216 protein-coding genes, 2 tRNA genes, 4 pseudogenes and 1 riboswitch (2 of these 223 cut by a window edge) are annotated in these 228,219 nt (G+C 58.3%); of the genes and pseudogenes, 98 read left to right on the top strand and 124 right to left on the bottom strand.

Features of this window, described 5'->3' with window-relative positions; translation table 11 throughout:
- The 10 genes from ACOYXJ_RS23230 to ACOYXJ_RS23185 form a co-directional block, all read left to right on the top strand.
- On the top strand, nt 1-1,158 hold the 3' end of the coding sequence (locus ACOYXJ_RS23230; RefSeq protein WP_460371679.1) for a malto-oligosyltrehalose synthase. It extends 1,611 nt beyond the left edge of the window; only the last 1,158 of its 2,769 coding nucleotides appear in the window; its start codon lies beyond the left edge, outside the window; it ends in the stop codon at nt 1,156-1,158.
- A 27-nt stretch (nt 1,159-1,185) separates the two neighbouring features.
- Nucleotides 1,186-1,500 (top strand): DUF2934 domain-containing protein, encoded by a 315-nt coding sequence (locus tag ACOYXJ_RS23225; protein ID WP_150792629.1) that lies wholly within the window; start codon nt 1,186-1,188, stop codon nt 1,498-1,500.
- A 224-nt stretch (nt 1,501-1,724) separates the two neighbouring features.
- Nucleotides 1,725-3,884 (top strand): glycogen debranching protein GlgX, encoded by a 2,160-nt coding sequence (glgX, locus tag ACOYXJ_RS23220; RefSeq protein WP_150792628.1) that lies wholly within the window; start codon nt 1,725-1,727, stop codon nt 3,882-3,884.
- A 1-nt stretch (nt 3,885) separates the two neighbouring features.
- Nucleotides 3,886-4,884 carry an acyl-CoA dehydrogenase gene (locus ACOYXJ_RS23215; RefSeq protein WP_460373016.1) on the top strand — a complete coding sequence of 333 codons (999 nt, stop codon included), beginning with the start codon at nt 3,886-3,888 and terminating at the stop codon, nt 4,882-4,884.
- Nucleotides 4,881-5,639, top strand: coding sequence for a PIG-L deacetylase family protein (locus ACOYXJ_RS23210; protein ID WP_150792627.1), 759 nt, complete (start codon nt 4,881-4,883; stop codon nt 5,637-5,639). Before ACOYXJ_RS23215 ends, ACOYXJ_RS23210 begins: the two co-directional genes overlap by 4 nt.
- Complete coding sequence (locus ACOYXJ_RS23205) at nt 5,636-6,235, top strand: SAM-dependent methyltransferase (RefSeq protein WP_150792626.1); 600 nt, start codon at nt 5,636-5,638, stop codon at nt 6,233-6,235. The genes ACOYXJ_RS23210 and ACOYXJ_RS23205 overlap by 4 nt, the downstream gene beginning before the upstream one ends.
- Entirely contained in the window at nt 6,232-6,918 is a 687-nt protein-coding gene (locus tag ACOYXJ_RS23200) for a glycosyltransferase family 2 protein (protein ID WP_102900942.1), read from the top strand. Before ACOYXJ_RS23205 ends, ACOYXJ_RS23200 begins: the two co-directional genes overlap by 4 nt.
- Before the next feature lie 155 nt (nt 6,919-7,073).
- Entirely contained in the window at nt 7,074-7,832 is a 759-nt protein-coding gene (locus ACOYXJ_RS23195) for a PIG-L deacetylase family protein (RefSeq protein ID WP_095118734.1), read from the top strand.
- Nucleotides 7,833-8,026: 194 nt separating this feature from the next.
- A complete protein-coding gene (locus tag ACOYXJ_RS23190; protein ID WP_038368981.1) occupies nt 8,027-8,809 on the top strand; it encodes an endonuclease/exonuclease/phosphatase family protein in 783 nt (260 codons plus the stop codon).
- A gap of 389 nt (nt 8,810-9,198) precedes the next feature.
- Nucleotides 9,199-10,266 (top strand): autotransporter domain-containing protein, encoded by a 1,068-nt coding sequence (locus ACOYXJ_RS23185; protein ID WP_150792625.1) that lies wholly within the window; start codon nt 9,199-9,201, stop codon nt 10,264-10,266.
- A 123-nt stretch (nt 10,267-10,389) separates the two neighbouring features.
- Here ACOYXJ_RS23185 and glgB read toward each other — a convergent pair whose 3' ends face one another.
- The 3 genes from glgB to ACOYXJ_RS23170 form a co-directional block, all read right to left on the bottom strand.
- The gene (glgB, locus tag ACOYXJ_RS23180; protein WP_460371674.1) at nt 10,390-12,621 is read right to left on the bottom strand and encodes a 1,4-alpha-glucan branching protein GlgB; all 2,232 of its coding nucleotides are present in this window, start codon (nt 12,619-12,621) and stop codon (nt 10,390-10,392) included.
- 2 nt (nt 12,622-12,623) lie between these two features.
- The gene (gene treS / locus ACOYXJ_RS23175) at nt 12,624-15,965 is read right to left on the bottom strand and encodes a maltose alpha-D-glucosyltransferase (protein WP_150792623.1); all 3,342 of its coding nucleotides are present in this window, start codon (nt 15,963-15,965) and stop codon (nt 12,624-12,626) included.
- A 170-nt stretch (nt 15,966-16,135) separates the two neighbouring features.
- Nucleotides 16,136-18,130, bottom strand: a complete 1,995-nt coding sequence (locus ACOYXJ_RS23170; protein ID WP_460371672.1) for an alpha-1,4-glucan--maltose-1-phosphate maltosyltransferase — start codon at nt 18,128-18,130, stop codon at nt 16,136-16,138.
- Nucleotides 18,131-18,347: 217 nt separating this feature from the next.
- Here ACOYXJ_RS23170 and ACOYXJ_RS23165 point away from each other — a divergent pair, with 217 nt between their 5' ends.
- On the top strand, nt 18,348-18,506 hold the full coding sequence (locus tag ACOYXJ_RS23165; protein WP_016985118.1) for a hypothetical protein: 159 nt from the start codon (nt 18,348-18,350) through the stop codon (nt 18,504-18,506).
- Nucleotides 18,507-18,635: 129 nt separating this feature from the next.
- Here the strand turns inward: ACOYXJ_RS23165 and ACOYXJ_RS23160 are convergent, their stop codons facing one another.
- Nucleotides 18,636-19,148 carry an MgtC/SapB family protein gene (locus ACOYXJ_RS23160; RefSeq protein WP_371043827.1) on the bottom strand — a complete coding sequence of 171 codons (513 nt, stop codon included), beginning with the start codon at nt 19,146-19,148 and terminating at the stop codon, nt 18,636-18,638.
- A gap of 123 nt (nt 19,149-19,271) precedes the next feature.
- On the opposite strand from ACOYXJ_RS23160, the gene ACOYXJ_RS23155 reads away from it, so the two are divergent.
- From ACOYXJ_RS23155 to mapR, 3 genes are all read left to right on the top strand, one after another.
- The gene (locus tag ACOYXJ_RS23155) at nt 19,272-19,520 is read left to right on the top strand and encodes a DUF3203 family protein (RefSeq protein WP_064391076.1); all 249 of its coding nucleotides are present in this window, start codon (nt 19,272-19,274) and stop codon (nt 19,518-19,520) included.
- A gap of 195 nt (nt 19,521-19,715) precedes the next feature.
- Entirely contained in the window at nt 19,716-21,146 is a 1,431-nt protein-coding gene (gene ccoG, locus ACOYXJ_RS23150) for a cytochrome c oxidase accessory protein CcoG (RefSeq protein WP_460371670.1), read from the top strand.
- A gap of 348 nt (nt 21,147-21,494) precedes the next feature.
- Nucleotides 21,495-22,904, top strand: a complete 1,410-nt coding sequence (gene mapR, locus ACOYXJ_RS23145) for a GntR family transcriptional regulator MpaR (protein ID WP_034155962.1) — start codon at nt 21,495-21,497, stop codon at nt 22,902-22,904.
- 124 nt (nt 22,905-23,028) lie between these two features.
- Here mapR and ACOYXJ_RS23140 read toward each other — a convergent pair whose 3' ends face one another.
- The 7 genes from ACOYXJ_RS23140 to tpx form a co-directional block, all read right to left on the bottom strand.
- Nucleotides 23,029-23,775: an SDR family oxidoreductase gene (locus ACOYXJ_RS23140; RefSeq protein WP_095118727.1), complete on the bottom strand. Its 747-nt coding sequence runs from the start codon at nt 23,773-23,775 to the stop codon at nt 23,029-23,031.
- A 181-nt stretch (nt 23,776-23,956) separates the two neighbouring features.
- Nucleotides 23,957-26,038 (bottom strand): putative bifunctional diguanylate cyclase/phosphodiesterase, encoded by a 2,082-nt coding sequence (locus ACOYXJ_RS23135; RefSeq protein ID WP_460371667.1) that lies wholly within the window; start codon nt 26,036-26,038, stop codon nt 23,957-23,959.
- Nucleotides 26,039-26,339: 301 nt separating this feature from the next.
- Complete coding sequence (locus tag ACOYXJ_RS23130; protein WP_150792619.1) at nt 26,340-27,812, bottom strand: efflux transporter outer membrane subunit; 1,473 nt, start codon at nt 27,810-27,812, stop codon at nt 26,340-26,342.
- The gene (locus ACOYXJ_RS23125; RefSeq protein WP_460371665.1) at nt 27,809-30,916 is read right to left on the bottom strand and encodes an efflux RND transporter permease subunit; all 3,108 of its coding nucleotides are present in this window, start codon (nt 30,914-30,916) and stop codon (nt 27,809-27,811) included. The genes ACOYXJ_RS23130 and ACOYXJ_RS23125 overlap by 4 nt, the downstream gene beginning before the upstream one ends.
- Nucleotides 30,917-31,058: 142 nt before the next feature.
- A complete protein-coding gene (locus tag ACOYXJ_RS23120; protein WP_460371663.1) occupies nt 31,059-34,160 on the bottom strand; it encodes an MdtB/MuxB family multidrug efflux RND transporter permease subunit in 3,102 nt (1,033 codons plus the stop codon).
- Entirely contained in the window at nt 34,157-35,464 is a 1,308-nt protein-coding gene (locus tag ACOYXJ_RS23115) for an MdtA/MuxA family multidrug efflux RND transporter periplasmic adaptor subunit (RefSeq protein WP_150792616.1), read from the bottom strand. The genes ACOYXJ_RS23120 and ACOYXJ_RS23115 overlap by 4 nt, the downstream gene beginning before the upstream one ends.
- A 175-nt stretch (nt 35,465-35,639) precedes the next feature.
- The gene (gene tpx / locus ACOYXJ_RS23110; RefSeq protein WP_007955056.1) at nt 35,640-36,140 is read right to left on the bottom strand and encodes a thiol peroxidase; all 501 of its coding nucleotides are present in this window, start codon (nt 36,138-36,140) and stop codon (nt 35,640-35,642) included.
- 341 nt (nt 36,141-36,481) lie between these two features.
- Here tpx and ACOYXJ_RS23105 point away from each other — a divergent pair, with 341 nt between their 5' ends.
- Nucleotides 36,482-36,907: a YciI family protein gene (locus ACOYXJ_RS23105; protein ID WP_150792615.1), complete on the top strand. Its 426-nt coding sequence runs from the start codon at nt 36,482-36,484 to the stop codon at nt 36,905-36,907.
- A 970-nt stretch (nt 36,908-37,877) separates the two neighbouring features.
- On the opposite strand, the gene ACOYXJ_RS23100 is transcribed toward ACOYXJ_RS23105, so the two are convergent.
- Together ACOYXJ_RS23100 and ACOYXJ_RS23095 are read right to left on the bottom strand one after the other, a co-directional pair.
- Nucleotides 37,878-38,246 (bottom strand): DUF6124 family protein, encoded by a 369-nt coding sequence (locus tag ACOYXJ_RS23100; protein WP_102898934.1) that lies wholly within the window; start codon nt 38,244-38,246, stop codon nt 37,878-37,880.
- A gap of 659 nt (nt 38,247-38,905) precedes the next feature.
- A complete protein-coding gene (locus tag ACOYXJ_RS23095) occupies nt 38,906-39,583 on the bottom strand; it encodes a DUF3313 domain-containing protein (protein ID WP_150792613.1) in 678 nt (225 codons plus the stop codon).
- A gap of 212 nt (nt 39,584-39,795) precedes the next feature.
- Here ACOYXJ_RS23095 and ACOYXJ_RS23090 point away from each other — a divergent pair, with 212 nt between their 5' ends.
- Nucleotides 39,796-42,150, top strand: coding sequence for a tetratricopeptide repeat protein (locus tag ACOYXJ_RS23090; RefSeq protein WP_460371659.1), 2,355 nt, complete (start codon nt 39,796-39,798; stop codon nt 42,148-42,150).
- A gap of 605 nt (nt 42,151-42,755) precedes the next feature.
- Here the strand turns inward: ACOYXJ_RS23090 and ACOYXJ_RS23085 are convergent.
- The 3 genes from ACOYXJ_RS23085 to ACOYXJ_RS23075 all read right to left on the bottom strand — a co-directional run bounded on the left by ACOYXJ_RS23085 (nt 42,756) and on the right by ACOYXJ_RS23075 (nt 46,100).
- Complete coding sequence (locus tag ACOYXJ_RS23085; protein WP_460371657.1) at nt 42,756-43,730, bottom strand: hypothetical protein; 975 nt, start codon at nt 43,728-43,730, stop codon at nt 42,756-42,758.
- A gap of 220 nt (nt 43,731-43,950) precedes the next feature.
- Nucleotides 43,951-44,430, bottom strand: a complete 480-nt coding sequence (locus tag ACOYXJ_RS23080; protein WP_460371655.1) for a DUF934 domain-containing protein — start codon at nt 44,428-44,430, stop codon at nt 43,951-43,953.
- Nucleotides 44,427-46,100, bottom strand: a complete 1,674-nt coding sequence (locus ACOYXJ_RS23075; RefSeq protein WP_460371653.1) for a nitrite/sulfite reductase — start codon at nt 46,098-46,100, stop codon at nt 44,427-44,429. The genes ACOYXJ_RS23080 and ACOYXJ_RS23075 overlap by 4 nt, the downstream gene beginning before the upstream one ends.
- 341 nt (nt 46,101-46,441) lie before the next feature.
- Here ACOYXJ_RS23075 and ccoN point away from each other — a divergent pair, with 341 nt between their 5' ends.
- The gene (gene ccoN / locus ACOYXJ_RS23070; RefSeq protein ID WP_123375455.1) at nt 46,442-47,869 is read left to right on the top strand and encodes a cytochrome-c oxidase, cbb3-type subunit I; all 1,428 of its coding nucleotides are present in this window, start codon (nt 46,442-46,444) and stop codon (nt 47,867-47,869) included.
- An 18-nt stretch (nt 47,870-47,887) separates the two neighbouring features.
- Complete coding sequence (locus tag ACOYXJ_RS23065; RefSeq protein WP_016983187.1) at nt 47,888-48,106, top strand: hypothetical protein; 219 nt, start codon at nt 47,888-47,890, stop codon at nt 48,104-48,106.
- Between the two features lie 192 nt (nt 48,107-48,298).
- Here the strand turns inward: ACOYXJ_RS23065 and ACOYXJ_RS23060 are convergent, their stop codons facing one another.
- Nucleotides 48,299-48,790, bottom strand: a complete 492-nt coding sequence (locus ACOYXJ_RS23060) for a hypothetical protein (RefSeq protein WP_460371651.1) — start codon at nt 48,788-48,790, stop codon at nt 48,299-48,301.
- 212 nt (nt 48,791-49,002) lie between these two features.
- Between ACOYXJ_RS23060 and ACOYXJ_RS23055 the strand changes: the two genes are divergently transcribed.
- Complete coding sequence (locus tag ACOYXJ_RS23055) at nt 49,003-49,695, top strand: aspartate/glutamate racemase family protein (protein WP_460371649.1); 693 nt, start codon at nt 49,003-49,005, stop codon at nt 49,693-49,695.
- Between the two features lies 1 nt (nt 49,696).
- Here the strand turns inward: ACOYXJ_RS23055 and ACOYXJ_RS23050 are convergent, their stop codons facing one another.
- From ACOYXJ_RS23050 to ACOYXJ_RS22985, 14 genes are all read right to left on the bottom strand, one after another.
- Complete coding sequence (locus tag ACOYXJ_RS23050) at nt 49,697-50,215, bottom strand: GNAT family N-acetyltransferase (RefSeq protein WP_150792605.1); 519 nt, start codon at nt 50,213-50,215, stop codon at nt 49,697-49,699.
- Between the two features lie 190 nt (nt 50,216-50,405).
- Complete coding sequence (locus ACOYXJ_RS23045; RefSeq protein ID WP_460371647.1) at nt 50,406-51,386, bottom strand: LysR substrate-binding domain-containing protein; 981 nt, start codon at nt 51,384-51,386, stop codon at nt 50,406-50,408.
- A 155-nt stretch (nt 51,387-51,541) separates the two neighbouring features.
- Entirely contained in the window at nt 51,542-52,489 is a 948-nt protein-coding gene (locus ACOYXJ_RS23040) for a peptidylprolyl isomerase (protein ID WP_460371645.1), read from the bottom strand.
- The gene (locus ACOYXJ_RS23035; protein WP_150792602.1) at nt 52,486-52,956 is read right to left on the bottom strand and encodes a YbjN domain-containing protein; all 471 of its coding nucleotides are present in this window, start codon (nt 52,954-52,956) and stop codon (nt 52,486-52,488) included. The genes ACOYXJ_RS23040 and ACOYXJ_RS23035 overlap by 4 nt, the downstream gene beginning before the upstream one ends.
- 17 nt (nt 52,957-52,973) lie before the next feature.
- Complete coding sequence (locus tag ACOYXJ_RS23030; RefSeq protein WP_150792601.1) at nt 52,974-53,603, bottom strand: DNA repair protein; 630 nt, start codon at nt 53,601-53,603, stop codon at nt 52,974-52,976.
- Nucleotides 53,604-53,620: 17 nt separating this feature from the next.
- The gene (locus tag ACOYXJ_RS23025; protein WP_460371643.1) at nt 53,621-55,318 is read right to left on the bottom strand and encodes a putative porin; all 1,698 of its coding nucleotides are present in this window, start codon (nt 55,316-55,318) and stop codon (nt 53,621-53,623) included.
- Between the two features lie 39 nt (nt 55,319-55,357).
- Entirely contained in the window at nt 55,358-56,062 is a 705-nt protein-coding gene (locus ACOYXJ_RS23020) for an energy transducer TonB family protein (RefSeq protein WP_460371641.1), read from the bottom strand.
- Between the two features lie 3 nt (nt 56,063-56,065).
- The gene (locus ACOYXJ_RS23015; RefSeq protein WP_007915482.1) at nt 56,066-56,491 is read right to left on the bottom strand and encodes an ExbD/TolR family protein; all 426 of its coding nucleotides are present in this window, start codon (nt 56,489-56,491) and stop codon (nt 56,066-56,068) included.
- A gap of 11 nt (nt 56,492-56,502) precedes the next feature.
- Complete coding sequence (locus ACOYXJ_RS23010) at nt 56,503-58,302, bottom strand: DUF2341 domain-containing protein (protein ID WP_460371639.1); 1,800 nt, start codon at nt 58,300-58,302, stop codon at nt 56,503-56,505.
- Nucleotides 58,303-58,314: 12 nt separating this feature from the next.
- Nucleotides 58,315-59,913, bottom strand: coding sequence for a ShlB/FhaC/HecB family hemolysin secretion/activation protein (locus tag ACOYXJ_RS23005; RefSeq protein WP_460371637.1), 1,599 nt, complete (start codon nt 59,911-59,913; stop codon nt 58,315-58,317).
- A gap of 56 nt (nt 59,914-59,969) precedes the next feature.
- On the bottom strand, nt 59,970-60,581 hold the full coding sequence (locus ACOYXJ_RS23000; protein WP_007915478.1) for a transposase: 612 nt from the start codon (nt 60,579-60,581) through the stop codon (nt 59,970-59,972).
- A 260-nt stretch (nt 60,582-60,841) separates the two neighbouring features.
- Nucleotides 60,842-62,050 carry a DSD1 family PLP-dependent enzyme gene (locus ACOYXJ_RS22995; protein WP_460373014.1) on the bottom strand — a complete coding sequence of 403 codons (1,209 nt, stop codon included), beginning with the start codon at nt 62,048-62,050 and terminating at the stop codon, nt 60,842-60,844.
- A 74-nt stretch (nt 62,051-62,124) separates the two neighbouring features.
- Nucleotides 62,125-63,453, bottom strand: a complete 1,329-nt coding sequence (locus ACOYXJ_RS22990; protein ID WP_460373012.1) for a D-arabinono-1,4-lactone oxidase — start codon at nt 63,451-63,453, stop codon at nt 62,125-62,127.
- Nucleotides 63,454-63,529: 76 nt separating this feature from the next.
- Nucleotides 63,530-63,883 (bottom strand): c-type cytochrome, encoded by a 354-nt coding sequence (locus ACOYXJ_RS22985; RefSeq protein WP_460371634.1) that lies wholly within the window; start codon nt 63,881-63,883, stop codon nt 63,530-63,532.
- A 370-nt stretch (nt 63,884-64,253) separates the two neighbouring features.
- Here ACOYXJ_RS22985 and ACOYXJ_RS22980 point away from each other — a divergent pair, with 370 nt between their 5' ends.
- A complete protein-coding gene (locus ACOYXJ_RS22980) occupies nt 64,254-65,879 on the top strand; it encodes an NADP-dependent glyceraldehyde-3-phosphate dehydrogenase (protein ID WP_150708450.1) in 1,626 nt (541 codons plus the stop codon).
- 46 nt (nt 65,880-65,925) lie between these two features.
- Nucleotides 65,926-66,966, top strand: a complete 1,041-nt coding sequence (locus ACOYXJ_RS22975) for an FUSC family protein (protein WP_460373010.1) — start codon at nt 65,926-65,928, stop codon at nt 66,964-66,966.
- Nucleotides 66,967-66,969: 3 nt separating this feature from the next.
- Here ACOYXJ_RS22975 and ACOYXJ_RS22970 read toward each other — a convergent pair whose 3' ends face one another.
- Nucleotides 66,970-67,863 (bottom strand): DMT family transporter, encoded by an 894-nt coding sequence (locus ACOYXJ_RS22970; RefSeq protein ID WP_102898967.1) that lies wholly within the window; start codon nt 67,861-67,863, stop codon nt 66,970-66,972.
- Nucleotides 67,864-68,012: 149 nt separating this feature from the next.
- On the opposite strand from ACOYXJ_RS22970, the gene ACOYXJ_RS22965 reads away from it, so the two are divergent.
- Together ACOYXJ_RS22965 and ACOYXJ_RS22960 are read left to right on the top strand one after the other, a co-directional pair.
- On the top strand, nt 68,013-68,450 hold the full coding sequence (locus ACOYXJ_RS22965) for an Lrp/AsnC family transcriptional regulator (protein ID WP_007915449.1): 438 nt from the start codon (nt 68,013-68,015) through the stop codon (nt 68,448-68,450).
- A 57-nt stretch (nt 68,451-68,507) separates the two neighbouring features.
- Complete coding sequence (locus tag ACOYXJ_RS22960; RefSeq protein ID WP_095118700.1) at nt 68,508-68,825, top strand: YceK/YidQ family lipoprotein; 318 nt, start codon at nt 68,508-68,510, stop codon at nt 68,823-68,825.
- Between the two features lie 85 nt (nt 68,826-68,910).
- Here ACOYXJ_RS22960 and ACOYXJ_RS22955 read toward each other — a convergent pair whose 3' ends face one another.
- Nucleotides 68,911-69,582, bottom strand: a complete 672-nt coding sequence (locus ACOYXJ_RS22955) for a Bax inhibitor-1/YccA family protein (protein ID WP_095118699.1) — start codon at nt 69,580-69,582, stop codon at nt 68,911-68,913.
- A 122-nt stretch (nt 69,583-69,704) separates the two neighbouring features.
- Here ACOYXJ_RS22955 and ACOYXJ_RS22950 point away from each other — a divergent pair.
- The 4 genes from ACOYXJ_RS22950 (at nt 69,705) to ACOYXJ_RS22935 (ending at nt 71,655) form a co-directional block, all read left to right on the top strand.
- Nucleotides 69,705-69,792, top strand: a tRNA-Ser gene (locus ACOYXJ_RS22950).
- 212 nt (nt 69,793-70,004) lie between these two features.
- Nucleotides 70,005-70,169 carry a hypothetical protein gene (locus ACOYXJ_RS22945; protein ID WP_460371630.1) on the top strand — a complete coding sequence of 55 codons (165 nt, stop codon included), beginning with the start codon at nt 70,005-70,007 and terminating at the stop codon, nt 70,167-70,169.
- 128 nt (nt 70,170-70,297) lie between these two features.
- On the top strand, nt 70,298-70,753 hold the full coding sequence (locus tag ACOYXJ_RS22940; protein ID WP_460371628.1) for a hypothetical protein: 456 nt from the start codon (nt 70,298-70,300) through the stop codon (nt 70,751-70,753).
- Nucleotides 70,754-70,989: 236 nt separating this feature from the next.
- On the top strand, nt 70,990-71,655 hold the full coding sequence (locus ACOYXJ_RS22935; RefSeq protein WP_460371626.1) for a hypothetical protein: 666 nt from the start codon (nt 70,990-70,992) through the stop codon (nt 71,653-71,655).
- A 41-nt stretch (nt 71,656-71,696) separates the two neighbouring features.
- Here the strand turns inward: ACOYXJ_RS22935 and ACOYXJ_RS22930 are convergent.
- A pseudogene (locus ACOYXJ_RS22930) lies at nt 71,697-71,981 on the bottom strand (hypothetical protein); the annotation flags it as partial.
- A gap of 235 nt (nt 71,982-72,216) precedes the next feature.
- On the opposite strand from ACOYXJ_RS22930, the gene ACOYXJ_RS22925 reads away from it, so the two are divergent.
- Nucleotides 72,217-72,459: a hypothetical protein gene (locus ACOYXJ_RS22925; RefSeq protein WP_460373008.1), complete on the top strand. Its 243-nt coding sequence runs from the start codon at nt 72,217-72,219 to the stop codon at nt 72,457-72,459.
- A gap of 97 nt (nt 72,460-72,556) precedes the next feature.
- Here ACOYXJ_RS22925 and ACOYXJ_RS22920 read toward each other — a convergent pair whose 3' ends face one another.
- The gene (locus tag ACOYXJ_RS22920; protein WP_460371624.1) at nt 72,557-73,234 is read right to left on the bottom strand and encodes a hypothetical protein; all 678 of its coding nucleotides are present in this window, start codon (nt 73,232-73,234) and stop codon (nt 72,557-72,559) included.
- Nucleotides 73,235-73,433: 199 nt separating this feature from the next.
- Entirely contained in the window at nt 73,434-74,531 is a 1,098-nt protein-coding gene (locus tag ACOYXJ_RS22915; protein WP_460371622.1) for a hypothetical protein, read from the bottom strand.
- A gap of 131 nt (nt 74,532-74,662) precedes the next feature.
- On the opposite strand from ACOYXJ_RS22915, the pseudogene ACOYXJ_RS22910 reads away from it, so the two are divergent.
- A pseudogene (locus ACOYXJ_RS22910) lies at nt 74,663-75,585 on the top strand (DNA cytosine methyltransferase).
- 31 nt (nt 75,586-75,616) lie between these two features.
- On the opposite strand, the gene ACOYXJ_RS22905 reads toward ACOYXJ_RS22910, so the two are convergent.
- From ACOYXJ_RS22905 to ACOYXJ_RS22895, 3 genes are all read right to left on the bottom strand, one after another.
- Nucleotides 75,617-75,871 (bottom strand): hypothetical protein, encoded by a 255-nt coding sequence (locus ACOYXJ_RS22905; protein ID WP_460371620.1) that lies wholly within the window; start codon nt 75,869-75,871, stop codon nt 75,617-75,619.
- A 196-nt stretch (nt 75,872-76,067) separates the two neighbouring features.
- Nucleotides 76,068-76,313, bottom strand: a complete 246-nt coding sequence (locus ACOYXJ_RS22900; RefSeq protein ID WP_460371618.1) for a hypothetical protein — start codon at nt 76,311-76,313, stop codon at nt 76,068-76,070.
- Between the two features lie 133 nt (nt 76,314-76,446).
- Nucleotides 76,447-76,869 carry a hypothetical protein gene (locus ACOYXJ_RS22895; RefSeq protein WP_460371616.1) on the bottom strand — a complete coding sequence of 141 codons (423 nt, stop codon included), beginning with the start codon at nt 76,867-76,869 and terminating at the stop codon, nt 76,447-76,449.
- A 49-nt stretch (nt 76,870-76,918) separates the two neighbouring features.
- Here ACOYXJ_RS22895 and ACOYXJ_RS22890 point away from each other — a divergent pair, with 49 nt between their 5' ends.
- On the top strand, nt 76,919-77,131 hold the full coding sequence (locus ACOYXJ_RS22890; protein ID WP_460371614.1) for a hypothetical protein: 213 nt from the start codon (nt 76,919-76,921) through the stop codon (nt 77,129-77,131).
- Between the two features lie 213 nt (nt 77,132-77,344).
- Here ACOYXJ_RS22890 and ACOYXJ_RS22885 read toward each other — a convergent pair whose 3' ends face one another.
- Nucleotides 77,345-78,082: a hypothetical protein gene (locus tag ACOYXJ_RS22885; protein WP_460371612.1), complete on the bottom strand. Its 738-nt coding sequence runs from the start codon at nt 78,080-78,082 to the stop codon at nt 77,345-77,347.
- A 442-nt stretch (nt 78,083-78,524) separates the two neighbouring features.
- Between ACOYXJ_RS22885 and ACOYXJ_RS22880 the strand changes: the two genes are divergently transcribed.
- Both ACOYXJ_RS22880 and ACOYXJ_RS22875 read left to right on the top strand, forming a co-directional pair.
- Nucleotides 78,525-78,794 carry a hypothetical protein gene (locus ACOYXJ_RS22880; RefSeq protein ID WP_460373006.1) on the top strand — a complete coding sequence of 90 codons (270 nt, stop codon included), beginning with the start codon at nt 78,525-78,527 and terminating at the stop codon, nt 78,792-78,794.
- Between the two features lie 49 nt (nt 78,795-78,843).
- The gene (locus tag ACOYXJ_RS22875) at nt 78,844-79,038 is read left to right on the top strand and encodes a hypothetical protein (RefSeq protein WP_460371610.1); all 195 of its coding nucleotides are present in this window, start codon (nt 78,844-78,846) and stop codon (nt 79,036-79,038) included.
- A gap of 58 nt (nt 79,039-79,096) precedes the next feature.
- On the opposite strand, the gene ACOYXJ_RS22870 is transcribed toward ACOYXJ_RS22875, so the two are convergent.
- Nucleotides 79,097-79,306: a hypothetical protein gene (locus ACOYXJ_RS22870; RefSeq protein ID WP_460371608.1), complete on the bottom strand. Its 210-nt coding sequence runs from the start codon at nt 79,304-79,306 to the stop codon at nt 79,097-79,099.
- 103 nt (nt 79,307-79,409) lie between these two features.
- On the opposite strand from ACOYXJ_RS22870, the pseudogene ACOYXJ_RS22865 reads away from it, so the two are divergent.
- Together ACOYXJ_RS22865 and ACOYXJ_RS22860 are read left to right on the top strand one after the other, a co-directional pair.
- Nucleotides 79,410-79,652: pseudogene (locus tag ACOYXJ_RS22865) on the top strand (DUF4224 domain-containing protein).
- Nucleotide 79,653: 1 nt separating this feature from the next.
- Entirely contained in the window at nt 79,654-80,703 is a 1,050-nt protein-coding gene (locus tag ACOYXJ_RS22860; protein WP_460371606.1) for a tyrosine-type recombinase/integrase, read from the top strand.
- Nucleotides 80,704-81,145: 442 nt separating this feature from the next.
- Here the strand turns inward: ACOYXJ_RS22860 and ACOYXJ_RS22855 are convergent, their stop codons facing one another.
- Nucleotides 81,146-81,694 carry a serine acetyltransferase gene (locus ACOYXJ_RS22855; protein ID WP_016983429.1) on the bottom strand — a complete coding sequence of 183 codons (549 nt, stop codon included), beginning with the start codon at nt 81,692-81,694 and terminating at the stop codon, nt 81,146-81,148.
- A 232-nt stretch (nt 81,695-81,926) separates the two neighbouring features.
- Nucleotides 81,927-82,061 carry a hypothetical protein gene (locus ACOYXJ_RS22850; protein ID WP_460371604.1) on the bottom strand — a complete coding sequence of 45 codons (135 nt, stop codon included), beginning with the start codon at nt 82,059-82,061 and terminating at the stop codon, nt 81,927-81,929.
- A 108-nt stretch (nt 82,062-82,169) separates the two neighbouring features.
- Between ACOYXJ_RS22850 and ACOYXJ_RS22845 the strand changes: the two genes are divergently transcribed.
- Nucleotides 82,170-82,379: a hypothetical protein gene (locus ACOYXJ_RS22845; RefSeq protein ID WP_016983430.1), complete on the top strand. Its 210-nt coding sequence runs from the start codon at nt 82,170-82,172 to the stop codon at nt 82,377-82,379.
- Between the two features lie 3 nt (nt 82,380-82,382).
- Here ACOYXJ_RS22845 and ACOYXJ_RS22840 read toward each other — a convergent pair whose 3' ends face one another.
- Both ACOYXJ_RS22840 and ACOYXJ_RS22835 read right to left on the bottom strand, forming a co-directional pair.
- Nucleotides 82,383-82,796 (bottom strand): cupin domain-containing protein, encoded by a 414-nt coding sequence (locus tag ACOYXJ_RS22840; RefSeq protein WP_102898975.1) that lies wholly within the window; start codon nt 82,794-82,796, stop codon nt 82,383-82,385.
- A 123-nt stretch (nt 82,797-82,919) separates the two neighbouring features.
- A complete protein-coding gene (locus ACOYXJ_RS22835) occupies nt 82,920-83,828 on the bottom strand; it encodes a transcriptional regulator GcvA (RefSeq protein WP_460371601.1) in 909 nt (302 codons plus the stop codon).
- Nucleotides 83,829-83,937: 109 nt separating this feature from the next.
- Between ACOYXJ_RS22835 and gstA the strand changes: the two genes are divergently transcribed.
- The 3 genes from gstA (at nt 83,938) to ACOYXJ_RS22820 (ending at nt 87,211) form a co-directional block, all read left to right on the top strand.
- Entirely contained in the window at nt 83,938-84,549 is a 612-nt protein-coding gene (gene gstA / locus ACOYXJ_RS22830) for a glutathione transferase GstA (RefSeq protein WP_460371599.1), read from the top strand.
- Between the two features lie 81 nt (nt 84,550-84,630).
- Entirely contained in the window at nt 84,631-85,011 is a 381-nt protein-coding gene (locus ACOYXJ_RS22825; protein WP_150708470.1) for a RidA family protein, read from the top strand.
- A gap of 211 nt (nt 85,012-85,222) precedes the next feature.
- Nucleotides 85,223-87,211 (top strand): peptidase U32 family protein, encoded by a 1,989-nt coding sequence (locus tag ACOYXJ_RS22820; protein WP_460371597.1) that lies wholly within the window; start codon nt 85,223-85,225, stop codon nt 87,209-87,211.
- Nucleotides 87,212-87,325: 114 nt separating this feature from the next.
- Here ACOYXJ_RS22820 and ACOYXJ_RS22815 read toward each other — a convergent pair.
- Nucleotides 87,326-87,400: transfer RNA gene (locus ACOYXJ_RS22815), tRNA-Gln, on the bottom strand.
- 319 nt (nt 87,401-87,719) lie between these two features.
- Between ACOYXJ_RS22815 and ACOYXJ_RS22810 the strand changes: the two genes are divergently transcribed.
- Nucleotides 87,720-88,748: an alpha/beta fold hydrolase gene (locus ACOYXJ_RS22810; protein WP_460371595.1), complete on the top strand. Its 1,029-nt coding sequence runs from the start codon at nt 87,720-87,722 to the stop codon at nt 88,746-88,748.
- 209 nt (nt 88,749-88,957) lie between these two features.
- On the opposite strand, the gene ACOYXJ_RS22805 is transcribed toward ACOYXJ_RS22810, so the two are convergent.
- From ACOYXJ_RS22805 to ACOYXJ_RS22785, 5 genes are all read right to left on the bottom strand, one after another.
- Nucleotides 88,958-89,314, bottom strand: coding sequence for a DUF6124 family protein (locus ACOYXJ_RS22805; RefSeq protein WP_460371594.1), 357 nt, complete (start codon nt 89,312-89,314; stop codon nt 88,958-88,960).
- Between the two features lie 119 nt (nt 89,315-89,433).
- Nucleotides 89,434-89,799, bottom strand: a complete 366-nt coding sequence (locus tag ACOYXJ_RS22800) for a DUF6124 family protein (protein ID WP_460371592.1) — start codon at nt 89,797-89,799, stop codon at nt 89,434-89,436.
- Nucleotides 89,800-90,277: 478 nt separating this feature from the next.
- Nucleotides 90,278-91,303 carry a GlxA family transcriptional regulator gene (locus tag ACOYXJ_RS22795; RefSeq protein ID WP_460371591.1) on the bottom strand — a complete coding sequence of 342 codons (1,026 nt, stop codon included), beginning with the start codon at nt 91,301-91,303 and terminating at the stop codon, nt 90,278-90,280.
- Nucleotides 91,304-91,430: 127 nt separating this feature from the next.
- Nucleotides 91,431-92,591: a radical SAM/SPASM domain-containing protein gene (locus ACOYXJ_RS22790; protein ID WP_102898984.1), complete on the bottom strand. Its 1,161-nt coding sequence runs from the start codon at nt 92,589-92,591 to the stop codon at nt 91,431-91,433.
- A gap of 124 nt (nt 92,592-92,715) precedes the next feature.
- Complete coding sequence (locus ACOYXJ_RS22785; RefSeq protein WP_150708476.1) at nt 92,716-93,609, bottom strand: LysR family transcriptional regulator; 894 nt, start codon at nt 93,607-93,609, stop codon at nt 92,716-92,718.
- 118 nt (nt 93,610-93,727) lie between these two features.
- Here ACOYXJ_RS22785 and ACOYXJ_RS22780 point away from each other — a divergent pair, with 118 nt between their 5' ends.
- The 7 genes from ACOYXJ_RS22780 to ACOYXJ_RS22750 all read left to right on the top strand — a co-directional run bounded on the left by ACOYXJ_RS22780 (nt 93,728) and on the right by ACOYXJ_RS22750 (nt 99,817).
- Entirely contained in the window at nt 93,728-94,126 is a 399-nt protein-coding gene (locus tag ACOYXJ_RS22780) for a RidA family protein (RefSeq protein WP_460371588.1), read from the top strand.
- 249 nt (nt 94,127-94,375) lie between these two features.
- Nucleotides 94,376-95,239 carry a putative selenate ABC transporter substrate-binding protein gene (locus ACOYXJ_RS22775; RefSeq protein ID WP_460371586.1) on the top strand — a complete coding sequence of 288 codons (864 nt, stop codon included), beginning with the start codon at nt 94,376-94,378 and terminating at the stop codon, nt 95,237-95,239.
- Nucleotides 95,236-96,033, top strand: a complete 798-nt coding sequence (locus ACOYXJ_RS22770) for a phosphonate ABC transporter ATP-binding protein (RefSeq protein ID WP_460371584.1) — start codon at nt 95,236-95,238, stop codon at nt 96,031-96,033. The genes ACOYXJ_RS22775 and ACOYXJ_RS22770 overlap by 4 nt, the downstream gene beginning before the upstream one ends.
- Nucleotides 96,027-96,851 (top strand): PhnE/PtxC family ABC transporter permease, encoded by an 825-nt coding sequence (locus ACOYXJ_RS22765; RefSeq protein ID WP_150795675.1) that lies wholly within the window; start codon nt 96,027-96,029, stop codon nt 96,849-96,851. Before ACOYXJ_RS22770 ends, ACOYXJ_RS22765 begins: the two co-directional genes overlap by 7 nt.
- Nucleotides 96,848-97,615 (top strand): phosphonate ABC transporter, permease protein PhnE, encoded by a 768-nt coding sequence (gene phnE / locus ACOYXJ_RS22760; RefSeq protein ID WP_095118605.1) that lies wholly within the window; start codon nt 96,848-96,850, stop codon nt 97,613-97,615. The genes ACOYXJ_RS22765 and phnE overlap by 4 nt, the downstream gene beginning before the upstream one ends.
- 188 nt (nt 97,616-97,803) lie before the next feature.
- Nucleotides 97,804-99,483, top strand: a complete 1,680-nt coding sequence (locus ACOYXJ_RS22755; RefSeq protein ID WP_460371581.1) for an MFS transporter — start codon at nt 97,804-97,806, stop codon at nt 99,481-99,483.
- Between the two features lie 118 nt (nt 99,484-99,601).
- Nucleotides 99,602-99,817, top strand: coding sequence for a hypothetical protein (locus ACOYXJ_RS22750; protein WP_460371579.1), 216 nt, complete (start codon nt 99,602-99,604; stop codon nt 99,815-99,817).
- Between the two features lie 635 nt (nt 99,818-100,452).
- Here ACOYXJ_RS22750 and ACOYXJ_RS22745 read toward each other — a convergent pair.
- The 3 genes from ACOYXJ_RS22745 to ACOYXJ_RS22735 all read right to left on the bottom strand — a co-directional run bounded on the left by ACOYXJ_RS22745 (nt 100,453) and on the right by ACOYXJ_RS22735 (nt 103,612).
- The gene (locus tag ACOYXJ_RS22745) at nt 100,453-101,202 is read right to left on the bottom strand and encodes a DUF72 domain-containing protein (protein ID WP_460373004.1); all 750 of its coding nucleotides are present in this window, start codon (nt 101,200-101,202) and stop codon (nt 100,453-100,455) included.
- Between the two features lie 76 nt (nt 101,203-101,278).
- Nucleotides 101,279-103,066 carry a thiamine pyrophosphate-requiring protein gene (locus tag ACOYXJ_RS22740; RefSeq protein WP_150692701.1) on the bottom strand — a complete coding sequence of 596 codons (1,788 nt, stop codon included), beginning with the start codon at nt 103,064-103,066 and terminating at the stop codon, nt 101,279-101,281.
- 270 nt (nt 103,067-103,336) lie between these two features.
- Nucleotides 103,337-103,612: a DUF2798 domain-containing protein gene (locus ACOYXJ_RS22735; protein WP_095118600.1), complete on the bottom strand. Its 276-nt coding sequence runs from the start codon at nt 103,610-103,612 to the stop codon at nt 103,337-103,339.
- A 124-nt stretch (nt 103,613-103,736) separates the two neighbouring features.
- Here ACOYXJ_RS22735 and ACOYXJ_RS22730 point away from each other — a divergent pair, with 124 nt between their 5' ends.
- The 7 genes from ACOYXJ_RS22730 to ACOYXJ_RS22700 all read left to right on the top strand — a co-directional run bounded on the left by ACOYXJ_RS22730 (nt 103,737) and on the right by ACOYXJ_RS22700 (nt 111,542).
- A complete protein-coding gene (locus tag ACOYXJ_RS22730; RefSeq protein ID WP_460371577.1) occupies nt 103,737-104,681 on the top strand; it encodes a LysR family transcriptional regulator in 945 nt (314 codons plus the stop codon).
- 61 nt (nt 104,682-104,742) lie between these two features.
- On the top strand, nt 104,743-105,819 hold the full coding sequence (locus ACOYXJ_RS22725; RefSeq protein ID WP_460371575.1) for an alpha/beta hydrolase family protein: 1,077 nt from the start codon (nt 104,743-104,745) through the stop codon (nt 105,817-105,819).
- Nucleotides 105,820-105,821: 2 nt separating this feature from the next.
- Entirely contained in the window at nt 105,822-106,232 is a 411-nt protein-coding gene (locus tag ACOYXJ_RS22720; protein ID WP_123450170.1) for a GFA family protein, read from the top strand.
- 48 nt (nt 106,233-106,280) lie between these two features.
- Nucleotides 106,281-106,664, top strand: coding sequence for a hypothetical protein (locus ACOYXJ_RS22715; protein ID WP_460371573.1), 384 nt, complete (start codon nt 106,281-106,283; stop codon nt 106,662-106,664).
- 258 nt (nt 106,665-106,922) lie between these two features.
- Nucleotides 106,923-107,762 (top strand): glutathione-dependent disulfide-bond oxidoreductase, encoded by an 840-nt coding sequence (gene yghU, locus ACOYXJ_RS22710; protein ID WP_460371571.1) that lies wholly within the window; start codon nt 106,923-106,925, stop codon nt 107,760-107,762.
- Between the two features lie 267 nt (nt 107,763-108,029).
- On the top strand, nt 108,030-110,210 hold the full coding sequence (locus tag ACOYXJ_RS22705) for a TonB-dependent siderophore receptor (protein ID WP_460371569.1): 2,181 nt from the start codon (nt 108,030-108,032) through the stop codon (nt 110,208-110,210).
- Between the two features lie 138 nt (nt 110,211-110,348).
- Nucleotides 110,349-111,542 carry a GAF domain-containing sensor histidine kinase gene (locus tag ACOYXJ_RS22700; protein ID WP_460371568.1) on the top strand — a complete coding sequence of 398 codons (1,194 nt, stop codon included), beginning with the start codon at nt 110,349-110,351 and terminating at the stop codon, nt 111,540-111,542.
- Here ACOYXJ_RS22700 and ACOYXJ_RS22695 read toward each other — a convergent pair.
- From ACOYXJ_RS22695 to ACOYXJ_RS22685, 3 genes are all read right to left on the bottom strand, one after another.
- Entirely contained in the window at nt 111,539-112,180 is a 642-nt protein-coding gene (locus ACOYXJ_RS22695) for a LysE family translocator (RefSeq protein ID WP_460371566.1), read from the bottom strand. The two genes, ACOYXJ_RS22700 and ACOYXJ_RS22695, sit on opposite strands and share 4 nt — an antisense overlap.
- Nucleotides 112,181-113,015: 835 nt before the next feature.
- Nucleotides 113,016-113,357: a hypothetical protein gene (locus ACOYXJ_RS22690; protein WP_150795685.1), complete on the bottom strand. Its 342-nt coding sequence runs from the start codon at nt 113,355-113,357 to the stop codon at nt 113,016-113,018.
- 86 nt (nt 113,358-113,443) lie between these two features.
- Nucleotides 113,444-114,088, bottom strand: a complete 645-nt coding sequence (locus ACOYXJ_RS22685; RefSeq protein WP_460371564.1) for an ATPase — start codon at nt 114,086-114,088, stop codon at nt 113,444-113,446.
- A gap of 169 nt (nt 114,089-114,257) precedes the next feature.
- On the opposite strand from ACOYXJ_RS22685, the gene ACOYXJ_RS22680 reads away from it, so the two are divergent.
- The 3 genes from ACOYXJ_RS22680 to ACOYXJ_RS22670 all read left to right on the top strand — a co-directional run bounded on the left by ACOYXJ_RS22680 (nt 114,258) and on the right by ACOYXJ_RS22670 (nt 116,335).
- Nucleotides 114,258-114,506, top strand: a complete 249-nt coding sequence (locus tag ACOYXJ_RS22680) for a hypothetical protein (protein WP_150795687.1) — start codon at nt 114,258-114,260, stop codon at nt 114,504-114,506.
- A 147-nt stretch (nt 114,507-114,653) separates the two neighbouring features.
- Entirely contained in the window at nt 114,654-115,811 is a 1,158-nt protein-coding gene (locus tag ACOYXJ_RS22675) for a GGDEF domain-containing protein (RefSeq protein WP_460371562.1), read from the top strand.
- A gap of 8 nt (nt 115,812-115,819) precedes the next feature.
- Nucleotides 115,820-116,335 (top strand): PaaI family thioesterase, encoded by a 516-nt coding sequence (locus ACOYXJ_RS22670; RefSeq protein WP_460371561.1) that lies wholly within the window; start codon nt 115,820-115,822, stop codon nt 116,333-116,335.
- A 469-nt stretch (nt 116,336-116,804) separates the two neighbouring features.
- Here ACOYXJ_RS22670 and ACOYXJ_RS22665 read toward each other — a convergent pair whose 3' ends face one another.
- Nucleotides 116,805-119,003, bottom strand: coding sequence for an OsmC domain/YcaO domain-containing protein (locus tag ACOYXJ_RS22665; RefSeq protein ID WP_460371560.1), 2,199 nt, complete (start codon nt 119,001-119,003; stop codon nt 116,805-116,807).
- A 221-nt stretch (nt 119,004-119,224) separates the two neighbouring features.
- On the opposite strand from ACOYXJ_RS22665, the gene ACOYXJ_RS22660 reads away from it, so the two are divergent.
- Nucleotides 119,225-121,837, top strand: a complete 2,613-nt coding sequence (locus ACOYXJ_RS22660; protein WP_460371558.1) for a bifunctional diguanylate cyclase/phosphodiesterase — start codon at nt 119,225-119,227, stop codon at nt 121,835-121,837.
- A 5-nt stretch (nt 121,838-121,842) separates the two neighbouring features.
- Here ACOYXJ_RS22660 and ACOYXJ_RS22655 read toward each other — a convergent pair whose 3' ends face one another.
- Nucleotides 121,843-122,067, bottom strand: a complete 225-nt coding sequence (locus ACOYXJ_RS22655) for a hypothetical protein (RefSeq protein ID WP_460371556.1) — start codon at nt 122,065-122,067, stop codon at nt 121,843-121,845.
- A 238-nt stretch (nt 122,068-122,305) separates the two neighbouring features.
- Nucleotides 122,306-123,121, bottom strand: a complete 816-nt coding sequence (ppk2, locus tag ACOYXJ_RS22650) for a polyphosphate kinase 2 (RefSeq protein ID WP_460371554.1) — start codon at nt 123,119-123,121, stop codon at nt 122,306-122,308.
- A 187-nt stretch (nt 123,122-123,308) separates the two neighbouring features.
- On the opposite strand from ppk2, the gene ACOYXJ_RS22645 reads away from it, so the two are divergent.
- The 3 genes from ACOYXJ_RS22645 (at nt 123,309) to ACOYXJ_RS22635 (ending at nt 127,104) form a co-directional block, all read left to right on the top strand.
- Nucleotides 123,309-125,435 carry a TonB-dependent receptor family protein gene (locus ACOYXJ_RS22645; protein WP_460371552.1) on the top strand — a complete coding sequence of 709 codons (2,127 nt, stop codon included), beginning with the start codon at nt 123,309-123,311 and terminating at the stop codon, nt 125,433-125,435.
- A gap of 228 nt (nt 125,436-125,663) precedes the next feature.
- Complete coding sequence (sseB, locus tag ACOYXJ_RS22640) at nt 125,664-126,455, top strand: enhanced serine sensitivity protein SseB (RefSeq protein WP_460371550.1); 792 nt, start codon at nt 125,664-125,666, stop codon at nt 126,453-126,455.
- Nucleotides 126,456-126,630: 175 nt separating this feature from the next.
- Nucleotides 126,631-127,104, top strand: coding sequence for a DUF2059 domain-containing protein (locus tag ACOYXJ_RS22635; protein ID WP_460371548.1), 474 nt, complete (start codon nt 126,631-126,633; stop codon nt 127,102-127,104).
- Nucleotides 127,105-127,209: 105 nt separating this feature from the next.
- Here ACOYXJ_RS22635 and msrA read toward each other — a convergent pair whose 3' ends face one another.
- The 3 genes from msrA to ACOYXJ_RS22620 all read right to left on the bottom strand — a co-directional run bounded on the left by msrA (nt 127,210) and on the right by ACOYXJ_RS22620 (nt 129,483).
- Nucleotides 127,210-127,716: a peptide-methionine (S)-S-oxide reductase MsrA gene (msrA, locus tag ACOYXJ_RS22630; RefSeq protein ID WP_102899013.1), complete on the bottom strand. Its 507-nt coding sequence runs from the start codon at nt 127,714-127,716 to the stop codon at nt 127,210-127,212.
- Between the two features lie 85 nt (nt 127,717-127,801).
- Nucleotides 127,802-128,092 (bottom strand): hypothetical protein, encoded by a 291-nt coding sequence (locus ACOYXJ_RS22625; protein WP_460371546.1) that lies wholly within the window; start codon nt 128,090-128,092, stop codon nt 127,802-127,804.
- Nucleotides 128,093-128,265: 173 nt separating this feature from the next.
- On the bottom strand, nt 128,266-129,483 hold the full coding sequence (locus ACOYXJ_RS22620) for an MFS transporter (protein WP_460371544.1): 1,218 nt from the start codon (nt 129,481-129,483) through the stop codon (nt 128,266-128,268).
- Between the two features lie 131 nt (nt 129,484-129,614).
- Here ACOYXJ_RS22620 and ACOYXJ_RS22615 point away from each other — a divergent pair, with 131 nt between their 5' ends.
- Nucleotides 129,615-130,250, top strand: coding sequence for a TetR/AcrR family transcriptional regulator (locus tag ACOYXJ_RS22615; RefSeq protein ID WP_457462550.1), 636 nt, complete (start codon nt 129,615-129,617; stop codon nt 130,248-130,250).
- A 32-nt stretch (nt 130,251-130,282) separates the two neighbouring features.
- Here the strand turns inward: ACOYXJ_RS22615 and ACOYXJ_RS22610 are convergent, their stop codons facing one another.
- Nucleotides 130,283-130,648: a hypothetical protein gene (locus ACOYXJ_RS22610; RefSeq protein WP_460371542.1), complete on the bottom strand. Its 366-nt coding sequence runs from the start codon at nt 130,646-130,648 to the stop codon at nt 130,283-130,285.
- A gap of 190 nt (nt 130,649-130,838) precedes the next feature.
- On the opposite strand from ACOYXJ_RS22610, the gene ACOYXJ_RS22605 reads away from it, so the two are divergent.
- A complete protein-coding gene (locus tag ACOYXJ_RS22605) occupies nt 130,839-131,399 on the top strand; it encodes a hypothetical protein (protein WP_460371541.1) in 561 nt (186 codons plus the stop codon).
- A gap of 455 nt (nt 131,400-131,854) precedes the next feature.
- Complete coding sequence (locus ACOYXJ_RS22600) at nt 131,855-132,217, top strand: DUF6124 family protein (RefSeq protein ID WP_123593253.1); 363 nt, start codon at nt 131,855-131,857, stop codon at nt 132,215-132,217.
- Nucleotides 132,218-132,847: 630 nt separating this feature from the next.
- Here the strand turns inward: ACOYXJ_RS22600 and ACOYXJ_RS22595 are convergent.
- From ACOYXJ_RS22595 to ACOYXJ_RS22585, 3 genes are read right to left on the bottom strand one after another with little or no spacing between them, the layout of a single operon-like run.
- Nucleotides 132,848-133,204 (bottom strand): DUF7079 family protein, encoded by a 357-nt coding sequence (locus ACOYXJ_RS22595; RefSeq protein WP_460371539.1) that lies wholly within the window; start codon nt 133,202-133,204, stop codon nt 132,848-132,850.
- The gene (locus ACOYXJ_RS22590) at nt 133,189-133,971 is read right to left on the bottom strand and encodes a hypothetical protein (RefSeq protein ID WP_460371537.1); all 783 of its coding nucleotides are present in this window, start codon (nt 133,969-133,971) and stop codon (nt 133,189-133,191) included. Before ACOYXJ_RS22590 ends, ACOYXJ_RS22595 begins: the two co-directional genes overlap by 16 nt.
- Before the next feature lie 10 nt (nt 133,972-133,981).
- Nucleotides 133,982-134,527: a PAAR domain-containing protein gene (locus ACOYXJ_RS22585; RefSeq protein WP_460371535.1), complete on the bottom strand. Its 546-nt coding sequence runs from the start codon at nt 134,525-134,527 to the stop codon at nt 133,982-133,984.
- A 431-nt stretch (nt 134,528-134,958) separates the two neighbouring features.
- Here ACOYXJ_RS22585 and ACOYXJ_RS22580 point away from each other — a divergent pair, with 431 nt between their 5' ends.
- Nucleotides 134,959-135,978 carry a phosphoribosyltransferase-like protein gene (locus tag ACOYXJ_RS22580; RefSeq protein WP_460371533.1) on the top strand — a complete coding sequence of 340 codons (1,020 nt, stop codon included), beginning with the start codon at nt 134,959-134,961 and terminating at the stop codon, nt 135,976-135,978.
- A gap of 13 nt (nt 135,979-135,991) precedes the next feature.
- Entirely contained in the window at nt 135,992-136,603 is a 612-nt protein-coding gene (locus tag ACOYXJ_RS22575) for an NADAR family protein (RefSeq protein WP_460371531.1), read from the top strand.
- A 207-nt stretch (nt 136,604-136,810) separates the two neighbouring features.
- On the opposite strand, the gene ACOYXJ_RS22570 is transcribed toward ACOYXJ_RS22575, so the two are convergent.
- The 3 genes from ACOYXJ_RS22570 to ACOYXJ_RS22560 form a co-directional block, all read right to left on the bottom strand.
- Nucleotides 136,811-137,929, bottom strand: coding sequence for a protein kinase domain-containing protein (locus ACOYXJ_RS22570; RefSeq protein ID WP_460371529.1), 1,119 nt, complete (start codon nt 137,927-137,929; stop codon nt 136,811-136,813).
- Complete coding sequence (locus ACOYXJ_RS22565) at nt 137,926-138,339, bottom strand: DUF3010 family protein (protein ID WP_460371528.1); 414 nt, start codon at nt 138,337-138,339, stop codon at nt 137,926-137,928. The genes ACOYXJ_RS22570 and ACOYXJ_RS22565 overlap by 4 nt, the downstream gene beginning before the upstream one ends.
- Before the next feature lie 311 nt (nt 138,340-138,650).
- Entirely contained in the window at nt 138,651-139,454 is an 804-nt protein-coding gene (locus ACOYXJ_RS22560) for a 2OG-Fe(II) oxygenase (RefSeq protein WP_460371526.1), read from the bottom strand.
- 266 nt (nt 139,455-139,720) lie between these two features.
- Between ACOYXJ_RS22560 and ACOYXJ_RS22555 the strand changes: the two genes are divergently transcribed.
- Complete coding sequence (locus ACOYXJ_RS22555) at nt 139,721-140,692, top strand: AraC family transcriptional regulator (protein ID WP_460371524.1); 972 nt, start codon at nt 139,721-139,723, stop codon at nt 140,690-140,692.
- A 711-nt stretch (nt 140,693-141,403) separates the two neighbouring features.
- On the opposite strand, the gene ACOYXJ_RS22550 is transcribed toward ACOYXJ_RS22555, so the two are convergent.
- A complete protein-coding gene (locus tag ACOYXJ_RS22550; RefSeq protein WP_460371522.1) occupies nt 141,404-143,323 on the bottom strand; it encodes a tyrosine-protein phosphatase in 1,920 nt (639 codons plus the stop codon).
- A gap of 160 nt (nt 143,324-143,483) precedes the next feature.
- Between ACOYXJ_RS22550 and ACOYXJ_RS22545 the strand changes: the two genes are divergently transcribed.
- Nucleotides 143,484-143,933 carry a GNAT family N-acetyltransferase gene (locus ACOYXJ_RS22545; RefSeq protein ID WP_460373002.1) on the top strand — a complete coding sequence of 150 codons (450 nt, stop codon included), beginning with the start codon at nt 143,484-143,486 and terminating at the stop codon, nt 143,931-143,933.
- A 118-nt stretch (nt 143,934-144,051) separates the two neighbouring features.
- Here the strand turns inward: ACOYXJ_RS22545 and ACOYXJ_RS22540 are convergent, their stop codons facing one another.
- Nucleotides 144,052-144,318, bottom strand: a complete 267-nt coding sequence (locus tag ACOYXJ_RS22540; protein ID WP_150707931.1) for a hypothetical protein — start codon at nt 144,316-144,318, stop codon at nt 144,052-144,054.
- Nucleotides 144,319-144,461: 143 nt separating this feature from the next.
- On the opposite strand from ACOYXJ_RS22540, the gene tspO reads away from it, so the two are divergent.
- Together tspO and ACOYXJ_RS22530 are read left to right on the top strand one after the other, a co-directional pair.
- Nucleotides 144,462-144,902: a tryptophan-rich sensory protein TspO gene (gene tspO, locus ACOYXJ_RS22535; RefSeq protein WP_460371520.1), complete on the top strand. Its 441-nt coding sequence runs from the start codon at nt 144,462-144,464 to the stop codon at nt 144,900-144,902.
- Entirely contained in the window at nt 144,902-145,888 is a 987-nt protein-coding gene (locus tag ACOYXJ_RS22530) for an alpha/beta hydrolase (protein WP_460371518.1), read from the top strand. Before tspO ends, ACOYXJ_RS22530 begins: the two co-directional genes overlap by 1 nt.
- Nucleotides 145,889-145,898: 10 nt before the next feature.
- Here ACOYXJ_RS22530 and ACOYXJ_RS22525 read toward each other — a convergent pair whose 3' ends face one another.
- Nucleotides 145,899-146,093 (bottom strand): hypothetical protein, encoded by a 195-nt coding sequence (locus ACOYXJ_RS22525; protein ID WP_150795347.1) that lies wholly within the window; start codon nt 146,091-146,093, stop codon nt 145,899-145,901.
- Nucleotides 146,094-146,328: 235 nt separating this feature from the next.
- Here ACOYXJ_RS22525 and ACOYXJ_RS22520 point away from each other — a divergent pair, with 235 nt between their 5' ends.
- Entirely contained in the window at nt 146,329-148,188 is a 1,860-nt protein-coding gene (locus ACOYXJ_RS22520; RefSeq protein WP_460371516.1) for an ABC transporter ATP-binding protein, read from the top strand.
- A 257-nt stretch (nt 148,189-148,445) separates the two neighbouring features.
- Here the strand turns inward: ACOYXJ_RS22520 and ACOYXJ_RS22515 are convergent, their stop codons facing one another.
- From ACOYXJ_RS22515 to gabP, 7 genes are all read right to left on the bottom strand, one after another.
- On the bottom strand, nt 148,446-150,056 hold the full coding sequence (locus ACOYXJ_RS22515; RefSeq protein ID WP_150729040.1) for an AAA family ATPase: 1,611 nt from the start codon (nt 150,054-150,056) through the stop codon (nt 148,446-148,448).
- A 26-nt stretch (nt 150,057-150,082) separates the two neighbouring features.
- Nucleotides 150,083-150,604 (bottom strand): 4Fe-4S single cluster domain-containing protein, encoded by a 522-nt coding sequence (locus tag ACOYXJ_RS22510; protein WP_150707925.1) that lies wholly within the window; start codon nt 150,602-150,604, stop codon nt 150,083-150,085.
- Nucleotides 150,605-151,237 carry a DUF2997 domain-containing protein gene (locus tag ACOYXJ_RS22505; RefSeq protein WP_460371513.1) on the bottom strand — a complete coding sequence of 211 codons (633 nt, stop codon included), beginning with the start codon at nt 151,235-151,237 and terminating at the stop codon, nt 150,605-150,607. It abuts the gene before it with no gap.
- 2 nt (nt 151,238-151,239) lie between these two features.
- On the bottom strand, nt 151,240-152,232 hold the full coding sequence (locus ACOYXJ_RS22500; RefSeq protein WP_016984876.1) for a hypothetical protein: 993 nt from the start codon (nt 152,230-152,232) through the stop codon (nt 151,240-151,242).
- A gap of 410 nt (nt 152,233-152,642) precedes the next feature.
- Nucleotides 152,643-153,056 (bottom strand): PaaI family thioesterase, encoded by a 414-nt coding sequence (locus tag ACOYXJ_RS22495; protein WP_460371511.1) that lies wholly within the window; start codon nt 153,054-153,056, stop codon nt 152,643-152,645.
- 132 nt (nt 153,057-153,188) lie between these two features.
- Nucleotides 153,189-154,289 (bottom strand): choline metabolism transcriptional regulator GbdR, encoded by a 1,101-nt coding sequence (gbdR, locus tag ACOYXJ_RS22490; RefSeq protein WP_460371509.1) that lies wholly within the window; start codon nt 154,287-154,289, stop codon nt 153,189-153,191.
- An 87-nt stretch (nt 154,290-154,376) separates the two neighbouring features.
- On the bottom strand, nt 154,377-155,777 hold the full coding sequence (gene gabP / locus ACOYXJ_RS22485) for a GABA permease (RefSeq protein WP_460371507.1): 1,401 nt from the start codon (nt 155,775-155,777) through the stop codon (nt 154,377-154,379).
- Between the two features lie 528 nt (nt 155,778-156,305).
- Here gabP and ACOYXJ_RS22480 point away from each other — a divergent pair.
- A complete protein-coding gene (locus tag ACOYXJ_RS22480) occupies nt 156,306-156,782 on the top strand; it encodes a hypothetical protein (RefSeq protein WP_016984869.1) in 477 nt (158 codons plus the stop codon).
- Nucleotides 156,783-156,828: 46 nt separating this feature from the next.
- Here ACOYXJ_RS22480 and ACOYXJ_RS22475 read toward each other — a convergent pair whose 3' ends face one another.
- On the bottom strand, nt 156,829-157,263 hold the full coding sequence (locus tag ACOYXJ_RS22475; protein WP_460371505.1) for an HhH-GDP family DNA glycosylase: 435 nt from the start codon (nt 157,261-157,263) through the stop codon (nt 156,829-156,831).
- Nucleotides 157,264-157,458: 195 nt separating this feature from the next.
- Here ACOYXJ_RS22475 and ACOYXJ_RS22470 point away from each other — a divergent pair, with 195 nt between their 5' ends.
- The 4 genes from ACOYXJ_RS22470 (at nt 157,459) to ACOYXJ_RS22455 (ending at nt 158,930) form a co-directional block, all read left to right on the top strand.
- Nucleotides 157,459-157,707, top strand: coding sequence for a DUF6555 family protein (locus ACOYXJ_RS22470; protein ID WP_016984867.1), 249 nt, complete (start codon nt 157,459-157,461; stop codon nt 157,705-157,707).
- Between the two features lie 2 nt (nt 157,708-157,709).
- A complete protein-coding gene (locus ACOYXJ_RS22465; protein WP_460371503.1) occupies nt 157,710-158,102 on the top strand; it encodes a GFA family protein in 393 nt (130 codons plus the stop codon).
- A 110-nt stretch (nt 158,103-158,212) separates the two neighbouring features.
- Entirely contained in the window at nt 158,213-158,500 is a 288-nt protein-coding gene (locus ACOYXJ_RS22460) for a hypothetical protein (RefSeq protein ID WP_460371501.1), read from the top strand.
- 1 nt (nt 158,501) lies between these two features.
- Nucleotides 158,502-158,930 carry a hypothetical protein gene (locus tag ACOYXJ_RS22455; RefSeq protein WP_460371499.1) on the top strand — a complete coding sequence of 143 codons (429 nt, stop codon included), beginning with the start codon at nt 158,502-158,504 and terminating at the stop codon, nt 158,928-158,930.
- Nucleotides 158,931-159,036: 106 nt separating this feature from the next.
- Here ACOYXJ_RS22455 and ACOYXJ_RS22450 read toward each other — a convergent pair whose 3' ends face one another.
- The gene (locus tag ACOYXJ_RS22450; protein ID WP_460371497.1) at nt 159,037-160,044 is read right to left on the bottom strand and encodes an NAD(P)-dependent oxidoreductase; all 1,008 of its coding nucleotides are present in this window, start codon (nt 160,042-160,044) and stop codon (nt 159,037-159,039) included.
- A 496-nt stretch (nt 160,045-160,540) separates the two neighbouring features.
- On the opposite strand from ACOYXJ_RS22450, the gene ACOYXJ_RS22445 reads away from it, so the two are divergent.
- A complete protein-coding gene (locus tag ACOYXJ_RS22445; RefSeq protein ID WP_095118553.1) occupies nt 160,541-160,903 on the top strand; it encodes a DUF6124 family protein in 363 nt (120 codons plus the stop codon).
- 194 nt (nt 160,904-161,097) lie between these two features.
- Here ACOYXJ_RS22445 and ACOYXJ_RS22440 read toward each other — a convergent pair whose 3' ends face one another.
- Nucleotides 161,098-161,781 carry a DUF5677 domain-containing protein gene (locus tag ACOYXJ_RS22440; protein WP_460371495.1) on the bottom strand — a complete coding sequence of 228 codons (684 nt, stop codon included), beginning with the start codon at nt 161,779-161,781 and terminating at the stop codon, nt 161,098-161,100.
- Between the two features lie 345 nt (nt 161,782-162,126).
- On the opposite strand from ACOYXJ_RS22440, the gene ACOYXJ_RS22435 reads away from it, so the two are divergent.
- The 3 genes from ACOYXJ_RS22435 to ACOYXJ_RS22425 all read left to right on the top strand — a co-directional run bounded on the left by ACOYXJ_RS22435 (nt 162,127) and on the right by ACOYXJ_RS22425 (nt 166,676).
- Complete coding sequence (locus tag ACOYXJ_RS22435; protein ID WP_460371493.1) at nt 162,127-165,222, top strand: TrlF family AAA-like ATPase; 3,096 nt, start codon at nt 162,127-162,129, stop codon at nt 165,220-165,222.
- 327 nt (nt 165,223-165,549) lie between these two features.
- The gene (locus ACOYXJ_RS22430; RefSeq protein ID WP_460373000.1) at nt 165,550-166,110 is read left to right on the top strand and encodes a nucleotidyltransferase family protein; all 561 of its coding nucleotides are present in this window, start codon (nt 165,550-165,552) and stop codon (nt 166,108-166,110) included.
- Between the two features lie 98 nt (nt 166,111-166,208).
- Nucleotides 166,209-166,676, top strand: coding sequence for a thiol-disulfide oxidoreductase DCC family protein (locus ACOYXJ_RS22425; RefSeq protein ID WP_460371491.1), 468 nt, complete (start codon nt 166,209-166,211; stop codon nt 166,674-166,676).
- On the opposite strand, the gene ACOYXJ_RS22420 is transcribed toward ACOYXJ_RS22425, so the two are convergent.
- From ACOYXJ_RS22420 to ACOYXJ_RS22385, 8 genes are all read right to left on the bottom strand, one after another.
- On the bottom strand, nt 166,660-167,151 hold the full coding sequence (locus ACOYXJ_RS22420) for a DUF2269 family protein (protein WP_460371489.1): 492 nt from the start codon (nt 167,149-167,151) through the stop codon (nt 166,660-166,662). The genes ACOYXJ_RS22425 and ACOYXJ_RS22420 overlap by 17 nt on opposite strands.
- A gap of 1 nt (nt 167,152) precedes the next feature.
- The gene (locus ACOYXJ_RS22415; RefSeq protein ID WP_460371487.1) at nt 167,153-168,280 is read right to left on the bottom strand and encodes a saccharopine dehydrogenase family protein; all 1,128 of its coding nucleotides are present in this window, start codon (nt 168,278-168,280) and stop codon (nt 167,153-167,155) included.
- 189 nt (nt 168,281-168,469) lie between these two features.
- Nucleotides 168,470-169,594: an L-dopachrome tautomerase-related protein gene (locus ACOYXJ_RS22410; protein ID WP_460371485.1), complete on the bottom strand. Its 1,125-nt coding sequence runs from the start codon at nt 169,592-169,594 to the stop codon at nt 168,470-168,472.
- Between the two features lie 52 nt (nt 169,595-169,646).
- The gene (gene mdeB, locus ACOYXJ_RS22405; protein ID WP_460371483.1) at nt 169,647-172,310 is read right to left on the bottom strand and encodes an alpha-ketoglutarate dehydrogenase; all 2,664 of its coding nucleotides are present in this window, start codon (nt 172,308-172,310) and stop codon (nt 169,647-169,649) included.
- 36 nt (nt 172,311-172,346) lie between these two features.
- Entirely contained in the window at nt 172,347-172,655 is a 309-nt protein-coding gene (locus ACOYXJ_RS22400) for a putative quinol monooxygenase (protein ID WP_460371481.1), read from the bottom strand.
- A 27-nt stretch (nt 172,656-172,682) separates the two neighbouring features.
- The gene (nfsB, locus tag ACOYXJ_RS22395) at nt 172,683-173,336 is read right to left on the bottom strand and encodes an oxygen-insensitive NAD(P)H nitroreductase (RefSeq protein WP_460371479.1); all 654 of its coding nucleotides are present in this window, start codon (nt 173,334-173,336) and stop codon (nt 172,683-172,685) included.
- A 54-nt stretch (nt 173,337-173,390) separates the two neighbouring features.
- Nucleotides 173,391-174,563 (bottom strand): L-dopachrome tautomerase-related protein, encoded by a 1,173-nt coding sequence (locus tag ACOYXJ_RS22390; protein WP_460371477.1) that lies wholly within the window; start codon nt 174,561-174,563, stop codon nt 173,391-173,393.
- Between the two features lie 48 nt (nt 174,564-174,611).
- Nucleotides 174,612-175,619 (bottom strand): zinc-binding alcohol dehydrogenase family protein, encoded by a 1,008-nt coding sequence (locus ACOYXJ_RS22385; protein WP_150729064.1) that lies wholly within the window; start codon nt 175,617-175,619, stop codon nt 174,612-174,614.
- 110 nt (nt 175,620-175,729) lie between these two features.
- On the opposite strand from ACOYXJ_RS22385, the gene ACOYXJ_RS22380 reads away from it, so the two are divergent.
- The 8 genes from ACOYXJ_RS22380 (at nt 175,730) to ACOYXJ_RS22345 (ending at nt 183,815) form a co-directional block, all read left to right on the top strand.
- Nucleotides 175,730-176,623, top strand: coding sequence for a LysR family transcriptional regulator (locus tag ACOYXJ_RS22380; protein ID WP_095118539.1), 894 nt, complete (start codon nt 175,730-175,732; stop codon nt 176,621-176,623).
- 45 nt (nt 176,624-176,668) lie between these two features.
- Nucleotides 176,669-176,874: riboswitch (cobalamin riboswitch) on the top strand.
- A 92-nt stretch (nt 176,875-176,966) separates the two neighbouring features.
- Nucleotides 176,967-178,904: a TonB-dependent receptor plug domain-containing protein gene (locus tag ACOYXJ_RS22375; RefSeq protein WP_460371475.1), complete on the top strand. Its 1,938-nt coding sequence runs from the start codon at nt 176,967-176,969 to the stop codon at nt 178,902-178,904.
- Nucleotides 178,904-179,263 carry a (2Fe-2S) ferredoxin domain-containing protein gene (locus ACOYXJ_RS22370; RefSeq protein WP_460371473.1) on the top strand — a complete coding sequence of 120 codons (360 nt, stop codon included), beginning with the start codon at nt 178,904-178,906 and terminating at the stop codon, nt 179,261-179,263. Before ACOYXJ_RS22375 ends, ACOYXJ_RS22370 begins: the two co-directional genes overlap by 1 nt.
- On the top strand, nt 179,260-180,183 hold the full coding sequence (locus ACOYXJ_RS22365) for an ABC transporter substrate-binding protein (protein WP_460371471.1): 924 nt from the start codon (nt 179,260-179,262) through the stop codon (nt 180,181-180,183). Before ACOYXJ_RS22370 ends, ACOYXJ_RS22365 begins: the two co-directional genes overlap by 4 nt.
- Before the next feature lie 54 nt (nt 180,184-180,237).
- Nucleotides 180,238-180,441 (top strand): PLD nuclease N-terminal domain-containing protein, encoded by a 204-nt coding sequence (locus ACOYXJ_RS22360; RefSeq protein ID WP_016984840.1) that lies wholly within the window; start codon nt 180,238-180,240, stop codon nt 180,439-180,441.
- A 240-nt stretch (nt 180,442-180,681) separates the two neighbouring features.
- Nucleotides 180,682-181,158, top strand: coding sequence for a hemerythrin domain-containing protein (locus ACOYXJ_RS22355; RefSeq protein WP_034155440.1), 477 nt, complete (start codon nt 180,682-180,684; stop codon nt 181,156-181,158).
- A gap of 102 nt (nt 181,159-181,260) precedes the next feature.
- A complete protein-coding gene (locus ACOYXJ_RS22350; protein WP_460371469.1) occupies nt 181,261-182,313 on the top strand; it encodes an NAD(P)/FAD-dependent oxidoreductase in 1,053 nt (350 codons plus the stop codon).
- A 92-nt stretch (nt 182,314-182,405) separates the two neighbouring features.
- On the top strand, nt 182,406-183,815 hold the full coding sequence (locus tag ACOYXJ_RS22345; protein WP_460371467.1) for an aminotransferase-like domain-containing protein: 1,410 nt from the start codon (nt 182,406-182,408) through the stop codon (nt 183,813-183,815).
- On the opposite strand, the gene panB is transcribed toward ACOYXJ_RS22345, so the two are convergent.
- Nucleotides 183,803-184,618, bottom strand: a complete 816-nt coding sequence (gene panB, locus ACOYXJ_RS22340) for a 3-methyl-2-oxobutanoate hydroxymethyltransferase (RefSeq protein ID WP_460371465.1) — start codon at nt 184,616-184,618, stop codon at nt 183,803-183,805. The genes ACOYXJ_RS22345 and panB overlap by 13 nt on opposite strands.
- A 312-nt stretch (nt 184,619-184,930) precedes the next feature.
- Between panB and ACOYXJ_RS22335 the strand changes: the two genes are divergently transcribed.
- Both ACOYXJ_RS22335 and ACOYXJ_RS22330 read left to right on the top strand, forming a co-directional pair.
- On the top strand, nt 184,931-185,440 hold the full coding sequence (locus ACOYXJ_RS22335) for a GNAT family N-acetyltransferase (protein ID WP_460371463.1): 510 nt from the start codon (nt 184,931-184,933) through the stop codon (nt 185,438-185,440).
- A gap of 140 nt (nt 185,441-185,580) precedes the next feature.
- Nucleotides 185,581-187,122: a class I SAM-dependent methyltransferase gene (locus tag ACOYXJ_RS22330; protein ID WP_102899073.1), complete on the top strand. Its 1,542-nt coding sequence runs from the start codon at nt 185,581-185,583 to the stop codon at nt 187,120-187,122.
- 33 nt (nt 187,123-187,155) lie between these two features.
- On the opposite strand, the gene ACOYXJ_RS22325 is transcribed toward ACOYXJ_RS22330, so the two are convergent.
- Entirely contained in the window at nt 187,156-187,635 is a 480-nt protein-coding gene (locus tag ACOYXJ_RS22325; RefSeq protein WP_191622705.1) for an anti-virulence regulator CigR family protein, read from the bottom strand.
- A 126-nt stretch (nt 187,636-187,761) separates the two neighbouring features.
- On the opposite strand from ACOYXJ_RS22325, the gene ACOYXJ_RS22320 reads away from it, so the two are divergent.
- A complete protein-coding gene (locus ACOYXJ_RS22320; RefSeq protein WP_460371460.1) occupies nt 187,762-188,217 on the top strand; it encodes a VOC family protein in 456 nt (151 codons plus the stop codon).
- A 44-nt stretch (nt 188,218-188,261) separates the two neighbouring features.
- On the opposite strand, the gene ACOYXJ_RS22315 is transcribed toward ACOYXJ_RS22320, so the two are convergent.
- On the bottom strand, nt 188,262-189,245 hold the full coding sequence (locus tag ACOYXJ_RS22315) for a hypothetical protein (RefSeq protein ID WP_460371459.1): 984 nt from the start codon (nt 189,243-189,245) through the stop codon (nt 188,262-188,264).
- A gap of 205 nt (nt 189,246-189,450) precedes the next feature.
- Between ACOYXJ_RS22315 and ACOYXJ_RS22310 the strand changes: the two genes are divergently transcribed.
- The gene (locus ACOYXJ_RS22310) at nt 189,451-190,137 is read left to right on the top strand and encodes a hypothetical protein (protein WP_460371457.1); all 687 of its coding nucleotides are present in this window, start codon (nt 189,451-189,453) and stop codon (nt 190,135-190,137) included.
- 86 nt (nt 190,138-190,223) lie between these two features.
- Here the strand turns inward: ACOYXJ_RS22310 and ACOYXJ_RS22305 are convergent, their stop codons facing one another.
- Nucleotides 190,224-190,532 carry a hypothetical protein gene (locus tag ACOYXJ_RS22305; protein ID WP_095118518.1) on the bottom strand — a complete coding sequence of 103 codons (309 nt, stop codon included), beginning with the start codon at nt 190,530-190,532 and terminating at the stop codon, nt 190,224-190,226.
- 174 nt (nt 190,533-190,706) lie between these two features.
- Nucleotides 190,707-191,552 carry a hypothetical protein gene (locus ACOYXJ_RS22300; RefSeq protein ID WP_460371455.1) on the bottom strand — a complete coding sequence of 282 codons (846 nt, stop codon included), beginning with the start codon at nt 191,550-191,552 and terminating at the stop codon, nt 190,707-190,709.
- Between the two features lie 281 nt (nt 191,553-191,833).
- Between ACOYXJ_RS22300 and ACOYXJ_RS22295 the strand changes: the two genes are divergently transcribed.
- Nucleotides 191,834-192,601 carry a YopT-type cysteine protease domain-containing protein gene (locus ACOYXJ_RS22295; RefSeq protein WP_460371454.1) on the top strand — a complete coding sequence of 256 codons (768 nt, stop codon included), beginning with the start codon at nt 191,834-191,836 and terminating at the stop codon, nt 192,599-192,601.
- A 92-nt stretch (nt 192,602-192,693) separates the two neighbouring features.
- On the opposite strand, the pseudogene ACOYXJ_RS22290 reads toward ACOYXJ_RS22295, so the two are convergent.
- Nucleotides 192,694-192,804, bottom strand: a pseudogene (locus ACOYXJ_RS22290) (MarR family transcriptional regulator); the annotation flags it as partial.
- A gap of 125 nt (nt 192,805-192,929) precedes the next feature.
- On the opposite strand from ACOYXJ_RS22290, the gene ACOYXJ_RS22285 reads away from it, so the two are divergent.
- The 5 genes from ACOYXJ_RS22285 (at nt 192,930) to ACOYXJ_RS22265 (ending at nt 198,003) form a co-directional block, all read left to right on the top strand.
- Complete coding sequence (locus tag ACOYXJ_RS22285; protein ID WP_095118515.1) at nt 192,930-193,088, top strand: DUF2986 domain-containing protein; 159 nt, start codon at nt 192,930-192,932, stop codon at nt 193,086-193,088.
- Nucleotides 193,089-193,165: 77 nt separating this feature from the next.
- A complete protein-coding gene (locus ACOYXJ_RS22280; protein WP_102899081.1) occupies nt 193,166-193,585 on the top strand; it encodes a helix-hairpin-helix domain-containing protein in 420 nt (139 codons plus the stop codon).
- Nucleotides 193,586-193,702: 117 nt separating this feature from the next.
- A complete protein-coding gene (locus ACOYXJ_RS22275) occupies nt 193,703-194,380 on the top strand; it encodes a hypothetical protein (protein WP_460371452.1) in 678 nt (225 codons plus the stop codon).
- A 316-nt stretch (nt 194,381-194,696) separates the two neighbouring features.
- A complete protein-coding gene (gene mddA / locus ACOYXJ_RS22270; protein WP_460371450.1) occupies nt 194,697-195,479 on the top strand; it encodes a methanethiol S-methyltransferase in 783 nt (260 codons plus the stop codon).
- A 142-nt stretch (nt 195,480-195,621) separates the two neighbouring features.
- On the top strand, nt 195,622-198,003 hold the full coding sequence (locus ACOYXJ_RS22265; protein ID WP_460371448.1) for a DUF3772 domain-containing protein: 2,382 nt from the start codon (nt 195,622-195,624) through the stop codon (nt 198,001-198,003).
- A 4-nt stretch (nt 198,004-198,007) separates the two neighbouring features.
- On the opposite strand, the gene ACOYXJ_RS22260 is transcribed toward ACOYXJ_RS22265, so the two are convergent.
- Genes ACOYXJ_RS22260 through ACOYXJ_RS22220 form a run of 9 tightly spaced genes read right to left on the bottom strand, consistent with a single transcriptional unit; the run spans nt 198,008 to nt 207,679 of the window.
- The gene (locus tag ACOYXJ_RS22260; protein ID WP_110719835.1) at nt 198,008-199,126 is read right to left on the bottom strand and encodes an NAD(P)/FAD-dependent oxidoreductase; all 1,119 of its coding nucleotides are present in this window, start codon (nt 199,124-199,126) and stop codon (nt 198,008-198,010) included.
- A complete protein-coding gene (locus ACOYXJ_RS22255; protein WP_460371446.1) occupies nt 199,123-200,226 on the bottom strand; it encodes a DegT/DnrJ/EryC1/StrS family aminotransferase in 1,104 nt (367 codons plus the stop codon). Before ACOYXJ_RS22255 ends, ACOYXJ_RS22260 begins: the two co-directional genes overlap by 4 nt.
- Nucleotides 200,210-201,451 (bottom strand): MFS transporter, encoded by a 1,242-nt coding sequence (locus ACOYXJ_RS22250; RefSeq protein WP_095118508.1) that lies wholly within the window; start codon nt 201,449-201,451, stop codon nt 200,210-200,212. Before ACOYXJ_RS22250 ends, ACOYXJ_RS22255 begins: the two co-directional genes overlap by 17 nt.
- Nucleotides 201,448-203,712 (bottom strand): glycosyl hydrolase family 65 protein, encoded by a 2,265-nt coding sequence (locus ACOYXJ_RS22245; protein ID WP_460371444.1) that lies wholly within the window; start codon nt 203,710-203,712, stop codon nt 201,448-201,450. Before ACOYXJ_RS22245 ends, ACOYXJ_RS22250 begins: the two co-directional genes overlap by 4 nt.
- Nucleotides 203,706-204,752 (bottom strand): NAD-dependent epimerase/dehydratase family protein, encoded by a 1,047-nt coding sequence (locus ACOYXJ_RS22240; RefSeq protein ID WP_095118507.1) that lies wholly within the window; start codon nt 204,750-204,752, stop codon nt 203,706-203,708. The genes ACOYXJ_RS22245 and ACOYXJ_RS22240 overlap by 7 nt, the downstream gene beginning before the upstream one ends.
- A 2-nt stretch (nt 204,753-204,754) precedes the next feature.
- Entirely contained in the window at nt 204,755-205,423 is a 669-nt protein-coding gene (locus ACOYXJ_RS22235) for an HAD family hydrolase (protein WP_150795380.1), read from the bottom strand.
- A 13-nt stretch (nt 205,424-205,436) separates the two neighbouring features.
- Nucleotides 205,437-205,919 (bottom strand): adenylyltransferase/cytidyltransferase family protein, encoded by a 483-nt coding sequence (locus ACOYXJ_RS22230; RefSeq protein ID WP_052229445.1) that lies wholly within the window; start codon nt 205,917-205,919, stop codon nt 205,437-205,439.
- Between the two features lie 7 nt (nt 205,920-205,926).
- Nucleotides 205,927-206,430 carry a GNAT family N-acetyltransferase gene (locus ACOYXJ_RS22225; protein ID WP_180988074.1) on the bottom strand — a complete coding sequence of 168 codons (504 nt, stop codon included), beginning with the start codon at nt 206,428-206,430 and terminating at the stop codon, nt 205,927-205,929.
- On the bottom strand, nt 206,420-207,679 hold the full coding sequence (locus ACOYXJ_RS22220; RefSeq protein ID WP_460371440.1) for an aspartate aminotransferase family protein: 1,260 nt from the start codon (nt 207,677-207,679) through the stop codon (nt 206,420-206,422). The genes ACOYXJ_RS22225 and ACOYXJ_RS22220 overlap by 11 nt, the downstream gene beginning before the upstream one ends.
- Before the next feature lie 682 nt (nt 207,680-208,361).
- Here ACOYXJ_RS22220 and ACOYXJ_RS22215 point away from each other — a divergent pair.
- Entirely contained in the window at nt 208,362-208,823 is a 462-nt protein-coding gene (locus tag ACOYXJ_RS22215; protein WP_150707876.1) for a DUF3574 domain-containing protein, read from the top strand.
- Between the two features lie 149 nt (nt 208,824-208,972).
- Here the strand turns inward: ACOYXJ_RS22215 and ACOYXJ_RS22210 are convergent, their stop codons facing one another.
- The 18 genes from ACOYXJ_RS22210 to ACOYXJ_RS22125 form a co-directional block, all read right to left on the bottom strand.
- Complete coding sequence (locus ACOYXJ_RS22210) at nt 208,973-210,373, bottom strand: APC family permease (RefSeq protein ID WP_460371438.1); 1,401 nt, start codon at nt 210,371-210,373, stop codon at nt 208,973-208,975.
- Nucleotides 210,363-212,750 carry a TonB-dependent receptor plug domain-containing protein gene (locus ACOYXJ_RS22205; RefSeq protein ID WP_460371436.1) on the bottom strand — a complete coding sequence of 796 codons (2,388 nt, stop codon included), beginning with the start codon at nt 212,748-212,750 and terminating at the stop codon, nt 210,363-210,365. The genes ACOYXJ_RS22210 and ACOYXJ_RS22205 overlap by 11 nt, the downstream gene beginning before the upstream one ends.
- Nucleotides 212,751-213,214: 464 nt before the next feature.
- Entirely contained in the window at nt 213,215-213,880 is a 666-nt protein-coding gene (locus ACOYXJ_RS22200) for a sulfite oxidase-like oxidoreductase (protein ID WP_460371434.1), read from the bottom strand.
- Nucleotides 213,881-214,038: 158 nt separating this feature from the next.
- Nucleotides 214,039-215,094, bottom strand: a complete 1,056-nt coding sequence (locus ACOYXJ_RS22195) for a substrate-binding domain-containing protein (RefSeq protein ID WP_460371432.1) — start codon at nt 215,092-215,094, stop codon at nt 214,039-214,041.
- A 23-nt stretch (nt 215,095-215,117) separates the two neighbouring features.
- The gene (locus ACOYXJ_RS22190) at nt 215,118-216,143 is read right to left on the bottom strand and encodes an ABC transporter permease (protein ID WP_460371430.1); all 1,026 of its coding nucleotides are present in this window, start codon (nt 216,141-216,143) and stop codon (nt 215,118-215,120) included.
- On the bottom strand, nt 216,136-217,692 hold the full coding sequence (locus ACOYXJ_RS22185) for a sugar ABC transporter ATP-binding protein (RefSeq protein WP_460371428.1): 1,557 nt from the start codon (nt 217,690-217,692) through the stop codon (nt 216,136-216,138). The genes ACOYXJ_RS22190 and ACOYXJ_RS22185 overlap by 8 nt, the downstream gene beginning before the upstream one ends.
- Nucleotides 217,693-217,700: 8 nt before the next feature.
- Complete coding sequence (locus tag ACOYXJ_RS22180) at nt 217,701-218,372, bottom strand: methionine ABC transporter permease (RefSeq protein WP_007950374.1); 672 nt, start codon at nt 218,370-218,372, stop codon at nt 217,701-217,703.
- Nucleotides 218,369-219,169, bottom strand: a complete 801-nt coding sequence (locus ACOYXJ_RS22175; protein ID WP_460371425.1) for a methionine ABC transporter ATP-binding protein — start codon at nt 219,167-219,169, stop codon at nt 218,369-218,371. Before ACOYXJ_RS22175 ends, ACOYXJ_RS22180 begins: the two co-directional genes overlap by 4 nt.
- Complete coding sequence (locus ACOYXJ_RS22170) at nt 219,166-219,975, bottom strand: MetQ/NlpA family ABC transporter substrate-binding protein (protein WP_150795390.1); 810 nt, start codon at nt 219,973-219,975, stop codon at nt 219,166-219,168. The genes ACOYXJ_RS22175 and ACOYXJ_RS22170 overlap by 4 nt, the downstream gene beginning before the upstream one ends.
- Before the next feature lie 27 nt (nt 219,976-220,002).
- On the bottom strand, nt 220,003-221,049 hold the full coding sequence (locus ACOYXJ_RS22165; RefSeq protein WP_460371423.1) for an isopenicillin N synthase family dioxygenase: 1,047 nt from the start codon (nt 221,047-221,049) through the stop codon (nt 220,003-220,005).
- Between the two features lie 504 nt (nt 221,050-221,553).
- Complete coding sequence (catA, locus tag ACOYXJ_RS22160; RefSeq protein ID WP_460371421.1) at nt 221,554-222,471, bottom strand: catechol 1,2-dioxygenase; 918 nt, start codon at nt 222,469-222,471, stop codon at nt 221,554-221,556.
- Between the two features lie 163 nt (nt 222,472-222,634).
- Nucleotides 222,635-222,925, bottom strand: coding sequence for a muconolactone Delta-isomerase (gene catC, locus ACOYXJ_RS22155; RefSeq protein ID WP_460371419.1), 291 nt, complete (start codon nt 222,923-222,925; stop codon nt 222,635-222,637).
- 15 nt (nt 222,926-222,940) lie between these two features.
- Complete coding sequence (locus ACOYXJ_RS22150) at nt 222,941-224,062, bottom strand: muconate cycloisomerase family protein (RefSeq protein ID WP_460371417.1); 1,122 nt, start codon at nt 224,060-224,062, stop codon at nt 222,941-222,943.
- 23 nt (nt 224,063-224,085) lie between these two features.
- Nucleotides 224,086-224,847: a 1,6-dihydroxycyclohexa-2,4-diene-1-carboxylate dehydrogenase gene (locus ACOYXJ_RS22145; RefSeq protein ID WP_460371415.1), complete on the bottom strand. Its 762-nt coding sequence runs from the start codon at nt 224,845-224,847 to the stop codon at nt 224,086-224,088.
- 21 nt (nt 224,848-224,868) lie between these two features.
- Entirely contained in the window at nt 224,869-225,882 is a 1,014-nt protein-coding gene (gene benC / locus ACOYXJ_RS22140) for a benzoate 1,2-dioxygenase electron transfer component BenC (RefSeq protein WP_460371413.1), read from the bottom strand.
- A 20-nt stretch (nt 225,883-225,902) separates the two neighbouring features.
- A complete protein-coding gene (benB, locus tag ACOYXJ_RS22135; RefSeq protein WP_460371411.1) occupies nt 225,903-226,391 on the bottom strand; it encodes a benzoate 1,2-dioxygenase small subunit in 489 nt (162 codons plus the stop codon).
- On the bottom strand, nt 226,391-227,746 hold the full coding sequence (benA, locus tag ACOYXJ_RS22130) for a benzoate 1,2-dioxygenase large subunit (protein ID WP_460371409.1): 1,356 nt from the start codon (nt 227,744-227,746) through the stop codon (nt 226,391-226,393). The genes benB and benA overlap by 1 nt, the downstream gene beginning before the upstream one ends.
- Before the next feature lie 141 nt (nt 227,747-227,887).
- Nucleotides 227,888-228,219 carry the end of a helix-turn-helix domain-containing protein gene (locus tag ACOYXJ_RS22125; protein WP_460371407.1) on the bottom strand. It continues 625 nt past the right edge of the window, so only the last 332 of its 957 coding nucleotides appear in the window; its start codon lies beyond the right edge, outside the window; it ends in the stop codon at nt 227,888-227,890.

Below are 228,219 nucleotides of genomic sequence, written 5' to 3'. Positions count from 1 at the left end.
GCAGCCAAAGCCGTGGAAGACACCGCGCTGTATCGCTCGGCGGTGCTGCTGTCGCGCAACGATGTCGGCTACAACACCGAGCAGTTCAGTGCCCCGGTCAGCGACTTTCATGCCGTCAATCAGCAACGGCTGAACGACTTCCCCGACAACTTGCTGGCCACCGCCACCCACGATCACAAACGCGGCGAAGACACCCGCGCGCGTCTGGCCGTGCTCAGCGAGCGTAGCCATTGGTACGCCGAGCAGATCGAATTGTGGCGCGCCCTCGCCCGTCCCGTTCGGGTTGACGATCAGATGCCGTCGAGCGGCGATGAGCTGATCCTCTATCAAGCGTTGCTCGGCAGTTGGCCGCTGCAACTGCGTGATGATGATCAGGCCGGTTTCGCCGACTACGCCAAACGTATCTGGCAATGGCAGCAGAAAGCCCTGCGCGAAGCCAAGCTGCAAAGCAGTTGGAGCGCGCCGAACGAAGCCTATGAAAACGCCGCACAGGCATTCACCGAAAAACTCCTCACCGGAGAGGAAGGCGAACTGCTGCGCGCCGCGCTGAGCAAGACCGTCAACAGCATCGCCGCCGCTGGCGCCCTCAACGGTTTGGCGCAAACCTTGCTGCGCATGACCGTGCCGGGGGTGCCGGATCTGTATCAGGGTAATGAGTTCTGGGACTTCAGCCTCGTCGATCCGGACAACCGCCGGCCGGTGGATTACGCCGCTCGTGAACACGCCTTGCAGGAGCCATTGCCACCTGGGGAACTGTTGGCGAACTGGCGTGACGGGCGCATCAAGCAAGCCTTGATTGCGCAAGTGTTGAACCTGCGTGTCGAGCATGCCGAGCTGTTCCGCCGGGGCAGCTACCAAGCCCTGGAAGTGCTCGGCAGTCAGGCGCACAACGTGCTCGCGTTTGCCCGCGAACACGAGGGCAAGCAGGCCATCGTGATCGTGCCGATCCGTTGCGCAACCCTGCTGGAAAACAGTGCTGTACCTCAGGTCGATGCGCTGCGCTGGGGCGATACGCGAGTGGTTCTACCGTTCGCCGCCTCTGCGACAAACCTGAAGGGACTTTTTTCAAGCAGCGCAGTCACAAAAAACAGGGAGCTGAATATCAGCGACGCGCTGGGGGATGTCCCGGTCAATCTCTTTATCCAACACTTAACGTAAGCATGAGTTCAGTTCAGGAGCATTGCGATGAGTACCGACGATAAACGCATCCGCGAATTCGCCTATCAAATCTGGGAATCGGAAGGTCAGCCTGACGGTCAGGAGGCGCGCCATTGGGAGATGGCACGCAAGCTCGCTGAAGCGGAAGCGCTGGCACCGAAGAAGCCACCGAAAGCCGCTGGCAGCAAAGCCGCGGGCAAAACTGCCGAGGTCAAAGCGCCGGCCGCCAAACCGAAACCGGCGGCCAAGGCCAAACCGGCCGGCGCCGCCAAAGTGATTCCCCCGGGCGAAAAAGCCGCTGAGAAAAAGCCCCGAGCGCCGAAGAAGCCTTCGGCGATCTGACGCTAACCGGATTATTGAACTGAATGAATGTGTGGCGGGTTCGCTCGCCACCGAGGACGCGTTCGTCCTCAACAAACCCACCAATCCCCTGTAGGAGTGAGCCTGCTCGCGATAGTGATCTGACATTCAACATGGATGTCGCCTGATAGACCGCTATCGCGAGCAGGCTCACTCCTACAGGGGGATGTGTAAGCCCAGAAATTACCCGTTTTGCAGGAGCAATCATGACCCGTCCAAAGAATGCCGAGCCCACCGCGCACGCCGAGCCATCCAGAATCCGTGAAGGCCTGCCCTTCCCGCTCGGTGCGACCTGGGATGGGCTGGGGGTGAACTTTGCTCTGTTTTCCGCCAACGCCACCAAGGTCGAACTGTGCATATTCGACGATGCCGGCGAAGTCGAACTCGAACGCATCGAACTACCGGAATACACCGACGAGATCTACCACGGCTACCTGCCCGATGCGCATCCGGGGTTGATCTATGGCTACCGCGTCTACGGCCCGTACGACCCGGCCAACGGTCACCGTTTCAACCACAACAAATTGCTCATCGACCCGTACGCCAAGCAACTGGTCGGCGAACTGAAATGGTCGGAAGCGCTGTTCGGCTATACCATCGGCCACCCTGATGCCGACCTCAGTTTCGATGAACGCGACAGCGCACCGTTTGTGCCCAAGTGCAAAGTCATCGACCCGGCGCACACCTGGGGCAACGACCACCGTGTCAGTGTGCCGTGGGACAAAACCATCATTTATGAAACCCACGTGCGCGGCATCAGCATGCGTCACCCCTCGGTGCCGGAAAACGTGCGCGGCACCTTTGCCGGGCTGATGGTCGACGATGTCCTCGAACACATCCGCAAGCTCGGCGTGTCCACCGTCGAGTTGCTGCCGATTCACGCCTTCGTCAACGACCAGCATCTGCTGCACAAAGGCATGACCAATTACTGGGGCTATAACAGCATCGCCTTCTTCGCCCCGGACCCGCGCTATCTGGCCAGCGGCAAGATCGCCGAGTTCAAGGAGATGGTCGCGCACCTGCACGAAGCCAACCTCGAAGTGATCCTCGACGTGGTCTACAACCACACCGCCGAGGGCAACGAGCAAGGCCCGACCCTGTCGATGCGCGGCATCGATAACGCCTCGTACTACCGCTTGATGCCGGACGACAAGCGCTTCTACATCAACGATTCCGGTACCGGCAACACCCTCGACCTGAGCCACCCGTGCGTGCTGCAAATGGTCACCGACTCGTTGCGTTACTGGGCCAGTGAGATGCATGTCGACGGTTTCCGTTTCGACTTGGCAACCATTCTCGGCCGCTATCACGACGGTTTCGACGAGCGTCACAGCTTCCTCGTTGCTTGCCGTCAGGACCCGGTGCTGCGTCAGGTGAAGATGATTGCCGAGCCGTGGGACTGTGGCCCCGGCGGCTATCAGGTGGGCAACTTCCCGCCTGGCTGGGTCGAATGGAACGACAAGTTCCGCGACACCGTGCGCGCGTTCTGGAAAGGTGACGACGCTCAGGTTGCCGATTTCGCCAGCCGCATGACCGCGTCCGGCGAGATGTTCAACCAGCGCGGGCGGCGGCCGTATTCGTCGGTGAACTTCATCACCGCCCATGACGGTTTCACCCTCAACGATCTGGTCTCGTACAACGACAAGCACAACGAAGCCAACGACGAGAACAATCAGGACGGCAGCAACAACAACCTGTCGTGGAACCACGGCGTCGAAGGCCCGACCGACGATCCCGAGATCAACGCCCTGCGCCATCGGCAGATGCGCAACTTCTTCGCCACCCTGCTGCTCGCCCAAGGCACGCCGATGATCGTCGCCGGCGATGAATTCGCCCGCACGCAGGATGGCAACAACAACGCCTATTGTCAGGACAGCGACATCGGCTGGGTCAACTGGGACCTGAGCGAGGACGGCAAGGCACTGCTGAAATTCGTCAAACGCCTGATCAAGCTGCGCTTGGCCTATCCGATCCTGCGTCGCGGCCGTTTCCTGGTCGGCGAGTACAACGAAGACATCGGCGTCAAGGACGTCACCTGGCTGGCACCGGACGCCACCGAAATGACCACCGAACACTGGCACGACGCGCACAACCGCTGCCTGGGCATGTTGCTCGATGGCCGCGCGCAGGAAACCGGGATTCGCCGCAAAGGTGCGGATGCGACGCTGCTGCTGGTGGTCAACGCCCATCACGACATCGTCAATTTCACCTTGCCTGAAGTGCCGGAGGGCAGCTTCTGGACGTGCATGATCGATACCAACCAGCCATCGATCCGTGGCCAGGAACGCTTCGATTTCGGCCACGAATACTCGGTCACCGGACGCTCGCTGCTGCTGTTCGAACTGCAACGTGATGAAGAAGATTGATATGGATCTGCACAGTTATCTCGCCCGACGCCCAGCGGATTATCCGCACACCGTAGCCCTCGGCAATTGCTTGCGGGCGCTGGTCGAAGCCGGGCTGGATCGGTTGCCGTTACCGGGCAGCGGCCACACGCTGGAACGCTTTCAGCGGCTGGCCGAGGTCGGCGGGCATGATCTGGGTTTGTGCAAATTGTTCGAAGGTCATACCGACGCACTGGCGATCATCGAGCAATTGGGCGGTTCACCAACACCGGGCAGCACGTGGGGCATGTGGGCGGCAGAACCGCCGCAGGCACGGGTCAAAGTCAGTCCGGCCGGGCACATGGTCGCACTGCATGGACGCAAGGCATGGTGCTCCGGCGCCGCCGTGCTCAGCCATGCCTTGCTGACCGCGTGGGATGGCGACGATCAGCAACAACTGGTCGCCGTCGCCCTCGACCAACCGGGTGTGACCGTCACCGAGCAAGGCTGGCAAGCGGTGGGCATGGCCGCCACCGGCAGCGTTGAAGTGTTGTTTGACGGTGCCGAAGCGCAGGCCATCGGCAACCCCGGCGACTATCTGCAACGCCCGGGTTTCTGGCAGGGCGGGATCGGCATTGCTGCGTGCTGGTACGGCGCCGCGCGGAAAATCGCCGAAGCGTTGCGCAGCCAGTGTGGCCAACGCCCGGAACCCCACGCCCTCGCCCATCTCGGCGCGGTCGACAGTGCCTTGCAAGCGGCGGCGGATGTGTTGCGTTTCAGCGCGCTGCACATCGATGCACACCCCGAGGACCACGCCGAACTGCTCGCTCGTCGTGCCCGCGCGGTGGTCGAACAATCTGCCGAACAGGTGATGCGTGAGGTCGGTCGCGCCCTCGGCGCCGGGCCGTTTTGCAAGGATCGGCAGTTTGCCCGGCTCAGCGCCGATCTGCCGGTGTTCCTGCGCCAAAGCCATGCCGAACGGGATCTGGCTGCGCTCGGGCAATTGGTTGCCGGACAATCCTCGGAGGCATGGACGCTATGAAAACCAATCCGATTGTCGGCCAGGGCACCAGCCTGCATCAGTGGCAGGCTTCGCGGCATCTGGCGGAGCTGGACAGCATCGACATCCTCAGTCTGGTGCCACCGGGCGCGCGGGCGGTGATTGTTGCGCCGCACCCGGACGACGAAGTGCTCGGTTGTGGCGGCCTGCTGCAATTGCTCGCCGCTGCCGGCCGGCCTGTGCAATTGATTTCGGTGACCGACGGCAGCGCCAGTCACCCCGGTTCCAGTCGTTGGCCGGCGGAGCGACTGAGCGTGGTGCGCCCACAGGAGTCTGCTGAAGCGCTGCGCCGACTTGGTTTGCCGATGCATCGGGTGAAGTGGCTGCGCGGCGGTTTTACCGACACTCAGGTTGCGGCTCAGGAAGCCGAGCTGGTCGATTTCATCGCGCGTCATTTGCGTGCCGATGACGTGCTGTTCGCAACTTGGAGTGAGGACGGCCATTGCGACCACGAAGCGGTCGGCCGCGCCAGTGCCGAAGCTGCGCGCCGTGTCGGGGCAACCTGCCATGAACTGCCGGTGTGGACCTGGCACTGGGCAACCCCGGAAGACGCTTTCGTACCGTGGCAACGCGCACGCAAGATTCTTCTGACGCCGGCGCAAGTCGCGCGCAAGCGCCATGCGGTGCACGCCTTCGCCAGTCAACTGGAGGGCGATCCTGACGCCGGACTCGGCCCGGTGCTGGCGCCGTATGTGCTCGATCGCCTCTTACAGCCCTTCGAAGTGGTGTTTCTATGAGTGTCGAAGATCGCTATTTCGATGGCCTGTTTGCCGGCAACGACGACCCTTGGGCCTTCCGCGAGCGCTGGTACGAGCAGCGCAAACGCGCGATCACCCTCGCCGCCCTGCCGCGTCCGCACTATCGGGCAATCTTCGAACCAGGCTGCGCCAATGGTGAGTTGAGCGCCGAACTCGCCGGTCGTTGCGATCGCTTGCTGTGCTGCGACACCGCCAGTGCGGCGGTGACATTGGCGCGCACGCGTCTGAGCCTGTTCGATCACGCCGAAGTGCGGCAAAACCGTCTTCCCGGCGACTGGCCGGAGGAAAAATTCGACCTGATTGTATTTAGCGAGATCGGCTACTACCTCGACGGCCAGGATCTGACAGAAGTGATCCGCCGAGCCAGTGAATGCCTGACTGCCGACGGCCAGTTTCTCGCCTGTCACTGGCGTCCGCCCATCGACGACTGCCCGTTGAATGCGCGGCAGGTTCACGACCTGATTCACGAAAAACTGCATCTGCCGCGAGTGGTTTTGCATCAGGAAGCGGACTTCATTCTTGAAGTTTGGAGCCGCGAACCGCGCTCGGTGGCGGCATTGGAGGGCTTGCGATGATCGGCATTCTGATCCCGGCACACAACGAGGAAGACTTGCTCGACGACTGCCTGAGCGCGGCCATGCGCGCCAGCCGCCACGGTTTGCTGGCCGGTGAAAAGGTTGAAGTGTTGGTGGTGCTCGACAGTTGCACCGACCGCTCGGCGCAGATTGTCAGTCGCTATCCGGTGCTGAGCCTGCACATCGACGCGCGCAACGTCGGCCAGGCCCGGGCGGCCGGCGCACAGCTGTTGCTGGAGCGCGGCGCGCGCTGGATCTCCTGTTCGGACGCCGACAGTCGCGTCGCCGATGACTGGCTGGTGGCACAGCTGGGGTTGGGTGCCGACGCGGTATGCGGTACCGTCACGGTCGAACGCTGGCACGAGTCGTTCGATGCAGCGGCGCAAATCCGCTACCACCGGCATTACCGTGCCTGCGATGGCCATCGGCATATCCACGGCGCCAATCTGGGCATCAGTGCCGACGCCTATCGCTGGGCTGGTGGCTTCAAACCGCTGGCGTGCGACGAAGATGTGCAATTGGTGCGGGAACTGGAACTCGACGGCGCCAACATCGCCTGGAGTCATCGCCCGCAAGTGCTCACCAGCGCTCGCTTCGACAGCCGTGCGCGCGGTGGCTTTGGTGACTATCTGCGAAATCTGGCACAGATAGAGCAAAAAAAAGCGGATCAGATTGATCTGTGACGCGACGAATTTAGCTTCATGAGCAATACTCTGCTGCGCGGCAATCCAGGGTTTGGAGCGTCGCTGGGCATTCAACCAGCCTTCACGGGTCGGCGGTGACTGGCAATCATTGCCACGCACACGACTGAGGGCGAAACAACACAAGGACGTCACACATGAAACCGTTAACCCTCAGCGACAGCAGTTCGCCGGCGCAAATCTGGAACAGCGCCGCGCAACTGGACAACATTCCCGTCATCAATACCCGCAGTCTGGTGCCCGACGGTGCTCGCGCCGTGGTCATCGCGCCGCATCCGGGTGATGAAGTGGTCACCTGCGGTGGCCTGCTGCAATTACTCTCCAGCCTCGGTCATCCGCTGCAATTGCTCTCCATCACCGATGGCAGCGCCAGCCATCCGGGTTCACGGCAATGGTCGGAAAAACGCCTGAGCGTGTTCCGCCCACAGGAAAGCGTCGAAGCCCTGCGCCGCCTCGGCCTGCCGATGCACAGCCTGAAATGGGTGCGTGGCGGCTTCACCGACAACGCTCTGTGCGACCAGCAAGCGCAAGTGACCGAATTCATCAGCCGCTACCTGCGCCCCGGCGACGTGGTGTTCAGCACCTGGCGCGGCGATGGCAACGACGACCATGAAGCGGTGGGCCGGGCCAGTGCGCAAGCGGCTGAACAGGCCGGGGCGACCTTCCACGATGTACCGGTGTGGGCCTGGCACTGGCCCGAGCGCGACCAGCAACTGATCCCTTGGGAACGCGCGCGCAAACTACGCCTCGACACCTGGACCGTGGCGCGCAAGAGCCACGCGACCCACGCCTATGCCAGCCAGCTCAACGGCGAACCGGCGATCGGCATTGCGCCGATGCTGCCACCGGTGATCCTGGAGCGGATGCGTTTGCCCTACGAAATCGTGTTTGTCTGACGCCGTTCAGGGTGGGAGCGAGCCTGCTCGCGAAAGCGGTGGTTCTATCGACTGATGTATTGGATTTGCCGACGCCTTCGCGAGCAGGCTCGCTCCCACAGGAATTGGGTTGTCATCAACCATGATTTGCAAGGAACTGCCGCCCCTCCCCATCAGTCGCATGAATAAGCGGCCCGCAATCCAGAGGAGTGAACGTGTCCAGCGATCCCAAGCGTCATGTTGTCGACGCGCCCGTCATCCATCGTTTAAGGGTGCTGACGGTCAACACCCACAAGGGTTTCACCGCGCTCAACCGGCGTTTCATTCTGCCGGAACTGCGCGAAGCGGTGCGCAGCACTTCGGCCGACCTGGTGTTTCTGCAGGAAGTGGTGGGTGAACACGAGCGACATTCCAGTCGTTACAACGAATGGCCGCAAACCTCTCAATACGAGTTTCTCGCCGACAGCATGTGGAGCGATTTCGCTTACGGGCGCAACGCCGTCTATCCCGACGGCCACCACGGCAATGCGCTGCTGTCGAAATACCCGATCCGTGAATACCGCAACCTCGATGTGTCGATCACCGGCCCAGAACGCCGTGGCCTGCTGCACTGTGTGCTTGACGTGCCAGGTCACGCGGAGGTCCACGCGATCTGCGTGCATTTGAGTCTGCTCGAAAGCCATCGGCAATTGCAGTTGCAACTGCTCTGCCAGTTGCTCGAATCCCTGCCCGACGACGCCCCGGTGATCATCGCCGGCGACTTCAACGACTGGCAGTTACAGGGCAACGCCGCCCTCGCCCGTCGTGACTACCTGCACGAAGCCTTCGAGCGTCATCACGGGCGCCCGGCGAAGACCTACCCGGCGCGGTTTCCATTGCTGCGGCTGGACCGGATCTATCTGCGCAATGCCAGCAGCCATGACCCACGGATACTCGGCAACAAGCCGTGGACACATCTGTCGGATCATCTGCCCCTGGCCGTCGAAGTGCACCTGTAGCCGCAATAGTGACAGTAATGCAGGACGCGATGGATCAACTCATTCGGCGGTTCAACGCTGCCGACAGACCATCTGTCGGTAACTGAACGCCTCTGAGTCGGGGCTTTGGCTGCGTTCTTCCATACAAACAACCACTTAGTTATGTGCAGAAAAACAAACGCTTGCAAAGCCCGATTTGCCACTACCGCTCATCGTTCAATTTCTTGACGGGGGCGCGCGACTCTTCTTATCTCTACCTTACTACCCCCGGAATCACTACCCGGGACGAGCCTTCGGACACTCGCGAAATCGAGCGGCCACGGTTCGCCCCGCTCCATTCGGTCGCCCCTCGTTCGGGGTAGGAGAGACGCCACACAGAGAGAATGCATGCGCCTGCAAGGTAGACCTCCATGAAAACTTCCATCAGCCCACACGAGATCAAAATCACTTTCTGCACAGTGTCGAGTTCAATCTTGCTGTGCTCATCCATGGAGGCGCAGGCCGGTCCTGCGGCGGATGAAACGACCCCGTGGTATCGCGCGGAAGTCCCCGTGATGACCTTGCCCGCTACCGTCATCACCCCCGGGCCGCAACGCTTCAGCCCACGGCCCGATCTGCAAGGCACACGCCTGATTACCGAAGATCTCGCACCGTCGGCCTGGGATGAGCTGTACGGCAGAAGCGCCCGGCAGGCGCAAACCGATGTGCTGTCGTCAGGCTACGCGATGCCCGGCAGCGGCGACTTCAAAGGCCCCGCCGTGTTGACTCTGCAAAGTGCTAGCCATACCCAGAAAATCGGCCTGATTGGTGGTCTCAACCAGATTCAAGCCAATGGCAATGGTCCGCTTACCAGCCGCGCCCTGGCAGACCCGAACAGTGACACCCTCAATCTGCAAGGCCAAAGCCTTGGCGCTTATTACAGCCTGATCGGCGCCCAGGGCTGGCACGTGGATTTATCCGCCAGTGGCGGCCGGGTCAGCGGCTTCAGTCGCAACGGCCAAGGCGCGCGGCAAGCCACAGAAGGCAGCGCCATGACCTTCTCGGTCGAAGGCGGTTTTCCGATTGGCTTGAGTGATAACTGGGTAGTGGAACCGCAGGCGCAATTGATCAATCAACGCATCACCCTCGACACGCCGTACGCCGGCTCGGGCAATGCTTCTTCCTCCGATCTGACGGCGTGGAGCGGCCGCGTCGGCGCACGGTTGAAAGGCAGCTACGATTTGAATGGCTTGCCGGTCGAACCCTATGTGCGCACCAACCTCTGGCACACCGTTTACACCGGCAATACCGTGACGCTGGATCAGGTCGACAAGATCAGCAGCAGCCGTAAATCATCCACGGTTGAGCTGGGATTAGGGCTGGTGGCGCGGGTGACACCGGCGGTGAGTCTGTATGTCAGTGCCGATTACAGCAGTGATGTCGATGACAATGACTTGAACGGAATCATTGGCAGCCTTGGGGTGCGGATGCGTTGGTAGCGTTTGGCTTGGCGGCGACAGTGTTTGTGCTGACGCCATCGCGGGCAGGCTCACTCCTACAAGGGGAACGCATTCCAAGTGTAGGAGTGAGCCTGCTCGCGATGGCAGCAACTCGGTACTGGATCAACCCTCCGGTTTGAGGATCAACACCGCCAGCGGCGGCAGGTTCAGTTCCAGCGACAACGACTGGCCATGGCTCGGCACTTCCTCGGTAAATGCCCCGCCGCCATTGCCGTAATTGGAACCGGCATAAGTGTCGGCATCGCTGTTGAGCAGTTCACTCCAGCGCCCGGCAAACGGCACGCCCACGCGATACGCCTGACGCGGCACCGGCGTGAAGTTGGCCACCACCAGCACCGGTTTGCCGTCCTTGCTCCAGCGCAACCAGGCATAAACGCTGTTGATCGCATCGTCGCCGATCAGCCACTGGAAACCCTGCGGCGCGTCGTCCTGATCGTGCAGCGCCGGTTCTTCGCGGTACAGCCGATTGAGGTCACCGACCAGTTTCTGCACGCCTTTGTGCTCGGAGTATTGCAGCAGATACCAATCCAGCTGTTGATCGTGATTCCACTCGCGCCACTGGCCAAACTCGCAGCCCATGAACAATAGCTTCTTGCCCGGGTGGGTCCACATGAAACTCAGGTAAGCGCGCAGGTTGGCGAATTTCTGCCAGCGATCACCGGGCATCTTGTCGATCAGCGAATGCTTGCCGTGCACCACTTCATCGTGCGAGATCGGCAGGATGAAACGCTCGGACCAAGCGTAAACCAGACCAAAACTCAACTCGTTGTGATGATGGGCGCGGTACACCGGGTCCTGCTGAATGTAATGCAGCGAATCGTGCATCCAGCCCATGTTCCATTTGTAGGCGAAACCCAGACCGCCCTGCTGCGTGCTTTGGCTAACACCCGGCCAAGCGGTGGATTCTTCAGCGATCACCAGTGCGCCCGGCGCTTCCAGTTCGACCACGTCGTTCAAATGCCGGAGGAAGTCGATGGCTTCCAGATTCTCGCGGCCACCGTGGCGGTTCGGCACCCATTCGCCAGCCTTGCGCGAATAGTCGCGATAGAGCATCGAAGCCACCGCATCGACGCGCAAACCATCGACATGGAAATGCTTCAACCAGTGCAGGCCGGACGCCAACATGTAGCCATGCACCTCAGTGCGGCCAAGGTTGTAGATCAGCGTGTCCCAATCCTGGTGAAAGCCTTCCAGAGGGTTGCCGTACTCGTACAGTGCGGTGCCGTCGAATTGCGCCAGACCGTGGGTATCGGTAGGGAAATGCGCCGGTACCCAGTCGAGAATCACGCCGATCTCAGCCCGGTGGCAGGCGTCGACGAATTCGGCGAACTGCGCCGGCGAGCCATAGCGCGCGCTCGGCGCGAACTGCGAGAGCAATTGATAACCCCACGAGCCACCAAACGGGTGCTCCATGATCGGCATCAGCTCGATATGGGTAAAACCCAGCTCCTTGACGTAGGGAATCAGCCGCTCGGCGAGTTCCGGCCAAGTGTACTGGCGGGCGACTTCGCCCAGATCATCCAGCTCGCATTGCCACGAACCAGCGTGCAGTTCGTAGATCGACAGCGGTGCCGAATGCTTGTGGCGGTCACGGCGGCTGCTCATCCAGTCGTGATCCTGCCAGTCGATTTGCAGCGGCTCGGCGACTTTCGACGCAGTGTCCGGCGGCAGACTGGTGGCCAGCGCCATCGGGTCGGCCTTGAGCGGCAGAATCCCGTGGGCACCGAGAATCTCGTATTTGTACAACTCCCCCGCTTGCAGGCGCGGGATGAACAACTCCCAGACCCCGGACGGATGACGCAAGCGCATCGGATGGCGGCGACCGTCCCAGACGTTGAAATCACCCACCACCGACACGCGCCGGGCATTCGGCGCCCACACGGCAAAACGCACGCCGTCGACGCCATCCACGGTTTTCAGCTGCGCGCCGAGACAGGCGCTGAGGTCGCGATGATTACCCTCGGCGAACAGATACAAATCCATTTCACCGAGCAACTGGCCAAAGCTATACGGATCCTCGGCAACCTGCTCGCCGCCGGCCCAGCGCGTGCGCAACTGGTACGGCCGCGCTTGATCGAAATGGCCGACAAACAGCCCCGGGGTTTCGGTCTGCTCCAGCGGACCGCGTTCTTCACCGCTGTCCTTGTCCAGCACCACGACACTCAGCGCACCGGGTAGATAAGCGCGAATGAACTGCCCGCCAGCGCCATCGCCGTGCGGGCCAAGAATGGAAAAAGGGTCGTGATGTTCAGCGCGGACCAAGGCATCGATATCTTTCGCCGAGGGCAGCAATGCTTCTTTGACCACACCCTGTTCCTTGTTTGAGAAACTCATGACTACTCTCCACCAAGATCGGAAAAGGGTTTAAGCCCCGTCAATAACCCGTACAAACCGTGCAACGGCACGGGCAGCCACGTGGGGCGATTTTCGGCTTCATAGGCCACTTCATAGGCCGCCTTCTCCAGGCCGAACAGCGCCAGCGCGGCGTCGGCACCTTCAGGATCCTGCCAAGCATGATCAAGACTAGCTGCCGCGCGGCGATATGCCTGAACAAATGCCTCACGGGCCTCACGCAGATAGCGCTCGGCGACCAGACGCCGCGCGGTTTCAGACTCGGCGCTATGGTCAACGTTGTGCACGTTGATCGTCATCGCCGCTGCGTAATCGAAGGAGCGCAGCACACCGCTGACATCTTTGTAAGGACTGTGTTTGCCACGGCGCTCGCTCAATGGCCGCGCCGGTTCACCCTCGAAGTCGATCAGATAGGCATCGCCCTTGATCACCAGCACCTGGCCCAAATGCAAGTCGCCGTGGACGCGAATGCGCAAACCGCCGACGGCTTTCTTCGCCAGATCCTGCACGTGGGCGAGGATGGTTTTCTTCTCGTCGACCAGCCGCTTCACCAGTTTCTGATCCGCTGCGCTGAGTTCACCCTGATGCTGCTTGAGCAGTTTCAAGGCGTGCTCGACCTGCGCCACGACATCCTTGCCCGTCGCCTGCATGTCCTTGGCCGTCGACACCTGCGGCGCGAAGTCGGCATTGTCGGTAGGCGCGGCGAGCACCTTGTGCATCTCACCCAGACGCTGACCGAGCATGCCGGCAAAATCCCTCAGCTCACCGAGGGCGTTGTAATGCTGTTCCTGCTCGGACATGGCATCGGCCAGTTCATCGCGCAGCGCCCGTTCGAGGTTGTTCTGCGTCCATTCCCAGGCGTCGCCCTGATTGCTCAGATAGCCTTGGGCGATCATCAGCAGATTGTCCTCGCCCTTGGCATCGCGGCGGATAACCGAGCCGAGCAGCGGAGAGATATTGGCAAATCCGGCCTCGGTCAGGTAAGCGCTCATCTCCAGTTCCGGGTGTACGCCAGAAGCGACTTTACGTATCAGCTTGAGCACCAGACTGTTGCCGATCACCACCGAACTGTTCGATTGCTCGGCGGACAGATAACGCACTTCCGACTCGGCACCGAGGCCGAGTTTTTCCAGATGCGGCGTCGGTGCAAAGCGGATTTCACCCTCATTCGACTCCAATACCGTGTTGTTCTGCATGCCTTGCAGCACCGCACGAATAAACGCTTCGAGGCTGAAGGCGTCGGTGATCAGACCGACTTGTCGTACACGGCGTACACGGGACAAGGCCAATTGCTGCGGCAACGCCGGGCCAACCTGATCTTCGGCAATAAAGCCGAACGGCAGTTGATAGCGACTGGTCTGCCCGCCACTGGTGACTTCGATCTCGCTGAGCAGCACCGGATGCTGCGCATCGCCGAAACGCACGCCGTAGGCCAGATGCACTTTGTCGATGGCCGCGTCCTTGCCGGCGAACCAGCGGCGGTTCTGCAGCCAGCTCGGCAGAATGCTTTGCTCCAGCGTCGTCCGTGACGGCGCTTCCAGCAGTTCTTCCATGCGTTTTTTCAGCACCAGCGTGGTGAAATCCGGCAGGCTCTGCGCCGGTTCCACGTGCCAGCTCGGCATCTGGTTTTCCGCCGCCAAAGCGAACCAATAGAAACCGTACGGCGCCAGGGTCAGGAGGAAATTCAACTGGCCAATCGGCGGGAACGCATTACCGCCAAGCATTTCCACCGGCACCATGCCGACGTAGGCCGACAGATCCAGCTCCACCGCTTGCGCACTGCGCGAAACGTTGGCCACGCACAGGATGATTTCGTGTTTGCCGTCGACATCGGTGAATTCGCGGGTGTAAGCCAGCACGCGACGGTTGTTCGGCGAGAGCATTTTCAAGGTGCCACGGCCAAAAGCCTTGGACTGTTTGCGCACCGCCAGCAGGCGTCGGGTCCAGTTCAACAACGAATGCGGATCGCCGGACTGGGTTTCGACGTTGACCGACAGATAACCGTACTGCGGGTCCATGATCGGCGGCAGTACCAGACTCGCCGGGTCGGCGCGGGAGAAGCCACCGTTACGGTCGATCGACCATTGCATCGGCGTACGCACGCCGTCGCGGTCACCCAGATAGATGTTGTCGCCCATGCCGATTTCATCGCCGTAATACAACGTCGGCGTGCCGGGCATCGACAGCAGCAAACTGTTGAGCAGCTCGATGCGACGGCGATCGCGCTCCATCAACGGCGCCAGACGCCGACGAATACCGAGGTTGATCCGCGCGCGACGATCAGCGGCGTAGTAATTCCATAGATAGTCACGTTCTTTGTCGGTGACCATCTCCAGCGTTAGCTCATCGTGGTTGCGCAGGAAAATCGCCCATTGGCAATTGGCGGGAATTTCCGGGGTCTGGCGCAAAATGTCGGTGATCGGGAAGCGATCTTCCTGAGCCAGCGCCATGTACATGCGCGGCATCAGCGGGAAGTGGAACGCCATGTGGCATTCGTCACCGTTAAGGCCCGCGGCATCGGTATCACCGAAGTACAGCTGAGTATCTTCCGGCCATTGGTTGGCCTCGGCGAGCAGCATGCGGTCGGGGTAGTTGGCGTCGATTTCCGCGCGAATCTGCTTGAGAACGTCGTGGGTTTCCGGAAGATTTTCGTTGTTGGTGCCGTCGCGCTCGATGAGGTACGGGATGGCGTCGAGACGCAGACCATCGATACCCATGTCCAGCCAGTAACGCATCACCGACAACACGGCTTTCATCACTTGCGGGTTGTCGAAATTCAGATCCGGCTGATGCGAATAGAAACGGTGCCAGAAGTACTGGCCAGCGACCGGGTCCCAGGTCCAGTTGGACTTTTCCGTGTCGAGGAAAATGATTCGCGTGCCGTCGTATTTCTGGTCGTCATCCGACCAGACATAGAAGTCCCGCGCCGCCGAGCCGGGCTTGGCCTTGCGCGCACGCTGGAACCACGGGTGCTGGTCCGAGGTGTGGTTGATGACCAGCTCGGTAATCACCCGCAAGCCGCGTTTGTGCGCTTCGGCGATAAAGCGCTTGGCGTCGGCCATAGTCCCGTAATCGCTGTGCACGCCGCGGTATTCGGCGATGTCGTAGCCGTCATCGCGGCGTGGCGAGGGATAGAACGGCAACAGCCAGATGGTATTGACGCCGAGGTCGGCGATGTAATCGAGTTTGGCGATCAGGCCGGGAAAATCGCCGATGCCGTCGTTGTTGGAGTCGAAAAACGATTTGACGTGAACTTGATAGATCACCGCGTCCTTGTACCAGAGCGGGTCTTTGATAAAGGTGGCTGCCTTGGGTTTCTTCGCCATGTGAAACTCCTGTTCAATTCTAGAAAAGCCGTGAGCCGATCACCTGACTCCAACTCAATGAGCAACCTGTGGGAGCGAGCCTGCTCGCGAATGCGGATTAACATTCAGCAAAAATGTCGCCTGCAAAATTGCTTTCGCGAGCAGGCTCGCTCCCACAGGGGGATCTGTGTTCAGGCAGTGATTCGCCAGATGCCGAACGGCTGGTACGCCGGGTCCAGGCGCATGAACTGGTATTTGCCATGCCAGTCCCAGCGATGCCCGTTCATCAAGTCTTCGCCGTGGGTCGTCGCATCGTCGGGCAGGCCCATTTCCCACAGCGGCAATTCGAAATTCGCCTCCTGCACGTTGTGCGGATCAAGGCTGACTGCGACCAGAATGAAATTGCTGCCGTCAAAGCTGCGCTTGCCGAAATACAGGATGTTGTCGTTCCACGCGTTATAGATCTTCAGGCCCAAATGCGTGTGCAGCGCCGGGTTCTGCCGGCGAATGCGGTTGAGCTGGGCGATCTCGGCAATGATGTTGCCCGGCGCTGTGAAGTCGCGGACACGGATCTCGTATTTCTCCGAGTCGAGGTATTCCTCCTTGCCCGGCACCGGCGCCGACTCGCACAGCTCGAACCCCGAATACATACCCCACAAGCCCGAACCCATGGTTGCCAGCGCGGCGCGGATCAAAAAACCCGGACGTCCGGATTCGTGCAGGAACGCCGGGTTGATATCGGGCGTGTTGACGAAGAAATTCGGCCGGTAGCATTCGCGCCACGGCGATTCATTCAGTTCGGTGAAATAGGTCGCCAGCTCAGCCTTGCTATTGCGCCAGGTGAAATAGGTGTAGCTCTGGGTGTAACCGACCTTGCCTAGCCGCGCCATCATCGCTGGCGTGGTGAAGGCCTCCGCGAGAAAAATCACCTCCGGGTACAGCGCCCGCACATCGGCGATCAGCCACTGCCAGAACGGCAACGGTTTGGTGTGTGGATTGTCGACGCGAAAGATCTTCACGCCCTCCTCAACCCAGCCGATGACGATGTCGCGCAATTCGACCCACAGACTCGGAATGGCGTCCGGCGCATAGAAGTCGACGTTGACGATGTCCTGATATTTCTTCGGCGGGTTTTCCGCGTATTTGATCGTGCCGTCGGGGCGCCAGTTGAACCAGCCCGGATGCTGCTTGAGCCACGGGTGATCCTGGGAACACTGAATGGCGAAGTCGAGGGCGATTTCCAACCCATGATCGGCGGCAGCGGCCACCAGTCGGCGGAAGTCTTCGCGGGTGCCGAGTTGCGAGTGAATCGCCTCGTGGCCGCCCTCCTCACTGCCGATGGCATATGGACTGCCGGGATCATCGGGGCCGGCGGTCAGCGAATTGTTGCGACCCTTGCGATGGGCGCGGCCAATCGGGTGGATCGGCGTGAAGTACAGCACGTCGAAGCCCATGTCCTGAATCATCGGCAAGCGCGCGTGCACGTCATTGAAGGTGCCGTGCCGGTGCGGATCGTCGGTGATCGAGCGCGGAAACAGTTCGTACCAACTGGCAAATTCCGCCAGTTCACGCTCGACGTCCATGGGAAACTCAGGACTGACGCTCAAGTAGGCGCGATGATCGGCTTCAGCCATCAACTGCGCACTGCGCGAGTGCAGAAACAGCGCGACCTGCTCGGTTTCGAGCAGCCCGGACAATTCGTGGTGCAACGCGGCAAGCTGTTCACTGAGCTGACCTTCGCTGCGTTCGGCGGCCTGTTGCACCATGCTGCGGCCTTCCTGCAGCTCGAGCGAAACGGGCACGGCAGCGTTGTGCTTCTTCTCCAGTTCATACTGGAAACTGGCGAATTGATCGATCCACGCTTCGATGCAATACAGGAAGCGCCCTTGATGTTCCGGGCGAAACTGGCCTTGCCAGCCGTTATTGCCCTGATCGGTCATGACCTCGCTTTGCCAGGCTTCTTCGCCTTCCTCGCGCCAGCGGATGCGCACCGCGAGTTTGTCGTGACCGTCGGCAAACACCTTGCTGGTGACCACCACTTCACGGCCGGCGATCGACTTCACGGCGAACTGCCCGCCATCGAGCGTCGGCATGGTGTTTTCAATGACAATGCGCGGCAGCAGCAACGCCTGCGACAGCGGCATGTGCGGGTTGTAGCTCAGTTCAGAAGGTCTTTCAGCAGTCATTGAGCATCTCTCCTTAACGCCCCAAGGACGCTCTTGTGCCGGATCAGTGTTCACAACGAAGCACCTGCCCCGAAATGAACTCACTTAGGTTCCGAGCGACCGGCGCCGGGAAAAGTTCAGATGAAATTACCGTGTCAGAAAAGCGGATCGAATTGCGTGCAGGGTGGTCAATCCACTTAAGCACTTCTCACGCCATGTGCCACACGGAGGTCATCAGATGAACATCCCGATCCCGGCCGAAACGCCTGATCCGAACATCGACAAACCCACTTTGCCCGAGACCGAGCCGCAGCCGATTCCAGAGCAGGAACCACCTGGCACCACACCGCCGCCGAAAGAAGAACCGCCTAGCACGATGCCGCCAGTCATCGTCTAACTGATCGTTCCCACGCTCCGCGTGGGAATGCCTGATCGGACGCTCTGCGTTCGGCTCTGAAGGGACGCGGAGCGTCCCGGGCTGCATTCCTACGCAGAGCGAGGGAACGATCATCCGGCGCAGGAATGATCAGTGGTCATCAGTCTTCTCCTCTTCTTTTTCGAAGAGTTTTACGATCCGCGGCATCACGCTGAAAATCCCCAGCGCCAGAAAGGTACTGAGCAGCGCCGTCGCTTCCCTCCCCAACCCGGCCGCGACACCAATGGCCGCCGTCATCCACAACCCGGCAGCCGTGGTCAGGCCTTTGACATGGCCCTCATCGCCTTCCTTGTTTTTCAGGATAGTCCCGGCACCGAGAAAGCCGATCCCGGCGATCACCCCTTGCACCACGCGGCTCATCGCATCCGACTCTGCCCCCGACGTCTGCGGCACCAGCACAAACAGCGCGGCGCCGAGCGCCACCAACATATGCGTGCGCACCCCTGCAGCCTTGCCCTTGTGTTCACGTTCGAACCCGAGAATCCCGCCCAGCACCGCCGCCATCAGCAGGCGCACGGTAATGCGCGTCAATTGCGAAGCATCGCCAACGTCGGCGAACTCCGCCTGCAGGGTTTCCCACACTTCATGCCACCACGCGTTCATCCGGCAGTCCTTTCAAAGGGTCTATAAACGATGGACAGCGGCGACCATTAATCAGTTGCGCAGAACGATCGGCGAAACATGCGCCCTAACCGTTCAGACACCCCTGAAAAAAGGACTGCCCTCATGCCCCTTCGAGTCGATGAATCCAACCCCGAACAAAAAGTGTGTTTTTTCACCGTTGAACATGGCGAGGAAATTCGCATTTGCGACACCCTGGAAGTCATGACGGATAGCGAAAAATCCATGTCGTTCGTGGAAATAGAAGGCCGACGCGTTTACATCAGCGAAAAAGAAGCTGACGCCTTGACCGTCGCAGGTGCCAAGGACGGACGCAAACACCTGAAAGCCGACGAGAGTGATTCGGTGATTTGACTGACCCTGATCAACACCCCGCGCAAACGTCTGCGATAGACGTTTGCGCCTTTGCCTGCGGGTTGCTTCAAGTTGTCGCAGGCGTTGCGCAAAATCGCATCTGATCCGCTTTTTATTGAAATACCTGAGTCTGTTATGCAAACAGATCGACGCTCATAGTGCTCTGGCCTGATGGAGGCTGATGAGCGAATAACCATGAGCGAACAAATCCCCGTCCGAACCGTAGAAGCGACGCCAACCATTAAAAGTGTGCCCGCACGCCCAATGAAGGCGACGGCCAAGCCCAGTGACAACCAGATCCACACCCGCAGCTTCACCGGTCTGTTCCGCACCCTGCGCATGAGCGGCGCGGGATTTCTGTTCGTGCTGTTCTTCGGCACCGTGTGGCTGAACTGGGGTGGACGTCAGGCGGTGCTCTGGGATCTTTCCGAAAGCAAATTCCACATCTTCGGCGCGACGTTCTGGCCGCAGGATTTCATTCTGCTCTCGGCGCTGCTGATCATCGCTGCGTTCGGACTGTTCGCCATCACTGTGTTCGCCGGCCGGGTGTGGTGCGGTTACACCTGTCCGCAGAGTTCGTGGACGTGGATCTTCATGTGGTGCGAGAAGATCACCGAAGGCGAACGCAACCAGCGGATCAAACTGCAAGCCGCGCCGTGGAGCCTGAACAAACTGGCCCGGCGCGCGGCCAAACACACCCTGTGGCTGGCGATCAGTGTGCTCACTGGCCTGACCTTCGTCGGTTACTTCACGCCGATCCGGCCCTTGGCCGAAGAACTGCTGACCCTGCAAATCGGCGGCGTCAGCCTGTTCTGGGTGCTGTTCTTCACCGCTGCGACTTACATCAACGCCGGTTGGCTGCGCGAGGCGGTGTGCATGCACATGTGTCCGTATGCGCGGTTCCAGAGCGTGATGTTCGACAAGGACACCCTGACGATTTCCTACGACGTGGCCCGTGGCGAAAACCGTGGCCCGCGTAAACGCGACGTGAAACCGCTCGAGGCCGGCCTGGGTGATTGCATCGACTGCCAGTTATGCGTGCAGGTCTGCCCGACCGGCATCGACATCCGCGACGGCTTGCAGATGGAATGCATCGGCTGTGCGGCGTGCATCGACGCCTGCGACTCGATCATGGACAAAATGAATTACCCGCGTGGTTTGATCCGCTACAGTTCCGAGCACGAATTGCAGGGTGGCAAGACCCATCTGCTGCGGCCGCGTTTGATCGGCTACAGCGTGGTGCTGGTGGCGATGATTGGCGCATTGGCATTGGCGCTGGTTGAACGGCCGATGGTCTCGCTGGACGTGACCAAGGATCGCGGCTTGTTCCGTGAAAACGGTCAGGGCCAGATCGAAAACATCTATAGCCTTAAAGTCATCAACAAGACCCAGCAACGCCAGGACTACAACCTGACGCTGGTGGAGGGCGATGGCTTCCAGTTGCAAGGCAAGACCGAACTGAGCCTGGCCCCGGGTGAGATTGTCGACGTGCCGGTGTCGGTAGCGATGACCACGGAACGCCCGGCCAGCAGCTCGCAGACCTTGAGTTTCAAGATTGCCGACAGCGATGAGCCGGAGGTTTACAGCGTGGCGAAGAGCAGGTTTGTGGCGCCGATGAATCGTTGATCCCTTAGAATCCGCTCCCTCACCCCAGCCCTCTCCCAGGGGGAGAGGGGGCCGACCGAGGTGTCTGTCGCTATACATCGACCTGACAGACCGAGTCGATTACGGATTCAGCAAAGCACTTTCGGGCCGAATCGATTATGGATTCAGCAAAGCACTATCAAGCCCGGTCGATTACGGAGTCAGCAAAACACTTTCAGGCCGAGTCGATTACGGATTCAGCAAAGCACTTTCAGGTCGGTGTAGTTCACAAGCATCCCCCAATCGGTCCCCTCTCCCTCTGGGAGAGGGCTAGGGTGAGGGGCAGTTCCCCTGACACACCTCATCATCAACCAGCACCAAGGCTCCTCGATGAAACGCTACGAAAAATTCGCCGACGACATCGCTGAACTGATCCGCTCCGGCGTCCTCGGCCCCGGCCAGCGCGTGCCTTCGGTGCGTTACGCCAGCCAGACCTACGGCGTCAGCCCGTCCACGGTGTTCCAGGCCTATTACCTGCTCGAACGCCGCGGCCTCATCCGCGCGCGGCCGCGCTCCGGGTACTTCGTCAACACCCATGCGCCGAGCCCGTTCTCGGAGCCGGTGATCAGCAGCCACGTCAACGACTCCACCGAAGTCGACGTCAGCGAACTGGTGTTCTCGGTCCTCGATTCGATCAAAGACCCGAGCACGATCCCCTTCGGCTCGGCATTCCCCAGCCCGACCCTATTCCCGCTGCAACGCCTGTCGCGTTCGCTGGCCAGCGCCGCCCGCGAGATGGACCCGCGCATGGTCGTCACCGACATGTCGCCGGGCAATCCGCAACTGCGCCGGCAAATCGCCCTGCGCTATATGGTCGGTGGCTTGATGCTGCCGATGGAAGAATTGCTGATCACCAACGGCGCCCTCGAAGCGCTGAACCTGTGCCTGCAAGCCGTCACCGAACCCGGCGATCTGGTGGCCATCGAAGCCCCGGCGTTCTACGCCAGCCTGCAAGTACTCGAGCGGCTGAAGCTCAAAGCCGTGGAAATCCCCGTGCATCCACGCGACGGCATCGACCTCGGCGTGCTCGCGCAAACCCTGGAACGCCACCCGATCAAGGCCTGCTGGTGCATGACCAGTTTCCAGAACCCGATGGGCGCAACCATGCCCGAAGCGAAAAAACAGGAACTGGTCGAACTGCTACGGCGCCATCAGGTGCCGTTGATCGAAGACGACGTCTACGCCGAACTCTATTACGGACAACAAGCACCGAAACCGGCCAAGGCTTTCGATACTGAAGGTCTGGTGATGCACTGCGGCTCGTTCGCCAAGAGCCTGGCCCCCGGCTATCGCATCGGCTGGGTCGCCGCCGGGCGTTATGCGCAGAAAATCGAGCGGCTGAAACTGATGACCTCGCTGTGCGCCTCAATGCCCGCGCAAGCAGCGATTGCCGACTATCTGCAACACGGCGGCTACGATCGGCATCTGCGCAAACTGCGCTACGCACTGGAAGAACAGCAGAGCGCGATGCTCGCCGCGATTGCCCGTTACTTCCCGGCGCAGACGCGGGTCAGCCAACCGGCCGGCGGCTACTTTTTGTGGCTGGAACTGCCACCGCAGATGGATTCGCTGAAGTTGTTTCAGATGGCACTGGCGCAAGGTATCAGCATTGCGCCGGGGCCGATTTTCTCGCCGACGCAGCGGTTCAGGAATTGTATTCGGTTGAACTATGGCAGTCCTTGGACTGAGGATTCGGAAAAGGCCATGGAGACGTTGGGGCGGATTGTGCGGTCGTTCTGACAGTCCTGTGTTGTCTGGGCTACAGCTATCGCGAGCAGGCTCACTCCTACAGTGGAACGCACTCCAAATGTAGGAGTGAGCCTGCTCGCGAAGAGGGCCGACCTGACAGCGAAACTCTCTGGACTTAACGCCCACCCCCCAAATCAACAAATGTCCCGGTCGCATACGACGCCTTATCCGACAACAACCAGACAATCGCCTCCGCCACCTCATCCGGCCGCCCGCCACGGGCCATTGGAATTGCCGATTCCAGCTTGCTAACCCGATCCGGATCGCCACTCAAGGCATGGAAATCGGTGTAGATGTAACCCGGGCGCACCGCGTTGACCCGAATCCCTTCGCCCGCCACCTCCTTGGACAAACCGATGGTGAAAGTATCGAGCGCACCTTTGGAGGCCGCGTAATCGACGTATTCGTTGGGCGAGCCAAGACGCGAGGCCACCGACGACACGTTGACGATACTGCCGCCCTGCCCGCCGTGCTTGGGCGACATGCGCAGGATCGCGTGCTTGGCGCAGAGGATCGGCGCCAGAACATTGGTTTTCATGATTTTCAGAATGCGGAATTCGGACATTTCGTCGACCCGCGACTTTTGCCCGACGGTGCCAGCGTTGTTCACCAGTGCGGTGACCCGGCCCAACTCGGTGTCGACCCGCTGGAACAGCGCGATCACTTCGTCTTCGATGCTGACGTCGGCGCGCACGGCGATGGCCTGGGCGCCCAATGCGCGGACTTGCTCCAGCACGCTTTGCGCAGCTTGCTCATCCGACTGGTAGTTGATGCAGATCCGATAGCCTTGCTCGGCAGCCAACAACGCCGTAGCGGCGCCAATCCCGCGCCCGCCGCCGGTGATCACAATGACTTTATCCATGCTGGCCTTTCTCCCCCGATGCACACGTAACAGTCGGGGGGAAGAATAACCGCCATTGACGGGTTTTGCATGAGGTCTGTTGTGTCGGGCCGGACGCCTCCGCGAGCAAGCTCGCTCCCACAGGGGTGTGCATTCCAAATCTGCGAGCGAGCCTGCTCGCGAAGAACGATAACGCGGTCAATCAGACCGCCGCCACCTGCTTGCCGCACGCAATATCCTGCATGAATTTGTCCGCCGGCATCGGATGCCCGAGCAGATAACCCTGCAACGAATCACACCCCAGCTCAGTCAGAAACGCCTGCTGCACACCAGTTTCAACACCTTCGGCGACAATGCGCAAACCCAGCGCCTGCCCCAACGCAACGATCGCCGAAACAATCGCTGCATCATCACTGTCATGCTCCAGATCGCGCACAAAGCCACGGTCGATCTTCAGCTCATTGGCCGGCAGACGCTTGAGGTACATCAGGCTCGAATACCCGGTGCCAAAGTCATCGATCGACAGGTCGACGCCCATGTCCGACAACTCCTGCAACACCGTCATGCTCGCGTCGGCATCGCTCATCGCCGTGGTTTCGGTGATTTCCAGGGTCAGGCTGTTGGCCGGCAAGTGGTGAGTGGCCAGCGCCTTGGCCACACTGCGCACCAGCCCGGTGTGGCAGAACTGCAGCGCCGACAGGTTCACCGCGATGCGCCAATCGGTGTAACCGAGCACGAACCACTCGCGCATCTGCCGACAGGCTTCATTGAGCACCCAGTCGCCGATCGGGATGATCAGCCCGGACTTCTCGGCCAGGTCGATAAACTTGTCCGGCATCAGCATGCCGTGGATCGGGTGTTGCCAGCGCAACAGCGCCTCGGCCCCGACCGGACGGCCATTGGCGGCGTCGAACTTGGGTTGGTAATGCAGGCTGAACTGGTTATGTTCCAGCGCTGCGCGCAGGTCCTGCAACAACTGCAACTGCTTGCGCGCGTTGTTGTTCATCGACGCGTCGAAAAAGCTGTAACCGTTTTTGCCGCCACCCTTGGCGTGGTACATCGCCGCGTCGGCATTCATCAGCAGTTCCTGCGCGGTCTGGCCATTGCCCGGATACAGGGCGATGCCTACGCTGGCGGAAATCTGCAAGTCATGTTCGGCGACGCGGAATGATTGCGCGATCAGACCGACCTGACGCGCGGCCAGTCCCAGCGCATCATTGGGTTCGCTCAGACGCACCAGCAACACGAATTCATCGCCACCGATGCGCGCCAGTGTGTCCAGGCTGCGCAAGTCTTCACGCAAACGCACGCCGACTTCGCGCAACAACTGATCGCCCATGTGGTGACCGAATGCATCATTGACCGGTTTGAAGCCGTCCAGATCAATGAACATCAAGGCAAAACAACCGCCCTGCTCATGGACCTTTTTCATCGCCTGATTGATCCGGTCGTCCAGCAACATGCGGTTCGGCAGGCCGGTCAGGGTGTCGTGCAAGGCCAGTTGCGTGAGTTCGCGGTTGGCCACGGTCAACGAGTGGGCGAGATCAGCGGTACGCGCTTCGAGGCGCGCGTCGAGAATCGAGGTCAGCAAGGCAATCGACAGAACCGCCAGCGTGGTGATCAACACCAGGCTATCGAGGCCATTGCCCTTCAAGCCATTGACGGTAGCGCCACAGAAACTGCCGTCGGGGAACTGCGCGGCGGCCATGCCGGTGTAATGCATGCCGACAATGGCGATGCCCATGATGATCGCTGCGCCGCCACGAATCAGGCGCACATAAGGAGAGTGCTGACGCAGGCGAAAGGCGATCCACAGCGCCGCCGCCGACGCACCCACGGCGATCAGCAACGAGGCGCCAAACAGTGTCGGGTCGTAGTCGATTCCCGGGGTCATGCGCATCGCCGCCATGCCGGTGTAGTGCATGGCACTGATGCCGGCGCCCATGATCAGCGCGCCGAACGCCAGTTGCAGAATCGGCAGTTTCGGCTGGCTGACCAGCCACAAGGCAAACCCGCAGGACAACACCGCGATCAACAGTGACAGCGCGGTCAGAGTGATGTCGTAGCCCAGATCGATCGGCAGCTTGAAGGCGAGCATGCCAATGAAATGCATCGACCACACGCCGATGCCCATGGCAAACGCACCGCCGGCGGTCCAGAAATGCACCGCACGGCCCTTGGCCGTAGCAATGCGACCGGTGAGGTCGAGCGCGGTGTACGAAGCGAGAATCGCCACGCACAACGAAATGAAAACCAGGGTGGAGGAATAACTACCGATGAGCATGGGATTTCTCGTGACCACCCAACGCGGACTGCGTCCATTCTCGGTCGGGCAAATGCGGCGATTGTACTGATTGCGCAGAAGAACGCACTGACAAAGTAAGCAATTGGCCATCAAGCCGATGAAACGCTTGCTTGATCGTTCAGCAAGGCTCTGGCCCGGCGCTCACGGCTTTACCCGATCGTTCCCACGCTCTGCGTGGGAATGCCTCAGCGGACGCTCTGCGTTCGACTCTGGATGGGACGCGGAGCGTCCCGGGCTGCATTCCCACGCGGAGCGTGGGAATGATCAGTGAAGCCAGCCTTCAGCGGGTGTTATCGCTGACATCCAGCTGCCCATCCCAACCGCCGCCCAGCGCCGCGATCAGTTGCACGCTGGCAATCAAGCGGCTTTGCAGAATGTTCAGCACGCTGCGCTCGTTGCTCAGTGCCGTGGCTTGTACTACCACCACATCGATGTAAGCAATCAGACCGGCCTTGTACTGGTTCTCTGTCAGGCGCAGGGAATCGCGGGCGGCGTCGAGGGCCTCCTGGCGCACCGCCGCTTCGTCTTCGTAGACCTTGAGCTGCACCAGGTAGTTTTCCACCTCGCGGAAACCGTCGAGCACGGTCTGGCGGTACTTGGCCACGGTCTGGTCGTACACCGCCTCGGTGCGGTCGACTTCCGCCGAACGTATGCCACCGTCAAACAGCGGCAGTGCCAGTTTCGGCCCGACCGACCAGAAGCGGTTCGGCAGGCTGATCAGGTTCTGCGAGGTACTGCTGCTGTAACCGCCGCTCAGGCTCAGGCTCAGATCCGGGTAATACGCGGCTTTGGCCACACCGATGTTGGCGTTGGCGGCGATCACCGAGCGCTCGGCCGAAGCAATGTCCGGGCGGCGCTCCAACAGCTGCGACGGCAGACTCAACGGCACCTGCGGCAACTTCGGAATGGTCTGCACTTCGGCAATGTTGAAATCCGCCGGTGCTTGCCCGGTCAGTACGGCAATCGCATTTTCGAACTGCGCGCGTTGCCAGATCAGATCGACCAGATCGGCCTGGGTGCTTTTCAGTTGTGTCTGCGCCTGGGCCACCGCATCGCGCCCGGAGACGCCAGCGCGGTACTGGTTCTGAGTCATTTTCAGCGAGCGTTCATAGGCGGCGACCGTGGCTTCGAGCAAGCGTTTCTGCTGGTCGATCACGCGCAGTTGCAGGTAGTTCTGCACCAGCTCCGACTGCTGGCTCAGGCGCATGGCGGCCAGATCGGCAAAACTGGCCTGGGCGCTGGCCTCATCGGCTTCCAGTCCACGACGCAGCTTGCCCCACACGTCTGCTTCCCAACTGACGCCCAGTTCGGCGTTATAGGTGTCGCGGATACCGCTGGAGGAACTGCTCAAACTCGAACTGCTGCTGCCGGTGCCCTGACTGGAGCGGGTCTTGCCCAAGCTCAAGTCAACGCTGGGATAAAACGCCCCGCGCGCACTGCGCACCAACGCCTGGGCCTGACGGTACTGGGCTTCCGACTGTGCAACGGTCTGGTTGGAATTGTTCAGGCGTTCGATCAAGCCGTTGAGCTGCTGATCGCCGTACAACTCCCACCAGGCGCCACGGGCCAGCGAATCGCTCGGGTTGGCTTGGGTCCAGCCCTCGGCTTCTTTGTACTGAGCGATCTCAGCGGTTTGCGGACGCTGGTAGTCCGGGCCGACAGCGCAGGCACTAAGCATCGCCACGCACAGCGACAGGCTCAGCAGACGCGAGCCTCGAACGGTGGCCAGATTGAAAAGCGAACGGTCAGTCATAGCGGAGTTTCCAGAGCGGCGTCAGTACGCACGCCACGCCATTTGTTGAAACGATGGCGCAGCTTGTCGAGATAGAGGTAAACCACAGGCGTGGTGTAAAGCGTCAGCACCTGGCTGAAAATCAGCCCGCCGATGATGGTCAAACCGAGCGGCTGGCGCATTTCCGCGCCTTCGGCCCGGCTGAGCAGTAGCGGCAAGGCACCGAGAATCGCCGCCAGGGTGGTCATCAGAATCGGGCGCAAGCGTTGCAGACAGGCGCTGCGGATCGACTCCAGCGGCGACAGACCTTGATGCCGTTCCAATTGCAACGCGAGGTCGATCATCAGAATGGCGTTTTTCTTCACCACGCCAATCAGCAGGAACAACCCGAGCAACGAGATCAGGCTGAACTCGCCGCCCAGCGCATAGATCGACAGCAACGCGCCAACACCGGCCGACGGCAGGGTCGACAGGATCGTCAGCGGATGGATGTAGCTTTCATACAGCACGCCCAATACCAGATACACCGCCAACAGCGCCCCCAGAATCATGAACGGCTGGCTCTTCTGCGTCGCGGCAAAAGCGTCAGCGGTACCGGCCATTTTCGCGATGACATCTTCCGGCAGACCCAACTTGGCAATCGCCCGTTCGATGGCGGCACTGCCCTGCTCCACCGTCACGCCTTCGGCCATGTCGAAGGAAATGTCTTCGGAGGCGAACTGGCCTTCGTGGCTGACGCGGTCATCTTCCAGGCTGCTCTCATAATGTGCGATCGTCGACAGCGGTACCCGCGCACCATCAGCGGTGATCACCTGAACCTGCTTGAGCGTCACCGGGTCCTGGGCGTATTTCGGATTGACCTCCATCACCACCTGATACTGGTTGAGGCTGTCATAGATCGTCGAAATCTGCCGCTGGCTGTAGGCGTTGTTCAACACCGAGGTAACCATGTCCATGTCGATCCCCAGGCGCTTGGCCTGATCGCGGTCGACGATCAACGTCACTTGCTGGGCACCCTTGCCTTCGCGCGCGTCGATCGCGGTCAGCTCAGGCAACGCCCTTAACGCGGCAACCACTTTTGGATACCACTTGCGTAACTCGCCCAGATCGCCACTTTGCAGGATGTAGCTGTACTGCGACGTGGTCTGCTCGCGACCACCGCCAAATTGCAGATCCTGATCGGCCATCAGCATCAATTGCGCGCCGGGCACCTTGGGCATTTCCTTGCGCAGGCGTTCGATGACTTTCTGCGCGTTGAGCTGGCGCTCCTTGATCGGCTTCAGACGCACCAGCATAAAAGCGTTGTTGGTGCCGTTGCTGCCGCCGATGAACCCGGCGACACTTTCCACCGCTTCGTCCTTGAGCACGGCGCGGCGGAAGATTTCCATTTTCGGCTGCATCACACTGAACGACAGGCCGTCGTCACCGCGCACGAAACCGATCAACTGGCCGGTGTCCTGCTGCGGCATGAAGGTTTTCGGCACCACCACGTACAACGCAACGTTGACGCCGACGGTGATCAGCAGGCTGAGCAGCGTCAGGCGCCGGTGGCGCAATACCCAGTCGAGGCTGCTGGCGTATTTGCCGACCATCCAGTCGTTGGTGCGGCGACTCCAGCGTTGCAGACGATTTTCCTGCCCCGGTGTGTGCGGTTTCAGCCAACGGGCGCAGAGCATCGGCGTCAGCGTCAATGAAACCACCAGCGACACGACGATGGCCGCGGCCAAGGTAATGGAAAACTCGCGAAACAGGCTCTCGACAATCCCGCCCATGAACAGGATCGACAGGAACACCGCCACCAGCGAGACGTTCATCGACAGCAAGGTGAAACCGACTTCCTTGGCCCCGAGGTACGCGGCCTGCATCGGTTTGACGCCCTCGTCGATATGCCGCGAGATGTTCTCCAGTACAACAATGGCGTCGTCCACCACCAGGCCGGTGGCCAGAATCAGCGCCATCAGCGACAGGTTGTTCAGCGAGAAGCCATAGAGGTACATCACCGCAAAAGTGCCGACCAGCGACACCGGTACGGCCAATGTCGGAATCAGCGAGGCGCGGAAGTTACCGAGAAACAGGAACACCACCAGAATCACCAGCACCACGGCAATCAGCAAGGTCATCTCGGCTTCGTGCAACGTTGCCTTGATCACCGGCGAGCGGTCCATGGCCAGGTTCAGCTTCACGCTGGCCGGAAGCACCGCTTGCAGTGCCGGCAACTGTGCCTTGATCTCGTTGACCGTCTCGATGATGTTGGCGCCGGCCTGACGGTTGATCACCAGCAGCACGGCCGCGTCATCGTTGAAGAAGCCGCTGTTGTAGCGGTCTTCGACGCCGTCGCTGACCTTGGCCACGTCTTTGAGGCGCAGCGCAGCACCGTCGGCGTAGTGGATGATCAGCGACTCGTAGTCCTTGGCTTTCTCCAACTGGTCATTGGCCTGGATCTGCCACAACCGTTGACCGTCCTCAACCGAACCTTTGGGCCGGCGCACGTTGGCATCGGCGATGGTCTTGCGCACATCGTCGAGCGCCACGCCGTACTGGTTCAGCGCCTGCGGTTCGAGTTCGATACGCACCGCCGGCAGCGAACTGCCGCCGATCTGCACTTCGCCGACGCCCTGCACCTGCGACAGACTCTGGGAAAGAATGGTCGAAGCCAAATCGTAGAGCTGGCCTTTTTCCAGCACATCGGAGGTCAGCGACAGCACCATGATCGGCGCCTGCGACGGGTTGACCTTCTTGTAGGTCGGCATGCTGCGCATCCCGCTCGGCAACAGGTTGCGCGAAGCGTTGATCGCCGCCTGCACTTCCCGCGCGGCACCGTTGATATCGCGGTCGAGGTCAAACTGCAGAATGACCCGGGTCGAACCCTGACTGGAGCGGCTGCTCATGGTGTTGACGCCGGCGATCGCGCCGAATGAGCGCTCCAGCGGCGTGGCCACGGTGGACGCCATGACCTCCGGGCTGGCACCGGGCAGACTGGCCTGCACGACGATCACCGGGAAATCCATTTGTGGCAGTGGCGAAACCGGCAACAGACCGAAGCTGACCCCGCCGAGCAGCATGATCGCCAGGCTCAGCAGCATCGTCGCGACCGGACGCTTGATGAAAGGACCGGAGAGGTTCATTGACCGCGATCCCCGACTTCACACCAATCCCCTGTAGGAGTGAGCCTGCTCGCGATAGCGGTGTGTCTGTTTACATTGATGTTGCAGGTGCTGGCCTCATCGCGAGCAGGCTCACTCCTACAGGGGTTATGTGTATGGACAGTCATACCGAGACCTCTTCGGTATCCGCATTGGTCTTGCCAAAGCGTCGCCCGAGGCGGTCGAAATACAGGTAGATCACCGGCGTGGTGAACAGCGTCAGCACCTGACTCACCAGCAGACCGCCGACCATCACCAGCCCCAGTGGCTGGCGCAGTTCAGCCCCGGAACCGGTGGCGAGCATCAACGGCACCGCACCAAACAGCGCCGCCAGCGTGGTCATCAGAATTGGCCGGAAGCGCAGCAGCGCCGCCTGATAAATCGCCTGCTCCGGCGCCATGCCTTGGGTGCGTTCAGCATCGAGGGCGAAGTCGATCATCATGATCGCGTTCTTTTTCACGATACCGATCAGCAGAATGATACCGATGATCGCGATCATGCCCAGATCATTGCCGCTGAGCAGCAACGCCAGCAAGGCGCCGACTGCCGCCGATGGCAAGGTCGACAGAATGGTGATCGGGTGGATATAGCTCTCGTACAACACGCCCAGCACGATGTACATGGTCACCACCGCCGCCAGAATCAGCAGCAAGGTGCTCGACAACGACGCTTGGAAGGCTTCCGCTGCACCCTGGAACTGGGTCTGCACGCCGACCGGCATGCCGATGTCCTTTTGTACCTGTTCGATAATGTCGACTGCATGCCCCAGCGCCACGCCGGGCGCGAGGTTGAACGACATCATCACTGCCGGGAACTGGCCGATATGGGTGATCGCCAGTTGCGCCTGACGTTCTTCAACATGGGCCAGGCTCGACAGGCGTACCTGTGCGCCATCAGTGGTTTTGACGTGAATCTGGTCCAGCGCCTGCGGGCCGATCTTCTCCCCGGCCTGGGCCTGCAGCACGACGCGGTATTGGCTGGCCTGGGTGTAAATGGTCGAGATCTGCCGCTGGCCGAACGCGTCGTACAGCGCATCGGTGATGTTCGCCACCGAGACGCCGAGGCGTGACGCGGCATCGCGGTCGATCACCAGATACACCTGCAAACCCTTGTCCTGCAAATCACTGGCAACGTCGGTCAGTTCCGGACGTAGTGCCAGCGCTTCGACCAGCCGTCCGCTCCACTGGCTGAGCAGTTCGGAATCCGGCGAAGACATGCTGAACTGGTATTGCGTGCGGCTGACACGGTCTTCGATGGTAAGGTCCTGCACCGGCTGCATAAACAGGCGGATGCCGACCAGTTTGTCCAGTTGCGGTTGCAGGCGCGCAATCACTTCAGTGGCGCTCAGATCGCGATCGCCATGGGGCTTGAGGTTGATCAGCAAGCGGCCGCTGTTGAGCGTGGCGTTATCGCCGTCGACACCGATGTAGGACGACAGGCTCTGCACCGCCGGATCTTCAAGAATGATTTTCGCCAATTCCTGTTGGCGTTCACCCATTGCCGCGAAGGAAATCGACTGCGGCGCCTCGGAAATGCCCTGAATCACACCAGTGTCCTGCACCGGGAAGAAGCCCTTTGGCACGACCATATAGAGGAACACGGTCAACGCCAGTGTGCCGATAGCCACCAGCAAGGTCAGTGGCTGGTGCTTGAGCACCCAGCGCAGCATCCGACCATACTCGGCGATCATCCAGTCGATGACAGCACCGCTGGCACGGTAGAAACGGCCCTGCTCATGTGCTTCCGGCTCACGCTTGAGCAGACGCGCGCACATCATCGGCGTTAGGGTCAGCGAGACCACCAGTGAAATCAGAATCGCCACGGCCAGAGTGATGGCGAACTCGCGGAACAACCGCCCGACTACGTCCGCCATGAACAACAGCGGAATCAGTACCGCGATCAGCGACAGGGTCAAGGAGATCAGGGTGAAGCCGATCTGCTTGGCGCCCTTGAGCGCGGCTTGCATCGGGCTGTCGCCCTCTTCGATGAAGCGCGCGATGTTCTCGAGCATGACGATGGCGTCGTCGACCACAAAACCGGTGGCAATGGTCAGGGCCATCAGGGTCAGGTTGTTGACCGAGAACCCGGCCAGATACATCACGCCAAAGGTGCCGATCAGCGACAGCGGCACGGCCACCGACGGAATGATCGTCGCACTGGCGCGGCGCAGGAACAGGAAGGTCACCATCACCACCAGGGCGATGGCGATCAGCAACTCGTGTTGTACGTCGGTGACCGAAGCACGGATGGTTTGCGTGCGGTCGGTCAGCACGGTGACATCGAGACCGGCCGGCAGGTTGTCGGTGATGCTCGGCAGCAGCGCCTTGATGCGGTCGACCACCTCGATCACGTTGGCGCCCGGCTGACGCTGGATGTTCAGCAACACGGCCTGATTCAGGTTGGCCCACGCAGCGAGGCGTTCGTTCTCGGCGCCATCGACGATTTCCGCAACGTCCTTGAGCCGTAGCGGCGCGCCGTTCTTGTAGGCGAGGATCAGGTTGGCGTAGTCCTCGGGCGAGGTCAGTTGGTCGTTGGCGTCGAGCATCGACACCCGCGTCGGGCCGTCGAAGTTGCCTTTCGGCTGGTTGACGTTAGAGGCGCCGATCAAGGTGCGCACGTCCGACAGGTTCAGGCTGTTGGCGGCCAACGCTTCCGGGTTGACCTTGATGCGCACGGCCTGACGCTGACCACCGGCAATGCTGACCATGCCGACGCCGCTGATCTGGGCGATTTTCTGCGCCATGCGCGTATCGACGAGGTCATTGAGCTTGGGCAGCAACATGGTTTTCGAGGTGATCGCCAGGGTCAGCACCGGGGTGTCCGCCGGGTTAACCTTGTTGTACACCGGCGGTGCCGGCAAATCGGTCGGCAGCAAATTGGTCGCGGCGTTGATCGCGGCTTGCACCTGTTGTTCGGCGACGTCCATGTTGATGTCGAGGCTGAAGCGCAGGGTCAACACCGACGCACCGCCAGAGCTGGTCGAGGCCATTTGCGTGAGGCCCGGCATCTGCCCGAACTGGCGCTCGAGTGGCGCGGTCACGGCACTGGTCATCACGTCCGGGCTGGCGCCGGGATACAAGGTCATGACGCGGATGGTCGGGTAATCGACCTGTGGCAGCGCCGACACCGGCAGCAGGCGGTAAGCGATCAGGCCGGCCAGAACAATGGCCAGCATGCTCAGGGTGGTGGCTACCGGTCGGAGGATGAACAGCCGCGAAATGTTCATGCGCCCTTCTTGGCCTTGTCAGTGACAGCAGCGTCAGTCGGGGTGGCGGCAGATTTGCCTTGCAGGTGTTCGGTCGGCGTGGTCGGCACCTGATTGCTGTCGTTGACCACTTCCACTTCGCTGCCTTCCTTGAGGCGGTCGGTGCCTTCCAGTACCACGCGGTCGCCGGCAGTCAGACCTTCGGTAATGACGGTGTTTTCGCCGTCGCTGGCACCAATCTTCAACTGGCGAATGGTGACTTTCTTGTCGCCGTCCAGCGCATAGACGAAGGTACCGTTGGTGCCAAACTGGATGGCCGCCGACGGTGCCAGCACCACACCTTTCAGCGTGTCAGCCAGCAGGTGCACGTTGACGAACTGATTGGGGAACAGCGCCTGATCGCGGTTTTCGTAGCGGGCCTTGAACTTCAGGGTGCCGGTGGCGACGTCGATCTGGTTGTCGAGGCTTTGCAGCACGCCGGTGGCTTGCAGTTTGGTGTCGCCGCGATCCCACGCTTCGGCCGGCAGCTTGGCGCCGCTGCGATAACGTGCTAGCACGGTTTCGAGGCTGTTTTCCGGCAAGGTGAAAGCGACGCTGATCGGTTGCGTCTGGGTGATCACCGCGAGGAACGTGGTGTCGTTGGCGGTGACAAGATTGCCGACGTCAACCTGGCGCAGACCAACACGGCCGGCAATCGGCGCGCGGATCTTGGTGAATTCGAGATTGAGCTTGGCGTCGTTGACCGCGGCCTGATTGGTCTTGACCGTGCCCAGATACTGACCGACCAGCGCTTCGGCGGTGTCCAGCGTCTGTTTGGCGATGCTGTCCTCTTTGTACAGACCGCGATAACGCTCGACGTCAACCTGGGCGTTTTTCAGTTGTGCCTGATTCTGCAGCAAAGTGCCTTCAGCCTGCAGCAAGGCGTTCTGGTACGGACGTGGATCAATCTCGGCCAACAGGTCGCCGGCCTTGACCATCTGGCCTTCTTCGAAATTGATCTTGACCAGCTCGCCGCCCACCCGGCTGCGCACATTGATGGTGTTGAGCGCGGTCACCGTACCCAGCGCCTTGTAATACAGCGGGAAATCACCGGTAACCGCCGGCGCCACGCGCACCGGAATTGGCCCGGCGCCGCCACCGAAGCCCGGCCGCATCATTCCCGAACGCCCGGTGTGCCCGGCCGCAGCCTTGTCTGCGCCCTCCTTGGAACTCGAGCCGGCAGGCCAGAATTTCCAGCACAGGACAGCGATCACCAACAGGACAAGCAGGCTGATCAGCCAGCGACGGGAGTTACGGGGAGACGATTGCATGGAGTGATTAACCATTGGGCGCGTGGGCTTCTTTTACGGGAGGCTGAACGATAAGCACTGATGGGGAATTAGCAAAGCAGCTTTACCGGCAATTTACTTACACCTTACGTTTCAAGGTGTGAGGCAAAACACTGATACACAAATGAAAACGGCCTGGACAGGGCCAGGCCGTTAACAATTGTAAAAGCGCTTACTTGAGAACGGACAGGGCCGCTTCGTAGTTAGGCTCTTCGGCGATTTCCTTGACCAGTTCGCTGTGCAGGACGTTGTCGTTTTCGTCCAGAACCACAACGGCGCGAGCGGTCAGGCCTTTCAACGGGCCGTCAGCAATGGCCACGCCGTAGTTCTCGATGAACTCGGCACCGCGCAGGGTCGACAGGTTCTGTACGTTTTCCAGACCTTCGGCGCCGCAGAAGCGCGCTTGGGCGAACGGCAGGTCAGCGGAGATGCACAGCACCACAGTGTTGCTGATGTCGTTGGCCTGAGCGTTGAACTTGCGCACGGAGGTGGCGCAGGTCGGGGTGTCGACGCTTGGGAAGATGTTCAGCACTTTGCGCTTGCCGGCAAAGTCTTTCAGGGTGACGTCGGACAGATTGCCGGCAACCAGAGAAAAGGCTGGCGCCTTGGAACCGGCTTGTGGCAACTGGCCGTTGACTTGAACCGGATTGCCTTTAAGGGTGACTTGAGCCATGACTTGAGTCCTTCTGATGTTTTGATTGGAAAGCATGCAAGAGGCCGAAGTTAACCACGAAATTGTCCGACGACCTATGCCCTGTTTGGAAATTGTTGGGTGCCTGCGCAAAAAATTGTATACAAAACCACAACCATTCCCCTGTAGGAGTGAGCCTGCTCGCGATAGCGGTCTTTCATATACGCAAATGTTGACTGACACACCGCTATCGCGAGCAGGCTCACTCCTACAATGGATCTGTGGTGTGAAAAATTCTCCGCACTTTTACCTGAGGCCCTGTCGATTCACCGCTGGCTCGTTCGACTAAACAACGAATCCCCACAATCCAAGGAGTAACCGCCATGCGCTTCATGATCCTTGTAAAAGCCAGCGCCGATTCGGAAGCCGGCATCATGCCCAGCGAAGAGCTGATCACCGCCATGGGCAACTTCAACGAAGAACTGGTCAAGGCCGGCATTCTCATCGACGCCGACGGCCTCCATCCGAGCAGCAAAGGCGCTCGCGTGCATTTCTCCGGGGACAAACGCACGGTCATCGACGGGCCGTTCATCGAGACCAAAGAACTGGTGGCGGGTTACTGGATCTGGGAAGTGAAATCGAAAGAAGAAGCCATCGAATGGGTCAAGCGCTGCCCTAACCCGATGCCGGGCGAGTCCGATATTGAAATCCGCCAGATATTCTCCGCCGAAGACTTCGGCGCCGAGTTCACTCCCGAGGCACGCGCCCAAGAAGAACGCATCCGCGAACAGGCCAAGAAAAACAGCTAAACCGGACACCACATGTAGGAGCTGCCGAAGGCTGCGATCTTTTGATGTTGATCGTTCCCACGCTCTGCATGGGAATGCCTCAAGGGACGCTCCGCGTTCCAGCTTGCGAATTTGACGCAGAGCGTCAAGGGCTGCATTCCCACGCAGAGCGTGGGAACGATCATTCAACAGAGATCAGTTCTTGAGTTCGACGTGATTGAGGGCTTGATTCACCGCGAGTTCCCCCAGCATGACGATCTGTCTTAATTGATCGTTCCCACGCTCTGCATGGGAATGCCTCAAGGGACGCTCTGCGTTCCAGCTTGCGAATTTGACGCAGAGCGTCAAGGGCTGCATTCCCACGCAGAGCGTGGGAATGATCATTCAACAGAGATCAGTTCTTGAGTTCGACGTGATCCAGGGCTTGATTCACCGCGAGTTCACTCAGCATGACGATCTGTCTTAATTGATCGTTCCCACGCTCTGCGTGGGAATGCCTCAAGGGACGCTCTGCGTTCCAGCTTGCGAATTTGACGCAGAGCGTCAAGGGCTGCATTCCCACGCAGAGCGTGGGAACGATCATTCAAGAGCGATCAGTTTTTGAGTTCGACGTGATCGAGGGCTTGATTCACCGCGAATTCCCCCAGCATGACGATCTGTCTTAATTGATCGTTCCCACGCTCTGCGTGGGAATGCCTCAAGGGACGCTCCGCGTTCCAGCTTGCGAATTTGACGCAGAGCGTCAAGGGCTGCATTCCCACGCAGAGCGTGGGAACGATCATTCAAGAGCGATCAGTTTTTGAGTTCGACGTGATCGAGGGCTTGATTCACCGCGAGTTCCCCCAGCATGACGATCTGTCTTAATTGATCGTTCCCACGCTCTGCGTGGGAATGCCTCAAGGGACGCTCCGCGTTCCAGCTTGCGAATTTGACGCAGAGCGTCAAGGGCTGCATTCCCACGCAGAGCGTGGGAACGATCATTCAAGAGCGATCAGTTTTTGAGTTCGACGTGATCGAGGGCCTGGTTGACGGCCAGTTCGCCCAGCATTACGACTTGTGCGATGCCCAGTGCAGTCTTGCGCTGTGAGGTTTCCAGCGAGGCGGCGAAGTTGATCAGCATCTCGCTGGCCGAGCCGAGGGTTTCGCTGGCGTTGGCGAGCAGGGATTCGGTGTTGTACCTGGGGTTGGCGAGGTACATGGGTTCCGGCTCGTTGGCGCTGGACATGATGCGGGCGGCGGGATTGAGGTAGTAGTCGAGGGCGCGGTCGGCGGCTTCGTGGAGTTTTTTACTGTCGACTGAGGCGTAGGGGGATGTGGTGTCGGCGTCTGATTCTGGGGGATTGGGTGTTGGTTTTTTCATAGTGGAACTCCACTGGAAAATTGGAGCTGCCCCATTCGGTTTCCGGACGAAGAGGTGGCAGCTGTACGCAGGTTGGAAACCCGGGCAGCGGCGACCCGGTCGACCCGAAGGTCTCCCGCGCACAGCCGCCATAACGGAGTGCACACATTCGAAGTGCGCAAGGATACGTTATGAAAGGCGTGTACGCGCCACTAATACCCGACGGGGTTTCCAGTCCCGGTCGCTGATTTGGCAGCGACGAACACAGGCTAGAGACCCGACGTCCGACGGACAACCTGAAAACCTTGTGGGAACGTTCCGCAAAATCCAAACAACGTTTAAACATCCCGAATTGAAATACGCATATGTAAGAGCTGCCGAAGGCTCGAACCACGATCGGACGATCGAAAATCACCGAGCGCTTCCAGCAGGACATTGTGCGCAGCACCTTGCAGGACGTCGGCATTGGCTCGGCCGCTTGGGTCAACTACACGTGCCGCGTTGGGATGGAGGGAATCCTTACCTTCGCTGGTTTACCGGGCAATGATGTAGCGCCTCAGCAAATGCCATCGCGGGCAAGCCCGCTCCCACAGGGAACGATGTGAATCAAAAATCGTATTCACAACGCCGAACCCTGTGGGAGCGGGCTTGCCCGCGATGGGGCCATCAACTGCGCTGAATTATTTGGACCCGGACTTCAGCTTGAGATACGACTGACGCAAGTCCGAGGCCCAACCATCGATCACCGGTTTGACGTCATTCGCCGTCATCGCCTGGGTGTCATTTTCCAACGGCTTGCCGGTACCTTTGCGCACCACTTGCGCGACGACCTTGTTACTCGCGCCATCGAGGAACACCGCTTCGGTGGCCAGAGTGGTTTCCTGATCGCGGATACCGCTGGCGGTGCTGACCGCTGCGGCGACCAGAGCGATCGGAATCACCTCATACGCGTGCAGGCCTTCGGTCTTGCTGCTCACGGCGGTGATCGCCGCACGCACCACAATCACGCCTGGGCCCGGGCCGGTGGCCAGCGGCAAGTCTTTGCCTATCTCACGTTTGAGCGCCTGATCGTAGTAGGAGGTGATGCCATTGAGGGTTTGCTGGGAGATCTTCGCGGTCGGTTGCGGTTTCGGGTAGAGCTGGGTTGGCTCGATGTACACACTGGTGAACTTTTTGATGTCGACCTTCGGATCGATCCAGCGCATGACCTCGGCACCGGACGGAGATTTGGCTTCCTTGAGCTGGCTGTAGTCTTTGAGAAAGCCTGAGTACTCTTTCGGGTCGACGGTTTTGCTGGAACAACCTACCACTGCGAGAGTGGCAAAACACAGTGTGCCCATCATCACTGCTAGCTTCATGCTGTAACTCCTGTCAGAAGGCCGAAAACTTTGTCCGGGGGAATTACAGGTATAGCTAAAACCTCGGTAATTGCGATGGCAAAGCACAATATTCACGCAAGGCTGCGCGGCGGATCACAACGGTCATTTGACAGACGCCGGTCATCCGGCAAAGCTGCACCGGGCTTGAACGCACATCAGACGGCAAATGCACCTGGACTACGGAAGTCGCAATGCCCAAGCATAAAAATAAAACAGCACAACCTGACCCTGATTCGCCTCGATCTGCAATTTCAAAGTACCTGTTCCCGATCACCATCGGTGTGCTGCTCGCCGCCGTGGCGGGGATCGGCTGGTTTCTCTTCAGCCCTGCGCCCGCCCCCGTAAAAACTGCACCAATAAGCGTGCCGGCGACCGTAAAGCCGCAGCCCGTTGTGGCGAGTAAACCGGCAACGATGGTCGATGAACAGCAATGCCAGGGCTGCCACACCGAACAGGTCAAGGACTGGCAAGGTTCGCATCACCAATTGGCGATGCAGCCGGCGAACGCCGAGACCATGCTCGGCGATTTCGATAACGTCACTTTCAAGGCCGAAAGCGAGACCACACGCTTCTCACACAAGGGCGCTGAGTTCTGGGTCAACACGCCGGGCATCGACGGCAAGAACGCTGACTTCAAAGTCGCCTACACCTTCGGCATCGCACCGTTGCAGCAATATCTGATCGAGGTCGGCGAAGGTCGCTTGCAGGCGCTCGGCGTGGCCTGGGATACCGAGAAGCATCGCTGGTTTCACCTCTACCCCGGCCAGGGCGTCAACTTCAAGAATCCGCTGCACTTGAGCAAGCCGAGCCAGAACGCCAACTTCATGTGCGTCGAGTGCCACACCACTGGTTTCAAGCGCAATTTCGATGCGGCCAGCAACACGTTCAACAGTCACTGGAACAGCCTTGGTGTCGGTTGTCAGGCGTGTCACGGGCCGGCATCAAATCACTTGGAGTGGACGCAGAAAAAAGGCGATCTGATTCATCAGGGTTTTGATGTCGATCTCAAGGACAAGAACGCCACCGTCGAGATCGAAACCTGCGCGCGCTGCCACGCGCGCCGTGCACCGCTGGGCGATGGCTACACCGTCGGCAAGCGTTTGATGGATGATTACCTGCCGAGCACCCTCACCCGCGAGCTGTATGCGCTGGACGGCAAGATCAAGGATGAGGTGTTCGAACACGGTTCGTTCCTGCAAAGCAAGATGTTCGACAAGGGTGTGCGTTGCAGCAATTGCCACAACCCGCACAGCAGCGAACTGAAAGCACCGGGCAACGCGGTGTGCCTGCAATGTCACAACACTGCCGGCAAGACCTCGGTCGAAGGCGTTGATGGCAAGGGCTTGCAGAGGAAGAACTACGACTCCATTGAACACACCCGCCACACCATGGGTCAGCCTGGCTCGCAGTGCGTGGATTGCCACATGCCGGGCAAGTTCTACATGGGCAACGACTTCCGCCATGATCACAGCTTCAGCATCCCCAACCCGGAGCGAGCGCAGAAACTCGGCACGCCGGATGCCTGCCTGACGTGTCATCAGGGCAAGGCTGGCGACAAGGTCACCGCGCAGTTCAAGTTATGGAGCGCCTCCAGCGCAACCCAGGCTCCGCGTTATGACGAAAGTCTGTGGCTGATCCGAAATGGTCAGCCGGGGGCAGCCGATGCGCTGTATGAGCAGTTGCAACGCAGCAACCTGCCAGCGATCCAACGGGCGACGTTGCTGGCGGAGTTGCCGCTGTACCCGAGCGAACAGGCGTTGAAGCTAGCGACGCAGGATCTGAAGAACCCGGCGCCTCAGGTGCGCGAAAGTGCCGTGCGGGCGATCAGTGCATTCCTGCCGCCGCCAGAGCGCGCGCCGTTGTTGGCGCCGTTGCTGGGCGATCCGGTGAAAGCCGTGCGCATCGTTGCCGCGAGGGATCTGTTGAGTGTGGCGCGCAATAACGGACTTGGTGCGGCGCAAGCCAACTGGGATGCAGCGATTGCCGAGTACGAAACGGTACAGAAGAGTCTGCTGGAGCGTGCCGAGGCCAATCTGAATCTGGCGATGTTGTATCAGGCCAGTGGCCGAGGTTCGGAGGTCGAAGGTCTGTTGCGCTCGGCGCTTAAGCGCGACCCGGATTTCTACCCGGCGCTGGTGACTCTGGTGCAATGGCTGGAAGCCAATGGTCGCGCTGCCGAAGCGCGAACGTTGTTGGATGACAGCCTCAAGCAGCATCCTGACGCGGCGCTGTTGCAGCACACCCAAGGTCTGTCGCTGATCCGCGCCGGCAAGGCAGCCGAGGCCATGTCACCGCTGAAAAAAGCCGCACAACTGGAGCCGCAGAACGCGCAGTACGGTTATGTGCTGGCGGTAGCGCTGCATGAGCGCGGCAAGGTCGATGAGGCGTGTGCGGTGCTCGAAGGTCTGCTCAAGGTGCAACCGGCGAACCGCAATGCGCGGTTATCGCTGATTCAGTGGTATCTCGACAGTGGGCAGGAGCCTAAGGCGCAGGTGTTGTTGCAGGGGTGGAAGAAGATGAATATGGGGGATCCGGCGCTTAAGTGATTGGCTGGAGATTGTCTTCCCTCACCCTAGCCCTCTCCCAGAGGGAGAGGGAACCGATTGGGGGATGTTCAAGAGTTATGCCGACGTGAGCGATTGGCTTTGAATCCAAAATCGACTCGGTCTGTCACGTCGGTATCGCTCGCCAGACAACTCGGTCAGTCCCCCTCCCTCTGGGAAAGGGGACCGACCGGGGGATATTCGAGAGATGCACCGACATGAGCGATTGGCGTTGAATCCATAATCGACTCGGTCTTTCACGTCGGTGCAGGACGACAGACACCCCGGTCAGTCCCCTATGCCAGAGGTAGAGGGACCGATTGGGGGAGATTCAAGAGATACACCGACGTGAGCGATCGGCTTTGAATCCATAATCGACTCGGTCTGTCACGTCGGTGCAGGACGACAGACACCCCGGTCAGTCCCCTATGCCAGAGGTAGAGGGACCGATTGGGGGAGATTCAAGAGATACACCGACGTGACCGATTGGCTTTGAATCCATAATCGACTCGGTCTGTCACGTCGGTGCAGGACGACAGACACCTCGGTCAGTCCCCTCTCCCTCCGGGAGAGGGTTAGGGTGAGGGGCTTTTCAAGGTTCAACCGATTTACCAGGATGAGGTCTCACCACTACGCAAAGCCATCTCCCGCCGGCTGTTGATGTGCATCGCCTTGATCAACGACACCGTACCCACCAACAAAATCGCCGCGCCCAACAGAAAGTCGATGTTGTAGAGCTGAAAATCCTGCACCGGCCCGATCAGCAGCACCCGCACGATCGCGGCGCCCAACAGCGTGGCCAGGAAGTCGATCCCCGGTTCATTACGGTAAAACACCAGCAGCAACGGCAGACACAGCACCAACAGCAGCAGCAACACTACAACCTTGAACGAGCCTTTGCGCTCGACGCTGAAGGCACATTCGTGCGGTCCGTAAGCCTTGTAATCCTCGTCGCGGATCATCGAGGTTTTCTCGTTGATGTAGTCGACGCGGTTGTACTTCTGGATCGGCGTGAAGGTGTTGGACATCTCCATCAGCGTGGTGATGTTCTTGAAACGCAGGTCGATGCGCTCGCTGCCCTTGAGGTAATAGAGCACCGGTTTATAGCCGTACCGATAGGTGTCGAACGGGAATTCAGTGACCTGACCCTGTACGCCGATCGGGCGCGGTTCAAGTTCGGCGTAGGCGCTTTTATTAGTCGCGGACAGGTTGCGGCTCAGCGGCTGCACCTTGACCTGTTCAAGGAAGATCGGCGTGACGCCGTAGGACCATTGCAACGGCTCCAGACGCAGACGCAGTTCGTTGCGAGCGAGGTCGTAGCGGTTGAAGGTACGTTCCGAAATCACCAGGGAACCGCTGAGCATGAACTCGCCGCGCAGGTTGTTGGTGACGCGCAAGGTCAGTTGGTCCTTGCCCAGCAACGCCGCTTCCGTGGACGGTGGCGTACCGCACCACGCGGTGCTTTCGCCGACACCGCCGAGCTGCCCGCCGCTGTTTTCCTTGAATACATAAAAGTAACTGGCCCACAGCGTCACCATTAACAGCAACGCTGTGAGGCCGAGGATTTTTTTGCCCGGACTCACTGATCAGACTCCCTTCTTCGGTTCCATCGTCCAGCCGAAAACCCGCTGGCGACGGCGACTCTACCAAAAGGCCAGCATCGACCCAAGGGAAAATGCCCAACGAGTGAGGGTTGTAGGGGTTTCCCCGGTGGCAAAAGCAAGATCAAAAGATCGCAGCCTGCGGCAGCGCCTACAGTTGACCTCGTGTAGGAGCTGCCGCAGGCTGCGATCTTTCAGACCGTCAACGCCGACGGAAAAGCGGACGTGGTTCGATGACTGAGCGCCCATACAACACGCTCATGCCAGCCAACCCTTTCAGCGCATCTTCGGCAGACTTGTCCTCGCGCACCGCGAAACTGTCGAACCCGCACTGGCGCATATGGCTGAGCTGATCGCGCAACACATCGCCAATCGCGCGCAACTCCCCTGCCCAGCCGAAACGACTGCGCAGCAGATAAGCCTGGCTGTACGCCCGACCATCGCGAAAGCTCGGGAAATCCAGCGCGATCAGCGGCAACGACCCCAGCCACGGCACCAGACTTTCAACCTCATCATCCGGGCCGAGCCACACCGCGTGAGTCGACGGCGATTCAAGCCAATGCATCAGCGGTAACATCAGCAATCCGTCCGGCCTTGCCGTCGATGGCTCACGCACCAGCGTCCACGGATCGTCCGTCACAATCCGCGCTTCACCCTGCTCCAGTCGCAGCAGATTGTTCATGACGACACCTCCAGCGTCTTCGGATAGACCCGTTCCTTGAACGGCTCCAGTCCGATCCGCGTGACGGTGTCGACAAACAGTTCCTCGTGCTCGCGATAGCGCACAAACGTGCCGATGATGCGCTCGATCACCTGTGGCACCTCGGCGGCGCTGAACGATGGGCCGATGACTTTACCCAGTGCGCTGTTTTTGCCCTGGGCGCCGCCGAGGGTGATCTGATACCACTCGCTGCCGTTCTTATCGACGCCAAGGATGCCGATATTGCCGATGTGGTGATGGCCGCAGGCGTTCATGCAGCCGGAGATATTCAGGCTGATATCGCCCAGATCGTGCAGGTAATCAAGATTATCGAAACGCGCCTGAATCGCTTGGGCGATCGGGATCGATTTGGCGTTGGCCAAGGCACAGAAATCGCCACCCGGGCAGGCAATGATGTCTGTCAGCAAGCCGACGTTGGCGCCGCCCAGGTCATGTTTGCACGCCAGTTGCCATAGCGCGTAGAGGTCGGTTTTAGGTACATCGGGCAGAACGATGTTCTGCTCATGGGCAATACGAATCTCGCCAAAACCGAAACGTTGCGACCAGTCGGCCACCGCGAGCATCTGCACGCCGGTGACATCCCCCGGCGGTGAGGCCATGCCCGGTTTGGTCGACAGCACCACGCTGGTGTAACCCGGCACCTTGTGCGGTTGCACATTGCGCGCGACCCAACGGGCGAACGCCGGGCTTTCCGCCAGGCGCGTGCCGAAGTCCAGATCGGTGTCGGCCAGGGTGTGATAGACCGGCGGCACGAAGGCGCTGGCGACACGTTGGCATTCGGCCTCGGTCAACTGCGCCGGGCCGTCCTTGAGGTGTTGCCATTCCTCTTCGACTTCCTTGGCGAACGCCTCGATGCCCAGCGCCTTGACCAGAATCTTGATCCGCGCCTTGTACTTGTTGTCGCGCCGGCCGTGGCGGTTGTACACCCGCAGCACGGCTTCGACGTAAGACAGCAAATGCTGCCACGGCAAGCCTTCGCGGATCTGCAAACCGAGGATCGGCGTGCGCCCCAGACCTCCGCCGACGATCACTCGCAGGAGCATCTGCCCGTCGCGTCCGGAGTAAAGGTACAGGCCGATGTCGTGCATCATGATCGCCGCGCGATCCTGCTTCGCCGAGCAGATGGCGATCTTGAATTTGCGTGGCAGAAAGAGGAATTCCGGGTTTATCGTCGACCACTGCCGCAGGATCTCGGCCAGCGGGCGCGGGTCGATCAACTCGTCCGCCGCCACCCCGGCGAAGGCCTCGGTGGTGATGTTGCGCACGCAGTTGCCGGAGGTCTGGATCGCATGCATGTTGACCTGCGCCAGACGCTCGAGGATGTCCGGCACCTCGGCGAGTTCGATCCAGTTGAACTGCATGTTCTGCCGTGTGGTGAAGTGGCCGTAACCGCGATCGTAATCACTGGCGATGCTGGCCAGCGTGCGCATCTGCTCGGCGCTCAAGGTGCCGTAAGGAATCGCCACCCGCAGCATGTAGGCGTGCTTTTGCATGTACAAGCCGTTTTGCAGGCGCAGCGGCAGGAACTCCTCTTCGCTCAATTCCCCGGCCATGAAGCGCTCGACCTGATCGCGAAATTGCGCAACACGTTCGAACACCAGCGCCCGGTCGTAATCATCGTATTGATACATGCCACTGCCACCTCATCAGTTATTCCTGTGGGAGCGAGCCTGCTCGCGAATGCGGTGTGTCAGGCAACTGCATTGTTGGCTGACACACCGCATTCGCGAGCAGGCTCGCTCCCACAGTTTTCTTCAGAGCACTATGACGAAGCAGCGCAGCACGTTACAGATTCACCTGAAGCGATAAAAACCATATCAGGGCGCGGCAGAACGCCGCAGCCAGCCCTTCAATCTGATCCGCACAAATGAAAGATTCCTGAGCCTGTTTTGTTTCTGGCGGGGTTTCTACAGTGCAGCTCATGCCAGACCGGGTGGCCTGGCAAGACTTTGCAACCGTGGATGAACTGACCATGAGCACAGCAACAATCGGACAGGCTTATAACTACAAGGTCGTCCGCCAATTCGTTATCGCGACGATTTTCTGGGGTGTGGTGGGCATGGCGATGGGTGTTTTGATCGCCTCGCAACTGGTCTGGCCGGAGATGAATCTGGACCTGCCGTGGACCACCTTCGGCCGACTGCGCCCGCTGCACACCAGCCTGGTGATTTTCGGTTTCGCCGGCAGCGCGCAATTCGCCGCCAGTTACTACGCCGTGCAGCGTACCTGCCAGGTGCGGCTGTATTCGGACAAACTCGCGGCGTTCACCTTCTGGGGCTGGCAATCGGTGATCGTGATCATGCTGATCACCCTGCCGATGGGCTATACGACCACCAAGGAATACGCCGAGATCGAATTCTCCGGCGCGGTGTGGATGGCCGTGGTCTGGGTCGCCTACGCCGTGGTGTTTTTCACCACCGTGGTGCAGCGCAAGACCAAGCATATCTACGTCGGCAACTGGTTTTTCGGCGCGTTCATTCTGGTGATCGCCATGTTGCATGTGGTCAATCACCTGTCGATTCCGGTGGACTGGTTCAAGTCGTATCCGGTGTATTCCGGGGCTACCGATGCCATGGTGCAGTGGTGGTATGGGCACAACGCGGTGGGCTTTTTCCTCACCACCGGGTTCCTCGGGATGATGTATTACTTCGTGCCGAAACAGGTCAATCGGCCGGTGTATTCGTATCGCTTGTCGATCGTGCATTTCTGGGCGTTGATCACCCTGTACATCTGGGCCGGCCCGCACCACTTGCACTACACCGCGCTGCCGGACTGGGCGCAGTCGCTGGGCATGGCCATGTCGCTGATCCTGCTCGCGCCGAGCTGGGGCGGGATGATCAACGGCATGATGACCTTGTCCGGTGCCTGGCATAAGTTGCGCACTGACCCGATTTTGCGCTTTCTGGTGTTGTCGCTGGCGTTCTACGGCATGTCGACGTTCGAAGGGCCGATGATGGCGATCAAAACCGTTAACGCCCTCTCCCACTACACCGACTGGACCATCGGCCACGTCCACGCCGGCGCGTTGGGCTGGGTGGCGATGATCACCTTCGGTGCGACTTATCACATGGTGCCGAAAGTCTTTGGCCGCGAGCAGATGTACAGCACACCGCTGATCAACCTGCACTTCTGGCTGGCGACCATCGGCACGGTGCTCTACATCGCTTCGATGTGGGTCAACGGCATCACCCAGGGCCTGATGTGGCGGGCGATCAACGAGGACGGCACGCTGACCTATTCGTTTGTCGAGGCGCTGCAGGCCAGCCATCCCGGGTTCATCGTGCGCTTTGCTGGCGGGGTGTTCTTCCTTACCGGGATGTTGCTGATGGCCTATAACGTCTGGCGCACAGTGCGGGTGGCCGACGTCGCACTGGCGCACCGCGAAGCGCAGATCGCCTGAGGCAGGGAGCCGCTCGTGATGGAGATTTTCTTTGATGTGTTGGGCGTGGTGTTTCTGTGGCTGGCGGTGGAGTACTGCTTGCGGCGAGAGACGGCGGACAGTCTGGATGAGGCGAGTATGGTGCCGTTTGCCGATGACCCGGAGGTGGCGCGGCGGGTGGAGCTGGCTACCGGTAAAACCGTGAAAGCGGTGGCGCCGGAGGTGGCGAAGCCGGGGTGGGTCAATCTCGATATGTGAGGGGTGTCAGTCGGGTTGCCCTCACCCTAGCCCTCTCCCGGAGGGAGAGGGAACTGACCGAGTTGTGCTTTCGAATTACACCGACCGGAAATTTCGAGTCGAACTCAGGTTTTGAACAACACTCGGTCTGCTCCCTTTCCCCCTCGCCCCCCTTGGGGGAGAGGGCTGGGGTGAGGGGGTAAGCCTTTGATCTTAACCGCGCTCGCGCGGAATCAGGCTCTGCAACTGCTGGGCGAGGAAGTTGGCATCAAAGGCAAACGTATCCGGATCCTTCAGCCCATTGGTCTTGCGCCACTGCCACTCACCATTCGCCAGTCCCACCAACGAAATGCTGCCATAACGCGCCGCCGTCAGCCCCATCACCGCAAGCGAAATCTGCCCCGCACTGCCCATCACATCCGGCACGAACTCCACCGGTTTGCCGGCAATCACAATGCTCAGTTTCTCAGTCTTGAAGGTCGAGGTTTCCACCGGTGTGCTCGGCCCGAACGCGACGTACGCCTCGCGATTTACCTCCAGCAGATTCGGCGCCTGCACCGGTTCCAGCCATTGCTGAATATCGCCGAACAGCGCGGTAATCCGCGTGGCCCAGACCGCTGACTGTGTTTCGAACAGTTGCTTCTTGTGCGCTTCGCTCTCGGCGTAATGACGAAGCATCTCGCCCAATTGTTGTACGTCGTCCATAGCGGTGTACCTCGGAAAGGACCTGCAATACTCGATAGTGGCAGATACCAGCCGCTGCGTACGTTTAACCTGCACCAAGTCCGATGAAGCACCATGACACTTGGGTGAAAGATCAGCAGTACAGTCACTTGCTGCTGGCATCGAAGCATGAAGAAAAGGAAACTCCGGGCAGACCTGAACGCTCGACACTGTCATTTGCCTGAGGACATCCAATGCGCACCATCGGCCTGATCGGCGGCATGAGCTGGGAATCCAGCGCCGAATACTATCGACTCATCAATCAGCAAGTCCGTGATCGTCTCGGCCCGTTGCGCTCGGCGCAATTGCTGATGTACAGCGTCGACTTCGGCCCAGTCGAACAGGCCCAGCACGCCGGGCGCTGGGACGATGCGGCGGCGATTCTGGTCGATGCTGCGCGCAGGCTCGAAGCTGGCGGCGCCGAATGCGTGGTGCTGTGTACCAACACCATGCACAAGGTCGCCGAACAGATTCAGGCGGCGATCAGCATTCCGTTTCTACACATTGCCGAACCGGCCGCGCAGGCTGCCCTGTCGATCGACGCACGCACGGTGGGATTGCTCGGTACGGCATTCACGATGGAACAGGACTTTCTCAAACAACGCCTGGTCGCCAAGGGTTTGACCGTATTGGTGCCGGACGAAACAGAGCGCAAGGACGTGCACCGGATCATCTACGACGAACTCTGCGTCGGTGTGATCAGCGATCAGTCGCGAGAAATCTATCAGCGGGTGATCGAATCCCTCACCGCGCGCGGCGCTCAGGCAATCATCCTCGGCTGCACCGAAATCGGCATGTTGATCAAACCCGAACACAGCGCCCTGCCCCTGCTCGACACCACCGAACTGCATGCACAGTCGGCGGTGGCGTTCGCGCTGGGCGATTGAGTCAGGTTTTCGGCCGATTGCGCAGGCGGGCCATGCTCAGGGTGTCGACCCACTGCCCGTCGCGCACCGCGTAATCGCGAAACAGGCCTTCGGTTTCGAAACCGAATTTGCGGTAGAGCGCGATGGCGGCCTCATTGTCGGCGTAAACCGAGAGTTCGACGCGGTGCAGATTCATCCAGTTGTCGGCCACATCCAGCGCCGCCGCCAACAGCTTCGACCCCACGCCTTTGCCCTGCCACGCCCCGGCGACTGCCATACCGACGCTGCCGGCGTGGCTGCGACGAATCCGGGAATAGTTTTCCAGCCCCAGATGGCCGATCACCACGCCCTGATGTAGCGCGACCAGCTTCAACACCCGTTCATTTTCCGCCAGCAGCCGTTGGCGCCAGACGTCGACGGACTGAAACGGCATCTGCAACACCTGCCGGGTGACGGCTCGCTCGTTGTACAGCGCAGTGACAGCCTCGAGGTGCGACTCGCCGAAGCGTTCGATGTGAATGGCGGCGTTGTGGTCGGGCATGGCGGATCCTTCCTGGATCGATGTGTGGCTGACCACTCTAAACCGATAAACCGCTGTCTGGCGAATATCAAAATGTGGGAGCGAGCCTGCTCGCGAAAGCGGTGTATCAGGCAACAGATATGTTGAATGTCAGATTGCTTTCGCGAGCAGGCTCGCTCCCACAAGGGGAATCGAGCACAGGAGGAATGCGTCAGGGCTGGAACCATTCGTGGCGTTCGTTGAAGGTGTGGTGGATGAGGTCGGTCAGGGTTTGGACTTCGCTGATATTTTGTGAGTCCGCGTTGACCGCCAGCCACGCCTGCAATTGCATCGGTTCCTCGAACAGCCCCGGTAGCGCAATCAGGCCACGGTCGAAGCGGCTCATGTACGCCGGCAGCAAACCAATGCACGCGCTGCAGCGGATCATCTCCAGCATCAATTCATAAGACTGCATCTGCACCACCCCGGCCAGACGCTGTTCAACCAGTTCATTCCAAGGTCGAAAACTGTCGATCTGCCGATCATGTTGCCATTGCACCAGCATGAAATCGGCAAGGTCATCAGGCGTATCCGGGCGCGCGGTGACGCGGGAGTAGCGTTTGGCGATGTGCGGCAGGTAGTCGAGGCGCGCCAGTGGTTGCGGTTCGCTGGTGGCGAAGGTCGGGCCGGGGTATGGGGTTTCGCCGTGGGCGAGCCAGAGGACGACGTCGGCGCTGACGGCGCGCAGTGACAGTTCACTGTCCAGCGCGATGATTTCCAGGCGTACGCTGGCGTTGCGGCGCAGCAGTGCGATGAGGTCGCGGCCGAGAATGTCGTGCAGGATCGATTCGGCGACGGCGAGGCGAATCAGCGGTTGTTCGATCACCGGGAGTTTGCGTTCGTTGGCCAGCGCTATCAGTTTGGCCTGCAATTGCTGGCCTTCGCGGGTCAGGCTTAGGGCGCTGCCCTGGAAGCTGAACAGGGTGTGTTGCAGTTCTTGTTCGAGCTGCGCCAGTTGTTTGCGCAGCAACGTCGAGCGTACGTTGAGGCTGCGTGCGGCTTGCATGAAGCAGCCGCAGCGGGCGCTGACCAGAAAGTATTGGGCGACGTCGCTGTCGATGGTGGCGGCGTGAGCGAGCCACGGTTCGCTGTGGTCATGGGGCCAGTGGTAATCGGGGTTGCCCTGTCGTCCTGCGGGTTCGGTGAATGACATCGATGACTCCCTGTCGATCTTTGTAGTTGCCTTTACGCAATTCCTTGTAGGAGTGAGCCTGCTCGCGATAGCGGTGTGTCAGTCGACATTTCTTAACCTGACACACCGCTATCGCGAGCAGGCTCACTCCTACAGGGGTTGTGGTGTAGGTGAAATCAGTGTTTTTCCTCTAGGACTTGGTTGAGTTCGGCGCCGTCGATGCTGAGTGTCGCGGTGTTGAGCATGCCGTCCAGATACGCTTGGGCAATCTGTTCCTGCCGCTGCGCACGCAAGGCCTCGGTTAGCTGATCGCGCAGTTCATCGAAGGTTGCGGTGCGTGCAGGCTGTTGCTCGGTGAGTTTGATCACGTGGAATCCGGCAGCACTTTGCACGGGATCGGAAACCGCGCCGACCTTGAGCCGCGCCACGGCGCCTCGCACCTCCGGCACCAGTTGCTGCAACGGTTGCAGGCCACTATCGCCGCCGCGTTCAGCGGTGACGCGATCCTGCGAATACTGCGTCGCCAGTGCAGCAAATTCTGCCGGCGTCGCCTGCGCTTTCTTGCTCAGTTCAAGCGCCTGCTTGCGCACCGCTTCAAGCGTCTGCGGATCATTCACCCCAAGGAAAATCTGACTGACCCGATACAACGCCGGTGTCTGCCAATTCGCTTTGCCCGCGTCATAAGCCTGCTGCAATTCAGCCGCACTCGGATAATCCGTCGGCACCTGACTGACCGAACGCAAGTAATCGCGGAAGACAATCTGTTCAGTCGCCGCGCGAGTCTGCCGCGCAACTTCCGGACGCTGCGCCCAACCCTGCGCATCAGCCTGCTCCAGCACCGCTTTCTCGGCCAGCCGCGTGCGAATCCAGCGTTCCAGCGCTTCACGATTGCCGCGTAATTGTTCGCGGGTCTCTGGCGGGACTGTCGCCAGCAACGCCTGAAGTTCCGCAGGGGTCACCTGCTGATTACCCAAGCGCGCCACCGCCGGCCCCGCAGCAACCGCCGCCAGCGGCGACGATTGCTGGGCGGCGACCGGGTCACTGCCCGGCCGCACCACCAGCGCCACGGCCACCACCAACAGCGCCACTGCCGCAGCGCTGATCACCATGGCAGGCTTTTTCACAGCGCGACTTCCTCTTGCTCGGCGACGGCGGCTTTCGCGGTAGATGCTTGCGCGGCTTGAGTGAAATCACGCAGATAAACGATGAACTCCTGCAACAGACGATCCCACAACTCCAGGTTGCCACGCAGGTGATCGTTGCTCACGCCTGCCGCCACCACCACATCCATTTCCATCACCAGAAACTCGCCCTGCAACGACAACCGCGCAAACCGGCGGCTGGCGTTCCACTGCTCGGCCACACCCTGTGGCAACTCACCCTGCACCCGCAGCGCACAGCTGAAAGTGAAGTCGACGTAGCTGCCCTGCTCCACCGCCGGGTTGCCGAAACGCACGGCGTAGCCGATGCCCTGGCTGGCGCTGAGCAACTGGACGATGCCGTTCTGTTCGGTCTGGTTGACGCGATAACCGGCGGCTTGCAGGACGTCGGTCAGGGATTGTGGGGAAACATGGCTGATCAATTGAGTCATTACTTCTTCCTTGTTTATCAGTGCGAGAGCGCGGCTTGCGGCGCGTCGAATTGAGTCTTGTAAAGCTCGTCACCAAACCCCTGGGCCAGTTCATCGAACTTGACCCGGGCGCTGCCCGCGAAGGGCTGGCGGATCTTCATCACCTCGGCCACGTCGATGTTTTCGTAGGCAGTGAGGATCTGTTTGGCGACGCCGTACATCTGCTGATTCTTGACTGAACATTGCTGCACTTGTGTGTCACGTTCAGTCAATTGCGCTTGAAGCTTAGACCGTTCTGCCTCTTTGGCACGGGCCATGACCAGCAACTCGTCATAGGCCTTTTTGAACTTGCCGGTCTGCTCGGCGCTGGCTGCCACTTGCGCCTGCGCCTGGCTGTGCAGGCTCTGCTGCTGCCCGGCCAGTTGCTCAGCGACGCCTTTGGCCTTGGCCAGTTCGGCGCTCAATTGCTTGATTTGCGCCTGCGCAGCCTTGGCTTCGTTCTGCGCCGCGAGTTGCGCGGCGCTGGCCTGGGCTTGCTGACTTTGCAGGGCCTGCAACTGCTGCGTGGTGCTGCGCAATTGCGTGCGCAGGCGTTCTTCCATGCCTTCGGCATTCGCACCGGTAGCGCACAACAAGCCGAGGCTCAGCCACAACAAACGCGTTTTCATAACCCTCTCCCGGCGCCTTAGAAGCGCGTGTTGATCTCAAGCTGCAAGACGTCGATGTCGAACGGCGCGCCGTACACCGCTTCGGTGCTCATCCAGCGACCGGTGGCGTAAACGTTCTTCGCCAGACCGTAGTTGCCGCCGATGAAATAACCTTTGGCGTTGGTGCCGCCGAGGTGGAACGAGGAGTCGTTGAAGCCGTCCGGCAAGGCATCTGGCTGGATGTACTTGTAGCCAGCGAACATGTTCCAGTCGCCCTGCTTTTTCAGGTCCAGCGCGCTGCCGAGGGTGAACTGCACCATCCACGCATTGGCGCCGCTTTCGATATCGCCGTTGCTGTCGAGGTTGTTGACGATCTGCCCGGCCGAACGCTTGCGCATATCGCCTTCGTCGTAGGCGAGGTTGTGGATGTAGTTGCCCTGGCTGCGCAGTTTGAAATCTTCCGGCAGGTCGGCATCCCACACCATGTTCAGATCCAGCAGATTGAATTCCGAAGCAAGACCAACAAACTGCGGCTGCGGCGTGGTGGTCGGGTTAAGCGGGTTCGGCGTGATGTCGCGCAGCAGGAACACGCTGTTGCCCTTCTGCATGAACGCCGCGCGGCTGCCATCGCTGTCACAGCCCGGTGCGCCGGCCCACGGTTCGCAAGGGCTGGAGCGCTGACCTTGAATGTCATCGAAGCGGTAGTAAGCCAGCGCACCTTTCAAGCGGTTGTTGCTGTTGATCGCCCACTTGGCGCCGATCTGCGCGCCGTACAGCCACTTGTTGTCGCTCTCTTCCTTGTCGAAGCCGTTGCTGCTGGCGGTGTCGTTGGTGTAGTCCACCGGGAACGCACCGACGGTGCCGAACACGCCCCAATCGCGGTTGAGCTTGTGGTCGAAAATCGCTGCCACGCCGTCGAAGTTCAAGTCGTTGGAATAGAGCATGTCGGTGGACATGAACGGGTTGGCGAAGCGCCCGCCGGTCAGGGTCAATTCATCCGTAGGCTTCCAGTTCAGGTAGCCCTGATCGAGCCAGATGTCCTTTTTGGCGAAACCGCCGCCGAGGTTCTGCGTGGTCGACACCGGGTTGTTGTCCGAGCCGGTGCCGATGCGGATACCCGCAGTCCATTGCGGCGAGATCTCGGCTTTCATGCCCAGCCGCGCACGGATACGGAATTGATTGGTGCGGTCTTCGCGGGTGTTGAGCAGCGGCGGCAGATTGGTGCTGCTGTTGGGGTTTACGTCGTACGGGCCGTTGTTGTTGAGCTTGGCGAAGTCGACGATCTCGTTGCTGTTGCTGTCCGAGTAGTAGCGCGATTCGTTGCGCAAGCGAATGTCGCCGTCGAAACTGATGCGCGCCGCCCACTCCGGGAAGCTGTTGGGCGCGGCCCAGTTTTCCTGTTTGGCGGTGGCCATGACCTCGGCTTTGACCTGATCACGGATCTGGTCGCGCACCGCGGCCGGCACGTATTGCACACGGACGTCGCCCGGCGCCGCCACTGGCCCCGCCGCCACAGCGGTGGATGCCGCTGCTTGTTTAGCCTGCGCCGCTTCGTTCTGCGCCTGAGCGATCAGCGCATCGGCCTTGTCCTGTTTCAAAATGCCCTGCTCGACCAGCAAGCGGATCAGATTGATCGTGGCGTTCTCCGATGGCGCAGGCGCTGCCGCGGCCTGACCGACCAGGGTCGCAATGACCATGCCGACCGCCAGGGACAATCGATTCACGTTGGAAATCATCTGCACACAACTCCTTTTGCCAAAGCGTAAATAAATGAATTAACCCGGACGCCGCCCTTGCAGGGACAGGCGCACAGGCAAAGTGATGGAGGCCGGTGGCCGTTCGCTGAGGGCCGGAGCACCGCGCAGCGCCGCCAGAACTTGCGTATCGATCTCGGGGTTGCCGCTCGACTTGATCAGCTCGACGCGGGTGATCTCGCCGACGCTGCTCAGCCAGACATCGGCCTGCAACGAGAACGCGAGGTTGCGCAGCTCGGGGTTCTCGCGCAGCAAACGCTGGAAGGTGAACGCCAGGAACTGGCTGTACGTACCCGTGCCCAAACGTCCGCCGCCGGCCCCGGCCATGCCGCCGCCCTTGCCCGCGCCGATGTTGAAGGCGTCGTTGCCGGATTGCGCATCGCCGTCCATTTGCATTGGGTTGGCCAGATCGTCCGCCGGTGATGGCGGCGCTTCTTCCTCGGGCTTGACCTCTTCTGGCTCCGGCGTTGGCTCAGGCTCGACGACTTTTTCTTCCACCGGAGTTTCTGGTTCTGGCGGTTTTTCCGGCGGCGGTGGTGGCGGTGGCGGCAACGGAATGATTGTCGGCACCTTCGGCGCTTCGCGGCGGATGCCGCTCATGTCGTTGGCCCACTGCCAGAGGAACCACGCGGCGAGCGCGCCGATCAGCACGCCGGCGCCCCACTTCGCGTAACGCAGCGCTGGCTTTTTCACCAGCAGCGGCTCGATCGGGAGTTGTGCGGTCATGACTCAGCCCTGACTCGGTTTGCCGGTGACGAGACCGACCTGGGACAGTTCGAGCCGGCGCAGAAGATCCAGCACTTCGATGACTTTCTGGTATTGCACCGTCGCGTCGCCGCGCACGATCACCGGAAAATCCGGGCTCTGCGCCTTCTCGATGCGCAGGCGTTCTTCCAGCTCGGCCAGCGTCACCGGGTAAGCGTCGAGGAACACCTGGCCGCCGTCGTTGACCGAAATCGCCTTGGTCTTGGCCTCGGACAGCGACACCGAAGCGCTGGCCTTGGGCAGGTTGATCTGGATCCCGGAAACCTGCGCGGTGGCGGTGAGGATGAACATCACCAGCACCACCATCAGCACGTCGACCAGCGGGGTGATGTTGATGCTGTCCACCGCGGCATCTTCGTCATCGTCGTGGGAGGCATTTACAGACGCCATGTCAGTGCTCCTCAGGCCGGTACGGAGTGGTTGGCGTGATGGCCGCGCTGATGCGACGCCTCACTGAACTGGCTCTCGCCGTGCATCTCCGCCAGACGGGTGATGAACTCGTCGACGAACACGCGCATGTCGGCGCTGACTTCCTTGTTGCGGGTGATCAGGCGGTTGTAGCCAAACAGCGCCGGGATCGCGACGAACAGGCCCATCGCCGTGGCCAGCAAAGCGGCAGCCATGCCGGGCGCGATGGCGTTGATGTTGACGTCGCCGGCCATCGCCGTGCCGAGGAACACCACCATGATCCCCAGCACGGTGCCGAGCAGGCCGATGTACGGGCCACCGGCGATGGCGTTGGACAGGGTCGAGAGTTTCGAGCTGAGTTGCTGGTTTTCGCGGGTGCGCACGCCGTCCATGGAGCAGCGGATGGCTTCGATGGTCGCTGCGGAAACTGACGAGGTATCAGCGCCCTGCTCGCGGCGGGTGCGGATCTCTTTGACCGCCACCAGATACAGGCGCCACAGCGACGAATGCTGCAAACGCTGGGCGAGTTGCGCGTCGTCGGCAAACATCTCCAGGCGCGTGCCGACCTTGGCAAACTGCACGCGGAAATCTTCGTTGGCCGCAGACACGCGGCTGAGGCTGCGGTTCTTGCGCAGCATGATGATCCACGACTGGAACATCATCAGCACCAGCACGGCGATGATCACCCAGGCGTCGATCGGCACGGCGTTGAGCAGGAAGCCCAGGCTGCCGAAACCGAAACCGGACTGTTCTTCGTCGACACCGTAAGCGACCAGTTTTGATTCGGCGCCTTGCGAAGTCGCGTCGGCCAGCAGCAACGCGGCCGGGCGTGAAACCTTCGACAGGCGCAATTCATCGATAGCGCCCACGAACGGCTGGAACGGGCCTTCGTGCAGGTCAGCGCCAATGGCCATGACCGAGTTGAAGGCCGGCATCGCCTGAGCGAGCGTCGTGCCTTCGTGGCCATTGATGTACAGCGTGACTTTGGCGCCTTCAGCGGTCAGCGCAACGTGTTGCCATTGGCCCGGATTCAGCGCTTGTGTGGCGACGGCACGTTGGCCATCGATTTCTACAAACGGCACACCTTGGTTGGCGCCGATCAGCAAACTGTTGGCGCCTTCACGGCGAGCGAGAATCAGTTGCTCGCCATTGGCCTGATCCAGACGCAACCAGGCACTAAAGGTGAACGCACTGCCGGCGCCGTGCTGCAGCGAAGGACTGGCCGGCAGCAACAACGGCTGGCCGCTGAACTGCAAGGCGCGCCCGACGACGCCGTCAATCACCGCGCCGGTGGCGCTTTGCGCGGTGTTGCCGTAAGCGGTGGTGTCTTTGGCCGGGGTGCCGGTGGCGCCGTCGAAGTGATACAGCGCGGTGTAATTCGGATCAAACGTCAGTTGGCCGTTGCCGGTCGCCGGCGCCTTCTGATTGCCGTAGTACATCCAGATGTCCTGGCGCTGAGCGCCCTCGACATTCGGCACATCGACCCAGATCAGCGCCATGCCCATCAGTGCGTCGAAACTCTCGATCTGGTGGTTGAGCACGGTTTTGTCATCGGCAGCGACAAAGCGCAGATCCGAACCGTCCTCCTTGACCCCGTCGAAGGTGAAGTTACCGGTGTGCAGGCGCACCAACAGCGCCGTGCGACCGAGAGCCTGATTGATCGCCGCTCCTTGTGGCGTGGTGTCGACAGCGATCTGTTTGCGGTAATGCCAGTCGTCCTGCCACCAGGCCTGAGCCGTGGCCGGGAGCACGAAGCCCAGGCAGATCAACAACGAAAGAATGAGGCGCTGCATGAACGTGCTCCTTTAAAAAGTGGCTTGAAGGTTGAAGTGCAGGCGCGATTCCTGTTTCGAGGTGTTCGGCCCTTCGAGTAGCGGGTAGCCCCAGTCGAGGCTGCCGGACAGCCATTTGCTCAGGCTGGCGCGGGTGCCGAGGCCGACGCTGGCCAAGGCGTAATTGGCGTCCTGATCCGGCAGTTCGTCGCGCAGATACAGTTGCGCGCCTTCGGCGAAGGCATAGAAACGCCAGTCCTGCATCCAAGTGCCGGCGTACTTGGCCAGCGACGGCGTGCGCACTTCCTGGCTGAGCAGCAAGCCGTCATCGCCGGTGCGTTCGGCGGCCAGATAGCCGCGTACTGAAGTGGCGCCACCGGCTGAGAATTGTTCGTTGGAAACCAGTGGTCCCGAGGCCAACTGGAACGCGGCTTTGCTTGCGCTCTGCCAATCGCTGTCGAAGGTCCAGGTGTAATTGGTGTCGCCCTTGAGCACGGCGAAACTGGGTTTGGCGCGGTAGCGTTTGTAGTCGAAATCTTCGTCGGAACTACCGTAGCCGAAGATGCTGCGGGTCGCGGCCACGAGGCTCAGGCCGAGGCCGAGCTGGCTCTTCTCGGTGTAGCGGTAGCCGTTGTAGGCGAAGGTGAACGGTGCGTATTGCAACGGGACTTTGTCGCTCTCGCCGGACAGGGTCAGACGTTCGTCGAAGTCCTTGAAGTCGATGCCGGCGGATAGCGAGTTCGACCAATTACCGCTGGAGGGCAGCGTATAAATCGCCGACACACCGTAGCTGTGGCCCTTGCCGAGCACGTTGCTGCCGCCGATGGTGGCGACGTTGCTGTCGGACTGGTAACCGGAAAACTGCACGCTCCAGCGCTCGGTCAGCGGCGCAGTGTAGGAGCCGGACCAAACCTTGGCGTTATCGGTTTCCTGCGGTGCGGTGAAGAACGTCAGGTTGACGCTGTGGCCAAGTTGCCAAAGGTTGTTGTAACCAAGGCTGGTGACGGTGCGCAGCTTTTCCGTGTCGGCGCTGTAGTCGTTGTTGAGGCCGACGCTGGCGGTCCATGGGTTCTGGTCTTCGACCTGCAAATCGACGTCCATGGTGCCGGGGCGCTGGCCTTCGCGCACCAGCGGCATCACTTGCCGGCCCGGGGTCTTGTTGAGCTGTGCGAGCTCGCCCTGGACCTTGGCGAAGTCCGGCACCTCGCCTTCTTTCAATGCCGGAACGTCGTCGCGGATGTCCAGCGGCGAATAGTGTTTGGCGCCGACCACACGCACCCGGCCGACCTTGGTTTCGCTGACTTGCAGGTAGACGATGCCGTCGGCCACGGCTTGTTCCGGCAGCTCGACGAACACTGACTGATAGCCACGCTCCTGATAGGCCTTTTGCAGCGCGTCCCGAGCACCTTCGATATCCGTGAGGGCTTTTTGCGGACCAAGAAACGGGTACACCGCTTCTTCAATCGCCCGCGCATCGAGCACGGTGTTGCCGCGTACGAAGTACTCGTTGACGTCGACCAGACGTTGCGCCGCTGCGTTTTCGGCAGCCTCTTCGGCCAATGCCGGCTGCACGCCCGCCGTCACCAGCAGCCAGCCCCACAGCGCCAGCCGTGACTTGAAAATCGGTTCCACACTACCCCCTGAATTCGCGATGACCTGTTGGCGTTTCGAACGCCGCGTGTATGGCGTCAATTGCTGGCTGTCGAGGCGCAGGCGTGTTTGCCCAGCCATGTGTGCAAAAGCGCGAAGTTCAGCGAGAACTCGGGCATTTGCAGCAAGGCACCGCAGAACACTTCGCCGATGATTTTTTGAATGAGCAGCACCGCCCGTGGCTCGTTGAGCAACGTGGCGATGTCGCGACTAAGGGCGTTGAAGCTCCAGACTTTCTGGTTCAGGCCGAGGCCGACGAACCAGCGGAACAGCAGGTTGTAATTGAGCTGTTCATACAGTTGCTGCTCGCTGGGCACCGAATACAGCAGTTGCAGGAGCAGGATGTGCATCACGGTTTGCGCGGGGATCAGCATGCCGGGTTCGGCATTGAGGTCATGCAGGAGCTCGCGGTGGGCGTCGAGCAAATCGTCGATCTGCGGGCGCAGCAACACCAGCGAATGGCCCGGCGGAATGTAGCTCGACACCTCTTTCAAGGCGCCCTGCCAGTCATCCTGCGAGACAATCCAGACCCACGGCGCGCCGTAGCGATACACCGAAACCGGCTTCTTGCGCGCGGCTTCGACGATCTTCGACAGGCGTTGATCGAGTTCCTGCATGCCCACTTTCGAGTAGCGTTCCATAGTCCCCATTGCCTCACTCCCGGCGTCCCGCCTCGGCTTGTGAAAAGCGCCCCGTTGGGCCCCTCAAGCGCGTTACATAGGCATGACCGGACTGGCGATGTGCTACCGAACTTTTGTCATAAAAGCTTCATTACGTCGTATGGGTGTACACACATCCAATGTAGGAGTGAGCCTGCTCGCGATAGCGGTGTGTCAGCCAAATAAATATCAACTGACAGGACGCTATCGCGAGCAGGCTCACTCCTACAGGGGATTTGTAGTGATGCGGGTCAGGTGTAGACGGGCCAGGTGTCGACGATTTTGCCGTTGCGCACGGCGAGCAAATCGCCGAATTGCAGAAGTACGGCTTCGGTCTGGGTCGGGCGCAGGAACACCTGGTCTTCCACAGTGAGGCCGACGGCACTGGAGCCGTTGACCATTTCCTGATTGGAGCTGCGACCATACACGCCGTTGCTTTGCAAACCAGCGGGCGATTCGAACTCGGCCATCCAGTTACCGCCGTAGATGAAGAAGGTCTGGCGCTGATTCTGGTCCCACCACGAAAACAGCTTCGACTTGTCATCCAGCGCCGGAATATTCACCGCGCCAGTGCTTTTCAACACGGGCGTGGCGATATAGGTCGCGGGCACATGCTCGGTCAGCGATGGCAAATCATAGTGCGTCGGTTTGAGCATCGCCGTGCCCACCGACACTTCGCTGCTGAGCTTCTCGTTTTCGTGAATGCGATAACTCGGGCTGCCGGCGGTGTTCAGGCACAAGCCGTCATGCCACAACGCGGGAAACTGCTGCCGGGTGAAATCGACGCAGCGCTGATAAATCGCCATGACCTTGGCGAACAGTTCCTCCGGTGAGCCGAGAATCCCCGGCACGCCCATACCCACGAACGGGTCGTAACCCATGAAGCCGGCGAATTCCAGATGCTGCGGGTTGGCGCTGATCAGCGTGAGCATCTGCCCCAGTACGTTGAGGTCGCTGACCCCACCGCGATGCAGACCGACATCCAGCTCAATGTTGATGCGCATCCGCGTGCCCGCACCCTGTGCGAGTTGCAGGTATTGCTGCAATCGTTCGGCGCCGTCGAGCAGCCATTGCAGTTGCTTCGCGGGATCGAACGAGCCTTTGTGCGATTGATAGAACAGCTCCGCCGAACGCACCGGCAATGGCTTGCCCAGCAGAATGTCGGACTGCGGAAAAACCTGCGCATCGTGATTGAGAAACGGCTGATGAAACGACATCAGCTTCTGCGTTCCGGCACGTTGCGCGATGTAGCTCAACAGTCCCGGCGATGGCAGCGACTTCTCAACCAAACGCAATTGCTTGCCGCCGCGTTTGACCGATTGCATCACCACATCGATGTTGTGATCGAGCCGATCCAGGTCGATCAGCAGCACCGGGCGCATTGGCCCGTTGTCCTTCAATTCTTTGTTCAGCGCGAGGAAATAGTCGCTGTACGGCGCGCCGTGATCCCCCGGGCGCAACCACGCGCCAACACCGACCAAGAGAGCGCCGACACCCAACGTACCGAGAAGAAAATTACGTCGATTGACCGCCATCAGCTCACCCCCAGAATCGACGACAAATGCGCATTGAGCAACCGCCCGCTAGGATCCAGGGCCTGGCGCACATCGATAAATTCGCGCCATCGCGGGTACAGCGGTTGCAGGTTCTTCGCGTTGAGCGTGTGCAACTTGCCCCAGTGCGGCCGGCCGTTGTACTTCCAGAAGATCGGCTCGACCGCGGCAAAGAAGTTGTGATGATCCATCTGGTAGTGCTGATGCACCGAAATCGAACAGCTGTCGCGCCCTTCGAACATGCTCAACGGAATGTTATCCGCCTTGACGTAGCGGTACTCGATGGGAAACCAGGTGCGCAGATCCTTGTCCTGAATCAGCTTGAGAATTTCGCGCAGGCACGCTGGGCCGTATTCGGCCGGGACCGAATATTCCATTTCATTGAAACGCACGGTGCGCACGTTGGCGTAGATGTCGAACGAGTCGCCGACGCGGTCATCGAAACTGGCCAGATGACGCAAGTTGTTGAGCAGCGTGCGGCGCAGGTCGGGGAAGTCGCTGCCGTACTTGTCGATCTTTTCGATCAGAGTGACGAACTCGTTGCCGCCCTCTTCTTCCGGGCTGATCGGCGGTTTCGCCGGGTCGTCGGTTTCGTTGAGGGCAATGGACAAGGCGTAGTCAGAATGCGTGACGACAAGCATTTCCCAGTGTTGGTTTTCACGGGTGTGGTTGTCGATGTCCTCCAGCAGCTCTTCAGTCTTGGCGATCCACTGGCGTTCGCGCAGGCGATAGGCCGGGCGGTTTTGCAGGCGGATTTTCGTCGCCACGCCGAGGGCGCCGAGAGAAACCCGGGCGGCGTTGAATACTTCCGGATGCCGTTGGCTGTCGCAGTCCAACACTTCGCCATTAGCCGTCACCAGTTGCATGCCGCAGACGTGCGCCGAGTAGGACTGGAAGTTTTTGCCGGTGCCGTGAGTCGACGTCGCAATGGCTCCGGCGAGGGTCTGGTAATCGATATCGGCCATGTTTTGCAGGGCCTGACCAATGTCTTTCAGCGGCAGGCCCATGCGTGACATCGGTGTGCCGGCGGCGAATTCGGCTTGCAGGGTTTTCGCATCGTGATCGAGCAAACCATTGAAGTAACTCAGCGACAAAAGCGTGCCATCGGTGGGCACCAGTGCACTGAAGGAATGTGCCGAGCCGACCGGACGGATCTTGCCTTGTGCCTGCTTTATCGCTGCCACCAGCTCATCGAGGTTCTTCGGCGCCAGTCGCGCCGCAGGCAGGCAACTCTGCCCGCCCGACCAGTTACGCCAGGGGATCAGCCGTGGCGCGCGCAGCAATTGTCCCAATGCCGGGTTGCTGGCCAGCGCACTGAAGGCGCTGACAATGCTTGCCCGCTGCAACAACTGACGCCGAGTCAGATCCATGGTCATGCCGGGCACCTTATTCTGGGAGGGCTTGGTCGGCCATGAAGCCGATCAGTTGCAAAAACTGCTCTTCGCTGCACTCGACGCACTGGCCCATCGGCGGCATGCCGTTGTAGCCGTTGATGGCGTGGTCGAGCAGCGTGTCGCTGCCCTGCCGGATGCGCGGCTCCCAGGCTTTGCGATCACCGGTGAGCGGCGCATTGGCGGCGGGGTTGGCGTGGCAGAGCTGGCAGCTGTTGGCGTAGATCTGCGCCAGTGCCGGGTCTTTGGGGGTCGCGTTGGTCGTGGTGACCACGGGCTGGGGTTCATCGCCGCAACCGGGCAGCATCATGGCCAACGCCAGCAGTAGAGTGAGTCGGATTGCCCGCATAACGGCCTCGCTTATTGTTGTGCTCACACATTAAGGCAGCAGCTGCAGCGGGTTGAGGGCATTGCAGGCCAGAGAGGGGGGCAAACGGGGCCAGCCCTGCCCTCTCCCCCGATGATCGTTCCCACGCTCTGCGTGGGAATGCAGCCCCGGACGCTCTGCGTCCGCTTGGAACGCGGAGCGTCCCTTGAGGCATTCCCACGCGGAGCGTGGGAGCGATCAGGCCAGCGGTTTCGTGCTCTCCTTGAAGCTCTGTTTTGCGCCTCTGCGTGACATTCGGGTGACATTTGCGGGTTTAAATTCCGGCGCATTCAGGCGTATAACCTTTAGAGACTTTTTGATCTGCATGCGGACATCAACACGGGGTAGCGACATGACCACAGCAAACATCCTTGGCAATCTGTTCCCTTCTGTCAGCGACATCCCGGAAAAATACCGCCTCGACGCTCAGGTCGAGCAACGCGAATACCTGGTCGACGGCCAGTTGCGCCGCTGGGACGGCCCGCTCGCCACCGTGCGCAGTCCGGTCTACCTGAAAGGTGACAACGGCGACGAGCAAGTCATCCTCGGCAGCACGCCGCTGCTCGACGCCGACACCGCGCTCACGGCCCTCGACGCTGCCGTGCGTGCCTACGACCGCGGCCAGGGCCTGTGGCCGACCATGCGCGTGGCCGAACGCATCCAGCACGTCGAAGCCTTCCTCGGCCGCATGCGCCAGCAGCGCGAAGCCGTGGTGAAGTTGCTGATGTGGGAAATCGGCAAGAACCTCAAAGACTCGGAAAAAGAGTTCGACCGTACCTGCGACTACATCGTCGATACCATCAATGCGCTCAAGGAACTCGACCGCCGCTCCAGCCGTTTCGAGCTGGAGCAGGACACCCTCGGGCAGATCCGCCGCGTGCCGCTCGGCGTCGCCCTGTGCATGGGCCCTTACAACTATCCGCTGAACGAAACCTTCACCACGCTGATTCCGGCGCTGATCATGGGCAACACCGTGGTGTTCAAACCGGCCAAGCTCGGCGTGCTGCTGATTCGCCCGCTGCTCGAAGCCTTCCGCGACAGCTTCCCCACCGGCGTGATCAACGTCATCTACGGCAGCGGCCGTGAAACTGTCAGCGCACTGATGGCCAGCGGCAAGATCGACATCTTCGCCTTCATCGGCACCAACAAGGCCGCCAGCGATCTGAAGAAACTGCACCCGAAACCGCACCGCCTGCGTGCTGCGCTGGGTCTTGACGCGAAGAACCCGGGCATCGTCTTGCCGGAAGTCGATCTCGACAACGCTGTCAGCGAAGCAGTGACTGGCTCGCTGTCGTTCAACGGCCAGCGCTGCACCGCACTGAAAATCCTCTTCGTGCATGAAGACGTGGTCGACAGCTTCATCGAGAAATTCAACGCCAAACTGGCCACGCTGAAGCCGGGCATGCCGTGGGACAGCGGTGTGTCGCTGACGCCACTGCCGGAATCGGGCAAGGTCGATTATCTGCATGGTCTGGTGGCGGATGCGCGCAGCAAAGGCGCCGAAGTGGTCAACCCCAATGGCGGCGAATCCCGCGAGTCGTTCTTCTACCCGGCGGTGCTGTACCCGGTGAACCCGCAGATGCGTGTCTATCAGGAAGAACAGTTCGGCCCGGTGGTGCCGATCGTGCCATACCGTCATCTCGATACCGTGATCGACTATGTGCTGGAGTCGGATTTCGGCCAGCAGTTGAGCATCTTCGGCACCAACCCGGTGGCAGTCGGACGGCTGGTCGACACATTCGCCAACCAGGTCGGGCGGATCAACCTCAATGCTCAGTGCCAGCGCGGTCCGGATACCTACCCGTTCAATGGCCGCAAGAATTCCGCAGAAGGTACGCTGTCAGTACATGATGCATTGCGGGTGTTTTCGATCCGCACACTGGTGGCAACCAAGTTCCAGGACAGCAACAAGGATCTGATCAGCGAGATCATTCGCGGTCGTGATTCAAGCTTCCTGACCACCGACTACATCTTCTGACGAGGGCCTTGCACTGAGTACGTTCAGCACCTACCGACTGCCGCCACTGTTGCGTCGAATTCTGCGTCCGCTCCTGGACCCGTATCGCCGCTACCGACACGCCCGATTGATCCACGCGGTGCGGGTGGCATTGGGGTTGCTGGCGACGATTGTGCTGACCACCGGCATCAACCTGCCCCACGGTGAGTGGGCATCGGTGACCATGCTGGTGGTCATCGGCGGTTTGCAGCACCACGGCAACATCGGCAAGAAAGCCGCCGAGCGCGCGACCGGTACTTTGATTGGCGCCGGCGTCGGTTTGTTACTGGTGGCGCAGCATGCGTGGCTCGGCATGCCATGGCTGACCTACTTTGCGATGGCGGTGGTCTGTGGCTTCTTCTCCTATCACGCCATCGGCAAGGGCGGCTATACCGCCCTGCTCTCGGCAATTACCGTATTCATTGTCGCCGGGCATGGCGACAACCCGATCACCGACGGTTTGTGGCGTGGCGTCGACATTCTCATCGGTATTGCGCTGGCGCTGGCGTTCTCCTTCGCTCTGCCGCTGTACGCGGTGTACTCGTGGCGCTACAACCTGGCCGATGCCTTGCGCAATTGCGCGACGGTATACAGTCGAATCATCAACGGCCAGCCGGTCAGTGCCGACGAGCACCTGAAGCTGATGAGCCGTTTGAGCGCGGTGATGGTGCAATTGCGTTCGCTGATGCCGTCGGTGTCCAAGGAAGTAAAGATCTCCATGACCGAACTCGATGCGATCCAGCGCAACCTGCGCATGTGCATCAGCACCCTGGAAATCCTCGGCAACACCCGCCCCGATGCCAACGACCCCGAAGCCATGGCTCATCTGCAATCAGCGTTGAAGGCCGAACACCGCATGATCCGCGTGCAATTGATCGGCATGGCCCGCGCCTTGAAATCCGGTGCGATACAGCGCCTTGATCGTTCGCTGGCGTTACCGGACGCCAGCCTTGATGCGCCGGTCTACAGCGCGCTGGACGGCTATCGCCTGTTGACCCGGCAACTTGCGGCGAACATCGCCGAGATGCGCCAGCGCCTGGCCAAAACCGCACCGCGCTGGAACATCTGAGGTTTATTGCGCAGCCAGTCGACGCGCCTTGAAGCCCCAGCCCTGCTGCATGCCAGCGGCCGCGAGGAGAATCGCCGCCACACCTAGCCATTGCAAAGTCTGCAAGCGATGACCGAACGCGAACCAGTCGACAAAAATCGCTGCAATCGGGTAAATGAAGGACAGTGCGCCAGTGAGCGCCGTCGGCAATTTCTGGATGGCACCGTACAGCAACACATACATCAAACCGGTATGAACGATGCCCAGCGTCACCAGACTGGCCCACGCCCCCGGTGTTGGCGGCAGTGCGGAAAAATGCGCGAACGGTGCGAGCAGCAGCACGCCAGTGCAGACCTGGATCAATGCGATCAGATGTGGCGGTGTGCCGGTCAAACGCTTGATGATCAACGCTGCAATTGCATAGAGAAAAGCCGCACCCAACGCCAGGGCAATTCCCACCAGATAGTCGTTACCGCTGTTGCCTTGCTGACCATGGGCGCTGACAATCGCCAGCATCCCCATAAATGAAATTGCCAGCCAGAACAGCTTCTGCACGGTTATTTTTTCGCCGAGAAACAGTGCCGCCAAACCGACCAGCATGAACGGCTGCACGTTGTATACCGCAGTGCCAATGGCGATTGAAGCCCGCGAGTACGAAGCAAACAGCAGCACCCAGTTTCCGACAATCGCCATCCCGCTGAGCACCGCCAGCCAGAATGTCGTACGGGTCAGAATGCCCGGCCGCAGAAAACCGAATGCCGCGCAAATCAACAGCAAGGTAGCGGCACCGAATACGCAGCGCCAGAACACCACGTCCAGAACCGCTTGCCCGGAAACCAGCACGAACCAGCCAATCGTCCCGGATATCAGCATGGCAGCGGTCATTTCAAATGAGCCGCGACGGATCGGGTTGTCCATCTTCAATCTCCTCAGCATTTGGCGAAAGCGTGACAAAAGTATGCCAAGCGAACACGGCATCGCTCCAGAGTAAAAGGCAGGCTAAACTGCAGATCTGCCTTTTTTATCGAGGGTGATTATTAGAAATCGCCTAATCCGGGAGTTGAGTGATGACCGACGATATCGACCAGATTCTTATCAGCGCACTGATGGAGGATTCACGGCGTTCGCTCAAGGCGCTGGCGCAAATCAGTGGTTTGTCTTCGCCCAGCGTGGCCGAGCGTTTGCGCCGGCTGGAAGAGCGTGGCGTGCTCAAGGGCTACACCGTGGAAATCGACCCGAAATGCTTCGGCTATCAATTGCAGGCCATCGTCCGGGTACGGCCGCTGCCGGGGCAGTTGCAGGAGGTCGAGCGCCAGATTCTGTCGATTCCGGAATTTACCGAGTGTGACAAGGTCACCGGCGAGGACTGCTTTATCGCCCGCCTGCACGTGCGTTCGATGGAGCAGTTGGACACGCTGCTCGACCGCCTCAATACGCTGGCTGAAACCAACACGGCGATCGTCAAGAAAACCCCGGTCAAACGCCGCTTACCCCCGATGGCGTGAGTGCTTTTTCTGCATGTTTGGCTTAGATTGGGGTTTTTCCGGCGAAGGATTGGCGGTATGAAAGTTCAAGCAGTGATGCTGATGGCGTTAATGTTAGGCGGTTGCGGGACAGTGCAGACGGTGATGCGCGACGATCAGGTCGCCGTCGACGATTTGAAATCGAACAAATCCTATTGTGGGGCGGTGCCAAGGATCTACAGCGGCGTGATGTATGACTTCTGCAGCCTGCATGCGCCGATAGACCAAGGTAACAAGTACAACGCCGCCCTCCCCGGTTGGGCAATTGATGCCGTGGCTTCCGGGGTGCTCGACACCTTGTTGCTGCCTTACACGATCTACAGGCAACAGACTGACGGCAGCATCATCATCAATTGATCGACTACCTGTCCGCGCCAACCGACATTGTCACAGGCAACAAAAAACCCGCATAAGCGGGTTTTTTGTTTTTTGCACGTAACAATCAGTCGTCGCGGCTCATGATGCCAAAGATCTGCAACAAGCTGACGAACAGGTTGTAGATCGATACATACAGGCTGATGGTCGCCATGATGTAGTTACGCTCACCGCCGTGGATGATGGCGCTGGTCTGGAACAGGATGCACACGGACGAGAACAACACGAAACCTGCGCTGATCGCCAGTTGCAGACCGCTGACCTGAAAGAAGAAGCTCGCCAGCGTTGCACCCAGCAACACGAAGAAACCAGCGGTGATGAAACCACCGAGGAAGCTCATGTCCTTGCGGGTGATCAGCACGTAGGCCGACAGACCACCAAACACCAGCGCGGTCATCGCGAACGCCGAGCTGACCACTTCAGCGCCGCCCTGCATACCCAGGTAACGGTTGAGGATCGGGCCGAGCAGGAAACCCATGAAACCCGTCAGCGCAAAAGCGGACACCAGGCCCCACGCGGAATCACGGAGTTTGTTGGTGAGGAAAAACAGCCCGTAGAAGCCGATCAGCACCACGAAAATGTTCGGGTAGCCAACACGCATCTGCTGTGCGACGAAAGCCATGACGCCGCTGAATGCGAGGGTCAGAGCCAGTAGGCCGTAAGTGTTGCGCAGGACGCGGCTAACCTCTAGCTGCTCAGCCTGCACGCTGTTATTAACTGCGTAATCCTGTTCGCGCATGGCGACACTCCTGTTGGTTTGAAACGTTCAGTCGCAAAGATCATAACAGACGCTCTGTAACAAGCCATGCAGAGAGTTTGACAGTGTGTTTCATTCAGGTATTATGGCGCCCGCAACGCAACGGAGGTGTGGCCGAGTGGTTTAAGGCAACGGTCTTGAAAACCGTCGACTGTAACAGGTCCATGAGTTCGAATCCCATCGCCTCCGCCATATTTGGTACCGACAAAGCCCTGATTATTCAGGGCTTTGTCGTTTCTGGCGTCCTGAAAAATTTCCTTCGTGCCAGATGCGTTCCATACTTTTATGGATGCGTTCCATAACTCGCCTCGTTTTTCCCCCTTCTATGGCGTCCTGCCGAACGTAAAACACTCTTCATGTAACACGGTGCTACGCTGATTCTTTGGCTGCCAAGGAAACCAAAAATGCCCAACTCCGACCTGCTCCCTTCCCTTCTCCTTAAAATCAACGAAAACCAACTCGCCCTCGAAGCCGCCATCATGGAATTATCCAACTGGGTCGAGCAGCGCGGATCGGCCGATGTGGCCGAAAATGTCCGCGGTGCCCTCTGGGCAATCGACAAGAACTAAGAACTCATCAAGATGACCTTGGCAGTTTTAATGACACCAGATTAACAGCTCGTCGCCTCACCCTCGCCCACCTGCCCCGCCTAGATCACTGTACATGCACACAGCACTTGTACAGCGAATCCCGCAGCATGAATTTCGACCAAGCGAAAACACTCCGGCTCCAGCGATGGCGAACAACTCTCGATGACCAGGACTTCCACATGCAAAACCCAGAGGGACATAGGGAAACCCTCCATGAGATGGCAGCCACGCTCCTCGAAGAGGGCCTGATCAACCAGATTGAGCAGTTCGAAATGAACGAGATAGCAGACGCAGCGTATTGGCACGCCGTCGAGGAGTTGCAGAACTCTCCCGGACACTACCGCGGCGCCTCGACCTATGACGTCGTTCAAGTCGACAACGGGAATCTACTGGGCACCATCAGCCGGTCAATCTTCCACTTCGAAAGTGATGAACCGCGCGGCGCTTCCTTCGCCTACGACGGCAAGGTCTACACACTCGATCGTTTCGGCGATCGCGTCGACTGCACGAGCTGCTCCGGTAAAGGTTTTGTGACGAAATTGCCAGCTCCAACTCTGCGCTGAAACTCGGCTTGAAAAAATAGGTATGTGCGGATTTGCTGGCGTTTTTGGGTCGGGGGTTTTAAAGGGCATCAGGGTGCATTCAACCCCCTAGCCCCCTAAAAAACGCAGGAATGGTACAAAAAGTGGTACGGATGTTTGCGCCAAGGACGGCCCGCGTGTGACACCTTCCGGCCTGATCTCCCAAATTCTCAGGCCATGCGCCACAATGGATTTCCAAAATGGAATCCAGGTGACGCATGGCCGCTTACTCGGTACGACGCTTCCTTCAACCCGTGGTGATTGCTTTCTCTTTCGCTGCCGGTTTTTTCACCTGTCTTTGGGTAAAAGGGTTGCTTCAACCATCTGGCTGGGCTGATGCACTATCTGGAATTGCCACAGCAGTAGCCCTCTTGCTCGCTGTCGTAACTTATATCGGATGGCATCGGCAGAAAGTTCGTGAGGATGCATACCACACTAAGAAGCTCTATATTTCGTGCCTCGTGAGCATAGAGGCGGCTACTGTTAGAATTACGGGAACATTGTTTGGACTCGTCCCAGCAGCAGGAATGATTGTTCCAAGTGATGCGCAGGCCAAGTCCAGCCTAGAAAAAGTTTTAGATGATTACAACGACTTGAGGCATCACTCTCAATCCCTTATCGCGACCTGCAGCGAGCTCAAGTTTTGGGGGGCCACACTGAGCAAAGCCTCAACCAAAGAGCATACCGGAATAATTATTGCACTCGAAGAGTACTTGACGTCAGTGCACTACCTACATAACAGTTTAGTAAACGTTTACATCCAGAAATCAGAAGACAATACCGTTGAAGGCTGGAAAGCCAGATTTAATGACACAAGTAAGAACCTGGGTGAACTGTTCGAATCTAGAAAGTCGAAAAGCATGAATACAGTTTTTGACGACTGAATCTTTCAGAGTACTTACCAACTAGGAACACCGGGCAGCAATTACTTAGTGAGGGCGCTCACGTAGGCCTGGCACGCTTTCAGCGCGATCAGCCCCCTGTCGCCGGTGTCGGTGTCGGTGTCGGTGTCGGTGTCGGTGTCGGTGATGGCGATAATTCGTTGAGCATGCGCTGGGACAAGTTCGGCTCTTGTGGGGCCATGAACCATGCCGCCGGTGGCGGTGGTGGCTGACAGCGTTCCGTTGCCGGCGCCGGTGGTGGCGTCGAGTAGGACTGACAGGCGCAGATCAGCAGTGGCAACGCCCGCCGCCAAGCGGGCGTTTTGTCGCCCGAAACAAAAAGGCCGCGATCGTTGACCTTGACGCGCGTGAATTGGCCCGGCGTCTTGTTCTTCGGCAAAACCTCAAGAATGGCCGCGTCGACGTAAGCTCGCGAGGCCACCACAATCGCCGGGTCAATCTTGAGCTGAATGTTGCCGGTGTTGGTAACAATGAAGTTCATCCGCACGATCTGCGTGCGCCCGGAAAGCCGCGGCGAGGAGGAAGGAGCGCGGCGAAGAGGAAATCAGGTTGCACTGCCTGCCCGGTACGTGCCAAGCACTTGCGGAGCTGATGGCCTGGAGCGGCATCGAGGAAGCAGGCGAGACAATCACGCTGATGATTCACCACCTGCACAGCCGTGGCCCGGGCGGCGCCCTTCCCCTGCTTGAGCCGCCGCAACACGAATACGTGATACCTGAAAACGTGTCGCGGAAATTGAAACTCGCTTTTGACCGCGAATCCCTTCGCGTCATTCTTGACGAATAACGTGTGCCTACATGTGCCTACTGTTGCGAAATTCTAAACTCGAAGTCTATACAGGTGGCTCTCAGCTCGATACGCCTTGAGGACTAGGAAAGCACATCTATTCGCTCTCGTCATTTGAGCTTGATTCATTCTCCAAGATTTTGTACATCTCAGATCGATAATATTCACGCATCTCGGGAATTGAGCTGAACTGAGTTAGTGATAAATCTATAGAAAGGCAGGCAAGGCTATCCAGTGTTTTCTTATGTCGATCATTTTTGTTAGCAAGCATCAAAAGCTGCTCTTGTTTAACCGGCTTTCCCTCAAATGCCCAATTAGCTAGCGTCTGGACGCCTTGTGTCGTTCTATCGACGATTCCCTCGTACAGGGATACATGTCTATCAACCATGCTCAAGAGATGATCCAGCGTACGATTGTATTGATCTTTTTCTGCTGTTTCCGCTACAAGCCTTAACTGTTCTTTCTGAGATAGGAACGTATCGCGTTGAAGAAGTTGCATTTCCTGAAACTCATCACGCTGAGTCTCCAATAACTCCCTCTGCAGAAAGACTGTCCTCAAAACAGCCAACAGTGTAACAAAGGAAATAAGAGGACCAAAAACGCCGCCGATATAGCTTCCAAAATTCGACCAATCGCTAGAGTTAGCTGACAAGTCGCCGCCGAACTTATATCTATAGGCAAATATCGCAACCGCTAAAACAACAACAATTAATACACAAGAAAAAACCAAAAAAGCAGTTAAAGCATCGAAACGCTTAGTTGCTGCAGCTCTCATAAATCCTCCCGGTTATTTTCAAATGATCGCACGAAGGCATTACTCAGGGTATCCCTATGTCCGTTTAACAGGTCGACGAAAATAAGCTCGAGCGCGATCCGCAAGATCAAGCACTGCCTGGCACTGGTTCAAAGCGCCAGCGTGAACGATTTCGCGTTCAAGTCATCAGCTGTATCAGCAGGCAGGTGCAGCATAGAAATTAAGACAAGGAATTCTTAATGTCAGTAATAGCATCACTAATAATCTTTGGTAAAACACCTTTAGCTACCAGTTTCTTTCTAATATCCGAAACGCTTACACCCATAGAAAGCTCTTTCAGCACCATACTTTTGACAATCTCATACGTCTCGTCCCTAGCATACGACTCACTGACATGATCTAGAACACTGTCAGTCAAAGGCAAATCACTCGCCAAAGCGCTTCTTACTGACGTAATCACGTCACCAGCCGTATCCTCGGTATATACCGAAGTAATATATGGGAAAAAAGTCCCATCAGGTTGAGCTATGAGAATTTTAAGTTGACCATTTTCCGCTAAAACTCTAAAAGTCGAGCCCGAAAACAAATTACGACTATTAATGTAGTTAAGAATATTACGACTTACTTGCCCATCAAGGTCTTTATTACTTTTAACTGTATCCGAATCATTTAAAACACTTTCATGTTCAGAAGGTAGCGGGCTATTTTTAACCTCGTTGTAAGCAGCCAAGAAATCTGCCCCCTCATCTACCAACTCATTTTTTTTCGATGAAATAGCTTCCTCACTACCCTGCGGCGAAGAATTAACTGGCACTTTTGCGAATTCGTCGACTTTTTGTTGTAGCTCTGAGACCAGCTCTTTTAATCTTGAGTTTTCGGATATTTTTGAGTCAATTTCACTTTCATACTTAAGCTGACTTCCCAACGCCTCCCTTCTGATTTTTCTAGCTTGCTCTTTAGAAAGTGGACTATCATCATCAATAGACTGTTGAATCTCCTTCAATCGCCTCTGCTGAATTTTTACGTGCTTATAGATATATTCAGCTGGAATTGGATACAAAAATATAAGAAAAAGACACGTAATCAGCGGCAGAGCTGCTCCATGCATGACAATACTCCACACACTTGGGAATATATTCATATCTATATAAACAATTTTTTCATGACTCGACATGCCGGATAAAACAACCAATAAAAATTTGTAGTTCCACCCGCACCACGATAATGCAAAAGAGCTTAGCAGCGGAGAACTCACTCTTTCATATAACTGTGCTTTTACAGCCGTAGTGAAATCCTCAATCAAATTAGCCGCTCCCATTTTTTATCGAGTTTTTCAATATTATCCTTGTGACGCGCATTCTAGTCGGAACCATCAAATTCGAATAGAGGTTCAGAGCTCCCCACAAAAAATAACTACCATCCTAAAATTTCCCATAACAGGAAAATCCCATGCCCACCGAAATCGATTTGTTCGCCGGTCTCGGTGGATGGTCAACCGGTGCCCGCACCGCCGGCATCGACGTTATCTGGGCGGCCAACCACTGGCCGGTCGCCGTCGAGTGGCACAGCGCCAACCACTCGGGAGCGATCCACATCTGCCAAGACCTGCATCAGGCGGATTGGTCGAAGATTCCCGCTCACGACATCATGCTCGCGTCGCCCTGCTGCCAGGGTCATTCGAGGGCTCGGGGCAAGAAGTCAGGCAATGCAAAGCACGATGCATCACGCTCGACGGCATGGGCGGTTGTGTCCGCCGCCGAATACCACAAACCGGAAGTGGCCCTGATCGAGAACGTTGAAGAGTTTACAGACTGGGCTCTGTATCCAGCTTGATCGCAGGCAATGGCTGCGTTGGGATACATGATTGCCCCGCAAGTAGTCGACTGCACCGATCTCGGCGTGCCACAGCATCGAGTGCGCCTGTTCCTGGTATGTACCCGAAGCAAACTGCCGCTGATGCTCAAGCTGCACCGGCGCCAGCACGTTCCTGCCGCCAGCTTCCTCCAGTTCGACTCAGGCCGCTGGTCACCGAATCGAGAAGCCAGGACGTGCACAAGCAACGCTCGACCGGGCGCGCAACGGGCGAGAGCGCTTTGGTGATCAGTTCATCATGCCCCACTACGGCAAAGACTCCGGACTGACTGGCCGCCATATTAATCGACCGATCGGACATCACCTCGCTGGACCGCTGGGCTTTGGTTCGCGGCAACGAGATGCGCATGCTCTCGGCGAATGAGGTGCTCGCCGCCATGTCGTTCCCCGCTGACACGCTGCGACCGGACAACCATAGGCTGACTATGCACATGGCCGGAAATGCCGTCCCGCCGCTCGCAGGTCAGCGAATCATTGAGGCACTCAAGGCAGCCGCATAAGCGCCAAAAAATGCCACGCCAATGTAATCCCTTAACGATTTCGTTGCTGCTCAACTCTGGCCGATGATCTTGCCTGATCCGACTCAACGATAGACATGTACACCAACTCGTTTTCGCGATGCAGCTTTTCCAACGAGTCGGTTGTAATCGCGTTCGCTTCAATCAAGCTCAAAATAGCTTGTTGATAGTGCACATGGACTGCCAGCGGTGCGATTGCACATTGGTCTTCAATTCTGTCTGCGTACTCAAAGGCCTCACTTCTGTGGCGAATAGCGAAATCCAGCACTGCTTTGCACGCTCCCTCCTAGTGTGGTAGTGCGCCTGTATCCAAACAGCACCCAACGAGCTTATGGCGCCGATCGCCACGCCGATGAGACCTGCTACTGCAGCATCCAAAGAGTTCTCCTTGATCCGGCTATATGCCGGGCCGAACACAAATAACCCAGTTCTACGAATCACGCCAGCCGGCGAGGATCATGGTGTTAACCAGCAATGAGTTGGTATTTCGCGACTTCAGCTTTTGAGATGACGGCCTGAAGACCTGCATTCAAAAACTCAGCAATGCAGGCCCGGGTCCGATCGATGTCCAGCTTTTGATTTTTTCCGCTTATTTCGGCGAGAAGGCCCTTATTGATTAAGTATCGACCACATTCAGCGCATTCACGATCGTAGAAGTCCCCGATTACGGGATGCGATGTGGCGGTTCCGTTGCAGATAAAACACGTCATGTTTCACACCTCCTTGTAATTAACCAATCAATTGTAGCTGATCCCTCACCACCCTCCACCGCCCGGGTATAGGACAGTATGGATCCCTACCAGCGACCACACTTACCGAGAATGTGCAAGCTGCCCGCATTGGTTACTTGAATGCAGAGATCAGCCCGGCAATCGACCCGATGAGACCAACCGCTATCGCGAACCAATAGCTAACTCGTTCTCGTCGGTGTTTTTCTTCTTCCCTAATAGCCGCACGAATAGCTCGCAACCCGTCATCGGTTAAATACCTAGGCTCCAAAACATCCTTATCCCATTCAACTCGAGCATACATTTTCGGATCATCGAATGAAGGCATGGGTACTAGGAGACGGTCGGCTTTACTGCGGTAATAGTCTGTCTGAATCAGGCGCTTCCACTCGTACAAATCATCCGATTCGTTGATGTAATTTGCCATCTCTCCGGACTCATTGGCCTGAACAGAGTTTGCAGGCCGCCGCATCTCAAGATCCAGCTCGGCTTTTGCAATTTTTCGTAGCGCGATTTTGTAGTTCAGGTAACTAAGCACGAATTCAACTCCAATCCATTTCTGGCGACTATAGCCGCGAGGTATCTCCATGCCCACAGAAAACAACCTCGATCTGAAGCGCCAACGCGTCGAGCACGTCAACCACGCTATCCGGATCATAGGTACCCATGGCCGCCGCTTCTTCAACCAAGTTGCCGATCGTTACGCCAGCATAGAGGTCGATCAGACGGGCAAGGTATGGTTCATCGAAGATTACAGCGCACGGCGGATCTTCACGCAAAAAACCAATTGGGGTGGCTGATGGCGCGGCTTTGACCATGTAGGAACGCTCCGCGCAGTGGTCGAAGCCTTTCACGATTACATCTGCACCGGGGAGCGTACACTGGCTATCTCGGGCCTGAGCGGTTCAACGCCAGTAACATCTGGGGTTACGACGAAGAGGGCATGCAGGCCGTACGCGAACACGCCGGCGCCCTTCCCGTCTTCCGCTCAAAATAAAGATCCTAGATCCGAACTAACATCCGACCCTAGGAAAACTTTCACCCTGTAGTGGTTGTTTAATTACTTGCACGCTTATGCCATCTGGCGATGAGTACTTAAATAAAGTGAATCGCTGAACCCCCTCCTTTCCGCTAGTTTTTTTATAATGGATTTGAATTTCACAGTGTTCATGCATGCTGATTCTATCCACAACATTTAGGGTTTTTGATGAATCCTTATTGAAGGGTGGCAAACGATAAGTTACGGCCTCTTCTCCACCAACTAAAACCATAGCGAATACATGCTCACAATAGTTTCCACGATTGACTATCAAGAATGAGTCAACTGAAATTGGCTCCCCCTCATCAAAATGAGTAATGCTCTCTTCAAAGGATACTTCTAGCAATGGTTCAAGCAGTCTTTCTTGGTGCAAAAGGCTAGAATTCTGGGCCTTTACCATTTCAGTCTGTTGCATCACCGAGGCCCTTAGCTCATCAGCCTGCATGCGCAAAGCATCTGAACTAATCCTAAGCTCTTTTCCTTGCTGCAAATATCCGAGCACCAACCACATAAATGCGACCGGGCCAAACACTCCTGCAGCAAAATCGCCAATTTCATTCAATTTAAGAAGTATCAAATCTTCAAATTTCGCTCCCATGATGATGATTGCGCCACCAACATAAAACGCGGTGAGATGTGCAGCCCACCACTCTAGGCTACGACTGCGCCACCACTCGGCCTGACCATTCCAGTATGTTTGTAAACGACGCATCTCGATCATCCTTGCCAAATTTTTGGGCGCCACTCTACCAAAACTACGAGTAGAAATTCGTACCTCCCTCCCCCTTCAAAGTCAGCCGCTATAGCGGCAAGGACGAAGTCATGTCTGAAGAAAACGAAACTCGCCTCAACAGCGCAGCGCGGGATGTCATGGCCGAACGGCAACGCCAAATGTCCCTCGAGGCTTTTCGCTGTATCGCGATGACCAGTACGTCAATGGCGAACTTGCCGAAGCGGCGTCGACCTATGCAAGCCTCGCCGGGAAGCCGCGAGCCTGAGCACGGCCTGGCCCCGTGTAGTCGGGGAGTTCCAACCCGAGTGCAGATCGGCGCCGCGACCTTGTGAAGGCAGCAGCCCTGCTGCTAGCAGAGATTGAGCGCGTCGCTCGCGTTGGACTTATCAAACACTGGCCGGTAAAGCGGGATGAAAACGGCATGTTCTGGCACCCGGATCTGCCGTCTTTCGATGAGGGTGACGGCGACAAGTGCAAGAAATGGCTCACCGAACAGGGTTTAGTTGTGAAGATGTCCAGCATTGAGGACGCCCCGGACAAGATATCGAAGCGCTACTTTGACTCCCAAAATCCGGACTGCGGCTATTGGGAACCGGATCGTCCAGATGGCGAAGGCTGGTTCTGCCTATCGATTCACGACACTGACGATGGCCCGGTCTGTTGGTGGGCGCGACGCGAGGTGACGCCATGATCTTCGCCCCGCTCTACATGGCCTTCCTGATCTGCAGGGGGCCGTGGCGATGAAGGTTGTCCCACACACCGGCTGGCTTAGGCGTCGGTTCGAATCCGCAATCATCCTATTAGCAGCCTGGATCATCGACGGTCGCAACGTTAGGCGATCGGGCGTCGTCTCCCGCCGCGATAACAATGACATGCGGTACATGGCGGAAAAGCTCGAAGGCATCGCCGATCGCATTAAACGCCAGTACCCGTAACACATGACCCAACTCAACAACCTGCCCGTGTGCGGCCGTGCTGCGGGGAATCACTCACTCATAACCAGTTCAGCACTCGCAGCACTCTCTCGAATGTTCGCTCACTCGCCACCCACGCCAACATGACAAGGCCGCCTCCCGCGACGACGAAAATAAACCCACCAACCGCATCGATGACGACCAGAAATATTCCCAGCGTCAGGAGTGCGGCACCGAGCGCCCCCAGTACCGTCAGGCTTTGCTTTTGCTCGGGATACTTGCTGAACATCCGAATACTCCGCACCAGTTGCGCATCAATCAACTGTAGCCAAAGCGCAACCACACAATATCAACCACTTTCTGCCGCCACGCGCGGCATGGAGTAATACCTCATGGAAACCGAAATCCTCTCCGACGATGAACTAGCCGAACTCACCGGCTACAAGGCCCGGGCCTACCAGCGGCGCTAGCTGATTGACCGCCAGTGGGTGTTCGTCGAAAGCCGCGGCAAGCGCCCGCTGGTGGGTCGGATGTATGCCCGTATGAAGCTGGGGATGATCAGCCCCACGATTGCTGATCCGAACCCGCCGCCGGCCGCGCCGGCATGGACGCCAGACTATTCGCGAGTGAACTGATATGCGCCCCCGCAAGACCGAGCACCAGCATCTTCCCCCTCGTATGTACAAGCGCTCACGGAAGCGCAAAAACGGTAGTACCTGGACCGCGTATTACTACCGCGACCTGCTCGGCAACGACATTCCTCTGGGCAAGGATCTCGACAAAGCTCGGCTGAAGTGGGCCGAACTCGAAGCCAAGGAAAAACCGCTCGACCTGCGCACCATGAAGGGAATCTTCGACCGGTACATTCGTGATGTGGTGCCAAAGAAAGCACCACGCACGCAAAAGGACAATTTGGCGGAGATCAAACAACTGCGGACGATGTTCGACAGCGCCCCGATCGACTCAATCACGCCAGCAACGATTGCTGGGTACCGCGATGCGCGATCGGCGAAAGTTCGGGCTAACCGTGAGATTGCGACCCTCTCCCACATTTTCAACATTGCTCGGGAATGGGGACTGACGACGAAGGAAAACCCCTGCCAAGGCGTGCGCAAGAACAATGAGACGCCGAGGGACTATTACGCGAATGATGTGGTTTGGGAGGCGGTGTACAAGAAGGCAGCTCAGGAGCTGAAGGAAGCGATGGACCTGGCCTATCTGACCGGGCAAAGGCCGGCAGATGTGCTGGTTATGCGGAAGGATGATGTTGAAGGCGGATATCTGACTGTTCAGCAGAACAAGATGCACAAGAAGCTGCGCATTCAGATGACGACCGCCGGAAAGGCTAACAGCCTGAGCATTTTGATCGCGGCAATCACAGAGCGAAACGCTGCTCACGTTTCGAGCTACCTGATCATCAACCGGAGTGGTAAACGGATGACTGCGACGATGCTGAGGAAGCGATGGGACGCGGCGCGAGAGAAGGCAAAACTGGAAGCTCTTGAGCAGGGAGACGAGCTGCTGGCTAAGCGGATCGGTGAATTCCAGTTCCGGGATATTCGGCCGAAAGCGGCGTCGGAAATCAGCGATGTCGGTGACGCCAGCCTGTTGCTCGGGCACACAAAAGGCGACATTACTGAGCGGGTTTATCGCCGTGTCGGTGCGATCGCCAAACCCTCGAAATAGGCAAAAAATGCGTTCCATAACTCGAAACACGCCTCTTGTAGAATGCGGTCTGTAGAGGTGCTGCAAGACAAAAGTATTGGAACGAAAAAACGTCTGACGCCGCGTATTCGGCGGCTTTCCATAGCGGTCTTGAAAACCGTCGACTGTAACAGGTCCATGAGTTCGAATCCCATCGCCTCCGCCATATTTGGTACCGACAAAGCCCTGATTATTCAGGGCTTTGTCGTTTCTGGCGTTTGAGATTCTTGCGGCTTTTTGCCCGACATGCCGGAGAACAGCCCCGAACGGCTGGCGAACCTGCCAGAGCTTTTTAGATTCATATGGCGGACGAAAAAAACACCGCGAGATCCATAAGTCGCCCCCATCCCCCCACCATCTTATCTACACCCCCCAATCATCCAGAGCCTCATCGTTCCTAACGCTCGGCAACTGAACCATCACCTTACTTCGGCTTGGCCCGATAAGTCGGCCGGTACTCGGTGTAATACACGGTGTTGTCTGGAATATCCTTGTTCACGAACGCCTGGGCGCCGATCGTCACGTTGTTGCCGATATTGATTTCACCGACGATGCAGACGTTTGCGCCGATTTCGACGTTGTCACCGAGGCGCACGTGACCTTGGGTGTAGTCCTTGGAACCGATGGTGGTGTTCTGGCGTAGGCGAAGGTTTCGGCCGATGATGGCCCGATGGGTAATGACGATGCCGATGCGATGCGAGAAGCAGATACCCGGACCGATTTGTGCCGACAAACCAATATCGATGTTGTGCTCGCGGATCAGTTTTCGATTTATCCGCTTTGCCCACTTCTTGTAGTTCCAGAACCCGCGAGGCTTGTTGTGCAGGTACTGGGCAATCCTGAACCAGAAAACGTAGTGGTACCGTTCCTTGGCCAGAACCCTGTTGATCAGGGTGCTCAGTTTTACGCTGCCGTCTTCCTTGGTAGCAATTTCCTCCTTCAGGTAAGCGCACAGCTCCTTGAAATCCCTCATTTATCTTTCCGAAATATTGGCCGATTGTGACGGCGTTAATCATGAGGCGGATTATGTCAGGGCTGAAATAGTATCGATACAGATCGTTATGCCCGATCGTTATCTGGAAAAGTGGTGGGATGGAGAGAGCATTGCCTTCAGTGCAAGCAAGTCAATTCAGGGAAGTGCACCGTTTAATCCATGAGCCGCCGGCGGTAAACTCCTGGCTCAGGCCGCCGGCCCATTCGGATCGCTACGCCACCGCGCAGATCCAGCGGTGATTCTGCCGATAAGGCGCGCGAGTGAAGTGGACATCTGCAACCAGACTCAAACCGCGCTCCTTGAGCGCTTCGGTCAGTTGTACGAGTGTCTCTGCCTGGATAGTCATTGCTGTTACCTCGTCAGATTGACTGCGTTCATGATTCTTGACCGGGCAGGCAACTGACTAATTCAAACTTTCTCCGGCGAATACTTTTTGCCAGCAGGACAGCAACGAATGCCGAAAAAACCACCCGTCGCCCGAGAGGCCGCCACCGCTGCGGACATCGAGCGCGCCATCCAGGCCTTGAACAAAATGGCCGAACGTCTGTGGGGCGATGGTCGAGAAGCAGAAGCCAAAGCGCTGCTCGACGCGCTGGATGCCTTGAACCGGGCGCTCGACCGAATCCGCATCGGCGAGAGTCGCCGAGCGGTGACACTTCATTGAGTCTTACGGCTTGAGAATCAACACGGGCTCACCCTTCTTCACAATATAAGTCGCCAACTCCGAGCCCTTGTCCGAGCCAATGTTTTTGGCGATATGCGCAACCCCTTCCGGGATGAACAGCGAGTCACCCGCCTTCAGCGTCACCGGTGCCCTGCCCTCCAGTTGATATTCGAAAGTGCCGCTGATCACGTACGCCACCTCGACGCCCGGATGTGCATGCCTTGGTGAAGCCACGCCGGAATCGAAATCGACCCGCGCCTGGATCACTTCGCGATCCGCAGCGCCGAGGTCCTGGCGAACCAGATCGGTGCGGCTAAGTCCTTGCTGCCAGCTCTTGGGTTGCGTGTCAGCGGCCTGTGCGATGCCGGTCAGGGAAGCGAGAATGACGGTGGTTGCCAGAAAGAATGGACGGCGCATGATGTAGCCCTCTTGTACGTAGTGGTGGTGTGACCTCTACTGTGTGCGGGGCATGTAGCGTGGATGTGTCGTGAACCCGTTGTTTGTTATTGGCATGTGTATCCGGCCGGGATTGATACACGCTTATACAAACGTTTCGCCGCTTTGGCACTGCGCCAACAGCCATGTCCTCAAGGCGACGATTTTCTTCGAGTTGACGGTTTCATGGGGCGTCACCAGATAGAAGCCCAGATCATCCTTCAGGCGCAAAGCGAAAGGCGCCACCAATCGTCCGGCTCGCAGGTCGTCGTCGACATAGGTCGAGCGCCCGATGCACACGCCCTGCCCGTCAACGGCTGCCTGCACCGCCATCATCGCCAAGTCGAAGGTCAGCCGCGACCCTTTGGCCAGTTTCGCTGGCTGATCCGCCGCGCTCAGCCAGGTGTTCCAGTCTGCGGCGGTCATGCCACTGACTTGCAGCATCGTATGGTTGGCCAGGTCAGCCGGCGTCTGTAAGGCCTTCCCACCCTCGAGCAAGGCCGGACTGCACACCGGGAAGATCTCATCGGACATCAGCCAGTCCGCACGCAAGCCCTTCCAGTCACCGCGACCATAACGAATCGCCGCATCAATCCCGCCTTGACGAAAATCCACCAGATCGGTGGCGGCGCTGACCCGCACATCAATATCAGGGAACGCCTGCTGAAACGCCGGCAGACGCGGCAACAACCATTTGGACGCCACCGACACTAATGTGCTGATGGTCAGCACCGTGTTGTCGCGTGTCGCGAACAACTTCTCCGTCGAGTAGCGCAACTCATGAAACGCCGAGCGGATGCCCGGCAAGTAAGCCTGCCCGGCCTCAGTCAGTGCCAGGCCGTCCTTGAGCCGCAAAAACAGCGACACACCAAGCTCCGCCTCAAGCCTGCGAATCTGATGGCTGATGGCGGTTTGCGTGACGTTCAACTCTTGCGCAGCCTGGGTAAAGCTCATGTGCCGCGCGGCGGACTCGAAGGCTCTCAAGCCATTCAAGGAAGGTAGTCTGGCGACCATATGGCGTTAAACACTCATGAGATTTTGTCATACGCTATCACTTGAAATGACCTTTGCGAAACGCTCAGTGACGATGGATTCTGGCGCCTTCTTTCAAAAAGGATCTGCCATGAAACTGTATTTCGCGCCGATGACCTGCTCGCTGTCATCGCACATCGTGTTGCGGGAACTGGGCTTGCCGTTCGAGCTGATTCGCGTCAATAACCACAGCAAGCGCACTGCCGATGGCCGCGACTTTCGCGAGATCAATCCCAAGGGATACGTGGCTGCCTTGTTGCTGGATACCGGCGAGGTATTGACGGAGGGGCCGGCGATTCTTCAATACCTGGCCGATCAGGTTCCGCAGCATAAATTGGCGCCGGCCAATGGCACGTGGGAGCGCTCGCGTTTGCAGGAGCATCTGAACTTCATCAGCAGCGAAATCCACGGCGTCAGCGCGCCGCTGTTCAACAATGAGATCCCGGAGTCGATCAAAGCGATCTTCAAACAAACACTGTTCAAGCGCCTGGACTTTCTCAGCCAGACACTCGCCCCCCAGGACTATCTGATGAGCACATTCAGCGTGGCCGACGCCTATTTGTTCACCGTCCTGCAGTGGCTTCCGACGTTCAATATCGACATTGAAAACTGGCCGGTACTGGCGACCTACATAAAGCGCATAGCCGAGCGCCCAAGCGTACGCTCGGCCATCGCGGCAGAACAAGCCACGCATCCGGTCTGATCCGTGCCGATACGCAAACGGGCGATGTCGCCAATGAATCTGTAAACTGGCGCGATTTACTCGCTCAGACAAGGGATCAACATGGCCAGCCAAGACATCACCTTCACCCCGGATCCGGACGCAGACTCCATTTCTTCCGACGTAGCGACCTTCGCTGGGATCATGGTGTCCACCCAGATTCCGACCCGTGCCGATGGCAGTCTGGAACTGGGCGATATCACCCTGCAAAGCGAATGCACCCTGCAAGCGCTGAAAGTTGCGCTGGAGCGCGCCGGCAGCTCGATGGACCGGGTCATGCACCTGACCATTTACCTGACCGACATGGCTGATCGCGCGGCATTCAACGAAGTTTACAAACGCTACTTCGCCAAGCCATGGCCGGTGCGTGCAGCGGTGGGTGTGGCGTCGCTGGCGGTTGAAGGCATGCGTGTGGAAGTGACTGCGATGGCCGCCAAGGCCTGACTTCACACCGCCACCCCCTGTGGGAGCGAGCCTGCTCGCGAAAGCGTCCGTTCAGTCCCCATTGATGCTGAATGTGATGGCCCCTTCGCGAGCAGGCTCGCTCCCACCGGGGTTGCGCAGTGTCAGCTGCCATCGGGCAGCACAGGCGTGCCGGGCGCGCGTTTCACGGGTAGAATGCGCGCCTAACCGTGACAGCCTGACTAAAAAAACTATGTCCTTGCCCAAGCATCATCTGGAATTGCTCAGCCCTGCCCGCGATGTCGCCATCGCCCGTGAGGCGATCCTGCACGGCGCCGACGCCGTGTACATCGGCGGCCCGAGCTTCGGCGCACGCCACAACGCCTGCAACGAAGTCGGCGAAATCGCCGAACTGGTGGAATTTGCCCGCAAGTACCACGCGCGCATTTTCACCACCATCAACACCATCCTGCACGACAACGAACTGGAGCCGGCGCGCAAGCTGATTCATCAGTTGTACGACGCTGGGGTCGACGCGCTGATCGTTCAGGATCTGGGCGTGATGGAGCTGGACATTCCGCCGATCGAGCTGCACGCCTCGACCCAGACCGACATCCGCACCCTGGAGCGAGCGAAGTTCCTCGATCAGGCCGGTTTCTCGCAACTGGTATTGGCCCGTGAGCTGAACCTGCAGGAAATCCGTGCGATCGCCGACGAAACCGACGCTGCCATCGAATTCTTCATTCATGGCGCGTTGTGCGTGGCCTTCTCCGGCCAGTGCAATATTTCCCACGCGCAGACCGGGCGCAGCGCCAACCGTGGCGACTGCTCGCAGGCTTGCCGCTTGCCGTATACCCTCAAAGATGAAAAGGGTGGCGTGATCGCCTATGAAAAACACCTGCTGTCGATGAAAGACAACAACCAGAGCGCCAACATCCGCGCCCTGGTCGAAGCCGGTGTGCGTTCGTTCAAGATCGAAGGTCGCTACAAGGACATGGGCTATGTGAAAAACATCACCGCCTATTACCGCCAGCGCCTCGACGACGTGCTCGAAGACCGCCCGGATCTGACCCGCGCTTCCAGCGGCCGCACTGCGCACTTCTTCCTGCCCGATCCGGAAAAGACTTTCCACCGTGGCAGCACCGATTATTTCGTCACCGATCGCAAGATCGACATCGGTGCCTTCGACTCGCCAACCTTCACCGGTCTGCCAGTGGGCACAGTCGAGAAAGTCGCCAAGCGTGACATGCAGGTCGTGACCCACGAGCCGCTGTCCAATGGCGATGGCCTCAACGTGCTGGTCAAACGCGAAGTGGTCGGTTTCCGCGCCAACATCGCTGAAGCCAAAGGCGAGTTCGAAGAAGACGGCGAGAAGCGCTACCGCTATCGCGTCGAGCCGAACGAAATGCCGGAAGGCTTGTACAAGCTGCGCCCGAACCACCCGTTGAATCGTAACCTCGATCACAACTGGCAACAGGCGTTGCAAAAGACCTCTTCCGAGCGTCGCGTGGCCCTGAGCTGGGTCGCGCGTTTGCGTGAAGAGCAGCTGGAAGTCACCGCCACCAGTGAAGAAGGCATCAGCGCCAGCGTCACCCTCGCCGGTCCGTTCGGCGTGGCCAACAAGCCTGAGCAAGCGCTGGAACAGCTGCGCGATCTGCTCGGTCAGCTCGGCACCACGCAGTACCACGCCACCGACATCAAACTGGATGCGCCACAGGCGTTCTTCATTCCGAACTCGCAGCTCAAGTCGCTGCGTCGTGAAGTGATCGAAGCCCTGACCGCCGCCCGTGTCGCTGCGCATCCGCGTGGCGGCCGTAAAGCCGAAACCAGCCCGCCACCGGTGTACCCGGATTCACACCTGACGTTCCTCGCCAACGTCTACAACCAGAAGGCGCGCGACTTCTACCACCGCCACGGCGTGAAGCTGATCGACGCGGCGTATGAGGCGCACGAAGAGCCGGGCGAAGTGCCGGTGATGATCACCAAGCACTGCCTGCGTTTCTCCTTCAACCTGTGCCCGAAACAGGCCAAAGGCGTGACCGGCGTGCGCACCAAGGTTGCACCGATGCAGTTGATCCACGGCGATGAAGTGCTGACGCTGAAGTTCGATTGCAAGCCGTGCGAGATGCACATCATCGGCAAGATGAAAGGCCACATCCTCAACCTGCCGCAACCGGGCAGCGTGGTCGGCCACATCAGCCCCGAAGACCTGATGAAAACCATCCCGCGCGCACCGCACTGAGTGGTTGGCGAGTACGGTGCTTCGGCGCCGTACTCGCTCGCCCTTCTGCGAATCCACCAAATCGCAGGCATAAAAAAACGCCAACTTCTTGCGAAGTTGGCGTTTTTTCGAATATGGCAGGGGCGGCTGGATTCGAACCAACGCATGGCAGGATCAAAACCTGCTGCCTTACCGCTTGGCGACGCCCCTACTGCTCTTTCCAGCTACTCCGTTAGTTTCGCTGTGAGAACGGGGCGCAATTTACCAAGGTTTTTTGGCTTTGGGAAGCGCGAAGTGAAATATTTTTTGTTTTAAAACAGCGACTTATTATTTTGGGCTGAATCAGCTCCGGGGGGAGTCGGTTTAGCCGCCGTGTATCACACTGTGTACGACCCCCACTGCGACACATCGACTTTCAACAAAGCCGTTCTTCGACACAGGCCAGATACGTCTCCGCGTTCAACTGCACTCAAGGTTTCAGGTGTTCATTCAGAACCCTTGGCCAAAGGCTCGCAAAGGAGACGTCACCATGAAGATGGCACTGCACACCCGCAAAACCGCGTTCGGTTTGTCGATTCTGGCTTTGTCGTTGTTCGGCGCTTTTGGCAGCGCTCAGGCGCAAACCGCAGAACCTTCCGCCGTCAGCTATTCCGCGCCCTCGCCGTTCGGCCCGCTCAAGCATGTGAAGGCCGGCATGCTCGACGTCGCCTACGCCGAAACCGGCCCAGCAGACGGCCCGGTGGTGATCCTGCTGCACGGCTGGCCCTACGACATTCACAGCTACGACGAAGTCGCGCCGTTGCTCGCGGCCAAGGGTTATCGGGTGTTGATGCCCTATGCGCGCGGTTATGGCGATACGCAGTTCCTTTCCAAAGACACCCTGCGCAACGGTCAACCAGCGGCGCTGGCCAGTGACGTCGTCGACTTCATGGACGCGCTGAAGATCAAGCAAGCGGTGCTCGGCGGTTATGACTGGGGCGCACGTTCGGCAGGCATCGTTTCGGCACTGTGGCCGGAACGGGTGAAAGCGCTGGTGTCTGTCAGCGGTTATCTGATCGGCAATCAGGCCGCCGGGCAGAACCCGCTGCCACCCAAGGCTGAATTGCAGTGGTGGTATCAGTTCTACTTTGCGACTGACCGTGGCCGTGCCGGTTACGAGAAGAACACCCACGACTTCGCCAAGCTGATCTGGCAAACCGCTTCGCCGCAGTGGAAGTTTGATGACGCCACGTTCGACCGCAGCGCCAAGGCACTGGAGAACCCCGATCACGTCGACATCACCGTGTTCAACTACCGCTGGCGTCTGGGCCTGGTGCAAGGCGAAGCGAAATACGCCGCGCTGGAGCAGAAACTCGCCACCGCGCCGTCGATCAGCGTGCCGACCATTACCCTCGAAGGCGATGCCAACGGCGCGCCGCACCCGGCGCCGGAGGATTACGCCAAGCGCTTTACCGGCAAGTATCAGTTCCGTTTGATCAATGGCGGTATTGGCCACAACTTGCCGCAGGAAGATCCGCAGGCGTTTGCCAAAGCCGTGATCGACGCCGATCACCTGTAGAAACAAACAAGCAGTCAGCCGCGAAGGCTGACTGCTTGATTATTTGAGGATGGGATTAAGGGATTGTCACGTTTTGCAGATGCTTTGCCTGAACGGGCGTCATCGCGAGCAGGCGAACGCCTACAGGGGGAACGCATTTCAAATGTAGGAGTGAGCCTGCTCGCGATCACGCCCGACCAGACACCCTCAACCCCGACTAACGTGCACGATCACTCGGTTGGCACAACCAGATCCAACGCTTTGTTCACCGCCAACTCCCCCAACATGACCACTTGCGCAATGCCCAGCAGCGTATGACGATCTGCGCCCTCCAGCATCCCGGCAAAATTGCCGAGCATCACCGACGCGGACGCCAACGACCCGCAAGCATTGGTCAGCAGCGACTCGGTGTCTGCTCGCGGGTTGGCCATGAACAGAGCATTCGGCGTATAGGGTTCGGCCATGACCGCGGCAGGCAAAAGGTAATGGTCAAGCGCCCGTTCTGCCGCTTCGTGAAGTTTTCTTGAATTGGGCGATGCGTACGGAGACACCAGGTCGGTGACCGGTGGTTCGGGTGGCTGAGACATCTGCTGAAACTCCAGACAAGAACCGTTTTGCGGCTCTTTGATAGAAGGCGTGAAGCGCCGCGATTGCGGACGCTTCTGTGCAATGAGGGAGCGAGCCCCCTCACCCATCTGCATCGCGACTAGTGCGGCAAGCGCTGGTTATCCAGAACTCGACCAACCACCAGCTCACTGAGCATGATCACCTGTTGCAGGATCAGCATCTTTTTGCGCTGTGAAGGGTCAATCGAATCGGCGAGTTCACGGGCCATGTCACTGGCCGAGGCCAAGGTTTCAGTCGCTTCGACGAGTAGTGTTTCGTTATCCACCGTGGGGTCGATCAGGTAGATCTTGCCGGTTTTGCGGGTGGGTATTGAAGTCTTCAGCGCGGAAGGATTGAGGTAGAAATTGATCGCGCGGTCGGTGGCCTCTTTGATGTTTTGAGGTTCGAGCGCGGCGTCGTAGGGGATTGGATCGGTTTCTGGCGGGTTTGGCGTAATTTTGAACATAGATGACACTCGCTTAGCAAAAAATAGGGAGCCATCACTCACGCTACCAAACGAGGTGGTGACCATTGCGCAGGTTGGTAGACCGGTCTAAGCGAGTAAACCCCGGCGCTCCCGAAGGAGCCCCACGCATGGCCACCATAAAAAACCGAGCCCCGAAAAGAGACTGCATATAGCGGCGCATAACGCTTAGAAAACGGGCTACCAAACCCGATCACTGTTTTGCAGTGACAGGGAAACGATACAGCCCGCCTCAAGGCGCGTAAGCCGGCGGATTCTGGCGTACGCGTAGGCAACGGCGCAAGGTGTTGTAGCCGTTATGGCGTAACAGTGCGTGTAAGTTAAACGTGCGTAGGTGATGGCGTTTAAAAGCCCCTCACCCTAGCCCTCTCCCAAAGGGAGAGGGGACCGACCGAGGTGTTTGGGAAAGGTACGCCGACGTGTGATTGCGCGGTGCACTCTGGTTGGGAAACGGCTGTCGTTATTTGACCAGCCGTTTTTCTTTGGAAGGTCTGTAGCCGAAATATGAGCTGTAGCACTTGCTGAAATGACTCGGCGAGACGAAGCCGCACGCGACCAGCACTTCCACTTGCGACAGCTCAGTGTGCTGCAACAACCGTCGCGCTTCGGTGATGCGCAGTTCCAGGTAATAGCGCTGCGGCGTGGTGCCCAGTTGCTCCTTGAACAGACGCTCCAATTGCCGGCGGGAGCGCCCGGCGTACACCGCCAGTTGCTCCAGCTCCAGCGGTTCCTCCAGATTGGCGTCCATCAGCTTCACCACTTCACGCAGCGGCGCACTGACGCAGAGGTTTTCATCCGGTTTGATCCGGCGGTAGCGCGATTCCTCGAACGCGAGGATGTCTTCGATACCCTCGACCAAGGCTTTGCCGTGCAAGCCCTTGATCCAGTCCAGTGCCATATGAAAAGCGCCGGACGGACTCGACGCTGTGAGGCGATCGCGATCAATCACATAGGGTTCGCTGCTGACATGGGTAGCTTTGGCAATCTCGGTCAGCGCCGGGCGATGCTCCGGGTGGATCGCGCAACGATAGCCATCGAGCAACCCGGCGCGGCCGAGAAACCACGAGCCATTCCATAACCCGGCGAGCGAGATGCCGCGGTCCGCTGCTGATCTGAGCAAGCCGATGAATTCATCACTCGCGCGCAGTTCGGTGCGATACCCGCCACACACCACCAGCAGATCCAGTTGCGCCAGCGCGGCCGAATCCAGACGTGCATCGGGGCGGATCACCAGGCCCAGGTCACTGATGACTTCACCGTCGCCCAAGCCAAACGTGCGCGACGAAAACAACCCCGGGCGCAGCAGATTAGTGGTGACAACCGTATCCAGCGCTTGGGTAAAGGCCGGCAGTGAAAAGTGCTCGAGCAGCAGAAAACCGGTGCGGGTCAGGCGCGTGTCATCCGCGCCTTGCTCATTCAGATAGCGGAGGTTTTTCCCCTTCATGCCTCCGCTGAATTGGCGTCGTTCGATCAAGTTATGGTCCATCGGTCATGTTGTTATGCGCCGATAGTTGGCTTGATCGGTGAAAGAGTCAATCACGCCTGTGGTGGATGGCGGGTGACGCAGTGACCTGCGCCACCACTGGGGCGATGGCAGCGATCCGAATCCAGACTCAAACAGCCGAGAAAAACCCGGCGCCTAAACGCCCCTCGAGACGCCCACACAGCACGTAGTGTTGATAGCCGCTGGAGAACGATCCCTGGGAAATCGCGATCCTGACATCGTCATTCAATCGAAGGTACTGGGCTTCATCAAAGTTTTCTGCGCTGACTTCGCCGGCACGCCCGAGCCGCTCGCTGTCCACCGTGAGACCCTGGCTGGCGAAGTGCTCGAAATCGATGATGCGATTCACCGCGTGGCGCTCCAGCACTCCCTGATTGGGATGCATCGAGTAGATATGCAGGCCTTTATTGGCGCAGCGGTCGCACATGTCGACACAGTTTTTCTGCGTGGATTTGCGCCGCGTCAGTTCTGCAAGCGGCATGTCGAGGTACTTGCCAACCTGATACTCGGTCTGATTGAAGATCGTGCAGCACAGCACCGTGTTGCCATTGCAGTCGATGACCAGCCAGTCATCCTTGAGCGTGCACGCCATCTTGGGAAAGTTCTGGATGACGTTGACGAGATCGTCGTACGGCGGCAGTGCAAGGCGTTTCAGGGTATCAAGGTCGGTAGGCGTGACAGACGGGTCACGCTCGACAATGGCCAGTGTCTTCTCCAGCGGCATCATCACCGAATACCCGGTGGTAAACATGAAGCCAAGACGTTCACTGAACTCGCGCATCAGTGATTCTTCTTCGATGTTATCCAGGTAGCGGTGATAGTAAACATCAACGCGGGTCCTCAGACCGAGGCGCTGTTTGATCTCCTGCAGGGCGATCATGTTTTGTTTTACAACTTCGATATCGCCGCCAACATGGCCCTTTTCGTAGGTCTCCTGGTAAAAACCCGAGAGCGAAATACGGAAGTAACTCGGCTCGGCCATCAAGGCCTTTTCCATATTCTTGGCGAGGTTCAGGTTGGTGCTGATGCCGCTGCCCAGGCCGGCAGCATTGATGACCTCGATAAACTCGCCAATTTTTGGATGAATCAGCGGCTCGGTCCAGTTATAGAGGTAAATCGTGTTGACGCCCTCTGTCTTGGCCTTATCGACAATCTGCTTGAACATGTCGAGCTGCATGGCTTTTTTGAAATTGAGATTTTCCGAGTTGCCCATTGGACAAGACGGGCAGCTCAGATTGCACGCACCGACGATATCGATGTACATATTCATGCGGGTGAAGCTCCTAGAATTGAAAGCCATGCATCTCATCACTACGGGCTTTCAAGTCGCCTGATTGTGTTGGTATTTTGACGGCACTGGCACAGCAGCTAGCAATAACTGCACCACAATGCTGCTACGCCATCAACTCGACGACCCAATCGATGAACACACGCAATTTCAGACTGACATGCCGGTTCGGCGGGTAAGCGATGTAGAGCGGCATCGGCGCGAGTTTCCAGTCTTCGAACAGCGGCACCAGCTCACCGCGCGCCTCGTGGGCGGCAGACATGTATTTGGGCAGCCATAACACCCCCATGCCCGCCAAACCTGCCGCGAGATAAGCGTTGCCGTCATCGACTGCCAACACGTGACGCCCCTTGACTTGCAGGTTTTCGCTGGCGTTGTGCAAGGCGTACGGTACCGGTCTGCCGGTGCGTGCCCAGAGAAAAGCGACGACCCGATGATGGCTGTCTTCCAGGTCCCGTGGGTGCGCCGGCGTACCGGCGCGGGCCAGGTATTGCGGCGCGGCAAACACGCCCAGTTCCAGATCAGCGACCTTGCGCGCCATCAGCGACAGATCCATGAGTTCGCCCCCGCGCACCACGCAGTCGACGTTCTCATCAATGATGTCGACGATGCGGTCGCTGACGCCCATGTCGATCTGAATGTCCGGATAACGTGCGTGAAACTCAGGCAGCGCCGGCACCAGAATCAACCGTGCGAACGGACTCGGAACGTCCACGCGCAATCGCCCTTTGGGCAACGCCGCCGCGCCGGGCAGGCTGGTTTCGGCGTCGTCCATATCCGCGAGTAACTTGATCACCCGTTCGTAATAAACGGCGCCATCGGCGGTGACGTTGACCTTGCGCGTGGTGCGATTGAGCAATTTCACCCGCAGCCGCGCCTCCAACTGCTGAACCAGTTGGGTCACGGTGGTCTTGCTCATGTGCAAGGTTTCCGCCGCTTTGGTGAAACTCCCCGCCTCGACCACTCGGGCAAAGGCCTGCATTGCGTCAAAACGGTCCAAGCTGCGCCCCCCCGATTGTTTGGATTTTACAAACAGTGAACGCCAAGCTTGCGCGTTTATCGGTCAGCTGCAAATACCTAAAGTGGCCCCCATCAACTCACCGATGGAGACACCCCCGATGACTCAGCGCGAAGTAGTTTTCCCACCCGCACGACGCACGCTCTATGAACGCCATCGCTACTCGCCGGCGATTCGTTCCAACGGATTCCTGTTTGTCTCAGGGCAAGTGGGCAGCACCGAGGACGGCACGCCCGAACCGGACTTGGAGAATCAGGTGCGCCAAGCCTTCAACAACCTGAATGCGATTCTCACCGAGGCCGGTTGCAGCTTTGACGACGTGGTCGATGTCACCGTATTCATCGTCGACCCGCCATCGAAGTTCGAGACGATCTGGAATGTCGTGCTGACAGAGTTCTGGGGCGAGGCGCCGCATCCGACGGTGACGGCGGTGGGCGTGACGTGGCTGTACGGGTTTGATTTCGAGATCAAGGTGATTGCGAAGCTGCCTGGATCCTGACATGCATCAAAACCTGCAGGAGCTGCGGCACGCTGCGATCTTTTGATGTTGACCTTTAAAATCAAAAATATCGCAGCGTGCCGCAGCGCCTACAGGGACAGGGCGTAAAACATCGTAAAGCTCCAATGCTGGCCTTTGCCGCCTCGAATGCGTATAACCTCGCCGTTTCGTCTACCCTGACTTTGCGCCCCGCGTTGATCCTGCAGCGGCGGCCTATCGCCTTTTGACGCTTACGAAACGGAGAATTCCATGCTCAAACGCACCCTGGCACTGACCGCCGGCCTGGCCCTGTCCTTTTCTGCATTCATGGCCCAAGCGGCCGACGTGTTGCGCGTCAGCGCGATTCCCGATGAAGCGCCGACCGAACTGCTGCGCAAGTTCGAACCGCTGGGCGCGTATCTGGAGCAACAACTGGGCATGAAAGTGCAGTTCGTGCCGGTAGCCGACTACCCGGCGGTAGTTGAAGCACTCGCGACCGATCGCCTCGACATGGCCTGGCTCGGCGGTTTCACGTTTGTGCAGGCACGCTTGAAAACTGACGCAACGACGCCAGTAATCCCGTTGGTACAACGCGAACAGGATGCGCAGTTCACCAGCAAATTCATCACCGCTGACCCGAATGTGCATAGCCTCGCCGACTTGAAGGGCAAGACCTTCGCTTTCGGTTCGGTGTCGTCGACCTCCGGCAGCCTGATGCCGCGTTATTTCATGCTGAAAAACGACAACATCAAGCCTGAGGCGTATTTCAGCCGTGTCGCCTACTCTGGCGCCCACGACGCCACCGTCGCTTGGGTGCAGGCCGGTAAGGTGGATGCCGGTGTACTGAACGCCAGCGTCTGGCAGAAACTGGTCGACGCCGGCAAGGTCGACACCAACAAGGTCAAGGTCTTCGCCACCACGCCGACCTACTTCGATTACAACTGGACCGTACGCGGCACCCTCGACCCGGCTCTGGCGGCGAAGATCAAAAAAGCGTTCCTCGATCTGGACCCGGCCAACCCGGAGCAGAAAAAGATTCTTGATCTGCAGGCCGCCAGCCGTTTTATCGAGACCAAGCCTGAGAATTACAAGGGCATCGAGGAAGCCGCCCGCGCTGCCGAACTGCTGAAATGACCCTGAGCCTCAACCAGGGCAGCCTGCGCCACGCCAATGGCGTCGACGCCCTGCGCGGTGTCGATTTGCAGATTGGCGTCGGCGAACAGGTCGCCATCATTGGCCCGTCCGGGGCCGGTAAATCGAGTTTGCTCAACCTGCTGGCCACCGCATTGCGGCCCAGCAGCGGCGAAATTGAGGTGCTCGGCGAACGTGCCTGGCACTTGTCTGCCCGCCAGCGCCAACGCTTGCGCGCACGAATCGGTCTGGTGCATCAGGCGCCGCCGCTGCCGCCGCGTCAGCGCGTTGTGACAGCCGTATTGGCCGGCAAGCTCGGCCAATGGAGTCTGGGTAAAAGTCTGTTGAACCTGTTGCATCCGCTGGATGTGGCTGGTGCACGCGCGGCGTTGGCGCGGCTGGATCTGGGCGACAAATTGTTCGCCCATTGCCAGCAATTGTCTGGCGGTCAGTTGCAACGTGTCGGCATCGCTCGCGTGCTGTATCAGGCGCCGGAAATCCTCTTGGCCGACGAACCGGTGTCAGCCATGGATCCGGTCATGGCCGGGCACACGCTGTCGATCCTTTCGCGCCACGCTCGCGAGCACAACGTCACCCTGGTGGCGAGCCTGCATGCGGTGGATCTGGCGCTGTCGCACTTCCCGCGAATCATCGGTTTGCGCGACGGGCAGATTCTGTTCGACCGCGCCTCTGATCAAGTCAGCCACGAGATGCTCGACGCGCTGTACGCCAACGAAAAACTGCAATCGCCGACCGCTGCGGTGGCGCCTTTGACTGTGCAGATTCCACGATGCTGAAAGCCGATTCACGCGATCCCGCGGCGTGGCCACGGCTGCTGCTGACGCTATTGGCGATTGCCTTGCTGTGGCCGGGCGTTCACCTCAGCGAGCTCAATCTGGGTGTGTTGCTGCCCGACAGCCAGAATGAAATGGGCCGTTTTGTCGCGCAGTTCTGGCCACCGGCGCACGACGAAGCGTTTCTCCAGTTACTGCTCAAAGCCACCCTGCAAACCCTCGCCATCGCCACCGCCGGCATGGCCTTGGCGCTGTTGTTGGCGATACCCGCAGGGCTGATTGCCAGTCGCGCGCTGTCGCTGTCCGCCGCCTCGCGCGGTGGCGTGCCAAGCCGCTTGGGGCGCCTGTTGCGCTGGCCGGTGCGCGGTTTGCTGATCTTTTTGCGCAGCGTGCCGGAAATCGTCTGGGCGCTATTGTTTGTCCGCGCTGTTGGACTTGGTCCGGCGGCGGGCGTACTGGCGATCGCCATCACGTACAGCGGCATGCTCGGCAAGGTCTACGCGGAGATTTTCGAATCGACTGACCAACGCCCGGCGCATGCATTGTTGCAGGCCGGCAGCGGCCGACTGGCGGCGTTTGCTTACGGCACGTTACCCAATGTCGCGTCGGAACTGCTTTCCTACACGGTTTATCGCTGGGAATGCGCGATCCGTGCATCGGTGGTGATGGGGTTTGTTGGCGCCGGAGGGTTGGGTCAGCAGATTGACCTGTCGATCCGCATGTTCGCCGGCGGTGAAGTCGCCAGTATTCTGCTGTGCTTCCTGATTCTGGTATTGGCCGCCGACCAACTCAGCCGCTTGCTGCGCTGGAGGCTGACATGAATCGCCTGCTCAACCTGCTGCTGATCGCGGCCATTGCGTTGGCGGTCATCGCCTCCTTCGTTTATCTGGGGCTCGATCTCGGCGAACTGGGCAGCGCCACCAGCCTCAAGCAGATGGGCGCGTATGTGCAGCGCTTTCTGAGCCCGGATCTGAGCGCCGATTACCTCAAGGCAATCTTCCACGGTTCGCTGGAAACCTTGGCCATGTCGGCACTCGGTACCCTGCTCGCCGCCGTGTTCGGCATCGTCCTGGCGCTGCCCGCCGCCGGGCGTTTTGGCTGGCCGCTGCAAAGTGCCTCGCGACTGCTGCTCAACGCCTTGCGGGCGATTCCGGAACTGGTCTGGGCGGCGCTGATGGTGCTTGCCGCCGGCCTCGGGCCGAACGCCGGCACCCTCGCCCTCGCCCTGCACACCACCGGCGTGCTCGGCCGGTTGTTTGCCGAAGCTCTGGAAAATACGCCGCCGCAACCGGCCGAAGCCATTCGTTTGCAGGGCGGCAATCCAATCCTTGCGTTCTGCTACGGCACACTGCCGAACCTGGCGCCGCAGCTGCTCGCCTACATTCTGTATCGTTGGGAAAACAATATTCGCATGGCCAGCGTGCTGGGATTTGTCGGCGCCGGCGGGCTTGGGCAGATGCTCTATGTGAGCCTCAGCCTGTTTCAGGAAGCGCAAGCGAGTACGGTGATTCTGGCAATGCTGGTGCTGGTGTTTGTGGTCGACTGGCTGAGTGCGTGGAGTCGTCAGCGCTGGGTCAAAGCCTGATGCGCGGGCCGGCGGGTGGATATCTGGCAAAAGCTGATTATGCTTCAGGAAACCTTGCAGCCATGCGAGGCAGTCAGACTGTGCAAGTTTCACGCGAGAGCAGTTGCGGCATACGCCACAAGGCCAGAGTGCGATAAGCGGTAACGGGGGACTCCGGCCTTCAACAATAAGCACGACGGAGAACACCCATGGCCACAATCGACACAGCATCCACCGGCAGTCCACCGCGCAGCGGCGGCATCACCAAGGAGGAGCGCAAGGTCATCTTCGCGTCTTCCCTGGGCACGGTTTTCGAGTGGTACGACTTCTACCTCTACGGTTCACTGGCGGCGATCATCGCCAAGCACTTCTTTGCCGGTGTCAACGAAACCACCGCGTTCATTTTTGCCTTGCTGGCGTTCGCCGCCGGGTTCGCGGTGCGGCCGTTCGGGGCGATCGTGTTCGGCCGGCTCGGTGACATGATCGGGCGCAAACACACGTTCCTCATCACCATCGTGATCATGGGTGTGTCGACCGCGATTGTCGGTCTGTTGCCCGGTTACGCGACCATTGGCGTCGCCGCGCCGGTGATCCTGATCACCCTGCGCCTGCTGCAAGGTCTGGCGCTGGGTGGCGAGTATGGCGGCGCCGCAACCTACGTGGCCGAGCACGCGCCACGCAACAGACGCGGCTTCTTCACTTCATGGATTCAAACCACCGCGACCCTCGGTCTGTTTCTGTCGCTGTTGGTGATCCTCGCCTGCCGCACCGCACTGGGTACGGAAGCCTTCGAAGCGTGGGGCTGGCGGATTCCGTTTCTGCTGTCGATCCTGCTGCTGATCGTCTCGGTGTACATCCGCCTGCAACTGAGCGAGTCGCCGGTGTTCCAGAAGATGAAGGCCGAAGGCAAGGCGTCGAAAGCGCCGCTGACCGAATCCTTTGCACGCTGGGACAACCTCAAAGTGGTGATCATGTCGCTGCTCGGCGGTACGGCCGGGCAAGCGGTGGTCTGGTACACCGGACAGTTCTATGCACTGTTTTTCCTGCTGCAAACGCTGAAGATCGACCCGCAGACCGCCAACCTGCTGATCGCCGGTTCACTGCTGATCGGCACGCCGTTCTTCGTGATTTTCGGCAGTCTTTCCGACCGGATCGGGCGCAAGCCGATCATCATGGTCGGCTGCATTCTGGCGGCGCTGACCTACTTCCCGATCTTCCATGCGCTGACCCAGTACGGTAACCCCGACGTGTTCATCGCTCAGGAGAAAAATCCGGTCAAAGTGATCGCCAACCCCGACCAGTGTTCGTTCCAGTTCGACCCGGTGGGCAAGGCCAAATTCACCAGTTCCTGCGACCTGGCCAAAACCCTGCTGGCAAAACGCGCGATACCGTATGAGAACGTGATCGCCGAACCCGGCACCGTCGCGCAAGTGCGCATCGGTGACAAAGTCGTCGAGAGCTTCGAAGGCAGTGCGCTGCCAGCCGCCGACTTCAAGACACGCAACGATGCGTTCACCGCCACCCTCGGCACCGCGCTCAAGGAGGCCGGTTATCCGGAGAAAGCCGACCCGGCGAAAACCAACTACCCGATGGTCCTGCTCTTGCTCACCGTGCTGGTGATCTACGTAACCATGGTCTACGGCCCGATCGCGGCGTGGCTGGTCGAGCTGTTCCCGACCCGCATCCGCTACACCTCGATGTCGCTGCCCTATCACATCGGCAACGGCTGGTTCGGTGGTTTCCTGCCGACGGTGGCGTTTGCCATGGTCGCCGCGACCGGGGACATCTATTACGGCTTGTGGTACCCGATCGTGATTGCGGTAATGACGGCGATACTCGGCACGTTCTTTCTGCCGGAAACCAAGGATCGTGACATTCTCAAGGACTGAAAACCGTCAGCGCGCCCTCTCCACCGAGGGAGGGCGCCATTCGGCACCACCCGGCAAAAATATCGAACGCCTGCTGCACTGCCTGCCTCCAATGTTTACACCACTGGAGGTCACTAACATGAACAGCAACGATAAAACCCCGCACGCCCCGCCCACCGACACGTCCGGCAAACCGGTGAACGTAGTCGAGCGCGATCTTCAAGACCGGGACGATGACAGCGAAGCCGTGGACAAAGTCATCACGCCCTCGTCCACCCGAGTGAAGGAGCAGGACGCCGAGACGCTGCAGCGCAAGATCGATGAGATCGAACGCAAAGTGGCCGACGGTAATTAGTGGTATTGAAGGCGATCGCGACAGTCTGCTGGCTCTACCCCCTCACCCCAGCCCTCTCCCCCAAGGGGGCGAGGGGGAAAGGGAGCCGATTTGTGCGCTTTTCAGATCTTGCGTTCAACTCGGTATCTCAAGTCGGCGTAACTTGCGCGAGCAACGCGGTCAGTCCCCTCTCCCCACAGGGCGAGGGGGAAAGGGAGCCGATTTGTGCGCTTTTCAGATCTTGCGTTCAACTCGGTATCTCAAGTCGGCGTAACTTGCGCGAGCAACGCGGTCAGTCCCCTCTCCCCACAGGGCGAGGGGGAAAGGGAGCCGATTTGTGTGCTTTTCAAATCTTGCATTCAACTCGGTATTTCCAAGTCGGCGTAACTCGCGCGAGCAACGCGGTCAGTCCCCTCTCCCCACGGGGAGAGGGGGAAAGGGAGGCGATTTGTGTGCTTTTCAAATCCTGCGCTCAACTCGGTATTTCAAGTCGGCGTTACTTGCGCGAGCAGCGCGGTCAGTCCCCTCTCCCCACGGGGAGAGGGGGAAAGGGAGGCGATTTGTGTGCTTTTCAAATCCTGCGTTCAGCTCGGTCTTTCAAGTCGGCGTAACTTGCACAAACACCTCGGTCAGTCCCCTCTCCCCCTGGGAGAGGGTTAGGGTGAGGGCTCCTTCGCCAGATTGAGTTTCACGGCCGCCTGAATCTGCGCCAGCGACAAGGCATTGCCCAGCGCTGCGCCACTGGCAGTGTTGTCGAAAATGCACCAAGTCGCCGCACCTGCTACAGCCGCTGACTGCAAGGCATGTGCGAGATTTTGCAGGTAAGGTGAATCGTAGGCGCTGTGATAAATGCGCGGTGAGCCGTGCAGGCGCCAATACCGGGTTCCCGCCCAGCCACTGGGCGCTGCATCACTGCTGATGCGCGAGGGATCGACGGCCGCTTGGGCGATCTGAAAAGTCTTCAACACTGGCTCAGCGCTGACCCACGATTCATGCCGTGGCTCAAGCACCACAGGGCCAGAGAAGCGGTGACGCAATATCACGAAGAAGGCTTCGGCGATGGCTTCGTTGTACGCCAGTGATGGCGGCAATTGCACAAGCAAGCAACCGAGGCGCTCGCCCAACCCGCCGCATTCAGTGAGAAACTTGTCCATCGCTGATTCGCAACCGGCGAGGCGCAATTCATGGGTGATGTGTTTGGGCATTTTCACCGAAAAGCGAAAGCCCTCCGGCACGCCATTCGCCCAGCGCGCATAGGTCTGCCGACGATGCGGACGGTAGAACGAGCTGTTGATTTCCACGCCATTGAGGCGCGCGGCATAGCGCTGTAAATGCGTGCCCTCTACGGGAAATGCCGGCCAGTGTTCGCGCCCCAGACTCCAGCCTGCACAGCCAATGAAAATCAAAAACACACCTCCTCACCTGTACGCGCTGATCGTTCCCACGCAGAGCGCGGGAACGATCAACCTGTGTGTTAACCGGTTATTTCTTGCCGGGCAACACCGCTCCCAGCACTTGTTTCGCGGTCTGTACGATCACCCCCGCCTCATCCGGATCGCCCTTGAGCAACGTCGTGGCGAATTTCTTCGCCTGCTCAAGCTTGATGTGCGGCGGTAACGGCGGCACGTTCGGGTCGGTCTTGAACTCGATCACCACCGGCACCTCCGAGGCCAGTGCCTTTTCCCAGGCAGCGGCGACGTCTTCTTCGCGATCGACAAAAATGCCTTTCAGGCCAATGGAAATGGCAAACAAGTGATAAGGCACGTCCGGAATACTTTGCGAAGCTTCAAACTTCGGATCGCCCTCCATCACCCGCTGTTCCCAGGTCACCTGATTAAGGTCCTCGTTGTTGAACACCGCGCAGATCCATTTCGGACTCGCCCATTGCCGCCAATACTTGGCGACGGTAATCAGTTCGGCCATGTTGTTCATCTGCATCGCACCATCTCCCACCAGCGCGATCACTGCACGCTCGGGGTAGGCAAACTTGGCGGCAATTGCGTAAGGCACAGCGGCACCCATGGACGCCAGACCACCGGACAACGAGCACTGCATGCCACGGCGGATTTTCAGATCACGGGCAAACCAGTTGGCGCACGAGCCGGAGTCGCTGGTGATGATTGCCTCATCGGGCAGGCGCGGCGACAGCTCATACACCACCCTTTGCGGGTTGACCGGGTCGGCTTTGGCCATCGCACGTCTTTCCAGGGTTTTCTCCCAGCTACCGCGCCAGCCTTCGACTTTCTTGCGCCACTTGCTGGAGGTTTTCTGTTCGAGCAGTGGTAATAACGCGGCGAGGGTTTCCGCCGAATCGCCGACCAGATTGACCTCCATCGGATAGCGCAGGCTGAGCATGTCGGGTTGCAAATCGATCTGCACGCCACGGGCCTGACCTTCCTTGGGCAGGAACTCCGAGTACGGAAAACCCGAACCGATCATCAACAAGGTGTCGCATTCGCTCATCAGTTTGTAGCTCGGCTCGGTGCCGAGCAGGCCGATGCTGCCGGTGACCCAAGGCAAATCGTCCGGCAACACGGCTTTGCCCAACAGCGCCTTGGCGACGCCGGCGCCGAGTTTTTCCGCCACCGCGATGACTTCATCAGTCGCTTGCAATGCCCCGGCGCCGACCAGAATCGCGACCTTCTCTCCTGCATTCAAAACATCGGCGGCACGCTGAAGATCCACGTCATAAGGCAGCACTTTGGGTTTCGTGTAACCAACCCCGGAATGCGCGGTGCCATGGGCGCGCGCCGGTGCTTGGTATTTCAGCTCCTGCAAATCGTTGGGCAGAATCAACGCGGTCACACGGCGTTCGCCCACGGCGGTGCGCACCGCTCGATCGAGCAAATGCCGCACCTGCGAAGGTGCCGACGCCTGCTGCACAAATGCCCCAGCGACGTCCTTGAACATCGACACCAGATCAAGCTCTTGCTGATAGTGACTGCCGAGCGCCGTGCGCGCCTGCTGGCCGACGATGGCCAACACCGGCATATGGTCCATACGTGCGTCGTAGAGGCCGGTGATCAGGTGCGAGGCACCCGGCCCGGAAGTGGCGATGCACACACCCAACTCACCGGTGAACTTGGCATGTGCCGAGGCCATGAATGCGGCCATTTCTTCATGCCGCGCCTGGACGAATTCGATTTTTCCCTTGGCCCGGCTGAGCGCGCCGAACACGCCGTTGATGCCATCCCCCGGATAGCCAAAAATCCGCGTAACGCCCCACTCGCTGAGCCGTTCAACCAGAAAATCTCCCACTGTCATCGTCATCTCGATCCTCGTCTTTCTCCGCTGTATGGAGCTGTCCCGGCAGAACATCTGCCAGGAGGTGTAAGGGTCTGGACAGTCGGGTTGTTGGCGAAGTTTCGATGGATTTCCTCAGGCCAATCCTTGTTTGTTTTTTTGATTCCCCCACAAGACCTGTCGATCGATGGTGAGGCTATTCGCGAGCAGGCTCGCTCCCACAGGGAATTGAGTTGAAATGTGGCAGCGAGTCTGCTCGCGAAGGCGCCGGAACAGTCGCTGCTGAGGCGGGGCCTTTCAACGATGCGGATGCACCGTCCACGCCACCAGTTTCACCACAATCGGCCGCACGACGAGGATGCACAAAAACGCCACGGGCATCGCCAGCTTGTAGGCGTGCAAGGCATTACTCAGGTAGTCGTTATCAATGCCCGAGTTGGCAGCGGTGATCACCAATGACATCAGAAACGCCATGATCGTCGCCATGTACAACGCGAACACATACGGCGTGGCACGTGGCGAAAGCTTGCGACGGCTGATAAGCAAGGCTTCGGAGCTTGTCGGTTGATTCATATGGCATTTCCATCCGTTGACAGGGAGACCGCACGTTAGCAAAGCCGCCCCCGTGCAACTAGACGCTCAATCGCAGGTACTTTATAAAGCAGAACTTACGAATCAACCCTGAACGGGACGATGAATGAATCTGTTAACTGCGATTGCCAGTTTTATCAAAGTGGTGGAATCGGGCTCGATTGTCGGCGCCGCCAAGACGCTGGGCGTGAGCGCGGCGGCGGTGAGCCAGACGATCAACCGGCTGGAAGCACACCTCGGCGCGCGCTTGTTGCAACGCACCACGCGCAGCATGGCACTGACCGAAAACGGCGCGGTGTATTACGAGAAAGTCCGGCGCATTGCAGCGGATCTGGAGTCCGCGCAGAGCTCGATCAATAGCGATGAAACCGAATTGCAGGGCCGTCTGAGCATCGCCTCTACATCCGCGTTCGGCCGCCATGTATTGGCGTCACTGATCGCCGGTTTCGCCGCGCAACACCCACGCCTGCTCATCGAACTCTCGACCACCAACGGCAAGATCAACCACATCCAGGACGGCTTCGATCTGAGCCTGCGGATCAAGCCGCAACTGGAGGACGGCATCGTCGCGCGCAAGATCGTTTCGCTGCCCTTCATCATGTGCGCCGCGCCGGCCTATCTGCAGCGCGCCGGGTGGCCGCAATCGCCAGATGATTTGCACAACCACGCCTGCCTGGCCTTTCGTTATCCCTTGGACGGGCGCTTTCTGCGCTGGAGTTTTATCCGTGACGGCCAGCGTTTCGACGCCAATATCAATGCCACTGCGATCAGCGATGACATCGATGCGCTGGCGCAAATGGCTGTCCACGGGGCCGGGATCACAAGGCTGGCAGAGTTCGTGGCGGCACCTTATCTGGCGAGCGGGCAACTGCTGCCGCTGCTCGAACATAGCGACGCCGTCGTCGAGCCGATGGATATCTACGCCTGCGTTCAGGAGCGCGCGGCGATGACGCCGAAGGTCAAGGCCTTCCTGGATTATCTGAGCGCAGATCTGATCGCACGCTGGCCGACAACAAATGTTTTCGTCGAAGGGTTCAAAGACACTCGCTGAAGCACACGAAATCAGTCAAAGTCCGCTTCGCACAATCGGCCCATCACGGAAGATAACAACAATGAAAAAATCTCTCGGCGCGCTGCTTCTGATCGGCTTGAGCAGCCACGCATTCGCTGACGCTCAACCCGTTGGTTTCCAGTACGCCACGCTGGCCGATCCGCGCAACGAGCGCCCGCTGGAAATGGTCGTCTGGTACCCCGGTTCGGCCACGGCCCAGACGCCACAATTATTCGGCGACAACCCGGTCTTCGTTGGCGCACCGGCGGTGCTCGACGCCCCGGTCGCCAAGGGCGAGCATCCATTGGTGGTGCTATCCCACGGCAATGGCGGAAGCTGGATCAACCAGACCTGGCTGGCCAGTGCTCTGGCGCATCAGGGTTACATCGTCGCGGCAGTCAACCATCCCGGCACCACCAGTCGCGACCGCAGTCCGCAAGCCGCGGCACAGTTGTGGCAGCGTCCGGTCGACCTCAGCCGGGCCATTGACGCGGTGACGGCGCAACCGGAAAAATTCGGCGCAGTGGCCAAGGATCGCATTGCCATTGTCGGCCATTCGCTCGGCGGCTGGACGGTACTCGAAGCCGGCGGTGCACGCTTCGACCCCGAGCGCTTTGCCGAAGACTGCAAAGTCCATCCGCAACTGGCCAGTTGCACGGCATACAACCAAATGAACACGGCAAGCACCGCGCAATCGAAAGCCCGACTGGCCGCCGATTTGCGTGACAAGCGCGTGACTGCCGTGGTTTCACTGGACCTTGGTCTGTCGCGCGGAATGACCGATGCAAGTCTGGCGGCCTACCCCGTGCCGATCCTGGTGATCGCTGCCGGCGTACCGTCGAAAGAATTGCCTGCGCAACTGGAATCCGTCGATCTCGCCAAACGCCTGCCGAAAACCTTATCGCGTTACGTCGAGATCAGCGACGCCAGCCATTTCACGTTCATGGCAATCTGCAAACCTGGCGCCGTGGCCATGCTTGAGGAAGATGTGCCAGGCGACAGCATTATCTGCACCGATGGCGAGGGTGGCCGCCCGCGTGCGGTGATTCAGCAGCAGGTGGTTTCCCTGATCACCGGGTTCCTGGCGCAGACACCTGACCATTTGAAACAAGCCATCACTTACAAGGAACCGCAATAACAATGCTGACGCCCTCCCCTCAGACCTTCCGGGGCAGTTGCCTGTGCGGAGCGGTGAAATACCAGATCCGCTCACGGCCCAAAGCGCTTTCGCACTGCCACTGCAGCCAATGCCGCAAAAGCCACGGCGCGGCGTTTGCCAGCTATGGCAGCGTGCTGCGCCAGAACCTGGAATTGCTGGAGGGCGCCGAACAGCTCAAGGCCTATCAGTCTTCGCAATCGGTACAACGCCAGTTCTGCCTGAACTGCGGCTCATCGCTGTTCTGGGCAAACAATCAGGGTGAGTACCGCGACTGGATTTCGGTAGCCCTGGGCACGCTGGACACGACGTTCACCACGGAAAAGCAGCAACACGTCGAAGTGACGTCGAAAGCACCGTGGTTTGAAATCAAGGATCAATGGCCGCAGCGCTGAGCGTGAAAGATGCAATCATCAAACGTTGCTTCACCCTTTGGAGATCAGATGAAACGCTCAAAAATAGCGGCCTTCTCTGCGCTGGTAATGGCCGCAATAAGCGTCATTGCGCTGCAGATGTTTCTGTACGACGCCGAAATAACCATGGCTCAGGCATCCATGGGCAGCGTGCCAGTTCAATTGGTCGCAGAAATCCTGATCACCATCGCCACTCATCTGTTCGTCGTCCTGATCGTGCCAATGCTCTTGATCGCTTACAGGAAATACCTCGCCGGCTATGCGCTGCTTGCCCTGTCCCTCGCGGCCTACACCCAGATGACCACAGGCCTGGGTGTGATCGGGCCGATGATTGCGGTCATCGCCGTCTCGATCCTGGGTTTTTATGGCTTCAGAAAAGCCAGCGAATGGGCACGTTATATGCGCGCGAAATGACTGATGCGACCGATCAATCGCGGGGCAAATCACCGTCGACCTGACGCAAGCAGGCGCTCATCGCTTCGCTCAGCCATGTCCTGAAGGCTGTGCTGTTGGCGCAGTTCTCGAACGGCCGCGGTGATTTGACCAGTCTCAGTGCAGCGGGCAATTGCAAGCACAGAAATCCATCGCGCTCTGGAATACGAAGCCGGTTCTGTGGTGTCCTGTCTATTCTCAGCAGGTATTTTTCCACTCGCCAACGATGAGGCCCCTTACATGAGCAAAACGTCGTACGTTCCGCCCCAGGTCTGGAAAAACGAAGCCCCGTCCGGTGGCCATTTCGCCAGCATCAATCGGCCGATTGCCGGCCCTACCCACGACAAGACGCTGCCGGTCGGCAAGCATCCGTTGCAGCTGTATTCACTGGCCACGCCCAACGGCGTCAAAGTGACGATTCTTCTGGAAGAGTTGTTGGCGTTGGGTCACAGCGCTGCCGAGTACGATGCGTGGCTGATCCGCATTAGCGAAGGCGATCAGTTCTCCAGCGGTTTTGTCGAGATCAATCCGAACTCGAAAATACCGGCGTTGCTGGATCACAGCGTTGAACCGCCGATTCGCGTGTTCGAGTCGGGTTCGATCCTGCTGTATCTGGCGGAGAAATTCGACGCCTTCCTGCCAAAAGATCCTGCTGGCCGCACCGAAACCTTGAACTGGCTGTTCTGGCAGATGGGCTCGGCGCCATATCTGGGCGGCGGTTTCGGGCATTTCTACGCCTACGCACCGGAAAAAATGGAGTACCCGATCAACCGCTTCACCATGGAAGCCAAGCGGCAACTGGATGTGCTGGATCGGCGTTTGGCGCAAAGCGCCTACCTGGCCGGTGACAGTTACACCATCGCCGACATCGCCGTCTGGCCGTGGTACGGGCAATTGGTGCGCAACAATGTCTACTCCGCCGCCGAGTTTCTCGCGGCCCACGAATACACGCATGTGCAGCGCTGGGCCGAGGACATTGCCAGGCGGCCGGCGGTTATTCGCGGCCAGCGCGTCAACCGCACGTGGGGCGATGAGGCGACTCAGGTGCCCGAACGTCATCAGGCTGATGATCTGAACTGACGCCTTTACTCCCGCACATCCGCAGGGCCGGTCGCACGCTTTTGTGATCGGTCCGCTGCGCCTCGCTTCACCCCTCGCACGCGTCTCAGAAAAACCGCAACTCTGCGCCAACCCTCGATGCAGAGCGCGTGGACGATTGTGAAAAATTCGTTAACTAACTGACTCGTACGGCTTTCTTCAGTCGGAATGATCTGACACACTAATGCGAATAATTCCTACACGCACTCGCACTGGATTCGTTTTCGTATCATTTGGGGAAGCAGATTGATGTCGTTTCGCACCATTTACCGTCGTTCAAACCGTTCACCGAACCTCCTGGCGCTGGCCATCTGCATGGCCAGCATCACCCCTGCGCTGGCAGATGAAGCATCACCCGCTACGCCTGAAAAAGCCGCGCCGGCGAGCACGCTGGAACTGGACGCCACCGAGATCGGCGCCACCCAGATGAGCAGCACCACCGAAGACACCCAGTCCTACACCACCGGCCCGATGCGGACGGCGACCAAATTGTCATTGACCATGCGCGAAACGCCTCAGGCGGTGACGGTCATCACTCGTCAGCGCATGGACGACCAGAACATGACCAGCATCAACGATGTGGTGAAAGGCACACCGGGACTGTTTCTCAGCCAGACCAGCGGGCCGGGGCGGCAGACTTACAAGGCGCGCGGCTTTGACATCGACAACATCATGTACGACGGCCTGCCCAGCGCGTACTCGCCTTACTCCATGGCAGTGCAACCAAACCTGGCGATGTTCGACCGTGTCGAAATCGTCCGCGGTGCAACCGGGCTGGTCACCGGTGCCGGCAACCCGTCGGCGGCGATCAACATGGTGCGCAAACGGCCGACCGCCGATCAACGCGTGACCCTCACCGGCGCGGCCGGCAGTTGGGACGACTACCGTGGCGAAATCGACGCCTCCAGCCCGCTGAACGAAAGCGGCACCTTGCGCGGTCGAGTGGTCAGTTCCTATCAGGGCGCCGACAGCTTTCGCGACAAGGAAGAGAACGACCATGGCTTGTTCTACGCCATCGGTGAGGCCGACCTGAGCGACAGCACCACCGCGACCCTCGGGTTCTCCCGGCAGAATGAACAGACCAACTATTTCTGGGGCGGTCTGCCGCTGGGCACCAATGGCCATCACCTCGACCTGCCCCGCTCCACCTACCCGGGCACCGACTGGGAAAACCGCAAGCTGCAAATCGACACCGTATTCGGTGAAGTGGAGCATCGTTTCGACAACGACTGGAAACTGCATGTCGCCGGTTCCTCGTCGACCCTCGACGGCGAGTTCTCCGGGACTTACCTGTCGCGTTACGCCGGTCCACTGGAAACCACGGCTTATCAATCCCATCACACCGACAAGCAGCGCGCGTTCGACGCCTTCGCCAGCGGCCCGTTCGAAGCGTTCGGCCGCACCCACGAACTGGTCGTTGGCGCGAGCAACCGTGTGTATGACGCGACCACCAAAGAGTACGACCCGTACACCACCGCCTGGCCGATCGGCGCGCCAAAGCCCGACTTCGTCCGTGATGGCAAAACCCGCAGCGTCACCACCCAGGACGCCGTGTACCTGACCACCCGCCTGAGCCTGGCCGATCCATTGACGCTGATCCTCGGTGGCCGCCTCGACTGGTACGACTACGATGACCGCACGGCCGACGGCGATTACAAGGTCACCCGCAACCTCACCCGTTACGCCGGCCTGATCTACAAGCTGGACGACCATCACTCGGTGTACGCCAGCTACACCGACATTTTCACCCCGCAAACCCAAAAGGACCTCGGCGGCAAAGTGCTTGATCCGATCGTCGGTGAAAACTACGAAGTGGGCATCAAGGGCGAGTACTTCAACGGCGCCCTCAACGCCAGCCTGGCGGTGTTCCAGATGGACCAGACCGGCCGCGCCACCTTGGCCGACAACCAGTTCGGCTGCCCGGTCATGACCTGCTACAACACATCAGGCAAAGTGCGCAGCCAAGGCGTGGACATGGAACTGCAAGGCGCCCTGACCGAAAACTGGCAGGTCGGCGCCGGCTACACCTACACCCGCGCGCATTACATCAAGGACGAAAACCCGGCCAACAACAATCAGCGTTTCGATACCGACACACCCGAGCATCTGTTCAAGGTGTCTACGGTGTACCGCTTCCAGGGCCCGCTGCAGAATCTGCGCGTGGGCGGCAACGTCTACTGGCAGAGCCGCATGTATAACGACATCACCCTGGCCAATAACGGTAGCTACCGCCTCGAACAGGGAGGTTATGCGGTCACTGACCTGATGGCCGGTTACGAAGTCAACAAACACCTGGATCTGCAAGTCAACGCGAACAATATCTTTGACCGCGTCTACTACTCCGCCATCGGCTCTGATGTCACCTGGGGTTCCACCGACAACTATGGCAACCCGCGCAGTTACATGCTGACCGCCAAGTACAAGTTCTGAGTCGATAACGTTCGATCTGTCACAACAAACAAGGGCGCCGGGGAAATCCGCGGCGCCCTTGTTTTTTCTACCCGCCGCATTAGTCATGAACGGCAATACCAGATAGTCTCTAAGCGAACTCATCTCGAAGCATCGCCCATGACCAACCCGGACTTTGCACCCGACATCGAAGCCATTCGCAGTATTGACTCGGTGCCGGTCATCCTGAGCATGGTCAAACACCTCACCGGCATGCGTTTCGCCGCGGTGGCACGGGTCACCGAAAGCAACTGGGTGGCGTGCGCCGTTGATGACTCGATTGATTTCGGGCTCAAACCCGGTGGCGAACTGGTGCTCGAATCAACCATCTGCCACGAGATCCGCCAGCATCAGCAGCCGGTGATCTTCGGTCATGCCAGCGCCCACCCGGTTTTTTCGCTGCACCACACGCCGAAAACCTATGGGCTGGAAAGCTACATTTCCATTCCCATCGTCAAAGCCAACGGCGACTTCTTCGGCACGCTGTGCGCCATCGACTCGGTCCCGGCCAATATCGACGAACCGGCCATTACCAAAACATTGACCTTGTTCGCTCAATTGATCGCCATGAACCTGGACACGCAACGCCATCTGGAAGCGACCCAGATCGAGCTGAACAACGCCAATGAACTCGGGCGCCTGCGCGAGCAATTCATCGCCGTACTCGGCCATGACCTGCGTACCCCACTGAGCGCGGTGCGCATGAGCGCCGACTTGCTGGAAAGCAAAACCGAAGACAAACGTTCGCTCAACCTGATTGCGGCAATTCGCAACAGTTCGGTGCGCATGGGCGTGTTGATCGAAAACATCCTCGACTTTGCCCGAGGACGACTGGGCGGCGGGATTCCGGTACAGCGCAAGCTGGTGGATGACTTGCAGCAGACCCTGCAATTGACGCTCGCAGAGGTTAAAGCCTCGCACCCGCAAGCGATTTTCATCGATGAGCTGGACGTGCCGGCGGGCGTCTATTGCGATGCGTTGCGCATCAGCCAGTTGCTTTCCAATCTGCTGGGCAATGCCGTCACCCACGGCTCGAACAGCGCACCGATCATCCTCAAAGCCTGTGCAGAAAACGACGAGATCGTGATTTCCCTGACCAATCAGGGCACGCCGATTTCAGCGCAGCTGATGCCACTGCTGTTCGAACCGTTTTCCCGCGCCGAAGCCGGGCAGCGTTGCGAGGGTTTGGGGTTGGGACTTTATATCGCGTCGCAGATAGCGATGGCACACAACGGCACTTTGAGCGTTACCTCGAGCGCCGAGTCGGGAACCTGCTTCGTGGCGAGATTCCCGGCCCGATTCAAATGGGTTTAAGCCGTCTGCCGACGCATCGTCAGAATCGCCGCACCAAACCCGATAAACGTAGACCCGACCACCCGGCTGACCCAACGCGACAGCGCCGGACGAGTCAACACACCCTTGGCCCGCGAAGCCAGCGCGGCATAAACGCTCAGTGACGACACCGACAACGCCATGAAGATCGAAGTCAGGATCAGAAACTGCGGCAGCAGCGCGGCGTCCTGATCAATGAACTGTGGGAACAGCGCTGTAAAAAACATCGTCGCCTTGGGGTTGGTCACCGCCGTCAGGAATGCCGATTTGTACAACTTGCCGCGGGTCGGCCGCACCTTGCTCGCCTCCCCCTCGATTCCCTCAGGCAGCATCGGGCCTTTCTTGAACAGCTGCTTGACGCCGAGATAGAACAGATAGCCGGCACCGATGATCTTCACCGCGTTGAACAGCAATTCAGAACTGGCCAACAACGCCCCCAACCCCAACATCGCCGCTGCCGACAAACAGAACAGACCGCTGGCGTTACCCAATGACGACCAGATCGTGCTGCGCTGCCCATGCGCGAGGCTATTGTTGATCGCCATCAACGTCGCCGGCCCCGGACTGGCGATGGCAATTGCGGCGACCAGAGTGAAGGTCAATATCGAGTGAGAATCCATTTCCGCTGCTCGCAAGATTGAAGTTGCCGCATGTTACAACAACCGGCTGCATAGCCCAGATCAAAAGCCCCTCACCCTAACCCTCTCCCAAAGGGAGAGGGGACTGATCGAGTAGTTTGCGAGAAGTACGCCGACGTGAAATATCGAGTCGAACCCAGATTCTGAAACAGATCAAAAGCCCCTCACCCTAACCCTCTCCCGGAGGGAGAGGGGACTGACTGTGGTGTTTGGGAGAGTTACGCCGACGTGCGATACCGCGTTGAACTCAGGCTGTGAAAAGCCCACAGATCGGCCCCCTCTCCCTCGGGAGAGGGCTGGGGTGAGGGGAAGCACCACCACAAATCCAAAGCCGACCACGCCCCGCTCTTCACCACTCAATAGGCCGAGTGTCAGCTCGCCTGCTTTTGATCTTGATCTGTAAGGCGACGTCGGAAGGCTGAGTGGAGGGATTGATCCGGGGGTGGGAGCGTAGCGACCGTTTGGCGAAGCCAAACACAGCGAGAGGAGGTGCAGCGAAGCAAACCGTAGGCGCTGCCCCCGGATCGATCCCGGAGCGAAGGAACCCCGAGCCCCAGCGAGCGGGCCGCACGTAGGAGCAAGCCTTTTTGGTTACTTTTTCGGCGTCTGGAAAAAGTGACCCGCCGTAAGGGCGGAACCGCCAGCCGCAGCACCGAAAGCAATGGATATTCACCCAAAACCCCAAGAACATGGTCGGTCCAAAGGCCGCCAAGCCCAAACAAAAAAAAACCCCGCAGCCACATAAAGGCGCGAGGCAAAAAATTGGTTGGTTGCGGCCAACCAAAGGAGCTCAGTCAAATACACACAACGGGCAAAATCAGATGCAATCCTGCGCAGCCCGCTCAAAACTCGAAGGCAAAAGATTCGAAGCCAACAAATGCCGCTCGTAGATAAACACCTTGCCGCCATTACCCGCCTTGTACGCCTCCAGCACGTTGTCAGCAGAAATCTTGCTCGGCACCACAATCCGGTAACTACGCTGAGTCTGCGACACCGTCGGCTTCAGCGCACTGCCCTGCAACTTCGGCACAACACAGTCAGCGTATTGCGCAGGCGTCTTGCTGGTCTGCAAAGTCAGGCTCGGGTTGTTCGGCGCCGAAGCGCAACCAGCGAGCAATAAAGAAGCGACAGCCATGGCAGGCACGAATAAAAGACGCATCGGTAAAATCCTGAAAATAAAGGTTCGGTTCAACCAGCAACGGTCCAGCCTCACGGAGCCGCCGTTGCCATTTATGTTTTAAGTGTTCAGCTCGACGCTACCAGCGCCTTGAGCGACACATCGAATTGCTTCAAGGCATTGAGTTGCAAGTCACGCTGCCTGTCGATCTGCGCAGCAATGGCCGGTGCCGCCTGGTTATGCACCCACACCGAAGGCAACTGTTTCTCGACGGCGCCTTCAGCCTTGCCGATGTATTGCAGGTCGGCGTCATAGAAGCGTGCGGTGAACCGCGCTTCGACCAGGCTGTTACGTTGGGTCAATAGCCGATTGAACGTGTCGAGCTTCACCACCACGTCCGGATGAGCCTGCACCAGCGCATCGAGGTTGTCGTAAACAGTCACCGACAAGAACTGCTGTTGCAGCGAACTCACCAGCCAGTCGATGGCCAGTTCCGGATCGGAACTGCCGACAAAGGCTTCGCGAATCCGCGAGTCGAGCGCATCTTTTGCGCCGTTGACCGCCATGTCGTGGTAACGCTCAAGGTATTGCAGGTTGTCCAGAGTGTTCTCGCTGAGCAACACACCGACGGTTTGCGAATGCTGCAAGGTCGTACTGCTGCCAGTAATGGTCTGCAAGTGACACGACCCGGCGTCGGCTGCGTAAGTCGGGGCTGTGAACAGTGCGCCGCCTGTCAGCAGGGCGACCAAAGCCAGTCGTATCATTGTCTTCATCGCGCAGATTCCTTGAGCGGCGTGTTCGATGGAGGCAATTTTCCGCCGATTGCCGACAAAGCAGAACTTGCGTTTCTTGATGGTCACTATTACTTCTAGCAATAGTTGCGCGACGTGCAGACTGATACACACTCAATACAACTAGAAAAAGACCAATGAGGAACCTTCCTTGAGAACGTTTGACCTGATCCGAGACGCCGTGCTGCCCGACTTCCGCGAGCGCGTGGCCGAGTACCTGGTCCAGTACGAAAGCATACTGCTGGACAAAGACCTCACCGACCCGCAGCTCATCACAGACACTGCCAATCAGTTGCGCGGTTACCTGCGCGGGCTCAACACCACCCGCGTACTGGGTATGGCTTACTGGGAAGAACTGGATCGTCGAGTTGTCGACACCTGGCTCGCGCCCGAGCGATGACCGATTGGCGCCGTGGTTGGGGGGACGGCGAACAACCGCGCTCTCCCCGCTGCCAGTGGTCTGCGCGGCAACACGCCCTCTGCGAAAAAATCCCCTGAACGCTTACAATCGCCGGTCTAACTGCCAATCAGACAGGCTCATCCAGAAATGCCGCTCGACCCACCTACGATGCTGACCATTTCCATCGCCCTCGCAGCCGCTGCCGCGCTGTATCTGGCGATCGAGTGGCGCAGCATTCGTGAGCCTTCGCTACTGTTCTGGAGCGCCGGTTTCGCCACCATCACCGTCGGTTCCACCCTGGCTCTGCTGCGCAGCAGCGGTTTTCTGCTGATCGGCATCTGGTTTGCCAACGGGCTGCTGGTGACCGCGCATTTTCTGTTCCTGCTCGGCGTGGCGCGCTTCACCCAGATACGGCTTTCGCCGGCCTGGTACCTGATCTTCGTCACCTGGCTGGTCATGCTGTTGCTGCCAGACGGGCCGCTGTGGTCGAAGGTCATGCTGGCGGCCAATTCGCTGCTGGTGGCGCTAGCGACCCTCAAGGCCAGCTCGCTGCTGCGTCCCCATGGCAAATCGTTGAGCGTCGGCGCGGTGCAGCTGCGTTATGTTCTGCTTGGTCACGGAATTTTCTACGTGGCCAAAGCCCTGACGGTGGTGATTCCCGGCACACTGATCGATCTGGCGGCGTTTCGTGGCGAAATCATTCAAATTTCCCTGGTCGAAGGCGCAATGGCGATCATGTTGATCGCCCTGTCGATGACCGGCACCGAACGTTATCGCCGGGAAAAACAGATCGCCCGCCTTGCCGAGCGTGATCCGCTGACCGCCCTGTACAACCGCCGCGCTCTGGAAAAACGCGCGCCGCGCCTGCTCGAACAGGTTTCGCCAGAGCATCCCGGCGCCCTGCTGCTGATCGACATCGACAACTTCAAACTGGTCAACGACCAGTACGGCCACACTGCCGGTGACCGCTTGTTGATCGCCTTGAGCGAGATGATCCGCTCGGTGTTGCCGCGCAATGCGTTGACGGCGCGCCTGGGCGGTGACGAGTTCGTTATCCTGCTCAGCAGCGCATCGAGTGAGCGCGTCATGGAACTGGGCAACGCACTGCGCGAGCAGTTTCTGAACACGACCTCTCAGACATTCCCCACCACCGCTGCCGTGACCCTCAGCATCGGCGCCAGCCTGTTCGACAAACCGCCTGCCAGCCTCACCGCACTGATCGAACAAGGCGACGCCGCCCTCTACGAATCGAAACGCGGCGGACGCAATCGCCTGCGCCTGACCGGGCTCACCATCCCAGGATAATAAAAACCATGTCCAGCCTCGATACTCCTCTGCAAGACCTCGCTGCCCCCGAAGGCGTCTGCTACGGCTGCGGCGGCCGCAACCCGCACGGCCTGCACGTCAAAAGCCATTGGCATGAAGACGGCGTGCACGTCATTGCCGAACACCTGCCGGAGGCCAAGTACTGCGGCTGGCCGGATCTGGTCTACGGGGGGCTGATCGCGATGCTGGTCGACTGCCATTCCAACTGGACGGCCATGGCCTACCACTACCGCGCGGAGAACCGCGAACCTGGCAGCCTGCCGCGTATCGACTGCGTCACTGGCAACCTTGGCATCAAGTTCATCAAACCGACGCCGATGGGCGTACCGCTGATTTTGCGGGCGAAAGTCGAGGGTGACGTCGGGCGCAAGACTCGGGTGATTTGTGAGGTGTTTGCCGGGGATGTGCTGACGGCAGTGGGTGATTCGGTGTTTGTGCGGGTCGATACCGGGCAACTGGCGGATGCGGCGCATGGGCGGAAAAGCCAAAGCCCCTCACCCTAGCCCTCTCCCAGAGGGAGAGGGGACTGACCGCGGTGTTTGGTTGAAATACGCCGACCTGAGATATCGAGTCGAACTCGGGTTTTGCAAAATCCTCACCTCAGCCCTCTCCTTGGGGAGAGGGGACTGACTGCGGTGTCTGGTTGAAATACGCCGACCTGAGATAGCGAGTCGAACTCGGGTTTTGCAAAATCCTCACCTCAGCCCCCTCCTTGGGGAAAGGAGACTGACCGAGGCGTCTGGTTGAAATACGCCGACCTGAGATATCGAGCCGAACTCGGGTTTTGCAAAATCCTCACCTCAGCCCTCTCCTTGGGGAAAGGAGACTGACCGAGGCGTCTGGTTGAAATACGCCGACCTGAGATAGCGAGCCGAACTAGGATTTTGAAAAGCTCACAGATCAGCTCCCTCTCCTTGGGGAGAGGGCTGGGGTGAGGGGTGAATTCACCACCGAGCCCGATGTGAAACCGGCTTAAACCTGCCTCAAATTCGCCCGCGCCGTATGCAGCTTTTTATAGCTCTCGATCAAGCGCAAATGCCGATCCAGCCCTTCCAGCTTCATGCTGGTCGGCGTCAAACCGTAGAAGCGCACGCTGCCGTTGACCGAGCCAATCGCCGCATCCATACGCTCATCGCCAAACATCCGGCGGAAGTTGGCTTCGTAGTCTTCCAGCTGCAGATCTTCGTCCAGCTCCATCTCCAGCACCACGTTGACCGCTTGATAGAACAAGCCGCGCTCAACGGTGTTGTCGTTGTACTGCAGGAAGGCTTCGACCAGATCCTTGGCTTGCTCGTACTTCTGCAGCGCGAGGCAGATCAGCAGGCGCAATTCCAGAATCGTCAGCTTGCCCCACGGCGTGTTGTCGTCGAACTCGACGCCGATCAGCGTGGTGATCTCGGTGTAATCGTCCTGCTCGCTGTTTTCCAGGCCTTGGGCGAGGTTGCGCAGGCCGACTTTGCTCAGGTTGTGCAGGTTGAGAATGTCGGCGCGGAATTGCAGGGCTTTGTTGGTGTTGTCCCAGATCAGGTCTTCGACCGGGTAGATCTCCGAGTAGTCCGGCACCAGGATGCGGCAAGCCTTGGCACCGATGTGCTCATAAACCGCCATGTAGACCTCTTTGCCCATGTCTTCAAGGATGCCGAACAGCGTCGCGGCTTCTTCGGCGTTGGAGTTTTCGCCTTGGCCTGAGAAGTCCCACTCGACGAATTCGAAGTCCGGCTTGGCGCTGAAGAAGCGCCACGACACGACACCGCTGGAATCGATGAAGTGCTCGACAAAGTTGTTCGGTTCAGTGACGGCCTGACCGGAGAACGTTGGTTGCGGCAAGTCGTTCAAACCTTCAAAACTGCGGCCCTGCAACAGCTCGGTGAGGCTGCGTTCCAGCGCCACTTCCAGGCTCGGATGCGCGCCGAACGAGGCAAACACGCCGCCGGTGCGTGGGTTCATCAGGGTCACGCACATCACCGGGAATTCACCGCCCAGCGACGCATCCTTGACCAGCACCGGGAAGCCCTGCTCTTCCAGGCCTTTGATGCCGGCGAGGATGCTCGGGTATTTCTCCAGCACTTCCTGGGGCACGTCTGGCAGGGCCATTTCGCCTTCGAGGATTTCGCGTTTCACCGCACGCTCGAAGATCTCCGACAGGCACTGCACCTGCGCTTCGGCCAAGGTATTGCCGGCGCTCATGCCGTTGCTCAGATAGAGGTTTTCGATCAGGTTGGACGGGAAGTACACCACTTCACTGTCGGACTGGCGCACGAACGGCAGCGAGCAGATGCCACGCTGAGTGTTGCCGGAGTTGGTGTCGAACAGGTTCGAGCCACGCAATTCGCCGTCACGGTTGTAAATCTTCCGGGTGTATTCGTCGAGGATCTCGCTCGGCAACTCGTCTTTCGGGCCCGGCTTGAACCATTGCTCGTCCGGATAGTGGACGAACTCGGCGTTGGCGATCTCTTCGCCCCAGAACTGGTCGTTGTAGAAGAAATTGCAGTTCAGGCGCTCGATGAACTCGCCCAATGCCGAGGCCAGTGCGCCCTCTTTGGTCGCGCCCTTGCCGTTGGTGAAGCACATTGGCGAATGCGCATCACGGATGTGCAGCGACCAGACGTTAGGCACGATATTGCGCCAGGAGGCGATTTCGATCTTCATCCCGAGGTCGGCGAGGATGCCCGACATGTTGGCGATGGTCTGCTCCAGCGGCAGGTCCTTGCCAGCGATGAAAGTGCCTGCGTCCGAGCCGGCAACCGGCATCAACAAGGCCTGGGCATCGGCATCGAGGTTTTCGACTTCTTCAATGATGAATTCCGGGCCGGTCTGCACGACCTTCTTCACCGTGCAGCGATCAATGGAACGCAGGATGCCCAGGCGATCTTTCTCGGAGATGTCCGCCGGCAATTCCACCTGGATCTTGAAGATCTGGTTGTAGCGGTTTTCCGGGTCGACGATGTTGTTCTGCGACAGGCGAATGTTTTCCGTGGGGATGTTGCGCGTGTCGCAGTACAACTTCACAAAGTACGCCGCACACAACGCCGACGATGCCAGAAAGTAGTCGAACGGCCCCGGTGCCGAGCCATCGCCCTTGTAGCGTATGGGCTGATCGGCGATCACCGTGAAGTCGTCGAACTTGGCTTCAAGTCGAAGGTTGTCGAGAAAGTTGACCTTGATTTCCATGCGGGATTACCAGAATACGGCTAAACGAATGGCGGCCATTATCCGGTTTTTGCGCGGGAAGTCTTGCCCTTTCGGGATTGGCCGCTGATCGGCGTCCTGCTCTTGGGAAGACAAATCACGCGGGGTTCACTACGCTTTCAGAGCAGTCGCCGAGAACAATCTGAACATTGCGCCCGCGCCGTGGTTCTAGATTCAGAAGACAGCGGATCAAGGACGAGCACATGGACCTTTCCAGCTATGCAGCCCCGCTTCCACCGCGCCAAAGCGCCGTCACCCGCCGCTTGGCCTTCGCGGTCGGGGCGCTGTTTGTCAGCGGTGTAATTGCGGCGGCAGTCGCTTTGCTGGGTATCGCCGAGCGCCTGGACAGCGAAGAGATCAACAAGACCGGCTTTTACTCGGCTCGCGCGCTGGAAAACCGCATCACTGCCTCGAAAAACTACATCACCAGCTACGCCTACTGGACCACCGCCTACGAGCATTTGAGCGGTCAGGTCGACACCGACTGGGCTTACTCCGAGCAGAACCTCGGCAAAACCCTGTTCACCAGTGACGGCTATGACGGCGTGTTCGTCCTCAACCGCGAAGGCACCCGTTACGCGGTGGTGCGCGGGCAAATGGTCGATGCCGAGCTGTCCGCGTTCGTTCAGGTGAGCGCCACGGAATTACTGGATCAAGTGTTGGGCCAAGGTGACCTGACCAAGCCAGTCAGTCGCTATTCACTGTTCGAGGGCTGGCCGGCGCTGGTGTCGACGGCAGCGATCATTCCCAACGATGAGCGACCACTCGGCGATCCGCAGACTTCTTCGGTGCTGGTGTTCGTCGACAAACTCACGCCGACCAAATTGCGCCTGATCGGCAGCGGTTACGGCTTGAATAACCTGACCCTGGCACTGGACGATACGCTCGACCCGAACCGCCCTCGCGTGCCGCTGGACAGCACCGGTTACAGCCTGGTCGCTGATCTGGAACGGCCCGGGCAACATTTATTGTGGTCATTGCTGCCGCCACTCGGCGCGACGATTGTGGTGCTGATGCTGCTGACCGCGTACTTCTTCCGTCACGCCTTGCGTTCATCGCAGTACGTCGACCAGAGTTTTGCCGTCATGCAAACCTCAAATCAAGCACTGGAAAACGCCAACCGGGAGCTGGAAGCCAGCGAAGAACGCTTTCGCGCGGTGGCCGAAGCGGCTTCGGACTGGATCTGGGAAGTCGATCGCGACCTGGCGCTGACGTACCTGTCGGCGCGCTTCAGCGAAGTGACCGGTTACCCGCAAACCCTGTGGCTGGGGCAAGACATCGGCCAGTTGCTGTTTTGCGACACCACGCCACTGGAACTGTGGCTGAAGAAACTCACCGAGGAAAACAACGCCAGTGATTTACGCTGCACCTACCGTGACCACGCCGGCCAGCAACGCCACTGTCGGTTGTCCGCCCGGCCGATCTTCGCCAAATACGCGGTCATCGGCTATCGCGGCACCGCCAGCGACATTACCGACGAAGTCGCCGCCCATGCGCAGATCCAGCATTTGTCGATGCACGACGCCCTCACCGGCCTGCCCAATCGCAACAAACTCGCGCGTTATCTGGATGAAGCGCTGCTGCTCAAGGAGCACGCGCCGCCACTGTCGTTGCTGATGATCGACCTCGACAACTTCAAACCGATCAACGATTCACTTGGCCATCCGGCCGGTGATGCCGTATTGCAAGAAGTCGCTGTGCGCCTGCGTGAATGTACCCGCGAGCATGACATCGTCGCGCGTCTGGGCGGCGACGAATTCATCGTGGTGCTCAACGGCATGGACAGTCCGCACGAAATCGACAAATTCTGCACCCGTCTGATCGGCAGCCTGCATCAACCGGTGATCTTCGAGCATCATCCGCTGCATATCGGCGCCAGCATCGGCATCGCGCTCAGCCGACGCCACGGGTATGTGCCCAGCGATTTGATCCGTTATGCCGACATCGCTCTGTATCAGGCCAAATCCGAGGGCAAGAACACCTGGTGTTATTTCGAAGCGCACATGAGCGATCAGATCCAGACGCGCCGGCAGATGGAGGATGACTTGCGTCACGCGCTCAAACACAACGAATTCATCCTGCACTATCAGCCGCGCTACAAGGTCGATGGCAAGCACATCGTTTCGGTCGAAGCGCTGGTGCGCTGGCAACACCCGACCAAGGGCTTGCTGGGTCCGGACTTGTTCATTCCATTGGCGGAGCAGACCGACCTGATCGTCCCGCTCGGTCGCTGGGTGCTGCGCGAAGCCTGCGAAACCGCGCTGGGCTGGCCGGAGGATATTCTGCTCTCGGTCAATCTGTCGCCGGCGCAATTTGCCGTCAGCGATGTGGTCGAGGATGTTCGCGAAGTGCTGGTGCAAACCCGCTTCCCGGCCAGTCGCCTGGAGCTGGAGATTACCGAGAACGTAATGCTCAATGACACCGACGGCGCCCTGACCACCATGAATGCCCTGAAAGAACTCGGCGTGCGCCTGAACATGGACGACTTCGGCACCGGGTACTCATCGCTCGGTTACTTGCGCGCCTATCCGTTCGACGGGATCAAGATCGACAAGCGCTTCATCGCCTCGATCAGCAGCGGCACCAATGATCGTGCGGTGGTGCAGGCGATCATCGGGTTGGGCAAAGCCATGGGCCTGACCGTGACCGCCGAAGGCGTCGAGACCGAAGAGCAACTGGATATTCTCGGGGTCGATCAATGTAACGAAGTGCAGGGTTACTTCATGAGCCGGCCGATCGACAAAGCAGCATTTGCGCGGTTGCTACAAGATTCCAGAGGCGCCACCCTGAAAGCGAAGAAGGGACGCGTGACTTGAGCGATTCAACCGTTTATTCGACTCGAGTCAGCGGTAAACACGTTGCCCGCATCACGTACCAACTGCCGCCACTCGGCGCTGGTGATCAGCCCTTGCTCCTCCATTTCATCGGCAGCCTTGAGCAGTTCGTCGTACTGTTCTTCCGGGTCCAGGCGCATCTGCGCCTGCGTCGCCAGTTTTCGCCATGCTGCCAGTTTTTCTTGTTTTTCTCGTTTGCGCTGATCGAACATCGGGGGTGATCTCGTGGGGGACTTCCTTGATAGAAAGACACGAGATCACAGTGGTTCAGCGTAATCGACGGATGGACTGCTTGCTTCTAAAGGGCTTGGCCGATCAGCAATCATGGATACACCGCTGAACCTTGTAGGAGTGAGCCTGCTCGCGATAGCGGATTGCCTGTGGCGGATGTGTTGGCTGGCGCACCGCTATCGCGAGCAGGCTCACTCCCACAGGGATTGGGGCGGTTTGTCAGAACTTCTCGGCCACCCGCTGGTATGGATAATCCGGCTCCCGGTACTTGCCCGGTTTCTGCCGTTTGGGCAACTCGACCTTCTCGCGTTTCACATCCTCATAAGGAATGCTACTGAGCACATCGCTGATGATGTTCAGCCGTGCACGGCGCTTGTCGTTGGAATCGGCCACCCGCCACGGCGCATGTTCGGTGTCGGTGTACTTGAACATTTCATCCCGCGCCCGTGAGTAGTCGTACCAGCGACTGTAGGACTTGAGATCCATCGGTGTCAGTTTCCAGGTCTTGCGTCCGTCGTTGATGCGCGCCTCAAGCCGGCGGGTCTGCTCTTCGGGGCTGACTTCCAGCCAATACTTGAGCAGGATCACCCCGGACTGGACGATGGCGTGTTCGACCCACGGAACGGACTTGAGAAACTTGTCAGCCTGCTCGTCCGTACAGAAGCCCATCACCCGTTCGACGCCAGCGCGGTTGTACCAACTGCGGTCGAAAATCACCACTTCGCCGCCCGCTGGCAGATAAGGCAAATAACGCTGCACATGCATCTGGCTTTTCTCGCGATCGGTCGGCGCCGGCAGCGCCACCACGCGGAAGACACGCGGGCTGACGCGTTCGGTCAGCGCCTTGATCGTGCCACCCTTGCCGGCGCCATCACGCCCCTCGAAGACAATGCAGACCTTGACGCCCTTGGCGATCACCCACTCCTGCAACTTGACCAGTTCGACGTGCAGCTTGCGCAACTGCTCGAGGTAATCCTTGTTTTTCAACTTCGGGGTTTCAGGCGCCTTGGCGGCGTTCTTTTTGTCTTTTGCCATGACCTTGGCCCTCTCCAATAAATGCAGAAACAGACTGTTGATTGACGGGATGCACCAGACACGTGAGGTTAGTTCATGCCGTGCTGTTTGCCATTGCCGGGCAAAAAGCCAAATTGCCATGTGTTTCGTTCGTTCTTTGTTACGTCGCACTGTTCATTGCCCGTTCTTGCCTGCCTGGAGTTTTTCGATGCCGTCGTCCAAATCCCTGCCCACCGCCCTGCTCGGCCTGGCCCTAGCCTGCCCGGCGATGGCCGAGACTCAAGGTCTGGAATTGGGGCAAGTGCTGATTTCGGCCGAGGATCGCAACGGCAGTGATGTCTCTGTTGAGGAAGCCAAGGCCCGCCTCGATCAGGTGCCCGGCGGCACCAACGTGGTCGACATGCGTCAGCCATTGCAGGGCCGGGTGGCGAGCAATCAGGATGTGCTGGCGTATCAGCCGGGGGTTTATGCGCAGTCGGCGGGCAACGAAGGCGTGAAAATCTCGGTGCGTGGCTCAGGCATCAACCGCGCACCGGGCGCTCACGCGTCGGGGCTGTACACCATGCTCGACGGCCTGCCGCTGAGCGGTCCGGGCGGCACGCCCTATGAATTGCTCGAACCGCTGTGGGTCGATCACGTTGAAGTATTGCGCGGGGCCAACGGCTTTGATCGCGGTTCGCTGGCCTTGGGCGGCGCCATCGATTACGTCAGCCACACCGGCTACAACGCGCCGAAACTTCAGGTGCGCTACGCCACCGGCAGCCACGGCTATCAGCAGCGCCAGGTCAGTTCCGGGCAAGTGCTCGGCGATTTCGATTACTACGTGTCGCTGACCGACTCCAACGCCGATGGCTATCAGGATCACACCGCCAGCGAGAGCAAAGGCGTGATCGCCAACTTCGGCTATCGCTTCAACCCGAACCTGGAAACCCGCTTCTATATCCGCTACCGCGAGACCGACAACGACCTCGCCGGTCGCGTGACCAAGCACTCCATCGAGCACTCGCCTCGCGCGGCCAACCCGTCCTATGTGGCGCGCGACGATAGCCGAAAACAGCCGGGCAGCACCTTCATCGGCAACAAGACCACCTATTACATCGACGACGATTCGAGCATCCAGACCGGCCTCGTTTACCACGACTACCCGATGGACCTGCGTGAAGGCCCGAACCGCTTGAAGGTCGCTTACACCGACGTCAGCGGCACGTTTGACTACAAACGCCGCGACACGATTTTCGGCATGGAAAGCCGCAGCAATGTCGGCCTGCGCGTGACCAAACACCTGCCCAACGACGGCGCCAGCGAGTTCGTGCGCATCCCCACCGGCAACACTGCCAGCTACGTGCCGGGCACGCGCATGCGCAACTTCACCTATCAAGGGTCGGACACCGTTCTGCATTTTGGCAACGACCTGGAAATTGCCGACGACCTGTGGCTGACCACCGGCCTCGCTGCCATCTACACCCGCCGCGAAAGCGCTGTGACCTACCCGCAGAGCGGCGGCAAAACCAGCATGAACGACTGGGACTACGCACCGCGCCTTGGCCTGCGCTACCAGATCACCCCGGACCTGCAAGTGTTCGGCAACCTCAGCCGCGCGGTCGAGGCGCCGCACCCGTGGTCGCTGATCTACAGCTCCAACGTGCGCTTCCCGGCTGGCAACGGCGCGGCGACCGGCACGCAGAAAGACCCGATCGAACTGCAAAACCAGACCGCGACCACGCTGGAACTGGGCGGTCGTGGCGACAGCGCCGTCGGCGAATGGAGCCTGGCGTGGTACTACGCGCAAGTACGGCATGAATTGTTGTCGGTGTTGCCGGATCCCAACGCTGTCACACCGTATGAGCTCAACGCCAGCCCGACCGTGCACCAAGGCATCGAAGCGAGCCTCAACAGCAAACTCTGGTCGGCCGCCGATGGCCGTCAGTTGAGCTTGCGTCAGGCGTATACCTTCAGCGACTTCCACTATCGCGATGATGATCGTTTTGGTGACAACCGCTTACCCGGTCTGCCGATGCATTACTACCAGGGCGAATTGCGCTACGACTGGCCGCAGGGTTTCTTTGCGGCGGTGAATACGCAACTGGTGTCCAAAGTTGCGGTGGATTACGCCAACAGTTATTACGCTGATCCTTACGCACTGTTCGGCGCGACGCTGGGGTACAACGCGCCGAAGGGTGACTGGCAGGGTTGGGTGGATATGCGCAATTTGACCGACAAGCACTACGCGGCCACGGTTACGCCGGGGTATGACGACAAAGGCCTGGATGCCGCACGGTCTACGCCGGGTGAAGGGATGGGGGTTTATGTCGGGGTGTCGTGGAGCCTGCTCTGAAGCCTTCCCCCTGCTGGCGATGGCGGATAGGCTGTGCCGAAGAAGTTGACTGATCCACCGCCATCGCTGGCCAGCCAGCTCTCACAATGATCTGCGCTGTACCGCGACTTTGTGAGCGACCCGCAAACCTGAGGGAGCGGGCTTGCCCGCGAAGGCGTCAGTCGAACCAGCGTCGATGTAACTGATCGACGCTTTGCTCTGTTTTAGACCGAGTCACGGATGAACACCATGGATACCCAACCAGAAAACCTGCTGGAAAAAAGCCTCAAACGGGCCGCCGACGAACCGGCACATCGTCCCGAGTTTTTCAACACCCTGTTGAATTCGAACGTTTACATTCTCGGCACCGCCGGAGAAGCAGACGGCCACGTCAATCTCGAAGCCGGCAGCAACATCAGCATCGCCCATTGGCAAAAACCGGACGGCACCCCGGTCATCCCGTTTTTCTCGTCACTGCAAACACTGCAACAGTCCATCGACAGCGAGCAGTCCTACCTCGAAATACCCGCCCGATCGTTGTTCGAAATCACACTGGGCGCCCTGCTCTGTCTGAATCCGAAGTCGCCGTACGGCAAAGAGTTTTTCCCGCAAGAGGTGCACAATTTGCTCGCCGATGCCGTTGGCCAGACCGCCACGCAACGCACGGTCGAGAAAGAAACCAACGTGCTGCTCGGCCAGCCCACCGAATACCCATCCAAAATGGTCCATTCGCTCACGCAGTTGCTCGCCAAACATCCCAATGTGAAGCGCGCGTTTCTCGCATTGATGCATGACACCTCGCAGGATGAAAAACCGCACTTGATCGTGGGTATCGAGGCGGACGGCGATATTGACCGTGTTATGCGTGAGGCGGGCAATGTTGCCGGGGATACCGCACCGCAGGGCGAGCCGGTTGATTTGTGCCGGGTGTCCCAAGGTGAAGCTGGCCTGAGTGATTACTTTCTCAGGGAAACCACGCCCTTCTATGAGCGCAAGTGGGGCAATAAACTGCGTTCTTTCCTCGGGTTTGGCAAAGCGTGATTGAACATGCACCCGGACCTTGGGTACTGGGCGAGACCGCCTCAAGCAGGTCAGTCGGCATTAACGGCAACACTCTTCGATCACTTCCACATTCCCCCTAAACACTGTTTGGAGTGAGAGACAGGGACACTTGTGGCGCTCTCTGCACTTACAGATCATTCAAGGAAAAATGCTCATGAGCATGAAAAAACTTATGCTGGCTGTATTGGCCGCAGCGGCGCTGGCGGGTTGTGGGGGTAACAAGGACAAGGCGCAGGCGTTTGTCGAGTCCAGTGGCATGACCAAGCAATACGCGAGCATGGTCGAGACCGCGTCCAGCGGTTATGCCTCCCGCTACCCGATGCTCGAACGCGAACAGATTCGCAACGTTGTGCGAGAGAACATCGATCCTGACGACCTGAAGGGCATGGTCGTGGAAATCTATGCCAATCACTTCAACAACGATGAGCTTGACCTGCTGATTCGCGCCAACCAGCATCCCGAGCAGGCGATGACGATCATCCAGAGTTCGAAAAAGGGCCGCGATCTGGCCGAAAAATTCATGGCCGTCCAGAGCACCCTCGCTAAAGACATGCGAGACGCAATGGCCGACAGCGATGAGGCGATCATCGATGCGCTGGATGATTTGAAGGATCAAGCGCAGGGCTAAAACGGCGCCATGAGCCCTCGCCTCTTCGCGGGCTTGCCCGCGAAGTCGCAAACTCTTTCAGCCTCGCAACCACTGAAGTGGCGCTGAATGAGCGGCGTGCACCGCTCACGCGCGCTTCGGCAGCTTCCAGTTCGGCCGAATGAAATGGCAGGTGTAGCCATTCGGAATACGCTCGAGGTAATCCTGATGCTCCGGCTCCGCTTCCCAGAACGGCCCCGCCGGTTCGATTTCGGTGACCACGCGGCCCGGCCACAGTTTTGAGGCGTCGACATCGGCAGCCGTGTCCTCGGCGATGTCGCGCTGCGCTTCGTTGAGGTAGTAAATCGCCGAACGATAGCTGCGTCCAAGGTCGTTGCCCTGCCGGTTGGGCGTGCTCGGGTCGTGGATCTGGAAGAAAAACTCAAGGATCTGTCGATAGCTGATCACCGCCGGATCGAAGGTGATTTCGATGGCTTCGGCGTGGTCGCCATGGTTGCGATAAGTGGCATTCGGCACATCGCCGCCGGTGTAACCGACGCGGGTCTGCAACACGCCGGGATAGCGCCGCAGCAGATCCTGCATGCCCCAGAAGCAGCCGCCGGCGAGGATGGCGGTTTCGGTTTGAGTGGTCATGGCGTGTCGTTCCTCTTCGGGGTGTTGGGTATAGCGATGGTTATGAGGGCGGGTTGGCGGATTCCAAGGGGCTGTGCCAACAGAACTAGCGCGTCGAAAGCTGATTGGCTTGCTCAAGCAAAGGCCCGGTGATCCTGCGGCCGCTGTAATCACTGACAAAATAATTGATCCGGTTCGCCAGATGCTGAATCGATAGCCAGCCCAAACCGTGGTAGTCGCGCAACTCCTCTGCGTTGAGCTTGATCATGGCTTGGTAGCCCACAAAGGACGCTTCACACTCGACGAGGATATAGACAGAGCCATCTGCGACCTTGAAAAGTCGCCAGTAGCTGTCGTTGGTGTGATATTCCGCGGGAGTGAGTCGAACCAGTTCCATGATTGAATTCCGTGGGCTTTCTTTTGGTTTCGAGACCATAACATGGCTGCAAAGCCACGGTTTCAGATGAGACGTTCTGGCCGGTTGCCGACGTTGACGACATTCAGATTCAGGTCAAAAGCGCTAAGCGTGCCATGGTCGCCCTCGGGCCAACGCAATGCGCGCCCCGGGCATCAATGCCCGGCAACCGCGGCCGCTCCAGCAACACGCGGCCCCGATCTGAATCCGTGCACCCGCGCGCCGAAGGCAATAACAAACCCCACGCTCACCAGCACCACCATGGCCCAGGGAAACGAGGCGACGCCCCAGCGGTCGAGCAACACCCCGCCGACCACCCCGCTGCCGGCAATCGCGCTGTTCCAAGCCACCACATTCAACGACAGCGCGACATCAGCGCCATCACCGGCGGCATCTGCCAGTGCCGTCTGCAACAGCGTCGCCGCACCGCCAAAACTCAATCCCCACACCAACACGCCCAGGTAAATCACCTGCGGCATACGCCCGAAAAAGCCAAACACCACGCAAACCAGTGCAAACGTCGCCAGGCTCACCAACACCGTTTTGCGCAACAGCGGCTCAACCAGTTTCGCCGTCAGCCAGATCCCCGCCAACGCCGCGAGACCAAACACCAACAACACCAGATCTACACGATCCGCCAACCCCGCCGGCGCCACAAACGGGGCGATGTAGGTGTAGAGAATGTTGTGCGCCAGCATCCAGCTGATCACCACCGCCAACACCGGCCGCACACCCGGCGTGGTCAACACGCGGCGCAACGACAGACGCTGATGCGCAGGCTGCGGCGGATAATCCGGCACCTTCACCAACACCCAGACGATCAGCATCAAAGTCAGGGCCGACATCAACCCGAACGTCGTGCGCCACCCGACGAGGCCACCCAACCAAGTGCCGAGCGGCACGCCCAGTGACAAGGCAATCGGCGTACCGACCATGGCCAGTGCCAACGCCTTGCCCTGTTGCTCAGGCTCGACCATCCGCCGCGCATAACCAGCCAACAAACTCCACGCCAACCCTGCCGCCACCCCCGCAAAGAAACGCGCCACCAGCGTCACGCCATAGTGCGACGACAGCGCCGTGATCGAGTTGAACAGCAGAAAGCCGACAATGGTCAGCAGCAACACATTGCGTCGACGCCAGCCACGAGTGGCAATGGTCATCGGGATCACCGCCAGCACCGAGCCGAGCGCATACGCGGTGACCATCTGCCCGGCCATCGAAGGCGAAATCGCCAGGCCGTCGCTGATCAGCGGCAACAGCCCGGCGGGCAGGGTTTCGGTGACGATGCATATAAAACCGGTCATGGCCAGCGCCAGCAGCGCGCCGATGGGCAGGCGTTTGGGCGCCGCCGTTAGAGTCAATGAAGGTGTCACGGGAAACTCCTTATGAGCAGAATGTCAGACTTAAATACCGATCGATATAAAATACTGGCGGCAGCCGAGGCCCGTTGTCAACGACTTATGTATCGACTAGTATCCAAATCACTTTCCGAGGAGTCTTTGCTATGGCCAGAACCGGCCGCCCCCGCGCATTCGATCGCGACGACGCCGTCGACCAAGCCATGCAATTGTTCTGGCAACACGGCTACGACTCGACATCCCTTTCACTGTTGAAGGCTGAACTGGGCGGCGGCATTTCCGCACCGAGCTTCTACGCCGCGTTCGGCTCCAAAGAAGCCCTGTTCGACGAATGCGTGCAGCGCTACCTGACGACCTTCGCCCAAGTCACCGAATGCCTGTGGGACGAAACCCTGCCGCCACGCCAAGCCATCGAAACCGCACTGCGCCAGTCGGCCCGCATGCAATGCGACGACGGCCACCCCAAAGGCTGCATGGTCACCCTCGGCGTCATGAGCGCGCCCAGCCCGGAAAACGCCCACGTCGCGCAAGCCCTCACCCACTCCCGCGCCCGAACCCGCGCGGGGATTGTGGCGTGTGTCGAGCGTGGTGTGAGTGAAGGACTGTTAGCGGACGACACGAACGCCGCCGCCATGGCGACGGTGTTCGACAGTTTCCTGCAGGGGATTTCCATCCTTGCTCGGGATGACACGCCGATTGAGAGTATTGATGCGGCGATTACGCAGGTGATGCGGACGTGGGATGTAGCTGCCGTGAGTAAGACTTCATTGGATTTGCCGTAATTGAAGGGCTCGCGTACCTAAAAATCATTCGGCTACGCGACCACCTCAACATAACTCGACTCCCCGCCCCCCTCGGCCCCCGACAACCACCCCCACACAAACCGCAACGTCGTCCGCCCCGCCTCATCAACCCCCACCACGCCCCGCGACCAACCCGCGCGAATCTCGCCATCCGTGGTGATGCACTGATAAAGCAGCTCGATACTGTCAGGCCCGGTCACCCGCCCAACCTGGTTGCCCATGCGAATATGCCCACCCGCATAAGTCCCCCAAACCGCCGCGCCTTCGACGAAGTATTCAAACACCGTGCGTGCATCGGACAAGCCCTGAGCGTTATTCGCCACGGAAAACCGGCGGTTGTGCAAACGCTCGGTGACTTGCGAAAAAGCAGATTCCATAAACCATACATCCTTAGTCGAGAAGATCCATTCCAGCCTGCGGGCATCCTAATCCATTACCTCCGCGCAGCAAGAATCCGCTGCCGATTTCTGCCAACCCAACCGCACCGCCACGTTTGACGACCCTCCCGGCCCCACCTAGTCTGCCCAAAACACCCTTACAGCCAGAACCGAGTTCACGAGAGGCAAGATGAGCAACTTCCCGATCGTCGCCACCGTTCTCTCAATGATCCTCGGACTCTCCGTCACCCGCCTGCTGCTCGGCGTATTAACGGTGTTCCGCATCCGCCGAGTGGCCAAGCCAGATTGGGTGGCGCTGGTCTGGGCGGTGATGCTGTTTACCATGCAGCTGCAATTCTGGTGGGCCGTCAACGCACTGTCGGCGGTGAAACAGACCTTCTCGTTTCTCGAATTTCTACTGTTGGTGATGCTGACACTGTCGCTGTTCGTCACGGCGGCGTTGTTGCTGCCGAGCCGCAGTGAAGATGAGCAGAACGGGTTGCGCGTGTATTTCGAACAGGATGGGCGCTATGCATTGCTGTCGCTGTCCTCGTATCTGTGCCTGGGGCTTATCGTTAATGTCACGTTGTTTCAGGCCTCGCCGCTGGCGCTGTGGGGTTTGCTGGATGTGATCATGATTGCGTTGCCGATTGGTGCGTTTGTGGCTCGGTCGCGTAAAGCGTATGCGGGGATTACGCTGATTTATGTGCCGATTAATGTGATCGACACGCTGATTTCGCTGGCGAATTAAGTCCCCCTCTAGCGACGGGACTTGCTTCGATGGATCGCGAAACTGCTCTCGCTCCTCCAGTCCACAAAGACATCGCCAAAACAGCTCGAACTGCCCTGTTGAAGCAATTCCTGGACTTTGTTTAAAGACACCCCAAGTTACGTCATCCCAACCTACAACGCCTTGCGCCGTTGCCTACGACTACGCCAGAATCCGCCGGCTTGTGCGCCTTGGATGCGGGTTCTATTGTGGGTCGGTCACTGAATAGCAGTGATCGGGTTTGGTAGCCCGGCATACCTGTCGCATCGCAGATCTATTTGCACGGACGTCTTCGTCCGCTGTTTATGGTGGCCATGCGTAGGGCGTCTTCGGACGCGCCGGGTATCCAGGTGACCGGTCTACCAACCTGCGTTTGGCCACCACCCTCGTTTGGTAGCGAAAGTGATGGCTCCATTTTTCATCCTGGAGTTTCATCTATGTTCAAAATTACGCCGAATCCGCCCGAAACAGATCCGATCGCGGGCGACGAAACCCCCGACGCAAAGAAATTCAACGAAGCCGTGGATCGTGCCCTCTCCCATTACCTCGGCCCGGCCCCCGAAATCATGGCCACCCCGTACCAAACCAACACGATGTTTATCGCCAATCCGAAAACCAAGACTGAAGAACTGCTGGTGAATGCCAGCGAATCACTCGGCTCGGCTTCGGTGATGCTTGGGGATGTGATCAGTCTGGTTCACGGACCGGCACGCAAGACACTGCAAGGCATTGCGCAGGTGGTGATGCTTGGAGAGTTGGCGGTGAATCGGGCGTTGGATAACGTAGTGCCGACGGAGTAACCGGCCCCCGACTATGGCGGCGATTAGGCCGCCATACCGGAGAAAACTGAAAAAAAATGAACACAACGACCGATTTCGGCCCATTGCGGCTGGCTGTTCGGAGGCGACTGATGCAACCGAATAAATATCACCGTGATCGCATCTAACTTTCGATGTAACTAGCTAAGCGCATGACGTCGCTCATACTTTTAAGCCTGACAGTAAACTCTCCGATTGCATTCTCTTTTACGTCGGGAATTCTTCCAAAAATTTCCTCACGCGAAAATTTTTGGAGACGGAGGCACGGCTTTCTGAAGTAGAACAACATCCACTTTTGGTTCGGAATGAATGCAAAATCGCAGTCGTCATCGCGCAAGAAACGAAAATCCTTGATGTATCCGTGCGAGCCTGGAAAGCAGTCATAGTCTTTCAGCGTTGATGCCCATCCAATCATTTACAAGAGCGCGTGCTTGGCCTCTGGAGTAACCAGAATCTCGTAGTATTCCCGCAACATCTCACTGTTCTCAGCTCCACGCAGCATCTCGTGATCTCCCACTCTTTCCGATGGAGGCTGCCTTTTGCTTGAAAAAGCAGCTGCGGTGGTCGCCAGTCTTCAAGGTTCACCAAGCGGAGGCCTTGAAGCATTCTGGATCACAATCTGCTGGCGATTTCCTTCCAAATATAGGCGTAGTTGTATTTCAGCCAGCGCACCAACACCTTATCGAACTGCCGACGAAACCAATTACGTTTTCTCGCAGCCAACCTTTCCTCTATCGACTCTCTGAGTATGTCAGGATCGAAACCTGTCCATACCGGGGGTACTGCGGCCACAAGATTGGTGAAGCAAACCGGTGCGACCTCTGAATAGAGAATTTCGTAAAGAATGTCAGGGTCGACGCCTCTGACCTTTCTCGCCAGATAGTCATATTCGACCGGAAAATCGTTGAATGGCTCGGAGAGTGCCGCTCTGACCTTTGTCAGTTGTGGCTCAGTCAGAAGATGTCCCAATGCGTGAACTCCTCAAGCTCTTCATCCAATGAGGTCGCAACAGCTTCGCCTGCAACACCGCCTGCGACTGTTCCAGCAAAAACCACTGCGATTGCACAAATGGGAGCACCAGGTCCGCAAAATGCGCTGACGCCCAATCCCGCTAGAATCCCACCAAATGCCCCAGCACCGACAATGATTCCTTGGCGCGCAGCTTCCTTAGGTTTGTTTTCAGCATTCAATATCTGATATGTCGCCAGAGCCGCCGTCACAACAACACCGAGCTTGCCCATGATCAGCATTTTTTTTGTACCGGCCGAGAACTTGGCATTATCTCGGCCCGAAGATTCCAGAATGGTGTAATGGACTTTGTTCTTCTCTACTTCCGAAAGGCTGTCGTAGCTCTTTTGAAATAAGTTTTCAGAGTACATATTTAAAAGCGTTTTGAGCTCCGACCCACTTTTTTTCTTCCTCTGGGCGATTGCCAGCCCCTGCGCAGAGGTGAATTTGCGATGCTCAACCATGATTTTGTTGCGCATCTCATGACTGAACTTCACTCCCTCTTGCGCCGTAATCTTTCCAGCTTTCACGTCATCGCGTGTTTGCTGAGACATGCGCTGGATGTTCTTGATATAGCTCGCTCGAGTTTTTTCATCAGATATCGCATCCAGTGAAAACCGCAGCGCGGAGCCCTCCATCAGCTCTAAAGCTCGATCAAGAGGCGAGTCTTGCAAGGCGTGCTCTCGCTGGACGACATAGCTGCCAGTGACGATGTACGGCTCTGTCATAGGATGGTCCTTATCCCAGAATAGAATTCAATAGACTTTCGGTGAGAGATGCCGCTTCTTCGGATGCTTGCTCTTCAAATTGGAGCATCACGCACGCCTTCCCCGATAGGTTCGAAAATTTAATGGCATTGTCTTTATCAAATACACCGGGCAACGATGAGCCGTCATCAAAATGCGCGGTGCAGGATAGGCCTTCGTAGCTCTCGTCCGCAGGTATTCTGAAGCCGATCCAACGCGCATACCCCGCTAACGGCGCAGGAGGAACAAACTCACAGGGCGAATGGGTATCACCGATTATCACCGTCCCCGACCCGCCAACAACGACGCCGCCGTGAGCGCCACCCGTATCGATGGTTGCGGCATTCTTACCATTGATGAATACAGTCGAAGACAGCCCAGATGCAAGCGCACTCCCGCATGTGCACACGTCACCTTGCCGAGCCGCAGCCAGTCCGTCGAAAAACACGTCGGGAGACCCGACCGAAATAGGGTTGGTGCCGTGCCCTGGCAATGGGCACCTGTATGGATCACTCTTACGCGCTGCTGGCTTAGTCACTATGACCTCCTGTCAAATCCTTGTGAGCGTCGTAAGCTACCAGAACAGGTCACTTGTTAAAAATCTATGGGCTGGTGGGCGTAGCCTAACGCCCTCCAATAGCCGCACGCATTGGCTGATCAGCATTTGAATCGAGACGTCACAACTCGAATGGGAAAGGCTGCCTCTGATTGCATTCACGGGCAGCAATCGGCCAAACGCAGCCGCTCAAAAGTGTCTAGGCTTTGTACGAAAAGTCTCCGGGCGGCGATCAGGCAAGGCAAAAACAAGCGAGGAAGCGGAGTTTACTGGCTGTAAATGAGCATTTTCGAGCCTGTTTTAAACGCAGCATGATCGTCGCTCAGGCACTTTTCGTACAAAAACCTGGCTACCACGGAAGCTGAAGCAGTGGCAATATAGTGGCTCTTTTCACAACTGGAAGTGAGATCTACATGAATGAGCGAGCGGCTTTAATCCAGCGTTTACTGGTCATTATTAGCGATTACAGAGCACATGATAGACTTCCACCTGATGTAGAGCACGTCGAAAAATGGTTGTCTCAATTTCCTGAGGACTCGGCTCTAAATGTCCTGAAAGAATTGGTGGGTGTTTTAGAGAAAAGTTATTTTTCTAAGGCTAAGGTCATTGCCGAGTTTGCAAATCTTGTAGAAAATCCACATTTCGTTGGAAATGATCCTGCTCAGTATTGGAAAAGTGCTTCCTTGCTAGAAATCCAAAAAGGTGGGAATAGTCAGCACGATTTAAATGAGCTGATTTCTTCTAAAATCTCTGAAAAATTCGGAGTAGCCCCCGCGGTAAATTCTGTAGGTGCGCCTGCCTACTATTACATGGATGATATGCTATGCTCAGGTAGTCGCGTTTTTTCAGATATAAGCTCTTGGATCAGAGACTCTGCTCCGACAAAATGCACCCTATGGGTCTGCATAATGGTTCTGCATGAGTATGGATATTTCATAACAAATAAAAAGCTGCTGGAGGTTATTGGGCAAAGCGGAAAGCAAATCAAGCTGAATTGGGGATATTCGGTTAAGCCTGAAGATAGAAAGTACTATAATAATGTAAGCGATGTATTGCGGCCTATTACGGGCTCTGATGATGGGTTGGTGAAAGCATATATCGAAGGCATGAAGTTCGAGCCGGTATATCGGGTGCCAGGAAGCACAGGTAAGCTTCAATATTTTTCTTCCGAAGCAGGCAGGCATCTTCTAGAGCAACAGTTTTTGATTAAAGGGGCGTACATTAGATCTATTTGTCCGAATCTAAAAACTGCACATAGGCCCTTAGGATTTAGTAACTTAGATACATTAGGTTTTGGAACGATGGTTGTGACTTACAGAAACTGCCCCAATAACGCGCCTTTGGCGTTGTGGGTCGGTGATCCATGGCACCCTCTATTCCCTCGCTCCACCAACGCGGATGCGGCACTTCGGCGTATGTTTGATGATTTCTAGAGGTTGATCTGATATGAGGAAAATTGCGATACGAACCTACGAGCGTGAAAGTAGTGTCGTTTTTTTGAAGACCAAGGATCTGTTTGGCGGTCTTTCGAATATGGCCGCCGGATATCCTATAGTAATCAATGACACTGTAGTGCTTACGTCTGAGGCATTGTATCAGTCATGCCGTTTTCCTCATTTGCCGGATGTGCAGAGATTAATCATCTCTAAAAATAGCCCGATGACTGCTAAGATGGTTAGTAAGCCATACTTAGATCAAAGCCGCGTCGACTGGCTCAGGATGCGGGTTAGAATAATGAAGTGGTGCTTAACCTGTAAAATTGTGCAGAATTGGGATAGGTTCTCAACGCTTCTTCTCGAAACACAAGACCTACCAATCGTCGAACAATCAAGGAAAGATAAGTTTTGGGGGGCAGTCCCAGAAAATAATAGTACATTGGTTGGGGCTAATGTACTTGGGCGACTGCTGATGGAGCTTAGAGAGATAGCAAGGGCCGGCGAGATTATAGATAGTGTTCCTCCTCCGGAGGTAGATAATTTTCTTTTTTTAGGTCAGGAAATATCAACCGTTAGCAGAATGGGGAAGCTAGGGTCTCTTGGTAGAGATTCACTGTTCTGAGCCCGACTTCTCAGATACGAAATTAGGCTCAACTGCTCTCGATCTACTTCGCTCATTGAAGTCAAGTCTGATTGAGCGTGGAGCTACCTTAGCAAAACTGCCGAGGGACACAGCTTGCTGAGCGAGACGCCGTTAAAAAAACAGAAGATTTAAAGCGCAAACTCTAGCCAGAGGCAATTTAAGTTACATTATCATCGTGCAAACAACTTAGGGAAAACCGAGCTTGTTTTTAAGATCCTCGAAAACCTTTAAAAACTCTCCGGTAGGGAAGCTATTATCATTACGAAGGGATCCGCCACCCGCTTTTCCTTTTTTTATACAGTAACCTTCCTTGTTTTCAGAGATTAGATAATCCAGTTTCCTCCAATTACACAACATTGGTCCGTCGACGGTGTCAATCCAATCTGGCAAACCTTTCTTAGCGCGAGCAAGAGCTGCTAAAAATTCGCTGACGCTTGGGTAGCGCTGACCGTGAGGCTTTGTAGCCTTCTTCAGAATCTTAACAAGTGAAACTGGCACATAACGAGGTAAACTATTCCAATCCAGCAAAGTATTTTTCTTAATTCGACGCTCTAAGCACTCATCGACAAAGCGGGACTCTTCGAACTGGCCGCCTGTTTTACGCACTTCAGCCAGTCCTAACAAATCTTTTTCCGTCAGGTATTCTAGAAGATCATTTGTAAGCTTACCGCCGAACAACAGATAACCGACCATACCAGCCTGATAAACGTCTGAAGATGAGTCAAAAAAAGCGTCATTTCCGAACGCCTCTGCAGGTCGATATAATATGCTGTGTCTGGAGGCAGGTGCTTTGCCATCATCACCTAGCCTTCGTACCGAGCCAAAGTCAGCGATGGATAATACGTCATCATGAATAAGAAGATTTTCTGGCTTCAAGTCACGATGAACCAAGGAAATACCAGGAGCGTGGAGCGCCGAGAGCCCTGACAACAACTGACACAGGAGCTTATGAGATAAATGCAGAGAAATGAAATACTTCCCCAGAAAACCCGCAAGATCTCCTTCATTTGCCACAGGCATCATATAGTACGAGCAGGTATCGTCTAACTTACGAGCATCGTAAACTTTTAGTACGTTATCGTGTAAAACCTTGGAAACAAGTGCTGGTTCCTGATCAATCTGCCCCTTTTCGTGATAATAAATTTTAATTGCTACATCTTTGTTTAGAACCTGATGACGACCCATCATCACAAAGCCGTTAGCGCCCGAATCATTAAAATTGCTAATTACAAATTCGGGAAATTGCCTCAGTGCCTGTTGAGCCTCTTTTGGCAGGCCAGCCAAATCGATAGTGGCCGATATCACGCCAAACCCTCGAAGGCGAGATCATAAGCCACGCCTAAATCCTTGGTACCAGGTCTCTCAACCTTAAGGTGCGCAAAATTTTTATTTGTAGCTACGATAGTTTTCAAATGACTTGGTTCGATTACAGCCTTACATACCGCAAGCAATACACCCTCTATTAAAAACGTGCCAGCGCCACCAGCACCTATGCCGGAGACATTCCTCTTATTAATTACAACTTTGTCGACACCTTCCTTCACGCAATGAGCATGAATAGCTTGCACAAAAACCTCTACGTCATCCTGAGTAGGATACTGTGGCAGTTCTAGTTTGTCGAACTTTGGAGATTTCAACACATGTGAATCTCTTGTGCCCGATAGGGTTACAATGCGGGCTTGATGTCCCTTTAAAAGCACTCCAATGACGACCATTTAAACTCCATTTCACAGTTTCTAAAATTTCTATTAATCTTCAGCGCCAGCATAAGGGGGCGCGAAGCAAAACGCCACCATCAACAACGGGGCTTCCTCCATCTCAGCGAGGCAACTCGCCCAGCGTTGAGTCGATGTATAACAAAGTCGACCGCCCGCATTTGTTCGAATAGCGAACACGGCGCATTGTGAATCTCCTCCAATTTTGTTGACCGCTATGTCCGCTTTTGGCCGAAAGCAGCCCTTCGTGAATGGCAGCGATTGACCACTCAGTCCAAAAAAACGGCTGCTTCCCTGATTACGCAGCCTCCTCACCCCTTTTTCTTAAACAATTTATTCAAGTAGTACTTCAAACTCCACCGATCCTTCGGCCGCGGCTTATAGTGCGTTTTATTCCTCTGCCCCGGCTCCCCACCCACCCCACTCGCCGTGTAGTAATAAAGCGCAATCGACCGCCGAGTAATGTGCTCCGGCGTAGTCAACGGCTCCGGATGCCCATGGTTACTGTCCTTGTCCGTATTAAAAATCACACAGCGGTTATAAACCGGCAGCACCTTCTTCAGGCATTTCTTCATCCCCACATCCCAAAGCTCCAGGTTGCCGCCGTACGCCTCCTGCCAGTCCTCGGTCAGGTAAATGATCACGTTCAGCCGTCGCTCAACGTTGAGTTTTTTGTTCAGCCGAAAATCCGAGTGCACGCCGAGGAAGCCACCGGTTTTGGTTTCGTGCAGGCCGCCACCGGCGAAATACGGATCGGGAATCAGCCCTTGAATACCGGTGAGTTTTTCGAGGAATTCCAGCATGGGGGCGGAGTTGAGGGTGTTGAAGACGTTCTTCAGGTAAGGGCTGCAGGCGTTGGGGCTGATCTGGCGTTTGAGTTGGCCTTTGTAGCCGCGCTCGTAGATTTGTTCGTTGTTGGTCGGTTCGACCGGGAAGTGTTCGCGGATGCTGGCGATGACGTCGGCTTGCAGGTAGTTGTCGATGACGATGTGCGGGAATGGCGTGGCCTGGGTGTATTCGTGGGTCAGCGATTCGCCGAAAGCGCTGGCGGCGTTTTGGTCGAAGTCGAGTTCCGGGGACAGGGTGATGGGGAGTGTTTGTGTGTTGGCTTGCATTGCCGCTCCGATGATTTTGGGCTTTCAGGGCTGGGCAAACAGGGGCTGGGGGTTTGGCGCGGTGCCTGTGTTTGCTTGCTGAGTACAGTGGCGAGCAGGTTGCCATGTCGGCGATTGGCTGCCGAGTGTCCTTTGCTTAAACGTGGCGCGGCGGTGTTACGGCATGTTTCCGGCTGTCACAGACCGGTCATATTTCCTCTGCTAACCTCCTCGGCGCCCTACCCTTCATCCCTGCTCTAGAGCCCCCAACCGAAGGTGCCGCCAAGGTGTTTCCGACTCCCGTTCGCCAGCAAATCATTCTGCGCTCCGACAACCTCCGTTCGGACGACTTCGGTGCACTGTTTTCCCGATTGTTTGGCAATCGTTATGCCGACAATCCGCCGCTGCCGTCGAACATCATTATTGGCGGGGTCTACGGTCGGCACGATGGCGTGAGTTTTCGGCGGATGCATTATCACGGTGATTTCACCGTTGCCTTCCCCGATCCACAGGATGAGATCACGTTCGTCATTCCCACTGCTGGCAAGATCGTTTTCAACCATGCCACCGAGTCTATCGGTGTGTCGCACGTTGGGCTGGCGATTGATAAGGCGGATATCCGTTCGATGCGTTTCTTTGATGATCACGCGCATCACGGCATGTCGATCAATCGTCACCAGCTCACCGAGCGGTTGTCGGCGCTGTTGGATAAACCGATTCTGCAGAAGATCGTTTTTGAGCCGAGCGTGGATCTTGAGACGGCAGAGTTTCAGGGGATCAAGGCGTTGATTGATCTGGCCACAGGCACTGAGTTTGATTTGCTGATCAACAGCGGGACGTTGATGCCGTCGCGGTTGCGCGAGATGTTAATTGATGCGGTGCTGGAGGCTTGGCCGCACAACTTTTCCGAGGCGTTGCGGCGGCCGACGGCGATGGTGGCGCCGCGGCATGTGAAGTTGGCGGTGGAGTTTATTCAGGCGCATCCGGAGCAGTTGGTCAGTGGTGTGGATCTGGCGCGGTTGAGTCATGTGAGTCAGAGGGCGTTGCAGGAAGGGTTTCGGCGGTTTGTCGGGATGTCGATTGTGGCGTATCAGCGGCAGGTGCGGCTGGAGCGGGCTTATGAGGTGTTGAAGCAGCGGGGTTCGGGGTCGGTGACGGAGGTGGCGTTGCGGTTCGGGTTTAGTAATGTGGGGCGGTTTTGTCGGTATTTTCAGGGGGCTTATGGGGTGAGTCCGGCGGAGTTGCGGGCTCGGGGGTGATTGGGTGGCAGGTTTGCAAGGTGACTTGTGGTGAGAAGATTTAGCTAAACGTCGCACCGCGCCGATGGGTCGCTAAGCGTGGGGATGGCACGCCGGCGCGGTTGATCGAGGAGTGGGCGCGGAGGCGTTTGACCGAGTTGGCCAGTTGATTTTGCGGTAACTGCTTTCCCCTCACCCTGGCCCTCTCCCCAAGGAGAGGGAACCGAGCCGGGGATATTGAAGATCTACACCGACCTGAGAGTCTTGCTTTGAATCCATAATCGCCTCGATCTTTCAGGTCGATGCATGACGCAAGACGCCTCGGTCAATCCCCTCTCCCACAACTTCATATACAAGCGCAAGGGACACTCGCAGGTTTTGTGGTGGGCTGCCCCTCATCGGAACGCCGCCCGCCCAGCCCTCTCCCGAGGGAGAGGGAGCCGATTGGTGGGCTTTTCAAAATTTGAGCTCGACTCGGTATGCCACGTCGGTGTAACTCTTCCAATCCACGCGGTCAGTCCCCTCTTCCTTCGGGAGAGGGTTAGGGTGAGGGGCTTTTGATTGGCTGCTATTGGATGGAATCAAATGTGTGGGAGCGGGCTTGCTCGCGAATGCGGTGGGTCAGTCGATTTGATGTTGACTGGTCTGGCGCTTTCGCGAGCAAGCTCGCTCCCACATTGGGTTTTGGGGTGTTTGTTGGATGGGGTCGTCCTTCCTTGACCCCGTTTTGTTTTAGAACGCGTAGCTGGCCTTGAGGCCGCCGTTGAAGCCGTGGCTGTCGCCGCCGCCATTGGCGCCGACTTCTGCGCCCAGGCTCAGGGCGCCGAGGCTGGCCATGAGGTTGACGCCGCCGCTAAATTGGTCGCGGTTGTCGAAGGCGGCGCGTTGTTCGATGTCGAGACCCAGCAGGTGGCTTTGGCTGTTGACCTGGTTGTCGCCCAGTGTGCGTTCGTAACCCACTTGTACGCCCGGCACCAGTTGCCATGCGCCCATCGTCACCGGGGCAAAACCTACGTTGAGGTTGGCGACAGCGCTGCGGCGGGTGGCGCTGTTGTCGTCGACGTCGAGCGCCAGTTCGCTGCCCTTCTCTTTGAAGCTGTTGAGGTCGAGGTGGCTGACGCGCAAGCCTAGGCTTGGTTCGAAGGTCATGCCGTTGACCGGGGCGCGGTAGCCGAGGGCGACAGTGGCGCCGGAGAGGTTGCCGTGGCTGTTGCCTTTCGCTGTGCCGAGGCCGCCGCCGAGGTCGCGTTTGCTGTCGTAGTCGATGTAGCCGGCGCTGGCGTTGGCGTCGAGGAACAGGCCTTTTTCGAGGCTGGTGAAGCCGTAGCGGGCGCCGACATTGAGGAAAGTGAAGTCGGTGTCGGCTTCGCCACCCGCGCCGCCAACAGTGCCTTTGCTGTAGCCAAAACCGCCGCGTGCGCTGAGTTGTTCGCTGAAGCGTTGGGTGACGCCGACCATCAGGCCTTGGCTGTGTTCGTTGCTGCTTTCGGCGTGGGCCGAGCCGTCGGTGCCGAGGTAGCTGGCGAGCGCGGTGGTCCAGAGGCGATATTGGCCGACCTTGAGGTCGCTGCCGCTGGCGAATGGCGCGGCGGCTTGTTCGATCATCGCGTTTTGGCGCAGCAGGTAGCTGGCGGCGTCGGCGTGTACCTGGCCGCCGACCTGGGATTCAACACCGCCGAGGGTGCCGGCGTCGATGGCCGATTGCAGGTAGTAGTTGTAGGCGCTGTAGGTGCCGGACAGGTTGGTGTTCTGCAATTCGCGAAGCAATTCGGCGCCAGCGGCGGCGTTGCCGATCAACCCGGCCTGGCCTGGGAGGCTGTTGTATTCGACCAGTTTGCCGCGCAACACGTAAATGGTTTCTTGCGACAGGCCGAGGCCTTGTTTCAGGTAGTTATCCATGCTGCCGTATTGCGCGGAGACTTCATCGAGGCCGGCCTGAAGGTAGCTGGCCTGCACACCGAGCAGCGGCTCGTAGATGGCGGCCATGCTTGGCGGTAGCGCCTTCAGCGTGGCGGCGACGCGGGCGGCGGTGTAGTCGTTGGTCGCCAGGTAGTTGGCCATGATGGTGGCGTTGTCGACGCCGGCAATGCTCTGCAACACGGCGGCGGTCCAGCCGGTGCGATCCTTGCCGGCGGTGCAGTGGAACAGTTGCGCGGCGTCAACGCTGGCGAGTTCGTTGAACAGTTTGTTGAACTGGCCGCGCATGCCGGCGTCGCTGACGAAGGCGCGGTTGGTCTGCTCCATCATGGCGATGGCGTCGGCGGCGCTTTTGAAGGAGATATTGGTGATGTTCGCGCCGGACGTGGTGCTGCCGATGATGTCGATGTTCTGGTAGGTGGCACCGCTGATCATTGTGTCTGGGGTCGCGGCGATTTCGCTGGGGGTACGCAGGTCGTAAACGGCTTTGATGCCGAGGCTGTTGAGGGTCGCCAGGTCGGAGGCTGTCGGAGTTACCGCGTTGGCGCGGTAGAACACGCCAGCGCGCATGGTGCCGTCGTGAGCGGTGGAATACGCGGTGGTGGTGCCGGCGACATCACGGAAATTGTCCATGCCTTGCAGGCGCGGCGTGTCGAGCGGCACAGGCTCGGCAGCATGGGCGGCGGCGATGGACAGGCTCAGTACGGATAGCGAACACAGAAGACGTTGAAACACAGTGCAGCCTCATTGTTTAAGCGTTGGGCTGGTCACTATGGGTAGGCAAGTGATACTGAATATGACAGTTTTGGTTTGAAGGGAAATGGCTGCGCGATTGGGCCGTGGGGTGCGTGATCTGTCCATCCGCCAGAAGGTAATGTCTCAGGGGTTAACGAAAATGGACTTTCAGATTAGAACGGCAACCCGCGACGATGCGGCGGTGATCAGTGAACTCATCGTGAGGACTTTGCATGAGTCCAATGGACGCGATTATTCAGCGCAAATCATCGAGCAAGTGCAGCGCAACTTTTCACCGCAGGCGATTCTGGCATTGATGGTCAGACGTCAGGTTTATGTGGCGACCTTCAATCAGCGCGTCGTGGCAACCGCCAGTCTTGATCAGGACGTGGTGCGCAGCGTGTTTGTCGAGCCTGCGTGGCAGGGCAAAGGGCTGGGTAAGCGGTTGATGGAAAAGCTTCAGTCTGTTGCCGTCAGCCAAGGTTTGAAAAAGCTGCACGTGCCCGCTTCGATCACGGCTGAAGGTTTTTATCAGTCGCTTGGGTTCAACAAAATTCGCGACGAATATCACGGTGCCGAACGCACGATTATCATGCAGAAGAGGTTGTGACCTGAGCGGCAGAGCCACTGTAGGAGTGAGCCTGCTCGCGATAGCGGTGTGTCAGCCAACCGATGTGCAGGATGGCACTGCGCTTTCGCGAGCAGGCTCGCTCCCACAGTGACCGGTGTCAGTTGGTTTGGCTGACTACCTTGATGTCCGTTATTCCTACCCGCTCGGCATGTTCGAGGATCTGCTCGGGCGTTGAATCTGCGGTGGGCATGAGCAGGCCGTTTTCCGCGTCGCCCAGATGTAACTCCAGCAGATGCATCGCGGCTTCGTGCTTGGCCAACTGCTGTTCCTTGAGCTCAAGCAGAAAAGTACGAGGCTCGCCGTTGAATCGATATTCGATGTGATAGGTGTACATGATGTCATCCGCGTCAGTAGGAAAAGGCAACTGTTTATCCTGACGCAGTGGTCAATTTTTAGTTCAAATTGAATCACTCCTCAGGCCAATCTGGAATTCATGGCAAACTTTTCGCGCGCCGGGGCGTCCTTTTCTTAAACCCCTTACCGGCTGATCTCAGCCAAGGACTGGCGATGACCTTCTTTATCTTTCTTCTGGCCTGCGCGGCTGCGGCAACCACTGGCGTGATGTTCAAACCGGGGCCGTGGTACGAAGCGCTGAACAAACCCCGCCTCACCCCGCCGAACTGGGCGTTCCCGCTGGCCTGGACGATTATCTATCTGCTGCTGGCCTGGGCCGGTTATCGCTTGAGCCTGATCCCCGGCAGCCAGACCGTGCTGGCCTTGTGGGCGGCGCAGATTGCGCTGAACACGTTGTGGACGCCGGTGTTCTTCGGCGCGCATCAGGTATTGGCGGCGATGGTGATTCTCACCGTGTTGTGGCTGGTGGTCGCGGCGATGGTGGTGCTGGCGATACAACTGGACCTGATCACTGGCTTGATCCTGTTTCCGTATCTGGCGTGGCTGTGTGTTGCCGCTGCGTTGAATTTTTCCATCCTGATCAAGAACCGCTGATGACCAGTGCCAATTGGGGTAGTGAAACACCGTGGCCGCAAGGTGAGCGCGAGTTGGCGCAGGTGAGGGCCTTCAACAGGAAGCTCGCCTGGCTGCCACGTTTCAAGATCCGCAATCGGATGACACCGCGCTTGATTCAGGCGCTGTTGCGCGCGAGTCAGATTGGCGGCTCAGGGGTGTTGCGCAAGTTTGGCCTGACGGCTGAGCGCAAGCTGATTGATAGCGTACCCGTGCGGATCATCCGCCCCAAGGGCCCGGCGAAAGGCGTGGTGCTGGACTTTCACGGTGGCGGCTGGGTGATCGGCAATGCGCAGATGGATGACAATTTCAACGTGGCCATCGTCGATACCTGCGAAGTGACGGTGGTTTCCGTTGATTATCGACTAGCGGTTTCGACACCGATTGAAGGTCTGCTGCAAGACTGCCTCAACGCTACTCGCGGAGTATTGAGTGATGCCGAATTTGCCGGTCTGCCTGTTGTAGTGGTCGGTGAATCGGCGGGTGGCCATCTGGCGGCGGCGACCTTGCTGGCGCTGAAAAAATGGCCCGATTTACTGCAACGCATCAGCGGCGCATTGCTGTATTACGGCGTCTACGACCTCACCGGAACATCCAGCGTACGTAACGCGCCCGCCGACACGCTGGTGCTGGACGGCCCCGGCATGGTCGAGGCGTTGCGCCTGCTCACACCCGAGTTGACTGACGAGCAGCGCCGTCAGCCACCACTGTCTCCGTTGTACGGCGACTTTAGCGGCTTCCCGCCGGCGCTGCTGTTTGCCGGCGAACTTGATCCGCTGCGCGATGACACCCTCGACATCGCCAAGCGTTGGGCGCCATCGGCGCCGGTCGAGATGTACATGCTGCCCTCCTCGCCCCATGGCTTTATCCACTTCCCCACGGCCATCGCTCAGGGCGTGCTGGCCTACAGCCGGAAATGGATTTCGGCGCGTGTCGAGGCCGTTAAGGTGCCTGACGAACTGGCGTAACCGTTGAGGCTCAGGCGAGGTAAAAGAAGTACAGCGCCAAACCCAGCAACTGCATGAGCAACAGGATGGAGAGCAAATGATTGCAGCCCTTCCACGCCTTGCTCACCGGTTGGTTTTTTGCCACTCGGTAGCGAAGATAACTGTCGAGTGAAAGTGACGCCGTAGGGATCAGCACGAACAGGAACATCAAAAAGAAATTAAACATTTCCTTTGCCCGTCGACTCCCAACATGAAACCGGATTTGTTCGCTGCATCGTGCACTGCTCAAGTCGTCTGAGCAGACAGCTTAGCTGATCGGCATGTACCCGGGATCCTTGGGGTTGTGCACCGCAGTGATCCCGGGCGATAACACTTGTTGGGGACAAGTCAGTGACACGCAGACCCGCAACACCGCCATTAAGTGGCAAAATCCCCTGACCCTGATGATTTCGGAGACCACAATGCTTCGCGTGTTTGAACAACGGCTCGACCCATTTCCTCCCGACGAAGCACCACCTCCGCCCGTTGGCCTGATGCGGTTCCTGTGGGCCTGCACACGTGGCGCACGCGGTTATATCCTCGCGCTGGCGCTGCTCAGTGCCGGTGTGTCGATCTACGAAGCCTGGCTGTTTTCCTTTCTTGGCCAGGTCGTCGATCTGCTCTCGACGTGGCAGGCCGGCGGCGGGGTCAACGCGCAAGAAAGTCGCGTGCTGTGGGGCATCGGCATCGTGTTGTTCATCAGCATCGGCCTGGTGGCGCTGCGCACCATGGTTCAGCACCAGATCCTCGCGATCAATCTGCCGTTGCGGCTGCGCTGGGACTTCCATCGGCTGATGCTGCGACAAAGCCTTTCGTTTTTCTCCGATGAGTTTTCCGGGCGGGTCACGACCAAGGTCATGCAGACCGCGCTGGCGGTGCGCGAAGTCCTGTTCACCCTGATCGAAATCGCACCGGGCATCGGCGTTTACTTCATTGCGATCATCGCCCTCGCTGGCGGTTTTGCCTTGAAACTGATGCTGCCGTTCATTGCCTGGCTCGCGTTATTCGGGCTGGCCATGGTTTATTTTGTGCCGAGTCTGGGGAAGGTCGGCCAGGAACAGGCCGATGCGCGATCATCGATGACCGGGCGCATTGCCGACGCCTACACCAACATCACCACGGTGAAACTGTTCTCACACTCCAAGCGTGAAGCGCATTTTGCGCGTGCGGCGATGGAGGATTTCAAGCTCACCGGTTTCCGCCAGATGCGTCTGGTGAGTCAGTTCGAAATCGTCAATCAGGCGCTGGTGGTCGGGCTGATTATCGGTGCCGGCGGCTATGCCCTGTGGCTCTGGCATCTGGGCCAGGTTGGTACCGGTGCGGTGGCGGCGATTACTGCCATGGCATTGCGCATCAACGGCATGTCGCACTGGATCATGTGGCAGATGACGTCGCTGTTCGAAAACATCGGCACTGTACAGGATGGCATGGCCACCCTCACCCGCGGCCCCAAGGTGCAGGATGCGCCGAACGCCAGCGTGCTGGTGCCGGCCGGCGGCGCGGTGACGTTCGACAAGGTCAATTTCAACTACAACGGCGAACGTCAGGTGCTCGACAATTTGAGCCTGAGCATCCGCGCTGGCGAGAAAATCGGCTTGGTCGGCCGCTCCGGTGCGGGCAAATCGACGCTGATCAATCTGCTGCTGCGCTTCTACGATGTCGACAGCGGTGAGATCCGCATCGACGGGCAAAACATCGCGCACGTGACGCAAGACAGTCTGCGCAGCGCGATCGGCATGGTCACCCAGGACACGTCGCTGCTGCACCGCTCGATACGCGACAACATCGCCTACGGCCGCCCGGACGCCACTGACGAAGACATCCGCCGCGCCGCCGCCAACGCACAGGCCGACGGTTTCATCAGCCAACTCAGCGACAAACAAGGTCACAGCGGCTACGACACACTGGTCGGCGAACGCGGAATCAAGCTGTCGGGCGGTCAGCGTCAACGCATCGCCATTGCCCGAGTGATGCTGAAGAACGCGCCTATTCTGTTGCTCGACGAAGCTACCAGCGCGCTCGACTCGGAAGTCGAAGTGGCCATTCAGGAAAGTCTTGATGAAATGATGCAGGGTAAGACCGTTATCGCCATCGCCCACCGACTGTCGACGATTGCGGCGATGGATCGACTGATTGTCATGGACGAGGGGAGGATTATCGAGCAAGGGACGCACGCTGAGTTGCTGAGCAGGAACGGCATTTATGCGCGGCTCTGGCAGCATCAGAGTGGTGGGTTTCTGGGTGAGGATCAGGGTGTGGCGGCGGCGATGGATCAGGCTTGAGGGTTTCGGACTGAGGGGGGAACAGTCGCTTGTGAGCGGCTGACTTTCGGCCAGAAGCAGTCGCTCACAAGAGAATGCTGCGTGCCGATTGCTACCCCGCTCATCCACATCCAGATCTCGCGGTTCGAAATTCTGTTTCGAGGGAAGAAATGATGGTCAAGACGGTCATTTCTTCCCTGGGCCCACCCGGTTCTGCTGAGCCGCTTGGGGGAGTCACTAGTAGGGTTTAAGCAGTCGGGCTGCCGTATCACCACAGATTAAAAATCAATTTGCCTGCCACCGATTTGAGCTTCCGTATCATTCTGACCGGCAACCATAGCCGAAGCGCTAATTGCATTTTGATTCGCCCAATCACGAAGTTTTGTGAACTCGTCTTTACGCATTTTGCTCATGGGTACAAAACGCGAAATAGTCGTCTCAAAATCAGCCATCGTCAGGTCGCTTTCATCTCCAGAACCATTCGCCCGCCGTGCGAACGCTTCAATCAGCGAATCCCCAACCCAAGCTTCGATTTCAGCACCAGAAAGCACAATATCTTTCCCAAAATTCGCCTCCCCTCCTAGAGCAGACAATCGATCCAAATCAAATTTTTCCGGATCACGCTTCAATCTCTTCAGGTGTATTTCAAGAATCTTCTTTCTTTCTAGTGTCGACGGGAAGTCAACGAAAAATATTTCGTCGAATCGCCCCTTTCTCAACAATTCAGGAGGTAGGCTGTGGATGTTGTTGGCGGTAGCAAACACAAAAACAGGTGCCGTTTTTTCTTGCATCCAGGTCAACAGTGTTCCAAATACGCGGGTAGCCGTGCCACCATCCGATGCTCCTCCGGAAGAGCCGGAAAGTCCTTTTTCAATTTCATCGATCCATAGGATACAGGGCGAAATAGCTTCGGCAGTACGCAGGGCGGAACGAATATTGGACTCTGACGAGCCAACCACCCCTTGAAAAATTTTGCCCATGTCCAAACGCAATAAGGGCATGTTCCATGACGACGATACGCATTTCGCCGTTAGAGACTTACCGCAACCAGGAACTCCAGTTAAGAGCAAACCCTTTGGGGTTCCGACACCAAACTCCCTAGCCGCCTGCCCAAAACACTGGCTACGCAAATGAAGCCACTTCTTAAGAGTTGCCAATCCTCCAACATCCTCAAGGCTTACCTTTGAGTCGATGTATTCCAAGATCCCTGTCTTGCGTATAATTTGTCTTTTTTCGGAAAGCAGATCCTTTACAGTACTTTCATTTATGCTGAGACTTGATACCAATGAACGAGACAAGCTGTTGTCAACTTCCAATGCCGTGAGCCCCAAAGCGGCATCAATAAGTTTATCTTTGGTTTCGCTAGAAAGATCAATCTTGACGCTGTCATTGCCCTGCCAAGAAGCAACAAAGTTATTTATCTGAGCCTTGACTTCATCCCTTGACGGTAAAGGAAAGTCAATTAATGTAATTTCCTTTTGCAGATCATTGGCAATTTCAAAACTGGGTGCCACGACAATGCAATTGCTTCGATATCCACGCGCGCGGATATTGATGGCCAGATCTCGAAGTCGACGGCGGTAGACGGGATTTGAGTTTGAGGAAAGATAGTTATGAGCATCACAAAAAACAAAAATATTTTTGCTACCCTCCTCTTTTGCCTTTTCTTCGCAAAAATCCAAAGCCACTTTCAAATCAAAGGTTTTATCCCCAGCCACGACGCCATTTATCTGAACTCCAAGTGTCGAGTTCCAAACGAATAAACGATGGCTAAGCGCTTTGGCGATTGCAGAAATCTCGCTCAGCGCACGCTCTTCTTCAAACGTTTCAATAACCAAAACCGCATAACGCGCCTTGAGGTAATCTGTTATCTGCTTGGTACGGTTCATACCTATATCCCTACATTTGAACTGAGCTATACATCCATCGGAAGACCAGTTTTGGTAACGCCAGAACTTGAAACAATAAACTCGACAACTCTTCTATTACTAAAAAAATCAATATCGACTCTGTCGCTGGTTTTGATAATCTGCTTGTGCTGATAGGGGTGTTGAGCGTTATGCCGATACCGACCGGCCAGCGTCAAGTCTACGGCTTTGACAACTCGAATCTTGGCTTCATCCTGGAATATCTCTTTTGGCGTATAGCCTGTATAGAGTATCCAGTTTTTCTCGCCATTGACGGCATGTATCAATTGCTCCACGGCCGGCGCCTGGTCGAGCGGTTCTCCCCCTGAGAGGGTAACCCCGGCGATGTCCAGTGCATTTATCTTCTGTGCCAACTCATGAACAGGCATCAGCTTACTCGCTTCGCGTGGGTGAGTGGCCTGGTTGAAGCAACCCTTGCAATTCAGCGCACAACCCTGCACCCATAATGTCAAACGCAACCCGGGGCCGTTAACGCTGCTCAACTCCATATGGTGTACATTGATGTCCATTCAGAAATTCGCGCTGAGAATTTGAAGGGTTTGCTCTTCATGGACTACGGTATATTCCGGCTTCCATTCAGTTACAAGCTCCGCCGTAGGCCTGGACAGTAGCGATTCAAGCTCTTCAGTAAGTTTTGTGCAAATGTCGCCTTTCACGCCACGCACTTCCTCCGTTACTTGATCGCCGGTAACCGTGACATGAATGCTGTATTCGTAGTTAGATCCGAATTCAACTTCGAACCCATGAAAATGTTCTTTCACTCTTGCTGGAACACCTGATGCGCCTATGCGCGTGATGGTTTCATCGATGGCGACGCTGATGTACGCTTTCTGAAAGCTTAAAGCCAACTCAGCCATTATCGACTCATCGTTAACCGAAACATTCTCCCGTTCAATGAGGAGTTTGTAAGAGCCATCCTCAATTTGGCAAACAAACAGATTGAACCCATCAGCGGTTTGGCCGCAAATAGCTCTAAATTGCTGCGTGCCCATATAGCCTATTCTGCTCAACACTTTTTTACTGAAGTCGCTGGAAAACATGGAAACCAGACCCGTCGTTGGGCTCAGTCCCATCTTGCCGAAAGCTTTGGCAATGGCCTCTTCATTAACATAAGAAAACTCAAATTTTGTACAATGCGACATTTTTAAAGCTCCAGCCTGCGACCGGGAGCAACTTCCTCGGCGGACCGGATGGCATTTAATACATCAGGGGCCACTTCAATTTTGCGTACAGGCACCATGGCTGCCCGCGTAGACTCAGGCGCAACATCTTCTGAAATCGAGATTGGCGCTGCAGAACTGACAACTACCCGGCGTCTTGGTGCTGTCTTTAGTGTCCCATTATCACTCAGGAGGCTTGCATCAATCGTTTCCAACAGCCTTCTTACTACCAAGACGGGATTTGATGTGAGCTTTTCATATAGTCCAATGCGCAGCAAAGCATCGGCTCCATCATTAAACTGCAATTTAACGTAGTAATTTTGGCTTTCATCACCAATGATACCAATGCGCGAGATCTGATTCAGGTCCCGTGACAGCTTTTCCCAAACATTCCCATCAAACGACGCTACAATTAACTTTGTCGCCGTTGCGGCAAAAGCATTGCAACCTGCTTCAACTTCGCCCGCATCAAAATTCTGGTAGCTGAGCAGAATCTTCTCACCTGCTGGAAATCCCAGAGCAGTTGCCAAATACTCATTTGTCGAAAAGTCGATATCGGCGTGAAACTTTAGGCTCTTTGAATAATAATAAATACCAACAATACCTACCACCCCATAGCCTAGGGCTTTCAGCATATCTTTCGGTACAAGCACCGCAAAAACCGAGCAAATAAAAATAATGATTGCGTAACCGTAATATACGGCTGTCCTTGTATTGAGCTTCTTATTTCTATAACCCTGAAATGTTTTGCCGGGAATATATTTTCTTGAAGGTGCAAATAGCACGCTGCCCACACCAAAGAAAAACAGACAGATAAACCCCATTATAGCTTGGCTCTTTTGCCCATTTTTCAAACCTTCAAGGAATACCCACGCACCGCCAACGACGAAAACAGGTAAGGATGCCAGGAGTGCAAGTCCCAATATCTTACCCCTGGTGGCCATCATCATTTTCCATATAGGGATAGTTTTTATCATTCACAAACCTTCTAGAGTTGGTGCAGTAGCGGGTACTGAGGGGGTGAGTTTAGAACTGCTCATTGGTCTATGCCACTGACGTTTTTGGTGTATCACGCGCCAGGGACGGTCTGAAGTAGCCATACTGTTCTGGCGAACTTCGACCCTTACCGCTTTTGTAGTGGCCGGGGCCGGGGCCGTTGCAGTTACAGGCAGCAAGGAACGATCAAACAGTAAAACTTCAAGGTCAATACCTAACGTTTTGGCATTACCAATAAAGAGCATCACAGGTAGTTGGCTTCGCTACAGATCGCAGCGGCTGTGTACCCTACACTCGAGCGACAACTCCGGCAAGGCGTAGCCCCCGTTTGCGAATGCCAAATCGGATATTAAAAAACCTCCAGTCATTCAAACTGTGCGGTGAACACGCCTCACCCCATCGGCACCGCAAACACCGCACTGGCCCGCGCAACCGTTCGCTCACCAACTTTCAAACTAACTGCAGCAAACGCCAATTGACGTCCCTTTTTCGAGTACTCCAGACGTACCTCCAGCCACTCATTCATTTTTACCGCGCCTAGATAATCCAGGGTCATGCTCGCGGTGATCAATGGCTGTGGAGGGTCGCTGGAAAAGGCCATGGCGTAACCCATCCCGACATCGGCCAATGTCGCCAATACCCCGCCATGCAAGGTGCCGCGGCCGTTGGCATGGCGTGAGTCAGTCAATAAACCCAACTCCAATTGCAGCCCGCTGCCCCTCGCGTAGATCGGGCCCAGCAAATCCAGCAACGGGCTGCTGCGGGTAAACGGGGTGAATCCTTCGGGAATTGCGCTGGCGTCCATGGTTCCTCCGTGTGCCGGTGACTCACCGATTTCATTGACCTGAACAGGAGGATTTATGGGCAATCACCTGATGGAGCAAGAACTATACGGATGCGGAATCTCCAGCGATCAACCGCAGAACAGCCCAAGCGATCAACCCGTCGACGCCAAATCCGTGCGCTCCACCATCCGAACGCTGGCAAACGTCGATTCGTTGCGTGCCTGATCCAGCGTTGTCAGCGGCTTGATCATTGACGGCTGCGTTACCGGTTTACGGCTCATATCAGAACCGGATCGCTCATCACTCGGCGGCACGCCAAAGTGCTCGCGATAGCATTTGGAGAAATGCGGGGTGGAGACGAAACCGCAAACATACGCCAGCTCAACGATCGACAAGGAGGTTTGCTTGAGCAGTTGCCGCGCTCGAATAAGTCGCAACTTCAAGTAGTAGCGCGACGGCGTGCATTGCAGGTATTTCTGAAATAGCCGCTCCAGTTGCCGACGAGACAAATCGACGTATTCGGCCAGGTTATCCAGGTCGATCGGCTCTTCGAGATTGGCCTCCATCAAAGCAACAACTTCTTGCAGCTTGGGCTGATGCGTGCCGACCACATGTTTGAGCGGCACTCGCTGATGGTCCTGCTCGGTGCGGATGCGTTCGTAGACGAACATCTCGGAGATGGCGGTGGCCAGTTCACGACCATGATCGCGCGCAATCAGGTGCAGCATCATGTCCAGCGGCGCGGTGCCGCCGGAGCTGGTGAAGCGGTTGCGGTCGAGGGTAAACAGACTGGTACTGACGCTCACGCGCGGGAAAGCTTCCTGCATGGCCGCCAGAAATTCCCAATGCACACTGCACTCGTAGCCGTCGAGCAACCCGGCTTTGGCCAGCGCCCAACTGCCGGTGCAGACCCCGCCCAAGCGTTTCGATTGACGCGCCAGGGCTTGCAGCCAGGTCGTGTGCTCGCGGGTAATTGCGCTCTGGATGCCGACACCACCGCAGACGATGACCGTGTCCGCCACAGCGGGATTGCTCCACGCTCCATCCGGGGTGATCGGCACACCGTCGCTGGCCCAGACCGCCGCGCCATCGGGGCTGAAGGTATGCCAGCGATACAGCGTTCGCCCCGTCAGTTGATTGGCCATGCGCAATGGCTCGACGGCGGACGCCAGCGACATAAGGGTGAATTTGTCCAGCAGCAGAAAACCAACGGTTTGAGTCGTACCGTCAGCTATGGAAGGGGTCGATGACATCATGTCCTCATAAGATCGGTCTGCGACGCAGGCGTCTGTCGTTCCCTCCGACATGCCTGAAGGGAGTATCAGGTTCGGCGCAACCGCCTACCCCACCGACGTAACCCTCGCCGCCGGCGCAGGATGCCGCGACGTCAACAGGCCAATAAAGGAAATCGCCAGCGCCAGGCCAATAGTCGTGGTGACTTCGGTGCGATGTTCGGGAGTGATCATCATCACTGCCAGCGCCGCGCAGATGAACACGATCACCAGCCACGTCAGCCACGGAAACAGCCACATGCGAAAGGTCAGTTCGACGTTGCGCTGTTGCAAAATCCGCCGCATGCGCAACTGCGACACGGCAATGGCGAGGTAGACCAGCAAGGCAATCGCCCCGGAGCTGGCCAGCAAGAACTGAAACAGCCCGGCAGGCATGAAATAGCTCCACACGGTGATTGACGCACCGATCACGGTGCTGGCGATGACCGCTGCGCGCGGAACACCTTCCGAGGACGTCGCCTTCAGCATCTTCGGCGCGTCGCCACGACGACCCAACGAAAACAACATGCGTGAGGCAATGTAGATCGAGGAGTTCATGCAACTGGCCACGGCAATCAGCACGACGACGTCGACCATGAACTTGGCGTGGGGGATATTCATGATTTCCAGGGCGCGCTGATAAGACCCGACCGAGGCCAGCAACGGATCATTCCAGGGCACCACGGAGATCACCACGAAGATCGACAGCAGGTAAAACACGCCGATGCGCCAGATCACCGAGCGCGTGGCCTTGGCAATGTTTCGCGACGGGTCGTTGGATTCAGCGGCGGCGATGGTCACCGCTTCGGTACCGATGAAACTGAACATGATGGTGATGAACGCGCCGACCACCGCTGACAGGCCGTTGGGCGCAAATCCGCCGTGGTCGGCCATCAAACCGCTCAAGCCGCTGACTTCCCTGTCGGGAATCCAACCCATCAACACCGCAAAACCAACACCGATAAAACCGATGATCGCCACGACCTTGGCCATGGCGAACCAGAATTCGAATTCACCATACTTGGACACGCTGAACAGGTTGGTCACCACCAGCGCAATGATCGAGCCCAGGGCGAACAACCAGGCATCGACCTGCGGAAACCATTGGTTCAACACATGCCCGGCGGCCAGCGCTTCGATAGGAATCACCAAAACCCAGAACCACCAGTACAGCCAACCGATGGTGAAACCTGCCCAGCGTCCGATGGCCTGGTCGGCATAGGTCGAGAACGAGCCGGTGTCCGGATTGGCCACCGCCATTTCGCCGAGCATGCGCATGACCAGCACGACGAGCAAACCCGAAAACAGATAAGCCAGCAGAACCGCCGGCCCCGCCGCCGCAATGGCATGTCCTGAACCTACGAACAATCCGGCGCCGATAATCCCGGCGATGGACAACATAGTGACGTGACGAGGCTTGAAGCCCTGCGCCAATTGGCTACTCGAATCCATGGAGTTCGGGCTGATCATTGGTTTTTTATTCTCTGCTTATCGACATTTAAGCGAGTTGACCGGGTAAACGAGTACGCTCGTTGCCTGCTGAACCTCCCGAAAGAAGCCCGTTCAACCGCCGCAGTTCTTATCAACCCCATGATCTGAATGGGGTTATTTTGATGTGAAGACAGGTCACCTTACCGGGATTGTCAGACAATCCAGTAGCCTGATTGCGTCACTTCTACGTCTGATATCGACATGAGACGACTCTACGCTCACGACAAAAACCAACGGGTCACCCTTTAACCAACGGTAATCAGTCCAGTTCGTCGAGCGGTCGTTTTATCCGGTAGCGTCGGCCTTGTGAGAGCTCTGCACATCGATGCGCCGGTCAGCAAAACTTTTTGTGCTTTCATCAGCCGTCCTGCTGTTTATGGTTGGCGCCAGTGCTGTCAGGCAAAATATTTGATTGCCCGCAAGGACAGCGCCTACCTTTCCTCCTTTACATGGAACGACGGTCGATCCTTGTTCTCTACCGCTGAACCTACAGCGGAGGGATTGACCATGATTGCCCCTGAAACCGGTATGAGAGCGGGTGAGCGATATCGCATTGAAAGCGTCGAGCGTGCGCCGCAATTTCCTGGATTTTTCCTCGACGGCAAGTATTACCTGGGTCCCGAGTTGCAGACGGCCGTGGGCTGGCTCGAAGGGCAGAATTTCTTGTATGACCAACTCGATCCCAATGGCGAACCGGTTTATCCAGACAGACTCGTCGGCGCAATCACTGCGCGAACACTGGAGTTGTCAGACGGCCTGCGTCTGAGCATCGAGGAAGTGCCCTTTCAGGCAGAAGCCGTTACGCCATTCCAGACGCTTGACGAAGTGACACTTGAAACCCGACCACGGGCGATATCGCAGCGGCATACAGCAGCAGGCTTGCGCCAACCGATACAACCTTCGGCGCTCCTGGTTGCAGGCGCCGCACTGCTGGTCGGGCTGTGCCTGTTGGCGATCAATCGTTCTGGCCGTCGAGTCAAATAGGCCCTGCACGATCTGGGCGGTGGCCGCTTTTCGCCACGGCCCACGATCAAAGGCTGATCACAGCGTTTGCCTCACGCATGAAAATTTCCACGGTTTTCGGACCGATGCCGTCGAACTCCGCCAGCCGTTTCTCAAACGCCTGGCGATCAGCGCTGGCCTCGACCATATGGCTGACCTTGCCCGCATACTCGTCGTTTAACTTGCGGGCCAAGGCGTGAAGACGTACGGCGGTGGTCTCATCGTAACGCACGTAATGCGCCTCCCCGAGCATCGCGACCAGCTCACGATGGCTGCACGCAGCGAGTTTGCGCGGTGTATCGCGCCCGTGTTTATCGACAATCACCCGATAGGCTTCGGCGGCGATTTCGGCCTGTATCCGCTTGCCCATCAGGAAACTGGCAAGCAGCCATTTGAATAGTGCAGCGTCATCGTTGTGCTTGAGCTGAATGTTCAAATCCTCGGCGCTGATCGTCTTGTTCACCGGTTATCTCCGGGGCTGAAATCGTGGGGTATTTTCGTCCGCGTGTGTGCTTGGCAGACGCTTGATCTTTAGGCCGCCGCCGGTTCCAACCGTTCAAAGCAAAGCGTTTTTCAGCAGCCTGAAACAAACCCAGAAAATCCTTTGAATTTTTTTCGTCGGCAAAACTCATTTGCGTATGAGCGTAAGGAGGAACGCATGAGCAACGTCGACATCTTCGTCATCGAATACAAACTGCACGGCCAGCCAAAATCATTCGTCATCCGCGCCAAGACCATGCGCAACGCTGACGCATGGCATTGGGCGAGTTGCGATGCCGGCATTGCGCCGATTCCCAAACCCGGCAAGCCACCGTTGAAAGTCATCTCCAAACCCCAGGCCGAGCGGTTCGGCATCACCGAGGTGAAATGGCGCGAGACGGCAACGGTGGACTGGATGGAGGCTTAGTCGTGCTCAAACAAATAGGCAACACGCTGATCCGCCGAGACCACCGCGCGAGTTGCCATTGCGGCGCCGTCATTCTAGAAATCCACCTGCCCGAAGGCCTGCCCACGCCCCACCGCTGCGACTGCTCGTTCTGCAAACGCCGAGGTGCGATTGTCGCCGCAGTGCCGGCGGCTGACCTGAAAGTGATCCGCGGTAAGTCTGCGTTGTTGAAGTACAGCTTTGGCCAGCAAGTGGCAGAGCACTTCTTCTGCGGGAATTGCGGCATTTACACCCATCACCGACGTAGTACCAATCCGCATGAGTTTGGTTTCAATGTGGGGTGTCTTGAAGGGGTCAATCCTTATGATCTGGGTGAGGTGCCGGTGGCGGATGGTGGGGTTTGGCAGTCGCCGTGAGATTACTGTGGTTAATGTGACTGAGTTAAGCTCCTTTGATCGAGGGGTGAGTTTCATCTCCTCCGAACAGAGCGAATCACCTGGCCCGTTAGTCTGACTTCAGGAAGTTTATGACCTCAAAATTGGCAATCTCGAATCTTTTAGGGCCATGGCACGGGGATGCCCATACCGGGCTGATGCAACGCTGCCAGGAGTCATGGGATACACCGCTAGTGCATTTGAGCGATCTTATGGTCGCTACTTTCTTGAACCAGGATATCGCTCCCGAACAGCTGTTGATCGAGGCAAAGGAGCGCATCGAAGTGCGCGAAAGAGATGGCTCCGAGTACTTCGACGGCCAGCTTCTCGAAGCGATAGAAAATGTGAGGTCTCGGGGGCTGGATTTTTCTGGAGTTTGATATGGGGTTCTCCTCCACGCTTTGGGCTTGGTACGGCCAGAATGAGTACAAGCAGGTTCTTGCCGCGTGCGAAGTAATCGAAGCGCTTGGGTTTCTGGCCCAACCCTCGGACATACAGCAGGCAACTATCCCGGATTGCCCCGCCTGTGAAGTCTGGTCCGAGATGATTCTTCCGATAGAGAAGGCACTTTCAATCTGCGGCAGCGGGCTACCGAAGAACGTGAAGAGCCGGCTGGAAGACATTTGGCAGCGATGCAATAGCCTCACCGAGGCCGCATTTCATTGCCATGATCGCCTGATCTTTGAGCATGAAGAATGGATGCCCATCAGGACACGCGCCACCGAGTTGATGGCTTTAATGGAGTCGACGGAAATCCATCCATTGCTGGGTGACTTGCTATTAGACTGTAAAAAGTTCCTCTCGGAATAATTCGCTGAGTCGTTCACGCTTGCCAAAACGGTTTTACGTTTCAACAGTTGAGTGAATGCGCAGCACCGCCGACCTGAAAGCAAGTCGGCGGTGCTGCGCAGAACGGTTACTGCACTCGCAGTTCCAGCAACTCACCATCCTCTTTGTTCAGACGCTGCAGATATGAACCGGCGTCGAGCAACTGATAAGGAAAGTAAAGACCTGCCGGAGTCGGCGGTTGACCATCCAGCCCAAGCAATCGCTCCAGCAGCATGGCGACGCTCAGCCCCGTAAGTGCAGCGGCGCCTGCCGGGTGAACGAGGGCATGCCGGGTGTGCAACGTTCGCCCTTGATGATCCTCGCCGACCATTTCGATGAGAATTTCGGTAGACATCGGCCGACCCGCGCGCCGCGAAGAACTGACGCCACTGGCGAGATTGAACTGAACATTCGGCGCATCGGTGGCGGCCGCCAGACCAGTGACGTCGATGGATGAAAAACCAGTGGCTTGCATTGGCGTACCGTCCAGCGCACGGAAGCTGACGTTCTTGTCCGCCCCTTCGCGCCAAATGTAATCGCCCTCGCGCCGAGTCAGGGCGACAGGCAGCATCTTGTTCAGGTGTTCGAAATCCTTGGCCACGGTCGGCCCGCCACCGTCCTCCTCGTCGACCAGCGCATCGATACGAATATCGCGCACCCGGGCAAAGGCCTCGGCAAGGTGCAGCGTCGCCACGGTCGTCGCGCCCACCATCCATTCGTAACCCAGCACGATGGGGGCCGCGTCAGGGCGATGGATGAAACTGGCAATTTGCGGAGCAATCTCGAAAATGCCGGAAGAAATGCTCAGATGCGGCACCTTGCGCTGCTGCGCGAAACGCAGCCCGGCAAGGGAATGGTCCATATAGAAAACCGCCACGGCGCTGACCGGGCGATCGCCCAACCCTAAGTCGTCGGCAGCAGGATCAATGACCACGCCCTGCGCCCCGCCCATTTCCTCGGCAGCTTGTTGCGCCCTGGCCAGGTCGCGGCCGCCGATCAACAACGGGACGTCGGGATAGGCAGCGCGCAACGCTTCGGCAGAACGGTGGCCAATCGCGCCGGAACCGCCCAGGAATAGAATTGGATGAACTGACATAGGTATCCTTCCTCGTCTTTTTGGTGTTGCAACTTAGTGTTGGTGCGTGCCCGGGCGTGAGGGTTCCCCGCCATTGCCTGAGCTGGAGGGTGGACCGACGAATGTCAGTTTGAACAGCGTGTTGATGAGGCGTGTTTAGGAGTTTTTCGTGGTTGTTTAAAAGACACGTCGCGTTACCTGCTTAAGGCTACAACGTCTTGCGCCGTTGCCTACGACTACGCCAGAATCCGCCGGCTTGTGCGTCTGGGATGCAGGTTTTATCGTTTCCGGGTCACTGAAAAACAGTGATGGGGTTTGGTAGCCCGCTTCCATATGACGCATAACGTCACCGTGCGCAGATGCTTTTTCAGCATTTGTCTTATGGTGGCCATGCGCAGGGCGTCCTCGGGCGCGCCGGATTTTCCATATGGGCCGGTCTACCAACCTTCGTATGGCCACCACCTTTCGTTTGGTAGCGAAGGTGATGGCTCCTTAAGTCCCATATGGAGCTTCATCTATGTTCAAACCAACGCCGAACCCACCAGAAACCGATCCAGTCTCACCCTACAAATTCCCAGACTCCCGAACACTCAACGAAGCCGCCGAACGCGCCCTCGATTACTACCTCACGCCAACCCAACGCATCATGGGCAGCGACCAGAAACACGCGCCAATGTTTCTGGCCAACGCCGACTACGACAGCGAGTCCCTGCTCGTCAACGCCAGCGAGTCCCTCAGCTCAGCCACCGAAATGCTCTGCAACTTCGCCGCTCTCTTGGACCCAGGCCACCGCAAAACCGCACTGGGGATTGCGCAAGTGGTGATGCTGGGGGAATTGGCGGTGAATCGAGCGCTGGATAATGTTGTGCCGGTGGATTGAGGGGTAATCCCTTTGTGGCGGTGGTGTGGCTGCTGTCACAAAGGGATCAAGATTGCATTGGGCGTCTGCTTTCGGCCAGAAGCTGCCCTTCGTAAAGTGCAGAGATCGGCGCGCAGTTGCCATTCGTGAGATGGGGGCCTGCCTCCGCGGCCAAAACAAATAGCGTAGGGAGTCGGGGTGGGGCAAGGAAGCATTCACCCATTCAGTCCCAATGCATCACGAAGCGATTCGTAGTCGGGCCACTCCCTGCCGATCAGCCAGCAGACACACGCTTGGCCGATACCTCGACTGATAGCACCGATGCCCTGAAGGTGAGTGGCACACAAAGTGCTGGCCTCAGATTTCCCGGCTGGGGTCTCATTGTGACCGTGCGTTTCAAGTGATAACAGCCGGTAGAAAACCGTGTAGAGATCCTGCACCTCTGCTTCCTTGGCCTGATCCTGAACCGACTTGCTTCGCCGACCCTGTTTGGCCTGCTCGCGCTCCAGGTACTGGGCTGTTACCTCCTCGCCAGTTTCACGATCAAAGATTTTCGCGGTGCCTTCCTTGAGGTTCATTCTCAACGCTTTCGCCAATTCGGCAGGACCTGCGGCCATTTGAGATTCCGCATTCTCGACGGACCTGATGCCCCACAGGACCGTGATAAGCTGTTCGAGCACGCTCCGGCTGAGAATTCCCAAACACGCAGCATTTTCAATTGAACCCAAAGAGACTGCGCCCTTCACAAACTCCGATGCACGTCTTAATTGCTGACGAGTGAACTCATCACGTACATCGGGACATTCTCCAGCTTCAATCTCTGATGCTTGGATTAGCACCTCTGCCTGCACCTTCAACGACTCGACAAGTTCACGGATATTAGATGATGAGCTGCTCATGCGATCCAGCACCTTCTGATCAATGTGAGTGCAGGACAATATTCAATGAAGATGGCTTTTTCCACCTTCCAGCCTGATCAACGTTGACATCTACCCATTACGTCACAGACGCCACTCTCCCCGTCGATATAATTCACCCAGCCTCCACCCCACCGCTGGCATCTTTCGGCTACGCTGGTTCGGTTGCTCATTCGCGCCGTGTCAGCTTTGGCGATGGCCTTTGGGCTCAGCGAGCGGTGATGCTGATCCTGACTCACTTGTCGGTGCTGGCATCGCGACATACCAGCTTCCGAGCCCTGAGCATCAAGCGATAGGGGCAGGGACTAACGCAATGGAAGGTAGGTCATGGCAATTCAGAGCGGCAGTGAGCGCGGAGCAGAGTGGCGGATGTGGGATCTGCATATTCACACTCCAGCGTCATTCGAGTGGAGAGGGGCAAAGTTCGACCGTAAACATCCAGACTCGGCAGCGAACAAAGCGCTGGTCGACGAGATGATCAAAGCGCTTAACAGCGCTAAGCCCGACGTGTTTGCATTGATGGATTACTTCACGTTTGATGGATGGTTTGCGCTAAAGCGCAGACTGGCTGAGGCGGACGCGCCGAAGCTCACCAAGACAGTATTCCCCGGCATTGAGTTGAGACTCGCTGCACCGATGAGGGGACGCCTAAATGCCCATGTGCTTTTTTCCAACGAGCTGGATGACCAGACGCTGAAGGACTTCCAGGCTCGACTACGTATCCCTTTGGGAGACAGACCTCTTTCTGACGCCGCCCTCATTGCCTTTGCGCGAGAAGCTCCTGAAGGTCTTCTGAAGCCGCATGGTATTAAGCCTGAACAGATTGCCGAAGATGATGATCTGGCTTACATAGCCGGTGCGAAAATCATCGAGCTGTCGTGCGAAAGCTACAAGGACGCAATTGCCAAAGTACCTGATGATCAAGCAATTGGCTTCATGCCATACGACACCAACGACGGGTTGAACGACGTGAAGTGGACTGAGCACTATTCATACTTCCTAGGGCTAGTCAGGTGTTCCCCGATTTTCGAAAGCCGAAATGCCGAGTTGCGTTCGGCATTTGTTGGTGAGAAAACGCCAGGCAATGCCGGGTTTTACGCGGGCATCAGAAAAGGTTTGAACGATGTCTCGCGGTTGGTTGTGGCTGGTAGCGATGCGCACTGTTTCGTGGGGACACCAGGCAATCCAGACAAACGTGGATACGGTGATTTTCCATCAGACAAGAAAACCTGGATCAAGGCCGATCCGACATTTCGGGGGTTACAGCAAGCAATCCGGGAACCTGCTAAGCGTTCCTTCATTGGGCTCTTGCCACTCAAGCTTGAGCATATCGCAGGGAATAAAACGGATTTCATCGACAAGATCGTGATTAGCAAAGTGCAGGGCTCAGTGCTGTCCTCACAATGGCTGGACGATGTGCAGCTTCCACTGAGCTCTGATCTGGTTGCGATCATCGGAAACAAAGGTAGCGGCAAGAGCGCTCTTGCCGATGTCTTGGCCCTGCTTGGTAATTCCCGGCAGACAAGCCACTTCTCTTTCCTCCGCAAAGAGCGCTTTCGAGGTAAGGCTGGAGAGCCCGCTCGGCAATTTGAAGGCTCTCTTGTCTGGCTGGACGGGACCGTCAGTACATTTAATCTCAACAACGACCCTCCAGCCCAGAATGTTGAGATGGTGAGATACATCCCGCAGGGGCATTTTGAAGACCTTTGCAATGCACATGTCACTGGTCAGTCAGACGCGTTTGAAAATGAGCTTAGGTCTGTCATTTTTTCTCATACCGACGAGGCGATTCGATTAGGCGCACTGGATTTTAACCAGCTTATCGACAAGCAAGAGAGCACGTTCAGGCTCCGGCTCAACGAGTTTCGTAAGGATCTTAAGCGGGTCAATCTTGAAATCACGGGCTATGAGGGCCAGCTCCATCCGTTGATCAAGAAGAGTCTGCAGGAGCAATTAGCTCTCAAGCAACGACAGCTCACGGAGCATGAGGCTGTAAGACCAGTAGAAATGGAAAAGCCATCTGCTGATCTGTCGCCTGAGCAACAAGCCACTGCTGCGACTTTGGAAAAGATCGCTGCCGAAATCAAACGCCTGGAGAACGAGCGAACCTCTGGCCACGAGACGGCCTCTCAACTCGCTGCCAAGAGCAAGGCATTAGCAGATGTGAAGGAGCAGGTTCGCCTTCTACAGCGCACATACGAGCAATTCGTCGCGGATACCAGCAAGGACCTTGCGCTGTTGGAGGTGCCAGTCACCGATCTGGTAAAGGTTGAACTTAACCTCAATCCGTTGGATCAGTTGGCAGAAGTGGTTCTGGCTGATCAAGTAGCCGTAGGTGTCAGCACGAAGGCTGCAGAGGAAGCGCGTCAAAAGTTTTTGGAGCAACAGACTGCAGCTAAAGCACAGCTCGATCAACCTCAGCTCATTTATCAAAATTATCTGCTTGCGGTGGACGAGTGGCAGCGTAAGTATCAAGATTTGGTAGGCGCGGCTGATGCTCCAGAAACGGTGAAAGGCTTGGAAACACGGATTGCGCAGATCGACGCTTTACCCGAGTTGCTGGAGATACGAAGACGTTATCGACAGGCTCTGGCAGGTGATATCTATGACATCCTTGATGCACAGCGCTGCGCTAGGGAAGCATTGTTCAAGCCGGTCGAGGAACTCATTCAGAGCAACAGCCTGATTCGTGAGGAGTACAAACTCGGGTTCAAAGCGAAGCTCGGAGGATCAATCGAACCATTTGCTTCCACCTTATTCACATTGCTGAAGCAGAACGTTGGTGAGTTTCGAGGAGAGGATGAAAGCTTCAACACCGTTCGAAGGCTCGGCGAAGCCGTGGACTTTGACAATCGCGATGATGCGGTGGCATTCGCTCAAACTCTGCACGACAAAATCGCGGTCGCCGCAGCCACCATAGGTGACAAGGTCGAATACGGCATCGACTCCATGCTGCGAAAAGACAAAACAGCGAATGAGGTTTACGACCTCCTGTTCGACTTCTCGTATCTGGAGCCCCGGTATTCACTGATGTTCCAAGACGCGGAGATTGAGCAGCTCTCGCCAGGCCAGCGAGGAGCTTTGCTCCTGATCTTCTATCTGCTGGTAGACAAAGGACGCACCCCTATCATCCTCGACCAACCGGAAGAAAATCTCGACAACGAAACCGTGGTGAGCCTTTTGGTGCCGGTGCTCACGGAGGCCAAGAAGCGCCGACAGATCATCATGGTCACTCATAACCCGAACCTTGCCGTGGTCTGTGATGCAGAGCAGATCATTTGGTCCCATTTCGACCGGGCGAATGGCCAGAAAATCTCATATACAGCTGGTGCCATTGAAAGCCCCGTCATCAACGGCCACGCGGTCAAGGTTTTGGAAGGGACGAAACCTGCATTTGATAACCGTAGGTTCAAATACCACTAATGGATGCATGACGATCCATGCGCGATTGGGACTCAATGTCTCCACCGGCATCGGTAGAGGTAGGCGAGTTAGCTGCGGTTGCGTCCCTATCACGCCAGTAGATTGAGTCTTTCTGCATCACTGCGGAGGCTCGCCATGCTCTGTTTACTCCGCGCCAACTGGCCGCTATGGCCGTATGCAGTCGCATGGGAACGTCCGCTTTTGGCCGAAAGCGGACATTCACGACGATCCGCTTCTGGCCAAAAACAGTCGAAAGCACTCATCGAATGGCACGATTGTGGCTACCTTTGACAAGATCAAATGACCAAGCGCAATGAGAAAAACCCAATGCAGCACGAAGCACAGCTAAAAACCCTGCTCACTCAGGATCCTGCAAGGATGAAAATCCTGCGCATGACTCGCGAACTGAACTTGCCGGACTGCTGGATTGGCGCCGGTTTCGTGCGCAGCCTGGTGTGGGATCATCTGCATCAGCGCCAGTCTTCAGCGCTGCGCGCAGATATCGATATCATCTGGTTCGACCCGGCACGTGCCAGTGCGCAAGTAGATTCGGCACTGGAAAGCATACTCTCTAGCCTATGTAGCGAATTGAACTGGTCTGTAAAAAATCAGGCTCGAATGCACTTGCGCAACGCCGATGCTCCCTATCGCTCCGCTGCCGATGCAATGACCTATTGGCCCGAAACCGCAACCGCCGTCGCTGTCAGACTTGATCATCACGATGAGATAGAGGTTTTGGCGCCGTTCGGGCTGGAAGATCTGTTCTCGCTGGTGGTGCGGCCAACAGAGCGATTCAGAATCGAAAAACATGCCATGTTTCTGGACCGCATTCGAGCCAAAGCGTGGCGTGAGACTTGGCCCGACTTGATATTTGTCACGGAGCGGTGAGTTCACACTCTCGCCGGTTCTTGCCAGGTACGGCCATTCGCAGACAGCAACTTCTGACGCTATGATCGCAACATTCCATCTCTCCCGAACCCAACCCAATGCCCACCTCAAAAACCCGCCCAAGCCCCGCCCCGCTCCTCACCCCCGGCGAATCCGTGGTCCTCTTCGACGGCGTATGCAAACTCTGCAACGGCTGGGCGCGCTTCCTGATCCGCCACGACCACCAACACCGCGTACGTCTGGCCGCCGTGCAATCCCCCGAGGGTCAGGAGCTTCTGGCATGGGCCGGCCTCCCCATCGATCAATTCGACACCATGGCCGTCATCCGCGACCACCACTACTGGGAACGTTCCGACGCCTTCTTCGAAGTCATCAGCCAACTCCCGACCCGCTGGCAACCGTTGCAGTTGCTGCGCGTTTTCCCCCGCAGCCTGCGCGACTGGGCCTATGACCGCATCGCGCTAAACCGCTATCGCCTGTTCGGTAAATACGACACCTGCCTGCTCCCCACCCCAGATCACGAACAGCGCTTCCTGAAAGCCACCGCACCTACACCAGAAAGCTGAACAACTGCACCGGCGTCATCTTCGTGACCATCATCAGCACGATGACAAACATTCCGGCAAAACCCATCACGCCCATCCAGAACCATTTCCGGTACACGGCTTGATATTGCTCATCCAGCGCCGCGCCCACTTCGCTCGCACTCGCCGCCATAACGCACAGGCGTTTCTGCAACAGCAACACCGGCAACCATAGCGAGCCGACGCAGAAGAAGATGATCAGCGACGTCAGCACCCACTCGGTACTCATGCTCAGCCCAGAAAGCCGCATCAGCAGATAACCGGTGATGATCTGCACGAAACCGGCCGGCGTGGTGATCCACGCGTCGAAGCCGACGACCATGCGCGCGACGTGGGCGATCACTTGCGGGTTGCGCGTGCGGCTGGCGGCGATCAGGTAGAGGTAGGAGCCCATGCCGAAACCGAACAGGAAGATCGCGGCGATGATGTGCAGGTACTTCAGGCACAGGTAGAGCATGTCAGCGCTGCCCGTCCAAGAAGTTCACGGCCAGGCTCAGGTTGGCCGGGTCGTTGATCGCGGCCATGTACTCGGCGACGCTGATTTCGCCCACACACGGTCGGGCGCCGGCGGCCGGTACGTAGCCCGAAGCCATTTTTGTCGCCAGGGCCACGGCGGCGCAGCTGGGGATTTCCGGGCCTTTGTCGTTCAGGGCGGTGAGTTGCGCGGTCATCGACAGCGGTTTGCCGTCAACGCCGAGGCCTTGAACGTCGATGTACATCGCGCTTTTGCCATCGCCGAAACGTTCGAAGCGCAGGCCCAGTCGATGCAGTCTGCCGGCCCACAGGGCATGGTCGCGCACCAGCCCCACCTTGAGAGCCTGCGCCAGCAAGCCGTTGGCGATGCCGCCGAGTTTCAGCCCGGCGCCGGCCTTGAACTTCAGGGTCTGCGCGCCATAACGGCTGGCGAAGATGTCCATGTCCGGGACATCGACGTTGGCCAGCAGCCTGGTACCCATCTGCGGCATTTTGCGCAAGGTCAGGTCGAGCCAGCCAAACACTTCATGCACCTTGCCGTTTTTGAGTTGCTTGATCGGTTTGCCGGCATAGGCGAGTACGCCTTCGATGGTCGACAGCCCCGGCATTTTCGCCGAGGAGGAAATGCCGTGTTCGATCGAGTCGATGTGGGAAAAGCGCTGGCGCTGTTCATCGATGATTGCCGACGACAGCGTTGGCACCGAACTGCAACCGCTGAGAATCGCCACGCCAGCCTGTTTCGCCCGCACATCGAGCACGTCGATGCCATTGACGAACGTGCGGCAGTCCGCCAAGTCGCAGTAGTTCACGCCGGCGTCGATGCAACTCTCGGCGACGGCATAGGATTGCCCCTGAAACGGCCCGCCGGTGTGGACGACCAACTGAATGTTCAGCGCGCTCAATGCGGAATTGAACTCGCTGCCCATGGCGTCGCCGCACCAGCCTGCGCAGATGTTGGCCGAATGACTGTTGAGCTCATCGAGTTTGCTTTGCAACTTGCGCGGATCGCGGCCCGAGAGCACCAATTCCACGTCCGGCATCTGCGCCAGATGCCGGCACACGATGCTGCCGAAATTTCCGTAACCACCGACCACCATCACCCTGAACGGCATGCAATTCATCCCTAAGTCAGTCCATCAAACAGGCAGGAAGGATATAGGGCCGAACGTCGGCTAGCCATTCAATCAGTTACTCGCCACCCATTTGCAGTACTGCCAGGTGCGCAAGATATTTCCTGGTTGTTGCACGAGCGGCGCGCGCAGCGGTCACCCTGCTCCAGTGGTGTACGGCTCCCTGCCACCCTACCATTTGGACAAACGGAACACCGTCATCGGCCATTGCACTCGCGTCGTGCCGTCATTGAACAGACCGACGCGATCCATTTGTGCAGCAGGCAGCCAGAGTGTGCCATCGCGATCAAGAAACGGCGCATCGACCCAATGCAGGCGTGGGTCGACGATCAACGTCTCGATACGCCCATCAGGCCGGCGAACCCGTATGGCATCCTGAGCCAGATCGGAGAAGTACAGATTGCCACTGGCGTCCATCACGGTGCCCCCGGTGGGTGGCAGGTCAGCAAAGGGTTCAACGCGGCTGGCGAGTTGCGCAGGCGTCAGTGCCGAAGCGGTCAGATCAGTAATGCGAACCTTGGACCATGGGCCTTGCAGCGGCCCGAAATACAGCCATTCGCCGTTCGGACTGACCTCCAGTGGATCGGCATTGACACGAAGCGCAGTACCGTCCGGGGCCTTGAGCGTTTGACCGCCGAGCACAATGTTTCGCTCATGGCCGGCCGTCACCGAATGGTGCCCGTCCAGCACCCGTCTGGCGTCGCCGCTGACGAGATCAAGGACGATAATGCCCGCGTTACCGGCGTCGGTCAGAAAGGCATGCTGGCCCGCAAAACGAACGTCATCGATGTAACTGCCAGGACGGGCGACTTCAGCAGAAAACGGATAACTTTGCAGCACACGCTTTTCAACCAGATCGATGGCGACAAGTTTGGCGCCACCGGGTACCGGACTTCCGCCAAAGTCCGCCGCCCCGGTGTCCACGACCCACAACACGGACTTTTCCAGGCGCAAGGCGTTGATATTCACAAACGCCTTGCGCGGATCCTGCCCCGGCCCCCAGGCATTCCAACTCGGGTCCGGGAAGGCCGAGCGCTGGCCCTGAGCATCGAAAACGCTGAGTTGCGAACCACTGCCGCCCGTCCAGCGAGGACCGGCAACATAGGTTTGACCGTTGAAACGAGCCACTGCGTTCCAGATCTGTTCCTTGCTTTGCAACGCAACCTCAAGCACCGGACTTTGCGGGAACTGGCTTGCGCACCCGGCCAGCACGGCTGCAAGCATCAGCCCATATAACGGGGCGCGTGCGACTTTTACAGATGTGACGCCGAATTGGAAAAAAGTACCGAATGACATGGATCTGCCTCTGATGTGGGTTGATGAAAGAAGGAACACACAACGTGAAGGCTCAGCAGTTCCAAGGAGCTTCGGCATCGGCGTCGATGGCGTATTTCACCCGAGCCTGGGCATGTGCCTGCGGATCGACCGAAGCAAGCGCCGCCAAAACGATGTGATAGCGATCCACCTCAAAGAAGCTGCGCAACTCCGCGCGTGTGTCGCTGCGTCCAAATCCGTCGGTGCCCAGGCAGATGCACGGCGCCTGTAAATACGGCACCACCAATTGTGCATAGGCGCGCACGTAATCACTGGCTGCCACGACTGGCGCGTGACCGGGCAGACAATGCAGCAGGTGACTCTGGCACTCGACATCGCCGCCGAACACTTGCTGACGCTGCACCTCGCGGGCATCACGGGCGAGTTCGGAGAAGCTGGTCACGCTCCACACTTCGCTGCTGACTTGCCACTCTTGATCCAGCATGTGCGCGGCGGCAATCACCTCGCGCAGAATCGCTCCCGAACCCAGTAAACGAACCGCCGCTACCTCCTCGCCATAGCGGGCATAGAGGCGCATCCCGCGAATCACGTCCGCGTGTTCGTCTGATTCAAGTGAGGCCTGAACGTAGTTCTCGTTGGTTACCGTCAGGTAATAGAACTCATCCTCTTGCTGCTCAAGCATGCGCCGGCTGCCATGGTCGATGATCACTGCCACCTCGCTGGCAAATGCCGGGTCGTAGGCGCGGCAGTTGGGCACAGTGGCTGCCATCAACTGACTGGAGCCGTCCTGATGCTGCAGTCCTTCACCGGCCAGCGTTGTGCGCCCCGATGTGGCGCCGATCAAAAAGCCTCTGGCGCGCTGGTCGGCAGCTGCCCAGATCAGATCGCCAATGCGCTGAAAGCCGAACATCGAGTAGTAGATGTAGAACGGCAGCATCGGCTCGCCATTGACGCTGTAGGACGTGGCCGCAGCTATCCAGGAAGAAATCGCACCGGCTTCGGTGATGCCTTCTTCGAGCAGTTGCCCGTCGGTCGACTCCTTGTAATAGAGCAGCGCGCCGGCATCTTCTGGCTCGTACAACTGGCCGACAGATGAATAAATGCCGATCTGCCGGAACAGATTCGCCATGCCGAATGTGCGCGCTTCATCGGCGACAATCGGCACAATGCGCGGCCCCAATTGTTTGTCCTTGATCAGATGGGTGAACAGTCGCACCACCGCCATGGTCGTCGAGTTTTCACGCTCATCCGCCGTCAGCGCAAATCGGCCATAGCTGTCGAGCGGTGGCACTGCTATTGGTGCAGCCACACCGTTGCGCTTGGGCAAGTAACCGCCGAGTGCCCGTCGCTGCTGATGCAGATATCGCAGCTCGGGGCTGTCGTCGGCCGGTTTATAGAAGCGCATTTGTCCCACGGCCTCATCGTCCAGCGGCAAGGCGAAACGATCACGGAAGGCCTTGAGCACCTCGATATCGAGTTTTTTCTGCTGGTGCGAGGTGTTGCGCGACTCGCCGATCTGGCCCATGCCGAAACCTTTCTTGGTTTTGGCGAGCACCACGGTCGGCCTGCCCTTGTGCTTGCGCGCGGCCTCGAACGCGGCATGCAGCTTACGAAAGTCGTGACCGCCCCGGCGCAACGCATTGATCTGCTCCGGACTCATGTCTGCAACCAACGCCTGCAACTGCGGGTCCTGGTCGAAGAAATGGCTGCGGTTATACGCGCCGTCATTGGCCCCCAGATTCTGGTACTCGCCATCCACCATCCCGGCGAAGTGGCGTAACAGTGCATGGCCGTTATCGCGGGCAAACAATGGGTCCCAGTCCGAACCCCACAACACTTTGATCACATTCCAGCCGGCGCCGCTGAACAGTGACTCCAGTTCCTGAACGATTTGCCCGTTGCCGCGTACGGGTCCGTCGAGACGCTGCAGATTGCAGTTGATCACGAAGGTGACGTTGTCGAGACTCTCCCGCGCTGCCAGCGAAAGCGCCGCGATGGACTCCGGCTCGTCCATCTCGCCATCACCAAAAACGCCCCAGACATGTCGCCCCTCTGTCGAGGCAATCCCACGATGCTGCAAATACCGCAGGAACCGTGCCTGGTAAATCGCATTGATCGGGCCAATCCCCATTGAGCCCGTGGGAAACTGCCAGAAGTCGGGCATCAGCCAGGGATGCGGATAGGAACACAATCCGCCGCCCTTCACTTCTTGCCGGTAACGCTCCAGTTGCGACGCCTGCAAACGCCCTTCAAGAAAGGCCCGCGCGTACACCCCGGGGGCAGAGTGCGCCTGGAAATAAACCAGATCACCCCGCCCGGCTTCGCTGTCCGCACGGAAAAAGTGATTGAAGCCGACCTCGAAAATTTCCGCCGCCGAGGCGTAACTGGCGATGTGACCGCCCAATTCGCCATAGGCCTTGTTCGCCTTCGCCACCATGGCCAGGGCGTTCCAGCGAATGATCGAAGTGATGCGCTCCTCCATCACCAGATCCCCGGGATAAACCGGCTGCTGTTCGAGCGCGATAGTGTTCTGGTACAGCGAATACGCACTCGCCGTCGTTTGCACGCCGAGACGGCTGGCCTGCTCGGCCAGGCGCAGCAGCAAGAACCGTACGCGCGGTCTGCCGCCGACTTTGGCGACACCTGCCAGGGCTTCCAGCCACTCATTGGTTTCAATGGCATCGATGTCTTCGTGAACCGGCGTTCCGTGGGTTGGCCGTGGCGCGGTATCTTTCATGGCAGAACACCCTGACAGGTTGAATGGACGACTGGATCAGTTCGAGACGTGCTCAAGAAATATCAGTTGCAGCGGCTCCTCCAGCAGCTCATCCGCCGCGGCGGCAAAGCGCTTGAAGTAAGGCATGGCGAAATGCGCATCCAGTGCCGCCTGATCCTTGAAGGCCTCGCGCATGTAGAACGTGCCGCGCTGGTCGCGCAGTTCAAACAACACATAGTCGAGATTGCCCGGCTCTGCGCGTGTCGGTTCCACCAGCGCCAGCAAGTCTTGTTTCAGGGCCTGTTCCTGGCCTGACCTGGCCTTGAGCACGGCAATCGAGATCAATGTTTCTGCAGACTTGCTCATCTTCAATACTCCAGGGACCGGTTGCATTCAGAGAAAGGTAAACAGCGACTGGGCCGGCAAGCGCGACTTGGGCAGGCCTGCGTTGAAGTCTTCGCTGCTGTGATAGCCGAGGCTCACCACGACCAGACTGATGAAGCCCTGTTCGCGCAGGCCCAGTTCACTGTCGAGGACTTTGCTGTCGAAACCTTCCATCGGCGTCGCGTCGATACCCAGCGAGGCGGCACCCAGCAGCAATGTGCCCAGCGCGAGGTAGGTCTGCTTTTCCATCCAGTGCTGCAGGTCTTTCTGATCGAAGCGATGCAGATCGACAAAACCGCGCCGCCCACGCTCCTGCCCTGCTCGCGCCTCGGCATTGTGAAAACGCCCGTCCATGGCTTCCTGAGCCAGCAACGCTTGCAGGTATTCCTCCGGCAGATGTGTGCGAGTGCAAAAGACGATGACGTGCGACGCGTTGAGTATTTTCGGCTGGTTGAAGCTGAACGGTCCCTGGGTACTGTGGGCGATTCGCGCCCGGCTCTGATCACTCTCGGCAACCACGAAATGCCAAGGCTGAGAGTTGACCGACGACGGGCTGTTGCGCAGTTGTTCGAGCAGCAACTCCAGTGTGTGCCTGGGGATCTTGCGGTCGGCATCGAAAACTTTTGTGGTGAATCGGCGCTTGGCCAGAGAAACGAGATCCATGATTGAACTCCTGATCTGAAAAGTGAAAACGCAGAACTCAATGCCGCTTGAAAATCAGCGTGTCGGCGCCGGCGCTGCGTCGATCTTCAGGCGCATCAGGCTGTAAGGCTTTTGCCGCTGATCCTGCCCGGAACGGAATGCCGCCTGGCGATGCAACTGGTTGGCGATGAAATACAGATAGCCATCGGGGCCAATGGACAATGTGTCTGGCCAGAGCAGACGCGGGTCGTGGACCAGCGTTTGCCATTGGCCGTCCGGCAGACGCTTGCGGATCGAGTTGTGCTCGTAATCGCCGGCATAGATGGCGCCGGCGGCGTCAGCCTCCAGACCATCGGACGCGCCCTTCTCCCCCAGATCCTGCACGGCAGCCGTCAGTTGCTGTTCACTGAAGTTGGCATCACGCAGCAACGCGGTGGCCACCGAATACAGGTGCCGACTCGACAGCGGTGTGAAATACAGCGTCTTGCCGTCCGCCGACAGCGCGATGCCGTCCGAGGCCACGCCCAGCGGTCTGCGCTTGCCGTCCGGACCTTCAACGGTGAGTGACAGGCCTTCAACCACCGGGACAAAGGTCGGGTCAACCGAGGTCGCCGGCACACCGCTCAAACGGCGCATGGCACTGCCGCTGGCGATGTCCATGACGATGATCGCACCCGGTCCGCGCAGGGACGAGTCAGTGAGATAGACCGTACCCTCTGGGCCTGTGCGGAAGTCGAAACGCATGTCGTTGACGTAGGTACTCGGCAACATGACGTTGTCCGGGAACACCAGACGCTTGACGATCTTGTTGCTGACCAGATCCACCGCGATCAGCTTCGCGCCTTTGGGTTTTGGGTCGGCGAAACCCGGCGCGGCGGTATCGAGCAACCAGACACGGCCCCGCCCGTCGGCCACCACGCTCTGTACGCTGATCAGACCATCACTGGGATCGTTGAGGTTTTCCTGGTTGATCGCCGCGTTCGGGTAAGCCACGACTTTGCCGTCGCGGATCTCGCCCACGGTGAACGGCACGTTGTCGCCCCAACGCGGGAAGTTGACGAAGATGCGCCCGGTTTCGGTGACGGTCACGCCGGTGGGCATCGCGTCGTAGAACGCATGGACCTGTTCGAGCGTGCCGAACGATCGGTCGGCGGGGGCATTGGCCGGCAACGCGACGGCGCTGATTGCATGGGCGAACGGCGCCGCCATGACCATGACCAATGCAGCAGAAAGCTTTTTCATACGCATGAGCTGCTCCTGACAGGCCCGCGTGCAGGCCCGTCTGAATGAGTGAAATCAGAAACCTTCGAGCACCAGTTTGCCTCGGGCCTTGCCGCTCTCGACCAAGGCATGGGCACGGCGCATGTTTGCCGCGTTGATCGCGCCAAAATGTTCACCGACAGTCGTTTTCAAAATGCCCTGGTCAATCAGATCGCTGACGCGATTGAGCAGGTGATGCTGCTCGATCATGTCCGGGGTTTCGTACAGCGAACGGGTGAACATCAGCTCCCAGTGCAGCGACAGCGACTTGCGCTTGAGCGGCATCACGTCGAGGCTTTCAGGATCGTCGATCACGCCCAGACGCCCTTGTGGTCGAAGCACTTCGATCAGCTGGGCAAAATGCTGCTCGGTATGGGTCAGGCTGGCGACATGGCTGACCTCGTCAATGCCCAGTGCCTGCAACTGTGCGAGCAGCGGCTGACTGTGATCGATGACGTGATGCGCGCCCAACTGCCGGACCCAGTCAGCCGTTTCCTGCCGCGAGGCGGTGCCGATGACAGTCAGCCGCGTCAACTGTCGGGCCAGTTGCACCAGCATCGAGCCGACGCCGCCCGCTGCCCCCGTGATCAACAGGCACTTGCCCTGCCCTGAACCTTCGCTGACACCGAGACGGTCGAACAACAATTCCCAGGCGGTGATCGACGTCAACGGCAATGCTGCCGCATCCGCTGCACTTAACGAACGCGGTTTGTGCCCGACGATTCGCTCGTCCACCAGGTGAAATTCGCTATAACTGCCGGTGCGGGCAAGGGAGCCTGCGTAGAACACTTCGTCGCCAGGCTGAAACAGCGTCACTTCAGCACCGACCTCACGGACGATGCCGGCGGCATCCCAGCCGAGGATTTTCGGTTCTTTGGTGAAAGTGCCGGCGCGCACTTTGGTATCGACCGGATTGACCGACACCGCACGAACTTCTACGAGCAAATCCCGTGGGCCGGGAGTCGGCACCGGCAGGTCGATGTCCTGCAACGATTGCGGATCTTCAATGGGCAAAGCGTGTTGGGTGAAGGTGATGGCTTTCATGGAAACTCGCTGTCTGAAGAGCTGATGTGCTCACTTGCCGCCATCTTCGACTTCCCAGGCACAAAGAAAAACCAGCAGAATGGGCCAACACTTTCACTGCAGGAGTGAAAATGATCCGCATTGATGATCTTGGTTTGTTCACCCGCAGCGCCGCGCTGGGCAGCTTCACCGCTGCCGCCCTTGAGGCCGATTTATTGCCCGGTCAGGTTGCCGCGGCGATCAAGCGTCTGGAGCGTGAGCTGGACGTGCGCCTGTTTGCGCGCACCACCCGCAGCCTGCGATTAACCGCCGAGGGCGAGCAATACTTGCCCACCGCCCACTCGGTGCTGGAGGCGCTCAAGCAAGGCAAGGAAAACCTGCGCGGTGAAAACGCCACGTTGCGCGGTGTGCTGCAAGTGACGGCGCCGTCCGATCTGGGGCGCAACATTTTGCTGCCGTGGCTTACGCTGTTTCGCCGCCAGCACCCGGAGCTGACCTTGCGATTTTCTCTGTCGGACCAGATCGCAGACTTGTTTCGCGACCCGGTAGACGTGGCGATTCGATACGGCTCGAATGAAGATGCCAACTACGTGGCGCTGCCGTTGGCACCGTGGAACCGGCGGGTGCTGGTCGCCGCACCGGAATACGTGGAGCGCCACGGATACCCGCAAACACCGGACGATCTGCACAACCACCCTTGCCTGCTCTACCAGCAAGGTGGCCGGGTCTACGACAAGTGGAGCCTGGGCAGTGAAACGATCCAGGTCTCGGGACCGATGTTCAGCGACGACGCCGACGTCGTGCGCCGCTGGGCGTTGAGCGGCGAAGGCATCGCCAACAAATCCTGGCTGGACGTCAGTGCAGACGTGATCGCAGGGCGACTGATCGTGCTGCTGAAGGATTTCCCCGGCAATGCCTCACCCTTGAGTCTGGTGTGCCCGCATCGCAAGCAGATCAGCCCGGCGGTGTCTCAGCTTTATACGTGGTTGAGTGGCCAGTTTGCCGCTCTGGAACGCATCCAATAGCCCCCCCGTTGCTTGCCACATTGACGAACCGCCCGTCGAATGTTCAGATGCCGCCCTGTTTCAGGTGCCCCCTGCCGCCGTGCATGGGGTGAAACGGGAAACCGGTACGTTCTTTTCGAACAAGTCCGGTGCTGCCCCCGCAACGGTATGCGCGTGATGCTTTCGACAGACCACTGTGGCCACTCGGCCATGGGAAGGTGAAAGCCTCGATACGCGCGAGCCCGGAGACCGGCCTGAAATGCTGTTTGGCAAAATCCTGCGGTGGGCGGGCATGGGCCGGTATTGGCTGTGCGCGATGCCTTCTCCTGCATGCTCTTCTGCGAAGATCCTTTTCGAGAAGACAATGATTCGACCTTTCAACACTTGTGCTCCAACCCTGTTCCTTGGCTGCCTGTTCAGCCCGCTGCTACTGGCCGACGACGCGCCGCTGGAACTCAATCAGCAAATCGTTTCTGCACCGTCAGTGGAATCGACCACTGTCGCCGACATGGCCAAGTTCGGCAGTAAAGTCGAGATCGTCAGCCGCGAACAGATCGAGCGCGCCGGCCCCAGCGCCGATGTCAGCCGTGTCATGCAGATGTTCATTCCCGGCCTGTACGTTGCGCCGAAAAACGGCCCGTTCGATTACGGCACCTATTCGCTGCTCGGCGGGCGCAACGACGACACGCTGATCCTGCTCGACGGTGTGCGCCTGAACAATCGACTGTACGGCGGCCTGTATCTGGACACCCTGCCGGCCAATGCCATCGAGCGCATCGAAGTGCTCAAGGGCGGGCAGAGCCTGTTGTTCGGCACCCAAGCGGTGTCGGGGGTGATCAACATCGTCACCCGCAGCCCGCAGAGCCGCAAAACCTCCGGCGAAGTGAATCTGGGCGTCGACAGTTTCGGCGGCACCAGCGAAGACGCTCGGGTCGAGAATATCTTCACCAACGGTTTCGGCGATCTCGGCTTGCTGGCGTACGTCAGCCACAACGTCTCCGACGGTTACCAGCCGTATCGCAACCGTGACATGAAAAACGTCAGCGAGAAGAAACGTGCCTACGAAGTCACCACCTTCGGCGGCAAGGCCATTCAGTCGTTCGGCGATGATTCGCGGCTGGAACTGTTCTACCAATATGCCGACGCCAATCTCGACTTCGCCCGCCCGGTCGACAATCACACGACCACCAACGATCGCGTGCAGCAGATCGCCACGGCGACCTTTGAGCAGAACATCAACGAGCGCCTGAGTTACTTCGTCAAAGGTCATCTCAACGACTGGGACACGCGCTACACGCGGGTCAACAACGTCGCCGGCGGCGGCACCAAAGTCATCAACCACAACGACTATTGGGGCTTCACCGACTGGGGTGTGCAGGCCGAAGGCAAGGCTGAATTGCCCGGCGGCCATGTGCTGGTGTTTGGCACCGACAATCAATGGTTCAAGGGCCAGGACGATGTACTGATCATCGATAACGACAAGGCCGAAGCGCATGCGTTCTACACGCAATTGCGCCCGCAGATCGACGCGCTGCCGAACTGGCACCCGAGCATTGGCGTTCGCCACGAAGCCATGAGCGGCGGCGACGGTGCCACGGTCGGCATGCTCACTTCGCTGTATGACCTCAACGACAACTGGTCCGTGCGTGGCCAATACGGCAGCGCCTACAAACTGCCGAACGCCGAGCAACTGTTCGTCAACGAACCGGGCGACGAGATCGGCAACCGTAATCTCAAACCGGAAAAAAGCCGCAACGCGGAACTGGGTGTCGACTACAAAGGCTTTCTGCGGGATCGCGAATTCAGCGCCAGCGTGACTCTGTTCAAACGCAAGATCGACGACTTGATCACCCTCGACGGCATTCAGTGGGTCAACGGTGAAGACCAGGTGCGGATGCGCGGTTTCGAGGCTGACGCGAAACTGGCACTCAACGATCAGTGGAGCCTGCAAGCGGACATGACCCGCAACCTCACCGAATCGCGCACGGGGGCGACCATCAATGACATCCCGAGCTTCTTCGCCCGTTCCCGCGTGGGTTATGAATCGGAAAATCGCCTGTGGGGTGCCGGCGGCGCGATCCGCTACATACGCGACATCACCAGTTCGAAACAGGTTGAATACGGCAACTATTCGGTGGTCGACGCCGACGCTTATCGCTACCTCGACCACGCCCACCAACACCGCGTGAGCCTGCTGGTGGAGAACCTGTTCGACCGTGATTATGTCACCAGCCGCTCGAGCAACGTTGACAACCTCGGCCGGCCGTTCACCTCCGAAGTGCGCTACACGTACCGTTTCTGATGAGTGAAATCAAAACCGTCGACGGCGTCGACACGCACCCGGACTGGTCGCACCTTCCCGAGCATGCGCGCCACGTGTTCATCTGCACCGGCCCGCGCTGTACTCAGCGCGGCGCCTTGCAGTTATGGAAAACCTTGCGCCGGCATTTGCTCGCGCACGATCGCATCGAGACGCCGGGCGGCGTGCTGTTGACCCGCACGCACTGCCAGTTTCCGTGCAATCTGGGGCCGATCCTGACGGTGTATCCGGAGCGCTGCTGGTATGGCGTGCACAGCAAGGCAGATGTGCAGCGATTGGTCGACGGGCATCTGGTCGGCGGTGAAGTGGTCGAGGATTTGCTGATCAAGGCGCGCACATGAGGAAGCTCTGGTGTGGGCTCGGCGCCCTGCTCTGCTCGTCAGCGCTGCTGGCTGACAGTTTCAGCAATTGCGGCGAAGACTGGCACCTTGCGCCAACACCGCCCTCGCGGATTGTTGCGCTCAACCAGCATGCGGCCGACATCGTGCTGGCCTTGGGTGCGGGGCCATTGTTGGTCGGCGTGGCCTATCTGGATGACACCTTTGCCGGACAGCGGCCCTCGGAGTATTTCGGCGTGCCGGTGATCGCGCGGCAGTACCCGTCCAGCGAGGTGTTGTACGCGCAGAAGCCGGATCTGGTGATCGGTGGTTTTGCCACCGCATTCGGCGACGGGGTGACCTCACGCTCGGGACTGGCGCGCAATGGCGTGGGTTCGTATCTGCTGGAATCCGCCTGCAACGGGCACTCGCTCGATTATTTCGCGCATGTACACAATGACTTGCTGACGCTGGGCAAGCTGCTGCACCAGCAGCAAAAAGCCCAAGCATTGATCGACTCCATGGAAAAGGACATTGCCAGCGCCAAAGCCTTGGCCGGTGCGGGTAAACCACTGTCGGTGTTCTATCTCGACAGCGAGGTCAAAGGCCTCGACAGTGAAGGTCGACGCGGCTTTGTCACTCCGCTGCTGGCGGCTGCCGGGGCACGCAATGTGTTCGCCGACATTGATCTTTATCGGGTGACCGTCAACAGCGAAACCCTGCTGGCCAGCGACCCCGACGTGATCCTGCTGGCCGACGCCGAATGGTCGCCGGCCAGTCGCAAACGCTATCTGTTGACCCGCGACCCGGTGCTCTCGCAACTGCGCGCCGTGCGCGAAAATCGCCTGATCGACATTCCCTTCACCCATCTGCTGCCAACCCTCAACAGCGGTCGAGTGGCGCGGGACCTGGCCCGCCAGATCAATGCGTTGAACAAAAAATAAATGAACCTGCCGCACCCCACGCCACCTAACGCACAGACCATCAGGAGGTAGCCAATGCAAATCGAAACCGTGTGGATCGTACTGGCGGCAGTTCTTCTGCTTATCGAACTCTGGGCCATCAATCGGGTGCGCAAGAGCGAGGGGAAATCGAGCAATAAAGGCGTGTGGATCGTGCTGATTGTGTTTGTGCCGCTGTTTGGCTTGATTGCCTGGGCGTTGGCGGGGCCCAAGCATGTCCGTCAGCATTCGGCATCGTAAGCGGATTTCTTAGCCGTCGCGCGGTGCTTGCCAGCTGAGAAAGCGGTGATCTGCAATGCTTGCAATGCCTTTTTCATGCAGGCTGCACGAAGGCTTTTTGCCTGTGACGTCGTAAGCCCTTGATCTGTAGCGGTCGATTACCAGCCATGGATTGGCACGCCAAATGCCACTGATTCAGGGCATTCACAGCACCGTGAAAAAACGGCCTGTGTTCACTCCGTGACAGCAGAGGCAACCCCCATGAACGCTATCGACCTTCTCAAAGCCGATCATGCAAAAGTCAAAGACATCCTCAGCCAACTCAGCGACTCGACGGAGCGGGCGCTGAAAAAACGTGTCGAGTTGTTGGGCAAACTGGAAATGGAAATCTCCATCCATACCCGTCTCGAAGAGGAAATCCTCTACCCCGCGTTCAAGGCCGCTGGCAGCAAGGAACAGGACGTCATGTACTTCGAAGCCAAAGAAGAACACCGCACCGTCGATTCACTGGTGCTGCCCGATCTGAAACTGACCGACCCGGGCACCCCGGAGTTTTCCGGCCGGGTTAAAGTGGTCAAGGAACTGCTCGAGCACCATATCGAAGAGGAAGAAACGGAAATGTTCCCTCAGGCGAAAAAGCTCCTGGGCAAGGAAAAACTCGAAGAGCTGGGCGCGCAGATGGAAGCCATGAAAGCCAGCTGCAAGAAGGAGATGGCGGCGGGAAATATGGCTGCCTGATCCGTTGCAAGTTGACGAGCCCGGCTTTGGCCGGGCTTTTTTCTGGTTGCTCGCATTGTCACCCTGCTGCAGGATCAACCGTCGACAACAGGGAATGTTGAAATGAACCAGACAACACATCGGCGAATTGTGGTGGTGGGGGCAGGCATCGTCGGCGCCTCTCTTGCGTATCACCTGTCCGGCAAAGGTGCGCAGGTCACCTTGATTGAGGCCGGAGAGATCGCCAGCGGCGTGACGGCAAGCTCTTTCGCCTGGATCAATACCACCTACGCCGGTGCTGATCCGATTGCGCAATTACGTGGTGCGGCCATCGAAGCCTACCACCGACTCGAAACCGAGCTCCCGGATTTGCAGATTCACTGGAGCGGAGCTTTGTCGTACAACGCATCGGCAGAACATCCGGCTTCGGCGACGCTGCTAACAGCTGCCGAAGTGCTTGCCCGCGAGCCCAACCTGAAAAGTCCCCCACCCTGCGCGTTGTATCACGCGGAAGAAGGCGCACTCGACGCCGTGCAGGCCTCCCACGCCTTGATTGCCGGTGCCCAGGCGCTCGGGGCGCAATTGCTCACGCAAACCCGAGTGACCGGTTTCAAAACCTGCAACGCAGATGTCACCGGCGTTGAAACCGCAGCGGGCACATTTGATGCCGACCTTGTTGTGCTTGCCGCGGGGACCGGCACCCAACAGTTAGCGCAGATGCTCAACGTGGCCCTGCCCATCGACGCCTCCCCCGCCATTTTCATCCGCTACAAGACCCAACCGGACCTCGTCAAAGGCATCATTTCCAGCCCCGAAATGGAAACTCGGCAAAGTGCCGACGGCACGTTGCTGGCCGCTGAAGATTATCTGGGGGAAGCGCCGGGCAACTCGCCGCCAGACATCGCCCGGCAAACCGCCGAAGCCATACGCAAAGCACTTCACGGGGTGGTGTCCATTGCGCCGCAAACCGTTGCCGTCGGATTCCGGCCCATGCCCGCTGATGGCATCCCCGTGGTCGGTTACTTGCCCGGTGTCGGCGGGGTTTACGTTTGCGCGATGCATCCCGGTGTGACGCTCGCGGCAATCGTCGGGCGCCTCGCCAGTGAAGAGCTGCTGGATCAGCAGTCATCCGCAGCTCTTGAGCCATGCCGCCCAGAGCGACTCTTTCAGACTTGATTTAGACTTGCCGACGTTTCGCAGCAAAGGACTGCACGCAACGCAGCGTCATTCCATGCACTGGCAAATCGAAGCACAACAGGAGAACAGCATTGACGGTACGCAAGGACGCTTCATTCGCCTATCAGGCGGTTTACCACTACCTCCTCGGCCTGATCGAGGCGGCCAGTGGCACGACTGAGCAGAAACTGCCGTCCCTGCGACAACTGGCCCTGCGCCTGGGCGTTTCGGTATCGACAACCAAATACGCCTACGCACTGCTCGAAGACGAGGGCCGAATTCACGCCAAAGCCAGGTTCGGCTATTTCACCCGGTCGATGCCGGCGGCGCCTGTGACGGCCAGCTCCGATGATCTTCTGGACAGCGTCTTCGCCAGTGCCCGTCAGCCTGCAATGTTGGCGTTGAGCAGCGATGCCCCGGCGATGCTGCTGTCGCTGCAGCGGCCGTTGTTGCTGATGGAGCGCGAACTGACCCGCCAATATCCGCACGCCCACACGCCGCTCTATCAGCCGCTCGGCGAGGCCGAATTGCGCGCGGCCCTGGCGCAGCGCTACACCGTTTCCGCCCACAGCCACTGGCAGGCCGAGCAGGTGTATATCGGCGCGGATCTGCGCAGCGTGCTGGAATTGTCGCTCAGCGCCTTGAACCTCGGTGGCAGCGTGGCACTGGTGGAGTCGCCCTGCTCATGGGCGATTCTGCGTCAATTGCAGGCGGCCAATATTCGCGTCATCGAAATGCCCCTCGGCGATGACGGCCGCTTCAACCTGCCCGCGCTGAACGAACTGCTCACACGCGAACCGGTACGCCTGGCGGTGCTCTCCTCCACGGTGAATATTCCCCAGGGCCAGTTGATGCCCGCGCAGGATAAACAGCAGATCTGTCGCTGGCTGGCCGAGCGCGATGTCTGGCTGTTCGAAAACGACGCTTGGGGCGAATTGTGTTTCTCCGATTCACCCGCGCGCTATCGCGATTTTGCCGACCCCGACAAGCTGCTGGTGTTCTCGACGTTCGACAAGATCATTGGCGGCGAAGCCCCGTATGGTTATGTGCTGTGCCGCCAGCATGCAACGCAATTTCATCGATTGTTTATGCAGCGTGGGTTTCGCCTCTCGCCGGTTCGGCAAAAAGCGATTGCCAGACTCTACAGCTCCAGGCGCATCGACCAGCACCTGACCATCCTGCGAGCACTATTGCTCAAGCGCATGCAACAGCTACAGATCTTGTTGGAAGAACACGGTAACGGTCAGTGGCAGGTAGTCGCCCCACAGGGCGGTGCGAGCTTCTGGCTCAAAGCTGTGCGTCCAATCGACATGCAACGGGTGTTCGAGCGCCTGCTGACCGAGCGGATCGTCATCGCCCCCGGCGAGATCTTCAGCCAGCAAGGCGCCTGGAAGCAGCACCTGCGCCTGAGCTACACCCTCGATTGGGACAAGGATATCGGCCATGCGGTGCAACGACTGGCGCAGGCGTTCATCGAAGAAAACCGCGTCTACAGTCCATAGCAATGCCGCGCCTCAGGAAACCGGCCATGGCGCACATCGTCGGCAAACTGTGCGCAAGCATCGCTTATCACCGCACCGACATCGGCGTAGCGCTTGACGAAACGTGGCAGATGCTCGCCGCCCAGGCCGAGCACATCTTCGGTGACCAGCACTTGCCCGTCGCAGGCCGGTGAGGCGCCGATGCCGATGGTGGGCATTGGCGAGTCCAGGGTAATCTGCCGCGCCACGCCCTCCGCCACTCCTTCGAGCAACAGGCTGAAGGCGCCTGCGTCTAGATTGGCCCGGGCATCCTCGGCAATCACTGCGCCGGTTTCAGCGGTCAGGCCCTGGGCCTTGAAACCGCCCATGACGTTGACGAATTGCGGCATCAAGCCGACATGCGCCATGACCGGAATCCCACGTGCCACGAGAAACTCGACAGTAGACGCCAAGGCCTTGTTGGCCTCCAGCTTGACCGCGTCGCAACCGGTGCGCGCCAATACCTGAGCGCAATTACGAAAGGCCTGCTCGTGGGATTCCTGATAACTGCCAAATGGCATATCGGCGACCACACAGGCCAGGCGCGTGCTATCGACCACCGCCCGCGTATGACCGATGATTTCTTCAAGCTGCATGCTCAGTGTCGAGGCGCGGCCATAACCGACCATGGCCGTGGAATCGCCGACCAGAATGAAGTCGACGATCGGGTCGATCAGTTTGGCGATGCTGCTGGTATACGCCGTCAGCGAGACGATTTTCTGCTGGCCTTTCATGGCAACCAACTGCGGCACGGTCAGGCGTTTGGTGCGGGCATGCAGGCTCATGGGCGAATCCTTGAGGCAGCCGCCCGTAAACGATAAATGTTGTCGAAATCAACGCAAAAATCTTCCATACAGTGCTCAATTCCAAAGGTTTCGAGCGGTCGATTATTCGCCTGACGTAAAAACATTCAATGCACAGATTTACCTGAAAAAGCGACCCAGGGGCCCCCCGCGTCAGTCTGCCCGGTTGAAATGCCGATAGGCATCGGGATGCTTTATTTCAGCGTTTAACGCAGGATGTGTTGCTCGTGCAGCGCCCGCCACGCCTTTTCATCCAGCACGTCGAATTCCTCACGTCTTAAAGGAAAGCTATTCATGGAAGAAGTCATTACCTACCGAACCGCCACCGCCGAAGATGCTCTGGCGATGTGCGAGCTGGGTCAATTGCTCAATTCGGTTCACCACGCTGCCCGCCCCGATATCTACGCCGCCGCGACAGATGATTTTGCCCGCGACTTGCCGCACTGGTCCGGTGTTTTCGAGAAGCCCGGGCAGATTGTCTTCATCGCCAGTGTTGGTGATCAACCCGCCGCCTTCATCACGGCAAATCTGTCCGCCAGTTCCGGCCCGCTGATGCAGCCGCAGAACGTGGTTCGCATTGGCTCGGTCTGTGTGGCCGAGCCGTTTTGGGGCAAAGGCATTGGCCGCGCGCTGATTCAACGGGTTAAGGACTGGGCCATCGAGCAGAATGCACAGGACTTGCGCCTGATGGTCTGGCCATTCAACGAGCGCGCGGTGCGCATGTACGCCGAGTTCGGCTTCGAGACCCGCGCCCTGGAGATGGGCGTGCGTTTGTCGCAAGCGCCCAGGTCCGATCATCAATAACTCTTGCGAAATATCCGCATGAACCCTATCGAATGGTCCCATCCTGCCGACAACATCCTGTGTGGACAGCGAGAGGTTTCAACGACGCAAGTCCGTCCCGTATAAAGCTACTTTCCATTACGATTCAAGAGGCTGCACCCATGAGCAATGCCTGGAACGAAGGTTATTTCACGGACGAAGGCTACACCTACAGCTATAGCCGGGAAATCAATCCGGTTTTCCAGCGTTACTGCCTGTTGTTGCGCGGCTTTGCCGGCCTGGACAATCCCGACGGTTATCACTGCGAGCTCGGTTTTGGTCAGGGTGTATCGATCAATATCCACGCCACGGCCAACCCGGCAGGCTTCGTCGGTACCGACTTCCACCCCGGTCAGGCGGCCCATGCCATTGAGCTGGCGGAACTCAGCAACAACGGCGCAAAACTCTATGACGACAGCTTCGAGCAACTGCTTGCGCGCCATGATTTGCCGCAATTCGACAGCATCAGCCTGCATGGCATCTGGACCTGGGTCAGCCGCGACAACCAGAAGCTGATCGTCGAATTCGCCCGGCGCCACCTCAAACCGGGTGGTCACCTGTACGTCAGCTATAACGCATTCCCGGGCTGGTCGCCTTCAGCGCCGTTGCGCCAGTTGTTCAGCCTGCACGACCGCTTTGCCAGTCACTCGACGCGAGCGGATCAGCGCATCGATGCCGCGTTGCAGTTTTCCGAAGCGCTGCTGGCGGCCAACCCCAAGTACGCCATCGCCGCGCCGAGTCTGGGTGCCCGGCTGCAGACCATCAAAGGTCAGGACCGCCAATACGTCGCCCACGAATATTTCAATCGCGACTGGAACTGCATGTATTTCGCCGACATGGTGGATGCGCTGGCCCCGGCCAAGCTCGATTACGTCACGACGGCGGTGCCGCTGGATTCGGTCGACGTACTCAACCTGAGCGCCGAAGGCCTGGCCTTTCTCGACGGTATCGAACACCCGGTGATGCGCGAGCAGGCGCGTGACTACTTCGTCAACCAGGCTTTCCGTCGCGACCTGTATGTGCGCGGTGCCAACCGACTCAGCGCTGCCGAGCGCCGGTCGCGAATGCTCAATACGCGATTTGTGCTGATGCAACCGACAGAAAACGTAGCGTCCAGTGTCACCGGCCCTGCTGGCGAAGCGTCACTGCAAGCGGAAATTTACCGCCCGGTCCTCAATGCACTCGCCGGCCAGACCTACGAAGCCAAAACGATGCAGCAGTTGCTCGATGCGGTGTCACCAATGGCCTACGACGATCTGGAACAGGCCATCGCCATCCTGGTCAGCATGGGCGCGGTAGCCCCTTGCCAGAGCGAAGCCGCCGAGGCGCTGGTGTACGAACGCTGCGCCGCGTTCAACTTGCAACTGTGCAAGCGCGCGCTGTTCAACGCCGATATTCAGGTGCTGAGCAGCCCGGTTACCGGTGGTGGCGTCACGGTCAGTCGCTTCCAGCAACTGTTCCTGATCGCAATCCGCCAAGGCAAACAGCACCCGGCGGAGTGGGCGCAACTGGCGTGGAGCGTCATCGCCGAACAAAACGAAGTGTTGGTCAAGGACGGCAAAACGCTGACCACCGCCGAAGCCAACATCGCCGCACTGACCGAACAGGCCCAGGCATTTGCCGAGCAATCGCTGATCGTGCTGAGTGCTTTGAAAATCGTTTGATCGGCGTGGGTGGTGCGCAACGGGCAGGAAATCTTAATCAAACGCCCCGTTGAGCACCTCATAAATCAGCCCGGTTGCCAGCGCGACCAGTATCAGGTCCGTGCCCACCTGCTGCCATTCATAACCTTCGTAATGCGGCAAATGACCGACCAGGCGTCCATCGAGCTTTTTCGCGATCCCGGGCGGCAGCGGTTTGCCGCGTGCAAGGTTCTTTTGAATGCCCGGTGGCAGCGCAGGCCCCGGGCTCCAGTAGTCGCGGTAGCCGCCAACAATCCCGAGCACATTGCCGCGATCGATACTAGGGGCATGACTCCAGTCACCGCCAGAGTTGTTGCCCTTGTTGCCATTGCCTTTCTGGTTACCGTGACCCTGCATGTTCTGCGGATTGCCCTTGCCATTGCCATTGCCATTGCCCTGCCCCTTCCCATTGCCGGGATCGGCCAATGCCATCGCCGAGCTGAAAACCAGGGCCAGGGAAGAAATCGTTGCAATCAACCTACGTGACTTGATCATACGGCGCGCCTTCATGGTGGGATGCTCCTGTGTCATCTTGACGTTACACATCAGCTTAGTTTATTCCGGCTGACCGATCGTCGATTACAGCCCAGCCCATCGACACCGCCTGACAGGAGCTATTTCATGGAGTTGAAGTTCAGCCACATCGACGTACTGGTCAAAGACCTTGAACAAGCTTGTGCCTATTACGCGCAGATACTGCAGGCGCGGATCTCCACAACGCAGATCTGGAATCGCGGGGGTCTGCACGTACGCTATGCCGTGGCGTTGATCGGTCAGGAACGCTTCATGCTGGTCCAGCCGCTGGCGGGCAATCTCAAGGAGCTGTTGGATACGGTGGGCGAAGGCATGATTTACCGTCATTGCTACACGACCCCTGATATCGAACTGGCCTACGACGAACTGGTCGCCAGCGGGGTTCAGCCGGAGGACGAAAACGGCCAGCCGCTGATTCGCGAGAACCTGCAGTCGCCCTCCGGGACACGCATCATCTGGCTGCCGAAACGCTTCGGACATTTCTCGATCGAGATTCTTGAAGAGCGGGCGCTGGGGGCGTTTATCGAGGCGGCATTTGCCTGAGCGTTACGCGAGATCCTCGTGGGTATTTTTCAGTTTGCTGCCCCTCAATCCATTCGGTTGCGCTCAATAATAATGACCGGAAAACGCTTTTCTTTGAACAAACCAAGCAACTTGCGCCAGGCAGCCCCGACCATCGCCGCTATCTGGGGAATATAGGGAAAAGAAACAAATACGCCAGGCGGTCCCGCTGACACTTGTCGATTACTCGCAGTCAATTGAAGGAGGATCGTACAAAGCTCATCCCAATCTGTTGCATTCGACGGATTCGTAGGTGCGCCGACGCTATAAACACCCCGCCTCGGTATGCAATCCGCACCGACAAGAGTGTTATCGATCTTGGTCCTGTTAAATAAAGCCTCGATGACTTCACCCAGCGTGGTATTGCAGGGTTTTCCATGAACGGCAGGTGCGCACATCCACCTGGACCGCCAATTGCCGCTGGTGTTCCAGCCTGCACTTTTGCTTCCCGGAGCCGCGGCGTACCAACCATAAGGTGGCGGGCTGGAAAGGTGTTTCAGGGTAAAAGTACCCAACAACGGGCCACGACAGCCATTCGCCAGATGCAAGTTAAACTCCGGCCAGTTGGAGAGTAACGCGAGTTCTTTATTGGTAGACAGATTGGGACGCGATGGCGAGAGTGCTGTTACCGGAACCGATGGAAGAGATGCCTTCGGGGCAGCCTTGGCCTGAATAATCAAGCCTCTGGTGCGAGTTCTGAAGGACTGATGATCGCGCGTGAATACATCCATGACAAAAATCGCCGCGTCGCCCAATTCCACCGGACGGGTAATTTTGTGTTGATAAAAGTCTTCTGTACCTGAAACGGTCATATCCGCATAAGGTCTTTTGTCGATCCAGCCGAGTGTCACCGTTATCGCACCGTTGGTAGGGTCTGCTGCGAGCGCTTGCTGCAGATCAGACACAAATGCCGGAGCGAAAAGTCGCCTCAACTGTTCAAGCTCTCCATAGCCGCGGAACCCCCGATATTGAAGAGAAATTGCCTTATCGATATCCGTACTTAAACTCATGCCAGTCCTTGGTTGCGTCGTGGAAAATATCCCAATGTCGAGGTTCTACAGACCTTATAGAATTGTCGCAACAGTTCCAGGATAAGTAGACTGTCCTCCTGCGTCCTTTTTCAGCGTCCAACCGACGAGCCATAAAGTCTCTCGCTGGCACGCTCCCACCTATTCCCACACAGAGCCTGAAAGCTTGGCTATTGAAGGAAATAAAATGACCGCATCTATCAGGCGGGACGAAAATCTTCGACGCTTCAGAAAATATCTGCGCATTGACGCGGCTCTGTTTATCGCCAGCATGGTGGGAGCATTCACCCTCAGCGGTTTTGCACACCTGGAGAAATTCTATCTGATACTCGATGTACCGATCGAACGGGTGAACATCAGTGCACAGCAGTTTTCGGCCTACGGCGCCGCCGGATTCGGATCCTTCCTGGGTTCACTATTTTTTGCTATGTCTCTGGTTGGAACCGTCACCCTTCTCATGTTGATTTTCGAGAAACCCCGGGGCGACACAGTTGATTCCGCAGCCAGCCCCAAGTGGATTGCCATCGTACGTGAACGTGCTGCAGAAAATCGCGTTGGGTTCATTGCTGTCGGCATGCTCTGCCTGCTCACGTTTGTGCTGTTATCCACTTGGTATTTTTTGATACGCGCCCCTTCAAACACTGGCCGGGCAGCGGCGCTGAAACTTGCGTCCACATGCGATGTGCGTCATGTGGTTTACGCAAACCTCGACAAGTACGAGGGATGCCAGATCGCAGAATCCAACGACATGCTTTACTTCTTGAAGCGACACCACAACGACTCAACGGGCGTCGAGTTCCATACCTTTGAGTTACCGAAAGCAGGCATAAGAAGCATTACAGGGGAAAAGCAGAGGCTCACGTATAAACAGTGAAACGACGAAAGCCGCTTACTTGCCAGGCATAAAAAACCCGGCTGATAAGGCCGGGCTTTTGCCAGTACTACGCTCATACTCTGCATTCAGACTGCACGGCGTTCAAGCAGACGGTCTGCCCCACCTTCGGCAACCAGGTTGCCCTTCAGACGATCCGAACCATCAGCAGCGACCGCGTCGCTGAACAGTGGGTCAGTTTGAGTCGCGGCGGCAACGGCGTCGCTGAACAGTGGGTCAGTTTGGGTCGCGGCGGCAACGGCGTCACTGAACAGTGGATCAGTTTGGGTCGCAGCGGCAACGGCATCACTGAACAGTGGATCAGTTTGAGTCGCGGCGGCAAAGGCGTTCATTGCAAAGACCGAGAAAGCGATGCCGAGGATGGTTTGGCGTTTCATGTTGATGCTCCGTGTGCAGTGGGTGGGTATGGAGCTGATCTTACGCCGCGACAGCGATATGAGAACCTGATTGAGTTAATGGTTGTTATTGACGCAGTCAATGGCACAGCTGAGCATCGTGGCGATGGCGGCTCTACGGCTCGGCGAGACCACCGGCGCTACCTCGGTTCGAAATCAACGCTGGCCGCCGGTGTTGTAATCACACACCAACGTCCTGAATGTCCGTGGGATCGGTACGTACTTCAACAAAGGGTAGATCGCAGGCTCGATGTCTTCACTGGCAGTGATTTTCGGGGCGATGAGTATTTTGCTGCGACTGCTATCGAGGTAAAGCACGTCAAACTCGTCAGGATGGACTGTGCTGCAAGGCGAGTAGCTATTGAAGTCTGCCGCATGAGCAAAACGATAGAGAACTCCGCCGCGACGCTCATCCGATGCCAGCACTTCGGTCACAAATATGGCCGTCAACAGAAACACCAGACAGTTTGATAAGTGGCAGACCATATAGCCGGCAGTCCGCTCACCTTTGCGACGTGCCTCGGAATACCGTACGAACATGGCGAATGAGGCAATGAAAATCAGGTAGAAAAGTAACTTCAGTTTAGCCACGGCATGCATGAACGTCGCTGCGGCCAAGGTCATCGGCAGCAGAGACGGGTCGACGTGAAACATCTGATTTATTTCTGCTTGAGCATCGATCTTGGCGAGAACACTCAGGCCACCCAGAAAAACAGCCCAGATCAGCAAGCTCGACTTCAAATGCATCAGCTTCTGAGCGAGTTTGATTTCGATCAGGCTCATCAGAATGTAGAAACCGAGAAGCATCGACACGGCAAAAGCAAGGACGAATATCGTCGGATAAGGCGTGCTTGAACGGACCGCGAAGCCAGCAATGACGATGAGCAGGAAGGCGATGACTGCCAGCACGCATAGTGCCCTGACCGTCGCAATCGGGTTGAGTGATTTGCTCTGCGTTTCACTATGGGTAACAGCTTGAGTCGGGATGGGAATGTCCTGCATGGGCAGTCGGTCCTTGATTCGGGATTGAGGTTCTCGGCGCAGCATTCTTCTCAACGTATCGGCAATCAGTCCCGATGCTGAAGCGCCTGAAAGTGGCAACCCGGGATGTCGATCAACATTCATCAGGCACAAGCGGTTCCCGATGATTCACGACTATGCTGGGACTACGATGACATTTGCACGGCCAGGCAAACCGAACGGTTTGCAGGCCAGGGCGGTGCGGCGCCCTTCTCACCCCTGCCGACTCAGGAAAACCGCGCTGAAGGACAAGGAGATCCGTCATGCCCGATCATGCTCGCACCACCACCGCAGCCCTCCTCATCAGACACCCGACTGTCGAGATGGTCACTCCAACCTATCAAAGCGACGACGAGACCCTTGACGGCGGTGTTTGCCGCGGCATGGCCAGCCGCTGGATCGGCGCACAATTGCTTGGCGGCAAGAACGTCGCCCAATTCCGCATACTTGCGAACAACACTGACGGTAAAGTGAACATGGAGTTCGTCAGGTATCAGGCCGCATTCAACGCTGTCGGCAAAGAGTTCGATAGCGCGTGTGTCCAATACAAAACCCTCAGGGCCGAGGCCGATCGGCTGAAGGGCGTCTTCAACGGGACGCTCGAGAAGGGCTGGTTCGAATGGATGCCGACCGCGCAAAGCGTTGCAGACGCTGAGGAGGCAGCGTTGAAAGCAGAGAAAACGCTTCTGGCATCAGTCAGCATTCTGTACAGATATATGTCGGGCGGACTTCACGAGGTCAAAAAGGTAACCGATGTTGACTACACCACCTTTGAGCAAGCGCTCCACACGCACCTCACGGGGAATGGTTTCTACTACATCGGTCTCGGCAGCACACACGCAATCGCCTTCTACATCGCACAAGCGGGCGAATGCCTGTTCATCGACGCCAATACTGGCGAATGGAAGTCGCCAGATCTTGCGACCTTGTCGACTTTTTTCAGCGACTATATGTCCAGCCTTTACCTGACCGAGTACGCAGGAAAGCGAGTCGATATTTACCACCTCCCGCACGTGCTCGACGCCACCTAGCGACTTGTTGATTACGCGTGCTATTGCTGATCGATCGGGCCTGCTCACCTTCGATCCAGGGCGGTGACTCGATATGGGCATTAATGGGAGCGTACGGACGTCTTTTTCGAAATCCTGCGAAACAGCTTTTTGCCGAGACTGCCAACGGTCTGGTTGTCCTCCTTCCACAGCGCAACGAGCGTGATGTATTGCGTGTGGTTGACGATGTTAGAAATGAGGTTGCCTGGACCCAGTCCATGCGTCAGGATTCTCCCGACTTTGTCCCGCAGGGCGAGCAAACCAAGTGCCCTTCGAGCGTCGAGACTTAACTGACAAACCGAGTATCACCATGAACCGCCAGAAAAAGCTGCAGCAGTTGTTCAAAGAAAAAGCGAAAAAAGCCAGTGCAAAACTGGCTCCCAAGAAACCCAAATACATCAGCAAGGCTGATCGAGCGAAGCTCGAAGCTGAAGCGGGTTCTGACTCAGTGATGTCTTCTGAGAGCTGATCCTTGTCTGCCGATCAAAGCAAAGTCGTCGACGCCTTCAGTGCGCATTCCTGGCCGCAGTGTTGGGCGAGACCACATTGCCGCTCGACGTGGCGAGCGAATCGGTCAACGACGATCTGCCACTCCTCGCGCCGTTCTTCGTCCGGCTGCGCAGGATCGGCGTCGAACATCTGATGAACCAAGACACCTTTGAGCCTGAAACGACTTTAGGAGCACGCATGCTGGAACATGTTGATATCGAAGATCTGTATAAAATCGAAGGTTCTCTCCATAAGCATCTGCAAATTGAAGGGGCCTTGTCTTCACTCGGCGGTCCAGGCTGGGATGGCTTTGGCTTCAAGAACAGAGTTCTGAAAGAGCTGGGTTATGACGTCGATGCACAAGGCAACACCGACGCAATGAAAATCAGGGCTTACAACACGGCCGCTGACGCCATCAACAAACTCGGCGCAAAAATTACCGCCAAAAAGCTGCTGTCCGAGCTGGGCATTTCCTGACAATACGCTCAACCGCCATTTACTTCGCTCGCCGGGCAGTCAAAACCGCACTGATTGACTGTCCGTTGGCTTAATCTTCAGGCATCGCGTGACGTGCGACCCAGGAATCTTTCTCCTATGAACATGCAAGACTATCTAACCAGTACCGACGATGCTGTTTCGACAATATTCGGGGCTATTCGAGACTCATCCGACAAGCTGATTAAACTCGGTATCTCCATTCATCACTGGGTTCACTTGGAGAACTATCTCCTCGGAAAGGAGCACGGCGGTTATGGGCCGGGAAACTTCGATAAGTGGAAGCAGGATATGGGGGAAGCTCCCACAGTCGAGGCCGTGCGATATTCGAGGGGGAAACTTGAGTCAATGGCAGAGGCCAGGAGCGAATCGATTAACACGCTCTGCGCTTCGATCCTGATGATCGCCCAAGGCGGAATCAAGCGTGTACTCGGAAAACCGGGGCTTTGGAAAGCACACGAAGGCACCCTGTTGTCCTCACAGAACGAATGCCTGCTAAGCGCCATTTGGCATGGCCGTAATCTCGGCGCTCACGTGGAAGGTCTCAAACAGCAGACGCCCTCTTTTGCCTATTTCAAGGATGTCGAGGCTCGCCGAAATATCGATCTGTTGTCGCCCACAATCAAATACCCGTGCAAGTACATTGTGAAAGATCTTCTTGGATGGGTTGAGCGACACAGTTTGCCCATCCCTGACAGCGTACATCCTGAGCCCTACCCGTCTGCCTACTTTCAGGACATGACCCGAATTGGCAAACTGGCAGCACCCAGCCATTGATAATGGCGATAGAGTCTGGCGAAACCGTCTAAAGACAAACTGGCGTTTTTTTGACGCGAGATACGCCGGGGACCGGGCAGGAAAACTCCAACGACCTCAACCTGCCCTGGGCGGCCAATCTCCCGGACTATCGCTGGTACGCTCACCCCTCAGCTGGTGCACCTGCTGGATTCCCCTGCGTGATGGGGCAGCCCGCTCGGCTGAAAACGTCAGCAGACAAAATGCGGCTGGAAATCCCTGCCACGTTTAGAGGTTACACTTCAGTTAATCCACAGGTGCGAGTTTGCAGTCCACGCTATGACCGAGAGAATCGATCATGAATATGACATCCAATGTAAAACCACAAACAGCAACTCTGGCCAGCCGTTTGGCCTATGTGTTTTACAGCCTCAGCTGTTATTTCATTTTCCTGCTGACGATTTTGTACTTGATCGGTTTTGTTGGCGGGTTGGTGGTCCCCAAGAACATCAACTCAGGCGACTATCGCAATCTGCCCCTTTCAATACTGATCGACATCGCCCTCATAACGCTGTTCGGTCTTCAACACAGCGTTATGGCCAGGCGAGGCTTTAAAGCAAGGTTGGCGCAATGGTTGCCTCCCGCCATGGAGCGAGCGACTTACGTGCTGTCGAGCAGCCTGATGCTGTTGCTGCTCTTCTATCTATGGCAACCCATTCCCATGTCGATCTGGAGCATCCGATCGAGCTTTGCAGCCACGCTGGTTTCCGGGCTTTTCTGGGCCGGATGGCTACTCATAGCGTTCGCGACCTTCTTGATCAGCCATTCCGAATTATTTGGCGTAAGCCAGGCAATTCGGGCTTTTCGGCGCACTGAAGTGCAAACCTCACCCTTCATCACGCCATCGCTCTACAAAATGGTCAGGCACCCCATGTATCTGGGTTTCCTCATCGCATTCTGGGCGACACCCAACATGACAGTCGGACATCTGGTCTTCGCGTTGACGTGTACGATTTACATATTGATCGGCACTCATTTTGAAGAGCGCGATTTAGTCAGAACGTTCGGCAACAACTACCTCGACTATCAACAGCGAGTGGGCAAGCTTCTGCCCTTCTGGAAAAATTCAGACGACGTATAACCATCGAGATCCCAAGGGTAGCCAGCCTCAAAGGTGCGCCACGGAGCCGACGTTGCGCGCCATCCACCTGAAACTTTTTCTCGGCCCTCGCCCTGATCACCTAACCTCATAGACTGTGTGATCAATTCGAGCTTTCCCCTCCATGCGCAACACATTGAAGTCGCTGATTCTTGTCGCACTCATGCTGCTTGTTCCCGGCGGTTCGTCAATGTGGGCGGCGGATTTGCCAGCGCCCTCGACGAGCGCCGCCGCGCCGCTTGCGGTCATCAATCAAAGTGACTTGCAGGCCCTGCAACTGCGTCTCGACGGGCTCAAGCAACAGATCTCGTCCGCGAACAATTACAACCAGCTCGAGGGCCCGCAGGATCGCGTGCAGGCGTTCATTCTGGATGTCGACCGGTTGTCGGCGGCGTTGTTGCCGCAGCAGGCGCAGTTGGCCGTGCAGTTGGGAGTGCTGGGGGCCGCGCCGGACGCAGAGGTAGCGGCGGAACAGGCGGATATCGTCGCGCAACGGGCGTCCCTGGCGGAGCAGAAGAACAAAGTCGACGGGACGCTGAAGAGCCTGGCGGCGTTGAAGCAGAGCGCGGCGGATCTGATTACGCAGATCGCCGGCATCCGTCGCACACTGCTGGAAAGTGAGCTGACGCTGGGCACTGACAGCGTGTTGAGTCCAAGTTTCTGGTCGCCACTGGTGAGTCCGACCGAGGATGATCGTCAGCGTCTGCGTTTTTTCGTCGCGCAGGTGCGTGACACATGGGCCAACGTGTGGGCCCCGGGCCAACGCGTCTATACCAGTGTGCTGATGGCGTTGGCGCTGATCATCTGGACGTTCGGGCGCAGGCTGGCTGAACGCGGTCTGACCTGGGTGTGCATTTACCGCATGCCCGAGGGACGTCTGCGCCGCAGTGCACTGGCGTGCGCCTCGGCGCTGGCAACCATCGCCACCACCGGCATTGCCTTGCAGTTGCTGTTCTACGCCTGCACACGCCACCAGCCTTTGCCGCCGGTACTGGAAACTTTCTCCGAAGAGTTCGAGAAGGTCGTGTATGCCTGCGTGCTGCTCACTGGGTTGAGCCGCGCGTTGCTGTCAACCGAGCATCCATCGTGGCGTTTGCCGGCGATTGCCGACCCGGTCGCGCTGGCGCTCAAGCCCTACCCGCGCATTCTGTCCTGCACGTTACTGGTACTGGTGACGCTGGTGCAGGTCAGCAACGCCACCGGTATGAGCAGCCAGATCGTGATCGCCGGGCGCGGGGTCATTTCGATCGTCGTGCTGGCGATCGTGACGGTCCTGCTGTTGCGCGTCGGCAAGGTGCACAAGGCGCTGGTCGCGGCCGATGATGCGGCGGCGAACAGCACGTTTGCCGGGGTGATTTACACCATTGCCGGCATCTCGATGTTTGTCTCGGCGATCGCGCTGCTGGCTGGCTACGTGTCGCTGGCGCGGTTCATCAGTTATGAGCTGGTGTGGGCGTACATTGTCTTGTCGGGGTTCTACCTGCTGATCCAGGTGATCAAGGATGTCTGCGAGCACGTGTTTTCGCCACGGCACGCTAGCGGCAAGGCGCTCAAACAGTTATTGGGTATCGGTGATCGACGACTCGATCAGATTTCGATTCTGCTGTCCGGTTTCAGTCGGGCCGCGCTGTTGCTGCTGGCGGTCATCGCTCTGTTTGTCGGCGGCATCGGCACCACGCTCGGGCAACTGGCGAGCAATATCATGGCAATCCTTGGCGGCGCCGGGTTGCGCAAGCTGAACATCGTTCCCGGCCATCTGCTCAATGCCGTGCTGGCGCTGATGATCGGCATCTGGCTGATCCGCGCCCTGCGCCGCTGGCTCGACAATGAGTTTCTGCCCAAGACCGACATGGACCCGGGCATGTGCGCTTCGCTGAGCACGCTTTTCTCCAACATCGGTTACGCCTTCGTGATCCTGCTGACGCTGTCGTCGCTGGGCGTGCAGTGGACGAATCTGGCGTGGATCGTCAGTGCGTTGTCGGTGGGCATCGGTTTTGGTTTGCAGGAGATCGTGAAGAACTTCGTCTCCGGCCTGATTCTGCTCACCGAGCGTCCGGTGAAAGTTGGCGATTTGATCAGCATCAGTGGCGTCGAAGGCGATATTCGCCGGATCAACGTGCGCGCCACGGAAATCCAGCTCAGCGACCGCTCGATTGTGATCGTGCCCAACTCGCAACTGATCTCGCAGAACCTGCGCAACGTGACACTGGGCGGCAGCGCGCAAGGCGTCGCATCGCTGGAGTTGGTGTTCCCGCTGGACATCGATCCCGAAGCGGTCAAAGACCTGTTGCTCACAACTTATCGGGAGAACGAAACCATCCTCGAAAAACCGGCGCCGTTCGTGCGCTTCAGCAAGCTGTCGCCGGACGGAATCACCTTGACGGTGACCGGGTACGTGGGCAGCCCGAGGATTGTCGGGGTGACCAAGAGCGATCTTTTGTTCGAAGTGCTCAAGCGTCTGGGGGCGGCGGGAATTGCGCTGGCGCAGCCGGCGGCGAGTACGTGAGTAATCAATGAGGCGAACAACCGCCGATTTCCTGCACGACGCGGTCCGCCAAAGCCAGACAGCTCGTCAGCCCCGGAGACTCGATGCCAAACAGATTCACCAGCCCCGGCACGCCATGCGCCGCTGGGCCACTGATGACAAAGTCCGCCGCCGGTTGCTGTTCGCCGCTGATCTTCGGGCGGATACCGCTGTACGCCGGTTGCAGACTGCCATCGGGCAGCCCCGGCCAATAGCGGCGAATCGCCTGATAAAAGCTGTCGGCCCGCTGCGGGTCAACGCGGTAATCAACGTCCGCGACCCATTCCACATCCGGCCCGAAGCGCGCCTGCCCCGCGAGGTCGAGCGTCATGTGGACACCGAGTCCGGCGGCTTCGGGTGCGGGGTAGACCAGATGGCGAAAAGGTATCCGCCCGCTGAAGCTGAAATAGCTGCCTTTGCACAACCGCGGCACGGGGATGAACGATGAGCACAGGCCGGTGATACGACTTGCGACTTGCGGCGCCGACAAACCGGCACAATTGACCAGTTCGCGACAACCCAGGGTCATGGGCTGCGCACCGCCCATCCGCAACTCGATCCCGGCAGGGTGACAGCGGGCGGATTCAAACGGGGTATGAAAGGCAAACGAGGTGCCCATGGACTCGGCATCCGCTTGCAGGGCGAGCATCAAGGCATGGGAGTCGACAATTCCGGTGGAGGGCGACCAGAGTGCCGCGACACAGGACAGTTCCGGCTCCAGCGCCAGCGCCTGGCGCGCGTCGAGCAACTGCAAGCCCTCGACACCGTTGCGCCGCCCCTGCTCCCACAAGCGTTGCAAGGCACCGCGCTGCGCGTCATCGGTCGCAACGATCAGCTTGCCCAGACGTTGGCAAGCCACGGCGTGCGCCTCACAGAAGGCATACAGACGACGGTTGCCTTGCACACACATTTGCGCCTTCAAGCTGTTGCCGGCGTAATAGATACCGGCATGGATGACCTCTGAATTGCGCGAACTGATGCCCGTCCCGATGCCCTCGCCCGCCTCCACCACAATCACTTCACGCCCACTCGAGGCCAGTGCCCGGGCCACCGCCAGCCCGAGCACACCGGCGCCGATCACTACGCATTCGATATCGATATTCACCGCCCCTCCGTGCGTTCGAATTGCTTGATCAGCGTGGTGACCTTCTCCACCTCGCCATCCGACAAATGATGATGACAAGGAAGGGTGAGCATTTGCCGGGACAGACGTTCGGTATTGGCCAGCACGAGGCGCGGCTGACTGCTCAACCAGGCTTTTTGCCAATGGATGGGCAGCGGATAATGAATCGCCGTTTGCACATCGTACTGCGCCAGAAACGCCTGCAAGCGATCACGATTTTGCGACTGCACGACATAGTGATAATAGGAATTTCCCGGCTTGCCGCCACCCAGGTCGGTACCCGTACGAGTGGTGCCGAGGACGTCATCATAGAAAGCGGCGATTTCCACACGTCTTTTCAGCCATTGATCCAGATACTGCGCTTTGACATTGAGCGCCGCGGCCTGCAACGAGTCGAGGCGCGAATTGATCCCGAACCGCACCGATTCGTTACGGGTTTCCAGGCCATGATTGCGTGCAATACGTGCGTATTCGGCAATCTTCGGATTGCGGGTGACCAGCATCCCGCCATCCCCCAGGCCCCCAAGCGTCTTCAACGGATGCATGGAAAAGGCTGAGGCATCGCCTCGAGTGCCGACTTGCTGACCGTCGAGGGTAGTGCCGATCGCCTGTGCGCAATCCTCGATGACGGCCACTGCGCGGGCACGGCACAGGTCGAGGATGGCATCGATATTCAGCGGACGTCCGCGCAGATAGACCGGAATGACCGCTTTGGTCCGCTCATTCAAAAGGGGCGCAATCATATCGACGTTCATCAGCTCATCGTCGCCCACGTCCGCCAGGATCGGCCGGGCACCTGCCGCCACAATGGCACCGACGGTGGCAACAAAGGTATTGGCGCAGGTAATGACTTCGTCGCCAGGCCCGATATCCAGCGCACGCAATGCCAGAAACAACGCATCCGTGCCTGAATTGAGGGCCACCGCATGCGCCCCGCCACAGCGTTCCGACATCCAGGCTTCGAACGCCAGAACCTCTTCACCCAGGATGAATTCGCCTGACTGCAGGAGCGCCTGCCAGCGCTCGAAAATCTCGCTCGAAAGGTCTTGGGCCTGTTCCTGGACGTTATTGCACTTGATCATTTCGCGCACTCCTTGGCATGAACATGAGGGAAGTCAGGACAATCAGCAGGGTCCCGACCGCACTGACAACAGCGGTAAGCGTGAGGGTCTGGGAGTAGCCGACGATTCCGCCGACCACACCGCTGCCCAGATAGATGAAGGGGTGCACGCCGCTGGTCACGAAGGTATCGACCGCCACGACCTTGCCCAGATCCTTCTCCGGGGAATGTGTCTGCATGGCAGTTGCCCAGCCGGTGAGCCAGGAGGCTTCGACGATGCCGACGAACGTCGCCCCCAGAATCGCCATCCACGCCGATGTGCCCAGCCCGAGCAAGGCCATTGCCCCCGCGAGGAACAATCCGCAAGTGACGGCGAGCCCCACCAGTCGCTCATGCCCCGAGGCCAGCACCGTGATGACCGAACCGATGCAAGCGCCGAACCCCGATGCCGCCAGGCAATAACCCCACATGTCTTCACTGAAGCGCTGACTGATCGCATAAGGGGCAACGACCAGAAAGATCGGGAAACACAACACGTTCACCACCAGCGTCGCGGCAAAACCCAACAGCAGCGTGGCGTTGTTGACGACCACGGTGATGCCGTTGAGCGCTTCACGCAGCGAGAACTCTTCTTCCGATTCATGGTGGCCGACATTCGGCAGCTGCGCGGTGTAAATGGCAGCGCAGAAGAAGGTCAGCCCATCGATCAGGATCCCCCACACTGGGTCCCAAAGAATGATGAACACCCCTAGCGTCGCCGGAAACAGAATGGCGACCAGGTTATCGATGAAGTTCATCGCCCCGTTGCCCGCCACCAGGGCCTTTTTCGGCAACAGATTGACCAGCAGCACCTGTGCACAGGGTTTCGATACACCAATACCGATACCGAAGATCAGATACGCCAGCACCAAAAAGCCCCAGTGCGCCCCTGTCACCAGCAGCGCAACGGCGGCCAGTTGCGCAAGGCCTCGCGCCGTATCGGTGTAGATGAGTACCTGCCGGGGCGATTTGCGATCCGCCAGCATCCCTCCTGCCAGCGCACCGATAACGGTTCCGACACCGACGGCAGCCATGATGAAACCAAATACATCACCACCGAAACCGTCGCGAATCAGTGCGATCGGCAGCGCCGCCAGGCAGATGGCATCGCCGGCCATCGACAGGCCCTGGCCAATCAGCAACTTGCGAAACGGCAAGACACCCAAGGCTTCGTTGTAAGGTGACAAGCGTTCTTTGATAGAAATCATGGGTGCCCCTCCTTGAGGCCTATTCGTCCATCCTCGCCGCGCTGGGTCGGCAACTGGCGATCGCCGTGGCGAATCTCCAGCTCGTCGTCACCGAGTACGGAAATCCGCAGTCTTTGCCCGCGGAACTGCAGAGTGAAATGGTAAGCCTGCCAGTGTGCGGGCAACTTCGGTCGGAAGGCCAGTTGGCCCGATTCGATATCCAGCCCCGACAGCCCCTCGACCAATCCTTGCCAGGCGCCGGCATAGGCGGAAAGATGCAGCCCGTTGCTGTAGTCGTCGACCGGCGTGAAGTCGAGGTTATAGCGGCTGGCCCGGGCAATGAAATCGGCACTGGTGTGCGTCTCGCCCAGATGCGCGGCGACGACGGCATGCGGGCCGTAACTCAACGAGGACTCATGCACCGTACGCGGTTCATAGTAATTGAACGCGGCGCGCTTCACGGCCGCTGAAAAATCGTCGGGAAACATCGACATCAACAGCACGATGTCAGCCTGCTTGACCAGTTGCGAATCGAAGTTTTGCAGTTTCTCCGCGCTGTCGCGTTCGACCTCGTCGGCAAACTGCGGCCCACGCTGTTTGACCACACGCAGGCGGGTGTCCGGCAATGCCGCGTAACCTTCGAACTCCTCAGGAATGGCCACCCCGTCCACCGTGATCCACGGCAGGTAGACGTTATCGGCTATCGCTTGCCAGAGTCGGCGTTGCGCGCCAGACACCCCGGGAAAGCCCGGGCGGTCCAGCAATGAAAGCACCCGCCGGATACTCCAGCGCAGCAGGTAATTGGTAAAGAAACTGTTGTTCACGTGGTAGTGATACTCGTCCGGGCCCATGACCGAATTCACCACATAGGCCTGCTTGCTCTCTGACCACTTGAACACCGATGCCGCGAATCGAGCGCTTTCAATCAGGATTTCGAAGCCCCGAGACGCCATGAACGCGTCATCACCGGTTACCGCCCAGTACTTGTTCACGGCATAGCTGACGTCTGCCGAAATGTGCAGCACCTCATCGACACTCCACTCTCGCCTTATGTCCTGTTCAGGATAGGACAACACATAATGCGGGCCATTTTCGCCGCCCTGATCGTTGGACGCCTCCGGGAACCGTGCGCCGCAAAAGCCCGTGGAACGCGCGAACTGCAGCGCTTTTTCAATGAAGGTGTAGCGGTAGTCAATCAATGCCCTGGCAACGTCCGGCGCGTTCCAGATCCAGAACATGCACTTGTGCAGTTCGGTGTCGAAGAACGTCGCACCAGAATGGTAAGTGCTGGTCAGGCCTCGCGCCGGCGATATCGTGCCATTGACGCCATGCGCTGCGCCGAGGCCATGTTGCAGTAATTGGAATACTGCGTACTTCATACCCAGATCAGTGCACGTGTGCGGAGCCTGAATGGTGACTTCATGCTCACGCCAGAGGCTGTTCCATTGGCTCAAATGACAGCCTTGAATCCTTGCGACATCAAAGTCGCCGGCAAACGTGTCAGGGTGGGTCTGAGCGCTATCGACGCCCACCCGCCAATGCGTCACCAACCGGTGCTGGCTGACCGCTGCAAAGTCGAGGGTCACCGAAGCCACACAACCCTCTTGCCCCTGCCGCCAGGAAACGACGGAACTCGCCGTTGAATCCGCCTGTTCGACGCGCACGTCATAACGCAGCCGCTGCTCGGCCGTGTCGACGATCAGGCTGAACGACGCTTGATCGACAACGCTTTGCCCGAAATGGTAATGCCGCGCGGTCAGCCAGTCACAAGCCCCGAGGTATTCGTTCGACGCGCTGCCATCCACTCCGTAATCAAGCCTCAATCGATGGCGTGCGGTGCCCGTGCCGAGGCGTTTCAAACTGATCTGCGTCGACACCGCCGCCTGATCCGGGGCATCAATGAACTGGGTGACCGTCAGCTCATATTGCACACCGGCCAGCTGAAACTGCTCGCAACTGCTGACGGTCGCCTGATCGAGTGCCAACACCACCACGGGCTCGTTGCTTGCCGGCTCAAGCGGCAACCCCGTATCAACATCGTAAAGCCGCAGGATGGCCGGCGCGGGCAAGGCAATGATTTCCCGCGAGACGCCGACACCGGCCGCATACACCCCCGCCAACAGCAACTGCGTGCGCCGGCTGCGTGGCGATGCGTTGGGCATGTGCGCACGCACGCCGAGCAAGGGATTGGCCAGGGTCGCCACGCACGCCGCGAAGGACGACGATCTCGCGTCGATCGCGACAATGTCTTCGCGGTGCTCGCCGTAGGAAATGCTCAGCACGATGCGCCTCCTGACGCCTGGAACGACCAGTCGTTGTGCAGCATGTTGCGTACGTTGTGATAACGGATATCCGCTAACACATCGCCGCTGTCCTTGAAGTTCCCCGACTGCCACTGCTCGCAGATTTCGACGATCGCATCGCGGATCGAAAAGATGAATTCGAAACCCAGCGTCTGTTGCACCCGTCGGGAATCCAGCCGGTAGGATCGAACATCGTCACTGTGGGTCGTGGTGATCGGCACATTGGTGCGGAAGTACCGATCGACAATCTCTTTTACCTGACTGGCAATGTCGGTCACCGTGTGGTTCTCGTAGCCGACATTGATTGCCGTCCCGGACACCTCGCCCAGAGACTCCCGTTCGACCAGCATCGTATACAGCCGGGTCAGATCGCCGATATGCACGTTAGGGCGATACTGACTGCCGCCGAATACGGTGATTTCACCGCGCGCCAGCGCACTGGCGGTCAGGATGTTCACGGTCAGATCCAGACGTTGCCGGGGCGACCAGCCGCACACCGTGGCGGCGCGAACCGCGACAGTCTCGAACGATGAATCGGTCAGCTCGAAGAGTATCTTCTCGCCATCAGCCTTGAACCGGTTGTAGTCGGTGATGGGCACGCAGGGCTGGCGTTCGTCGACAAAAGGTTCTGCATTGACGCCGTAGACACTCGCTGAAGACGCGTAGATAAAACGCCGGCAACCCAGACGCTTGGCGCTGCTCATGAGATGCGGCAGGCAATCGATGTTTATCGATTGGCCCAGTTCCGGGGCCGAATTGAAACTCGGGTCGTTCGCCACTGCAGCAAGATGCACAACGGTGTCGACACCTTGCAGCGACGTTTCCACGAGCGCCGGATCGCGTATGTCGCCCTTGATGAATTCCAGGCCCGGATGGTTCAGCAAACCTTCGAGCCCGTTGCCGAAATACAGCGCATCCAGCACCCGGACGCGGTACCCGGCGGCAAGCAGTTTGGGCACCAGACGCGAGCCAATGTAGCCAGCACCGCCGGTAACAAGAACAGTTGATTCCTTTTTCATGGTTAATTCCTTCCCTGTGGTGAGTGCGCCAGCGTGAATTCATCAAGCGATGACAGTATTGAAGCGCGTGGATGGCTAGCCTTGGGTTCAAGCGGATCACGGCGAATCTGCCAGGCGCGCACGCCCAGGCCGCACGCCAGGTCAGTCGCATAGGGGCTGTCATCGATCAGGTGAACATCCTGCGGAGCGTGGTCGCCGATCAGTTGTTGAACCAGTTTGTCGCGGGTTTGATGTGGTGCTTGCCGGGTAATCGAGACCGGCGCCTGTCCCCATACGTTCGCCCGTTTCAGCGCCGCCTCGAACAATTGCGGAGCATTCAGCGACGCCGTATAGAACATCACCGGCTGCGCGGACGCTTCGATGCGCTGCAGCAATCGCAAAGAATCCTCGAACAGCTCGGTGCCCGGTGAGAGCCGCTGGAATTCCTCCTGTTTGTACGCGGCCAGCTCGTCGGCGCTGAACCTTGCGGACGTTGCACCGCCGGCCTGACGGGTGGTCAGCGCCAGCAGTCGGGAAGCGCCTTCCATGCGTGGCCGCCCGGCGATGTGCTCGATGTATTGCTGCGATGTCAGTTGCTGTCCTGAAAACTCAAGGGCCGCATTGCGCCAGGCTTCGAAATGCGGTGTGTCGAGCATTGTTCCGTCGAGATCAATCAGTAAAAGGTTCGACATGGTTGTTTACCTGTCAGCTGTTCTTGGCCATGACCAGTTGAGCGATCCTGGAAGTCGAGTCGAATATCTTGTCGTCCGTCAGCACCATCCGCCCTCCCACGCTTTCAACCAGCGCCCGCTCCGCCTGCAGTCTGGTGTCCGATCCATCGGTGTAATCCGCGCCCTTGAAATACAAATTGGGGCGCAATGTCTTGATCATGAATTCAGCGGTAGCTGTATGGTTGACGATGACGTAATCGCAATAACGGATGGAAGCGAGAAACTCCGCGCGCTTTCGATCGGGAAATACCGGCCGGTCCGCGCCTTTGTTCACGTATGGGTCTGCGGTGACGGATACGAACAGTCGATCGACCATCGTATTGGCGCGCTGCAGATGATAAATATGCCCAGGGTGAACAATGTCAAAACAACCGTGACAAAGCCCGATCACCAAACCTTTTTCGCGGCAATAAACCGCCTCGTCCTGCAATGCAGTAATGTCATTCAAAACGCCCATGATAAATTCAATCCTTTGATTTGAGAGATTTAGCCATGATGTTCAAGTGTTCAAACTCACCCCAATAATCGGGAAGTTGCCCGACGATCTGAAAGCCATTGCGTAAATGAAAGCGGTAGGCCGCCCGTTCTCTATCGATATTGCCGATATCGAGACACAGCCAGGCCTTCTTATGTTCCAGTGCAAACTTTTCAATCTCGTCATATAACAAGGACGCAACGCCATATCGACGATATTCACTGTCAACAATCAACCAGTCTGCCCATAACACATGCTTTGACGGGATAGGGCCCGGAGCGCACCCCATGGTTCCGATAACCACATCGCCAAGTGCGGCAATAAAACGATCGCCCTCATGGTTCGGGTCAGCGAGTTCCCGGGCAAATTGCTCACCGGCAGATTCAGTCAAGTCCTCGCTGGAACCAATTTGTGCGACCAGTGCCAGCACTGCCGGCATATCGGACTTTATGAATCGGCGAATGCAAATATCCTGATCAAGTTCATTTTCCATGGAATGGAATCCTCTTGAGTGCCGAATCCAGTCGCTCACAGGCATCCGCGATCATTTCCGCTGTGTGCGCCGCGCTAAGTGTTACCGGCTCAGGACAGTAACCAAGGGGCATCAGGAAGCCATACAGGTTGTATTCGCAGGACAACAGATAAAACAACTTCTGGGCAAAATCGATCGGATAAAAACCTTCTATCTCCTTCATTGTCCGAGGACGTTCGGAAGTGCCGATATGGACGCCGACTCGACCGCCATAACCATCGATATGGCAAGGAATCCGGTGTTTATCGAAGACATCCCGAAGTCCCGATTTCAACTGAGACTCCAGCGCGGCGACGTGCCGATGCACCGCACCGTCCTGCAGGTGATCGATAGCGGCAAGTGCGGCGGACACAGAAAGATAGCGCCCGGTGTTGGTGCCGCTGATTTGCACCGGACCGCGGGGCGCGATGACATCCATGTACTCGGCTTTACCGGCAATCCCGGCGATGGGCATGCCGCAACCGAACGCCTTGCCGAAGGCGGCAATGTCAGGAGTGACCGCGAAATCTTTCTGCGCACCGCCGATATTGGCGCGAAACCCGGTCAGCACTTCATCGAAAATCAACAACGCCCCGTGCCGCGTGGTCAGTGCCCGCAACTTTTGCAGAAAGCCCTCGTCCGGTTTGATGCAGCCGAGGTTCAGGGCGACAGGTTCCAGAATCACGCCCGCGACATCGTCCTTGTACTTTTCAAAGGCGTGCTCCACGGCTTGCAGATCGTTCCAAGAAACCGCCACCGTCAAACTTCCGAATTCGTTCGGAATACCCACAGTACCTGACAGACGCTCCAGTTCTCCGCCGGCCAATACCTCACCCGAGCGTGGCGAAGAATCCACGTTCCAGGTCAGCGAATCATTGAGCCCATGAAAATGGCCTTCAAACTTGATGATGATTCGTTTGCCGGTAACGGCACGGGCAATGCGCGTCGCATACATGGTGGCTTCCAGGCCGGAGTTCACCAGTCGCAACTTCTCGGCGCACGGCACCACCGCGCAAAACTTCTCGCTCAACAGGCGATGTTCATCGGTTTCGTATTGTTGGAGAAAACCTCGCTCCAGGGCTTTGCTGATCGAATGTTTGATGACCGGACTATCGTGCCCTAACAGGCATGAACCCCAGCCCATAATATAATCGTCGCACCATTCGCCAGAGGATAATTGAATACGCGCACCCGCAGTATTCTGCACATTGATCGGCCCAACTACCGACAAGTGATTCCATCCTGACAGTACATTTCCAACACGTGTTTCTCTTAAACAATCCATGACCACTGACACTCCTTTCATACCATTGAGTGTGAATAACAACCCTGCACTCACGCAGGACGCAGGCGCTATAAGGCATGCAAAAAACTCACACGAAAAATCGCGCGACATTCGAAATCAGACAAATACTTAGTCAAGTAAAGTTGTGAAGAAAGAACCTAGTCTCGCCCCCTCAGAGCGTCAATTTAAAAACTAAATCGCAAACACAACAAGCTGATTCCCATGAAGAAAAACTTTCCTTAAACACAAACAGCCAAACAACCCGTGCAGCTTATTTCAAAAAATTATAAATTAATTAAACAGCAAACTTATCAGCAGGTTATGCCACCCTTTCCGACCAACGCTTCAATATAAAAAATCTGATACGCAAATTCCTCGAGCATCTGAGATGATCAATTAATTGTCCGACTATTCAAGAAGCAAAGATCATCACTTAACAATTGGCGCACGGCAGCAGATACCCGAAACTGACGCGAACCGCTTTAAAACCCTTGGACATGAAACGATTAAATACGCCGCAACCTCTTATTCCAGAAATAGAGGCCAGGTAAGTTTTTTAATCTTTTATCGCTATTTAGCTCGCATTCTATAATTGCCCCGCCTGCACTCATATAAGAAGGAAAGCTCCATGCCAAAACGCTTGTTACTGGTTGCACTGTTCGTTGCGGTCGCCGGTTGCGCCAGCCCTCCTCCCGCCTCTGTTCACACCCACGATCCATCCAGTTCCACTCTGCAGGGCGACGCCTCGCGTCCGGCGCAGGCGCAGTGGATTCGCACCGAGCTGTATTTCTCGGTGGGTTCGATCGATGGCAAGGACGGTGCAGTCAGCCCGGCGCGCTGGCGTGAGTTTCTCGATCAGGAGGTCACGTCGCGCTTTCCGGATGGGTTCAGTGTGTTTGATGCCTATGGGCAGTGGCGGGATAAGGGAGCGAAGGAACCTGAGCGGTTGAGTACCAAGGTGATTGTGATCTTGCATGAGAACAGTGCGAAGAATGTGAGCAATATTGAAGCGATTCGGCTGGCTTACAAGCGTATTACCGGGGACTTGTCGGTGCTGCGGTTGTCGCAGCCGGCGCAGGTGTCCTTCTAGAATCAGAAGCCCCTCACCCTAGCCCTCTCCCAAAGGGAGAGGGAACCGATTCGGGGAAATTGAAGAAGTCCGCCGACCTGATACTGGCTCACTGAATCCATAATCGACCTCGACTTGTATTTGCTTCAAGCCATAATCGATTCGGTCTTTCAGGTCGATGTATCACCCAAGACACCTCGGTCGGCTCCCTCTCCCTCCGGGAGAGGGCTGGGGTGAGGGCTTGGCGTCAGTCGGCTCAATACTGCCAGTATCACCGCACCCACCAACAACACCCCAATCCCGAAAAACGCCCCAAACCCCACCACAGTCACACTGGAATACAGCATGTACAGGCACAACCCGAAAAACAGCAGCGGCAACAGCGGATACAACGGCACCTTCACCGGCCTCGGCACCTCGGGAAAACGCCGTCGCAGAATGATCAGCGCCACGCTGCTCAAACTTAGAAACAGCCAATAAACCGGGGTCAGGTACTCAACCATGGTGTTGAAACCGCTCTGGGTGAAACTACCAAACAGCACCAGCAACAACGCCACCGCACCTTCTGCCAGCAACGCTTTGCGCGGCACACCATGCCGGTCATCCCAGGCGCCGAAACTGCGCAGTTGCGGCACATCACGCGCGGCAGCGTAGGTGGTGCGCGCGCCGACAAGCAGGGTCGAGTTGATGGTCGCAATTGCGGCGATGCCGACCATCAGTAAAATCAGCATGACACCCGGGGCACCGAAAGCCCGGTTCAACAACTCAACCGCCGGTGCATTGCTGACGGCCAGTCCAGCGAATCCCAAGCCCTGAACGAACGCCCAATTGAGCGCCAGATAGATCGCCATCAACAAACTCAGCGCACCGAGCATGGCAATGAAAATCCCCCACCGGTCATCACGCACTTCGGCCGACAACGTCGCCGCATCGCTCCAGCCTCCGAACGCCAGAAACACAAAAATCATCGCCGCCGAAAACCCGGCCATACCGGTGTTTTCCGCGACGGGCGCAAGACTCGGCGCAGGCGCTTCGATGCCTTGCCAGGCCAAAAAAACGCCGGCACTGGCAATGCTCAAAAAACCTAGCGCCAACAGCCCCACCAACAAGGTCTGGGTGAGAAAGCCAATGTGCTTGCCAGTGAGATTGAGCAGCACCAGCGCCGCAATCACCACCCCGGCAAACAACCCCGAACCGTACGGCCCCAGCGGCACCACCGCATCGACGTAATCGGCAAACATGAACGCCGACAAGGCAATCCACCCGGTGTGCATTACCGAAAACCGCGACCAGGCGAACAAGAATCCGGTGCGCTCGCCGTACGCCGTGCGCAGAAAGTGATAGTCGCCGCCCGGGTGCGGAAACGCCGTGGCCATCTCGGCAAAACACAGCGCACCGATCATCGACGCGACACCGCCAAGCACCCAAACCCAATAGAAATGCGCCGGTCCGACGTTGAGCGCCACGGTCGGCGCGGTTTTCAGGATGTCGGTGGTGATCACCATGCCCAGCGTGATCAGCGACGCCTGAAAAACCGGCAGATGCCGCCCCGGCCCCGCGTCAGAAACCATAGGTGGCGCGGGCGTAGTAGTAAGCGCCGTTGGTGCCGATTGGCGAGAGCACGTCGTACGGCAGGTTGCCGCCGTAGTTGATCGCCGAACCGGAGCGTTCCGGGTAGTTGTCGGTGAGGTTGTTGCCGCCCACCGCGATGTTGAATTTCGGCGTGAATTTGTAGGCTACTTCGGCGTCCAGCTGCCACACCGCGCCGTAGGTTTGCTCCGGTTGCGAATCGCCGAAATCGAACACACGGGTGGTCTCGCCCTGGCGCGTCAATCTTCCAAGCAGGCCCCAGTGTTCGCTGGCCCAGTTAGCGGAAAAGATGAAGCGATCCTTCGGCGCAGCGTCGGTCAGGGTATTGGTTTCTTCGACGCCAACGAGCGCGTCATTGCCGATGCCCAACGCCGTGAGTTGCGACGGCGTGCCTTTGGTGCTGGTGACTTTGGTGTGGTTGTAGGTGTACGCGGTGGTCAGGCCCAGCTGCCCTTCGTAAAACGGCTGATGGTAGTTGAGCACCAGTTCGGCACCGTCGGTGCTGGTGTCCGCCGCGTTGGTGAAGAAGTTGACGTCGTGCACGCCAGCAACGCCGAAGTTGTCGTTGATGTAGTTTTCCAGAGCATCGCTGCCAATGCGTTGCGACAAAGTGATGCGATCTTTGACGTCGATGCGGAACACGTCCAGCGAGGCGTCGAAGCGTTCGTTCAACTGAAAGGTCAGGCCGAGACTGAAGTTCTTCGAGGTTTCCGGATCGAGCTTCTCGGCGCCGAGTGCACGGGCGATCGGATCGTTGACCGAGAGCACACGGATGTCGGTCAGGGTGCCGCCATCGCCGAAGTTGCTGGTGGTGTTCTGGAAGCCGCTTTGGGCCAGCGACGGCGCGCGGAAGTTGTTCGATACCGCGCCACGCAAGGCCCATTGTTCGGTGAGTTTGTAGCGACCGCTGAGTTTACCGGTGAGTTTGCTGCCGGCATCGTCGTAATGCTCCCAGCGAGTGGCGGCGTCGACGAAGAAGCGGTCGGTTAGATCGCCGGACAACTCGGCATAGGAGCCGAACACGTTGCGATCCAGATCCGACTCTTCGCTCGGGCGCAGGCCATTGGCGCCGTCCGCCCCGGAGCCGATATACGAGGCCTCGTCACCGGCATAGGTCAGGTAGTTTTCGTAGCGGTATTCGCCGCCCACCGCCAGTACGAACGAGCGTTCGCCGAGACGCAGTTCACGGCTGAAGTCGAGGTTGCTGGTGGTCTGACGCAGCTCGTAATCGCCGGTGTCGAACTTCGTCGGTGAGTCTTCGCCGAGGCTGACGTTAAGCGTGCGCCGGGTCGAGCCATCGAAGCGGTTGCGACCGTGAGTGACGCTGCTGTCGAAGTCCCAATCGTCACCGATCAGGCCTTTGAAACCGGCGGTGGCTGAGACGTCTTTGTTGTCGCCGAGCGATTGCGGCAAGTAGCCGTTGGGGTAGAACTGCGGCTGTTCGTACGGATAGCGATAGAACTCGGCGCCGGTGGTGTGGCGCTGGTTGTAAGTACCGAAACTGTAAGCCTTGCCGCCGGCCAGCGGCAGTTCGCTGTTGAACCAGAGGTTGACGTCCCGCGCGACGCCGTCGCCCATCACATAGTTGCGCTGGCCAGGGCTGTCGGCAAAACCGTCGAAACCGGCGCGGTTGGTCGGGTTGCGATCATTGTATTCGGTGCCGCCACGGATAAACCCGCCCTCTTCGCCCAGGCGCGTGCCGATCTTCGCGGTGGTCACGCTGTTCTGGCCGTCGGTAGTGGTCTTGTCGATGGCGTCCTGACGGGTGTGATAGGCGCCATAACTGGTCGACACTTCGCCGCCCTCGGGCGCGTCGTCGAGGATGATGTTGATCACCCCGGCAATCGCATCGGAGCCGTACTGCGCACCGGCGCCGTCACGCAGCACTTCAATGCGTTTGATCGCGCTGAGCGGGATCGAGTTGAAATCCACCGGTGCGGTACCGCGCCCGATCTTCGACGAGTCGTTGACCACCGCTGACGTATGGCGACGCTTGCCGTTGACCAGCACCAGCACCTGATCCGGACTCATGCCGCGCAGTTGCGCCGCGCGCACGTGGTCGGCGCCGCCGGAGTTGGATTGGCGCGGCAGACTGAAGGATGGCAACAGCGTCTGCAACGCCGCGCCCAATTCACCGTCAGCAGCGCCGGCGGATTTCAGGTCTTCGGCAGTGAGCACGTCGACCGGTACCGGAGAATCGAGCACGGTGCGTGACGTACCCCGGGTGCCGGTGACCAACACGGTGCCGAGTCGGGATTCGCTGTCAGCGCTTGCCGCAGTTTCTTCGGCATTGGCCGGAAGTTGCCAGATGGCGCACGCGACGGCAGCCGCCAATAATGAACGGGAACGGTAATGCATATAACAGCTCCTTGAATCGCAGTTAATACCCGGCCGCTGCCGACAAGAGAAGTTCGGCAAGCAATGCGCGGCAATGTCTGCTGTAGTTTTGGATTTCTGGAAGGCAGTGAAGGCTTTTCAAGTTTTGATAATGGCTGTTGCGTAGTTTCCCCAGTGTGATTCGTTCCCCCTTGAAACTCGATGCTAGACGAGCGGCTGCGGGCCGTAAAAGAACCAATAACGCTTAGGTTAGATCGCTCTAAAAAGTTGTTCTTAGTTCAACAGAAGTGTTGCTGAGCCAACACCTGAACCAACTAACCTACAACTAATCAAGGTGCGGAATACATCACCCTGTGGGAGCGAGCCTGCTCGCGAAAGCGGTGGATCAGTCACCAAAAAGGCAACTGGCCCGGCCCCTTCGCGAGCAGGCTCGCTCCCACAGGTTGATCGTATTCCAATGTTTCAACAGGCTGCGTCCTGGAGACTTAATCGAAGGCTTTCTCCAGCCAGGCATCCTCGGCAATATCCAGTTCATCCCCACTGAATCGCTGCTCGGCAAACGGATCAGCGTGCAGGTGAAAGCCGTTCTGCTCCCAGAACCCCGGTTGTTCCTGCTCGACGAATTCAAGCCCGCGCAGCCACTTCGCGCTCTTCCAGAAATACCGCCCCGCCACCACCAGCCGTAGCGGCCAGCCATGTTGCGCGGTCAACGGCTGGCCGGCGTAATGGGTGGCCAACAGACTGTCGGGGTGCAACAGATCATCGAGTCGCAAGTTGGTCTGATAATCGTGGTCGGAGTGAGCCATGACGAAGTCCGACGTCGGTTGGATATCGAACGCCTGCAACAGATCCTGCAAATGCACCCCACTCCACTCAGTGTCGAACTTCGACCAGCGCGTCACGCAATGGATGTCACAACGCAGTTGCCGTTGCGGCAGTGCCAGCAGATCGGCGTAACGCAATTCGATCGGCCGTGCGAGTTTGCCGAACAGGCGCAGCGACCAGTTGGCGAGATCGTATTTCGGTACTTCGCCTTCGTGCAGGATCGGAAATCGCTCCGTCAGTACCTGGCCTGGGGGTAGTCGTTCACCGAACGCCGGATCGGCTTTCGGCGAACGGCTTTTGCGTAAGCGCTCAGCTTTGTCGTGCATGTAAGCTCCAGAACTCCCTCTGTTTGCGCAACTACGCGTTACCCCTGTGGGAGCGAGCCTGCTCGCGAAGGCGCTGGGTCAGTCAACAGAGATATCAACTGATCGGACCTCTTCGCGAGCAGGCTCGCTCCCACATGGGCGATGTCGTGGCAAATGTTCTAGTTGGCCACCGGAATCCAAGGGGCCCATGCGACATTCGCGGTATCACCGAAGCTGGGGAGCTTCTGCGCCAGATCTCGAACATTCTTCACATCCAGATCCAGCAACTGCTGACGGGTAATCAGCGTCGGCGGTACCAGCACCTGATGCCCCGGATTTTCCCCGGCAATCAACATCGCCAGACTGCGCACACTGATCGCCCCGGCCACTTGCGGATTGACCGCCGCCGTCGCCGCCCAGGCGCTGTCCGGCTCTTTCATGATCTGAATATCGGCGGTGGAAATATCGGCGCTGTAGATCTTCACCTTGCTCGTCAACCCTGCCTCATCGACGGCGATTTTCGCGCCTTTGGCAAACTCATCGAACGGCGCAAAAATCACGCTGATGCCTGGATTGGCTCGAAGCACGGCGCTGGCCTGATCTGCGACCGAGTTGGCAATCGGCGGATTCAGCGAGCCAAAGCGCGCCTTCTCGACGATCCCCGGATTGGCTTTCTTGACCTGACTCCAGATCTCGTCGCGGCGCTCCATCGGCGTAAAACCACTGATATACACGTAGCCGGCATCGAACTTGGTGCCGTTGTCCTTAACGGCCTGATCCAGCGCCAGACGCGCCAGCGCGTGGTGATCCTGCTCGACCTGGGTCACTTGCGGGGTGTTCAGATCGACATCGAAAGCGACGACCTTGATGCCTTTGGCGATGGCCCGATCGATCGGCGCTTTCAGTGTTTCGGCCAGGCCGAGCTGAACGATGATGCCGTCGACGCCGAGATCGATCGCCTGATCGATCATCTCGCCCTGACTCGCCGCTTGCTGCCGGGCATCGAATACCCGCAGGTTGGCACCGAGCGCTTCGGTCTGTTTTTCCACGCCACGCAAGTACGCCTCGGGGAAGTCCCCAGAGAACAAGTACCCCACCAGCGCGATCTGCACCTGACCTTCATCGAACGGTGCGGGCGCGCCGGGCAAGGCTTTGGCCTGCGCGCTCAGCGCCACTGCAGAAAGCAACGCGCCGGCGAGGCAATGACGGGCGAATTGTGTGATTGAACCGTGCATACAACTTCCTTGCATAAAGCGGCTCAACGCGCCCGATGCGCGAGGCCGAAGGTGAACATCAGGGCCAGCACCAGCACCAGTCCCTTGACGAAATCCTGTGCGTAATACGGCGCGTTGAGCATGGTCAGACCGTTGAGCAGCGCCGCCACCAGCAGCGCACCGACCAGCGTGCCGAATGCGTTAGGCTTCTTCGCGCCAAGCACGGCGAAACCGATCAACGCCGCGCCGAGAGCATCCAGCACCAGGCCATTGCCCGAGCTGACGTCGCCACGACCCAGGCGCGCCGCCAGCAACAATCCGCCGAGCGATGCGAGCAACGCCGAGAGCACGTACGCCAATAATTTGAAGCGCTGCACCGGCGCACCGGCCAAGCGCGCCGCTTGCTCATTGCCGCCGATGGCATAGAACAAACGACCAATCCGCGTGCGTTCGAGAAACAGCCACACCGCTAAAGCGACCACGGTGGTAATCAGCACCGGGATCGGCACCACCTCCCACAACCGCCCGCGCCCCAGCGCCAGAAACGCGGCACTGAACGTACCTTCGGTTTCCTCACCGCTGGGCAAGGTCATACCGACTGCAATCGAGCGTCCGCCGGTAGGAGTCAGCTGCACGCCGATCACCAGAAACATGCTGCCCAGCGTCGCGAGAATATCCGGCACGCGCAACTTGACGATCAGCCAACCGTTGAGCAGGCCGACCAGCGCCCCGCCCGCCAGACTGATCAACACCGCCGGCACCGCACCCCAGCCGAGCACGACCATCACGTAACTGGCGATCATCAGGCTCATCGCCGCTACCGCGCCAATCGACAGATCGAGGCCGCCGACAGCCATGGTCAGCGTCACGCCCAGCGCCAGTAGCGCGACAATCGACACCGATTGCAGGATGCTGAACAGGTTGCCGACGCGCAGGAATACCGGCTCGGCCACACTGAAAAACACCACGATCAGCGCCAGCAGCCACAGCAGGCCGTAACGAATCAATACGTGTAGCAGACGTTCGGCGCGTGCCGGCTCGGTCGATAACAGTGAACTTGAATCAGGCACTCGCTCTGCTCCTTGGCGTGGCTTGAGGGGAATGTTCGGTGACGTCGCTACCGGCCAGTGCGGCGACCAGATCAGCACGATTGAGGCCGGCGCGCGGGTACTCGGCGACCACGGCGTGATCGCGCACCAGCAGGATGCGATCGGCAATTTCCAGGGCTTCATCGACGTCGGCGCAAATCACCAGCGTCGCCCGGCCCTTGGCGCTGTCGCGCAGCAGTTGGCCGATGTCGCGGCGGGCGCGCACGTCGACGCCTTGAAAGGGTTCATCGAGGATCAACACCCGCCCTTCGCCGAGCAGCCAGCGGCCGAGCACGACTTTCTGTTGATTGCCGCCGGACAGTGCGCTCATCGGCACATCGATACCGGCAGTCTTGATTCCCAGCGCTGCGACTTGCGTTTCGACCGCTGCTGCTTCAGCGCGGTTGCGGATGAAACCGCCGCGGGTAAAGCGTTCAAGAAACGGCAAAGTCAGGGTGCGACGCAAAGAGAAATCCGGCACCAACGATTGACTGGCGCGATCTTCGGCCGCGAAGAACACCCCGCTTTGAATGGCCTGACGTGGCGAGTCCGCACGCCAGTCCGCGCCATCCAGTTGCAAGCGGCCCGAGGACGCTTTACGCAGACCGAACAGCACCTCGGCGATTTCACTTTTGCCGGCGCCCAACAACCCGGTCAGCACCACCACTTCGTTTTCGTGCAGGGTCAGATCGAACGCGGCGGAGCGCGGCAGAATTTGCATGGCGTTGAGTTTCAACACTTCGCGTCCGGCCACGCGTGGCAGGTAAACATGCTCGGCCAGCGCCTGCCCGAGCATGGCACTCACCGCTTCCGGCAATTGCTGTGCCGCGAACTCGCCCGCGAACTGGCCATCGCGCAGAACGATGGCGCGATCTGCCACGCGTTGCAGGTCGGAGAGTCGATGGGAGATGTACAGAATCGCCACGCCGCGAGTGCGCAAGGTGTCGATCAATCCAAACAGCCGCTGCGCCTCGGCATCGGAAAGCGCCGCCGTCGGCTCATCCAGAATCAGCAGGCGCGGCTGCAAAGCCAAGGCTCGAGCGAGCACCACCAATTGCCGTTCGGCCTGACCGAGATGTTCGATTGGCTGCTCCAATGGCAAGGTCAAACCCAGCCCGGCAGCAATGCTCGCGGCGCGCTCCAGCAGGCGTTTACGATTGAGCCAGAAGTCAGCGTCCGGCTTGCACAGTTCATCGAGCAAGAGGTTTTCCGCGACGCTCAGACCGGGTGCGATACCCTCGTTGATATGCTGGTGTACCGCGACAATACCGAAGCGCCGCGCCGACAGCGGCGAACTGAAATGCCGTGGCGCGCCCTCCAGCCAGATCTCGCCAGCGTCGGCAGTCTGGCTGCCCGCGAGGATCTTCACCAGGGTCGACTTGCCCGCGCCATTGGCACCGAGCAGCGCCACCACTTCGGCGGGATAGATGTCCAGGCTGACCGCGTCCAGCGCCCGGCTCGCGCCAAATATTTTGCTCAACTCACGTACACGAATCAGTGGCTCGCGAACTATAGCGACCGGCACACTCATACAATTCCTTAGCGGCGATGCGCCAGCGAACGAACCAATCGATCACCCAGGCTTTGCACGCCTTGGACGAGGATCACCAACACCACCACCGTGGCAACCATCACTTCATTGTTGAACCGCTGATAGCCGTAACGAATCGCCAGATCACCGAGCCCGCCACCGCCGATCACCCCGGCCATCGAGGAAAAACCGATCAGCATCACCAGCGTCAGCGTGATGCCTGCGAGCAACGCCGGCAGCGCTTCGGGCAACAACACCTTGAAGATCACATGACCGATGTCGCCGCCCATGGCGAGGATCGCTTCGATGCGACCCTTGTCGACTTCGTCCAGAGCGTTTTCGACGATGCGTGCGAAGAACGGAAACGCACCGATGGTGATCGGCACCACGGCGGCGGTGCTGCCCAGCGTTGTGCCGACCACCAGCCGCGTCAGCGGGATCAGGGCAATCAGCATCACCACGAATGGCAGCGAACGGCCGAGGTTGACCACGCCACCCAGCACGGCATTCAAGCGTGGCATCGGCAGCAGTCCATCGCGTCGACTGATAAACAGCAGCACGCCCAGCGGCAAGCCGATCAGCAGCGTGAACAGCCCTGCGAGCAGGACCATGTACAGGGTTTCACCGGTGGCGTTGAACACCAGTTGCAGGATTTCATCCCAATTGACCGTGCGGTTCATGAGTGCGCCGCCCGTACGCCGTATTGTTTTAGAAAACTCAGGCCCGGCTCAGCGTGGCCCAGCGGCAAGCGGCAGGTCGGTCGCAGCGAAGCGCCGAGTTGCGATTGCGCATCGGCCAGCAGCCGTGGCACCGGCCCGGCTTCGACCAGACGTCCGTTGGCCATGAACGCAGCGTGATCGCAGATCGACTTGACCACCTCCAGTTCATGGGTGATCAGCACGATGGTCACGCCCAGTTGCCGATTGATATCGCGCAGCAATTGCAGGATCGATTCGGTGGTTTCCGGGTCGAGCGCACTGGTGGCCTCGTCCGAGAGCAAATACGCCGGCTCAGCGGCCAAAGCGCGGGCAATGCCGACGCGCTGTTTCTGCCCGCCGGACAACTGCGAGGGAAAGGCCTGCGCCTTGTCACTCAAACCGACCAGTTCGAGCAGTTCGCGAACCCGCACATGGCGCCACGGCTTGCCGACCTTGGCGATCTCCAGCGGCACCGCGATGTTGTCGAACACCGTGCGCGAATGCAGCAGGTTGAAGCCCTGGAAGATCATGCCGATGCGCTGGCGCTGCTGGCGCAGTTCGCTGACCGACAGTGTCGTCAGGTCAACGCCATCCAGCACAATGCGTCCGCTGTCCGGTCGTTCGAGCAGGTTGAGGCAACGCAGCAGCGTCGACTTGCCCGCCCCGCTACGCCCGAGAATCCCGTAGACCGCGCCGTCGGGAATGCTCAGCGAGACCTGATCGAGTGCCGGTTGCGCGGCCGAAGGATAAGTCTTGCTCAACTGCTCGACGGCGATCATGGCTTGCCGCCCGCCACCGGAATCACCGAACCGGCGAAGTTGTCGGTGATGTATTTGGCGACCTCGGGCGATGTCAGGTCCTTGGCCAGTTGCGCGATACGCGGGTCGTGCTCCAGATTCGGCGTGGTCACCAGAATGTTGGCGTAGGGATTGTGTTCAGCCTTCTCCAGGCCCAAGGCATCCTTGGCCGGTACCAGGCCGGCGTCCAGAGCGTAGTTGCCGTTGATCACGGCCAGATCGACGTCGTCCAGCGAGCGCGGAATCTGCGGCGATTCGATCTCGAGAATCTTCAGTTGTTTGGGGTTTTCAGCGATGTCTTTGGGCGTTGCCTGATCGGCCGCCGGATCGTTGAAGCCGGGTTTGAGTTTGATCAGGCCATTGTCCTGCAACAGGTACAGTGCGCGGCTCAGGTTGGTGACGTTGTTGGGCACGGCGACGGTGCCTTTTACCGGTACATCGGCGAAGCTTTTATGGCGATGCGAATAGATACCCAAGGGTTCGATATGTACCGTGGCGGCCACCGCGAGTTTTTCGCCGAGGGCCTTTTCCTGGGATTTCAGGTACGGCAGGTGCTGAAAGTAATTGGCGTCGACGTCACCGTGTACCAACAGCTCGTTGGAGTTCACGCCGTTGGGGATCTCGATGACTTTGAGATTGAGTTGCGGATCGATTTTCTGGATGTACGCCAGAATCTGCGCGTGGGGCACCGGGTCGGCAGCCACGCGCAGCGGCTCCAGCGCCTGCGCACCGAACGACGTCACCAACGCGCCGAGCACGGCCAGGGTCAAACCTGCTTTGTTGATCATGTGCGGAGTCCTTGAGCGAGTGATGAGTCAGGCGGATTTTCGAACGGGCGGTGGTGGCAGCAGCGCATCGGCGTAGAAGCGCTGCGCGACATCCGGATGCGAGCGCAAACGACCCTTGAGGTAGTTCCAGCCGACATCGCGAAACAACGGATTGAGCGGATCACTGGCCGGCCCGCGCGCCTCGCGCAACAGTGCGGTGGGCAGCGGATACAGCGGCACCACGGCATCCAGTTGCGCACCGAGGAAGAACGCGACAGACAGGCGTTCGCTACCCGCCGGTGGCGAAACCACTCGATGAACCGTGGCCCGCAGATAACCGTTGCTGGCCAGTTCGAGTAGTTCGCCGATGTTCACCAACAGGGTGTTCTCGCGCGGCAACGCGTCGATCCAGCGCCCCTCTTCGATTTCGACTTGCAGACCGGCCTGCTGGTCTTGCAGGAGGAAGCTGAGGAAACCGGAATCCTTGTGCGCGCCGACGCCTTGATGGCTTGACTCGCTGGATTGACCGGGATAGCGCATCAACTTGATGTGTTCGTTGGGTTTGTCGCCGTAGAGCTGATCAAACGCATCGGCGCGCAGCGACAACGCCTGAGCGAACGCACGCAGCAGGCGCAACGACATCCGCGTCATCGCCTCCTGCCATTCGAGCAGCAAAGGTTTCAGTTCCGGCAGTGCCGCCGGCCATTGGTTGGGGCCTTGCAGCCGCGCCCAGAAAGGGCTGTCCGCCGTCAATGGCAACGCCTCGCGCTCGGCGCCCAGATCGAACTGTTCACGCTGATCAGGCTGGCCACGGGTGATCTCCGAAGCGGCACGGTTGTAACCGCGAAAGTGCGGTGAATTGATCATGCCGACGGCGGTTTTTTCGCTGTCGGGCAAGGCGAAGAATTGCCGGGCGTGGGCCTGTACCTGCTTGAGCAACGCGCTGTCGATACCGTGGCCGGTCAGGTAAAAGAAGCCGACGTCGCGGGCGGCGTGGCGCAGGTCTTCAAGAAATTCGTAACGCTGTTGCGCTGTGCCTTCGAACTGCGACAGGTCCAGCGTCGGTAATGTGGAGATATCGAGGGTATGCGGCATGATTCACTCCCGTGTGAATCAAACCTGAAGAACCTGTGATCGATTCAGCGTGTGCCGTCATGGCAATCGGGGGTCTATCGGTTTGATGCGTTTTGATTCGTCGTTGCGACAAAACTAAACGATCTTAAAAATGCAGAGCCAATATCTTTTTCGCATTACCTTAGGCCTGATTACCCCTCACCCCAGCCCTCTCCCGGAGGGAGAGGGAGCCGACCGCGTTGTCTGGCGTTATGCGCCGACCTGAAAAACCGGGTTGGATTCGGTACAAAGCGTTCAGCTCGACGTAGCGCTCAAGATCACCTCGGTCAGTCCCCTCACCCCAGCCCTCTCCCAGAGGGAGAGGGAGCCGACCGAGGTGTCTATCGCGATACATCGACCCGAACGACCGAGTCGATTATGGATTCGGCACAAACTGTTCAGGTCGGCGTGATGCTTAACAACAACGCGGTCAGTCCCCTCTCCCTCTGGGAGAGGGTTAGGGTGAGGGAACCAGTCGACGCGGTATCAAGCGTCTTGCAATGCACGCGGCCGCTGACTGCGTTGTTCCGCACTGGCGTCCGGCGCCGATTGCAACTGGAAGTCGAACTTAAGCTCGGCATAGCGCCCCGACACCGCATCTTCACGGAACACCACCTCCCCGACCAACCCTTCACGGGTCGCGTAAGCGAAGTCATCCCACAGATATTGATCACCCGACAGATTGATCTGCGTCGTCAGGTGCCGATGCCCCGGTGCGCTGATGAAAAAATGCACATGGGCCGGGCGCTGACCATGGCGGCCGAGCTGGTTCAGGCATTCCTGGGTCGGCCCTTGCGGGTCGCAGCCATAGCCGGATGGCACGATACTGCGAGCGCGGTAACGGCCATCGGCGTCGGTAATGATGCGTCGACGCAGGTTGTACTCGGACTGGCTCGAGTCGAAAAACGAGTAGGTGCCCTTGGTGTTGGCGTGCCACAGATCAACGGTGGCACCGGCCAATGGTTGGCCGTGAAGATCGAATACCTGGCCTTCAAGGTGCATGACGGTGGCGACGCCCTCTTCGCTGCCGTCATCCATTCGGCATTCACCTTCGCACAGGGGCGCGCCGGCAACGTACAGCGGACCTTCGATGGTGCGTGGCGTGCCGCCGGTCAAGCCGATCTGTGCATCCTTGGCGTCCTGCAACAGATCGAGGAAGTGCTCGATGCCAAGGCCGGCGACCAGCAGTCCGGCTTCGGAACGCGCGCCCAAACGATTGAGATAATCGACCGCTTTCCAGAACTCGTCGTCGCTGATTTCGAGGTCTTCGATGATCTTGGCGCTGTCCTGCAAGATGCGCAGAACGATGGTTTTCAGCCGGGAGTTGCCGTCGTCGTTGGTAAAACCGGCGGCTTCTTTGAAGAACGTTTGCAGCTCGGCGGTGTGGGCAATTTTCACGGTCATGGTGGTTACCTCATCTTGTTGTTGTGTCGACGCAGTTTTTGAGTTCCTGCACCGTCCCTTGTAGGAGTGAGCCTGCTCGCGATAGCGGTCTGCCAGTTGCCATCGATGCTGAATGACACACCGCTATCGCGAGCAGGCTCACTCCTACAGGGACCAGGTTGGGTCAGCGGTCGTCGCTGTGGATCGACGACGGATGCCGGCACAGGCCATCAACCTCAATGTCCATGTAGGGAAACAACGGCAAGCGCATCAGCGTGTCGTGCAGGGCCTCAACACTCGGCACATCGAATACGCTGTAATTGGCGTAGTGCCCGGCGATGCGCCACAGGTGCCGCCAGACGCCTTCGCGTTGCAGCCGTTGCGCCAGTTCCTTTTCGTCCGACTTCAGCCGGGCGGCCAGCGACGGGTCCATCTCGACAGGCAATTTCACGGTCATTTTTACGTGGAACAACATGCTGGTTCTCCTGATTCAGTGGCGGCGAAAACGCGCCAGACGCTCTTCATCCAGCGTCAGGCCAAGGCCTGGAGTTCGCGGGATGTGCAGGTGGAAATCGCGGTACTGCGGCGTTGCAGTGACGATGTCTTCGGTCAGCAACAACGGCCCAAACAGCTCGGTGTCCCAGGTCAGTTGTTTGAGCGTGAGGAAGGCGTGCGCCGAGGCCAGCGTGCCGATGGAGCCTTCGAGCATGGTGCCGCCGTACAGCGCGATGCCGGCGGCCTCGGCGATCTGCGCGGTTCTGAGCACGGCACGCGGGCCACCGTTTTTGGCGATCTTCAGGGCGAATACACTGGCGGCGCCGTCGGCGGCGAGGCTGAAAGCATCCTCGACGCTTTCGATCGACTCGTCGGCCATGATCGGCGCCGGACTGCGCTGATTCAGGCGAATCTGCCCGGAACGGTTGACCCGTGAAATCGGTTGTTCAATCAGGTCGATGCCGTTGTCACCGAGCACCTGGCAGCCGCGAATCGCCTGGGATTCGTCCCAATACTGGTTAACGTCAACCCGCACACTGGCGCGCTCGCCCAAGGCTTTTTTGATCGCCACGACATGCTTGAGATCTCGCTCCAGCGGATTGGCGCCGATCTTCAATTTGAAGATGCGATGGCGACGCGCTTCAAGCATCTGCTCGGCTTCGGCGATATCGCGGGCGGTGTCGCCGCTGGCCAGGGTCCAGGCCACTTCGAGGCTGTCACGCACGCGGCCGCCGAGCAGTTCGCTGACCGGCAGACCGAGGCGCTTGCCTTGGGCGTCGAGCAATGCGCTTTCGATGCCGGACTTGGCGAAGGTATTGCCCTTGGCGATCTTGTCGAGCCGCTGCATCGCCGCGTTGATGTTGTTGGCGTCCATGCCCACTAACGCCGGCGCCAAGTGCGCGTCGATATTGGCCTTGATGCTTTCCGGGCTTTCATAACCGTAAGCGAGGCCACCGATGGTGGTCGCTTCACCGATGCCTTCAATGCCGTCGCTGCAACGCAGACGCAGGATCACCAGAGTCTGTTTTTGCATCGTGTGCATCGCCAGTTTGTGCGGGCGAATGGTCGGCAGATCGACGATGATCGTCGATACGCTTTCAATCAGAATTCTCTGCATGTCTGTGTCCCTTGAAAACGTGATCAACCGAGGTCGCCGCCGCCGACCGGCAAAGTCACGCCGGTGATGTACGAGGCGTCGTCAGAGGCGAGAAAGAGAATCGCGCCGACCTGTTCGTCGAGGCTGCCGTAGCGCTTCATCAGGCTGCTGTCGAGGGTTTGCGCGACGATTTCCTGATACCAGGCCTGCTCCTGCGCCGACTGTTCGCCGGCATTGCGCGGGATGCGCCGGGGCGGCGCTTCGGTGCCGCCCGGTGCAGTAGCGTTGACGCGAATGCCGCGCTCGGCGTTCTCGAACGCCAGGCACGCGGTCAGCGCATTGATGCCGCCCTTGGCCGCGCCGTACGGCACGCGATTGATGCTACGGGTGGCAATCGACGAGACATTGACGATGGCGCCGCGCCCTTGCTTGACCATGTACGGCAGCGCGGCGTGGCAGCACCACAGGGTCGGGAACAGCGAGCGGCGAACTTCGGCTTCAATCTGTTCGACTTCGTAATGCTCGAACGGCTTGGCCCAGATCGTGCCGCCGACGTTGTTGATCAGGATGTCGAGTCGGCCGAAGGTGTTGATGGCTTCGGCCATGACCCGTGCACAATCGGCGTATTGCTCAAGGTCGGCGGTCAACGCGAGAACGCCCTCGCCTTGCAGTTCGTGAACCAGTTCAGAGCGATCGACGGCGACGACTTGCGCACCTTCGTTCAGCAGGCGTTCGCAGACGCGGCGGCCGATACCCTGCGCCGCGCCGCTGACCAGCGCGATCTTGTTGGAGAATCTGTTGTTCATGACAACCTCGAAAGAAGGGTTTCAGGCAGCCGCTGCGGCGAATTTTTCGTAGTAGAAATTCGCGGGAGTGATGCCCTGCTCGCGGATGTATTGGCTGACGGCTTCAACCATCGGTGGCGGGCCACATAGGTAGACGTCGACGTCGCCCTCATTGAGATGGCGCGGCTCGATGTGTTGGGTGACGTAGCCCTTGAGCGGATGCGCACTCTGCGGATTGGCCACGCAGGCGCCGAAGCTGAAATTGGCGATCCGTGCGGCAAAGGACTCGAGACGATCTAGTTCCACCAGATCGAAATCGTTGGTCACGCCGTAGATCAAATGCACGGGATGATCGCTGCCCTGCTCGGCGATCTTTTCCAGCATCGCGGTGAACGGTGCCAGGCCGGTGCCGCCCGCCAACAACAGCAGCGGCCGTTTGATCTCGCGCAGGTAGAAACTGCCCAGCGGCCCGGCCAGCGTCATGCTGTCGCCGGCCTTGGCCAACCCGGTGAGGAAGGTGCTCATCAAGCCGCCAGGCACGTTGCGGATCAGAAAGCTGACCTCACCGTTCTTCTGCAACGAGCTGAAGGAATAGGCACGGGTCTGCTCACTGCCGGGCACTTGCAAATTGACGTACTGGCCCGGCAGAAACGCCAGCTTGCTCAGCGCCTCGCCCTTGATCGACAAGGCGATGGTGCTCTCGGACAACTGCCGCACATCGCTGATCGAGGCCTGGAAGTTCGCTTGTTCGGTCTTGCACACCTGCGAGCCTGCCGGCACTCGCACGACGCAATCGCTTTCAGCGCGCATCTGGCAGGTCAGCACATAACCTTGCGCGAGTTCGTCAGCACTCAAGGCATCTTCAATGAAGTTATCGCCCATGTCGTAACGCCCGGCCTCGGCGAAACATTTGCAGGTGCCGCAGGCGCCGTCGCGGCAGTCCAGCGGGATGTTGATGCCTTGGCGATACGCCGCATCGGCCACGGTTTCATGGTCGCCAGCCTCAATGAAACGGGTGACGCCGTCTTCAAAATTAAGCGCAATCTGGAAATTCATGGTGCACCTCGTCGTGTCGACTAGATGTGATAAATGTCGATGACCTGACGGACGTAATCGTTTTTCAGCACGACCTTCTTGGCCTTGATCAGCGGTTGTTCGCCGCGCAGATCGAGGGTGTAGAAACTGCTGCCGAAGTAACTGTCAGTGACCTGGTAGCGAAAGCTCAGGGTGTGCCAGTTGAAGCGCACCTGGCACTCGTCTGCGCTCTGCACGACGATTTCGATGTTGCTCAGGTTGTGCGAGGTGCGGGTGTCGGGGATGGTCGCGCTGGAGCGCTCGGTCTTGATCCGGAAGATGCGGTCTTCGAGGCCGCCACGGTTGCCGTACCAGATCAGCGAGATTTCGCTTTGCGGGTCTTCGGTGAGCGTGTCGTTGTCGTCCCAGGCCGGCATCCAGAAGGTCGCATCGGCGGCGTACAGTTCCAGCCATTGATCCCACTGGCCGTCATCGAGATAGCGCGCTTCGCGGAAGAGAAAATCGCGCACGGTGTCGTAGAGGTTGCTCATCACACAGCCTCCACGGGGATCAGATGTGGTTCGGTGGCAGCGGCCTTGAGCATGGTTTCCTGCCAGTACTTGTGTTGCAGCACGAACAGGCCTTCGTCTTCGGTGCGCATGCCGGAGAGCAGTGGTTTGAGGTCGATTTCTTCGGCTGCGGCATCGGCGCCTTCGACCCAGTGGGTGGCGCCACGGGACATGTCATTCCAGCCACGGCCAGCGCCATAACCGGTCTGGCACGAGCGGAACTCTTCGAGGTCATCCGGTGTGGCCATGCCGCTGACGTTGAAGAAATCTTCGTACTGCCGAATGCGTTTCGCGCGCGCCTCGGCGCTCTCGCCTTTGGGGGCGATGCAGTAAATGGTGATTTCAGTCTTGTCGACCGAGATCGGCCGGGCGATGCGGATCTGTGAGCTGAACTGATCCATCAGGTACACGTTGGGGTACAGGCACAGGTTGCGCGAGTTTTCGATCATCCAGTCGGCGCGGGCCTGGCCGAAATCACGGGCCAGTTCGTCGCGGCGCTCATAGGCGGGACGATCTTCAGGATTGGCCCAACGGGTCCAGAGCAGCAGATGGCCGTGATCGAACGAGTAGAAACCGCCGCCCTTCTTCGCCCAACTGCCGGCGCTCATGGTCTTGATCGCTTCGCCCGCTTCGCGCTGTTGACGCTGGTTCTGGGTGGCGGCGTAGTTCCAGTGCACCGAGCTGACGTGGTAGCCGTCAGCACCGTTTTCGGCGGTGAGTTTCCAGTTACCTTCGTAGATATACGAACTGGAGCCGCGCAACACTTCCAGGCCTTCTGGCGACTGATCGACGATCATATCGATGATCTTGGCGGATTCACCCAGATGTTCAGCAAGGGATTTCACATCGGCATTCAGGCTGCCGAACAGGAAGCCGCGATAGGACTCGAAACGCGCGACTTTGGTCAGGTCGTGAGAGCCTTCACAGTTGAAACCTTGCGGGTATCCAGCCTCGCTCGGGTCCTTGACCTTGAGCAGTTTGCCGCTGTTGTTGAACGTCCAGCCGTGAAACGGGCACGTGTAGCTGGAGCGATTGCCGGACTTGTGCCGACAGAGCATCGCACCACGATGGCTGCAGGCATTGAGAAACGCATTGAGCACACCGTCCTTGTTACGCGCGATGAATATCGGCTGGCGCCCCATGGTGGTGGTCAAAAAATCGTTGTTGTTGGGGAGCTGGCTTTCGTGGGCAAGGTAAATCCAGTTGCCTTCGAAGATGTGCGCCATCTCCAGTTCGAACAGCCGCGGATCGGTGAACATCTCCCGCTTGCAGCGGTAGGCGCCCTTCTCTTTGTCTTCTTCGAGCATGGCATTGAGGTAGTCGATTCCCAGGGACATGGCCGGGGCCTCCATTGTTATTGTTCAGGCCAGGTCAGGTTAGGGAGGCGATGCACGGGGCAATAGCCGAATCCTGCAGATCGCTATCCGTTTTGTGCAGGATGGCGCGGCAGATGATTCGGCATGTTTCGAAGGGAGTTATCAGTGGCGGCGTTTGAAGGTTTGCGATGGCAGTTCACCGAATTGCTGGCGATAGCTTTCGGAGAAACGGCCCAGGTGCAGGAAGCCGTAGTCCAATGCCAGTTCGGTGAGGTTGCGCACCGGGCAGCTTGAATCGCTGAGGCAGGCGTGGATACGTTCAAGCTTGCGCTGGCGAATGTATTGCATCGGCGTGATGCCGAGCTGGCGCTCGAACAAAGCGTACAGCGAGCGCGGGCTCATGCTCGCCTGCGCCGCCAGATGTTCGGCGGGCAGGTCCTGTTTCAGATTGCGCTCGATGTAATCGATGATGCGCTCGAAGCTGACGTTCGGCG

This window comes from Pseudomonas sp. Tul2A7 (assembly GCF_054790505.1).
This window is presented reverse-complemented; position numbering and strand designations above follow the sequence as displayed.

Coding starts and splice junctions, on each gene's coding strand:
- ACOYXJ_RS23225 (WP_150792629.1), top strand. CDS start 1,186: ATGAGTACCGACGATAAACGCATCCGCGAATTCGCCTATCAAATCTGG.
- glgX (WP_150792628.1), top strand. CDS start 1,725: ATGACCCGTCCAAAGAATGCCGAGCCCACCGCGCACGCCGAGCCATCC.
- ACOYXJ_RS23215 (WP_460373016.1), top strand. CDS start 3,886: ATGGATCTGCACAGTTATCTCGCCCGACGCCCAGCGGATTATCCGCAC.
- ACOYXJ_RS23210 (WP_150792627.1), top strand. CDS start 4,881: ATGAAAACCAATCCGATTGTCGGCCAGGGCACCAGCCTGCATCAGTGG.
- ACOYXJ_RS23205 (WP_150792626.1), top strand. CDS start 5,636: ATGAGTGTCGAAGATCGCTATTTCGATGGCCTGTTTGCCGGCAACGAC.
- ACOYXJ_RS23200 (WP_102900942.1), top strand. CDS start 6,232: ATGATCGGCATTCTGATCCCGGCACACAACGAGGAAGACTTGCTCGAC.
- ACOYXJ_RS23195 (WP_095118734.1), top strand. CDS start 7,074: ATGAAACCGTTAACCCTCAGCGACAGCAGTTCGCCGGCGCAAATCTGG.
- ACOYXJ_RS23185 (WP_150792625.1), top strand. CDS start 9,199: ATGAAAACTTCCATCAGCCCACACGAGATCAAAATCACTTTCTGCACA.
- glgB (WP_460371674.1), bottom strand. CDS start 12,621: ATGAGTTTCTCAAACAAGGAACAGGGTGTGGTCAAAGAAGCATTGCTG.
- treS (WP_150792623.1), bottom strand. CDS start 15,965: ATGGCGAAGAAACCCAAGGCAGCCACCTTTATCAAAGACCCGCTCTGG.
- ACOYXJ_RS23170 (WP_460371672.1), bottom strand. CDS start 18,130: ATGACTGCTGAAAGACCTTCTGAACTGAGCTACAACCCGCACATGCCG.
- ACOYXJ_RS23165 (WP_016985118.1), top strand. CDS start 18,348: ATGAACATCCCGATCCCGGCCGAAACGCCTGATCCGAACATCGACAAA.
- ACOYXJ_RS23160 (WP_371043827.1), bottom strand. CDS start 19,148: ATGAACGCGTGGTGGCATGAAGTGTGGGAAACCCTGCAGGCGGAGTTC.
- ACOYXJ_RS23155 (WP_064391076.1), top strand. CDS start 19,272: ATGCCCCTTCGAGTCGATGAATCCAACCCCGAACAAAAAGTGTGTTTT.
- ccoG (WP_460371670.1), top strand. CDS start 19,716: ATGAGCGAACAAATCCCCGTCCGAACCGTAGAAGCGACGCCAACCATT.
- mapR (WP_034155962.1), top strand. CDS start 21,495: ATGAAACGCTACGAAAAATTCGCCGACGACATCGCTGAACTGATCCGC.
- ACOYXJ_RS23140 (WP_095118727.1), bottom strand. CDS start 23,775: ATGGATAAAGTCATTGTGATCACCGGCGGCGGGCGCGGGATTGGCGCC.
- ACOYXJ_RS23135 (WP_460371667.1), bottom strand. CDS start 26,038: ATGCTCATCGGTAGTTATTCCTCCACCCTGGTTTTCATTTCGTTGTGC.
- ACOYXJ_RS23130 (WP_150792619.1), bottom strand. CDS start 27,812: ATGACTGACCGTTCGCTTTTCAATCTGGCCACCGTTCGAGGCTCGCGT.
- ACOYXJ_RS23125 (WP_460371665.1), bottom strand. CDS start 30,916: ATGAACCTCTCCGGTCCTTTCATCAAGCGTCCGGTCGCGACGATGCTG.
- ACOYXJ_RS23120 (WP_460371663.1), bottom strand. CDS start 34,160: ATGAACATTTCGCGGCTGTTCATCCTCCGACCGGTAGCCACCACCCTG.
- ACOYXJ_RS23115 (WP_150792616.1), bottom strand. CDS start 35,464: ATGGTTAATCACTCCATGCAATCGTCTCCCCGTAACTCCCGTCGCTGG.
- tpx (WP_007955056.1), bottom strand. CDS start 36,140: ATGGCTCAAGTCACCCTTAAAGGCAATCCGGTTCAAGTCAACGGCCAG.
- ACOYXJ_RS23105 (WP_150792615.1), top strand. CDS start 36,482: ATGCGCTTCATGATCCTTGTAAAAGCCAGCGCCGATTCGGAAGCCGGC.
- ACOYXJ_RS23100 (WP_102898934.1), bottom strand. CDS start 38,246: ATGAAAAAACCAACACCCAATCCCCCAGAATCAGACGCCGACACCACA.
- ACOYXJ_RS23095 (WP_150792613.1), bottom strand. CDS start 39,583: ATGAAGCTAGCAGTGATGATGGGCACACTGTGTTTTGCCACTCTCGCA.
- ACOYXJ_RS23090 (WP_460371659.1), top strand. CDS start 39,796: ATGCCCAAGCATAAAAATAAAACAGCACAACCTGACCCTGATTCGCCT.
- ACOYXJ_RS23080 (WP_460371655.1), bottom strand. CDS start 44,430: ATGAACAATCTGCTGCGACTGGAGCAGGGTGAAGCGCGGATTGTGACG.
- ACOYXJ_RS23075 (WP_460371653.1), bottom strand. CDS start 46,100: ATGTATCAATACGATGATTACGACCGGGCGCTGGTGTTCGAACGTGTT.
- ccoN (WP_123375455.1), top strand. CDS start 46,442: ATGAGCACAGCAACAATCGGACAGGCTTATAACTACAAGGTCGTCCGC.
- ACOYXJ_RS23065 (WP_016983187.1), top strand. CDS start 47,888: ATGGAGATTTTCTTTGATGTGTTGGGCGTGGTGTTTCTGTGGCTGGCG.
- ACOYXJ_RS23060 (WP_460371651.1), bottom strand. CDS start 48,790: ATGGACGACGTACAACAATTGGGCGAGATGCTTCGTCATTACGCCGAG.
- ACOYXJ_RS23055 (WP_460371649.1), top strand. CDS start 49,003: ATGCGCACCATCGGCCTGATCGGCGGCATGAGCTGGGAATCCAGCGCC.
- ACOYXJ_RS23050 (WP_150792605.1), bottom strand. CDS start 50,215: ATGCCCGACCACAACGCCGCCATTCACATCGAACGCTTCGGCGAGTCG.
- ACOYXJ_RS23045 (WP_460371647.1), bottom strand. CDS start 51,386: ATGTCATTCACCGAACCCGCAGGACGACAGGGCAACCCCGATTACCAC.
- ACOYXJ_RS23035 (WP_150792602.1), bottom strand. CDS start 52,956: ATGACTCAATTGATCAGCCATGTTTCCCCACAATCCCTGACCGACGTC.
- ACOYXJ_RS23030 (WP_150792601.1), bottom strand. CDS start 53,603: ATGAAAACGCGTTTGTTGTGGCTGAGCCTCGGCTTGTTGTGCGCTACC.
- ACOYXJ_RS23025 (WP_460371643.1), bottom strand. CDS start 55,318: ATGATTTCCAACGTGAATCGATTGTCCCTGGCGGTCGGCATGGTCATT.
- ACOYXJ_RS23020 (WP_460371641.1), bottom strand. CDS start 56,062: ATGACCGCACAACTCCCGATCGAGCCGCTGCTGGTGAAAAAGCCAGCG.
- ACOYXJ_RS23015 (WP_007915482.1), bottom strand. CDS start 56,491: ATGGCGTCTGTAAATGCCTCCCACGACGATGACGAAGATGCCGCGGTG.
- ACOYXJ_RS23010 (WP_460371639.1), bottom strand. CDS start 58,302: ATGCAGCGCCTCATTCTTTCGTTGTTGATCTGCCTGGGCTTCGTGCTC.
- ACOYXJ_RS23000 (WP_007915478.1), bottom strand. CDS start 60,581: ATGGGGACTATGGAACGCTACTCGAAAGTGGGCATGCAGGAACTCGAT.
- ACOYXJ_RS22985 (WP_460371634.1), bottom strand. CDS start 63,883: ATGCGGGCAATCCGACTCACTCTACTGCTGGCGTTGGCCATGATGCTG.
- ACOYXJ_RS22980 (WP_150708450.1), top strand. CDS start 64,254: ATGACCACAGCAAACATCCTTGGCAATCTGTTCCCTTCTGTCAGCGAC.
- ACOYXJ_RS22970 (WP_102898967.1), bottom strand. CDS start 67,863: ATGGACAACCCGATCCGTCGCGGCTCATTTGAAATGACCGCTGCCATG.
- ACOYXJ_RS22965 (WP_007915449.1), top strand. CDS start 68,013: ATGACCGACGATATCGACCAGATTCTTATCAGCGCACTGATGGAGGAT.
- ACOYXJ_RS22960 (WP_095118700.1), top strand. CDS start 68,508: ATGAAAGTTCAAGCAGTGATGCTGATGGCGTTAATGTTAGGCGGTTGC.
- ACOYXJ_RS22955 (WP_095118699.1), bottom strand. CDS start 69,582: ATGCGCGAACAGGATTACGCAGTTAATAACAGCGTGCAGGCTGAGCAG.
- ACOYXJ_RS22945 (WP_460371630.1), top strand. CDS start 70,005: ATGCCCAACTCCGACCTGCTCCCTTCCCTTCTCCTTAAAATCAACGAA.
- ACOYXJ_RS22940 (WP_460371628.1), top strand. CDS start 70,298: ATGAATTTCGACCAAGCGAAAACACTCCGGCTCCAGCGATGGCGAACA.
- ACOYXJ_RS22935 (WP_460371626.1), top strand. CDS start 70,990: ATGGCCGCTTACTCGGTACGACGCTTCCTTCAACCCGTGGTGATTGCT.
- ACOYXJ_RS22920 (WP_460371624.1), bottom strand. CDS start 73,234: ATGAGAGCTGCAGCAACTAAGCGTTTCGATGCTTTAACTGCTTTTTTG.
- ACOYXJ_RS22915 (WP_460371622.1), bottom strand. CDS start 74,531: ATGGGAGCGGCTAATTTGATTGAGGATTTCACTACGGCTGTAAAAGCA.
- ACOYXJ_RS22900 (WP_460371618.1), bottom strand. CDS start 76,313: ATGACGTGTTTTATCTGCAACGGAACCGCCACATCGCATCCCGTAATC.
- ACOYXJ_RS22890 (WP_460371614.1), top strand. CDS start 76,919: ATGCCCACAGAAAACAACCTCGATCTGAAGCGCCAACGCGTCGAGCAC.
- ACOYXJ_RS22885 (WP_460371612.1), bottom strand. CDS start 78,082: ATGCGTCGTTTACAAACATACTGGAATGGTCAGGCCGAGTGGTGGCGC.
- ACOYXJ_RS22880 (WP_460373006.1), top strand. CDS start 78,525: ATGTTCTGGCACCCGGATCTGCCGTCTTTCGATGAGGGTGACGGCGAC.
- ACOYXJ_RS22875 (WP_460371610.1), top strand. CDS start 78,844: ATGAAGGTTGTCCCACACACCGGCTGGCTTAGGCGTCGGTTCGAATCC.
- ACOYXJ_RS22870 (WP_460371608.1), bottom strand. CDS start 79,306: ATGTTCAGCAAGTATCCCGAGCAAAAGCAAAGCCTGACGGTACTGGGG.
- ACOYXJ_RS22860 (WP_460371606.1), top strand. CDS start 79,654: ATGCGCCCCCGCAAGACCGAGCACCAGCATCTTCCCCCTCGTATGTAC.
- ACOYXJ_RS22855 (WP_016983429.1), bottom strand. CDS start 81,694: ATGAGGGATTTCAAGGAGCTGTGCGCTTACCTGAAGGAGGAAATTGCT.
- ACOYXJ_RS22850 (WP_460371604.1), bottom strand. CDS start 82,061: ATGACTATCCAGGCAGAGACACTCGTACAACTGACCGAAGCGCTCAAG.
- ACOYXJ_RS22845 (WP_016983430.1), top strand. CDS start 82,170: ATGCCGAAAAAACCACCCGTCGCCCGAGAGGCCGCCACCGCTGCGGAC.
- ACOYXJ_RS22840 (WP_102898975.1), bottom strand. CDS start 82,796: ATGCGCCGTCCATTCTTTCTGGCAACCACCGTCATTCTCGCTTCCCTG.
- ACOYXJ_RS22835 (WP_460371601.1), bottom strand. CDS start 83,828: ATGGTCGCCAGACTACCTTCCTTGAATGGCTTGAGAGCCTTCGAGTCC.
- gstA (WP_460371599.1), top strand. CDS start 83,938: ATGAAACTGTATTTCGCGCCGATGACCTGCTCGCTGTCATCGCACATC.
- ACOYXJ_RS22825 (WP_150708470.1), top strand. CDS start 84,631: ATGGCCAGCCAAGACATCACCTTCACCCCGGATCCGGACGCAGACTCC.
- ACOYXJ_RS22820 (WP_460371597.1), top strand. CDS start 85,223: ATGTCCTTGCCCAAGCATCATCTGGAATTGCTCAGCCCTGCCCGCGAT.
- ACOYXJ_RS22810 (WP_460371595.1), top strand. CDS start 87,720: ATGAAGATGGCACTGCACACCCGCAAAACCGCGTTCGGTTTGTCGATT.
- ACOYXJ_RS22805 (WP_460371594.1), bottom strand. CDS start 89,314: ATGTCTCAGCCACCCGAACCACCGGTCACCGACCTGGTGTCTCCGTAC.
- ACOYXJ_RS22800 (WP_460371592.1), bottom strand. CDS start 89,799: ATGTTCAAAATTACGCCAAACCCGCCAGAAACCGATCCAATCCCCTAC.
- ACOYXJ_RS22795 (WP_460371591.1), bottom strand. CDS start 91,303: ATGGACCATAACTTGATCGAACGACGCCAATTCAGCGGAGGCATGAAG.
- ACOYXJ_RS22790 (WP_102898984.1), bottom strand. CDS start 92,591: ATGAATATGTACATCGATATCGTCGGTGCGTGCAATCTGAGCTGCCCG.
- ACOYXJ_RS22780 (WP_460371588.1), top strand. CDS start 93,728: ATGACTCAGCGCGAAGTAGTTTTCCCACCCGCACGACGCACGCTCTAT.
- ACOYXJ_RS22775 (WP_460371586.1), top strand. CDS start 94,376: ATGCTCAAACGCACCCTGGCACTGACCGCCGGCCTGGCCCTGTCCTTT.
- ACOYXJ_RS22770 (WP_460371584.1), top strand. CDS start 95,236: ATGACCCTGAGCCTCAACCAGGGCAGCCTGCGCCACGCCAATGGCGTC.
- ACOYXJ_RS22765 (WP_150795675.1), top strand. CDS start 96,027: ATGCTGAAAGCCGATTCACGCGATCCCGCGGCGTGGCCACGGCTGCTG.
- phnE (WP_095118605.1), top strand. CDS start 96,848: ATGAATCGCCTGCTCAACCTGCTGCTGATCGCGGCCATTGCGTTGGCG.
- ACOYXJ_RS22755 (WP_460371581.1), top strand. CDS start 97,804: ATGGCCACAATCGACACAGCATCCACCGGCAGTCCACCGCGCAGCGGC.
- ACOYXJ_RS22750 (WP_460371579.1), top strand. CDS start 99,602: ATGAACAGCAACGATAAAACCCCGCACGCCCCGCCCACCGACACGTCC.
- ACOYXJ_RS22740 (WP_150692701.1), bottom strand. CDS start 103,066: ATGACGATGACAGTGGGAGATTTTCTGGTTGAACGGCTCAGCGAGTGG.
- ACOYXJ_RS22735 (WP_095118600.1), bottom strand. CDS start 103,612: ATGAATCAACCGACAAGCTCCGAAGCCTTGCTTATCAGCCGTCGCAAG.
- ACOYXJ_RS22730 (WP_460371577.1), top strand. CDS start 103,737: ATGAATCTGTTAACTGCGATTGCCAGTTTTATCAAAGTGGTGGAATCG.
- ACOYXJ_RS22725 (WP_460371575.1), top strand. CDS start 104,743: ATGAAAAAATCTCTCGGCGCGCTGCTTCTGATCGGCTTGAGCAGCCAC.
- ACOYXJ_RS22720 (WP_123450170.1), top strand. CDS start 105,822: ATGCTGACGCCCTCCCCTCAGACCTTCCGGGGCAGTTGCCTGTGCGGA.
- ACOYXJ_RS22715 (WP_460371573.1), top strand. CDS start 106,281: ATGAAACGCTCAAAAATAGCGGCCTTCTCTGCGCTGGTAATGGCCGCA.
- yghU (WP_460371571.1), top strand. CDS start 106,923: ATGAGCAAAACGTCGTACGTTCCGCCCCAGGTCTGGAAAAACGAAGCC.
- ACOYXJ_RS22705 (WP_460371569.1), top strand. CDS start 108,030: ATGTCGTTTCGCACCATTTACCGTCGTTCAAACCGTTCACCGAACCTC.
- ACOYXJ_RS22700 (WP_460371568.1), top strand. CDS start 110,349: ATGACCAACCCGGACTTTGCACCCGACATCGAAGCCATTCGCAGTATT.
- ACOYXJ_RS22695 (WP_460371566.1), bottom strand. CDS start 112,180: ATGGATTCTCACTCGATATTGACCTTCACTCTGGTCGCCGCAATTGCC.
- ACOYXJ_RS22690 (WP_150795685.1), bottom strand. CDS start 113,357: ATGCGTCTTTTATTCGTGCCTGCCATGGCTGTCGCTTCTTTATTGCTC.
- ACOYXJ_RS22685 (WP_460371564.1), bottom strand. CDS start 114,088: ATGAAGACAATGATACGACTGGCTTTGGTCGCCCTGCTGACAGGCGGC.
- ACOYXJ_RS22675 (WP_460371562.1), top strand. CDS start 114,654: ATGCCGCTCGACCCACCTACGATGCTGACCATTTCCATCGCCCTCGCA.
- ACOYXJ_RS22670 (WP_460371561.1), top strand. CDS start 115,820: ATGTCCAGCCTCGATACTCCTCTGCAAGACCTCGCTGCCCCCGAAGGC.
- ACOYXJ_RS22665 (WP_460371560.1), bottom strand. CDS start 119,003: ATGGAAATCAAGGTCAACTTTCTCGACAACCTTCGACTTGAAGCCAAG.
- ACOYXJ_RS22660 (WP_460371558.1), top strand. CDS start 119,225: ATGGACCTTTCCAGCTATGCAGCCCCGCTTCCACCGCGCCAAAGCGCC.
- ACOYXJ_RS22655 (WP_460371556.1), bottom strand. CDS start 122,067: ATGTTCGATCAGCGCAAACGAGAAAAACAAGAAAAACTGGCAGCATGG.
- ppk2 (WP_460371554.1), bottom strand. CDS start 123,121: ATGGCAAAAGACAAAAAGAACGCCGCCAAGGCGCCTGAAACCCCGAAG.
- ACOYXJ_RS22645 (WP_460371552.1), top strand. CDS start 123,309: ATGCCGTCGTCCAAATCCCTGCCCACCGCCCTGCTCGGCCTGGCCCTA.
- sseB (WP_460371550.1), top strand. CDS start 125,664: ATGGATACCCAACCAGAAAACCTGCTGGAAAAAAGCCTCAAACGGGCC.
- ACOYXJ_RS22635 (WP_460371548.1), top strand. CDS start 126,631: ATGAGCATGAAAAAACTTATGCTGGCTGTATTGGCCGCAGCGGCGCTG.
- msrA (WP_102899013.1), bottom strand. CDS start 127,716: ATGACCACTCAAACCGAAACCGCCATCCTCGCCGGCGGCTGCTTCTGG.
- ACOYXJ_RS22625 (WP_460371546.1), bottom strand. CDS start 128,092: ATGGAACTGGTTCGACTCACTCCCGCGGAATATCACACCAACGACAGC.
- ACOYXJ_RS22615 (WP_457462550.1), top strand. CDS start 129,615: ATGGCCAGAACCGGCCGCCCCCGCGCATTCGATCGCGACGACGCCGTC.
- ACOYXJ_RS22610 (WP_460371542.1), bottom strand. CDS start 130,648: ATGGAATCTGCTTTTTCGCAAGTCACCGAGCGTTTGCACAACCGCCGG.
- ACOYXJ_RS22605 (WP_460371541.1), top strand. CDS start 130,839: ATGAGCAACTTCCCGATCGTCGCCACCGTTCTCTCAATGATCCTCGGA.
- ACOYXJ_RS22600 (WP_123593253.1), top strand. CDS start 131,855: ATGTTCAAAATTACGCCGAATCCGCCCGAAACAGATCCGATCGCGGGC.
- ACOYXJ_RS22590 (WP_460371537.1), bottom strand. CDS start 133,971: ATGACAGAGCCGTACATCGTCACTGGCAGCTATGTCGTCCAGCGAGAG.
- ACOYXJ_RS22580 (WP_460371533.1), top strand. CDS start 134,959: ATGAATGAGCGAGCGGCTTTAATCCAGCGTTTACTGGTCATTATTAGC.
- ACOYXJ_RS22575 (WP_460371531.1), top strand. CDS start 135,992: ATGAGGAAAATTGCGATACGAACCTACGAGCGTGAAAGTAGTGTCGTT.
- ACOYXJ_RS22565 (WP_460371528.1), bottom strand. CDS start 138,339: ATGGTCGTCATTGGAGTGCTTTTAAAGGGACATCAAGCCCGCATTGTA.
- ACOYXJ_RS22560 (WP_460371526.1), bottom strand. CDS start 139,454: ATGCAAGCCAACACACAAACACTCCCCATCACCCTGTCCCCGGAACTC.
- ACOYXJ_RS22545 (WP_460373002.1), top strand. CDS start 143,484: ATGGACTTTCAGATTAGAACGGCAACCCGCGACGATGCGGCGGTGATC.
- tspO (WP_460371520.1), top strand. CDS start 144,462: ATGACCTTCTTTATCTTTCTTCTGGCCTGCGCGGCTGCGGCAACCACT.
- ACOYXJ_RS22530 (WP_460371518.1), top strand. CDS start 144,902: ATGACCAGTGCCAATTGGGGTAGTGAAACACCGTGGCCGCAAGGTGAG.
- ACOYXJ_RS22525 (WP_150795347.1), bottom strand. CDS start 146,093: ATGTTTAATTTCTTTTTGATGTTCCTGTTCGTGCTGATCCCTACGGCG.
- ACOYXJ_RS22520 (WP_460371516.1), top strand. CDS start 146,329: ATGCTTCGCGTGTTTGAACAACGGCTCGACCCATTTCCTCCCGACGAA.
- ACOYXJ_RS22515 (WP_150729040.1), bottom strand. CDS start 150,056: ATGAACCGTACCAAGCAGATAACAGATTACCTCAAGGCGCGTTATGCG.
- ACOYXJ_RS22510 (WP_150707925.1), bottom strand. CDS start 150,604: ATGGACATCAATGTACACCATATGGAGTTGAGCAGCGTTAACGGCCCC.
- ACOYXJ_RS22505 (WP_460371513.1), bottom strand. CDS start 151,237: ATGTCGCATTGTACAAAATTTGAGTTTTCTTATGTTAATGAAGAGGCC.
- ACOYXJ_RS22500 (WP_016984876.1), bottom strand. CDS start 152,232: ATGATAAAAACTATCCCTATATGGAAAATGATGATGGCCACCAGGGGT.
- ACOYXJ_RS22495 (WP_460371511.1), bottom strand. CDS start 153,056: ATGGACGCCAGCGCAATTCCCGAAGGATTCACCCCGTTTACCCGCAGC.
- gbdR (WP_460371509.1), bottom strand. CDS start 154,289: ATGTCATCGACCCCTTCCATAGCTGACGGTACGACTCAAACCGTTGGT.
- gabP (WP_460371507.1), bottom strand. CDS start 155,777: ATGATCAGCCCGAACTCCATGGATTCGAGTAGCCAATTGGCGCAGGGC.
- ACOYXJ_RS22480 (WP_016984869.1), top strand. CDS start 156,306: ATGATTGCCCCTGAAACCGGTATGAGAGCGGGTGAGCGATATCGCATT.
- ACOYXJ_RS22470 (WP_016984867.1), top strand. CDS start 157,459: ATGAGCAACGTCGACATCTTCGTCATCGAATACAAACTGCACGGCCAG.
- ACOYXJ_RS22460 (WP_460371501.1), top strand. CDS start 158,213: ATGACCTCAAAATTGGCAATCTCGAATCTTTTAGGGCCATGGCACGGG.
- ACOYXJ_RS22455 (WP_460371499.1), top strand. CDS start 158,502: ATGGGGTTCTCCTCCACGCTTTGGGCTTGGTACGGCCAGAATGAGTAC.
- ACOYXJ_RS22450 (WP_460371497.1), bottom strand. CDS start 160,044: ATGTCAGTTCATCCAATTCTATTCCTGGGCGGTTCCGGCGCGATTGGC.
- ACOYXJ_RS22445 (WP_095118553.1), top strand. CDS start 160,541: ATGTTCAAACCAACGCCGAACCCACCAGAAACCGATCCAGTCTCACCC.
- ACOYXJ_RS22440 (WP_460371495.1), bottom strand. CDS start 161,781: ATGAGCAGCTCATCATCTAATATCCGTGAACTTGTCGAGTCGTTGAAG.
- ACOYXJ_RS22435 (WP_460371493.1), top strand. CDS start 162,127: ATGGCAATTCAGAGCGGCAGTGAGCGCGGAGCAGAGTGGCGGATGTGG.
- ACOYXJ_RS22430 (WP_460373000.1), top strand. CDS start 165,550: ATGCAGCACGAAGCACAGCTAAAAACCCTGCTCACTCAGGATCCTGCA.
- ACOYXJ_RS22425 (WP_460371491.1), top strand. CDS start 166,209: ATGCCCACCTCAAAAACCCGCCCAAGCCCCGCCCCGCTCCTCACCCCC.
- ACOYXJ_RS22420 (WP_460371489.1), bottom strand. CDS start 167,151: ATGCTCTACCTGTGCCTGAAGTACCTGCACATCATCGCCGCGATCTTC.
- ACOYXJ_RS22415 (WP_460371487.1), bottom strand. CDS start 168,280: ATGCCGTTCAGGGTGATGGTGGTCGGTGGTTACGGAAATTTCGGCAGC.
- ACOYXJ_RS22410 (WP_460371485.1), bottom strand. CDS start 169,594: ATGTCATTCGGTACTTTTTTCCAATTCGGCGTCACATCTGTAAAAGTC.
- mdeB (WP_460371483.1), bottom strand. CDS start 172,310: ATGAAAGATACCGCGCCACGGCCAACCCACGGAACGCCGGTTCACGAA.
- ACOYXJ_RS22400 (WP_460371481.1), bottom strand. CDS start 172,655: ATGAGCAAGTCTGCAGAAACATTGATCTCGATTGCCGTGCTCAAGGCC.
- nfsB (WP_460371479.1), bottom strand. CDS start 173,336: ATGGATCTCGTTTCTCTGGCCAAGCGCCGATTCACCACAAAAGTTTTC.
- ACOYXJ_RS22390 (WP_460371477.1), bottom strand. CDS start 174,563: ATGCGTATGAAAAAGCTTTCTGCTGCATTGGTCATGGTCATGGCGGCG.
- ACOYXJ_RS22385 (WP_150729064.1), bottom strand. CDS start 175,619: ATGAAAGCCATCACCTTCACCCAACACGCTTTGCCCATTGAAGATCCG.
- ACOYXJ_RS22380 (WP_095118539.1), top strand. CDS start 175,730: ATGATCCGCATTGATGATCTTGGTTTGTTCACCCGCAGCGCCGCGCTG.
- ACOYXJ_RS22375 (WP_460371475.1), top strand. CDS start 176,967: ATGATTCGACCTTTCAACACTTGTGCTCCAACCCTGTTCCTTGGCTGC.
- ACOYXJ_RS22370 (WP_460371473.1), top strand. CDS start 178,904: ATGAGTGAAATCAAAACCGTCGACGGCGTCGACACGCACCCGGACTGG.
- ACOYXJ_RS22365 (WP_460371471.1), top strand. CDS start 179,260: ATGAGGAAGCTCTGGTGTGGGCTCGGCGCCCTGCTCTGCTCGTCAGCG.
- ACOYXJ_RS22360 (WP_016984840.1), top strand. CDS start 180,238: ATGCAAATCGAAACCGTGTGGATCGTACTGGCGGCAGTTCTTCTGCTT.
- ACOYXJ_RS22355 (WP_034155440.1), top strand. CDS start 180,682: ATGAACGCTATCGACCTTCTCAAAGCCGATCATGCAAAAGTCAAAGAC.
- ACOYXJ_RS22350 (WP_460371469.1), top strand. CDS start 181,261: ATGAACCAGACAACACATCGGCGAATTGTGGTGGTGGGGGCAGGCATC.
- panB (WP_460371465.1), bottom strand. CDS start 184,618: ATGAGCCTGCATGCCCGCACCAAACGCCTGACCGTGCCGCAGTTGGTT.
- ACOYXJ_RS22335 (WP_460371463.1), top strand. CDS start 184,931: ATGGAAGAAGTCATTACCTACCGAACCGCCACCGCCGAAGATGCTCTG.
- ACOYXJ_RS22330 (WP_102899073.1), top strand. CDS start 185,581: ATGAGCAATGCCTGGAACGAAGGTTATTTCACGGACGAAGGCTACACC.
- ACOYXJ_RS22325 (WP_191622705.1), bottom strand. CDS start 187,635: ATGATCAAGTCACGTAGGTTGATTGCAACGATTTCTTCCCTGGCCCTG.
- ACOYXJ_RS22320 (WP_460371460.1), top strand. CDS start 187,762: ATGGAGTTGAAGTTCAGCCACATCGACGTACTGGTCAAAGACCTTGAA.
- ACOYXJ_RS22315 (WP_460371459.1), bottom strand. CDS start 189,245: ATGAGTTTAAGTACGGATATCGATAAGGCAATTTCTCTTCAATATCGG.
- ACOYXJ_RS22310 (WP_460371457.1), top strand. CDS start 189,451: ATGACCGCATCTATCAGGCGGGACGAAAATCTTCGACGCTTCAGAAAA.
- ACOYXJ_RS22305 (WP_095118518.1), bottom strand. CDS start 190,532: ATGAAACGCCAAACCATCCTCGGCATCGCTTTCTCGGTCTTTGCAATG.
- ACOYXJ_RS22300 (WP_460371455.1), bottom strand. CDS start 191,552: ATGCAGGACATTCCCATCCCGACTCAAGCTGTTACCCATAGTGAAACG.
- ACOYXJ_RS22295 (WP_460371454.1), top strand. CDS start 191,834: ATGCCCGATCATGCTCGCACCACCACCGCAGCCCTCCTCATCAGACAC.
- ACOYXJ_RS22285 (WP_095118515.1), top strand. CDS start 192,930: ATGAACCGCCAGAAAAAGCTGCAGCAGTTGTTCAAAGAAAAAGCGAAA.
- ACOYXJ_RS22275 (WP_460371452.1), top strand. CDS start 193,703: ATGAACATGCAAGACTATCTAACCAGTACCGACGATGCTGTTTCGACA.
- mddA (WP_460371450.1), top strand. CDS start 194,697: ATGAATATGACATCCAATGTAAAACCACAAACAGCAACTCTGGCCAGC.
- ACOYXJ_RS22265 (WP_460371448.1), top strand. CDS start 195,622: ATGCGCAACACATTGAAGTCGCTGATTCTTGTCGCACTCATGCTGCTT.
- ACOYXJ_RS22255 (WP_460371446.1), bottom strand. CDS start 200,226: ATGATCAAGTGCAATAACGTCCAGGAACAGGCCCAAGACCTTTCGAGC.
- ACOYXJ_RS22250 (WP_095118508.1), bottom strand. CDS start 201,451: ATGATTTCTATCAAAGAACGCTTGTCACCTTACAACGAAGCCTTGGGT.
- ACOYXJ_RS22240 (WP_095118507.1), bottom strand. CDS start 204,752: ATGAAAAAGGAATCAACTGTTCTTGTTACCGGCGGTGCTGGCTACATT.
- ACOYXJ_RS22235 (WP_150795380.1), bottom strand. CDS start 205,423: ATGTCGAACCTTTTACTGATTGATCTCGACGGAACAATGCTCGACACA.
- ACOYXJ_RS22230 (WP_052229445.1), bottom strand. CDS start 205,919: ATGGGCGTTTTGAATGACATTACTGCATTGCAGGACGAGGCGGTTTAT.
- ACOYXJ_RS22225 (WP_180988074.1), bottom strand. CDS start 206,430: ATGGAAAATGAACTTGATCAGGATATTTGCATTCGCCGATTCATAAAG.
- ACOYXJ_RS22215 (WP_150707876.1), top strand. CDS start 208,362: ATGCCAAAACGCTTGTTACTGGTTGCACTGTTCGTTGCGGTCGCCGGT.
- ACOYXJ_RS22210 (WP_460371438.1), bottom strand. CDS start 210,373: ATGGTTTCTGACGCGGGGCCGGGGCGGCATCTGCCGGTTTTTCAGGCG.
- ACOYXJ_RS22205 (WP_460371436.1), bottom strand. CDS start 212,750: ATGCATTACCGTTCCCGTTCATTATTGGCGGCTGCCGTCGCGTGCGCC.
- ACOYXJ_RS22200 (WP_460371434.1), bottom strand. CDS start 213,880: ATGCACGACAAAGCTGAGCGCTTACGCAAAAGCCGTTCGCCGAAAGCC.
- ACOYXJ_RS22195 (WP_460371432.1), bottom strand. CDS start 215,094: ATGCACGGTTCAATCACACAATTCGCCCGTCATTGCCTCGCCGGCGCG.
- ACOYXJ_RS22185 (WP_460371428.1), bottom strand. CDS start 217,692: ATGAGTGTGCCGGTCGCTATAGTTCGCGAGCCACTGATTCGTGTACGT.
- ACOYXJ_RS22180 (WP_007950374.1), bottom strand. CDS start 218,372: ATGAACCGCACGGTCAATTGGGATGAAATCCTGCAACTGGTGTTCAAC.
- ACOYXJ_RS22175 (WP_460371425.1), bottom strand. CDS start 219,169: ATGATCGCCGTCGAGCAGTTGAGCAAGACTTATCCTTCGGCCGCGCAA.
- ACOYXJ_RS22170 (WP_150795390.1), bottom strand. CDS start 219,975: ATGATCAACAAAGCAGGTTTGACCCTGGCCGTGCTCGGCGCGTTGGTG.
- ACOYXJ_RS22165 (WP_460371423.1), bottom strand. CDS start 221,049: ATGCCGCATACCCTCGATATCTCCACATTACCGACGCTGGACCTGTCG.
- catA (WP_460371421.1), bottom strand. CDS start 222,471: ATGACCGTGAAAATTGCCCACACCGCCGAGCTGCAAACGTTCTTCAAA.
- catC (WP_460371419.1), bottom strand. CDS start 222,925: ATGTTGTTCCACGTAAAAATGACCGTGAAATTGCCTGTCGAGATGGAC.
- ACOYXJ_RS22150 (WP_460371417.1), bottom strand. CDS start 224,062: ATGCAGAGAATTCTGATTGAAAGCGTATCGACGATCATCGTCGATCTG.
- ACOYXJ_RS22145 (WP_460371415.1), bottom strand. CDS start 224,847: ATGAACAACAGATTCTCCAACAAGATCGCGCTGGTCAGCGGCGCGGCG.
- benC (WP_460371413.1), bottom strand. CDS start 225,882: ATGAATTTCCAGATTGCGCTTAATTTTGAAGACGGCGTCACCCGTTTC.
- benB (WP_460371411.1), bottom strand. CDS start 226,391: ATGAGCAACCTCTACGACACCGTGCGCGATTTTCTCTTCCGCGAAGCG.
- benA (WP_460371409.1), bottom strand. CDS start 227,746: ATGTCCCTGGGAATCGACTACCTCAATGCCATGCTCGAAGAAGACAAA.